144 protein-coding genes, 2 tRNA genes, 1 other RNA gene, 1 pseudogene and 1 riboswitch are annotated in these 174,633 nt (G+C 67.2%); of the genes and pseudogenes, 56 read left to right on the forward strand and 92 right to left on the reverse strand.

Annotation, left to right across the window (positions count from 1 at the left end; all coding sequences use genetic code 11):
- Positions 1–631 (forward strand): HNH endonuclease (locus AC1DRO_RS12425; protein WP_476951031.1); only part of this gene is annotated, 631 nt, incomplete at its 5' end.
- 77 nt (positions 632–708) lie between these two features.
- Here AC1DRO_RS12425 and AC1DRO_RS12430 read toward each other — a convergent pair.
- Complete coding sequence (locus AC1DRO_RS12430; RefSeq protein ID WP_476951032.1) at positions 709–1,581, reverse strand: sulfurtransferase; 873 nt, start codon at positions 1,579–1,581, stop codon at positions 709–711.
- A gap of 48 nt (positions 1,582–1,629) precedes the next feature.
- Here AC1DRO_RS12430 and AC1DRO_RS12435 point away from each other — a divergent pair, with 48 nt between their 5' ends.
- A complete protein-coding gene (locus tag AC1DRO_RS12435; RefSeq protein WP_476951033.1) occupies positions 1,630–2,730 on the forward strand; it encodes a PLP-dependent cysteine synthase family protein in 1,101 nt (366 codons plus the stop codon).
- A 61-nt stretch (positions 2,731–2,791) separates the two neighbouring features.
- On the opposite strand, the gene AC1DRO_RS12440 is transcribed toward AC1DRO_RS12435, so the two are convergent.
- The gene (locus AC1DRO_RS12440) at positions 2,792–3,448 is read right to left on the reverse strand and encodes an MBL fold metallo-hydrolase (RefSeq protein ID WP_243181235.1); all 657 of its coding nucleotides are present in this window, start codon (positions 3,446–3,448) and stop codon (positions 2,792–2,794) included.
- 132 nt (positions 3,449–3,580) lie between these two features.
- Between AC1DRO_RS12440 and AC1DRO_RS12445 the strand changes: the two genes are divergently transcribed.
- Positions 3,581–4,042, forward strand: a complete 462-nt coding sequence (locus AC1DRO_RS12445; RefSeq protein WP_476951034.1) for a Fur family transcriptional regulator — start codon at positions 3,581–3,583, stop codon at positions 4,040–4,042.
- Between the two features lie 119 nt (positions 4,043–4,161).
- Here AC1DRO_RS12445 and AC1DRO_RS12450 read toward each other — a convergent pair whose 3' ends face one another.
- The 6 genes from AC1DRO_RS12450 to AC1DRO_RS12475 form a co-directional block, all read right to left on the reverse strand.
- Positions 4,162–5,049 (reverse strand): metal ABC transporter permease, encoded by an 888-nt coding sequence (locus AC1DRO_RS12450; protein ID WP_476951035.1) that lies wholly within the window; start codon positions 5,047–5,049, stop codon positions 4,162–4,164.
- Positions 5,050–5,865, reverse strand: a complete 816-nt coding sequence (locus AC1DRO_RS12455; RefSeq protein WP_476951036.1) for a metal ABC transporter ATP-binding protein — start codon at positions 5,863–5,865, stop codon at positions 5,050–5,052.
- 49 nt (positions 5,866–5,914) lie between these two features.
- Positions 5,915–6,889 (reverse strand): metal ABC transporter solute-binding protein, Zn/Mn family, encoded by a 975-nt coding sequence (locus AC1DRO_RS12460; protein ID WP_476951037.1) that lies wholly within the window; start codon positions 6,887–6,889, stop codon positions 5,915–5,917.
- Between the two features lie 162 nt (positions 6,890–7,051).
- Positions 7,052–8,116, reverse strand: a complete 1,065-nt coding sequence (locus AC1DRO_RS12465) for a hemolysin family protein (RefSeq protein WP_476946911.1) — start codon at positions 8,114–8,116, stop codon at positions 7,052–7,054.
- A complete protein-coding gene (locus AC1DRO_RS12470; RefSeq protein WP_476951038.1) occupies positions 8,113–9,450 on the reverse strand; it encodes a hemolysin family protein in 1,338 nt (445 codons plus the stop codon). The genes AC1DRO_RS12465 and AC1DRO_RS12470 overlap by 4 nt, the downstream gene beginning before the upstream one ends.
- 318 nt (positions 9,451–9,768) lie before the next feature.
- The gene (locus AC1DRO_RS12475; protein ID WP_476951039.1) at positions 9,769–11,247 is read right to left on the reverse strand and encodes a GuaB1 family IMP dehydrogenase-related protein; all 1,479 of its coding nucleotides are present in this window, start codon (positions 11,245–11,247) and stop codon (positions 9,769–9,771) included.
- 353 nt (positions 11,248–11,600) lie between these two features.
- Between AC1DRO_RS12475 and AC1DRO_RS12480 the strand changes: the two genes are divergently transcribed.
- The 5 genes from AC1DRO_RS12480 (at position 11,601) to AC1DRO_RS12500 (ending at position 17,939) form a co-directional block, all read left to right on the forward strand.
- Complete coding sequence (locus AC1DRO_RS12480) at positions 11,601–15,422, forward strand: multifunctional oxoglutarate decarboxylase/oxoglutarate dehydrogenase thiamine pyrophosphate-binding subunit/dihydrolipoyllysine-residue succinyltransferase subunit (RefSeq protein ID WP_476951040.1); 3,822 nt, start codon at positions 11,601–11,603, stop codon at positions 15,420–15,422.
- A gap of 112 nt (positions 15,423–15,534) precedes the next feature.
- Positions 15,535–16,134 (forward strand): GDSL-type esterase/lipase family protein, encoded by a 600-nt coding sequence (locus AC1DRO_RS12485; RefSeq protein ID WP_028277496.1) that lies wholly within the window; start codon positions 15,535–15,537, stop codon positions 16,132–16,134.
- Positions 16,135–16,284: 150 nt separating this feature from the next.
- Positions 16,285–17,112 carry a DUF4097 family beta strand repeat-containing protein gene (locus AC1DRO_RS12490; protein WP_476951041.1) on the forward strand — a complete coding sequence of 276 codons (828 nt, stop codon included), beginning with the start codon at positions 16,285–16,287 and terminating at the stop codon, positions 17,110–17,112.
- Positions 17,112–17,750, forward strand: a complete 639-nt coding sequence (locus tag AC1DRO_RS12495) for a PadR family transcriptional regulator (protein WP_028277494.1) — start codon at positions 17,112–17,114, stop codon at positions 17,748–17,750. Before AC1DRO_RS12490 ends, AC1DRO_RS12495 begins: the two co-directional genes overlap by 1 nt.
- Positions 17,751–17,864: 114 nt before the next feature.
- Positions 17,865–17,939, forward strand: a complete 75-nt coding sequence (locus tag AC1DRO_RS12500) for a 50S ribosomal protein bL37 (protein ID WP_104061284.1) — start codon at positions 17,865–17,867, stop codon at positions 17,937–17,939.
- Between the two features lie 97 nt (positions 17,940–18,036).
- On the opposite strand, the gene rsrA is transcribed toward AC1DRO_RS12500, so the two are convergent.
- Both rsrA and AC1DRO_RS12510 read right to left on the reverse strand, forming a co-directional pair.
- On the reverse strand, positions 18,037–18,297 hold the full coding sequence (gene rsrA / locus AC1DRO_RS12505; RefSeq protein WP_018775287.1) for a mycothiol system anti-sigma-R factor: 261 nt from the start codon (positions 18,295–18,297) through the stop codon (positions 18,037–18,039).
- Complete coding sequence (locus AC1DRO_RS12510; RefSeq protein WP_156945176.1) at positions 18,294–19,046, reverse strand: sigma-70 family RNA polymerase sigma factor; 753 nt, start codon at positions 19,044–19,046, stop codon at positions 18,294–18,296. Before AC1DRO_RS12510 ends, rsrA begins: the two co-directional genes overlap by 4 nt.
- A 248-nt stretch (positions 19,047–19,294) precedes the next feature.
- Here AC1DRO_RS12510 and AC1DRO_RS12515 point away from each other — a divergent pair, with 248 nt between their 5' ends.
- The 14 genes from AC1DRO_RS12515 (at position 19,295) to AC1DRO_RS12580 (ending at position 30,602) form a co-directional block, all read left to right on the forward strand.
- Positions 19,295–19,843, forward strand: coding sequence for a DoxX family protein (locus tag AC1DRO_RS12515; protein WP_028277492.1), 549 nt, complete (start codon positions 19,295–19,297; stop codon positions 19,841–19,843).
- Positions 19,844–19,850: 7 nt separating this feature from the next.
- Positions 19,851–21,263, forward strand: coding sequence for a 3-phosphoshikimate 1-carboxyvinyltransferase (gene aroA, locus AC1DRO_RS12520; protein WP_476951042.1), 1,413 nt, complete (start codon positions 19,851–19,853; stop codon positions 21,261–21,263).
- Positions 21,247–22,362: a ribosome small subunit-dependent GTPase A gene (gene rsgA, locus AC1DRO_RS12525; protein WP_079553032.1), complete on the forward strand. Its 1,116-nt coding sequence runs from the start codon at positions 21,247–21,249 to the stop codon at positions 22,360–22,362. The genes aroA and rsgA overlap by 17 nt, the downstream gene beginning before the upstream one ends.
- Positions 22,363–22,438: 76 nt before the next feature.
- Positions 22,439–23,269: a histidinol-phosphatase gene (gene hisN / locus AC1DRO_RS12530; protein WP_028277489.1), complete on the forward strand. Its 831-nt coding sequence runs from the start codon at positions 22,439–22,441 to the stop codon at positions 23,267–23,269.
- Between the two features lie 77 nt (positions 23,270–23,346).
- Positions 23,347–23,460, forward strand: a riboswitch (SAM riboswitch).
- Positions 23,461–23,494: 34 nt separating this feature from the next.
- Positions 23,495–24,934: an aminotransferase class V-fold PLP-dependent enzyme gene (locus AC1DRO_RS12535; RefSeq protein ID WP_476951043.1), complete on the forward strand. Its 1,440-nt coding sequence runs from the start codon at positions 23,495–23,497 to the stop codon at positions 24,932–24,934.
- A gap of 81 nt (positions 24,935–25,015) precedes the next feature.
- Entirely contained in the window at positions 25,016–25,792 is a 777-nt protein-coding gene (locus AC1DRO_RS12540; protein WP_476951044.1) for a class I SAM-dependent methyltransferase, read from the forward strand.
- A 167-nt stretch (positions 25,793–25,959) separates the two neighbouring features.
- Positions 25,960–27,246 carry an Nramp family divalent metal transporter gene (locus AC1DRO_RS12545; protein ID WP_476951045.1) on the forward strand — a complete coding sequence of 429 codons (1,287 nt, stop codon included), beginning with the start codon at positions 25,960–25,962 and terminating at the stop codon, positions 27,244–27,246.
- A gap of 16 nt (positions 27,247–27,262) precedes the next feature.
- Positions 27,263–27,976 (forward strand): metal-dependent transcriptional regulator, encoded by a 714-nt coding sequence (locus AC1DRO_RS12550; protein ID WP_476951046.1) that lies wholly within the window; start codon positions 27,263–27,265, stop codon positions 27,974–27,976.
- A complete protein-coding gene (locus tag AC1DRO_RS12555; protein WP_476951047.1) occupies positions 27,977–28,426 on the forward strand; it encodes a fluoride efflux transporter FluC in 450 nt (149 codons plus the stop codon).
- Positions 28,426–28,794 (forward strand): fluoride efflux transporter FluC, encoded by a 369-nt coding sequence (locus AC1DRO_RS12560; RefSeq protein WP_476951130.1) that lies wholly within the window; start codon positions 28,426–28,428, stop codon positions 28,792–28,794. The genes AC1DRO_RS12555 and AC1DRO_RS12560 overlap by 1 nt, the downstream gene beginning before the upstream one ends.
- Positions 28,795–28,881: 87 nt before the next feature.
- On the forward strand, positions 28,882–29,253 hold the full coding sequence (locus AC1DRO_RS12565) for a hypothetical protein (RefSeq protein ID WP_243181223.1): 372 nt from the start codon (positions 28,882–28,884) through the stop codon (positions 29,251–29,253).
- Positions 29,254–29,300: 47 nt separating this feature from the next.
- Entirely contained in the window at positions 29,301–29,435 is a 135-nt protein-coding gene (locus AC1DRO_RS12570) for a hypothetical protein (RefSeq protein ID WP_018775274.1), read from the forward strand.
- 300 nt (positions 29,436–29,735) lie between these two features.
- Complete coding sequence (locus tag AC1DRO_RS12575; RefSeq protein ID WP_052355026.1) at positions 29,736–30,224, forward strand: DUF6325 family protein; 489 nt, start codon at positions 29,736–29,738, stop codon at positions 30,222–30,224.
- Between the two features lie 33 nt (positions 30,225–30,257).
- Positions 30,258–30,602, forward strand: coding sequence for an SHOCT domain-containing protein (locus tag AC1DRO_RS12580; protein WP_243181221.1), 345 nt, complete (start codon positions 30,258–30,260; stop codon positions 30,600–30,602).
- A gap of 143 nt (positions 30,603–30,745) precedes the next feature.
- On the opposite strand, the gene ssrA is transcribed toward AC1DRO_RS12580, so the two are convergent.
- The 13 genes from ssrA to AC1DRO_RS12645 form a co-directional block, all read right to left on the reverse strand.
- Positions 30,746–31,114: a transfer-messenger RNA gene (gene ssrA / locus AC1DRO_RS12585) on the reverse strand.
- Positions 31,115–31,225: 111 nt separating this feature from the next.
- On the reverse strand, positions 31,226–31,696 hold the full coding sequence (gene smpB, locus AC1DRO_RS12590) for an SsrA-binding protein SmpB (protein ID WP_026266743.1): 471 nt from the start codon (positions 31,694–31,696) through the stop codon (positions 31,226–31,228).
- A gap of 126 nt (positions 31,697–31,822) precedes the next feature.
- The gene (locus tag AC1DRO_RS12595; protein WP_476951131.1) at positions 31,823–33,226 is read right to left on the reverse strand and encodes a peptidoglycan DD-metalloendopeptidase family protein; all 1,404 of its coding nucleotides are present in this window, start codon (positions 33,224–33,226) and stop codon (positions 31,823–31,825) included.
- Between the two features lie 26 nt (positions 33,227–33,252).
- On the reverse strand, positions 33,253–34,167 hold the full coding sequence (ftsX, locus tag AC1DRO_RS12600) for a permease-like cell division protein FtsX (protein WP_028276034.1): 915 nt from the start codon (positions 34,165–34,167) through the stop codon (positions 33,253–33,255).
- A complete protein-coding gene (gene ftsE, locus AC1DRO_RS12605) occupies positions 34,164–34,985 on the reverse strand; it encodes a cell division ATP-binding protein FtsE (RefSeq protein WP_043435207.1) in 822 nt (273 codons plus the stop codon). The genes ftsX and ftsE overlap by 4 nt, the downstream gene beginning before the upstream one ends.
- A 193-nt stretch (positions 34,986–35,178) precedes the next feature.
- On the reverse strand, positions 35,179–36,294 hold the full coding sequence (gene prfB, locus AC1DRO_RS12610; protein ID WP_223916104.1) for a peptide chain release factor 2: 1,116 nt from the start codon (positions 36,292–36,294) through the stop codon (positions 35,179–35,181).
- 193 nt (positions 36,295–36,487) lie between these two features.
- Positions 36,488–36,901, reverse strand: coding sequence for a pilus assembly protein TadG-related protein (locus AC1DRO_RS12615; RefSeq protein ID WP_476951048.1), 414 nt, complete (start codon positions 36,899–36,901; stop codon positions 36,488–36,490).
- A 35-nt stretch (positions 36,902–36,936) separates the two neighbouring features.
- Positions 36,937–37,389 (reverse strand): hypothetical protein, encoded by a 453-nt coding sequence (locus tag AC1DRO_RS12620; RefSeq protein ID WP_476951049.1) that lies wholly within the window; start codon positions 37,387–37,389, stop codon positions 36,937–36,939.
- A complete protein-coding gene (locus AC1DRO_RS12625; RefSeq protein ID WP_476951050.1) occupies positions 37,370–37,795 on the reverse strand; it encodes a TadE family protein in 426 nt (141 codons plus the stop codon). The genes AC1DRO_RS12620 and AC1DRO_RS12625 overlap by 20 nt, the downstream gene beginning before the upstream one ends.
- Before the next feature lie 3 nt (positions 37,796–37,798).
- Positions 37,799–38,002, reverse strand: a complete 204-nt coding sequence (locus AC1DRO_RS12630; protein WP_476951132.1) for a hypothetical protein — start codon at positions 38,000–38,002, stop codon at positions 37,799–37,801.
- Between the two features lie 316 nt (positions 38,003–38,318).
- On the reverse strand, positions 38,319–39,260 hold the full coding sequence (locus AC1DRO_RS12635) for a type II secretion system F family protein (protein WP_476951051.1): 942 nt from the start codon (positions 39,258–39,260) through the stop codon (positions 38,319–38,321).
- The gene (locus AC1DRO_RS12640) at positions 39,257–40,111 is read right to left on the reverse strand and encodes a type II secretion system F family protein (RefSeq protein ID WP_476951052.1); all 855 of its coding nucleotides are present in this window, start codon (positions 40,109–40,111) and stop codon (positions 39,257–39,259) included. Before AC1DRO_RS12640 ends, AC1DRO_RS12635 begins: the two co-directional genes overlap by 4 nt.
- Positions 40,111–41,334, reverse strand: a complete 1,224-nt coding sequence (locus tag AC1DRO_RS12645; protein WP_476951053.1) for a CpaF family protein — start codon at positions 41,332–41,334, stop codon at positions 40,111–40,113. The genes AC1DRO_RS12640 and AC1DRO_RS12645 overlap by 1 nt, the downstream gene beginning before the upstream one ends.
- Positions 41,335–41,523: 189 nt before the next feature.
- Here AC1DRO_RS12645 and AC1DRO_RS12650 point away from each other — a divergent pair, with 189 nt between their 5' ends.
- Complete coding sequence (locus AC1DRO_RS12650) at positions 41,524–42,396, forward strand: glycosyltransferase family 2 protein (RefSeq protein WP_476951054.1); 873 nt, start codon at positions 41,524–41,526, stop codon at positions 42,394–42,396.
- Between the two features lie 13 nt (positions 42,397–42,409).
- On the opposite strand, the gene galE is transcribed toward AC1DRO_RS12650, so the two are convergent.
- Entirely contained in the window at positions 42,410–43,453 is a 1,044-nt protein-coding gene (gene galE, locus AC1DRO_RS12655) for a UDP-glucose 4-epimerase GalE (RefSeq protein ID WP_476951055.1), read from the reverse strand.
- A 296-nt stretch (positions 43,454–43,749) separates the two neighbouring features.
- On the opposite strand from galE, the gene AC1DRO_RS12660 reads away from it, so the two are divergent.
- Both AC1DRO_RS12660 and AC1DRO_RS12665 read left to right on the forward strand, forming a co-directional pair.
- A complete protein-coding gene (locus AC1DRO_RS12660) occupies positions 43,750–45,861 on the forward strand; it encodes a GH25 family lysozyme (RefSeq protein ID WP_476951056.1) in 2,112 nt (703 codons plus the stop codon).
- 430 nt (positions 45,862–46,291) lie between these two features.
- Entirely contained in the window at positions 46,292–49,468 is a 3,177-nt protein-coding gene (locus AC1DRO_RS12665) for a GH25 family lysozyme (RefSeq protein ID WP_476951057.1), read from the forward strand.
- 37 nt (positions 49,469–49,505) lie between these two features.
- On the opposite strand, the gene AC1DRO_RS12670 is transcribed toward AC1DRO_RS12665, so the two are convergent.
- From AC1DRO_RS12670 to AC1DRO_RS12690, 5 genes are all read right to left on the reverse strand, one after another.
- Positions 49,506–50,954: a hypothetical protein gene (locus AC1DRO_RS12670; protein WP_476951058.1), complete on the reverse strand. Its 1,449-nt coding sequence runs from the start codon at positions 50,952–50,954 to the stop codon at positions 49,506–49,508.
- A gap of 173 nt (positions 50,955–51,127) precedes the next feature.
- Positions 51,128–52,273 carry a glycosyltransferase family protein gene (locus AC1DRO_RS12675; RefSeq protein ID WP_476951059.1) on the reverse strand — a complete coding sequence of 382 codons (1,146 nt, stop codon included), beginning with the start codon at positions 52,271–52,273 and terminating at the stop codon, positions 51,128–51,130.
- An 80-nt stretch (positions 52,274–52,353) separates the two neighbouring features.
- A complete protein-coding gene (locus tag AC1DRO_RS12680; protein WP_476951060.1) occupies positions 52,354–53,445 on the reverse strand; it encodes an acyltransferase in 1,092 nt (363 codons plus the stop codon).
- Entirely contained in the window at positions 53,442–53,840 is a 399-nt protein-coding gene (locus tag AC1DRO_RS12685; RefSeq protein WP_476951061.1) for a DUF2304 family protein, read from the reverse strand. Before AC1DRO_RS12685 ends, AC1DRO_RS12680 begins: the two co-directional genes overlap by 4 nt.
- 4 nt (positions 53,841–53,844) lie before the next feature.
- Complete coding sequence (locus AC1DRO_RS12690) at positions 53,845–54,483, reverse strand: glycosyltransferase family 2 protein (RefSeq protein ID WP_476951062.1); 639 nt, start codon at positions 54,481–54,483, stop codon at positions 53,845–53,847.
- A 161-nt stretch (positions 54,484–54,644) separates the two neighbouring features.
- Between AC1DRO_RS12690 and AC1DRO_RS12695 the strand changes: the two genes are divergently transcribed.
- A complete protein-coding gene (locus AC1DRO_RS12695; RefSeq protein ID WP_476951063.1) occupies positions 54,645–56,483 on the forward strand; it encodes an ABC transporter ATP-binding protein in 1,839 nt (612 codons plus the stop codon).
- 37 nt (positions 56,484–56,520) lie between these two features.
- Here AC1DRO_RS12695 and AC1DRO_RS12700 read toward each other — a convergent pair whose 3' ends face one another.
- A complete protein-coding gene (locus tag AC1DRO_RS12700) occupies positions 56,521–57,519 on the reverse strand; it encodes a glycosyltransferase (protein ID WP_476951064.1) in 999 nt (332 codons plus the stop codon).
- A gap of 142 nt (positions 57,520–57,661) precedes the next feature.
- Between AC1DRO_RS12700 and AC1DRO_RS12705 the strand changes: the two genes are divergently transcribed.
- The 3 genes from AC1DRO_RS12705 (at position 57,662) to wecB (ending at position 62,079) form a co-directional block, all read left to right on the forward strand.
- Complete coding sequence (locus tag AC1DRO_RS12705) at positions 57,662–58,807, forward strand: glycosyltransferase (RefSeq protein WP_476951065.1); 1,146 nt, start codon at positions 57,662–57,664, stop codon at positions 58,805–58,807.
- Between the two features lie 109 nt (positions 58,808–58,916).
- Positions 58,917–60,923, forward strand: a complete 2,007-nt coding sequence (locus tag AC1DRO_RS12710) for a DUF6541 family protein (RefSeq protein WP_476951066.1) — start codon at positions 58,917–58,919, stop codon at positions 60,921–60,923.
- Between the two features lie 79 nt (positions 60,924–61,002).
- Positions 61,003–62,079 (forward strand): non-hydrolyzing UDP-N-acetylglucosamine 2-epimerase, encoded by a 1,077-nt coding sequence (gene wecB / locus AC1DRO_RS12715; RefSeq protein ID WP_476951067.1) that lies wholly within the window; start codon positions 61,003–61,005, stop codon positions 62,077–62,079.
- 64 nt (positions 62,080–62,143) lie between these two features.
- Here wecB and AC1DRO_RS12720 read toward each other — a convergent pair whose 3' ends face one another.
- The 11 genes from AC1DRO_RS12720 to glf all read right to left on the reverse strand — a co-directional run bounded on the left by AC1DRO_RS12720 (position 62,144) and on the right by glf (position 74,416).
- Complete coding sequence (locus AC1DRO_RS12720; RefSeq protein WP_476951068.1) at positions 62,144–63,244, reverse strand: glycosyltransferase family protein; 1,101 nt, start codon at positions 63,242–63,244, stop codon at positions 62,144–62,146.
- On the reverse strand, positions 63,237–64,358 hold the full coding sequence (locus AC1DRO_RS12725) for a glycosyltransferase family 4 protein (RefSeq protein ID WP_476951069.1): 1,122 nt from the start codon (positions 64,356–64,358) through the stop codon (positions 63,237–63,239). The genes AC1DRO_RS12720 and AC1DRO_RS12725 overlap by 8 nt, the downstream gene beginning before the upstream one ends.
- A complete protein-coding gene (locus tag AC1DRO_RS12730) occupies positions 64,355–65,518 on the reverse strand; it encodes a glycosyltransferase family 4 protein (RefSeq protein ID WP_476951070.1) in 1,164 nt (387 codons plus the stop codon). Before AC1DRO_RS12730 ends, AC1DRO_RS12725 begins: the two co-directional genes overlap by 4 nt.
- Complete coding sequence (locus AC1DRO_RS12735) at positions 65,515–66,510, reverse strand: Gfo/Idh/MocA family oxidoreductase (RefSeq protein WP_476951071.1); 996 nt, start codon at positions 66,508–66,510, stop codon at positions 65,515–65,517. The genes AC1DRO_RS12730 and AC1DRO_RS12735 overlap by 4 nt, the downstream gene beginning before the upstream one ends.
- Before the next feature lies 1 nt (position 66,511).
- The gene (locus AC1DRO_RS12740; protein ID WP_476951072.1) at positions 66,512–67,603 is read right to left on the reverse strand and encodes a DegT/DnrJ/EryC1/StrS family aminotransferase; all 1,092 of its coding nucleotides are present in this window, start codon (positions 67,601–67,603) and stop codon (positions 66,512–66,514) included.
- Positions 67,600–68,196, reverse strand: coding sequence for an acyltransferase (locus AC1DRO_RS12745; RefSeq protein ID WP_476951073.1), 597 nt, complete (start codon positions 68,194–68,196; stop codon positions 67,600–67,602). The genes AC1DRO_RS12740 and AC1DRO_RS12745 overlap by 4 nt, the downstream gene beginning before the upstream one ends.
- Positions 68,197–68,244: 48 nt before the next feature.
- Positions 68,245–69,534: a nucleotide sugar dehydrogenase gene (locus AC1DRO_RS12750; protein WP_476951074.1), complete on the reverse strand. Its 1,290-nt coding sequence runs from the start codon at positions 69,532–69,534 to the stop codon at positions 68,245–68,247.
- A 91-nt stretch (positions 69,535–69,625) separates the two neighbouring features.
- Entirely contained in the window at positions 69,626–70,351 is a 726-nt protein-coding gene (locus AC1DRO_RS12755; protein ID WP_476951075.1) for an ABC transporter ATP-binding protein, read from the reverse strand.
- Complete coding sequence (locus AC1DRO_RS12760; RefSeq protein ID WP_476951076.1) at positions 70,352–71,233, reverse strand: ABC transporter permease; 882 nt, start codon at positions 71,231–71,233, stop codon at positions 70,352–70,354. It lies immediately after the preceding gene.
- A 1-nt stretch (position 71,234) separates the two neighbouring features.
- Positions 71,235–73,232, reverse strand: coding sequence for a glycosyltransferase (locus tag AC1DRO_RS12765; protein ID WP_476951077.1), 1,998 nt, complete (start codon positions 73,230–73,232; stop codon positions 71,235–71,237).
- Positions 73,229–74,416 carry a UDP-galactopyranose mutase gene (gene glf / locus AC1DRO_RS12770; protein WP_476951078.1) on the reverse strand — a complete coding sequence of 396 codons (1,188 nt, stop codon included), beginning with the start codon at positions 74,414–74,416 and terminating at the stop codon, positions 73,229–73,231. Before glf ends, AC1DRO_RS12765 begins: the two co-directional genes overlap by 4 nt.
- A gap of 289 nt (positions 74,417–74,705) precedes the next feature.
- On the opposite strand from glf, the gene AC1DRO_RS12775 reads away from it, so the two are divergent.
- Complete coding sequence (locus AC1DRO_RS12775; protein WP_476951079.1) at positions 74,706–79,145, forward strand: FtsK/SpoIIIE domain-containing protein; 4,440 nt, start codon at positions 74,706–74,708, stop codon at positions 79,143–79,145.
- Here AC1DRO_RS12775 and AC1DRO_RS12780 read toward each other — a convergent pair.
- A complete protein-coding gene (locus AC1DRO_RS12780) occupies positions 79,113–79,508 on the reverse strand; it encodes a hypothetical protein (RefSeq protein WP_028276013.1) in 396 nt (131 codons plus the stop codon). The genes AC1DRO_RS12775 and AC1DRO_RS12780 overlap by 33 nt on opposite strands.
- A 404-nt stretch (positions 79,509–79,912) precedes the next feature.
- On the opposite strand from AC1DRO_RS12780, the gene AC1DRO_RS12785 reads away from it, so the two are divergent.
- Complete coding sequence (locus AC1DRO_RS12785; RefSeq protein WP_003804966.1) at positions 79,913–80,161, forward strand: WhiB family transcriptional regulator; 249 nt, start codon at positions 79,913–79,915, stop codon at positions 80,159–80,161.
- Positions 80,162–80,285: 124 nt separating this feature from the next.
- Here AC1DRO_RS12785 and AC1DRO_RS12790 read toward each other — a convergent pair whose 3' ends face one another.
- From AC1DRO_RS12790 to AC1DRO_RS12805, 4 genes are read right to left on the reverse strand one after another with little or no spacing between them, the layout of a single operon-like run.
- A complete protein-coding gene (locus AC1DRO_RS12790) occupies positions 80,286–81,755 on the reverse strand; it encodes a sensor histidine kinase (protein ID WP_079552959.1) in 1,470 nt (489 codons plus the stop codon).
- A 36-nt stretch (positions 81,756–81,791) separates the two neighbouring features.
- The gene (locus AC1DRO_RS12795) at positions 81,792–86,657 is read right to left on the reverse strand and encodes an NAD-glutamate dehydrogenase (RefSeq protein ID WP_476951080.1); all 4,866 of its coding nucleotides are present in this window, start codon (positions 86,655–86,657) and stop codon (positions 81,792–81,794) included.
- A gap of 57 nt (positions 86,658–86,714) precedes the next feature.
- Positions 86,715–88,034, reverse strand: coding sequence for a CpaE/TadZ family protein (locus AC1DRO_RS12800; RefSeq protein ID WP_476951081.1), 1,320 nt, complete (start codon positions 88,032–88,034; stop codon positions 86,715–86,717).
- Positions 88,031–88,675, reverse strand: coding sequence for a CpaB family protein (locus tag AC1DRO_RS12805; RefSeq protein ID WP_476951082.1), 645 nt, complete (start codon positions 88,673–88,675; stop codon positions 88,031–88,033). The genes AC1DRO_RS12800 and AC1DRO_RS12805 overlap by 4 nt, the downstream gene beginning before the upstream one ends.
- A 151-nt stretch (positions 88,676–88,826) precedes the next feature.
- Between AC1DRO_RS12805 and AC1DRO_RS12810 the strand changes: the two genes are divergently transcribed.
- Positions 88,827–89,048, forward strand: a complete 222-nt coding sequence (locus tag AC1DRO_RS12810) for a helix-turn-helix domain-containing protein (protein ID WP_018775212.1) — start codon at positions 88,827–88,829, stop codon at positions 89,046–89,048.
- 14 nt (positions 89,049–89,062) lie between these two features.
- On the opposite strand, the gene AC1DRO_RS12815 is transcribed toward AC1DRO_RS12810, so the two are convergent.
- Positions 89,063–89,632 carry a hypothetical protein gene (locus AC1DRO_RS12815; RefSeq protein ID WP_476951083.1) on the reverse strand — a complete coding sequence of 190 codons (570 nt, stop codon included), beginning with the start codon at positions 89,630–89,632 and terminating at the stop codon, positions 89,063–89,065.
- 178 nt (positions 89,633–89,810) lie between these two features.
- On the opposite strand from AC1DRO_RS12815, the gene AC1DRO_RS12820 reads away from it, so the two are divergent.
- Entirely contained in the window at positions 89,811–90,620 is an 810-nt protein-coding gene (locus AC1DRO_RS12820; protein WP_476951084.1) for a LysM peptidoglycan-binding domain-containing protein, read from the forward strand.
- Positions 90,621–90,788: 168 nt separating this feature from the next.
- Entirely contained in the window at positions 90,789–91,274 is a 486-nt protein-coding gene (locus AC1DRO_RS12825) for an Rv3235 family protein (RefSeq protein ID WP_476951085.1), read from the forward strand.
- A gap of 246 nt (positions 91,275–91,520) precedes the next feature.
- Here the strand turns inward: AC1DRO_RS12825 and secA are convergent, their stop codons facing one another.
- The 7 genes from secA to mtrA all read right to left on the reverse strand — a co-directional run bounded on the left by secA (position 91,521) and on the right by mtrA (position 102,001).
- A complete protein-coding gene (gene secA / locus AC1DRO_RS12830) occupies positions 91,521–94,259 on the reverse strand; it encodes a preprotein translocase subunit SecA (protein ID WP_476951086.1) in 2,739 nt (912 codons plus the stop codon).
- A 103-nt stretch (positions 94,260–94,362) separates the two neighbouring features.
- On the reverse strand, positions 94,363–95,580 hold the full coding sequence (locus tag AC1DRO_RS12835) for a winged helix-turn-helix domain-containing protein (protein WP_476951087.1): 1,218 nt from the start codon (positions 95,578–95,580) through the stop codon (positions 94,363–94,365).
- Positions 95,581–95,613: 33 nt separating this feature from the next.
- On the reverse strand, positions 95,614–96,339 hold the full coding sequence (gene hpf / locus AC1DRO_RS12840; protein WP_476951088.1) for a ribosome hibernation-promoting factor, HPF/YfiA family: 726 nt from the start codon (positions 96,337–96,339) through the stop codon (positions 95,614–95,616).
- 171 nt (positions 96,340–96,510) lie between these two features.
- Positions 96,511–97,461 (reverse strand): ComF family protein, encoded by a 951-nt coding sequence (locus AC1DRO_RS12845; RefSeq protein WP_476951089.1) that lies wholly within the window; start codon positions 97,459–97,461, stop codon positions 96,511–96,513.
- Between the two features lie 139 nt (positions 97,462–97,600).
- Positions 97,601–99,319 (reverse strand): LpqB family beta-propeller domain-containing protein, encoded by a 1,719-nt coding sequence (locus AC1DRO_RS12850; protein WP_476951090.1) that lies wholly within the window; start codon positions 99,317–99,319, stop codon positions 97,601–97,603.
- Complete coding sequence (mtrB, locus tag AC1DRO_RS12855) at positions 99,316–101,238, reverse strand: MtrAB system histidine kinase MtrB (RefSeq protein ID WP_476951091.1); 1,923 nt, start codon at positions 101,236–101,238, stop codon at positions 99,316–99,318. The genes AC1DRO_RS12850 and mtrB overlap by 4 nt, the downstream gene beginning before the upstream one ends.
- A gap of 88 nt (positions 101,239–101,326) precedes the next feature.
- Positions 101,327–102,001, reverse strand: a complete 675-nt coding sequence (gene mtrA / locus AC1DRO_RS12860; protein ID WP_026538469.1) for an MtrAB system response regulator MtrA — start codon at positions 101,999–102,001, stop codon at positions 101,327–101,329.
- Positions 102,002–102,192: 191 nt separating this feature from the next.
- Here mtrA and AC1DRO_RS12865 point away from each other — a divergent pair, with 191 nt between their 5' ends.
- Positions 102,193–102,915, forward strand: a complete 723-nt coding sequence (locus AC1DRO_RS12865) for a DUF4166 domain-containing protein (protein WP_476951092.1) — start codon at positions 102,193–102,195, stop codon at positions 102,913–102,915.
- 66 nt (positions 102,916–102,981) lie between these two features.
- Here AC1DRO_RS12865 and AC1DRO_RS12870 read toward each other — a convergent pair whose 3' ends face one another.
- The 7 genes from AC1DRO_RS12870 to mnmA all read right to left on the reverse strand — a co-directional run bounded on the left by AC1DRO_RS12870 (position 102,982) and on the right by mnmA (position 111,639).
- The gene (locus AC1DRO_RS12870) at positions 102,982–104,025 is read right to left on the reverse strand and encodes a uroporphyrinogen decarboxylase/cobalamine-independent methonine synthase family protein (protein WP_243181189.1); all 1,044 of its coding nucleotides are present in this window, start codon (positions 104,023–104,025) and stop codon (positions 102,982–102,984) included.
- Between the two features lie 2 nt (positions 104,026–104,027).
- Entirely contained in the window at positions 104,028–104,444 is a 417-nt protein-coding gene (locus AC1DRO_RS12875; RefSeq protein ID WP_476951093.1) for a chorismate mutase, read from the reverse strand.
- Positions 104,445–104,638: 194 nt separating this feature from the next.
- The gene (locus tag AC1DRO_RS12880; protein WP_476951094.1) at positions 104,639–106,342 is read right to left on the reverse strand and encodes an ABC transporter ATP-binding protein; all 1,704 of its coding nucleotides are present in this window, start codon (positions 106,340–106,342) and stop codon (positions 104,639–104,641) included.
- Positions 106,339–107,352: an ABC transporter permease gene (locus AC1DRO_RS12885; protein ID WP_476951095.1), complete on the reverse strand. Its 1,014-nt coding sequence runs from the start codon at positions 107,350–107,352 to the stop codon at positions 106,339–106,341. Before AC1DRO_RS12885 ends, AC1DRO_RS12880 begins: the two co-directional genes overlap by 4 nt.
- Before the next feature lie 2 nt (positions 107,353–107,354).
- On the reverse strand, positions 107,355–108,446 hold the full coding sequence (locus AC1DRO_RS12890) for an ABC transporter permease (RefSeq protein ID WP_028275995.1): 1,092 nt from the start codon (positions 108,444–108,446) through the stop codon (positions 107,355–107,357).
- 134 nt (positions 108,447–108,580) lie between these two features.
- Complete coding sequence (locus tag AC1DRO_RS12895; protein WP_028275994.1) at positions 108,581–110,209, reverse strand: ABC transporter substrate-binding protein; 1,629 nt, start codon at positions 110,207–110,209, stop codon at positions 108,581–108,583.
- A gap of 317 nt (positions 110,210–110,526) precedes the next feature.
- Positions 110,527–111,639, reverse strand: coding sequence for a tRNA 2-thiouridine(34) synthase MnmA (mnmA, locus tag AC1DRO_RS12900; protein ID WP_243181186.1), 1,113 nt, complete (start codon positions 111,637–111,639; stop codon positions 110,527–110,529).
- Positions 111,640–111,931: 292 nt separating this feature from the next.
- Here mnmA and AC1DRO_RS12905 point away from each other — a divergent pair, with 292 nt between their 5' ends.
- Positions 111,932–113,182, forward strand: a complete 1,251-nt coding sequence (locus AC1DRO_RS12905; protein ID WP_476951096.1) for an NAD(P)/FAD-dependent oxidoreductase — start codon at positions 111,932–111,934, stop codon at positions 113,180–113,182.
- An 8-nt stretch (positions 113,183–113,190) separates the two neighbouring features.
- Here AC1DRO_RS12905 and AC1DRO_RS12910 read toward each other — a convergent pair whose 3' ends face one another.
- Positions 113,191–114,432 carry a cysteine desulfurase family protein gene (locus AC1DRO_RS12910; RefSeq protein WP_476951097.1) on the reverse strand — a complete coding sequence of 414 codons (1,242 nt, stop codon included), beginning with the start codon at positions 114,430–114,432 and terminating at the stop codon, positions 113,191–113,193.
- A 152-nt stretch (positions 114,433–114,584) separates the two neighbouring features.
- On the opposite strand from AC1DRO_RS12910, the gene AC1DRO_RS12915 reads away from it, so the two are divergent.
- A complete protein-coding gene (locus AC1DRO_RS12915; protein WP_476951098.1) occupies positions 114,585–115,586 on the forward strand; it encodes a DMT family transporter in 1,002 nt (333 codons plus the stop codon).
- Here the strand turns inward: AC1DRO_RS12915 and AC1DRO_RS12920 are convergent.
- Entirely contained in the window at positions 115,528–116,298 is a 771-nt protein-coding gene (locus AC1DRO_RS12920; protein ID WP_476951099.1) for a helix-turn-helix transcriptional regulator, read from the reverse strand. The two genes, AC1DRO_RS12915 and AC1DRO_RS12920, sit on opposite strands and share 59 nt — an antisense overlap.
- Before the next feature lie 92 nt (positions 116,299–116,390).
- Between AC1DRO_RS12920 and AC1DRO_RS12925 the strand changes: the two genes are divergently transcribed.
- Entirely contained in the window at positions 116,391–116,819 is a 429-nt protein-coding gene (locus AC1DRO_RS12925; RefSeq protein WP_243181181.1) for a hypothetical protein, read from the forward strand.
- A gap of 48 nt (positions 116,820–116,867) precedes the next feature.
- Here AC1DRO_RS12925 and AC1DRO_RS12930 read toward each other — a convergent pair whose 3' ends face one another.
- A complete protein-coding gene (locus AC1DRO_RS12930) occupies positions 116,868–117,779 on the reverse strand; it encodes a diacylglycerol/lipid kinase family protein (RefSeq protein WP_476951100.1) in 912 nt (303 codons plus the stop codon).
- Positions 117,780–117,920: 141 nt separating this feature from the next.
- On the opposite strand from AC1DRO_RS12930, the gene AC1DRO_RS12935 reads away from it, so the two are divergent.
- The 4 genes from AC1DRO_RS12935 (at position 117,921) to AC1DRO_RS12950 (ending at position 121,280) form a co-directional block, all read left to right on the forward strand.
- Positions 117,921–118,907 carry a J domain-containing protein gene (locus tag AC1DRO_RS12935; protein ID WP_476951101.1) on the forward strand — a complete coding sequence of 329 codons (987 nt, stop codon included), beginning with the start codon at positions 117,921–117,923 and terminating at the stop codon, positions 118,905–118,907.
- Between the two features lie 82 nt (positions 118,908–118,989).
- Entirely contained in the window at positions 118,990–119,457 is a 468-nt protein-coding gene (locus AC1DRO_RS12940) for a tRNA (cytidine(34)-2'-O)-methyltransferase (protein ID WP_476951102.1), read from the forward strand.
- 307 nt (positions 119,458–119,764) lie between these two features.
- Entirely contained in the window at positions 119,765–120,370 is a 606-nt protein-coding gene (gene sigK, locus AC1DRO_RS12945; RefSeq protein ID WP_223913940.1) for an ECF RNA polymerase sigma factor SigK, read from the forward strand.
- Positions 120,371–120,380: 10 nt separating this feature from the next.
- Positions 120,381–121,280, forward strand: coding sequence for an anti-sigma factor (locus tag AC1DRO_RS12950; RefSeq protein WP_476951103.1), 900 nt, complete (start codon positions 120,381–120,383; stop codon positions 121,278–121,280).
- Positions 121,281–121,432: 152 nt separating this feature from the next.
- On the opposite strand, the gene AC1DRO_RS12955 is transcribed toward AC1DRO_RS12950, so the two are convergent.
- The 6 genes from AC1DRO_RS12955 to AC1DRO_RS12980 form a co-directional block, all read right to left on the reverse strand.
- Positions 121,433–122,827, reverse strand: coding sequence for a GntT/GntP/DsdX family permease (locus AC1DRO_RS12955; protein WP_223913985.1), 1,395 nt, complete (start codon positions 122,825–122,827; stop codon positions 121,433–121,435).
- A 54-nt stretch (positions 122,828–122,881) separates the two neighbouring features.
- Positions 122,882–123,412 carry a gluconokinase gene (locus AC1DRO_RS12960; protein WP_476951104.1) on the reverse strand — a complete coding sequence of 177 codons (531 nt, stop codon included), beginning with the start codon at positions 123,410–123,412 and terminating at the stop codon, positions 122,882–122,884.
- A gap of 75 nt (positions 123,413–123,487) precedes the next feature.
- Positions 123,488–124,267: a PIG-L deacetylase family protein gene (locus tag AC1DRO_RS12965; protein WP_476951105.1), complete on the reverse strand. Its 780-nt coding sequence runs from the start codon at positions 124,265–124,267 to the stop codon at positions 123,488–123,490.
- A 4-nt stretch (positions 124,268–124,271) separates the two neighbouring features.
- Entirely contained in the window at positions 124,272–125,222 is a 951-nt protein-coding gene (locus tag AC1DRO_RS12970) for an electron transfer flavoprotein subunit alpha/FixB family protein (RefSeq protein ID WP_476951106.1), read from the reverse strand.
- Between the two features lie 16 nt (positions 125,223–125,238).
- Entirely contained in the window at positions 125,239–126,039 is an 801-nt protein-coding gene (locus AC1DRO_RS12975) for an electron transfer flavoprotein subunit beta/FixA family protein (protein ID WP_476951133.1), read from the reverse strand.
- Positions 126,040–126,294: 255 nt separating this feature from the next.
- Complete coding sequence (locus AC1DRO_RS12980; RefSeq protein WP_476951107.1) at positions 126,295–128,025, reverse strand: S1C family serine protease; 1,731 nt, start codon at positions 128,023–128,025, stop codon at positions 126,295–126,297.
- A 296-nt stretch (positions 128,026–128,321) separates the two neighbouring features.
- On the opposite strand from AC1DRO_RS12980, the gene AC1DRO_RS12985 reads away from it, so the two are divergent.
- The 3 genes from AC1DRO_RS12985 to AC1DRO_RS12995 all read left to right on the forward strand — a co-directional run bounded on the left by AC1DRO_RS12985 (position 128,322) and on the right by AC1DRO_RS12995 (position 132,935).
- Positions 128,322–130,385: a TPM domain-containing protein gene (locus AC1DRO_RS12985; protein WP_476951108.1), complete on the forward strand. Its 2,064-nt coding sequence runs from the start codon at positions 128,322–128,324 to the stop codon at positions 130,383–130,385.
- Between the two features lie 156 nt (positions 130,386–130,541).
- On the forward strand, positions 130,542–131,333 hold the full coding sequence (locus tag AC1DRO_RS12990; protein ID WP_028277175.1) for a PspA/IM30 family protein: 792 nt from the start codon (positions 130,542–130,544) through the stop codon (positions 131,331–131,333).
- 177 nt (positions 131,334–131,510) lie between these two features.
- Positions 131,511–132,935, forward strand: coding sequence for a cryptochrome/photolyase family protein (locus tag AC1DRO_RS12995; RefSeq protein WP_476951109.1), 1,425 nt, complete (start codon positions 131,511–131,513; stop codon positions 132,933–132,935).
- A gap of 97 nt (positions 132,936–133,032) precedes the next feature.
- Here the strand turns inward: AC1DRO_RS12995 and AC1DRO_RS13000 are convergent.
- The 4 genes from AC1DRO_RS13000 to AC1DRO_RS13015 all read right to left on the reverse strand — a co-directional run bounded on the left by AC1DRO_RS13000 (position 133,033) and on the right by AC1DRO_RS13015 (position 138,034).
- Positions 133,033–133,106, reverse strand: a tRNA-Met gene (locus AC1DRO_RS13000).
- A gap of 235 nt (positions 133,107–133,341) precedes the next feature.
- Positions 133,342–133,415, reverse strand: a tRNA-Met gene (locus tag AC1DRO_RS13005).
- Positions 133,416–133,674: 259 nt separating this feature from the next.
- Positions 133,675–136,671 carry a UPF0182 family membrane protein gene (locus AC1DRO_RS13010; RefSeq protein ID WP_476951110.1) on the reverse strand — a complete coding sequence of 999 codons (2,997 nt, stop codon included), beginning with the start codon at positions 136,669–136,671 and terminating at the stop codon, positions 133,675–133,677.
- A gap of 214 nt (positions 136,672–136,885) precedes the next feature.
- Positions 136,886–138,034, reverse strand: a complete 1,149-nt coding sequence (locus AC1DRO_RS13015; RefSeq protein WP_476951111.1) for a YlbL family protein — start codon at positions 138,032–138,034, stop codon at positions 136,886–136,888.
- Positions 138,035–138,291: 257 nt separating this feature from the next.
- Here AC1DRO_RS13015 and AC1DRO_RS13020 point away from each other — a divergent pair, with 257 nt between their 5' ends.
- Positions 138,292–139,800 carry a zinc-dependent metalloprotease gene (locus tag AC1DRO_RS13020; RefSeq protein WP_476951112.1) on the forward strand — a complete coding sequence of 503 codons (1,509 nt, stop codon included), beginning with the start codon at positions 138,292–138,294 and terminating at the stop codon, positions 139,798–139,800.
- 7 nt (positions 139,801–139,807) lie between these two features.
- Here the strand turns inward: AC1DRO_RS13020 and AC1DRO_RS13025 are convergent, their stop codons facing one another.
- The 3 genes from AC1DRO_RS13025 to nudC form a co-directional block, all read right to left on the reverse strand.
- Complete coding sequence (locus AC1DRO_RS13025; protein WP_476951113.1) at positions 139,808–140,437, reverse strand: M48 metallopeptidase family protein; 630 nt, start codon at positions 140,435–140,437, stop codon at positions 139,808–139,810.
- Positions 140,438–140,469: 32 nt separating this feature from the next.
- Positions 140,470–142,572, reverse strand: a complete 2,103-nt coding sequence (locus tag AC1DRO_RS13030; RefSeq protein WP_476951134.1) for an ATP-dependent DNA helicase UvrD2 — start codon at positions 142,570–142,572, stop codon at positions 140,470–140,472.
- Positions 142,573–142,753: 181 nt separating this feature from the next.
- Complete coding sequence (gene nudC / locus AC1DRO_RS13035; RefSeq protein WP_476951114.1) at positions 142,754–143,845, reverse strand: NAD(+) diphosphatase; 1,092 nt, start codon at positions 143,843–143,845, stop codon at positions 142,754–142,756.
- A gap of 187 nt (positions 143,846–144,032) precedes the next feature.
- Here nudC and AC1DRO_RS13040 point away from each other — a divergent pair, with 187 nt between their 5' ends.
- The gene (locus AC1DRO_RS13040; protein WP_476951115.1) at positions 144,033–145,673 is read left to right on the forward strand and encodes a macrolide 2'-phosphotransferase; all 1,641 of its coding nucleotides are present in this window, start codon (positions 144,033–144,035) and stop codon (positions 145,671–145,673) included.
- A 77-nt stretch (positions 145,674–145,750) separates the two neighbouring features.
- Here AC1DRO_RS13040 and AC1DRO_RS13045 read toward each other — a convergent pair whose 3' ends face one another.
- Genes AC1DRO_RS13045 through AC1DRO_RS13055 form a run of 3 tightly spaced genes read right to left on the reverse strand, consistent with a single transcriptional unit; the run spans position 145,751 to position 153,113 of the window.
- Entirely contained in the window at positions 145,751–149,320 is a 3,570-nt protein-coding gene (locus AC1DRO_RS13045) for an ATP-dependent helicase (RefSeq protein ID WP_476951116.1), read from the reverse strand.
- Positions 149,317–152,670, reverse strand: coding sequence for an ATP-dependent helicase (locus AC1DRO_RS13050; RefSeq protein ID WP_476951135.1), 3,354 nt, complete (start codon positions 152,668–152,670; stop codon positions 149,317–149,319). The genes AC1DRO_RS13045 and AC1DRO_RS13050 overlap by 4 nt, the downstream gene beginning before the upstream one ends.
- A 26-nt stretch (positions 152,671–152,696) precedes the next feature.
- Entirely contained in the window at positions 152,697–153,113 is a 417-nt protein-coding gene (locus AC1DRO_RS13055; RefSeq protein WP_476951117.1) for an MGMT family protein, read from the reverse strand.
- Between the two features lie 96 nt (positions 153,114–153,209).
- On the opposite strand from AC1DRO_RS13055, the gene AC1DRO_RS13060 reads away from it, so the two are divergent.
- From AC1DRO_RS13060 to AC1DRO_RS13075, 4 genes are all read left to right on the forward strand, one after another.
- Entirely contained in the window at positions 153,210–153,920 is a 711-nt protein-coding gene (locus AC1DRO_RS13060) for a 3'-5' exonuclease (RefSeq protein ID WP_028277186.1), read from the forward strand.
- A 413-nt stretch (positions 153,921–154,333) separates the two neighbouring features.
- Entirely contained in the window at positions 154,334–155,269 is a 936-nt protein-coding gene (locus AC1DRO_RS13065; RefSeq protein ID WP_028277187.1) for an ABC transporter substrate-binding protein, read from the forward strand.
- 3 nt (positions 155,270–155,272) lie between these two features.
- Positions 155,273–156,037: an amino acid ABC transporter permease gene (locus AC1DRO_RS13070; protein ID WP_028277188.1), complete on the forward strand. Its 765-nt coding sequence runs from the start codon at positions 155,273–155,275 to the stop codon at positions 156,035–156,037.
- Positions 156,034–156,771 (forward strand): amino acid ABC transporter ATP-binding protein, encoded by a 738-nt coding sequence (locus tag AC1DRO_RS13075; protein WP_028277189.1) that lies wholly within the window; start codon positions 156,034–156,036, stop codon positions 156,769–156,771. Before AC1DRO_RS13070 ends, AC1DRO_RS13075 begins: the two co-directional genes overlap by 4 nt.
- Before the next feature lie 79 nt (positions 156,772–156,850).
- On the opposite strand, the gene hemL is transcribed toward AC1DRO_RS13075, so the two are convergent.
- The 10 genes from hemL to hemE all read right to left on the reverse strand — a co-directional run bounded on the left by hemL (position 156,851) and on the right by hemE (position 168,294).
- Positions 156,851–158,182, reverse strand: a complete 1,332-nt coding sequence (gene hemL / locus AC1DRO_RS13080) for a glutamate-1-semialdehyde 2,1-aminomutase (RefSeq protein WP_476951118.1) — start codon at positions 158,180–158,182, stop codon at positions 156,851–156,853.
- Positions 158,183–158,227: 45 nt separating this feature from the next.
- Positions 158,228–159,328 carry an LLM class flavin-dependent oxidoreductase gene (locus AC1DRO_RS13085; protein ID WP_476951119.1) on the reverse strand — a complete coding sequence of 367 codons (1,101 nt, stop codon included), beginning with the start codon at positions 159,326–159,328 and terminating at the stop codon, positions 158,228–158,230.
- On the reverse strand, positions 159,325–160,308 hold the full coding sequence (hemB, locus tag AC1DRO_RS13090) for a porphobilinogen synthase (protein ID WP_476951120.1): 984 nt from the start codon (positions 160,306–160,308) through the stop codon (positions 159,325–159,327). The genes AC1DRO_RS13085 and hemB overlap by 4 nt, the downstream gene beginning before the upstream one ends.
- Positions 160,305–161,273 carry a uroporphyrinogen-III synthase gene (locus AC1DRO_RS13095; protein ID WP_476951121.1) on the reverse strand — a complete coding sequence of 323 codons (969 nt, stop codon included), beginning with the start codon at positions 161,271–161,273 and terminating at the stop codon, positions 160,305–160,307. The genes hemB and AC1DRO_RS13095 overlap by 4 nt, the downstream gene beginning before the upstream one ends.
- Positions 161,274–161,292: 19 nt before the next feature.
- Positions 161,293–162,291 (reverse strand): hydroxymethylbilane synthase, encoded by a 999-nt coding sequence (hemC, locus tag AC1DRO_RS13100; protein WP_476951122.1) that lies wholly within the window; start codon positions 162,289–162,291, stop codon positions 161,293–161,295.
- Positions 162,288–163,580, reverse strand: coding sequence for a ferrochelatase (locus tag AC1DRO_RS13105; protein ID WP_476951123.1), 1,293 nt, complete (start codon positions 163,578–163,580; stop codon positions 162,288–162,290). Before AC1DRO_RS13105 ends, hemC begins: the two co-directional genes overlap by 4 nt.
- Complete coding sequence (gene hemQ / locus AC1DRO_RS13110) at positions 163,577–164,323, reverse strand: hydrogen peroxide-dependent heme synthase (protein ID WP_476951124.1); 747 nt, start codon at positions 164,321–164,323, stop codon at positions 163,577–163,579. Before hemQ ends, AC1DRO_RS13105 begins: the two co-directional genes overlap by 4 nt.
- A gap of 171 nt (positions 164,324–164,494) precedes the next feature.
- Complete coding sequence (locus tag AC1DRO_RS13115) at positions 164,495–165,334, reverse strand: hypothetical protein (protein WP_476951125.1); 840 nt, start codon at positions 165,332–165,334, stop codon at positions 164,495–164,497.
- Positions 165,335–165,590: 256 nt separating this feature from the next.
- The gene (locus AC1DRO_RS13120) at positions 165,591–167,117 is read right to left on the reverse strand and encodes a protoporphyrinogen/coproporphyrinogen oxidase (protein ID WP_476951126.1); all 1,527 of its coding nucleotides are present in this window, start codon (positions 167,115–167,117) and stop codon (positions 165,591–165,593) included.
- 4 nt (positions 167,118–167,121) lie between these two features.
- On the reverse strand, positions 167,122–168,294 hold the full coding sequence (gene hemE / locus AC1DRO_RS13125) for a uroporphyrinogen decarboxylase (protein ID WP_476943551.1): 1,173 nt from the start codon (positions 168,292–168,294) through the stop codon (positions 167,122–167,124).
- 170 nt (positions 168,295–168,464) lie between these two features.
- Here hemE and AC1DRO_RS13130 point away from each other — a divergent pair, with 170 nt between their 5' ends.
- Positions 168,465–169,859 (forward strand): glutamyl-tRNA reductase, encoded by a 1,395-nt coding sequence (locus AC1DRO_RS13130; protein ID WP_476951127.1) that lies wholly within the window; start codon positions 168,465–168,467, stop codon positions 169,857–169,859.
- 38 nt (positions 169,860–169,897) lie between these two features.
- On the opposite strand, the gene AC1DRO_RS13135 is transcribed toward AC1DRO_RS13130, so the two are convergent.
- Both AC1DRO_RS13135 and moeB read right to left on the reverse strand, forming a co-directional pair.
- A complete protein-coding gene (locus AC1DRO_RS13135) occupies positions 169,898–171,046 on the reverse strand; it encodes an SDR family NAD(P)-dependent oxidoreductase (protein ID WP_476951128.1) in 1,149 nt (382 codons plus the stop codon).
- An 85-nt stretch (positions 171,047–171,131) separates the two neighbouring features.
- Positions 171,132–172,355 carry a molybdopterin-synthase adenylyltransferase MoeB gene (gene moeB / locus AC1DRO_RS13140; RefSeq protein WP_476951129.1) on the reverse strand — a complete coding sequence of 408 codons (1,224 nt, stop codon included), beginning with the start codon at positions 172,353–172,355 and terminating at the stop codon, positions 171,132–171,134.
- A 157-nt stretch (positions 172,356–172,512) separates the two neighbouring features.
- On the opposite strand from moeB, the gene AC1DRO_RS13145 reads away from it, so the two are divergent.
- The 4 genes and pseudogenes from AC1DRO_RS13145 to AC1DRO_RS13160 all read left to right on the forward strand — a co-directional run.
- Complete coding sequence (locus AC1DRO_RS13145; RefSeq protein ID WP_279294506.1) at positions 172,513–173,160, forward strand: TetR/AcrR family transcriptional regulator; 648 nt, start codon at positions 172,513–172,515, stop codon at positions 173,158–173,160.
- 61 nt (positions 173,161–173,221) lie between these two features.
- Positions 173,222–173,446, forward strand: coding sequence for a DUF3107 domain-containing protein (locus AC1DRO_RS13150; RefSeq protein ID WP_028278253.1), 225 nt, complete (start codon positions 173,222–173,224; stop codon positions 173,444–173,446).
- A gap of 58 nt (positions 173,447–173,504) precedes the next feature.
- Positions 173,505–173,807 carry a hypothetical protein gene (locus tag AC1DRO_RS13155; protein ID WP_079552845.1) on the forward strand — a complete coding sequence of 101 codons (303 nt, stop codon included), beginning with the start codon at positions 173,505–173,507 and terminating at the stop codon, positions 173,805–173,807.
- 167 nt (positions 173,808–173,974) lie between these two features.
- A pseudogene (locus AC1DRO_RS13160) lies at positions 173,975–174,633 on the forward strand (hypothetical protein); the annotation flags it as partial.

Here is a 174,633-nt window from a genome sequence, read left to right on the forward strand (position 1 = left end):
CTTCCAGGCCGGCTCCGAACCCGCCCGGCTGCCCGGCTACGGCACCGTCCCCGCCGCCTGGGCCCGCACCCTTATCAACCCGTCGCCGGGCGGTAGCACCGGCAGTCCCCGTGGACCGGGTGGCGCCGCCGGGAGCGGCGACAACCCCGCGTTCAACCTCTGGCTCCGGCGGCTCTACACCCACCCCGGCACCGGCGAGCTCGTGGGGATGGACTCCCGCGCCCGGCTCTTCCCACCCGGCCTGCGCCGCTTCATCCAAACCAGAGACAACACGTGCCGCACCCCCTACTGCGACGCCCCCATCCGTCATCTGGACCACATCGTCCCCCACCACACCGGCGGCCCGACCACTACGGACAACGCCGCCGGCCTCTGCGAAGCCTGCAACCACACCAAAGAAACCCCCGGATGGAGAGCACGCCCCGCACCCGGGCTCCGCCACACCCTCGAACTCACCACCCCCACCGGCCACACCTACTACTCCACCGCGCCACCGTTGCCCGGGACTCCGCTCCGGCCATCAGCCACGGACCAGACGGGGTCCCAGCCGGGCTCCCGACACCGGCGCCAGCTCCGGCACCAAGCCAAAACGCTCAGGCGTGGAAAGCCCAAAGTGGCTGCCGCAGCCTAGGAATCATTGACTGCCCCAGGAGGAGCTGGAGGAGCTCTGGGCAGCCCGCGCGGGCCGTCCGGTGCTCGTGCTGGCCCTCAGTGGGAAGCCGCGTCCTCGCCGTACGGTTCCGGTCCGGTGGCAACATCGTTCGCGGGACCGTGGCACCACTCCGAAAAGGACCCCGGATAGAGGGCAGCGGAAAAGCCGGCAACCTCTAGGGCGGCGATTTCATGGGCCGCCGTCACTCCGGATCCGCAGTACACGGCAGTGGGGACGCCGTCCCGGTAACCGAGCCGTTCGAAGCGCTCCCGCAGCTCCGCCGGGGCCAGGAAGCGCCCGTCAGCGCGCAGGTTCCCGGTGGTGGGGGCACTGACGGCCCCGGGAATATGGCCGGCGCGGGGATCCACGGGTTCGATTTCTCCGCGGTACCGCTCCCCCGCCCGGGCGTCCAACAGCAGTCCCCGGCGGCCCCAAGTGGCGGCTTGTCCGGCGTCGATCGCGGGCATGGCGCCGTCGGACAGGGTGACGGTTCCGGGTGCCGGCTGTTCGGGTCCGGCCGCCAGCTCGAACCCCGCAGCCCGCCACGCGGCCAGGCCGCCGTCGAGCAGGTACACAGAACTGAAGCCGGCGTTGCGCAGCATCCACCACACCCGGGCCGCAGCCATGTTGCCGCTGTCGTCGTACGCTACGACCGCATCGCCGTCGTTGATGCCCCAGCGGCGCGCAGACGCCTGGAACTGCTCCGACGGCGGCAACGGATGCCTGCCGCGTTCCGGTTCCGCCGGTCCGGCAAGTTCAGTGGCGAGATCCACGAAGACGGCCCCGGGGATGTGTCCGCGCAGGTAGTGGTCGTGACCGTGGGGATCCCCCAGCGCCCAGCGAACGTCGAGGAGTACTGTGCGCTGGCCGGCTGCGCCGGCGCCGTCCATCCGGTCCTTGAGGGCGGCAGCATCGAGAAGGGTGTCCATTTCCCCACTCTATCTTTGGCGTCCCGCCGCCCCCGGTAGGCTGTAGCGGTGAACACCGCGCACCTGCAGGACCGGGCCTGGGCCGACGAGGCCGTCCGCCGGATCAACGCCGAAAACAACCGCTCAGCCGACACCCATCTGTATTTGGTGCCGCTCCCGGAGCACTGGGGCGTGCAGCTGTACCTGAAGGACGAATCCACCCACCGCACCGGCAGCCTCAAGCACCGGCTGGCGCGGTCCCTGTTCCTCTTCGGCCTCGTCAACGGCTGGATCCGCGAAGGCACCACTATCGTGGAGGCATCCAGCGGCAGCACCGCCGTCTCCGAAGCCTATTTTGCGCAGCTGCTGGGACTGCCCTTTATCGCCGTCATGACCCGGACCACCAGCCGCGAGAAAATCGCCCTGATCGAACAGTTCGGCGGCTCCTGCCATCTGGTGGACCACGCTTCCGAGGTCTACGAGGCCGCCGCGGATCTGGCCGGCAGCACAGGCGGACACTACATGGACCAATTCACGTACGCCGAACGGGCCACGGACTGGCGCGGGAACAACAACATCGCCGAATCGATCTTCGGCCAGCTGGCGCTGGAGGAGCACCCGGTCCCCCGCTGGGTGGTGGTCGGGGCCGGCACTGGCGGGACCAGCGCCACGATTGGCCGGTACCTGCGGTACCACCGCTACGAGACGGGCCTCGCCGTCGTCGACCCGGAAAATTCCGCGTTCTATCCGGGCTGGCGGAACAGCCGGCCCGACGGCCGGACAACTGACGGACCCGCGGTGGGATTGCCCTCCCGCATCGAGGGCATCGGCCGGCCGCGGATGGAGCCGAGTTTTGTGCCCGCCGTGATCGACCACATGATCCAGGTTCCCGACGCCGCGTCGGTGGCGGCCATGCGGCATCTGAGGGACCACGCCGGTCTGCACGCGGGCCCGTCCACCGGGACCAACCTCTGGGGCGCGTGGCAGCTCATCGCCGGGATGATCGCGGAGGGCCGCCGGGGCAGTGTTGTGACCCTGATGTGCGACGCCGGGGACCGCTACGCCGGAAATTACTACAGCCCGGAGTGGCTGGAGGCCCACGGCCTGGAGCCCGAACCCCATGAGGCCGTGCTGCGCGAGTTCTTCCGGACCGGCGCCTGGCCGGCCTAAACCAGCCCGCCAGCCCGCCCGCCAGTACGCCGGCCTCTGCCCGCCAAGGCGCCCGCGGAGGCTAAACCTCCGCTGTATCGCCGCTGGAGAGGTGCCGGTACTCGGTGCCGTACTTGGCGCCGATCCGGGTCACGTGCCCCTCCACCAGGCCGCGGCCCAGCTCGTTCAGGAGCGCGTCGTGGATCGGGAAGGCCTGCGGTGCGCGCACACCGATGACAAAATCCACCACTTCGCCCACCTTGTTCCACGGGGCGTGGATGGGTACGAGCAGCGTCTTGACGTCGACGCCGTCGGGGATCGCGAAGGAGTCCCCAGGATGGTAGACATTGCCGTCGACGAGGTAGCCGACGTTGGCCACCACGGGGATCTGCGGATGGATGAGGGCGTGCTGGCCGCCAAATGTCCTGATGGCGAAGCCCGACGTTTCAAATTCCTCGCCCGCGCCCGCCGCATGGATGCGGCTCGCGGCGTCGGGCGCCTTGCCGCGGAGCGTCGCGGCCACGGTCTCCGGGGCGAAAAGCTCAAGCGTGGTGTTCGACTGCAACGCCGCGGCGACGGCGTCGACGTCCACATGGTCCGCGTGCTCGTGGGTAATGAGCACAGCATGTGCTCCGGCCAGGGCCTGGTCCGTCTCCGAAAAGGTGCCCGGGTCAAACACCAGCACCCGGCCGTCCTGTTCGAGGCGGACACAGGCGTGAGTAAATTTGGTCAGCTTCATCCGGCCAGCCTAGGCACCAGCCGTCACAGTGTCCACGGAGCGGTGCTGGCAATCCTGGGCGCTGGTAATCTTGGACATTGCCACCCTCAGCGAGTCCCACCCGCGAATTCTTTTGACGAAGCGAGTTCCACGATGTCCCAAGGCGCTACCACCGGCAGCAGCCGGACTCCGGCCTCGGCACCCGTGCAGGGTAAAGAACAGCGCGTCACCAAGCAGCGCCTCGCCGTCAGTGCCGCCTTGGACGATCTTGCGGACTTCGTCAGCACCCAGGAACTGCACCGCATCCTCCAGGAGCGCGGCACCGCGGTGTCCCTCGCGACCTCTTACCGGATCCTGCAGTCCCTCGCCGACGACGGGCTGGTGGATGTCCTGCGCAACGCCGACGGCGAAGCGGTGTACCGGCGCTGCGCCGTCACCGGGCACCACCATCACCTGCTGTGCCGGAACTGCGGCAAGGCCGTGGAAGTGGAAGCACCGGCGGTCGAGGCCTGGGCCGCGCGGATCGCGAATGAGCACGGCTTCACCGCGGTGGAGCACACCGTGGAAATCTTCGGCCTGTGCCCCGAATGCACAGCCACTCAGCCCGGCCAGTAGCCGGAGCTGCTGAAATTCCCCACCTTTGACCTCGTGACCCAGGAAATCACCGGCGGGGCGCAGGGACCCGCCGGCGGCCGGCGGCAAACCTGGGGAAATTCCGCCGCAGTGGCGAGCGTTTAAGCCACAGCTCCCGCGCTCCGCACCACCCGGCCGTTGAGTCCCCGCCTGGCCCGTGCGCCACCGATCATCCGGCAGGCCACGTAGATCAGGAAGGACAACGTGGTCACATAGGGGCTGATCGGCAGCCGGCCGCCGAGGGCCAGCAGGATGCCTCCGACGGTCGCCGTCATCGCAAAGACGATGCTCAGCGTGACCACCAGCCGGGGCGAGGACGTGACGCGCATGGCGGCGGCCGCGGGTGTGATCAGCAGGGCCAGCACCAGCAGCGCGCCCACAATCTGGATGGACAGCGCCACGCTGATCCCCAGCAGCACCATGAAACCAAGGGCGAGGGCCCGCACCGGCACGCCGCGGGCGGTGGCGACGTCGGGGTCGACACTGGCAAAGGTCAACGGCCGCCAGATGGCGGCCAGCGCCAGCATCACCACGACGGCGGCGACCGCCAGGACCTGCAGCTGGACGGTCCCGACCGACACGATCTGCCCGGTGAGCAGGCCGAACTTGTTGGCCGCCCGGCCCTCGTACAGCGACAGGAAGAGGATGCCCAGGCCAAGCCCGAAGGGCATGATGACGCCGATGATCGAGTTCTTGTCCCGTGCGCGGACCCCCATGACGCCGAGCACCAGGGCTGCCAGCACGGATCCCGCCAGCGAGCCGAGGATGATGTCGGCGCCGATCATCAGTGCGAACGCCGCGCCGGCAAAGGAGAGCTCCGAGATTCCGTGGACGGCGAAGGCGAGGTCGCGTTTCATCACGAAGGTGCCCATGATTCCGCCGAGCAGCCCGAGGACGGCGCCGGCCCAGATGGAGTTCTGCACCAGGACCAGCAGCTCGCCGTAGTTTTCGAAGTTGAAGATTGAGTGCAGCAGGTCGCCCAGATCCATTTAGCCCACCTCGCCCGCGACTGAGTGCGCGTCCAGATGGTGGTGCGTCGCGGCATCCGGCAGCCCGACGACGATCAGCCGGCCGTTGGCCTGGATGACTTCAACACGGCTGTCATACAAATCGGAGAGCACCTCGGTGGTCATGACCTCCGCGGGTGTGCCCACCCGGAACTTTCCGCCGGCCAGGTACAGGACCCGGTCCACGTAGTCCATGATCGGGTTGATCTCGTGGGTCACGAACACCACGGCGCTGTCCGCGTCGCGGCATTGCCTGTTGATCAGCGCGCTGACGCCCTGCTGGTGCTGAAGGTCAAGGGAGAGCAGCGGCTCGTCGCACAGCAGCACCCTGGGATCGGTCGCGAGGGCCTGCGCCACGCGCAGGCGCTGCTGCTCACCGCCGGAAAGCTGCCCCACCGGCACCTTGGCGTAATCGGTGGCGCCCACAAGCTCCAGGAGTTCATCGACTTTGCGGTTCACCTTGGCGCCGCCGAGGCGGATGCCCCAGCGGTGGCCGTCGACGCCGAGGGCCACGAGGTCGCGGGCGCGCAGGGGCGTATCGGGGTCGAATGATTTCTGCTGGGGCACGTAGCCGATCCGGCGGCTTCCCCGCTCAACGGGGTGGCCGTCGAGCACGGCCGTTCCCGTGCTCAGTTCCTGCAGTCCCAGCAGGACCTTCAGGAAGGTGGTCTTGCCGCTGCCGTTGGGCCCGAGCACGGCAAAGAATTCCCCCGGGTTGATGTCCAGGTCCAGGCCCTCCCAGAGAGTCCGTTGGCCGAACGCCAGGGAGGCGCCGCGCAGGCTCACTACCGGTGTCAAAAGGGGTTTCCTCGATTTTCCGCGGAGATGGCTGCTCCCGCTGTTGCGATCATCCTAGGGCCTTGCCGATGCTCTCCACGTTTCCGGTCATCCACTGCAGGTAGGACTGGCCGTCCGGGAGGGTCTCGCTGAAGTTCACGACCGGGACGCCGGCGTTCTCGGCGGCTTTTTTCACCGCCGCCGTCTGCGGTCCCTCGGTCTGAGTATTGTAGGCCAGCAGCCGGACGCCCCGGGATGCCACGAGATCGACGGTGGTCTTGAGCACGGCGGGCGGGACGTCGGCGTCTTCCTCGATCGCCGCGGTGTACTCGGCCGGGGTTTCGTTCTCCAGTCCGGCGTCCTCGAGCAGGTACAGCGGTACAGGCTCGGTGACGGCCACGGGCGCGTGGCCCGCCGAGGACTTGATGGCGGCGAGCTTCGTTTCCAGGCCGCGGAGCGAGTCCTTGAAGGCCGCCGCGTTGCTCCGGAACGTCTGCGCCGAGGCCGGTTCCAGCGAGCCCAGCTTCCCGGCGACGGCGTCCGCGAGGCGGGACATGGCAGGCAGGCTGTACCAGACGTGTTCGTTCAGCCCCGCGGACCCGTGGGTGTGGCCGGCGGAGTCGGGGCTCGCCGCTGCCGGGCTTTCGCTGGCAGCGCTTTCGGAGACAAGGCCTGAAACGTCCACGGCGCTGATGACGCTGCCGCGGTCCAGTCCGGTGTCGGTCGCCAGCGTGTCGATGAAGGCGTCGTATCCCCCGCCGTTCTCCACCACCAGCTCGGCCTTGGAGACGGCCAGCTTGTCCTGCGTGGTCGCCTCGTAGGAGTGCGGGTCCTGGCTGGTGCGGTTGATGATCGAGCTGACCCGGACCTTGTCGCCGCCGATACTGGAGACGATGTCGCCGTACACGCTGGTGGATGCGACGACGTTGACCATGCCGTCCCCCGCGGTCCCCCGCGGGCTGCCGGACGTCGGACTGCACGCGGTGAGCAGGAGGCCCATGCCGGCAAGACCAGCCAGCAGGACTCGGGCAGCGGGACGACGCACGGAAAACCTCGGATCTGTTATTGAGAATCAGGAGCAATAGCAACAGCCCGAGTGTATCCCTAAATAGGAATCATTCCTATTTAGGGATACACGGCGTGCCCCGCCGGCGCCCGGCCGCAGCTGGGCTGCCGCTTACTGGGCCGCCCGTTATTGGGCTGTCCCTTACTGGTCCTGGCCCAGCCTGCGGTAGCCGGTGGCCTGCGTCGCGTCCCGGATTTCGCCGACGAGCTGCTCGATGACGTCTTCGAGGAACAACACGCCCTGGGTCAGCCCGTCGGGTCCGATCACGCGGGCCAGGTGCGAACCCGTGCGCTGCATGACGGACATGGCCTGCTCGATTTCGTCGTCCATGGCGAGGTTCGCCAGCGACCGGATGCGGCTTTCCGCAATCGGCTGGTGGTACCCGGCGTCCGGGATGGACAGCACGTCCTTGATATGGAGGTAGCCGGCCAGCATGCCGTCGTCGTCGAGCATCGGGAAGCGCGAGAACCCGGTCCGGCTCACTGCCTTTTCGAATTCGACCGGTGTGGTGGCCGCCTTGAGCATGACGAGTTTGCCCAGCGGAACCATCACACGGGACGCGGTGTGTTCGGAGAACTCGAGCGCTCCGGTGATGAGTCCGGCGTCGTCGTCCACGAGTCCGTGGCGGGTGGATTCCTGCACGATCGACTGCACTTCTTCAAGGGTGAAGGTGGAGGTCACCTCGTCCTTCGGCTCAATCCGCATCAGCTTCAGGATGTGGTTCGCGGACCAGTTAAGCGCCGCAATGACGGGCTTGACGAGCCGCCCGATGAACATCAGCGGCGGCGCCAGCAGCAGCGCCGCCTTGTCCGCGACGGACACGGAGATGTTCTTGGGCACCATTTCGCCGAACGTGACGTGCAGGAACGTCACCAACAGCAGGGCGACGGCGAAGGCCACAATGTTCGCGACCTCCACGGGGACGCCCGCCGCTTCCAGCGGCACGGCCAGGAGGTGGTGGATCGCGGGCTCGGCCACCTGCAGGATCAGCAGCGAGCAGACGGTGATGCCGAGCTGGGCGCAGGCGAGCATGAGGGAAACGTTTTCCATCGCCCGCAGTGTGGTCTGCGCGCGCTTGGAACCTGCTTCGGCCAGCGGCTCGATCTGGCTGCGGCGGGCCGACATGACGGCGAATTCGGCGGCCACGAAGAAGGCGTTGCCCACCAGGAGGAACGCAAGCCAGAGGATTCCTGCCCAGTCGCTCATGCTGCACCTGCCTGGCTGGCGGGCTGGCCGTCGCCGGACACCCGGACGGGCCGGAAACAGATCCGGTCGATCCGGCGGCCATCCATGCGGGTCACGCTGAGTGTCCCGCCGACGACGTCGACCGTGTCGCCGACTGCCGCGATGCGGCCGAGCTGGCTCATGACGTAGCCTCCCACCGTTTCGTAGGCAGCCTCGTCGGGCACGGTCAGGCCCGGGATCTGTTCGGAGAGTTCATCGGGCCGGAGCAGGCCCGGGAAGTACCAGTCGCCCGAGGCGCTTTGGAGCAGGCCGGGCCGGACCTTGTCATGCTCATCGGCCACTTCCCCGACGATTTCCTCCACGAGGTCCTCCAGCGTGGTGATGCCGGCGGTTCCACCGTATTCATCCAGGACCACGGCCAGTTGCAGGTTGCCCTCGCGCAGTTCGGCGAGGAGGGCGTCAAGGTGGATGGTTTCGGGGACCCGGAGCACGCCGGTCATGATGGCTCCCGCCTGCAGCTTGGCGCGGCGGTCTGCGGGCACGGCAATGGCCTTCTTGATGTGGACCACTCCGCGGATGTCATCGGAGGACTCGCCGATCACGGGGAACCGGGAATATCCGGTGCGCTTGGCGGCCTCGACGATATCCGAGACCGGCTGGTCGGCGTCGATGGTCTCCACGCGGATGCGGGGGGTCATGACGTCCGCGGCGGTCCGCCCGGAGAACTTCAGGGTTCGGGCGATGAAGTTGGCCGTTCCGGCGTCGAGGGTGCCCATGGCCGCGGAGCGGCGCACCAGCGAGGCCAGCTCGGCCGGGGTGCGGGCGCCGGAGATTTCCTCCTTGGCCTCCAGGCCGAAGACGTTGAGGACCTTGTTGGAGAAGCCGTTGAGCACCACGATGGCGGGCTTGAAGATAGCGGTGAACACCAGCTGGGGCCGGGCCACGGCCTTGCCGATCGGAAACGACAGCGCGATGGCCATGTTCTTGGGCACCAGCTCGCCGATCACCATGGAGAGCAGGGTGGCCACCGCCATTGCCAGGACCAGGGACAGCGAGGCAGCCGCCGCCGGCGGGACACCGAGCGCGGTGAGGGGGCCTTCGAGCAGCTTGCCCACGGACGGTTCCATGACATAGCCGGTCAGCAGCGTGGTCATGGTGATGCCCAGCTGGCAGCTGGAAAGCTGGGTGGAGAGTGACTTGAGACATCTGAGCAACGGCTCGGCGGCGGTGTCGCCGGTGTCAACGGCGCGCTGCACGGTGGCCTGGTCCAGGGCGACCAGGGAAAATTCCACGGCGACAAAGAAGCCGGTGCCGAGGATGAGCAGGAGGCCTGCTGCGAGGAGTAGCCATTCCATGTCAGCGGCCTGCTTCCGCAGCAGCGCATGGCACGTGCCGCGTCAGGGGACGCAAATGCGGGAAGGCCCGGCCTGGCGGAGGATGGTCGGCGGCGGCCGACCCTGTTTCCTGGATAGCTCCGGAATGGCGTGCGGCCGGAGAGTGATGGGCGCGTGAACGGGGTTTGCCGGCTCTGCGGGTGGACTGGGCGGGAACGGTTTCCGTACTCCGCTGACAGCCCCCAGGCCGGCACCTAGATTTACTGTCCATAAGAAGTTCAGTCTACAGGAGCAACCGCCACCAGCCCCCGACCGCCCGCGTCACCGGCCGCGCCGGACTCACCAGCTCTGCGGGACGGGCCGGCCCTCCTCGTACCCGGCTGCGGACTGGATGCCTGCCACGGCGCGTTCCCGGAAAGCGGCGAGATCGGCAGCGCCGGCGTAGCTCATGGAACTGCGCAGGCCCGCGGTGATCATGTCCAGCAGGTCCTCGACGCCGGGCCGGGCCGCGTCCACATACATGCGGGACGTGGAGATGCCCTCCTCGAACAAAGCCTTGCGGTCCTTTTCGAAGGCGCCCTCGCGCTGGTTGCGGTTCTGCACCGCCCGGGCGGACGCCATGCCGAAGCTCTCCTTGTACTGCCGGCCCGAGGCGTCGAGCTGCAGGTCCCCGGGGCTCTCGTGCGTACCGGCAAACCAGGAGCCGATCATGACCTGGCTGGCCCCGGCGGCCAGGGCCAGGGCGACGTCGCGCGGGTAGCGGACCCCGCCGTCGGCCCATACCCGGCCGCCGGCTTCCCGGGCCGCGGCGGAGCATTCCAGGACGGCACTGAACTGGGGGCGGCCCACGGCCGTCATCATGCGCGTGGTGCACATGGCGCCGGGGCCCACCCCGACCTTGACGATGTCCGCCCCGGCCTCGATGAGCTCACGCGTGGCATCGCCGGTGACGACGTTGCCGGCGACCACCGGCACGCCGGGGTTGAGACCCTTCACGGCGGCGAGGGCGTCGAACATCTTCTGCTGGTGCCCGTGCGCGGTGTCGAGGACCAGCACGTTCACGCCGGCCGCCAGCAATTCGGCGGCCCGCCCGGCCACGTCCCCGTTGATGCCGACGGCGGCAGCGACCTTCAGCCTGCCCTCGTCGTCCAGGGACGGCCGGTAGAGCGTGGAGCGCAGGGCGCCCTTACGGGTGAGCACGCCGGCCAGGACCCCGTCCTGCTGCACCGGTGCGTAGTCGGTTCCGGCGGCGTCCATCGCTTCAAAGGCGCGGCGGAGGGCCTGCGCAGCATCGGCCGCCGACGCGCCCCCAAACAATCTGCCGGCGAGCGGTCCGGCGTCGAGCACCAGCGGCTGGTGGCGGATGACGGAGGCCAGCGACGCGAAACGGTCCTGACCCTCGCAGTCGGTGGCCCTGACAACACCGGTGACCGCGCCGGAGTCGTCCACCACCACAACGGCCCCGTGCGGCCGCTTGCCCATCAGGTGGAGGGCATCAATGACGGTGTCCGTGGGCGCGAGCGTGACGGGGGTTTCCAGGACCGGGTGGCGCCCCTTGATCCAGGCCGTGACGTCACGGATGACGTCGAGCGGGACGTCCTGCGGCAGGACGCCAAGGCCGCCGCGGCGGGCCATGGTCTCGGCCATCCGCTTCCCCGTGACCGCCGTCATGTTCGCCGCCACGAGCGGGATCGCGGAGCCGGTCCCGTCGTCGGCCGCGAGGTCGACGTCCAGGCGGGAGGTGACATCGGACCGGGACGGGACCAGGAAGAGGTCCGAGTAGGTCAGATCGGTGGTGGGCTCATTCAGGAAACGCACTGCTGCTCCTTTGCTGGCACCCGCAGCTGGCACCGTCGGCGACAAACGGGTTCTCACTGCATTCTAGGGCGGTTTCCGGCGGGGCCGGCACCGCCTCCGGCACCGCGTCCGGCCTCGCGCAGGGCACCGCATGAGGGCCGCATCCGGGGCCGATTCGGCAACTCTTCTTCACCGCAATTCGGCGGCTGCCGGGGCGGATCATGATTTGGGTCACGCTTATTGGCGGTTTGGCAAGAATCCTCACTAGACTGGCATGGGTCTGGGTTCACTGGACGCAGAGACTGGCTCAATCGTTGTGCCGAGGCACCGTGGAAGCCAGAGGGAATCAAACTCACGGAAGAGGCGTATTTCAAGTGCCAGAGCAGCCTAGCCACCGTCTACCAGAGGAATTTGGCGGAAACGAGTGGCTCGTTGACGAACTGTATGAGCGTTACCAGCAGGACAAGAACACGGTCGACTCCAAGTGGTGGCCCCTGTTCGAATCCTTTGAAGCTAGTGACGCCTCTCCCGCCAACGGAACGTCCGGCACCGCGACAGCTGTGCATCCTGCCACCCGTGAACTTCCCGTTGTAGCGCCCGCCGCCGCTCCGGCTGCACCTGCCCCCGCCGCCCCCGCAGCTCCCGCCGCCACGGCTGCGCCCGCCGCCACGGCTGCGCCCGCACCGGCTGCGCCCGCCGCCAAGAAAGCCCCGGCCACCGTCGCCCGGGACGGCTCCAAGACTTCCGATGCCGGCCCCGGCACCGCACCGATCCCGGCGCAGCTGCCCAAGAACCTCAAGGCCCCGACGGCTCCCGAAGAAGATGTCGTCTCGGTCCTGCGCGGCCCGGCCAAGGCGATCGCCTCGAACATGGTCACCAGCCTGGAAGTGCCGACCGCGACGAGCGTGCGCGCCATCCCGGCGAAGCTCCTGATCGACAACCGCGTGGTCATCAACTCCAACCTGGCCCGCGCCCGCGGCGGCAAGGTCTCCTTCACGCACCTGATCGGCTACGCCGTCATCCGCGCCCTGTCCCAGTTCCCGTCGATGAACGTCTACTACGACGAGATCGACGGCAAGCCGGTGGCTGTCCAGCCGGCGCACGTGAACTTCGGCATCGCGATCGACATGCCCAAGCCCGACGGCACCCGCCTGCTCATGGTCCCGAACATCAAGAAGGCGGAGACCCTCAACTTCTCCGAGTTCTGGCACACCTACGAGGACCTGATCAAGCGTGCCCGCAACGGCAAGCTGACCGCGGACGACCACTCCGGCACCACCGTGTCCCTGACCAACCCCGGCGGCATCGGCACCGTCCACTCGGTCCCGCGCCTGTCCAAGGGCCAGGCCGCCATCATCGGCGTCGGCGCACTGGACTACCCTGCCGAGTTCCAGGGTGCCAGCGAGAAGATCATCGCGCAGAACGCGATCAGCAAGGTCCTCACACTGACCTCCACCTATGACCACCGCGTCATCCAGGGTGCCGGCAGCGGCGAGTTCCTCAAGCTCGTGCACCAGCTGCTGCTGGGCGCGCAGAACTTCTACGACGAGATCTTCGAGTCCCTGCGTATCCCCTACGAGCCCGTGCGCTGGAGCCCCGACCTTCAGGTGGACCCGGCCGACGAGATCAACAAGGTCGCCCGGATCCAGCAGCTGATCCACGCTTACCGCGTGCGCGGCCACCTCATGGCGGACACCGATCCGCTCGAGTACGTCCAGCGCAAGCACCCGGACCTCGATGTCCTGACCTACGGCCTGACCCTGTGGGACCTGGACCGCGAGTGGCCCACCGGCGGCTTCGGCGGCAGGCCGATGCTCAAGTTCCGCGACATCCTCGGCGTCCTCCGTGATGCCTACTGCCGCACCGCCGGCATCGAATACATGCACATTCAGGACCCGGCCGAGCGCAAGTGGTTCCAGGACCAGCTGGAGCACCCGTACTCGAAGCCGAGCCGCGACGAGCAGCTGCGCATCGTCTCCAAGCTCAACGCCGCCGAGGCCTTCGAGACCTTCCTGCAGACGAAGTTCGTCGGCCAGAAGCGCTTCTCGCTCGAGGGCGGCGAGTCCCTGATCCCGCTGCTGGACGCGATCATCTCCGACGCCGCCGACGACGAACTCGACGAAGTGGCGATCGGCATGGCCCACCGCGGCCGCCTCAACGTGCTGACCAACATCGCGGGCAAGACCTACGCGCAGGTCTTCCGCGAATTCGAAGGCACCCAGGACCCGCGCTCCGTGCAGGGCTCCGGCGACGTCAAGTACCACCTGGGCACCGAGGGCACCTTCACCTCGGACAACGGCAAGGAGACCAAGGTCTACCTCGCCGCGAACCCGTCCCACCTCGAGGCCGTCGATTCCGTCCTCGAAGGAATCGTCCGTGCCAAGCAGGACCGCCTGGACCAGGGCGAGGCGTTCCCCGTGCTGCCGATCATGGTGCACGGCGACGCCGCCTTCGCGGGCCAGGGCGTGGTCGCGGAAACGCTCAACCTCTCCCAGCTGCGCGGGTACCGCACCGGCGGCACCATCCACATCGTGGTCAACAACCAGGTCGGCTTCACCACCGCACCGTCGTCCTCGCGGTCCTCCACGTACTCCACGGACGTCGCCAAGATGATCCAGGCACCGGTGTTCCACGTGAACGGCGACGACCCGGAGGCCGTGGTCCGCATCGGGCAGCTTGCCTACGAGTTCCGCCAGCGTTTCCACAAGGACGTTGTCATCGACATGGTCTGCTACCGCCGCCGCGGCCACAACGAGGGCGATGACCCCTCGATGACCCAGCCGCTGATGTACAACCTGATCGAGGCCAAGCGCTCGGTCCGCAAGCTGTACACCGAATCGCTGATCGGCCGCGGTGACATCACCGAGGAAGAAGCCGAGCAGCTGCTGCGGGACTACCAGGAACGCCTGGAACGCGTCTTCGCGGAAACCCACGCGGCCCAGACGTCCCCGATCCCGATCATCACGGCCGATTCGGCCGCGGTGTCGGACCTGGAACGCCCCATGGCCCAGCAGTCCGATTCCGGCGTCAGCGCGCCGGTATCCACCGCGATCTCCGCGGAGACCCTGGCCCGCATCGGCAAGGCCCACACCGATATCCCGGACGGCTTCACCGTCCACGCCAAGCTCAAGCAGCTGCTGGAGAAGCGTGAGGCGATGTCCCGCGAAGGCGGCATCGACTGGGGCTTCGGTGAACTGGCCGCGTTCGGTTCGCTCATCATGGAAGGCGTCCCCGTCCGGCTCGCAGGCCAAGACTCGCGCCGCGGCACCTTCGTGCAGCGCCACGCCGTCTTCCACGACCGCGCCAACGGCGACGAGTGGCTTCCGCTGTCCCACCTCTCGGATGACCAGGCGAAGCTGTGGATCTACGATTCGCTGCTCTCCGAATACGCCGCCATGGGCTTCGAATACGGATACTCGGTGGAACGCCCGGATGCGTTGGTGCTCTGGGAAGCGCAGTTCGGTGACTTCGTCAACGGCGCGCAGACCATCATCGATGAGTTCATCTCCTCGGCCGAGCAGAAATGGGGCCAGCGGTCCTCGCTGGTTCTCATGCTGCCGCACGGCTACGAGGGCCAGGGCCCGGACCACTCCTCCGCCCGCATCGAGCGCTTCCTGCAGATGTGCGCCGAAGAGAACATGATCGTGGCCAACCCCACGACGTCGGCCTCGCACTTCCACCTGCTGCGCCGCCAGGCGTACAGCAGGCCGCGCAAGCCGCTCATCATCTTCACGCCCAAGCAGCTGCTCCGCCTCAAGGCCGCCGCGTCCTCCGTGGAGGACTTCACCACCGGCTCGTTCCGCCCGGTCATTCCGGAACACGCGCAGCTGCAGGCCGACGCCGTCGAACGCGTGCTGCTGGTCTCCGGACGCCTGTACTACGATCTGCTGTCCACCCGGCAGAAGACCGAGAACAAGACCACGGCGATCGTCCGCGTCGAGCAGCTGTACCCGCTGCCGGCCGACGAGATCGCCGCGGAGCTGGCCAAGTACCCGAACGCCGAAGTGGTCTGGGCGCAGGATGAACCGGCCAACCAGGGTCCGTGGCCGTTCATCGGCCTGAACCTGCCGGACGCCCTGGACCGCCGGGTCCGCCTCATCTCCCGCCCCGCCTCGGCCTCCACCGCGGCAGGGTCGATGAAGCGCCACGCGGCAGAACAGGACTCCCTGCTCAAGCAGGCATTCGCTCGTAAATAGCGGCATTACTGCCCGGCCGGAGACTGAAACAACAACACTCCGGCCGGGCGGTTCTGTTTAATGGACTATTAGTGGTCAGCTTGATGGACAGCGTTGAAGTGAAGAGGTAGTCGTGGAAGATCGGAAGCTGCGGATCGCAGCCGTTGGGGACGAGCTGTTGGCCGGGCTTGGTGATCCGCGCGCCTTGGGCTGGCTGGGCCGGGTCCTGGCCCGCACGCCGCAGGACAGCGTGGCCCTGGAGTGCTACTCCCTGCCATGCCCCGAAGAGGGCACCGAGGGCCTTGCAGCCCGCTGGCTCGAGGAGTCGGGCCGACGATTCGGCAACCACCACGAAAACCGCCTGGTGATCGGCCTGTCAGGACGCGACATTGAGTTCGGCCTGTCCACTGCCCGAAGCCGCCTGAACCTGGCCAACATCCTGGACTCCGCCTCCCAGAACAAGATCGAGGTCTTCGTCGTGGGCCCGCCGCCCACGCTCGACCCCGCACAGAACCGCAGGCTCGGCGAGCTCAACACCGCCTTTGCCGACGTCACGACGCGCCGGAAGCACCTCTATGTCGACACGTTCTCGCCGCTGCTGAACCACGAGCAGTGGCGCCAGGACCTCGCGGCCAACGGCGGCACGCCCGGCCAGGCCGGCTATGGCCTCATGGCCTGGCTCGTGCTGCACCGCGGCTGGTTCCAGTGGCTGGGCCTGGACACTCCGGAATAGGCGGGTAAGCAGGCAACCGGTCGCGCCGGGTCCCACCCTCCAGGGGATTTCGCGATATATCTTGACCTGCCGGCAAGCGCGATATATCGTGACTTCATAGTCGCGATATATCGTTAGTTGCCCAGCCCCTTTCGCCTTTCCGGAGGAACCATGTCAGAGAACACGTGGACCGTGACCGGCCCGCAGACCATCGACGTCGACGGCGTCCACTCCCTCAAACTCGGGATTGTCCGCGGCCGCTTCGACATCGTCACCCATGACGAGGACGTTGCCAGGATCGAGGTCTCCGAAATCGAAGGCGATCCCCTGTCGGTTTCGATCGTCAACGGCCGCCTGGAAGTCCGCCACCAGCTGCACGGCCCGCAGGGCTGGTTCAAGAACCTGATGAGCACCGTCAACAACGGCAGCAGCAACTCGGTGGTCATCAGCATCGCCCTGCCGGCCGGCGTCGAGGTCGAGGCCGGGACGGTGAGCGGCGACGGCATGGTTTCCGGGCTCAGCGGCCACACCCGGCTCAACACCGTCTCGGGATCCGTGCTGGCCGACGGCACCGCCGGCAACCTGTCCGTCAACACTGTCAGCGGCGAGGTGATTGCCCGCAACCACCGCGGCGTCCTGACCGCCAAGAGCGTCTCCGGTGAAGTGACGGCCTCGGGCGAATTCAGCAACATCCGGGCGAACACCGTCAGCGGCGACCTGAACTTCGACCTGCACGGCTTCACCCATGACTTTGGCGCCAATTCGGTCTCCGGCGACGTTACCATCCGGCTGCCGCACGACGTCGGGGTGGACATCGTGGCCAAGTCCGCCAGCGGCGCGGTGGTCATCGATGACACGAGGTACGTCCAGCCCGGCGGCACGGTGCAGACCATTGCGGGACCGGACGCCAAGCTGATGCTGGTCCGGACCAACTCGGTCTCCGGAAAAACGTCGCTCTTCCACGGCCAGCCCAGCCCGGACACCGAAACGGCCCTCTGATGCCTCCCGTCTTCGCCCACGGGGCGCTGCGGCTGTACCTGCTCGCCCTGCTCGAATCGGGCCCCAAGCACGGCTACGAGCTGATCAAGGCGCTCAGCGAGCGTTTCGGCGGCACGTACTCCCCCAGTGCCGGAACCATCTACCCGCGCCTGGGCAAGCTCGAAGAGGAAGGGCTCGTCGCCACCCGCACGGAAGGCCGCCGCACCAACTACAGCATCACTCCGGCCGGCCTCACGGAACTGAACCGCCGGCGGGACGAACTCGCCGGCGTCGAGAACGACATCTCGGCGTCGGTCCGCCGGCTTGCCGACAACCTGCGCCAGGACATCCGCGTCAACATGCGCGGCCTCCGGGCCGACCTTGCGGCCACGGCGGAGGCGGCCCGGACCTCGGCCCGCGCCGCCGGTTCTGCCGGCGGGACGGGCACTGCCGGCGGCGCGGGAAGCCCGCGGTACTCCCCGGAGGGCGAACGGCGGCTGAAGGAGGCGGAAATGCTGGTGCAGGCGTTCCGGGACGACATGCGGGTGGAACTGCGCCGTCATGCCGGGAGCCGTCCGGTTACCGCCGTCACGCTCGAAACGGTCAGGACCGTGCTGGACCAGGCCCGGATCTCGATCCGAAATTCGTTGGAGGGCTGAGGCCGGGCCGGACCGGCCGCGGCCCGTAGCACGGGCCTCCGGTTCGCGGCGGGTGCCGCGATGTGGGAGACTTGAGGGCAGCTCTTTTGAGTACCAAGATTAAGGAGGCCAGCTATGAGCAAACGTGCACGTAAACGTCGTGACCGTAAGCGTGGCGGCGCGAACCACGGTAAGCGCCCCAACGCCTAAGCAAAGCTTGGAATGACAGCTTTAGACGAATGACCCCGGAATCCTCACGGAATCCGGGGTCATTCGTTTATGTCGGCTCAGGCTTCCCTGGTCCGGCTCACGCTTCCACTGTCCGGATCGAGTGAATCCGGTCCAGGATGGAGTTCTTGAGGTTTTCCGGAGCTGCTTCCGTGCACGAACGCTTGACCATCACGCGGATGACACATTCGAGGTCGTACTGCTCCAGGCACTCCGGGCAACTGTCCAGGTGGTCCTTGATCTCTGCGATGTCTGCACGCGTGAGCGCACCATCCAGATATTCATAGATACGTTGCATCCGGGCGTCATCGCAATCGCCCAGTCCCTGGCAGTCGCTCATTTCCTGTTCTCCTGTTTGTTGCTGTCGGCCGCGGCGCTTGACTCGGTGGCGGCCCTGAATCCTCGTTCGGCGGCATAGTCCGCCAGCATGTCCCGCAGCATCTTCCGGCCGCGGTGCAGCCGCGACATGACGGTCCCGATGGGGGTGTTCATGATGTCCGAAATTTCCTTGTACGCGAAACCCTCGACGTCGGCGAAGTACACGGCCAGCCGGAATTCCTCCGGAATCGACTGGAGGGCGCGCTTCACATCCGAGTCGGGCAGGTGGTCCAGGGCCTCAGCCTCCGCCGAACGCAGTCCCGAGGACGTATGCGACTCGGCGCGGGCCAGCTGCCAGTCCTCGATGGTGTCCGAATTCGACTGCAGCGGCTCGCGCTGACGCTTCCGGTACAGGTTGATGTACGTGTTGGTGAGGATGCGGTACAGCCAGGCCTTCAGATTGGTTCCGGGCTTGTACTGGTGGAACGCGGAAAACGCCTTCGTATACGCCTCCTGGACCAGGTCCTCGGCGTCGGAGGGGTTCCGGGCCATCCTCATGGCCGCCGAATACAGCTGGTCCACGTACTGCATGGCGTCACGCTCAAAGCGCACCCGGCGCTCTTCCGCGGACTCGGTGGAGACATCAAGGGGCTTCCCGTCCACCTCGGTCTCCAAAGCGGCGGGCGTGCCGGCATCAGGTGTCTTGGTGGGCGTGGCGTCGTTTCCGGCAACCTCGTGCATGGCCGCAACGGCCGGGTCCATGGTGCTCATTGCGTTCAAGTCTACTGTCACCTTCCGCCGGGCACCCGGAACCGACGGAAGCGCGAGGGTCCATGATTGCCCGGAACCGGCTTCCGGTTCCGCCCTGTCTTTGACCAGAGTCAAATCTCCGCCTTCGTTAGCCTGCTGGGATCTGCCTTTCACAACCACGTCCTGCGGGCAAATATTCCGCAAAAGTGCAAGACTAGAACCGGTTCTCCCGCAGTGAAGCCGCTGTTCGTCCATCCAGGAGGAAATTCATGTCGTTTGTCCGCTTTCTCGCCCGGCCCATGCTCGCCTCCAGTTTCGTCCTCGCCGGCATGGACAAGCTCAAGAACGCGGATGACACTGCGGCCCAGCTGTCCCCCCTGTTGCGGCGTGCGGCCGACGCCTTGCCGTTCCAGCCAAATGAGAAAGTCGTGGCACGCGTGATCGGCGGCACCCAGATCGGTGCCGGCGTCTGCTTCGCCCTCGGCAAGTCCGCCCGGCTGGCGGCCACCCTGCTCGCCGTCATTTCGCTCCTGAACGGCTACGTCGAATGGCGCAGCGCGGACATCTCCTCGAAGGAAGCCCGCGACGCCCGCCGCAAACAGCTCCTGAAAAACGTCTCCCTCACCGGCGGCGTGCTCCTCGCCGCGGTCGATACCGCCGGCAAGCCCAGCCTGGCCTGGCGCGCCGGGCACCTGGCGGCCGATGCCAAGAAGAGCGCCGGCCACCTCGCCGCCGATGCCCGCAAGACCACCAATAAGCAGCTGAAGAAGGCCGACAAAGTCGTCCGCAAGGCCGTAGACCACTCTGCCGGGGCCTAAGACGGTAATGACTGGCACCACCCCCTCTGCAGCTGCCCCGTCCCACCCTGCCGGCGCCCATGCAGCCGGTACGCACTGGCCCGCACCCTTCGCCGCACGGCCGGTCGATGCCACTGTCACCGTTCCCGGATCCAAGTCCCTGACCAACCGGTACCTCGTGCTCGCCGCCCTCGCGGACGGACCTTCGCGGCTGCGGGCTCCCCTGCACTCCCGGGATTCCGCGCTGATGATTGAGGCCCTGCGGCAGTTGGGGGCCACCGTCACGGAAGTGCCCGGCGACGGCGCCTTCGGCCCCGACCTGGAAATCGTCCCGATCAGCATGGATGCCGCGTCGGCGGACACGGCGATCGACTGTGGCCTGGCCGGCACGGTCATGCGCTTTGTGCCGCCGGTGGCCGCGCTGCGCCGCGGTGAGTCCCGTTTCGACGGCGACCCGCATGCCCGCAAACGCCCCATGGGCACCATTATCGAGGCCCTCGCCGGCCTGGGTGTGGCAGTCACCGCACCCGACGGCGGTCCGGCGTCGTCGTTGCCGTTCACGGTGCACGGCTCTGGTGAGGTGCGCGGCGGCCACCTGGTCATTGATGCCAGCGCTTCGTCCCAGTTCGTCTCCGCCCTGCTGCTGGCCGGGGCGCGCTTCACCGAGGGACTCCACCTCGAACATCAAAGCAGCGAACACGTCGGCAAGCCCGTGCCGAGCCTGGACCACATCAACATGACCGTGGCCGTGCTGCGCGGTGTGGGCGTGGCGGTCGACGACTCGGTGCCGAACCACTGGGTTGTCTCCCCCGGCCCGATCCGCTCCTTCGACGTCCGGATCGAGCAGGACCTCTCGAACGCCGGACCCTTCCTCGCGGCGGCCCTGGCCACCGGCGGCACCGTGCGGATCCCGAACTGGCCCGCGGAAACCACCCAGGTGGGTGATCTCTGGCGCGGAATCCTGACCGCTATGGGCGCCACGGTGACGGTTGACGGCGGCACCCTGACCGTCAGCGGAGGGCCGGAGATCAAGGGCGGCGACTTCGACGAGACCAGCGAACTCGCCCCCACCGTAGCCGCGCTGTGCGCCCTCGCCACCGGCCCCTCACGTCTGGGCGGCATCGCCCACCTCCGCGGCCATGAAACGGACCGGCTCGCCGCCCTCGTCGCCGAAATCAACCGCCTCGGCGGCGACGCCGAAGAAACCCCCGACGGCCTCATCATCCGCCCGGCCGCGCTGCACAGCGGCGTGGTGCACAGCTACGCGGACCACCGCATGGCAACCGCCGGCGCCATCCTCGGCCTTGCCGTAGCCGGCGTGGAAGTCGAGGACATCGCCACCACGGCCAAGACCATGCCCGATTTCCCGCAACTCTGGGAAGCGATGCTGGCCCAGGGATCCGCCGCAGATGAGGACACCGCCGGTGGCACGCAGCACTGATTCCTGGGACGAGTCCGACGTCCGGATCCGGCCGAACAAGAAGGGCACACGGCCCCGCACCAAGGACCGGCCCAGCTACGACGACGCCGTCACCGGACGCATCATCACCGTTGACCGCGGCCGCTACACCGCCGTCGTCGGCGAAGGGACCGCGGACGAACGCAAGATCATCGCGGCCCGGGCCCGGGAACTGCGCCGCAACCCGGTGGTTGCCGGCGACTTCGTCTCCCTCGTGGGGGACGTCACCGGCGAGCCCGACACCCTGGCGCGGCTGGTCAAGATCCAGGACCGCAAGACGCTGCTGCGCCGCAGCGCCGACGACACGGACCCGATCGAACGTGCCGTCGTGGCCAACGCCGACCAGCTGGTGGTGGTGGTCGCCGCCGCCAACCCCGAGCCGCGGACCGGTTTCATCGACCGCGCGCTGGTGGCCGCGTACGACGCCGGCATTGAGCCGCTGCTGCTCGTCACCAAGGCCGACGTCAAGGATCCCGCCGAGCTGCTGTCCAACTACCAGCACCTCGACTTCCCCGTCATCATCTCCAAGACCGCGGACTCCGCCGCTTCCGGCATCGACGCCCGCTCCGACGACGGGCTCTCCGCCCGGCTCGACAAGGACGCGGTATCCCAGCTGCGCGACTACCTCGACGGCAAGGTCACCGTGATGCTGGGCCATTCCGGCGTCGGCAAGTCCACCATGGTCAACGCCCTGACCGGGGCCGAGCGGGCCACGGGAGGCGTGAACGCGGTAACCGGCCGCGGCCGCCACACGTCCTCCTCGGCACTGGCGCTCAAAGTCAACGATGCCCCGGCCGGCAGCTGGATCATCGACACCCCCGGCATCCGGTCCTTCGGCCTGGCCCACGTGGACCCGGACCGGATCCTGCGCTCCTTCCCGGACCTGGAGCCGGGCACCGATGATTGCGAACGCGGCTGCAAGCATGACTCCACCGCCGTCAACTGCGGCGTCGACAAGTGGGTTGCGGCCGGGCACGCGGGGCCTTCGGGACCGGCCAGGCTCGCGTCCCTGCGCCGGCTGCTGGGCACTGACCCGCGGATGGAAGCGCAGGAAACCAAGGAACTGGGCACCGTCTCCTAGCCGGACCAGCAACGGGGCGGCGGCGCCGTGCCGCGGCCTACCGCCCGGCGGCCCGGTTTGACGGTAGTTTGGAACCATGAGTCAACCCGCTTCGAGCTACAACGATGACCTGCGCCTTGCCCATGTACTGGCAGATTCGGTCGATTCCCAGACCATGAGCCGCTTCAAGGCGCTCGACCTTCGGATCGAGACGAAGCCCGACCTCACACCCGTCACCGATGCCGACAAGTCCGCGGAAGAGGCCATTCGCGGCCAGCTCTCCCGGTCACGTCCGCGTGACGCGGTCCTGGGCGAAGAATTTGGCAGCTCGGGCCACGGTTCCCGCCGGTGGATCATCGACCCGATCGACGGCACGAAGAACTTTGTCCGCGGCGTCCCGGTCTGGGCCACCCTGATCGCCCTCGTCGATGAGGGCGAGCCGGTGGTCGGCGTCGTCAGCGCGCCGGCACTGGGCAAGCGCTGGTGGGCCGCCAAGGGTGCAGGCGCCTACACGGGCCGCTCGCTCGCCGCCGCCACACGGTTGAAGGTATCCAACGTCTCCAATCTCGAGGACGCCTCGCTGTCCTACTCCAGCCTTGGCGGCTGGAAGGAACGCGGGAACCTGGACGAGTTCCTGGGCCTGACCGAGGAAGTGTGGCGCACCCGCGCCTACGGTGACTTCTGGTCGTACTGCCTCGTGGCCGAGGGCGCCGTGGACATCGCCTGCGAACCCGAGCTGAATCTCTACGACATGGCCGCCCTGGTGCCGATCGTGACCGAGGCCGGCGGCCGCTTCACCTCGCTCGAAGGCGAGGACGGCCCCTTCGGCGGCAACGCCCTGGCCACCAATTCGATCCTGCACTCGGAAGTGCTCAAGCGGCTCAACCCCGGACTCGACGACCTCTTCCAAGCCCACCCGAACAACTGAGCCGCGCCCGTAATAATCCGCTTCACAATCGGCGGCCGCCTTTTCCCCGGCTGCCCCGATGTCCTACGCTCGATGCAGGTCACGAGTGCCAGCGCTAAACCCCGGTTTGCTGGCCGGCAACCCTCCAGTCGCGGTGGGGTGCCCCGGGTGACGACCTGGCCGGTCCGGAACGGACCCGGCAAGCGCGGATTCCCACGGTGTGGGGTCCTGTTCGAGTGAGGTCCCATGACAACTGCCATTTTCCCCGTTGCCCCTGAATTCCATGCACGGCTTGCCCTCGCGGCCCGCCCGCTGGCAGCCGTCACCGGGGCCGAAATCCAGGCCCCGCTGATCACCGGCGGCCACGCGCGCTACGCCAACCTCGACTACGGCGCCTCCGCCCCGGCCCTGTCCGTGGTCTCGGCCTACCTGAACGAAATCCTGCCGTACTACGCGAGCGTGCACCGCGGCGCCGGCTACGCATCGCAGATCAGCACCTCCGTCTACGAGAACGCCCGGGACATCGTGCGGGACTTCGTGGGCGGCCGGCCCGACGATTCCGTGATCTTCACGCGCAACACCACCGATTCCCTGAACCTGCTGGCCGGCTGCCTGCCGCTGCGCGACGGGCGGCCCGCGGGCGAGGTCCTCTACCTCGACATCGAACACCACGCCAACCTCCTGCCCTGGCAGAATGTCCCGCACCGCAGCGTCGTGGCCGCCGCCACCCTCGCGGCCACCGTGGACCGCCTGCGCGACGAACTCGCCCGCGGCGGCGTCAGCCTGCTGGCCGTCACCGGCGCCTCCAACGTCACCGGGGAGATCCTCCCGATCCGGACCCTGGCCGCACTGGCGCACGAATACGGCGCCAGGATCGTTGTCGACGCCGCGCAGCTCGCCCCGCACCGGCGGATCAATATCGCCGCGGACGACGTCGATTACCTCGCCTTCTCGGGACACAAGCTGTACGCCCCGTTCGGCGCCGGCGTGCTGGTGGGGCGGACAGACTGGCTCGACGCCGGCACCCCGCACCTGGCCGGCGGCGGCGCGGTCCGCGATGCCCGGCTCGACTCCGTCAGCTGGACCACGGGACCTGCCCGGCACGAGGGCGGCTCGCCGAACGTCCTCGGCGCGGCGGCCCTCGCCCGCGCCACCCAGGTCATTGCGGCCCTGGACCCGGAGCAGTGGCAGGCCCACGAGGACGCCATCCGGTCCTTCCTCGTCGAGGGCCTCCAGGGCATCGAAGGAGTAACCGTGCACCGGATCTTTGCCGATTCGGTTTCTGATTCTTCCTCCGCTTCTTCCACTGGAGGCGATCAGCCGGACACCGGCACGATCGGCGTCGTGAACTTTTCCGTGGAAGGCTACGACGCCGGACTGGTGGCCGCCTACCTGTCGGCCGAACACGGCATTGGCCTGCGCGACGGCCGCTTCTGCGCCCACCCGCTGCTCAAGCGGCTCGGCCTGCCCGCCGGCTCCCTGCGGGCCAGCTTCGGCCTCGGCTCACGGCTGGAGGACGCCGAACGCCTGCTGGCCGGCCTGCAGCAGCTGCGGCAGAACGGACTCGGCTGGGATTACGTGGTGGACGCCGGCCGCTGGGTGCCGGCCAACGATACCCGCAGCTACCCCCACTGGGCTCCGAACACCCCGGGCACGGCCGGCGCTGCGCCCTGCACCCTCGACTAGCGCAGGATCAGGGCCCGGCGCGGGTGCGGTAAATTCGAAAGGTATCTGAAACCAGCAGGACCTTCCAGAAGGAGATCGCACGTGGCAAGCGCCGGACCCAGGCTCCACAGCGGACCGAAGCTGCACAGCGAGCGGCGCCAGGAACTCGGACAAAGCTTCCAGGACGGCGGCGAACACTACGAACGCGTCCGCCCCGGCTATCCGCAGGAGTCGGCCGACTGGCTGGTTCCGGCGGGAGCCAGGGACGCCGCGGACATTGGCGCGGGCACCGGGAAGTTCACTTCCCTTTTGGCAGAACGCGGACTGGGCACGGTGGCCGTGGACCCCTCTGCCGACATGCTTGAGCAGTTGCGCCGGACCCTGCCGGACGTCACCGCCATCGAGGGCAGCGCCGAGGACACCGGTCTCGAGCCGGAGTCCTTTGACCTGGTCACGGTTGCCCAGGCGTGGCACTGGTGCGACCCGGGCCCGGCCAGCGCCGAGATTGCCCGGATCCTGCGGCCGCGCGGCGTGCTGGGCCTGATCTGGAACCAGCTGGACACCAGCGTGCCCTGGGTGCACCGGCTCTCCCGGATCATGCACGCCGGGGACGTCCACAAGCCACACTTCCGTCCGGCCGTGGGCCCCGAGTTCACCGGGCTGGAGAGCCACCTGACGCGCTGGGAGGATTCCGTCACGACGGAGGACATCCAGGAGCTCGCCAAGTCCCGCAGCTACTATCTCGCGGCATCGGCCTCCACCCGGACCAAGGTCACAGCCAACCTTGCCTGGTACCTGAACGAGCATCTGGGGCACACCCCGGGCGAGGTGCTCCGGCTGCCCTACCTGACCCAGACGTGGCGGGCCTTCCGGGCCTGATGCACGCTCACCCCGGATGCCCCCGGATTGCACGCAGCGCCCGCCGGGCTTATTGTTTCGGTATGCCTAATAATTTCTTATAGGCACACGAAACTTTGACACCGGCTGTTTTCCGGCCGGCGCCGATCATCGCGTCAACGCCGACGCGCCAATCACAGGAGCTGGCAGTGCTGGAGCTAACGGGACACGGGCAACCGGCGCAGGACGCCCCCACTTACAAACACCCGGGTGCCCGGAGGGCGCTGATCGGCCTGTTGGGACCGGCCTTCGTGGCGTCGATCGCCTACGTGGACCCCGGAAACGTAGCCGCCAACCTGACCGCCGGAGCGCAGTACGGCTACCTGCTGGTGTGGGTCCTCGTGGCCGCCAACGTCATGGCCGTCCTCGTCCAGTACCAGTCCGCCAAGCTCGGGATCGTCACGGGCAAGAGCCTTCCGGAGATCCTTGGTGAACGGCTCAAGCCGTTCTGGCGCCGCGCCTTCTGGGTGCAGGCCGAAGTCGTCGCCGCCGCCACCGATCTCGCGGAGGTGGTGGGCGGCGCAATCGCCCTGTTCCTGCTTTTCGGCCTGCCCCTCCCCCTGGGCGCCATGATTGTTGGCGCCGTGTCCATGCTCCTGCTCGCGGTCCAGGCCCGGCAGAAACAGCGGCCGTTCGAATTCATCATCATGTTCCTGCTCGGCATCATCACAGTCGGCTTCCTGGCCGGGCTGTTCATCAGCCCGCCCGATCCGGGGGCCGCCCTGGCCGGGCTCATGCCCGGTTTCCAGGGCCCGGACACCGTCCTGTTGGCCGCCAGCATGCTCGGGGCCACCGTCATGCCGCACGCCATCTACGTCCACTCTGCCCTGTCCCGGGACCGGCACCGGCCGGACGAACACCTGCATGTTCCCCCGGCGGCCATCGCGCGCCTGGTCCGGGCCACCCGGTTCGACGTCGTGGCCGCCCTCGCGATCGCCGGGCTGGTCAACATTGGGATGCTGCTCCTGGCCGCCTCCACCCTCGGCGGCGAAGAAGGCACGGACACGATCGAGGGCGCGCACGCCGCCATCACCGCCAATCTCGGCCCGATCGTCGGCGTGATCTTCGCGGTCGGGCTGCTCGCCTCCGGCCTGGCATCGACCTCCGTGGGCTGCTATGCCGGCGGCACCATCATGCAGGGCCTGCTCAAGATCCGGATCCCCGTCATGGCCCGGCGGGTCGTGACCCTTATCCCCGCCGTCGTGCTGCTGGCGGTGGGCTTCGACCCCACGTGGGCACTCGTCCTGAGCCAGGTGGTCCTCAGCTTCGGGATTCCCTTTGTCCTGGTCCCGCTGGTGGTGCTGACCAGCAACAAAGCCCTGATGGGCCGCTTCGCCGACGGCCCGGCCCTCCGAGTCGCCGCCATCATCAGCGTGGTGCTCGTCGTGGCTCTTAACCTGGTGCTGCTGTGGCTCACTTTCTCCGGAGGCAGCTGACGGTAGGCTTAGGTCTGTGAAGACCAGTACGCCCTCCTCCTCGATCGAGGACTACGTCAAGGTCATCTATTCGTTCACCGAGTGGCAGCGCAAGCCGATCACCTCCACGCAGCTGGCACAGCGCCTGGGCGTCGCCAACTCCTCGGTGTCGGAAATGGTCCGCAAGCTCAAGGACCAGGGCCTCGTGGACCACAAGCCCTACAGCGCCGTCACGCTCACCAGCGATGGAGTCCGGCTCGCCCTGTCCATGGTTCGGCGGCACCGGCTGATCGAGACTTTCCTCGTCCGCGAGCTGGGCTACCGCTGGGACGAGGTCCACGACGAAGCCGAACTCCTGGAGCACGCCGTCTCGGACACCTTTATTGAACGCATGGCGGCCAAGCTGGGGAACCCCACCCGGGACCCGCACGGCGATCCCATCCCGGCCGCCGACGGCTCGGTGCTGATGCCCGCCGCCCACCGCCTGAGCGAACTCGACGACGGCCACACCGGCCGGATCACCCGGATCAGCGACGAGAACCCGGAGCTCCTGCGCTATCTCGCCGCAGAGGACATCGACCTCGACGCCGAAGTGGAGGTGGTAGGCCGGCGTCCCTTCGGTGGCCCCATGGTAGTGCGGATCGGTTCCGCCGCGGCACTGCGCGAATTCGATTTCGCCGACGAGGTCGCCTCGGCCCTCTGGGTCCACAGCGATGCCGGGCACGCCGGCTGCAGCGTCACGGAGAGCTGAGTGAAGGGTGCGCTGGACGAGCGCCGGGCCGTGCCGCGCCCCGGGGTGCCGGGCTGGAAGGCCTGGTCCGCCGTCGCCGTCGGCGGGCTGATCGGAACCGAGCTGCGTTTCGGCGCCGGCCAGATTTTTCCCGAAGGCGCCGGCGCGGTGCCGTGGACCACGTTGGCGATCAATGTCTCCGGGAGTTTCGTCCTGGCCACCCTGACCACCCTCTGGATCGCGCGGCCACAAACGGCTTTCTGGTTGCGGGCCGGCATCGGCCCCGGCCTCCTGGGTTCCTTCACCACCTTTTCGGCGCTGGTGATCGCCATTGACCAGCAGATCCGCGGCGGCTTCCATGCCACGTGGCTGGCCTACCTCGGGCTCTCGCTCGTCCTGGGCCTCGGGGCCGCCGCGGCCGGCTGGAAAACCGGCAAGGCGATTGCCGACCTCCGCGGCGGTGCCCAATGATGACCGCGCTGATGGTCGGGGCGTGCGGGGTGGCGGGAGCACTCCTGCGGTTCGCCGTCGACTCCTGGTTTGCGCACCATCAGGGCTCCCGACCGCACTGGCCCTGGGCGACGCTCACGGTCAACGTCGCCGGATCCTTCATCATCGGTTGGTCCGTCGGCCTGACCGGCCACCTGGAGCTGGGCGCCGACTGGCACGCCGCGATCGCAACCGGTCTCGCCGGCGGCCTGACCACCTTCAGCTCATGGACCACCGCGACGGTCCGCCTGGTCAGCGAAGAGCGGTACCGGGCGGCGGCGCTCAACATCGGCGCGAACCTTCTCGTGGGGCTCACGGCCGCGGCGCTTGGGCTTGCCCTCGCCGGCTGAAAACCTCAGCCCGCCGCCGGTGTGGCGAGGGTAACACCGGGGCGCCGTGGTGGCTTCGGGCCGCCGTCGTTCCCGTATCGTTGAAGGATGGTTACCCGACGTGAAGCAGCCCAGATCCTCGACATTCCCCTGGAAATGGCGCACCGTCACGGCATCCCGCCCCGGCTGTCCGAGGCCGAGCTGGGCGAGCTGCTGGACAACCCGCCGGCGTGGCTGGTCCAGTCCAAGGCAAACCGCACCGGCAAGCGGCCCGTCTGGGTCCAGCTCACCTGTGCCGTCTGCGGATTCTCCGAAGCGGCCCGGCCCAAAAAATGGTGGCCGGAATTCACGTACGTCTGCTGCGTGCACCACGAGGCGCGCGAGATCCCGGTGCTTGGGCCCGGGCTCGTGCGCAGTGTGTACGACGGCGTCGGCAGCCGTTTCGCAGGGATCGTGGACGCCGCCGTTCCCGAGGCGTAGCTTAAAAGACGGGGCTACCCCTGGCCCCTGCCGTGAGGGAGAGCACCATGCCTGACAAGACGCCGCACCAGAGCGTGTCGAAGAAGTCGGTTAAAACCATCAAGGAAAAACGGGCAGAGAAGAAGGCGAAACACATCGTCGATGCCCACACCGATCCAGTGGCACACATCAAGAAGCGCTGAAATATCGAGAGGCCGGAAGCCGTTGCTTCCGGCCTCTTGTCGTATTGGCCTGACACGTCGAAGCGGGCTGGGGCTCACCCGAAATGGATGATGTGACAATCTCCCGTTGGCGGTTTAGTGGTCTTGGAATCCGACCGAGAGGTCCCATTCCGGGGCCATGTCCGCGGGGCAGTTCCAACCGTTGAGCGGCGCGGCCCCTATCGGAATCATTCGACGCGGGTGGTGACGGCCCGGCGGGGACCGCCCACACTAAGACCAGTGCGCCAGACAGCGTGCTCGACACAGACCGGAGGAATACCAGTGACAATCACACCGGAGACTGAGGCCCACGGGCCGGTCGACTTCGTACTCCTGGAGTTCCCCGTATCGGGACTGACGGGACAGGCGAGTGAGGAACTCGTTAAGCTCGTCGAGCAGGGCGTGATCCGCCTCTTCGATCTCCTCGTCGTCATGAAGAATGACGACGGATCTGTCGAGGTGCTCGAACTCACCGACCCAGGCGGTCCGGCGGCGGGGTTCTCCTACTTCGAGGGAGCCCGGACCGGGCTCTTGGGCGATGACGACATCGCCGAGGCCTCGGCCGCGCTGCTCCCCGGGACTGTGGCCGCGCTGATCGTCTACGAGAACATCTGGGCGGCACCGTTCGTGGCGGCCGTTCGGGACAGCGGGGGCGAACTCATCGCGAGCACGCGGATCCCTGCTCCGGACGTGATGGAAGCACTCGATGCCCTCGAGGCCCTCGACGCCGAGACGACGGCACCCGCCGTGTCGCCGGCACCCGACGCGTAAGACACACAGGAAGCAATCCGACAGGAGAAAATTATGGGACTTCTCAGAGGTATAGGGCGGACGGCGGTGGTTGCCGGGACAGCCAGTGCAGTCAGCGGCCGGGTCCAGCGCCGCCAGGCCAACAAGTTTGCCGAGAAGGACGCCGCGACGGCGGCCAAGCAGCAGGAGGCCTACGATTCGCAGATGGCCCAGCAGGAGCCACCGCCGCAGGCCTACCAGCAGCCGGTCTACCAGCAGCCACCACCCCCTCCCCCGGCTGCCGGCGGCATCTCAAACGAAGCCCTCGAACAGCTCAAGCAGCTCGGGGCGCTGAAGGATCAAGGGATTCTCACGGAACAAGAGTTTGGCGTCCAGAAGGCGAAGATCCTCGGCATGTAGTGCCAAGCAACTGGAAGGAGGAGGGGGAGTGTCGGAAGACGCTTCCCTCCTCTTTGGCTTTAAGCACAAAAGTCCCCGCCGACAGAAGCCGGCGGGGACTTTTGTGAACCCAATACGGGGTGGAGCGCCGTTGCCGGGCCCCTATGTGGAGATGGGGGGAATTGAACCCCCGTCCGATGTCGTGTTGTCAGGGCTTCTCCGGGCGCAGTTTGCGTTGGAATTTCTCGGCCCCAGCCATGCTGCAAACAGCTGGCTGATCCGGGCCCAGTCATCTAAGAGTCCCGTTTACCCCGATGACGGAGGTAAACAGCAGTGGCTATCTAAATGACGCCAGGATCCGGGGCAATAGCAACCTCGGGCTGACGGACTGTCTTACTGCTTAGGCAGCGAGAGCGAAGTCAGTGCGTTTTGATTCGGCACTTATTGGTTTGCAGACAGCGTTTACGAGATAATTCTGCATCCTCGGCCCGCTTCACCTGTCGCGACTAACATCGTCGAAACCGATCATCCCCGTATTTTTTTATCAAACCCGGACCGGATACTTTCGAATCCTTCCCGGACTACCAATCATAACGCACCGCCTCCGGGAAACATTCCCGGGCACCGTGACAGCCTGCGGCGCGCTAGCGGCGGTTGCGTTCGCGCATGACGCGCTGGGCCTCGCGCTTGTCCTGCTGTTCGCGCAGTGTCTGGCGCTTGTCATATTCCTTCTTGCCGCGGGCGACGCCGATTTCGACCTTCGCACGGCCGTCCACGAAGTACAGCTGCAGCGGCACGATCGTGAAGCCCGACTCGCGGATCTTGTGCGAGATCTTCGTGAGCTCTTCGCGGTGCAGCAGCAGCTTGCGGCGGCGGCGTGCGGCGTGGTTCGTCCAGCTCCCCTGGTGATACTCGGGGATGTGGATGCCCTCCATCCACAGCTCGTCGTTGTAGAACGTGCAGAAGCCGTCCACCATCGAAGCATGGCCCTCGCGCAGGGACTTCACTTCCGTGCCCATCAGCGCGATGCCGGCCTCATAGGTGTCAAGGACGTGGTAGTCGTGCCGGGCCTTGCGGTTGGTGGCCACTACCTTACGGCCACTTTCTTTGGGCACGGTAGGACTCCTCGGTTTGTTGGTGGTTCACTCCGGCCAGGTGGTGCGGAGTCTTTCCAGTTTACGGCAGGGCGCCCGCCTCAGCGGATGGCCCGCCGGATGGCCTGCCGGATGGCCCGGGCCGGACTACAGCAGGTTCATGGGGTCCACGGCCCGGCCGTTGAGCCAGGTCTCGAAGTGCGAGTGGCAGCCGGTGGAGTTGCCGGTGGTGCCTGAATAGGCGATCAGCTGCCCCTGGTTGACGTGCTGGCCGACCGAGACCGCCACGGAAGTGTTGTGGTAGTAAATCGTGGTCAGCGAGTTGCCCTGGACCACCCCGTGGGAAATCTTCACGTTGTTGCCGCCGCCGTCGTTGGCCCAGCCGGCCGAGAAGACGGTGCCGGCAGCCGCGGCGTAGACGGGCGTGCCGCAGGCGGCACCGAAATCGATGCCGGTGTGCATGTAGCCGCCCTGGCCGTAGAAGTCGATGGTGCCCGGCGGCGTCGCCCGCCAGCCAAACCCGGAGGTGATCGGAATATTGCCGGGGAACGGGTGCTGCAGCCCGAAGGCCGACGGCGAGCCCTGGGCCGGCGGGACATACGGCTGGACGGCCTGTCCCTGCGCCCGGGCGGCGGCCGCCGCGGCCTCGGCAATGCGGCGCTGCTCGGCCAGCCAGGCCTCACGCAGCTTCCGGTCGCGTTCGGCGATCTCGGCGGCGACGGCGTCCTGCTGGGCCTTGACCTGCGCGAGCTGGTTCTGGATGCCGGGCTTGGCGGCCTGGAGTTGGGCGTCGAGCCGGGTGGTGTCGGCAATCAGCTTGTCCACGGCGGCCTTCTTGGCTGCGGCCTCGTCCCGGGCGGCCTTTTCCCGGGCCAGGGCGGCGTCGGCTTTGGCCTTGAGGTCGGTGATTTCAGCCTCGACGGCGGCCAGCCGGGCCTGCGCGTTGACGTTGGTGGCGCTCTGCTGGGTGAGCTTGTCCATCGCGGAGTTCTGGCTGCGCAGGGCCTGGTCCGCGAGGTCGATGGTGTCCGTCAGGCTGCTGCCCTGGTTCGAGCCAAAGAACAGGGACAGGTTGGACGGGACGCCGCCGGACTTGTAGGCCTGCGTGGCGATTTGCCCGATCAGTTTCCGGGTGTCCGCGATCTTCTGCTTGTCCGCTTCCAGCTGCTGCGTGATTTTTGCCTTGTTCTGCTGCGCCAGGTCCACGCGGGCCGCGAGGGCCTGCACTTCCTGGACCGCTCCGGCCACCCGGCCCTGGGCGTCCGTGAGCGCCTGCTGGGCGCCGGGGAGCTGGCCCTGGTACAGGACCAGGTCTGCCGCAGCCTGGGCGATCTTGCCGTCCACGAATTCGAGGGAGTGCTGGACCCGGGCCGCCTCGTCGCGCAGCGCGGCCTGCTGGTCCTCAAGGTCATCGGCGAATGCCGCCGGACTCGAGGCCCCCATGGTCCCGGCCAGGACCAGCGCCAGGGTGGCGCTGATCATCCGGCTGCGGCGCCCCACCAGGCGGAGCCGGAGGGATTGCCGGAGGGGGCGGCGGGCCATCGGTGTCATAAGCATTCCCTTTTCGTTTCGCAAGGCTAGACCCGCAAGTACCGGCGGAGGGTCAGCAGGGAGGAAATTCCGGCCAGGACAACGCCCAGGCCAATCAGGGCAGGTACCAGGATCAGGGTCTGCCCGGGTGAGATAAACGCGGTGTCCGGATACTGCTTGGACAGGACGCCTTCGAGGAAGAAGCGCGCCACGGCCCACAGGGTGCCGGAGGCCAGGGCGGCACCGATCACCGCGGCGATCACGCCTTCGAGGATGAACGGGAGCTGGATGACCATTTTGGACGCGCCCACCAGGCGCATGATGCCTGTTTCCCGGCGGCGGCTGAACGCGGAGAGCCGGATGGTGGTTGCGATCAGCAGGATGGCGCAGATGATCATGACGCCGGCAATGCTCACGGCCACCAGGGACGCGGCGTTCATGGCCGAGAACAGCCGCTCCAGCAGCTGCCGCTGGTCGATCACGGTCTCTACCCCGGCCTGGGAGGAGAAGGTCTCGCTGATGATCTCGTACTTCTCCGGGTCCTTCATGTTGATCCGGAAGGACGCCGGCAGCTGGTCCGGGGTCACGGAGTCAACGATCGGGGAATTGGAGAACTGTTCCTTGAAGTGCTTGTAGGCGTCGTCCTTGGACTCGTACTGGAAGTCGTTGACGTACTGCGCCACCGCGGGCGACTTCAGCAGCGTGCGCAGGTTGTCCTCCTGCTCCGGCGTCGCCGGACCGGTGGCGCAGCCGGGCGCCGTCGAACCGTCACTGCAGAGGAAGATGGCCACCTGGACCTTGTCGTACCAGTAGCCTTTCATCTGGTTGATCTGCAGCTGCAGCATGCCGGCGGCGCCGACGAAGGTCAGCGACACGAAGGTCACCAGGATCACGGAGATCACCATGGACAGGTTGCGGCGCAGGCCGCTGCCGATCTCGCCCAGGACGAATGCAAGCCTCACGCCTGGCCCTCCCCTGCGGTGCGGAACTCGGCGCGGGCTTCGGCGCGCGAGCCGGCCCGGGGCGGGATAACCTGCGGCTGTTCGTCCCGTCCGCTGGCGTCGCGCAGGCGGCGCGACTGGCCCACGACGGGAATCATGGAGGTGTAGAGGGCCTTGGCTTCGTCGCGGATGACGACCCCGTTCTTCAGTTCCACCACCCGTTTGCGCATTTCGTTGACGATGTCGTCGTCGTGCGTGGCCATCACCACGGTGGTGCCGTTCTGGTTGATCTTGTCCAGCACGCCCATGATGCCCATCGAGGTGGTGGGGTCCAGGTTTCCGGTCGGCTCGTCGGCCAGCAGGATGCCGGGGCGGTTCACGACGGCGCGGGCGATCGCCACGCGCTGCTGCTCGCCGCCGGAGAGTTCGTGTGGGAGACGGTTTTCTTTGCCTTCCAGGCCGACGGTCTTCAGGACCTCGGGGACGGTGTCGCGGATGACGCTGCGGCTCTTGCCGATGACCTGCATGGCGAAGGCGACGTTGGCGAAGACGGTCTTCTGCGGCAGCAGGCGGAAGTCCTGGAAGACGACGCCGATTCCGCGGCGCAGGCGCGGCACGCGCCAGCTGGAGATGTTCGCGACGTTCTGGCCGGCCACGTAGACGGCACCGGAGGAGGCGCGGTCCTCTTTGAGGACCAGGCGCAGGAAGGTCGATTTGCCGGAACCGGAGGCGCCGACGAGGAAGGCGAATTCGCCACGGTCGATCTCAAGGTTGATCGAATCCAGCGCCGGCCGCGCCTTCTGGTCATAGACCTTGGTGACATTTTCGAAACGGATCATGGCCCTTAGTACCCTGCAGGACATGACCGCGAGGGCCCGGTTCTGCTGCCGGCGCAAGGGCTTTCGTTTGGGGGAAGTAGAGCTCCGGCCCCTCGACTATACGCACGGGTAACGGCGGAACCGCCGGAACGGCGGGGCGTGTCGCGCGATTGTCAGGGACCTCCCAGTGGAGGCGCCCGGCCGGGCGCCGGGCCTACTTCTCGGCGTTGCGGTTGTCCGTCCGCCAGCGGATGCCGGCGTCGATGAAGTCGTCGATTTCGCCGTCGAACACGGCCGAGGTGTTGCCGACCTCGTGCTCGGTGCGGAGGTCCTTGACCATCTGGTACGGGTTCAGGACGTAGGAGCGCATCTGGTCGCCCCACGAGGCCTTGACGTCGCCGGCGAACGCCTTCTTCTCGGCGTCCTCCTGTTCCTTCTTCAGCAGCAGCAGCCGGGACTGCAGCACCCGCAGGGCGGCGGCGCGGTTCTGCAGCTGCGATTTTTCGTTCTGCATCGACACCACGGTGCCAGTGGGGATGTGGGTCAGGCGCACCGCGGAATCGGTGGTGTTGACCGACTGGCCGCCGGGGCCGGAGGAGCGGAAGACGTCCACGCGGATCTCGTTGTCCGGGATGTCGATGGAGTCCGTCTGCTCGATCAGCGGGATCACTTCCACGGCCGCGAACGAGGTCTGGCGGCGGCCCTGGTTGTCGAACGGGCTGATCCGGACCAGGCGGTGGGTGCCGGCCTCGACGCTGAGCGTGCCGAAGGCGTACGGCGCCTTGACCTCGAAGGTGGCGGACTTCAGTCCGGCTTCTTCGGCGTAGGAGGTGTCCATGATGGTCGTCGGGTAGCCGTGGCGTTCGGCCCAGCGCAGGTACATGCGCAGCAGCATTTCGGCGAAGTCCGCCGCGTCCACACCACCGGCGCCCGCGCGGATGGTCACCACGGCTTCGCGCTCGTCGAACTCGCCGGAGAGCAGGGTGACGACTTCAAGGTCGGCCAGCGCCTTGCGGACCGATTCGAGTTCCGCGGCGGCGTCGGCCATGGAGTCGGCGTCGTCCTCGTCCTGGCCGAGTTCCACGAGGACCTCAAGGTCGTCGATCCTGGCCACGAGCTTGTTGAGCCGCTCAAGCTCGGTCTGCTTGTGCGAGAGCTTCGAGGTGATGACCTGCGCCGCGGCGGGGTCGTCCCACAGATTGGGTTCACCGGCCCGCTCGCTGAGCTCGGCGATGTCTTCCTTGAGCGCCTCGACGTTCGAGACGTTCTCGATGGACGTGTAGGTGGCCCGCAGTGCGCGGATTTCAGCGGGAAAATCAATGTTTGCCATGGTTTTTTAAGCCTACGCTATGTGTCCTAGCCGCCCGACCCTGCCGGTTGCCCTGTCACTTTGGGTTGCCCGATAGATGGTTGCCCTGTCACTTTGGGTTGCCCGATATCCGCTTGCCCTGCCACTTTGGGTTGCCTGACGGCCTGGTTGGCAGCATCTACTGATAGGGCAACTGGACTGGCGGGCCAGCGGCTCACCGGCTGAGGCGGGAGCGCGCCGTGGACGTCGCCTCGATCCGGATGCCGTCCGGCACCAGGAAGTTCACCACCGGCGGGTGGACGGCTGCACTCAGGACGACGACGGCGGTGGCGCCGTCCGGGCTGCCCGTGGAGGGCGCCACGCTTAGGGCGCTGAAGCGCTCGAACGCGCCGTTGCGGCCCAGATAGTCGACAGCGGTGCTGCGAACCCTCGCCCCGCTGAGGACGGCGGACGGCGTGCCGCCGGAGTTGCCCAGCTGGCCGAGGGTGAAGCTATCCGCTGCCGCCACCGAGGCACCGTCCGCGAGGGAGAGCAGTTTCTTGTGTTCGAGGTAGACGCTGGAGGCCGCCATTACGACGGTGGCGACCAGCAGGGCAATCAGCATGAAGCCGATGCTCAGCACCAGCACCTGTCCCTCCTGCCGGCAGGGCCCGGGCCGGCCCCTCACCGGAACCTGCCCACCAGCTGGGTTGCCGACGCGCTGAGCTGGCTCGCGTTCAGATGCAGTGCGTCGCTGAACGGCAAAAACGGCAGGGGCACGGTGAGGCGGACGGTGACTGTCACCGCCGAACCGGGAGCCAGACAATCGGCAGGCTCGCAGCGGGTGTCGACGGTGCCGTTTCCCGCCGGCTGGCCGTAATCGGCGAGCGCCAGCAGCACGGCTTGCTCTGCCGCTGCCCGGCCGCTTGCCGCGTCCGGCTGGGCAACATAGACCTTGGCGGCCTGGTCGGCGGCGCCCACGACTGCGTACGAGCCGCCCTGGATCTGGCCCACGGTGATGATGAAGTACACCAGCGGCACCATCAGCAGTGCGGACAGGAAGACGAACTCGACCACGGCACTCCCCTGTTCCGGTGAGGCGTCGTGCTCCGGCCATTCACCGCTGGATAACCGCATGGCCCTTCACCTCCAAGAGCGCCCGGGGACCGATGAAGCCGATGATCGGCAGGGGTGCCCGGACGGTCACCTCGAGTGTACGGATGCCCTGGAACGTCGATTCGCTTGTCCCCACGTCCCGCGCGAAATCCGAATTGAGCGCCGCCGTGATCAGCTGGACAGTCCGTTCCTTGGCGTCCCCGTCGTTGCGGTCGGCCAACGTGCCGTATCTGGCGCCCGAGGCGGCGGCGTCGATCAGCGTATTCCGGACGTGGAGTACCAGGGTGAGCTGGACGATCGCGAGGAAGAGCGAGGTGAGCAACGCACCGATCAGCACGAAGTCCACCACTGCAGCGCCCCGCTCCGCGCCCTTGCGGTTTTTCCCGCTATCGGTCTGGCGCCCGGTCCCCCCGCCCTGGGCTGCCATTGCCTACTGTCCGACCTTGTCCATTGCCTGGTTGAAGAGTCCCTCAAGCGCAGGACCGGCCAGGGCGAGCAGGGCGGCCACGAGGACTGCCGACATGAGCGTGATCATGACCCAGCCGGGGACATCCCCGCGCTGGGGATGGGCGGTTCCCACGTCAGAGTGGTCCGCCGCCCGCGCTTGCGGCGGAGCAGACCACCAGGTCAACATGCTGAGCGCGCAGGCCGCCACTGCAGCCCGGGTTCCGAAGTTCTTCACCGTGTCCTCTTTCCTGGTTCTCTGGTTTTGTGTTTCTGGTTTTGTGTTTTCTGGTTTTCTGGTTTTCTGGTTTTCCGGGGTCCTGTTTTTGGATCTGATGGTTCGTGACATGTCGCAGGCAGATCGTGCACCGGGTGCCCCAGGCTGGCCGGCCAGATGCAGGGCGTCCTTCGTATCCTGTTCCCTCCTCGTATGACTTTTCTTGAGTCCTGCCCGTGCCGGCCGGCGGGCAGCCGCCGGCTGTCCGTCGTCGTCGTTCGCCAGGCTCCTAGAGTCCGAGACTGATGGCGGCCAGACCGGGGAAGACGGCGAAGATGACCGTGAGCGGAAGGACGCCAAAGACAAGCGGCACCATCATGCCGATTTCCTTCTTGCCGGCGGACTCCATCAGTTCCCTCTTGGCTGTGTCCCGGACATCCTGTGCCTGCGCCCGGAGGACGTCGGCGAGGGGTGTTCCACGTTCGACGGCCACGATCATGCCGTCCACGAAACGGAGCAGCGGCCCTTGATCGGTCCTGGACGAGAACTCGTGGAGGGCTTCCACGAGGGGCTTGCCGGACCTGGTCTCTGCGAGGACACGGCCGAATTCCTGCGAGAGCTCACCCCGCGCGCTGCGGCAGACCCTGTCCAGGGCACCGGTGGCACTTTCGCCGGCGCTGACGGCCAGGGCCATGAGTTCGGCGATGCTCGGAAACTCCGCCATCATCCGCGTCTCCCGTTTCTTGATGTGCGCGCCCAACAGGTAGTCCCGGAGCAGGAACCCGCCGACCGCGCTGCCCACGACGGCCACGACGGCGACGAACGGGCTGAAGCGGCCGATCGAGCCGGCGAGCGCCACAACGCCGACGGCGAGGACGAAACCGCCGGCCGCCCAGAGGAGTTGCTCAGCCCGGAAGTCCACGGCTGTTTTGGCGCTGCCGGCGCGGGCGAGCCTGCGGTTTAACGCCGTCGCGCCAAGGTTGATCCTGCCCAGGGACCTGGCACCGTCCCGGAACGCCGGGCGGAGGATCCGCTCGAGCGGCCCAAATGGTGTGACATTCCGCGGGGCGGCCCGCAAAAGCCGGGATTCGAGGCTGTGGGTTCTCAGCTGCGGTTCGATACGTTCGACGAACGTCGTTGGGCGCATGAAGGGAAGCCGGACGAGGACCAGCCACAGGCCCGCCCCGAGCACGGCCCCGCACACCGCGGCGCCGGCCATCAGGCCCGTCATCGGAGGACCCGCTGTTCTTCCGGCAGCGCCCCGATACGCAGCATGATGGCGTAGGACAGCAGGGAGACGGCAAGGCCGCCCAAAAGGACGGCAGCGCCGAGCGGGGTGTTGTACGCCATCACGGCCTCAGGACGGCTGGCCAGCAACACCAGGACAATCCAGGGCGCAGCGACGGCCAGGCGTGCCGCGTTGACGGTCCAGGATTGCCTTGCCTCCAGCTCACTCCGAGTCCTGGCACTTTCCCGCAGGAACTCCGCGAGGGTGCCCAGCAGCCTCCCGAGGTCGGAACCGCCCACCTCCCGGGTGAGCCGGAGGGCCTCGACGATCCGGTCCGCCACGGGATCGGCCAGACGGTCCTTGAGCCGGGTGAGTGAGGGATCGAACTGGCCTCCCGACCGGTAGTCGGAGCCAAAGTCCACAAACACGTGGCGCAGCTCCACGGGGCCCTTGTCGCCCAGCTGGATAAGAGCCTCCGGCAGTGACAGGCCGGCCCTGATGGCTGAACGCAAATGATCAACGACGTCGGGCCAGAGCTGGCGGAGGACAGCCGTGCGCTTTCTGGCACGCCACCGGACCATCGCCATCGGCAGCCATCCGCCAAAGAGGCCAAAGCATCCCGAGATCGGCCATGACCCGGTAACTGCGAAGAACGCGAGCGTTGTGAAGGCCCCGAGTCCAAGGCACGAGGCGAGCAGCCCTGCCGCGCTGACCTTTTCGATGCCCGCCGACCGCAGGAGGTCCTCAAGCCGGCTGGTCCGGGTCCTGCGCCGCACGCTCTCAGGCGTCTCCCACGCGGACCACCAGATCAGCAGGAGGCCGGTGCCGCCCAGCATCCCGACCAGCGGCGCCATCACCGCTGCTCCAGCAGCGCCGCGACGTCGTACCCGGAGCGGGCAAACTTTTCCGCGGCGGGCATGGAGTTGGCCTTGGGCAGAAGGTGCCCGTCCGACATCGTGAACACCATGGATGACTCGATGATCCCGTTTTCCACCCGGCGGCCCAGGGACAGGATCTCGGTGACCTGTCGGCGCCCGCTGATGTGCCTGCTGCAATGGACCACCAGATCGATGCAGGACGCGACGGTGGGCACTACGAACGCGCTGGAGATGTTGTCGCCGGCGAGCAGCGGAAGCGTGCAGATTTTCGTCACGGCATCATGGGCGGAGTTCGCATGCACGGTGCACATCCCGGGCAGGCCGGAATTCAAAGCGATGAGCATGTCCAGGCTCTCGGCCTCCCGGACTTCCCCGACCACCAGCCGGTCCGGCCGCATGCGCAGGGCCTCCTTGACCAGGCGGCGCAGCGGAATCTCCCCCTGCCCCTCCAGGTTCGGCTGACGGCACTGAAGACCGACGACGTCGCGGAGCGGCAGCTGCAGTTCAAAGATTTCCTCCACCGTGATGACCCGTTCGCGGGTGCCGATGCTGGCGGCGAGGCAGTTGAGCATGGTGGTTTTGCCCGCCTGGGTGGCGCCCGAGACCAGGATGTTGAGGCCGCTGGCGACGGCCGCGCCGAGGAACCTGGCCGCCTGCGGGGTGAGCGTTCCCAGCTCCACCAGGTGCTCGAGCCGGCTGGCTTTGACGACGAACTTGCGGATGTTGATGGCCCAGTGACGCCGGGTGACGTCCGGGATCACGACGTGCAGCCTGGAGCCGTCCGGGAGCGCCGCGTCCACAAACGGCGAAGACATGTCCAGGCGCCGGCCTGAGCTCTTCAGCATCCGTTCCACAAGGTCCCGGACCTGCTGGTCCGTCAGCGAAACAGAGGTCAGTTCCGATTCGCCGTTGCGCGCTACATAGATTTCATTCGGCGCGTTGAGCCAGATTTCCTCGATGCCCGGGTCGTCAAGGAGCGGCTGGAGCGCACCAAAGCCCGCCACAGCGTCGAAGACGAATCTCCGGGCCGACTCCAACGGGCCCAGCGGGGGCAACGGCGCCAGGAGGGCCCGTTCGTCGTAGTCGCTGACAGCCGCCTCGACCAGGCGCCGGACTTCGCCGCTCTGCTGCAGTGGATCCAGCCCGCGGCGACGGATCAACTCACGGACTTCGTCTTCGACGATGCGCACAGCCTCCACGGTGCCCCCCAATATGACCGCTACCCCTCCCCCTGGGGCAGTGCAACTGGGGTTAAAACTAGAGGAGCCCGGGGTTCCCGACAAGGGCGTTTAACGACGCTTGTGGATAAGTTACCGGCAACGGGCCCGGGTCACCCCTCCTCCGCCTGCTCGACTAAACTCGGACTTTAGCCAACAGAAAGGTCGAACGTGCCACAGCTGAGCGTGCTGCTCCCCGTCAAGGACGGGATGCCCTACCTGAAATCAACCGTTGCCAGCACCCTGCGCGCAATGCCGCGGGACTCGGAACTCCTTGTTCTGGACGATGGCAGCACCGACGGCACCGAGGCCTTCCTCTCAGGCATGAGTGACAAGCGGCTCAAGGTCTACCGAAATGAGCAGTCAGCCGGCGTCGCTGCTGCTTCGACCGCCATGCTTTCGCGGGCCAGCGGCGAACACATTGCCCGCATCGACGGCGACGACATCTGCCTGCCGTGGAGGTTCGCCGTCCAGCGGCGGGCCCTCGAGGGCGTGGACATGGTCTTCTCGCAGGCTCTCATGATCAACGCCAAGAGTGTTCCGTTCAGGCCACGCTTCGAGCCGGGCATCTCCGCTGAGGCCATGCCCCTGCATCTGCTGCTGACGAACGTGCTGATGAACCCGACGATGTACGCCTCCCGCGCCGCCCTGGAGTCGCTCGGCGGGTACCAGGCGACCCCGGCAGAGGACTATGACCTGTGGCTTCGTGCCGCCACAGCGGGGCTGCGCATGCGTCGCATTCCGCGGCTGCCAACCATTGCCTACCGCCGCCACCAGACCCAGTTGAGCCAGACCCGAGCCTGGTCGGACGAGAACGGGGACAAAGTCCTCGCGGAATCCTTCAGCAAGCTGGCGGCGGACCGGATCGGCTTCCACGGATCGGCTTCCACGATCCTGTACAACCGGCCGACTGCGGGAAAGCCGTACCCGGAGGATCCCGACATCGCTGAATTCGCCCGTTGCATGATGGAGGCGGCCAGCCGGCTTGGCGAGCGCGACCGCCGCGGCGTCGAGGCGCGGCTGAGGTCCAGCTACCACCTCTGACTCAATGGATCCGCTAGTCGGCCTGAACTCCGGCGGCCTCGGCAACCGCGGTGTAGCCCTGCGGGTTCCTGCTTTGCCAGCGCCAGTGGTCCTCACACATTTGTGCGAGGTTGCGGTGCGCTGACCAGCCCAAATCCGCCAGGGCCGCCGACGGGTCGGCGTAACTGACGGCGGCGTCGCCGGGCCGGCGCGGCGCGAATTCGTAGGGCACCGGGTGGCCGGCCGCCGCGCCGAACGCCTCGATGACTTCGAGCACGGAGGAACCCCGGCCGGTGCCAAGGTTCCAGCGGAACACCCCTGCTTGGTCGCTGAGGTAGCCCAGGGCGGCCAAGTGGCCGGCGGCGAGGTCCATCACGTGGATGTAGTCCCGCACTCCGGTGCCATCCGGCGTCGGGTAGTCGTTGCCGAAAACCATCACTTTTTCGCGGCGACCCACGGCCACCTGGGCCACAAACGGCAGAAGATTGTTGGGGATGCCACTGGGGTCTTCACCGATGAAACCAGACTCGTGGGCGCCCACGGGGTTAAAGTAGCGCAAGAGGGCGATGCTCCAGCGGGGATCGGCGGCTGCCAGGTCTGAGAGGATGTCCTCGATCTGTTCCTTGGTGCGGCCGTAGGGGTTGGTGGCATCCAACGGCGCCTTCTCGATGAGGGGAACTTCATCCGAGGCACCGTAGACAGTCGCGGACGAGCTGAAGACCAGGCGGCGTACCCCCGCGGCGTCCATGCCGTGCAACAGGTTGAGGGTGCCCACGACATTGTTCTGGTAGTACATCAGGGGTTTCTCGACGGATTCCCCCACTGCTTTGAGCCCGGCGAAGTGGATCACAGCCTCGAATCCGCCCTCGGCAAAAACGGCGTCGAGGCTGGGAGCGTCAAGAAGGTCGACCTCCCGGAAGTCCACGGTCCTGCCCGTGAGCTGCTCCACACGGCGCAGGGACTCCGCGCTGGAATTCATTAGGTTGTCCAGGACCACAACCTCGTGCCCCGCTTCGAGGAGGGAAAGAGTCGTGTGGGATCCGATGTAGCCGGCGCCGCCGGTAACCAATACCTTCATGAATGACAGCTTAGGAGGATCGGCCGGCCACCGCGAACTCGACCAAGGCCCGCCGAGTCAGCATCCCAAAGCCGAACGGCTCCTGGACAGCCTACGAATTCAAGCCTCCTGAAGGTAGCAGCGATCCCACCCGCCACATGAGCAACATCAGGATCAATGGTCCCAATCGAGTGACGGTGCTAGGGTGAGCGCCATGAGTCAGACATTCTCTTCGTTCGGTGGTTCCTGACGCATCCGAACAAACCTGAGGCATATATGCGGCGCTCGCGAAGCGCACCATCGTTCCGGAGCAGAAAATGAAGCGGACCCAACTTCCCCACGGCAACTATTTCGCCAGACGCGCAGGGAACATATTGTTACTCGTTTCGCTATTGGTTGGTCCTGGACTGGCAGCGCCCTCCACAGCCGCCGAGCCACCGATCCCAAAAGTTGCGACGCCGACGTCGAGCACTGCTTCCTCGCCTCCAACGCCAGCGCCCGTTGCTACAGCCGATGCGACGCCGATGCCCTCCGGCCAGACGACGACGCTGCCGGCTCCCGCGCCCTCACCAACCACGACTGCCTCGACGCCGAATTCGTTCCCACGCACCGGTCCACCCGATGCGGCCGCGATGGCTGCGGCAATCGGCGCTGGAGGCGCCGAGATGGGGCAACGATCGGCCCGCGTTGCGGGGACGGCTGTCGCAGGTCCGGGTGCTACCGGCAGGACCCTTGCCACCGAGGCTGTGGCAGCGGAAGGCACATGGCAGCCGACGTTCGGAATCCAGGGCCTTGATGTGAGCGGCCATCAGGCCTCGGTCGACTGGCAACACCAGTGGGATTTGGGCGCACGCTTCGCCTATGTCAAGGCAACAGAAGGCGACTACTACTCAAGCGAGACCTTCGCCTCCCAGTATCAAGGTTCCCGGGGTGTTGGGATGGTCCGAGGCGCCTACCACTTCGCGATCCCCAATTGGTCTTCAGGGGCGGACCAAGCACGCTACTTCGTTAACAATGGCGGTGGATGGAGCGCTGACGGTTACACACTGCCACCGGTGCTCGATATTGAATTCAACCCCTATGCCGGCCGCACCATCAGTGGCTTCTTCTTTGGCAACAACTGTTATGACATGTCTGCTGCCCAGCTAACATCCTGGGTACGGGATTTTGGAAACACCATGCTTTCGCTAACGGGACGCTTGCCCGTGATTTACACCAATACCTCATGGTGGAAGCAGTGCACGGCAGATGCGCGGGCGTTCGGGGACTACCCGCTATGGGTGGCCGCATACCCGTTGGCCCCAACGAACAACGTCGGACTCATACCCTCAAGTTGGGGCAACTACAGCATCTGGCAGTACAGCAGCACCGGGCCCTTTACAGGTGATTCGAATGTTTGGAATGGAGACTACGCCGGCCTGAGACGCTTCGCGGCTGGATATAGCATCACCGGAGCAATCGCGTCCGCATGGGCTGCAGCTGGGGGCGGGGACGGCAAACTCGGCTACCCCGTCACGAACGAGATCTGCGGCCTGGCCGGCGGCGGCTGCTACCAGCGCTTCCAGGGCGGAACCATCCATTGGTCGCCCGCCACCGGCGCCCACGCCACCTGGGGCGCCATCCGCACAGCCTGGGGCGCCTTGGGCTACGAAAACGGCAAACTCGGCTACCCAACCAGCAACGAGATCTGCGGCCTGGCCGGCGGCGGCTGCTACCAGCGCTTCAAGGGCGGAACCATCCATTGGTCGCCCGGCACCGGCGCCCACGCCATCTGGGGCGCCATCCGCACAACCTGGGGCACCTTGGGCTACGAAAACGGCAAACTCGGCTACCCCGTCACGAACGAAATCTGCGGCCTGGCCGGCGGCGGTTGCTACCAGAGCTTCCAGGGCGGAACCATCCACTGGTCGCCCGGCACCGGCGCCCACGCCACCTGGGGCGCCATCCGCACAACCTGGGGCACCCTGGGCTACGAAAAAGGCAAACTCGGCTACCCCGTCACGAACGAAATCTGCGGCCTGGCCGGCGGCGGTTGCTACCAGAGCTTCCAGGGCGGCACCATCCACTACACCTCCGGCACCGGCGCCCACGCCACCTGGGGCGCCATCCGCACAGCCTGGGGCGCCTTGGGCTACGAAAACGGCAAACTCGGCTACCCAACCAGCAACGAGATCTGCGGCCTGGCCGGCGGCGGCTGCTACCAGCGCTTCCAGGGCGGAACCATCCACTGGTCGCCCGGCACCGGCGCCCACGCCACCTGGGGCGCCATCCGCACAACCTGGGGCACCCTGGGCTACGAAAAAGGCAAACTCGGCTACCCCGTCACGAACGAGATCTGCGGCGTGGCCGCCGGCGGCTGCTACCAGCGCTTCCAGGGCGGGACCATTAGCTGGACAGCTGCGCTGGGCACAAAAGTTTCCTTCAAGTGAATCTGCTCCAGTAGCCAGGCGATCCGCACCGGGCAATGCCGAGCCGCCCACAGAGATCTACATCCCACATGTCACTCTCACAGCAGAGACACCATCGGTCACTCTGGTATCACAGCCGATCCGGTGCTATCGTTTCGGCGTCAAGACCAACGAATTGACGTATCGGCTTCCGATTCGCGGATGACCGGTCATGATGAACTAGGTAGCGTGTTTTGCGGAGCACGTTAGGGCTCCGGAGAGACACATGAAGCCGAACACGACCTTGTCAATACGACCCACTTCGCGGCTCAAGACGGTGGCAGTCGTGGTCGTCACCGCGATATCGGCGCTCGGCCTTCCAGCGCAGGCTTGGCCTCTCGCACCGGAGCCGTCAGCTTCACCAACTGCCCCGGCCCCCGCAACTGCAAGCCCAAAACCCGCAGCCCGCAGTGTGTCGACGACTGAATCCACGCCGCCACCCAGCCCCGTCCCGACGGCAACGACGACGCAGGCAGTAACGGATACCGCTCCGGGAGCCATCGATATGAAGGCGCTCAACGCTGCCATCGGAGCAAACGGCGCGTACATGGGCCAAGGCCTGAAAACGCGGCTGGCCGGCTCCCCCCGGTCCGGCGGTTCTTCAGCCGTTGCGGAGTCCCTGCAGATCGAAAGCACCTGGCAGGCCCCCGGCGTTCAAGGCCTGGACGTGAGCGGCTACCAGCCTACGGTGAATTGGCCGGCGCAGTACTCCATGGGCGCCCGCTTCGCATACGTGAAAGCCTCCGAGGGCCTCAGCTACCGCAGCCCCACTTTTGCAGCCCAGTACTCCGGTTCCCTAAACGCGGGCCTCATGCGCGGCGCCTATCACTTCGCGCTTCCGTCCGTCTCCACCGGCGCCGCGCAGGCGGACTACTTCATCACCAGCGGCGGCGGCTGGAGTCCCGACGGAAAAACCATGCCGCCGCTGCTGGACATCGAATACAACCCGTACAGCACTCTCGGCAACACCTGCTACAACATGAGTGCCGCCGCCATGGTCAGCTGGATTAGGGACTTCTCCAACCGCATACTGGCCCGAACCGGCCGCTTGCCCATGATCTACACCACTGCGGGCTGGTGGTCCCAGTGCACCGGCAACTCGGGGGCCTTCGGGAGCCAACCGCTTCACCTGGCGTCCTACTCGACCTACGTCGGCAACGTGCCGAACGGCTGGGGAACCTACAGCGTCTGGCAGTACAGCAGCACGGGCCCCTTCGCCGGTGACTCGAACGCTTGGAACGGCACTTACGCCAACTTGCAGAAATTCGCCTCCACTGCTGACGGGGTCGTCCTGAAGCCTTCGATCATGTCTACCGGCGACGTCGTGGCCGCTGATGCTGGCGGCGCCCTGTGGGACTACCCGGCCACCGGCACCGGCAGTCTTGGTGCGCGGAAGCAGATCGGCCAAGGGTGGACGGGACTCCGGTCGATCAACGTGATCGACTGGAACGCCGACGGGGTCCTAGACGTGGTAGCTCAATGGACCTCCGGCCGGGTCAATGTCTACCTCGGCGTCGCTAGCGGCGGCTTCTCGGCGGGGCCCGTGCTGGCGGCCTCCGGTTGGAGCGGCTACCAGCTCACCATCGGGTACTGGCTGAGCAGCAGTTACTTCCCTCAGGTCCTGACCCGGGACGACGCCGGCAACCTCGCCATCTGGCGCAACAGTTCCGGAGGAGTCGTGAGCGCCGGCAGCAAGATCGGCGGCGGCTGGAGCAACCTGAATCTGACCATGGTCGACTTTGACGGCGACGGCAACCAGGACATCCTCGCCCAAGACTCTGCCGGGACCATGCGCGAGTATCGTTCCAACGGCTCGGGCTCCTTTGTCGCTGAAACGCGCCCGACTGTCGGAACCTCATGGAACCAGATGACCAGTGTGACAGTGACTTTCTCGTTCAAGGGCTACGCGGCTACCGGCATCATGGCCCGCACCCGTGACGGTTATCTTCGGTACTACCCCGTTCCGGGGAACTCCAGCTGGGGCGCCTCCACGGTCATTGGATCGTCGTGGGGCGGTTTCCTGATCGCCGGCGGCGAAAACATCAACGCTCAGGCCCCCACTCCTCCAAGCTCGCCGCCAGCGGGGACCCCTTCCATTAAGGCCGCGTCCGACGTCGTAAGTGCTTACGCCGACGGCAGTCTCTACCGACGCCCGACCGGCGCCGGAGTCCTTGGCAGTCCCATCAAGATTGGAGCAGGCTTCACGGGAATAGCCTCCGTGCATGTTGTCGACTGGAATGCGGACGGCATCCAGGACCTGGCGGTCCAAACCAGCGCGGGTGCGCTCACCCTCCGCACCGGCCTGTCCAGCGGCGGCTTCTCCGGCCCCGCTGTTCTGCTCTCGGGACTGGTCGGTTCTGACGTCACCTTTGGACCATGGCTGAAGAGCTCCAGGTATCCCGGATTGATTGTCCGCCGACCGGACGGCGCCGTGGCGTTTTACAGCCATGCCAGCGGCAGCGCCCTGGGAGCCCCGGTAACCCTCGGTACGACTTTTGCCCGCACGGACGTCACCATGCTGGACGCCGACGGGGACGGCAGCCAGGACCTCCTCGCCGTGGACAACGTCGGTGCGATGACGCTATTGCGCTCCAACGGCTCCGGAACATTCATTAACGAGTCCCGACCTCAGCTCGGCGTCGGGTGGTCCGCTATGAACAGCATCAGTCCGGCCCGTGGCTTCACGGGCACTGGGTCCACGGGCCTGCTGGTCCGTGACGTAACTGGTGCCCTCAGCTATTACCCGCTGGCCAAGGGCGTCCTGGGACCCAAGAAGGGCCTGGCGACGGGATGGAACACGATCTTCATAGCAGGCAGCCCCACCATCATCCGCCAGCAGCCCCTTTCCTCACCGTCCGACATCGTGCGGGTCGACTCCGCGGGCAAGTTGTGGGCACACCCGGCCAGCGGAACCGGCGGCTTCAACACGCCGTACCCAATCGGCACCGGCTGGTCCACCGCTAAGACCCTCAACGTTCTCGACTGGAACAAGGACGGTGTTCCCGATGTGCTGGCCCAGTGGTCCTCGGGTGCCCTGAGCGTATACTTCGGTGCCAAGACCGGCGGATTCACCGGCCCGGTCGTCCTCGCCAGCAGTGGCTTCGCCCAGACGGCTTTCGTCACCGGACGGTGGGTGCAGTCGAGCAGCTATCCGGGGCTCGTCGGCTACGGAACGGACGGCGCCCTGTATTACTGGGCCAATATTTCCGGTCGGGCCCTCAGCGCCCCGGTGAAAATCGGCGTGAGCTGGGGTGGCCTGAAGATCGCCATGACCGACTTCGACGGCGACGGCAACCAGGATCTGCTGGCCGTCAATTCTCTCGGCGCCATGCGGCTCTACCGCTCCAATGGCCAGAGCGGCTTTATCTCCGAGACGCGAACAACCATTGGCTCATCGTGGCAGTACTTCAGGCAGTTCTCCAGCACCTCAGGCTTTGCCGGTGCCGGTTCCAGGGGGATCATGGCACTCCTTGAGAACGGACAGCTCAGCTACTACCCCATAGTCGCGGGGAGCAAGTGGGGCACGCGCACCACAGCAGGAACCGTGCCGTCGTCGACCGTGGTCTCCACTGCGACCTCGGCCTACTGACAGTCGTCCCTGTCGGTCCGGGGCCGCCGGACCACGATCAGCGGCGTACCCATACCTCCATGTTGCTGCTCCGTGTGGTTAGCCTGAATTTTGAACGCAGGACATCATCCATGCGCTTAGTTATCAGGTATCGGGAGTGAGGGGCGCCAATGACGGCAGCGTCCGCCGCCGCCAGCTTCGTCACTTCCCCATTATCAGTCGCGCGAAGAACATCGAGCGCATTGCCCTCCTTTAGCCCGCCCATGATCATTTTTACTCCCGAATAGTCAACTAAAGGAGCGCATCCCCTGGCGACTGAGCGGCTCAGGGAATCAGAAACAATGGACATGTACGCGAAGGGAGCCCAGACGCACTGGTGTTTGGCCACCGCCGCAGCAATCGCAGTCTCGCTGACATCCTGCAGCGGAGCAGGATTTAGCGAGAATCCCGCGATCCCTGCCGGCACCAGAGCGGCCATTCCGAGAACTGCGACTATCCCCGGCCCGGACTGCCCCACCCAGCGGCCGGCACGACGAGCCAGCAAGCCAACGAAGGCTCCCAACGTCAGCGCGACCGCTGGTGCCACAAAATTCGAATAATGGTCAAAGAAGCTGCCGGACGTCAGGAGGGCGGTTGATTGCGCCACGACGAGAAGGGACCAGCACCAGGCATCGTCGCTGGCGAAATACGGCCTGCGATCAACGGCACCCGCCACCCAGGGCGCCAGGACGGCGATGAGTAGCAGCGCTGCCAAAATCCACAGCACAAACGGCGGCACAGGCGAACCCACAAGATATTCAAGCCGTAGCTCAATCCCCTTGCGCACATCCGTGCGTCCTATCTGTGCCAAGACGACGTCCTGGAACATCGCCTGCGGCGCCGCAAGGAGGAACGGGCCGACCACCACCACGGCTACGGAAGCCGTCCCGCCCAAGAACGTCAGCAATTCACGACGGCCGAAGCGCACCGCAACGAAGACTGCCACGACAAGTATCGAAATGACGGCCCAGAGCTTGAAGGTCAGCGCCAGCCCCAGCATGGCCCCGGCCAGAAGGGGCCAGCGCGCCCTGCGGTCACCGTTGTATTTGCGCAGGAACAGTAGGCCAAGGAGGAGACACACGTTCAACAGCGCCGAAAGCATTATCGATCGCTCGGCAATGTTGGCCGCCACCCACACCGCGTAAAGGCCGCCACCGATAAGGCTTGCGGAGGCTCCGCGGGATCTCAGCAGTGATGCGACAATCATCGCGCTGGACGTCCCGATGACTACAAAAAGAATCCGCGCGAGCCCAATCCCCCAGCGATCAGAGGTCATGTCGCCAATCCAGGCAAAAGGCGCCATGAGCACGCTTATGCCCGGGGGATGTACCAGCACAAAATCGCGATACGGGAGCGCCCCGGAAATCAGATACGCGCCGGACGCGTAGTGGACTCCGTCGTCATACCCGCGAAATCCCCCCAAAGTGTTGGAGTTCGTCAGCGGCAGGAGCCGAAACAGAAAAGCCACGAGGCCTACGACGGCCACCGTCCACCAACGTGCGACGACGGACCGCACTGCGTTGCCAGAGTCCAATGAAGGGCACTTCCTCTTGTTCCTGCTGCCGATCAGCAAAGCGCCTCAAGCCTACCGGAGCGCCGCGATCGAGAGCCCCGCCGCGGTCAGTTCTCCTGGAGCAACACTCAGGACACCGCAGAATCGGAGGCAGGCAGCAGGGCGCGGATCGCTGCTTCCCAGATCCCTAGCTGGGTTTCCGCTGCCAGCGGCTTGGCGGCGCGGTCCGCCGCCCGCTTCCACTCCATGATCTGCTCGGGGGTCAACGACCGGATCGTGGTTGCCAGTGCCGTCGGAGAGAAGTCCGGGGTGACGGTGCCAAAACCGTACTGGTTGACGATTTCCACCATCGACGGTGAGGGTCCCACCACCACTCCCAGGCGCGCCTGGACCGCCTCGAAGAACTTGTTGGGCAACGCGTTCTCCATATTGAAATTCGTCGGGGGAAGGAACACCAGCGAGACGTCATATTCGCTCAAGGTCTGAACCAGCTCCGCATAAGGCACTGGAGCGCGGAACTTCACCGCGGGCACGTCAGCCGCTACCTGCTTCAGTTCGGCGACGTAATCCGGTTCGTTGGGCATCACGATCATGTCCAACTCAACCCCGGACGGCGCGCTGCGCATTGCCTCAATGAGGTTCTCCAGCTTCCGGTAGCGCTGCCCCGCCGCACTGTGGATCAGCCTAATTGTCCCGCCGACAGGCCGCGGCGTTCCTTCCGCAAAGGGCGCCGCGTTGGTGACCACATCCGCCGCGACCCCGAAGTCCCGGGTGTACTGCGCCGCGATGCCAGGGGCGACCGTAGTGAGGGAGCGGGCCCGGGACAGGTACGTGCGGCAGAGCCACCGCATGTACGGTGCGACGAACAGACGCCACTTGAGGTCGTCGTCCTTTTCCTTGGGCGCAAACTCATGGAGATCGGAATGGACACCGTATTTCGGTTCCAGTTCCAAGGCCAACGGCAGCGTGTTCAGGTCATTGGCAAGGATGACATCAACGCGAACGCCGGCCAGCAGCTTCCGCGCCTGCTGGACCGCCGACATTTGGTCGTAGGCGCGCCGGTAGCGACGGCCCAGCAGCCCGATCCTGTCCGAAGGCCAGCCAATAGCGTCGGCCGACAAGGCGAGGTGTTCATCCACGCCATCCGGCGCGGCCCCGTAGCCGCACGTGATGAGGTGATACTTGCCGCTGAAGAGACCCACCTGTTTGAGCACGCGCGGGTCAGACCGGATCGGCGAGAAGGAAATGATGAGAAGTCGGGGCAAGGCAGTCATGCCTCCATCATTCCAGACCGCGAGGCCAACCTTCACGCCAGGATGGGTCCCGCCGGCGCCGCGGGCGTGAATGTCTGCCGCTAAAAAATGTTCCGTAGGAACGGAGTCCGCCCTGCAAGGACAGAGACGGAAAAGCTTACGGTGAGGGTAGCCGCGAAGCTTGCGATGGCCGCCGCGATGGACTTGCCGTCGAAGACCGCCGGGACGTTGAGCCTGATGACCTCGAAGACCAGCAGGTGGATGAGGAATACGCCGAAGGAAGCTCCGGAGAGGGTGACCAGCATCCGGCCGGTCGCGGGTGCAGGGGTGACGCGGCTGAAAATGGACTTGGCCGAGAGGAATACCGCAATGGCCAACATCATGACGGTCAGCGAGAGGTAGCTGACCGGCGAGACCACGCTCAGCAACCCTGCCTGCCCCGGGTGTCCGTACTGCCACAGAACCAGTCCCGCCAAACCAAGTGCGGCCGCGACGGCGGCGACAAGGGACAGTCCGCTGAGCTTGACGTCCCTCAGCGCGCGGCCAGCCACGAAGTAGCCGACGTATGGCAGCCAGTGAGTGAAGATGTTCAGGCTGATCGGCCTGGCGAAGCCCAGCGCCGCTGCGATTCCAGGAGCCATATAAGCCAGCGCGGTGGCGGCCAACAGCACGACCGCAAGGGTCTGGGCCCGCCGAGGGCCGCCGTCCTGCAGGAACACCGTGATGAGCGGAGCAACCATGTAAAGGCCCAGAATCAGCCAAAGGAAATACAGCTGGGTGAAGACGGAGCCGTCAAAGAGCAGCTGGACCACCCTGGCCGGCGCCAGCTCTTCCCCGCGCATCAGCCAGCGGACTCCAACCAGATAGATCAAGTGCCACACGATAAGTGCCGGCAGCAGCCGCACCGCCCGCTTGCGGTAAAAGGATCGTGGCGCCAGGACCCTGTTTTGGGGCGCCAGCAGGAGTGCGCCCGAGATCATCACGAAAACCGGAACCACCCAGATGAAGGGGATATCCAGGGTTGCCCCCAGCCACCAGTTGCGTGACCCGCGCTCGGAGTGCCCAACAACGTACCCGAAGAGGTGGATCGCGACGACGCCGCAAATACTGAGAATTCGCAGGATGTCCAGTGAATAGTCGCGAAGCGAAGCGACGTCGGTGCTACCTTCCGGGCGTGACCTGAGAACCGTCACTCGGTCTCCCGCATCCGTTCCGAGAACAAGGTCGAAGTGGTCTGCGGCGCATCCTTAAGCCAGGGGCGGGGGGTTTCGTCAATGGCGATCCGCCGGGAAAGTTGGGTGAGCGTTGTCTCCATGTGCCGGAAGCGCTGGTAGGTTGTGGCCATGAAAACCATGAAGCTGACGATCAGCCCGTAGAGGACAAGATCTGTGCCGCGGCCAATGCCCAGGGAACGGGCGAGCATGGTCAGCAGTTCCGGGAAGAAAATCGACAACGCCGCCACCACTGCGAAAATCACCAGCATGATCCGGCGGATGGCGAGGTGCCGGGCATTTGAACCGCCCCGCATGAGCGCGAGGGAGACGACGATGACGGCCAGGACGAGGACTATTTGGACTATGATCTGCAATTTCTCACCTAAACAGAAGGTCAGCGATGATGTTGACGGAGTTCAGCAAGGACTGGCCTTTTGCCTTTGAGTAATCCGTGTAGATGATCTCCACGGGGTGTTCCACCCAGCGCGGCTTGATCTCGGACACCTGGTGGATCAACTCCGAGGCGTGCGCCATCCTGTTCTGTGTGAGGTGGATCTTGCGGGCGACGTTCGGCCCAATGGCGCGCAACCCATTGTGGGCGTCGGTCAGCGCCATTCCGGTCGCCAGCCGGGACTGGACCGCAGCGGTCCGCAGCACCAGACGCTTTGCCGGGGAAAGTTTCGTCCGGCCGTCCAAGAACCGTGAGCCCAGAACCAGGTCGGCTTCGCCTGTCCGCACACGGTCAGCCATTGCTTTGGCGTCCTCAACCCGGTGTTGACCATCGGCGTCGAACGTTACGATGCAGTCAAGTTCAGGATCCTGGAGCGCATACTCGAAGCCTGTCTGAAGTGCCGCCCCCTGGCCCAAGTTGACCGGGTGTTGGACGACCACAGCGCCAGCTTTCCTGGCCACATCCTGCGAGCCGTCGCTGCTTCCGTCGTCGACGCACACGACATTCGGAAATTCTTGGCGGATTCCGTCGATCACCCCGCCAACGACGGAGGCCTCGTTGTACATAGGTATGACTATCCAAGTGCGACTCACCCATCAAGTATTCCACAGTCATCACCGTCGATTTGGGCCGCTGGGCGTTCATCCGTCCGGCGCCGGCAAAAGGGGCCCAGACAGCACCCCGCGTAGTATGGAAAGGATTCTTCCCCGCCGCTTTGGAGTACTCCTTGAAACAACTGCGCCGCACGATGCGCGAGCTGCTGCCTCTTCTCCCCGACAATGCGAGGCGCTTCCTCACCCTCTTTGGCGTGCTCTCGGCCGTTCTTTCGCTCCTCGACTCGGCGGCGCTGGGCGTCTTTGCTTTGGTATTGAACCAGATTCTCAAGGGCGGGACGATGACACTGCCTGTTATTGGAACGGTCACTCAGGAGACGAGTCTCTTGATCCTCGTCTCCTCGGCCATGGTCATGATCCTGAAGTCCGTGCTCAGCATCTGGCTTCAATGGGTGTCCACCCGCCGGTTTGCCGACTACGAACTTGAGATTGGCTCCATTCTGTTCCAGAGCTACATCCGTGCTCCGTGGACGGAACGGATGAAGCGGTCCACCACTGAGCTCGTCCGGATGATCGACGTCGGAATCGCCAACACCGTATCGGGTGTGCTGTTCCCGGCTGTCACGCTGCCGGCCCAGGCGCTGACTTTCGCATCGGTGCTCGTGGTGCTGGTCGCTGCATCCTGGCAGACCGCTTTGTCCACTGTCCTTTATCTCGGGATCATCGCGGCGTTCCTTTACTTGTGGCTCTCAAAGAAGTCTTATGAGGCAGGAAAGGTCAACCGCGACGCCGCGCAGCGCATGTCCACTCTGGTGTCTGAAATGCTCGGGGCACTCAAGGAAATCACCCTGCGCGACAAGGCGGAAGAAGTAGGCGGCATCGTCCTGCACAGCCGGGAACGTGCGGCCCGTTCACGGTCGAACATCAGGTTCATCAGTTCGGTCCCCAAGTTCGTGATCGACATGGCCCTGATCGGCGGCTTCCTGCTGATTGGTGCGGTGGGCTACATGATTGGCGGCATAGAAACTGCGATGTCATCTGTCGCGATCTTCGGTCTGGCGGGCTTCAAGCTGGTGCCGGCACTGACCACGGTCCAAGGTCAGATAACCCTGATCCAGTCGACTCTTCCCTACACCGAGATCGTGATGCGAGATATCAAGGAAGCGGCCGTCTTCCGGGAGAACGCCGAGAAGTTGGGCAAGACCCCCATCACCAACGAGCCGAAAATGCTCGAACTGAAGGACGTTGAATTCACCTATCCGGGGGCAGAGGGGCCGGCGGTCACCAATATCAGCCTCAGGCTGCCCATCGGCTCGTCAGTGGGAATCGTGGGGCAATCGGGTGCTGGCAAGTCCACCCTCATCGACATCTTCCTGGGCTTGTTGACCCCATCGAAAGGCACCATGACCCTCGACGGCGTGCCGCTCGAGGACGTGCTTTCCGATTGGCGCAAGCGTGTGGGCTATGTGCCCCAGGATGTAGCGATCTTCGACGGCACCGTCGCCCAGAATGTGGCCCTGAGCTGGGGCGGCGACATTGACGAGGCCAAAGTCCGAAGCGCGCTGGAACGCGCCCAGCTCCTCGACACCGTCAATACCCGCGCGGGTGGAATCAATGGCCGGGTCGGCGAGCGGGGGCTGGCCCTGTCAGGCGGACAACGCCAGCGCCTGGGCATTGCCCGTGCCCTGTACATGGATCCCCTGGTCCTGGTGCTCGACGAGGCTACCAGTGCGCTGGACACGTCCACTGAGGCTGCAGTCGCTAATGCAATTAGCGAACTGCACGGGGAGATCACCGTAATCTCCGTGGCTCACCGTCTCTCCACGATCCGGCACAACGACCAGATCTGCTTCATGAAGGACGGCACTATCGTTTCGCAGGGGATTTTCGACGAGGTCATCCGCATCAATCCGGACTTCGCCCAGCAGGCTGCTCTCGCAGGCCTTCACACTCTTGACGGCGGCGCCCCCGCCGCAGGTGAGGCGGCGCGCCCGGAGGCACGCGCGCTGTAGGCAGCCCGGTCGCCTCCGGGAATCGCCGGCCAGTCCCCTACCGGCCGGCGATTCTCCGGTAGAGATCCTCCAGGCGGTCCACGTACGCCGCCGCGTCATATCTAGGCAGGGCCCAGGTGGACCCGCCCAGCGTACGCGCGGCAGCCGGTGGGTCCTTGAGCGCCTCGAGGACCTGTGCCACCACATCGTCCTCCGTTCCCTCCAGAACCGGGGGCGTCGAGCCGTCGTCCGGCCGCGCCAGGCGCGCCCCGACGGCGGCGAGCGGCACGCCCATGCACAGGGCCTCGAACTCGCTGGTGGCGAAATTGTTGGTCGCCTGACCGACGCAGACATGGGCCCCGGACATAACGCGGTGGTATTCCTCTTGCGACATGCGCTCCAGCAACGTCACGCCCGCCTCAGCCGCCCGCCCCGCCCCCGGCCCCCAGTTCAGTCCGAGAATTCGCACTTCCGGAGCGACCGCGCGCCGAAGCCGGCGAGCCAGGCTCAACTGCCGCTCCACCCCCTTGTCCTCGTCCCAGCGCGAGACAAAGAGAATGGTCGGCCGGGCGTCCGGCCGCCAGGCCGGGAGACTGGCTGCGTCAACCAATGCAGGCAGAAATTCGGCATCGGGGCGTGCCGCCAACGCGTTTTCGGCGGTGTCATTGTTCGCGTAAAAGACGTACACGGCGCCGTCGATAGCCCGCTGGATCTCATCGTGGAAGGCAGGATCGGTCCACTGTTTACGAATGTCGGTTCCATGCAACGTCAGGGCGTATGGACGCCTCGGCATACCCCGTTCCCGGAGCAACCGCGCACTGGTGGCGTAGTGGACATGGACGACGTCCGCCTGCCAGAGCTTTGCGGCCCTACGGGCGAGAAACGGGACAAAGCGCGCCCGGGCCATGACCGGGTTTGCCGGCGCAGGCGTCAGGGGACGCACAAGTTCGGGCGGCAAATAGTCCCACTTCTTACCTGCCCGGCCGGCCGCCCGGACCATGGTCCGGGCCACGAAAGCGCAATCGTTGAATTGAAGTACATGAGGATCGGCCCTCATCCCTGCCGCCTTGTCCCGACGGCTCCCGGGGGACGGCGCATGCAAGATCTGAGCCGGCGCCGATGAATCCCGAGTTTCGTTTTGCACCCAGTAAGGTTATCGCGGGACTCCCCAAATAACCTCGTTCAGGAGTGCTTAGTCCATGCGCCAAAGCATCGAAGTCGTCATCCCGGTCCATGATCCAGCGCGGCCGATAACGCGTGCAATAGCGTCCGTCACTGGGCAGCGCTCCGCGCTGGCCAGCCGCGGCGTCGACTTGAACGTGACGGTCGTGCTCCACAACCTTCCGGCGGACGGCCTGACTCAGCCCGGATTTCCTTCCGGTGTCGCCGGTGTCACCTATCTCGCCCACACCGACGGCGTGGCGTCACCGGCCGGCCCCCGCAACTACGCCCTGGCCCGCAGCAGTGCGACCTACATGAGCTTCCTCGACTCGGACGACTATCTGGAACCCGGGTCGCTGCTGTCGTGGTGGCAAGTGGCCGAGAAGCGTGCCGCCGCTGCAGTGATCGCACCGTTACGGACCCCGTCGGGCAACATTCTTCAGTCCCCACGAATTCGACCGTCAAAGCCCAGGATCCTTCACCCCCTCCGGGACGGGCTGGCGTACCGCAGCGTGCCCTACGGCCTGCTACGCCGAGAGAGCCTGCTCGCACTGGGGTTCGGCTACACCGAGGGTATCCTTACCGGCGAAGACATTGAGCCGACGCTGCGGCTGTGGTTCCGTTCCGGTGCCATTTGCTATCCGTACGGCGCGCCCGCGTACCGCCAGACGGATGATTCGGGTCCGGCCCGCGTGACCAGCTCAATCCGGCCGCTAAGACAGGAGTTCGCGTGGCTGGAACACCTGCTTGATACGGACTGGCTGCAGGGGGCATCGACGCCGGAAAGGCGCGCCATCGCGCACAAGATCCTGAGGGTGCACGGCATCGGGGCCCTGCTCAGGCGCGCTGACGCCCCAGACTCCCCCGGCCGGCCCCCGCTGTGGGATCCCGACGAAAGACTCTACTGGCGCGCCGTGGCCGACAGGGTCCTGGCGTTTGCCGGCGGTTCCATTCCAAGTATCGGCCGTCGTGACCTCGCCCTCATCAAGGCCGCGGGCGCGGCCGGTGAGCTTCGGCAGTTGCGCGCGCTGGCGGCAGATTACCGGAGCTCCGGACGCAGGGGGGCATTGCTTACACCACGACTGCAGGACTCCCTGTCCCGCGATTCAACGCTCCGCCACTACTTCAGCGAGAGACTGCGTGCCGCGACCGGCGTTTTCACAGCACCGGTCTCCGCACTCTGATAACGGAACCCGCGCCACCATCGGGGCCGTTGCTGGAGGATCACCGGCGCAAGGTCACCAGTCTCGCTTGCTAGACTCGAGTCGATAATTCGGACGAGCAGGAGCATTAATGAACTGGTGGCAGGCGTTTCCCGCTATCGCCGTGGCCGCACTCTTGATGTTTCTCCCCGGGTTGATGCTCGCGAGGGCGCTGGGCGCCAAGGGCTTTGCCTCCGCGGCAATGTCCCCCTTGGCCTCCTGCGGACTCATAGGGCTCGCGGGTGTGGTGGGAGGACTGCTCCGGCTGGACTGGGGGCTCCTAAGCTATCTGCTCGTGACAGCAATCTGCACGGGCCTGGCATTCCTGTTACGGAGATCCTTAAAAGGACGGGTTGCCGCAGTCGCTCCAGCCTCGGTGGCGCCCTCCGTCCAATGGGCGGCAATCCTGGGCGGCATGGTGGCGGGCTCCACCCTTATTCTCAACCGTCTGCTCCCTGCCATCGGCAAGCCCGGAAACTTCGCGCAGGTGTACGACAATATCTTTCACCTCAATGCGATCCGGTACATCCTCGAAACCGGCCATGCCTCGTCCCTGACGTTGGGACGGATGCTCAGCCCGGATTCCGGGATTGCCATCTACCCGTCCGTATGGCACTCGCTGGCTGCCCTCGTGGCCCAGTTGACCAACAACGACGTCTTCGTCAGCGAGAACGCCGTGGTCGTAGCGGTGAGCGCGCTCCTGTGGCCCTTCGCCTGCATCATGCTGGTCCGCGGCATCGTCGGTCCCCGCGTCCTGCCGCTTGTGGTTGCCGGTGCCCTCAGTGGCGGCTTCTGGATGTTCCCTTTCCAATTGCTCCAGTGGGGCCCGCTCTATCCCAATACCCTTGCCTACAGCTTGCTGCCTCTGGCGCTGCTCATCCTTGTGGGGCTGTTCCGAGCCGGGCGCGAAAGATTCCTGGACGACGTCAGCCTCTGGTCCTTCCTGGCAATCGCGGTTGCGGCGTTGTTCCTTTCGCAGCCCAACGGTGTCACGGCACTCCTGGCGTTCTCCGTCCCGCTCATTGCCGCCGCGTGGTTCTCCCAGATGCGTGCCCGCATCCGCTCCACAGCCGGCAATAGGTCAATCGGGCTGACAGTCCTTTGGGGTCTGGCGGCGGCTACCGCTTTCCTTATCGTCTGGCAGGCATTGCTCCTGAACTTCGACAGCTGGCAACCCAGCCGGACCCTGGAGCAGGCCGTGGGCGACGTCGCTACGGGCACACTCCTCGGCGGCGGCGACACAATGGTCGCATCGGTGGCGGCCCTGGTCGGCATCATCACCATCATCTGGCGGCGGAGAGGCGGCTGGATTATTGCCTGCGCACTCATTGCCGCTGCCCTCTACGTCGTCGCCGTCGTCATGTATCAGGGCCGCTTCCGGCATTTCACGATCGGCAGCTGGTACCAGGATCCGTACCGGCTCGCGGCCTTGGTGCCGTTGTTCATGATTGTCCTTGCCAGCGTGGGTGCTGACGGCCTGGTGTCCGCGGTCAGGGGATGGCTCCGGCGCATCGGCGCGAAACGTGGCGCCGGCCGACGGCTTGGCCTCCCTGAGTTCAGGGGATCCGGGAGCCTGTACGCCGTCGCAGCAGCTGCGATTCTTGCGCTCGTACTCTCCACCCTGGTGGATCGCGTCCATAGCCCCGGGCTGACCGCAGTGTCGACCAAGATCAGCAACTCATATTCCTTTGCCCCGGGCTGGGCTGTATCCAGTGATGAATTCGCCCTGATGTCCCGACTCGATTCGACTGTCCCGAAGGATGCAGTTATCGGCGTCAACCCGTTCAACGGCGGGCCGCTGGCCTTCGCCATATCTGGTCGCCGCGTCACCCAGTACCACCTTTCGCCGGGGCCCGACGCCGATCTTCGCAAGATTGCGATGGACCTAACGACGTCGCAAAGGGGAGCTGAAACCTGCCAGCTCGCGGAGAAAGAGCACGTGCGCTACATCCTCGACTTCGGCCGCTTCTACATCCTCAACTTCGTGGAGGCTCAGGCATATCCCGCGTTCGACAACGTGCTGGCGACCCCGGGGGCAAAGGTTGAACTCGTGGACCATCAGGGCGCGGCCAAATTGTTCAAGGTCAACGCCTGCTAACCATGCTGCGCCCGGTACCGACGGGTGCGCGGGGTCACAGCCGCCGTGGCGGGGGGCGGCTATCGCATAAGCTGGGAGTATGCGTATTCTCAGCGTCGTCGGCGCAAGACCACAGTTTGTAAAGCTCGCGCCGATCGCGTCAGCTATCACCGGCCGGGCGGAGCACCTGATTGCCCACACCGGCCAGCACTATGACGAACTCATGAGCGATGTTTTCTTCCGTGACCTGGGTATTCCAGCGCCCGATTTCAACCTCGGCGTGGGGTCCGGCAAGCACGGCGCACAGACGGGGGCCATGCTCGGAGGCCTCGAGGAGATCCTGGAAGAGGCCAAACCAGACTGCGTCCTGGTATACGGCGACACGAATTCCACCTTGGCCGCTGCCATAGCCGCGGTCAAGATGCATATTCCCCTGGCTCACCTCGAGGCGGGGCTGCGTTCATTTAACCGTCGCATGCCCGAAGAACACAACCGCGTCCTGACCGACCACGCCGCGGACCTGCTGTTGGCCCCCACGCACGTGGCCGTTGACCACTTGGCCAACGAGGGCCTCGCCGCCAAGACCGTCCTCGTCGGCGACGTCATGACCGACGTCCTTTACCAGGTCCGTGCCCTGCTGGAGAGCCGGAAGGAGCCACTCCCCCTGGACGTGGCCCCGCAGGGATACTACGTCAGCACGATCCACCGGCCTGACAACACGGACTCACCGTCCCGTCTCCGGTCAATCCTGGCGTCCCTGGCCTCCCTGGACCGTCCTGTCCTCCTGCTCGCCCATCCTCGCCTGGTCAGTCTGGCAGAACGTCACGGACTGACGCTGGAGCAGGGAAGCATCCGGGTATGCCCGCCGCTGGCCTACCCGCAACTGGTCAACGCCGTCCTCAACAGTGCAGGCGTTGTCACCGACTCGGGAGGCCTCCAGAAGGAAGCCTTCCTGCTGCGGGTGCCGTGCACGACGATCCGTCCCGAGACAGAGTGGGTTGAGACCCTCGAATCACAGTGGAACGTTCTCGTGAGCGAGGACCTCTCCATCCTGGCCGACACGGTGAAGCGGCCCGCCCCCGAGCCCACGGACGCGGCCCCGTACGGCGACGGGCACGCCGCCGAGAAGATCGTGGACGCGCTGCTGAACTTCAACGCGGTGTCCGGCAGAAAGTAGCAAGCGCCGGCACCTTGCCGGGGCGGGAACGGGCGAAACAAAGTCCGTTGCCGCCCCTGCTGCTTTAAAGCAACGCGGACGCCGCCATGAACCGCAGCGGCGCTTCTGGATGCAGCTGCGCCGCCGGGGTCGACGCGATCAGGGTATGCGGCCGCCCGAACCTGCGGCGCGATGCTGCCGCTGCCAACATCTCGGCCAACGGGCCAGGGCTAAGAATGTTGCGGAGCAGCCGGGCGTCCGCCAGGGACAAAGGCCGATCCGCCCCCGGCGCCGCGGCCAGCAGCGTACCGGCCACGCGCGCGAGTTCCTCGCGCTCCGCATCCGTCCAGCCGCCTTGGTCCGCGCGGGGGAGAATTACGCCAAATACGTGCACCCGGAGCACCTTGGTGACCAGGGCCTGGCGCTGGGCCAGGGGAAGCGCCACGAACCAGGGGTCGGCAACCAATTCCAGGGCAAAGGCGAACAACTCGCCTATCTCCCGTCGCTGACCGGTGACCCGGTCCTCCGCGTCGGCGCCAACTACGTATTTGCCGGCCCCCCGGGCGTAGTCGATCCGGCCGCCGCCGAACCATAGTTTGGCAGAGAATATCTGGTCCTCCCCCGTCCGCAGATCCGCGCTGAATTCAAGGCCGAGCCGTTGAATTTCACTGCGTCGCAGGAGGCCCAGTGGGGCGGTGCGGTAGCTCAGGCGGTCCTTGACCGGATCCAGATCGAACCGCCTGCCGACCCGGACCGGTGGAGTCCGCACCAGCGCCCCGCCGGCATGTCGCTGCGGGGCGATGACCATCGCGGAGGAGTGGCTGCGAGCGAGCTCCAGCCACTGGCGAAGAGCGCCAGGCTCAAGATAGTCATCGCTGCCAAGAATGCAAACGAATTCGGCCGTGGCCTGCTGCAGCGCATAGTTGAACGGCCCGGCCGGGCTGGGAATCCCGTCCCGGAGTTCCAGGAACCTGGTGGCAGCAGCCAGCTCGGGTGGAACGTTCCTGGAAATCTCGTCCCTGGCGATGTTGTGGCACACGACCGTGGCCCGGACTCCTTCCGGGGCGTTCAACTCCAGGCCGGCCGCCGCAATCGAGGCGAGCGCCCTTGCCACGGGCCGGGTGCTGCTGTGCACTGCGATGACCACGTCCACCGCCGGGGCTGCACCGGTTGCACCGTTATTCACCTCGGCTCCGTCCTGTGTGTCCTGCGGTGGCGAACGCCCGGCCGTAGACGTCCTCGAAGAGCCGGCCGACAGTGGTTCGGCTGAATCTGGCCCGGATGGGCTCAGCGATGGTGGAGGGCTCCACCTCCGCAAAGGTCCGGCGGGCCTCCACGATCGCGGCCGCCAGGGACTCCGGCGAAGCGTTGTTCACCAGGACGCCGTTCGCTGGTGTCACGTAGTCGGTGAATCCCCCTACTCGTGGAACGACGACGGGCCGGCCGGCGGAGAGGGCCTCGGCCGCCGACGTGAAGAAGTTCTCATGCGCAGTCGGGAGGAAGAATAGATGGGCCTGTTCGAAGAAGGCGAAGACTTCGGCCGGTGCTACCGCGCCGACCAGTGTGACGTTCCCGCAGAGCTTCAATTGATCTATCAGTTCTTCGGCCTCCCTCCGGAGGGGTCCTTCCCCCACCCAGCTGAGGTGCACGTCGTGGCCCGATTCCTTCAGCGCTGCCACGGTCCGGATGGCCAGCAGCGGGCGCTTTCCCGGAACCAACCCGCCAACAGCGGCCAGGCGCAGCCCTTCCCCGGCGGGCAGCGGCTGCAGCGGGCGCTCGTTGGCAACGACGCAGGGAACCAGCACGGCAGCCTGTGGCCGTGCGAACGCCTGCAGTTTCTCCACGAGTTCCGCAGTCACTCCGGTCACGGCGTGGGGAAGACGCAGGACCCATCGCAACCAGGCAAAACGTGGCCACATCCCGGCGACATTCCGCGGGTTCGTGACACCGCTCCAGTGCTCCGAGTGAACCCAGGGGATCCGTCGCAGGACCGCTGGCAGGGCCGCTACGAGTGCCGAGGAAAAGGCCATCGTGTGCAGCACATCCGCCGTCGAGCTTTCCCGCAGCAGCATGCGGAGCACAGACAGTGCCGTCCACGGCCGGCGGGGGTCGAGGGAGACCCGCCGCACAGGCAGGCCGGCATATGATTCTGCGCCCGCGGGCAGCCTGCTGCCCAGCCGCACATGCAGCACCCGGACGTCGTGCCGGAGTTGGATCGCCTTCGCGTGCTCCAGGTTGAAGGGGGCCTGGGCCGGCGAGCCCGCGCTGGGGAACCAGGTGGTAACCACAAGAATCTTCATCGGCGGGTCCTCGCCACCGTGGCAATGACGGCCGCCGCGGCCTGCCCTGCCGCCGCGAGGGAAGCGTGGTCCGCCACCCACTGCGAGCGGTGTCCACGGCCGGAGTCGTCGGTTTCGAGCGCGGCGATCATTGCCGCCGCCACTGCATGGGGGTCGTGGTCGACGGCTTCGCCGAGTCCGTTTCCAGCCACCACTGCTGCCCCCTCGCCGGCCCCGGCAAAAATCACCGGAGTCCCGCAGCCTGCGGCCGCATAGATTTTGGTCGGCTTGGCGAAGTCATAGCCCTGGCCTGGTTTGATGCTGACGAGTGCTGCTGCGGCTCCCCGAAGCCAGTCCGCTGCCTGCCGGGGCGGAACGACTCCGCCGAACACCACGCTTCCAGGAGCGACCTCGGCCGCCAGCGCCCGGAGGGCCTGCTCATCCGTGCCCTGCCCGAAAAAGCGGATCTCGGCGTCGGGATATTTCCCCTGCACGATCGGCAGGGCGCGGACAAAAACGTCGGCTCCCTGCCATTCTGAAATGGTTCCGGTGTAGGCGAAATAAGGCCGGTCACTGGCCGCGGCCTCGCCCTTGGGGTTGAAGACCGAGGTGTCGACCCCGTTGGCCACCACACGGAGCCGCTCCGCCGGCACGCCGAACTTCTCGACTTGCTCGGCGACGGCGTCAGAAATGGCGATGACGCAGGCGGCACGTCGCAGCACGAAACCTTCGACACGCCGCATTATGCCGATGACGACGCCGGGCACGTCGGTTGCGGACAGCGCTTCACTCCACACGTCCGCAGCGTAGTACACGAACGGACGGCGGCGGAGCCAGCTGCTGAGGGCCACCACCAGTCCGGTGGTGGGTGGCGGTTCGGAGACAACTACATCCGCACCCTGAACCAGCAGGCGGAAGAAGGCCGGTATGTCGAAGCTCAGGTACTGGAGATAGCCGCGGACATTGCCGCCCCGGTCCCGTAATACGGGCCAACGGCTGATTCCGAACGGGACACTGCCGGCCGAGGCCCCGCCGGGGGCGCGGGTGGTCACGACGTGGACTTCCGCCCCCGCCGCCACCAGCCCGTCTACCAGGGCCTGGAGACGAAAGGCAGCGGCCCCCACTTCGGGCGTGAAAAGCCGGGTGGCGACCGCGACCCTCAAACGGGGACGGCCCGTCATGAGGCGTCGACTTTGACCATCTGCCCGCTGCGCGCGGACTCCAGCACGGCCTCGGCAACGCACAGCGTGTCCAGGCCTTCGCGCATGGTCACGACGTCATTGCGCAGCCCCAGGACGGCGTCGCGGAAGGCCTCGTGTTCCGTGCGCAGCGGTTCGGGTTTGGCGATTGCAAGCCGGGTCATGTTGCCCTCGGAAACACCCCGGAAGGCGGCCATTGAGTCCCACTCCGTGGCTACGGTGCCGTTTTCGAAGAACGTCAGGTCCGCCGTGACCGTGTCGGCCACGAAAGCGCCCTTTTCGCCGGTGACGATTACCAGGCGCTCTTTCATGGGGGAGAGCCAGTTCACCAGGTGATTGGTGATGACGCCGCATTCCAACTGCCCTGTCGCCGCCACCATGTCTTCATGCGGGCGGCCGCTGCGTGTGGTGACATGGGCGAAGATCGACTCGAAGCGGCTCTGGGCGAGCCAGGCGGTCAGGTCGATATCGTGCGTGCCCAGGTCCTTCACAACCCCGACGTCGGCGATGCGCGACGGGAAGGGACCCTGCCGGCGTGTGGCAATCTGGTAAACCTCACCGAGCTCGCCAGCTTCAATCCTCTTCCGCAGCGACTGCAGCGCAGGATTAAACCGCTCGATGTGGCCCACAGCCCCAACGAGATTTTTGGCATCGAAAGCATCCACGAGGCGTTGGCCCGCCGCGGCACTTTCGGCAATCGGCTTCTCCACGAGAGTGTGGACGCCGGCCTCGGCCAGAGCCAGACCAACTTCCTCATGCATCCCCGTGGGGACGGCGGCGACCGCCATGTCCAGGCCCTGGGCAATAAGCTCCTCCACCGAGGACAGCACCGTCAGGCCCCCGGCCACGCCGTGCGGATCGCCATAGGCGTCCGCCACAGCCACCAGATCGACGCCGGGCAACTCGCGAAGAACCCGGGCATGGTGCCGGCCCATCATTCCCAGCCCGATCAGGCCGACGCGCAGATTCGCCATCTCAGGCACCGGCCTTTGCCACGGCGTTGACAGCAGCGACGATCCGCTCGAGGTCGTCCTGGCTCAGGGACGGGTGAACCGGCAGGGAGAGCACTTCCTTGGCGGCCGTCTCCGTGTTGGGCAGGTCTTCCGTCCGGTTGAAGGACGGAAGCCGGTGGTTCGGGACCGGGTAGTACACGCCGGTTCCGATGTTGTACTCATCCCGCAGCGCCTTGGCCAGCCCGTCGCGGTCCTCGGGAACCCGGATGGTGTACTGGTGGTAGACGTGGCCCGCCCCGGCCTTGACTGCCGGGGTTCCGACGTTTTCCAGGTTGGCGTCGAGGAATGCCGCGTTCTGCTGCCGCTGCGCGGTCCAGCCGAGCACCTTGGTGAGCTGGACGCGGCCGATGGCGGCGTGGAGGTCAGTCATGCGGGCGTTGAAGCCGACGAGCTCGTTCTCGTATTGCTTCTCCATACCCTGGTTGCGCAACAGCCGAAGTTTGTGCTCGACGGCGGCGTCCGACGTCGTGACCATGCCGCCCTCACCGGAGGTCATGTTCTTGGTCGGGTACAGGCTGAACATGGCGAAGGTGCCGAAGCTGCCCACCTTCTTGCCGTTAAAACTGGCTCCATGGGCCTGGGCTGCGTCCTCATAGAGATCGATGCCCCGCCCCGCGGCAAGCCGGCCGAGGCCCTCGACGTCGAAGGGGTGGCCGTACAGGTGGACCGGCATGATGCCCTTGGTCTTCTCCGTAATCAGCGAAGCGACGTGGTCTGTATCCAGGGTGTAGTGGTCCAGCTCGATGTCAGCGAAGACCGGAGTCGCGCCGGTCAGTGCCACCGCGTTGCCGGTGGCGGCAAAGGTGAAGGACGGCACAATCACTTCGTCGCCAGGCCCAACGCCGGCGGCGAGGAGACCGAGGTGGAGGCCGGAGGTGCCGGAGTTCACGGCAACGGCCGCGCGCCCGTCCACGAGCACCGAAGAGAATTCGGTTTCAAACTCCGCTACCTGCTTGCCTTGGGCCAACATTCCGGAGGCGAGTACGGCATCTACGGCCGCCCGCTCTTCATCGCCGATGATCGGCTTTGCTGCGGGGATAAAGTCCAGGCTCATGCGTTGTCCTCTGCCTCTTTCAGGAAATTTTCTTCTTCAACATATTTGGCGCCCGTCTCGGGGCACACCCAGAACCCGTCCACCTCACGCAGCGGGAAGCCGGCCTTCCCGACCCAACCGAGCCGTTTGGCCGGTACTCCGGCCATCAAGGCGAAGGCGGGCACATCCTTCGTGACGACAGCGCCTGCGGCGATGGTCGCCCAGCGTCCGATCGTCACCGGCGCCACGCAGACGGCTCGAGCGCCGATGGACGCACCATCTTCGATGGTGACGCCCACCGGGGTCCAGTCGTGCGCGCTCTTCAACGATCCATCTGGGCTGACGGAGCGGGGGTAGGTGTCGTTCGTGAGGACCACTGCGGGTCCGATGAAGACGCCCTTCCCCAGCTTGGCGGGCTCGTAGACCAGCGCGTAGTTCTGGATCTTGGTGTTGTCGCCGATGTGGACACCGGTGCCCACGTAGGCGCCGCGGCCGACAATGCAGTTTTCACCCAAGGTGGCGTCCTCGCGCACCTGGGCCAGGTGCCATATCTTGGTGCCGGCGCCCAGCACGGCGCGGTCCGAAACATCAGCGCTCGGGGCAATGTTATTCATCGTGGATCTCCTGTGAAAGGGAAGAAGTGATCGGCGAATCTACCGGGGTCATGCCTTGCCGATGACGCGGTACTGGACGCCGTCCCACGCCTCGGGGCTGCTCACCCGGCGGCCGTCGATGAACACCCGGACACCCGGGAGGTCCTGCGGCCCCAGCGTGCGGTACCCGGCGTGGTCCGCCTGGACTACGGCCGCGTCTGCGGACTCCCCCAGGTGGTAGGGCTGGAAGCCCAGCTTCTGAAGTTCCTCGTCGGTGTACAGCGGGTCATGGACGAGGGCAGCGGCGCCGCGCAGTTCGAGTGCCTTGACGGCGTCGAAGACACCGGAAAATGCCGTCTCCTTGACGCCGCCGCGGTACGCAGCGCCGAGTACCACCACGCGGGCACCTGCCAGGTCGCCATAAGCTCCCTCGAGCAGCCCGATGGTGTAGGACGGCATGTCGGCGTTGGCCGCGCGGGCTGCGCGCACCACCGTGGCTTCCGGATCGTTCCAGAGGTACAACCGCGGATACACCGGGATGCAATGTCCTCCGACAGCGATTCCCGGCGTGTGGATGTGGCTGTAGGGCTGGGAGTTGGCGGCCTCGATGACCTGGTAGATGTCGATGCCTGCCGTGGCGGCATAGCGGGCAAACTGATTCGCGAGTCCAATGTTCACATCGCGGTAGGTGGTTTCCGCCAGTTTCGCCATCTCCGACGCCTCGGCGGAGCCCAGGTCCCAGACGCCATTCGGACGGGCCAGATCAGTCCGCTCGTCGAAGTCGAGCACGGCCTGATAAAACTCGACCGCTTTGGCTGCCCCTTCTTCGGAAAGTCCGCCTACCAGCTTGGGGTACTTGCGCAGGTCCTCGAACACCCGGCCGGTGAGCACGCGCTCCGGCGAGAACACGAGGTGGAAGTCCTGCCCCTCGACCAGGCCCGAGGCCGATTCCAGTGCCGGTTTCCACCGGGTCCGGGTGGTGCCGACCGGGAGGGTGGTTTCGTAGGAGACCAGGGTGCCAGGGGTCAGGTGCTTTGCCAGTTCGGCGGTGGCCGCGTCCATCCACCCGAAATCAGGATTCGCGTCCGCGTCGACAAACAGCGGCACAACGAGAACTACAGCGTCCGCTTCGGGGACCGCATCCGCGTAATCGGTCGTCGCCCGGAGCTTTCCTGCCGGCACCAGCTCGGAAAGTTGTTCCTGCAACCGGGCTTCGCCAGGAAATGGTTCCATTCCGGCGTTGACGAGGTCGACAACCTGCCGGTTCACGTCGACGCCGACGACCTCATGACCCTTGGATGCAAACTGGACGGCCAAGGGCAGGCCGATCTTACCCAACGCAATTACAGCAATCTTCACGATTCTCGTGCCTTTTCTCTCATGCCTGATGGCAGGGCCGAAGGACCTGCCTCCACACTAGCGGCTGCCGCGCGGCAGCGGAGTCTGCCGACTAGCTGCGGAGCCTGCTTACCGCTTCGCTGATCGGCCCATCGAACAATACATTTCCGTGCTCAAGCAGGACACCGCGGGCACAGATCCGGGAAACCAGGTCCAAGTCGTGGCTGACGACGACGAGCGTCTTGCCCTTTTCTGCCAGTTCCTGAATCTTGGCAATGCACTTGCGCTGGAAAGGTTCATCTCCGACGGCGAGAATCTCATCGATCAGGAAGACCTCGGGGTCGGTGTGAACTGCCACGGAGAAAGCCAGGCGCAGGTACATGCCAGATGAATAGAACTTGACCTCCGTGTCGATGAATTCCCCAATTTCGGAGAATTCCACGATCGCGTCGAACCGCTCGTTAATCTGCTTTTCAGTCATCCCCAAGATCGCACCATTGAGGTAGACGTTGTCGCGCCCTGACAGGTCAGGATGGAATCCCGCTCCGACCTCAATCAGGCCAGCCACGCGGCCGCGTGTGTATACACTGCCGGAATCCGGAAGCATGACACCGGAGATGTGCTTCAACAGGGTCGATTTTCCGGATCCATTGAGGCCGAGCAGCGCCACGGTCTCCCCCGTTTCCACCATCAGGGAGACGTCCTTCAGGGCGTGGAACTTCTTGGAAAGGTCACCTTTGCGGCCTTTCACCAGCCAGACGACCGCTTCCTTGATGGAACGGGTGTGGCGGAGCACGAACTCCTTGCTGATACTGGAAACTTCGATCGCGTTTGCCATTTACAGCTCCTGAGCGAAGCGGCCCTCGAGCCGCCGGAAAGTTAACTGTCCCAGTGCCAGGACCACGAGTGAAATGACGAGGCCGACCGGCAGCCACAGGCTGAAGAGATCCGGCGGCATCGCGGCAGAACCGTCAGTGGTGGGGTACCAGAACGCATAGTGGAACAACTCGACGCCCACCGTGATTGGGTTTGCCTGGTAGATGGCAAAGAGACCCGGCCCCAGCTTTGACTGCACCATCGTCCAGGAGTACATGACGGGCGATGCCCAGGTGGCCACCATCAGGAGCATGTCAACGAGGTTCTCCGAATCGCGGAAATACACGTTGGCGGCCCCAAATAATAGCCCGAGCCCGGTGGCCAGGAAGCCCACTATGGCGAATCCGCCCAACGCCGCCAAGAGCTGGAAAGCGTCCGGATGCCACCCGGCAAAGACGCACCCGATCACGAGGACAACGAGTTGGGGGAAGAAATGCACGGCCGACACCCAGACCGACGCCACCGGAAACAGCTCCCGGGGAAGATAGATCTTCTTGATCAGGTTGCCGTTGTTCACGATCGATCGTGCGGCGTTCCCGAGAGCTTCGGAGAAGAAGTTGATCAGCACGATTCCGGAAAAGAGATACACGGCATAGTTCGCGAGGCCGTCCGGATTGCGTGCGCTGCGTTCCAGGCCAAGAAAGACGCCCAAGGCCACGTAGAACACGAGAAACTGCACACCGGGCTTCACATAGGACCAGAGGATACCCAGAACGGAGCCGCGGTAGCGGACCTTCAGTTCCTTGCGGACCAGCAGTTTCAGCAGAAAACTGGACTGGCGAAGATCCCGAAATCCACCACCGAGACCCGGGCGGGTCAATTCCCCGGAAATCGTGGTTGTCACTCTATTTCACTTCGCTCTGGGTGTGTTCGGTGAAGATTTTCTTCCAGGAATCCAGGGACGTAAGCTCCGGCATCGCCGCCTTGTACTGCTTGCTCAGCGACCGCCAGTCCTTCAGTAGTGCGGCATGCAGACGACTGCTGTCGGTGAGCATTTCCCGCACGCGCTTGGGGTCCCGCTTGTACCAAGAGGCGCCTGTTCCTTCCGCGTTGGAGACAACGGCGCTGTCGAACTGCGCGATCCGCCACCAACGGTTATCCTGATGTGCAATGCTGGTTTGCGGACGTTCCGCGCTCGTCTTACCCACTGGACGGAAGAGCTGCCGTGCGACTGTCTTGGCTGCCCAAGGCAGAAGAGTGATCTTGGACGGCTGGGACACACCGTGCCCGTGGCGCGGCGGCTTGTCCATCTTGGGTGTCGGAAACTCGTCGGGATTCGCGCGGAAGATCGAGTCGGAGTAGCTGGCCATCATCGTCCTGATTTCGGGCAACTTCGAAGGTAGCCGTTCCGGCAGCCCGGACGGCCCCTTGAGCACATCTTCGATCGCCCAGCCACGGCCGTGCGCGGTCGCGTACTGCATTGACACGAGGTGCTTGATGTCCGCGTACTGCGATTCGCGCACAACGCGGCCGCCATGTTCGTAGGGGCTGTGGAGCAGGGCCGTCACGATCCGGTTACGTGCGTGGAAGTAAGCCTGCCAGCCTACGAGGTCATCCTTATCGATCCAGGACACATGCCACACGGCCGAACCCGGAAGGGAAACTGTCGGGAAGCCGTGTGCCTTGGCGCGCAGTCCGTATTCCGAGTCGTCCCACTTGATGAACAGGGGCAGTGAAAGGCCGATTTCGCGGATGACCGAGGTCGGGATCAGGCACATCCACCAGCCGTTGTAGTCCACGTCGCAGCGGCGGTGCAGCCAAGAGGTCTGGCGCAGGTTCGAGGACAGGAAGTCGTGCCCGAGGACCATGTCCTCGCTCGGCAATGTCGGCTGGAAGCGGTAGGGGTTGACCACTTCGCCGAACGTGTGGAGAACCGTCCGGTTGTACAGGTCGAACATGTGGCCGCCGACGATCGTGGGCGTCTTGCAGCGGTCCGCGAAGGTGAGCAGGCGGATGATGCTTTCAGGCTCGACCACGATGTCGTCGTCCATGAGCAGGACGTAGTCACTGCCGTTTTCGACGGCCTCGAACATGCCACGGGCAAAGCCGCCGGAGCCGCCGAGGTTCGACTGGTTGATGATCCGCAGCTTGCCGTCGAGCGAATCCCGGACCTCGGCGTAACCGTCTGCGTCCTGGACCTTCTGGGTGCCCTGGTCTACCAGCAGGATCTCCTGGACATATTTGAGCGCATCGGGGTTCTCGGCCAGCAGCCGGAGATTGTTGAGGCAGAAGTCGGTCTTGTTCAGCGTCGTGATCTGGAGGGTCACCGAGCCGGGCGTGCTGTCAACGGCGGGGCCCTGCCATTCGGCGTCGACCATGACGAGCGGTTCGGAGCCCGCTACGAGGTCGAACCAGTACCAGCCGCCGTCGCCGAAGGGCGCCAGGGACAGCTCGAAGGTGTTCTCCGCCGCACCTGCGACGCGCCTCGTGTCGACGCGCTGCAGGGATCCGCGGGCGTTGGACTTGTAGACGATGACCGATCCAACGCCCTGAGTGCGAACCTGAAGCCGGACATTGTCCACGGTCGTCCAGCGGCGCCAGTAGCTCGCCGGAAAGGCGTTGAAGTAGGTGCCGAACGACACCCGTTCCCCCGACCTGACCTTGGTGGAGCTTCGGGACAGGAAGTCTTCGACGTGGGCTTCCTTGGTGGAGCTGCTGTAGGTCTGGGGCTTAGCCTTTTTTCCGCCGCGGTCACCGACCGTGGGCAGCTGGATGCCGGTCGCGGTGCCCATGTCCATGTACAGGGGAACCGTGTCCATCTGGCTGGCATTGGGCAGGATGACCCGCTGCAGGGTGTCCCACTGCTGGGCGGACTCTACCTGGGTGTCGGTTGCGGCGCTCATGCGTCCACTCCCCCGCTTTCAATCTTGGCGCCGCCTTCGAAGTGCGGGCGGATCTTGTTGTCGAACATGGTCAGGGCCGAGCCGATCGCCATGTGCATGTCCAGGTATTTGTAGGTACCGAGGCGGCCGCCGAAGAGGACATCCTGCTCGGCCGCGGCCAGGTCGCGGTACTTGAGGAGCCGATCGCGGTCTGTCGGCGTGTTGATCGGGTAGTAGGGCTCGTCGCCCTTCTCAGCGGCACGGGAGAACTCGCGCATAATGACGGTCTTCTCCGTCTGGTAGTCGCGCTCCGGGTGGAAGTGGCGCGGCTCGATAATGCGGGTGTACGCGACGTCTTCGTCGTTGTAGTTCACTACCGACGTGCCCTGGAAGTCCCCGACGTCGAGCACCTCTTCTTCGAAGTCGATGGTGCGCCAGGACAGATCGCCTTCGGCGTAGTCGAAGTAGCGGTCAACGGGTCCGGTGTAGACGACCGGGATGTTGCCGACCACCTTGCCCTTGCTGTACTCGTGGGACTCATCGAAGAAGTCCGTGTTGAGCCTGACCTCGATGTTGGGGTGTTCGGCCATCTTCTCGATCCACGCCGTGTAGCCGTTGGTCGGAAGGCCCTCGTACTTGTCGTTGAAGTACCGGTTGTCGTAGTTGTAGCGCACCGGAAGGCGGGAGATGATGCCCGCGGGCAGGTCCTTCGGATCCGTCTGCCACTGCTTGCCGGTGTAGTGCTTGATGAACGCCTCGTAGAGCGGGCGGCCGATCAGCTGGATGCCTTTGTCGTTCAGGTTCTGCGGATCGGTGCCGGCCAGTTCGCCGGACTGCTCCTTGATCAGTTCCTGGGCCTGCCCGGGGGTCAGGTTGGACCGGAAGAACTGGTTGATCGTAGCCAGGTTGATGGGCAGGGAGTAGACCTCGCCCTTGTGCACGCCGTAGACCTTGTGGACGTAGTTCGTGAACGTCGTGAAGCGGTTCACGTACTCCCACACGCGGTCGTTGGACGTGTGGAAGAGGTGGGCACCGTAGCGGTGCACCTCGATGCCGGTCTGCTCTTCCTTTTCGCTGTAGGCGTTGCCGCCAATGTGGTGCCGGCGGTCGATGACGACTACCTTCAAGCCCAGCTCAGTGGCGGCCTGTTCTGCGATTGTCAGGCCGAAAAAGCCCGACCCTACGATGACGAGGTCAGCGGTCACAAACTCTCCTGGTTCGAATGCGGGCAGCGCAATGTTGTGCATTGTCTGCTGGTCCAGCCTACCTGAGACCCTGTGGGTACCGGCGAATCGCGGCTGGCCCCGCGATCAGATGCCACCCCCATCCCGGGTCCGGGATCCCCGCATGGCGGGGGCAGCGGCGCCGCTCCGAAGCGTTTTCCACATGGATCATTTTCCCTGGCGCTGCCGGGCCGGAGCCTCCCTATTGTGGAATCGGACCCGTGGAACAGGACCCGTGGAACCGGACGCCCGCTCGGAAAGGATGCCGCGGATGATTTACCACTGCACTCTCGCGCCCAGCAGCCTGATGCAGTGCGCCCCCGCAGCCGGCACGACGCCGGACGGGCAGCTCATTGAGCTGTCCGTCGAGGTCCCCGACACGTGCCCGGGCGCGGACCTGGAGGCTGCCGTCGCCCGGCGCTACGGGACCGGTGAGCTGTCGGTCCGGGGAGCGCCGGTCGCCGCCATGACCGTTGGCGTGCCTCCCCTGGTCCAGGGTGCTGTGCTGGTTGAAGGTGCCGGGCTGGTTGAAGGTGCTGCGCTGGTTGAAGGTGCCGGGCTGGTTGAGGGTGCTGGGCTCGTGACGGGATCGGGCGCGGCATTCCGCTCCGGGCCGGGCCAACGGCACACTGCCACGTTGCTGCTCGCCGTGGACAGCGGTCCCGGCGCGGGCACGCTGGTCGCCCTGCGGCGGGGAAGGTTCCGGATCGGACGCGCCGGCACCGAGGTCGTGATCCCTGACGCCGAGCTCTCCCGGGAGCACGCGCGCCTGGACGTGGCGGACTCGGACGTCACGATCATGGACCTCGGCAGTGCAAACGGCACCAGCGTCGATGGCCGGAGCGTGCGAACGGCCCCGGTGACCACGGCGTCCTCGATCCGCTGCGGCGACTCCACTATCTCGCTTCGGCTCGGGCCATCGGGCGTGCCTCGTGCTGCCCCCGACGCCGTGACGTTGCTGGCAGGCTCCAGCGTTGCCGCGCCGCTGGTTGTCCGCGGCACCGCCGCCCCAGGCCACCGGGCCGCCATGGCGCTGGCCGCGGTGCTGCCGCTTCTGGTCGGCGTCGGCCTGGCATTTCTCACCGGCATGTGGATGTTCCTGGCCTTCACCGCAGTCTCTGGGGTGTCCGTCCTGGTCACGTTCCTTTCGGGCCGCCGCCAGCGCCGCGAGTTCCAGGCCGCTGTGGCGGAGGCCGCCCTGCAGGACAGGGAACGACGCCGGCACGCCGCACCTTCCGCGGCTGACCTGACCATTGGTTGCGCGGCTGCGGTGCCCCCGGCAGCCAGTGCGCCTGGCGGGGAGCCGCCGGACATCTGCCTGCGGCTCGGGCTGGCGGAACAGAGCGCGAATATCCGGCCCGAACCACCCGACGCCGGCTTTCGGCTACCGCCGCTGGGCCAGGTGCCCCTGACCTTGGACCCGGTCCCGGCGGTGGTGACCGTCCACGGCCCCGCGCCCGCGACGGCCGGACTGATGCGCTCGTTCATCCTGCAACTGGCCGCCTATCCCCTGGCGGCCAGCACCCGACTGCTGCTGCATGGCCCGGCGGACACGGTGCCGTTGCCGGCGCGCTTCCTGCCCGGCGTCACACTGTCCGCCAATGACGCCACCACTGCGGCCGTGCTGGCCGCCGGTCACACCGCTCCCGGCAGTCCCGGCGATCCAGGCGGTCCCGGCCGTCCTCCGGGTCCCGGCGGTCCCGGCCGTCCTCCGGGTCCCGGCGGTCCCGGCGGTCCCGGCGGTCCTCCGGGTCCGGGCGGGGGATTCGACCGCGGTGTCCTCATTCTTTGGAACACTCCGGCGCAGTCAGGTGCCGCGCCCGGTCCGGGCGCTGCTGGAGCCGGCCCGCCATTCAGGGCAATGGCGGCGGCGCACGGATGGAGGGTGATCGAGTGCTCGCCGGAGCCCGGTTCCGGCGTACACCCTGGCATTGTCCTCGGCCGGCGCGGCGCCCTGATCAGGCCTGGGTCCCCGCCCGTGGACTTCGTGCCGGATCTGGTCCCGGCCGAGGTCTTTGACCGCTTTTGCCGTGGGTTCAGTGCCGCACGGCGTACGCCGGCGACTCCCCCGCCAGCCATCCCGCATCATTGCAGCCTGTCCGACGTCCTTCCCCTCGCTGCACAGGACATCTCCCGGCGCTGGTCCCGGAGCGGCGCGGAGGCCGGGCTGGATACGCCCGTCGGCGCAGCGGTCCGGGGTGCCGTGCGGATCGACCTGAAGGCTGACGGTCCACACTTCCTGGTCGCGGGGACCACGGGTTCCGGAAAGTCGGAGTTCTTGCGGACTCTTGCCGCCGGCCTCGCGGCCAGCCATCCGCCGGACCGGGTCAACCTGCTCTTCATAGATTTCAAGGGCGGCTCCGGCTTGGGCCCGCTCACCGGCCTCCCGCACTGCGTCGGCATGCTGACCGATCTGGGCGCTGCGCAGGTGGAGCGCACATTGGTTTCCCTGCGGGCCGAGGTCCGCAGGAGGGAGGAACTGCTCGCCCGGGCCAATGCCCCGGATCTCGCGGCCTACGAGGCGTCACCGGCCGCCGGACCGCCAGTCCCCTCTCTGGTCATCATCGTTGACGAGTTCAGGATCCTGGTGGACGAAGCGCCCGGCGCCCTCGCCGAGCTTATGAGAATTGCCGCCATCGGCCGGTCACTGGGGATACACCTCATCATGGCCACCCAGCGCCCGCAAGGAGCCCTGAACGCCGACATCAGGGCCAACGTCACCACATGCATCGCGCTCCGGGTCCAGTCCGGCCCCGAATCCTATGACGTGATGGGCTCCGGGCTCGCGGCCGCGATTCCCATCGCACGCCCCGGGCGGGCATTCCTGATCCGCGGTGCGCAAGCTCCGGAGGAATTCCAGACGGCCACCCTGACGCCCCGGGCCGACCCGCGGTCACCCGGGACGGTCACGGTTCGCACGGCCACGGACGAGCTGACCCGGCCACCGGCAGCCGCCGGTTTCCGGTCCGACGGCTCCGCCGGACGCGAAGCAGACGACGGCGCGGCCCTGGCACCGCTTCCGGCTCCGGCCCTGACTCCGGCCTTGGCTCCGGCACATGGGGCGGCGGCGCTGATCGACGCCGCTGCGGCCGTGTGGCAGGGTCTCGGCGCACGAACGCCCCGCCGGCCGGTGGCAGATCCGCTGCCCGCCCTGCTGCCGCACCCAGGTTCCGGGCACGCCGGGCGGGACATGGTCAGGCTGGGCCGGGTGGACCTGCCGGAACTCCAACGCGTCACGGAGCTGGGCTGGAGTCCCGCCGGGCATGGGCATCTGGGCCTTATCGGCGCTGAAACCGGCGCCGGGGACCCAGTTTTGGCCCTCGCAGTTGATCAGCTTCTGGCCGGCGCTGTGGAGTCGCACCTGTACATACTTGACGCCGCCAGCGCTTTCAGCGGCGCCGCAGCGGAATCCCGGGTCGGCGCCGTAGCCGGCCTGCACGAAGTGCGCCGGGCTGCCAAGGTGCTGCGGCGGGTCGCCGAAGAAGCCACGTCACGGCTGGGTGCGCCTGCGGGCCGGGCGCGGCCCGGGCTGGTTCTGGTGGTCAGCGGCTGGGGCGCCTGGGTTTCGGCATTCCGGTCCGGGCCGCTGGCCTGGGCAGAAGACCTCGTTAATGACATCGTGCGGGACGGTTCCCGGGCAGGGATCACTGTCCTCCTCTCGGGCGGGCGTGAGCTGGTGACCGCGAGGTTCTTCGCTGGCCTGCCCAACCGGATTTTCTTCCCTTTAGGGTCTACCGACGAAGGCCGCCTTGCATGGCCGCGGCTTCCGGCGCTGGAGCCGGTCCCCGGCCGCGTGGCCGTGTTCGGCGCCTTTGTTCCCACGCCTCTGGCGACCGGGCATGCGGCCCAGCTGTTCGAACCAGCGGCCGCGGGCGGGCCGCGTCCCACGAGTGGGGCCGTGTCGACGAGGCCCTTCCGGGTGGACGCGCTGCCCGGGTCGGTGACCGTGGACGAGGTGCTGGCCCGGTGCGGCTCCGGTCCAGGGCGGAGGATTCCGGCACCTGCTGCCGCGCCCGGCGCCATGCCCGGCCCGGCGGATGTCCCGGTCCCGGCGGTTGCTTTGGTCCTCGGGGTCGGAGGCGACGAACTGCGGCCGCAGGGGATTCAGTTGCCCTCCGGCGGCGTTCTCGCGGTCCTCGGCGGCCCAGGCTCGGGAAAAAGCACGCTGCTGGCTGCGCTGCCGGGGATGAACCCTGCTTGCGCCTGGCTCGCGCCGCCGCGGGGAACCGCTTCCGGCCAGTACTGGTCCGGGCTCCACGCCAGCGCGCTCGCGGGCACCTTGGACCGGACAGCGATTGCGCTCGCGGACGACGCCGATCTGCTCTCACCCGAGGCCAACAGGGCCTTGGCGTCCCTGAACAGCCTGGGTTGGAGGGTGATTCTCACCGCGGGATTTGGTCCGGGCTTTGGGCAACGGGTGGATCTCGCTGCCATCGCGCGCGGCCAGGGGCGGGCGGTCCTGATACGTCCGCGAGGGCTCATGGACAGTGAGCCATTCGGGGTCCGGTTCGAACCGGAGCCCAGTCCTCCGCCGGGACGCGCCGTCGTCATTTCCGACGGTTGCGCGACGCCGGTCCAGCTGGCTGCGCTCCGCCCGGCCGTCCGGCCGGAACTCCTCCGCGCAGACGGCGGCCCGGACCACATCTCCCCCGGGCGGCACGCCGCACGGGACAGACCTCTACAGGGCGGGAGGGGCTCCGGCTGCCCGTGAGGCGAACGCTATGACCCGCTTGTCGAAAAGAAGCACGATCGCCGTCACAGCGGGGACCAGCATGGCCAGTCCGGCCAACGGATAGCCGCCGGTCAGGGTGGGGAAGCCAATGGTCAGCACGAAGATTTGGGCCACCAAGGCACCGGCCCGCGGCCAGCGGAACCCCCGCAACAGGAAGCGGGCGACGGCAAAGAGCCACACCGAGAAGGCCAGCAGCAGGCAGAGCGTAAAGACGGCACCCCAAAAAGAGAGTACCGGCGCCCCGGTCAGAAGCTGGGTCCCGTACCAGACGGCCGCCACGAGCAACGCCGTGGCTTCCAGTGCCACGACCACGGCGATGACAACAATTCCCCGAGGCCGCACAGGGCCACCGGCAGGGGCTTCGCCCGGATTCGGCAGCGAATTTGCTTCAAGAGGCCCGCCGGCATTTTCAGGGAGACTCTCACCGGGGTTTTCGCGGGGATTCTCACCGGGGTTTCCGCCGGCATTTTCACGGGGATCTTCAGGGTTCACAGGGGGCCTTGACACACTGGCACACTACCGGACATAGTCGACTAGATGTGAGGACGCCGCCACTGAATGTGATGCATCGCTCACGGTCTCGAGGCATCTTGGCCTCTATTACCCCTTGTTTACACAGCGTTAACATGACACGCTTAATCCAGATGACCGAGGGGGCCCCAATGGGCCCTTTTCTTATGAAGCCTCTAGTGAATAATTTCACAAAGGCATTTAACGAGTTCCCAGGAATGGAGTGACTGATCAGCATGGATTGGCGTAACCGCGCAGCCTGCCTTGACAAGGACCCGGAGCTGTTCTTCCCCGTAGGAAACACCGGCCCTGCCCTCCTGCAGATCGAGGAAGCGAAAAGTGTTTGCCGGCGCTGCCCGGTCGTGGACACCTGCCTGCAATGGGCATTGGAGTCCGGCCAGGATGCCGGAGTGTGGGGCGGCATGAGCGAGGACGAGCGCCGCGCCCTCAAGCGCCGCGCAGCACGGGCAAGGCGCGCCTCCTGATTCTGCTGCCCAAGCACCGATAGCTACGGTGCCGGCAACGATCGCACGACCCTGCAGCAATGGCCGCGGACCCACAGGTCCGCGGCCATTGCCCGTTTAAGCCGGTGCGCCCGGAGTCAGGCTGTCAGCGCGGCGTCAGGCTCAGGACAATCTGGACCGCGGTTCCCCCGCCGTCCCTTCCCTGCCAATGGATGGTGCCACCGAGTTCACTCATGACCAGCGTGCGGACAATCTGCAGGCCCAGACCCTCGACATACGGCGTGTCCGGCAGTCCGACGCCGTCGTCCTCCACCGTCACGGTGAGAAGTTCATCCCCGTCCTCGCTCTCCGACCGGTCGGCGACGAGCCAGACCGTACCGGTGCGCCCCTCCAGCCCGTGCTCGACGGCGTTCGTGACCAGCTCGTTGATGACCAGGGCCAAGGGCGTGGCGAAGTCGCTCGGCAGTTCGCCGAAGAGGCCGGAACGCTGGGTCTTAACCTGCTGCGAGGGCGAGGCGACCTCGGCAGAGAGCCGGAACTGGCGGCCGATGAGCTCGTCAAAATCAACGCTCTGGGTCAGGCCCTGCGAGAGCGTCTCATGCACGAGGGCAATGGTCGCCACCCGCCGCATGGCCTGCTCGAGCCCCTGTTTGGCCTCGTCGCTGACCATGCGCCGCGACTGCATCCGCAAGAGGGCGGCGACAGTCTGCAGGTTGTTCTTCACCCGGTGGTGGATTTCGCGGATCGTGGCGTCCTTGGTGACCAGCTCCATCTCCCGGCGGCGCAGCTCCGAGACGTCGCGGCACAGGACCAGGGCGCCGAACCGCTGCTGCTCGTCGCGCAGCGGGATCGCGCGCAACGAAAGACTCACGCCGCGTGACTCGATTTCACTGCGCCACGGCATCCGGCCCGTGACAACGAGCGGCAGGGTTTCATCGACCATGCGCCGGTCCCGCAGAAGCCCGGCAGTGACCTCGGCGAGGGACCGGCCCTCGAGGGACTCGCCGTCGCCGAGGCGGCGGAACGCGGAGACCCCGTTGGGGCTGGCATACTGCACGATCCCCTCGGCGTCGAGCCTGATCAAACCGTCACCCACACGGGGCGCTCCGCGGCGCGAGCCTGTGGGCGACGCGAAGTCCGGCCACAGGCCCAGGGTTCCCATGCGCAGCAAATCGTAGGCGCATTGCCGGTAGGTGAGCTCGAGCCGGGAGGGCATCCGCGAACTCGACAGGTCCATATGGGAGGTCACGATCGCCAGGGTACGGCCGTTGCGGACCATCGGGACCGCCTCGACCCGCAGGGCCATGTCGCTGCTCCAGTTGGTCTCGTTGGAGCGTTCAATCGCTCGGCTCTCCCACGCCTTGTCGACCAGCGGCTGCAGGTCCGACCGGATCCCCTCCCCCACGAAGTCGGCGTGGAACACCGTGTGCGTGGTGGAGGGGCGGACGTGGGCCAGTGCCACGTAGCCGAACTCCGGGTGTGGAAACCACAGGGCCAGGTCGGCGAACGCGAGGTCGGCGACCATCTGCCAGTCGCCGACCAGGAGATGCAGCCATTCGGCATCCCCCGGGCCAAAATCAGCATGTTCCCTGATTGGGTCCGTAAAGATTGCCACAGCACCTCCATTTGCGACGCCAGGGACGGCAGCCCCTTAGCGTCGGACGATTGACCTCAAGAGCCTCAATGCTACCGACAGTGAGGCCATGTCATCGGCTTCGAGCGCATTGACCTCGTCAAACATTGACTTCGCCCGGCCCAGCTGCTCCGCGTTCTGGCCCTCCCAGACCGCAAGACGCTCCTCGGCGGGAGTCCCGGCCGGGGTGCACTCCAGCACGGCCGTCGTCATGTCCGAGACGGTGGAGTAGAGATCATCGCGCAGGGCTGCGCGGGCCAGAGCCTGCCAGCGGTCCTCCCTCGGCAGCTTGGTGATGCGTTCGAGCAGGGAATCTGCATGGAAGCGGTTGAAGACCGTGTAGTACACGTGGGCAATATCGGCCACGGATTCCTTGCTGCCGTGGACGATCTTGGCGATGTCCAGGAGCACGAAGCTCTCGAACAGTTCCGCCCAGCGGTGTGCCAGGTCTTCCGGAAGGTCCCAGCTGCGCGCCTTCTCCAGCCATTCGGCCACGCGGGCGCGGTCGTCGCCCCGGAGGTAGTCGAGCAGCCGGGACCGCATGGGGTCCATCAGCGGCTTGAATTCGGCCACGATCTCGGCGATCGGACGGGACGCCGAGCCTTGGCCGAGGAGCCACCGGACGGCGCGGTCCAGCAGCCGCCGGATGTCCAGGTGGACGGTGCTCCAGTGTTCGGTCGGGAACGACGCCGGCAGTTCGTTGAGTTCCTTGACCATGATGTCGAGCTCGTAGACCTCGCGGAGGGCCACGAACGCCTTGGCGACGGCGGCCTCCGTGGCCGAGGTCTCCTCGATGGCACGGAACGCGAAGGTGATGCCGCCGAGGTTGATCATGTCGTTGGCAACCACGGTCGCGATGATCTCCCGGCGCAGCGGGTGGGTGTCCAGTTCGGCGTCGAACCTCTCCCGCAGCTGCTCCGGGAAGTAGGCCCGCAGCGTCGTGCGGAACCACGGGTCATCGGCGAGGTCGCTGTCGCGCAAAGCGGTGGCAAGTTCGATCTTGGCGTAGGCGGCCAGGACCGACAGTTCCGGGGAGGTCAGCCCCTGGCCCTGTTGCAGGCGCTCGCGCAGCGTGTCCGTGGTGGGCAGGGCCTCGAGGTCCCGCTTGAGGTCCGCCGACTTTTCCAGCCAGTCCATGAGCCGTTCGTAGCTCGGGCTCCATTCGGAGACCCGCATCCGGTCGTTGAGGAGCAGGATGTTCTGGTCGATGTTGTCCTCGAGCACCAGCCGGCCGACCTCGTCGGTCATAGAGGCCAGGAAGTCCGCACGCTCGGCGGGCTCAAGCTTGCCTGCCGCCACCATCCGGTCCACGAAGATCTTGATGTTGACCTCGTGGTCCGAGCAGTCGACGCCGGCCGAGTTGTCGATCGCATCCGTGTTGAGGATGACGCCCTGCAGTGCGGCCTCGATGCGTCCGCGCTGGGTCATCCCCAGGTTTCCGCCTTCCCCAACCACCTTGACCCGCAGTTCGCGGCCGTCAACGCGGATGGCGTCATTGGCCTTGTCGCCGACCTCGGCATTCGTTTCGGTGCTGGCCTTGACGTAGGTGCCGATGCCGCCGTTGTAGAGCAGGTCGGCCGGGGCGAGGAGGATGGCGCGCAGGAGCTCCGGCGGGCTCAGTTCCGTGGTGCCCTCCGGGAGGCCGAGGGCGGTCCGGACCTGCGCGGACACGGGGATCGACTTGGCCTGCCGGGCAAAGACGCCGCCGCCTTCGCTGATGAGCGACTTGTCGTAGTCATCCCAGGAGGACCGGGGCAGTTCGAAGAGCCGCTGGCGTTCCGCGTAGGACGTTGCCTCGTTAGGGGTGGGGTCGAGGAAGATGTGCCGGTGGTCGAAGGCAGCCAGCAGGCGGATGTGCTTGGAAAGCAGCATGCCGTTGCCGAACACGTCGCCGGACATGTCGCCGACGCCCACCACGGTGAAGGGCTCGGCCTGGGTGTCGAGGTCCAGTTCGCTGAAGTGGCGCTTGACCGACTCCCACGCGCCGCGGGCGGTGATGCCCATGGCCTTGTGGTCGTAGCCGACGGAGCCGCCGGAGGCGAAGGCGTCGCCGAGCCAGAAGCCGTATTCGCCGGCCAGTCCGTTGGCGATGTCGGAGAAGGACGCCGTACCCTTGTCGGCCGCGACCACAAGGTAGGAATCGTCGTCATCATGGCGCACGACGTCGGCCGGGGGCCGGACGGTTTCGCCCTCGGGCGTCACGATCAGGTTGTCCGTGATGTCCAGGAGTCCGCGAATGAACGTTTTGTAGCTCTCAACACCTTCGGCCATCCAGGCGCTGCGGTCTGCCGCGGGGTCCGGGAGCTGCTTGGCGTAGAAGCCGCCCTTGGCGCCCGTCGGAACAATGACGGCGTTCTTGACGGTCTGCGCCTTCACCAGGCCCAGGATTTCAGTGCGGAAGTCCTCGCGCCGGTCCGACCAGCGCAGGCCGCCGCGGGCCACCTTGCCAAAGCGCAGGTGCACCCCCTCGACCCGGGGCGAGTAGACCCAGATCTCGAACATCGGCCGCGGGAAGGGCAGGCCCTCGATCAGGGACGGATCCAGTTTGAAGCTCAGGTGGGGCTTGTTCTGGAAGTAGTTCGTGCGGAGCGTGGCCTGGATCAGGTTCTTGAACGTGCGCAGCAGGCGGTCGGCGTCGAGGGTCGCGACCTGCTCGATCGCTGCATCCAGTCCGGCGAGGACCTCGACCTCCCTGAGCACGCGGTCGGAGTCGCTGAGCGCCGGGTCGAACCGCGCTGTGAACAGGGCGCTGAGTCCCCGGGTGACGTCCGGGTTCGCCAGCAGGGTGTCAGCCAGGAATCCGAAGGAGTTGGTGTTGCCCATTTGCCGCATGTACTTGGCGTAAGCGCGCAGTACGACAACCTGGCGCCAGTGCATGCCCTCCCGCAGTACCAGCCGGTCGAAGCTGTCGGATTCCACGGCACCGGTCACGGCGGCGCCGAAGAACTCGCCCAGCAGCTGGCCGGTGGCCTGGGGATCCACACCGGCGGGGTACTTGAGGCCGAGGTCGTAGAGGAAGAAGTCCCGGTGATCCGCGGTCTCGATCTCGAACGGGCGTTCGTCCAGAACCTCGAGGCCGAGGTTGTGGAAGTACGGCAGGATCTGGCTCAGGCTCTTCGGCTCCAGCATGTACAGCTTGACCCGGGCGTCCTCTTCCAGTGTGGCTCCGGCGCCGTCGGGGAGGTACACGTGGACGCCGGGGTGCTCCTTGACGGCTTCGCCGGCCCGTTCGGCCGCGGCACCGTACTTTTCGAAGCGGTCGATGTCCTGCAGCGCGTCTTCGATCTCGTAGTCCACCCGGTATCCGGCCGGGAACGCCTCGGCCCAGACCGCTGCCAGTTCCTTGGCGCCGTCCTCCTTGGTGCCGCCGTCGCCGCGGGCGCGCAGAACTTCGGAAATGCCTTCGCCCCAGGAACGGGCGGCCCGGACCAGGCGCTTCTCCAGTTCGTCGCTGTTGACGTTGCTGACGTCGGCGTCCTTGGGCAGCCGGATCCGGAAGAAGAGGCGGGCCAGAGCGGACTCTGTCATGCGCGCCTCGTAGTCGATGGAGACGGCGTTGAAGGTCTCCCGCAGTTCCTGCTCAATGCGGAGACGGACGTTGGTGGTGTAGCGGTCGCGGGGCAGGTAGACGACGGCGGACATGAAGCGGCCGTAGATGTCGGGGCGGAGGAAGAGCCTCGTCCGGCGGCGTTCCTGCAGCCGCTGGATGCCGGTGGCGATGGCGGCGAGGTCCGGGATTTCGATCTGGAAGAGCTCATCGCGCGGATAGGTTTCAAGGATGCCCAGCAGGTCCTTGCCCGAGTGCGAGTCCGGCGGGAAGCCGGCGTCGCTGAGAACAGCGGCGACTTTCTCCCGGACTACAGGGATATCGCGGACGGAACCGGCGTAGGCGGTCGTGGCGAACAGGCCGATGAAGCGGCGTTCGCCGTTGACGTTGCCGGCGGCGTCGAAGCTTTTAACGCCGATGTAGTCCAGGTACGCCGGGCGGTGCACGGTGGAGCGGGAGTTCGCCTTCGTGATCACGAGTGCGCGCTTCTCGCGGGCCTTCTTCCGGCCGGCCTCGGTGAGGTGCTGGACCTGGCGGGTGTCCGCACCGGCGCGGAGCAGGCCGAGGCCGCTTTCCTCGCGCAGTTCAAGGACATCCTCGCCGGATTCGTTTACGAGGTCGTATTCGCGGTAGCCGAGGAAGGTGAAGTTCCCGTCATCGAGCCAGCGGAGCAGGTCCTGGGCCTGGCGCAGCTCGGCAATCTGCGCCCGGTTGGCCACCCGGTCCAGATCCGCGGAAATTTCAAGTGCTTTCGTGCGCATCTTCGGCCAGTCTTCGACGGCGGCGCGGACGTCGCCAAGCACGCGGGAGATTCCCTTGACCAGCTCCGCGCGCTTCTCCTCGTCGACGAGGTCGATCTCGACGGCGATCCAGGATTCCATGTGCGAGGCGTTGTCGCCCTCGGCGATCAGGTGGGAGAGGTTCGGCATGGCCGCCGTGTCACCGCTGGAGATGCCCAGGTGGGAGGGGACGCGGGCCACCTTGACGAGGTTGCCGGTCTCCCGGTTGCGGGTCACTACGAAAAGCGGGTGCAGCACGAGGTGGATGGGCGCGTTCTGGCGGACCAGTTCGGCGTTGACGGAGTCCACGAGGAAGGGCATATCGTCGGTGACGATGTACAGGACGCTGCAGTCTGCCTCGTCACGAAGGGCTATGTTTGCGATGCCGGGCTTCCGCGTCGCCGCGATCTGGCGGTGGGTTTCGGTCCTTGCCGTCAGGACTTCCTGGGGATAGGCCCGGAAATCCTCCTCCGCGAGGTGCTCGTAGTAATCCCCGAGGTAGCTTTCGCTGCTACCGATCGAGACGGGCTGATCCTCCACGCTGGACCCAGACGACATCGAAACGCCTCCATAAAAGAAGTTCACAGCCGCCTCTTTGCGGCCCTTACGTTGACCCTAACCCTTTGCCCGGCGTCGTGCTGTGGAATAAAAGACAAAGGATTTCTTATTTCGCTGGGCAGGTGCACAAACCAAATTGGCGATCGCGTGCCTCAACTCTGATTCAGGGGCGGATTCGAGCAAAAGTGCCCCGGACAGGAGGGCGGCGTCGCTCGCCGCTGGGTCGGAGGGCAGGAACGCCGACAACGGCGCCGAGGGGCCGTACCGCTCCCAGGCGGCCCGCAGCTGGCGTTCGGGCGAGCGCCCAGCGGCGGAGGTCCTGACCTTGTTCAGGACCACTTGCGGCGCCGCCTGCGGGACGGCCGCCCGAAGCTCGGCGAGGCCGCGGACGAGCCTCGGCACCCCGATGGAGTCCGCCGCCCCGACGGCAAAGACGGTGTCGGCCAGCTCCAGGCTTCGCAGGGTCGCGGCGTTTCGGCGCGGCGCGCCACTGTCAAAGCCGAGCTCGTCATCGGCTTCGAGGCAGAAGCCAGTGTCCACCACAGTGACATCCGCAATCTCCCGGGCCCGCTCCAGCACCAGCGTGAGGGCCGCGGCGCGCAGTTCCGTCCAGCGGTCCGCCCGCGTAATCCCGGTGAGCACCCGCAGCGCGCCGGCCTTGGTCGGCACGGTCGTGGCGATCCTGAGCAGGGCATCGGCGTCAAGCAGGCCCTGGTCAGCCAGCCGGCAGGCCTGGGCCAGCCCGGCGGCCTCGTCAAGCAGACCCAGGAGGGCGGCCACGCTGGCACCGTAGCTGTCGGCGTCGACCAGCAGCACGGATTGGCCTTCCGCGGCCAGCTCACCCGAGATGTTGGCGGCCACCAGGGTCCGGCCCGGAGCCCCGGCCGGACCCCAGACCGCAATGATCCGGCCCTTCGCGCCTGGGCTTGCGGTGACGGTGTGCGCCCCGGAAGACCGCGGCACCTGCCCTGCGGCGGCGACGGACGCGGTGCCGTCCCCCGCGGCCGGCCCCGGCCCCGCTCCGGTGCCACTGAGCTGCGCCACCGCTGCGGAAATCCGCGCCGCCAGGGCCGCGGCGTCAACGGCCCGGGCTTCCGCTGCCACGCCAATGGTCCGCAGGCGGACAGTTTCCTCCGGATTGTCGGTCAAGGCGATGACGACGACGCCGACGGCGGACAGCCGGTCCACCAGCGAGGCCGTCAGCTCTTCGCTGCCGGCCGCTACGACGGCGGCGCGGGCCAACCCGCTCTGGCAGGCGGCCAGCAGTTCCGCCAGCTCGCTGCACCGCCGGACAACGGACACGGGCCCGTGCAGCCGCTCCAGTCCGCCGACCAGGTCATCGCGGGAGTCCCCCACAGTCACCACAGGAATGCTCATCGCGAGGTACCGCCCGGGTTCCACACGACCGCGATCTTTGCTTTGTTGGCCTGGGCCCCCAGCAACTTGGGCATCTGGGCGTCGGGAACGAGCACCATGACCACCGTGGAACGTGAGGAGCCCAGGGCTGTGCTGCCCGGGGTGATCTGGGCAATTTCGGCGCCGGAGAGGAGCCGGGAGGGCTCGCTGAAGCCGTTGCGGGTATCCGGCAACGCCACCCAGACATCCACGCGCGAGCCCGCCACGGCCTGGGCGGGAAGGGTCTCCTCGACGGTGACGGCAACGGGCTTGCGGTCCAGCCCGTCGAGCTGCCCGACACTCTCACGCGGCAGCAGCTGGTCCTTGCCGATCCGCTGCACGGCCACAAGTCCGGCATCCAGCCCGGTCTCCGGGGTCAGGTAGTGCTGTTCCACCTCGCCGAGCCGCACCTTGACCCGGTGCAGCTTGTCGGTTGTCAGCGTCTCGCCGACGGCGATCGGCTCCCGCGCTGCGTACGCTTCCGTGGTCTGGTCCGCGGCCCCGACCAGCGAGATCACGCCAACGACGGATGCCAGGACCAGCAGGATTCCGACGAGGAGCCGGGGGTCTTTCCAGGACGGCCTTTTCAAACGGGTCCCTTCGGCTGCCGCGCTTCCACTCATGCGTCCGCTCCCCCTGTCGTCGCCGTCCATTCCCGGATGCCGGGCACCCCTATTGTTGCGCCCGGGCCGCCCGGGTGGAAGATCCGGGGCCAAACAGGCGCAAACTGTGGATAACGGCACCAGTAGGCCTCAAGGGTGGCAAAATGGATTCATGCCCCGATTCCTGACTCTCGCTGACGTTGCCGAGCAGCTCCAGATCAACTCTCCGGCCGCCTACGCGCTCGTTCGCAGCGGCGAGCTGAAGGCAATCCAGGTGGGCGGACGCGGCCAGTGGCGCGTCGAGGAGAAGATGCTCGAGCAGTACATCCAGGAGCGCTATGCCGAGGCCAGTCGCATGATCGAAGAGGCCAAGGCGAAGTCCGCCGGAAGCTGAACCGGGCGGGCTGACTAGCCGCCCGCGACACCTACGGACCTGATGCCCGCGAGGGCGCTGAAGGGGATGGCAAGCACCTGCCGGGCGTTCGCCGGAGGCCGTTCCCCGCCGTCCCGTATCACGGCCAAGTCCAGGAAGTCCCTGCCGACCATGTCGATGATGCCGTGGAGCCCCGCATCTGCCCTCCCGTGACCAGCAAAGATCGTCACCCGTGCACGGTTCCTGGCGAGTCCGCGGAGGGCGCTGCCCAAACCGAGCCGCCGGCGGACGATTGACGGTTCGGAGACCGCCACCCGCGAAAGACCCCCATAGTGCGCGGCCGCGGCGTAGGGAATGAGTACCTGGTGTTGGGGCTCATCAAGGACCAGGGCCTCGCTGCCCGCGTGGGTCAGCACTCCCTCGAACGCCCGCCCCGAGGACAAATGCACGCGGATACTGAGCCCGAGGGACCCGCGGAGCCGGTCCGCGAGCTGCACTCCCGCAGAGTCCACGAGTGCACGCTCGGCTATTTCAGCCTCTAATTCCAGCCGCTGGCGCGCGGCCAGCTGTGCCTCCATGTCCGCAAACAAGGCGTCCCACCGCATGGCGCCAGCGTAGGCGGCCCTCCCGCACTGGTCAATCCGAGGCCTCCTATCCACAGGCTCGGGCTGCGTCTAGACAAACGGAGCACAACAGGATCAGACTTCATTAAAAGGCCTTAGAAATTATCAACTGACATTAAACACCATCAAATGGTATCAATTTCGACTGGAGGAACAGCCCATGGACCGGACAGCGATGCCGCAACCCGGGGACCGGCCACTGCCCGTCCCCCTGCCCGGACAAACAGTCCGGGCCGACGCCGCCATGGCCGCCGCCATCCTGCTGCTCGGGATCTTCCTCGCAGCTACGGGAAGTTTCCTGATTCAGCGCTGGCAGTCCGGCTCGGCACGCCGGCAGTCGCTGTCCTTCGAGGACCAGCTCGGGATCGTGGCAAATACGGCCGGGCTGATTGTCGTGACGTGGTGGGTGATGTCGCTCGCTTTCGCCGTCGCGGCGGCACTGCTGGACCGCCTCGGCCGGACCCGCGCGGCGGCCGCCACGGGCCGGTTCAGCCCGGCGTTCATGCGGCGGCTGGTGCTCGCCGCCATCGGACTGCAGCTGCTGACGGCACCGCTGGCCAGCGCGGCCACTGCGCCTGGCGGGCCCGGACCGGAAAGACCCGGTCCGGCAGCGGTATCGGCATCCTGGACTCCGTCACCCGGGGAGGCCCTGGCACCGGAGCCACAAGGGCCGGGAGCCGGTTCCGCGCTGGATCCGCGGTGGAAGCCGCTGAGCCCGATCGTGGATGCCGGGCCGCTGGCTGCACGCCACGTACGCACACAGGACTTCCCCGGCGCCCGCAGGGAGGTCACGGTCCGGTCCGGCGATTCGCTGTGGAGCATCGCCACGGCGGCGCTGGGGCCGTTGGCTTCCGACGCCGACATCGCCAGAGAGTGGCCCCGGCTCTATGCGGGCAACCGCGACGCTATCGGAGCCGACCCGCACTTCCTGCGGCCCGGACAGGTCCTGGTCCTCCCGCCGCCGCGCTAGGGGGCCGCACCACAGGCCGGGCCGCACCTCCGGCCCCGGCCCCGGCCCACCGAAGGCCACAGGACAAGCCGGTCGGAAGATTCGCCCGGTTCCAGCCACCCGCATCAGCCACCAGCCACCCGCATCAGCCGCCAGCCACCCGCACCAGCCATCAGCAAAGGAACCGTCATGAACGCAGTCACCGGGATCCGCTCAGCCGCGGCGACCCCCGTCCCGCACGCCCCCGCCCTCCGGGTTGTGTCCGGCACGGCAACACCACCGGCCAACCACGCCACTGCGGCCCCGCCGCCGTTGCGCGTAGTTGACGAGGCCCGCGAGATTTGTGCGATTTCCCGGAGCACCGTGCAGGCGGCGATCGAAGTGCTGGCCGGGACGCGGCCCGCACAGCAGCTCTCCCGGCGCCTGGACCCGCGCTGCCTGGCGGCCCTGCAGCACCGAGCTGCATTGACCCGCCGGGTTGCCTCCGGCAGCTCGCCAACGGCGGGCAGGCTGCACCGCAACCCGTCCGTCAGGTCCGTCCGGGCCTGCCGCGTGTCGGATGACGTCTACGAGGCCAGCGCGGTGGTGGTCGAGGAATCACGGGTTCGCGCGGTCGCGCTGCGGCTGGAGCGCGGCACGGCGTCCTGGCGCGTCACCGTGCTGGAGATCGGCTGAACGGCATCGCCGCAGGCACAAGAGTCCGCGGAAAACAGGCAAAGAGTCCGCAGAAAACGAACAGAGGACCAGCGACAGACAGGCAGAGAACCGGCAGAAGCCAGTAGCCGGCCGAAGGCAGCAACGGGCAGGAACCTGCGGAACCAGCCCCGGTCTGCAAGGGAATGCCCGGCATGTAAGGGAAGGGAGGCGCAAACACGGGGGGACCGGAGCAAATGCTCCGGTCCCCCCGTGTTGGCCTCGTGCCTAGCGCCGCTTCTTCTTCGCAGCGCGGCGGCCGATGTCCTGTGCCGCGGCCTTGGCCGGGTTTCCCGAACGTCCGGAGACCTTCGCCTCGATCCGGGTCTGGGCGGCACCGTCCTCGCCAGGGGCGGTGTACTGCAGCTGCGCGGGTTTCTCCGGGGCTTCGAGCCCGGCAGCATGGATCTGCGGCTCGTGGTGTTCGGTGTGCTGGCCCTCGGCGTCCGCCACCACAACGTCTTCGGCCGGCGTCACTTCGACGTCGAGGTTGAACAGGAAGCCGACGCTCTCCTCGCGGATGGCCTCCATCATGGCCTGGAACATGATGAAGCCCTCGCGCTGGTACTCCACCAGGGGGTCGCGCTGGGCCATGGCGCGCAGTCCGATGCCCTCCTTGAGGTAGTCCATCTCGTAGAGGTGTTCCTGCCACTTGCGCCCGATGACGGAAAGGACCACCCGGCGCTCGAGTTCGCGCATGCTCTCGGAGCCAATCGCCTGCTCCCTGGCCTGGTAGACCAGACGGGCATCGGAAAGGATCTCTTCCCGGAGGAACTCGGTCGTGATCCGGGACTTGCCGCCGGCCTCGTCAATGACGTCGCGCGGGGTGAAGCTCACGGGGTACAGGGTCTTGAGGTTGGACCACAGGAGGTTGAAGTCCCAGTCATCGCCGGTGCCCTCGGCGGTGGCTTCGTCGATGAAGGCGTTGATGGTGTCTTCCAGGAAGTACTGGACCTTCTCGTGGAGGTCATCGCCTTCGAGGATGCGGCGCCGGTCGCCGTAGATCGCTTCGCGCTGGCGGTTCAGGACGTCGTCGTACTTCAGCACGTTCTTGCGCTGTTCGGCGTTGCGGCCTTCCACCTGGCCCTGGGCCGAGGCGATGGCGCGCGAGACGAGCTTGGATTCGAGTGCGACGTCGTCGGGCACCGAGCTGTTCATGAGCCGCTCGGCCGCGCCGGAGTTGAACAGGCGCATCAGGTCATCGGTCAGGGAGAGGTAGAACCGGGACTCGCCGGGGTCGCCCTGGCGTCCGGAACGGCCGCGGAGCTGGTTGTCGATGCGGCGGGACTCGTGCCGTTCGGTGCCGAGCACGTAGAGCCCGCCCAGGTTGAGGACTTCCTCGTGTTCGTCCTTGACGGACTGCTTGGCGGATTCGAATACCTCGGGCCACGCGGCCTCGTATTCCTCGGAGTTCTCCTCCGGGTCCAGGCCGCGCTTGGTCATTTCGGCGACGGCGGTGAATTCCGCGTTGCCGCCGAGCATGATGTCGGTACCGCGGCCGGCCATGTTGGTGGCGACCGTGACGGCGGCCTTGCGGCCGGCCTGGGCCACGATGGACGCTTCACGGGCGTGGTTCTTGGCGTTCAGGACCTCGTGCCGGACGCCTTCCTTGGCCAGCAGCCGGGAGAGGTATTCGCTCTTCTCGACGCTGGTGGTGCCGACGAGGACAGGCTGGCCGTTTTCGTGGCGTTCGGCGATGTCCTTGACGACTGCGTCGAATTTGACGGTCTCGTTCTTGTAGACGAGGTCGGCCTGGTCGATCCGTGTCATGTCGCGGTTGGTCGGGATGGCAACGACGCCGAGCTTGTAGGTGCTCATGAACTCGGCGGCCTCGGTCTCGGCCGTGCCGGTCATGCCCGCGAGCTTGTCGTACATGCGGAAGTAGTTCTGCAGCGTCACGGTGGCGAGCGTCTGGTTCTCGGCCTTGATCTCGACGCCTTCCTTGGCTTCGATGGCCTGGTGCATGCCTTCGTTGTAGCGGCGGCCGGCGAGAATGCGGCCGGTGTGCTCATCGACGATCAGCACCTCGCCGTCGAGGATGACGTAGTCCTTGTCGCGCTTGAACAGCTCCTTGGCCTTAATGGCGTTGTTCAGGAAGCCGATCAGGGGCGTGTTGGCGGACTCGTAGAGGTTGTGGATGCCGAGGTAGTCCTCGACCTTTTCAATGCCGGCCTCGAGGACACCGACGGTGCGCTTCTTCTCATCGACCTCGTAGTCGGTCTCGGCCTGCAGGCGTGTGACGACCTTGGCGAATTCGCTGTACCAGCGGTTGGTGTCCCCCTGGGCCGGACCGGAGATGATGAGCGGGGTGCGGGCCTCGTCGATGAGGATCGAGTCCACTTCGTCGACGATGGCGAAATGGTGGCCGCGCTGGACGAGTTCCGAGCTGTCCCACGCCATGTTGTCGCGCAGGTAGTCGAAGCCGAATTCGTTGTTCGTTCCGTAAGTGATGTCCGCGGCGTACTGTTCGCGGCGCAGCGCAGGGTCCTGGTTGGAGAGGATGCAGCCGCTGGTGAGGCCGAGGAAGCGGTAGACGCGGCCCATGAGGTCTGACTGGTATTCGGCGAGGTAGTCGTTCACGGTGACGACGTGGACGCCCTTGCCGGTGAGGGCGTTGAGGTAGGCCGGAGCGGTGGCCACCAGGGTTTTGCCTTCACCGGTCTTCATTTCCGCGATGTTGCCCAGGTGCAGGGCGGCGCCGCCCATGAGCTGGACATCGAAGTGGCGCATGCCGAGGGTACGGGACGAGGCCTCGCGCACGGCCGCGAACGCTTCGGGCAGCAGATCGTCGAGCTTCTCGCCGGCCTGGTGGCGTTCGCGCAGCCGGTCAGTTTCTTCACGGAGCTCGGCGTCCGTGAAGGTCTGGAAGGAGCTCTCCAGGGCATTGATGGAATCGGCATAGTTCCGCAGTTGCCGCAGGGTTTTTTTGTCACCCGTGCGGAGAAGTTTTTCGATAAGTGATGCCACGTGAAGTTGCTCCCAGTCTCAAGCTGCCGAATTCTGGCGTGTTTAGTCTACGGGAGAGACGCAAGGCCGGTGGCGCCTGTTCCCTCACAGCGGATAGTGCGGTTTACCGGGCAGCCACGGCTTCGGCGAGCGCCGGCGCAAGGTTCCCCATTGGCGAGACAACTACGTCGTCCAGTCCCAGCCACTCTGCCATGAGCTGCAGTTCCGCGGCGAGTTCGACGGCGGTGTCCTCCGGCGCGCCGGGTTCGGCGTGAGCGGCCCTGGCCAGGAGCCGCCCGCCGGCCCGGTCCGCTTTGAGGTCGACCCGTGCGACGATCGCGTCGCGGAGCAGGAACGGCAGGACGTAGTAGCCGTACTTCCGCTTCGGCTCGGGCGTGTAGATCTCGATCCGGTAGTGGAACCCGAAGAGCTCCTCGAGCCGCCGGCGTTCGAACACGAGGGAGTCGAAGGGGCTCAGGAGCGCCCGGCCGGTGGCCGAGCGCGGCAGTTTCGCCTCCGCGTGGCGGTACACGGGCCGGTCCCAGCCGGATACTGTGACTGGCTGCAGCCGGCCGCTGTCCACGAGGTTCCGGACGGCGACGGCGGCGTCCTTCTGCGGTGTCCGGAAGTAGTCGGCGAAGCATCGCACCGACCCGATACCGTGGGCCTGGGCCGCGGCGTCGATCAGCCGGTCCATGGCCGCGGCCGCATCCGGTTCGGGTGCCGCCGCTTCCTTGCCCGGTCCGGGGAGCACCCGGGCGGTGAGGGTGTAGCGCCGTTCGAAGGAGTCGGTCCGCGAGGATGCGGAGACAAGGCCCTCTTCGAAGAGATGTTCCAGCACCCTTTTGACGGCGTTCCAGTTCCAGCCCCAGTTGTCCCGCTGCTGGTCTTCCACGTGGCCGAGCCGGGCTGTCAGTTCGGCGGCGGTCAGCGGCTTCCCGACGGCCAGGGTTTCCAGGATCTTGGCCGCCACCCCGTTGCGCAGTTCGGGGTCCATCGCGTGCGCGCCCACCCATTTGCGGCTCTGCCACTGCACGAGATCGTGAAAGTGGTCCGGGCGGATGAAGCAGGCTTCGTGGGCCCAGTACTCCATCATCCGGCGGGGGTGGGTCCCCGCCATGCGCGCCAGGATGGTGCGGTCGTAGTTGCCGAGCCGCGAGAAGAAGGGCAGGAAGTGGCTGCGGGACACCACATTGACGGAGTCGATCTGAACCAGGTGCAGCCGGGCAAAGGTACGGCCCACCGCCCGTGCACTCACGGGTCCGGTGGGCCGTTCCTTCTCCAGTCCCTGGGCTGCCAACGCGATCCGCCGTGCCTGTGCCAGGCTCAGCGATGCTTGCACGTTAGTCCCTTCGTCGGAAAAGTCTGCACCAGCTTATGCGCTGGCGGGCTCATCCTCTGAACGGTAGGCCAGGATTTTGTCTTCCAGACTCGAATGTCCGGGCTCGCACGTCTGGTCGAGGGAGATGACCCCGTAGGTCCAGCCGTCACGGCGGTAGACGACCGACGGCGCCTTGGTCTCCTTGTCCACGAAAAGATAGAAGTCGTGACCCACAAGTTCCATGTTGTCGACGGCGTCATCGAGGGTGAGCTGGGACGCGGCGAACACCTTCCGGCGGATCAGTACAGGCGAGTCGCCGGCCGGAATATCGTTCTCGACCTCATACGGCGACTTCTCTGCCGCCGTCGCCTGGGTCCCCTGCTGCTGCGCCGCCTCCACATAGAGGGGTTCGCTGGGGCTGGCCGGCTCCAGGGCTGCCGTCGCCTCGGTGACGGACTTCGGGGTATGCCGGCCGTGGTGGACCTTTCTGCGGTCCCTGGCCCTGCGCAGGCGTTCAAGAAGCTTGTTGTAAGCGAGATCGAACGCGGCGAACTTGTCGGCGGCACTCGCTTCAGCGCGGATTACTGGGCCGCGTCCCAGGACTGTCAACTCAACCGTGAGCGATTCGGCGGTCTGGCGGGCTTTGGTCTCTTTGGTGACCTTCGCGTCTACCCTCTGGACCTTGTCTCCCAACGACGCGATCTTTGAGATCTTGTCGTCGGCATATTCGCGGAACCGGTCTGAGACCGTCAAGTTGCGTCCGCTGATCATGAACTCCATGGTGCCCTCCAAATGACTTCGGTGACACGACGGCGGTACTTCCCGGGGGCCGATCTGACTGACAGTCGAGCCCCTTTCCGAGCCGCTATCGACAGGTACATCTGTTCTTGGTACCCATCTTCGACGTTAGTTCATAGACACCTGTTATTCATCCTTTTACGGTTTATTTTTTTAGCCCCCACCGATCGTCCGCGCCGCCGCGGGGATGGCGGCGCGGACATCGGTGGCGGCCGGCGGGCGTGTCGCGGCCAGCACAACGGCGCCGCTGACAATGGCCCCCGTGGCCCGGAGCGCACGGGCCGCCTCCGCCAGGGTGGCGCCGGTGGTCAGCACGTCATCGACGATGATGCAGGCACGTCCTTCGACCCGCGCAGGCCACGGACCGGACCTGGCCCGGATGGATCCGCGAACGCGCCGGGCGCGCTCACCCCGGCCCAGTCCCTTCTGTCCGCCGGACAGGGAGCCGGCCCCTGTGGGGCCGTCCCGCAACCGGCCCCACAGGGGCAAAGCCGGGGGTTTCGTGTTCCGCGCGCGCGGCACGGATTTCCGCAGCGCGTCCGCGACGGTGAACCCTGGGATTTCATCGCCGCGGCCGAGCCGACGGAGCAGGACATGGACGGGGCTGAAGCCCCGCCTGCGGTATGCGGCGGCGCTCGTGGGCACGGGGACGAGGACGAGTCCTTGGCCGGGCCCGGACGCGGCCTGGAGGGCGCGCGCCAGGCCCCGGGCCAGCTCGGCGCCCAGCCGGGCCTGCCCGTGGCTTTTGAAGGACAGCAGGCACTGCGCCAGCTCGGCCCGGTATGCCCCGGCCGCCACCACGGGCAGCAGCACGGAGCCGTCCATGTCCATCAGGGCCGGAGCCTGGGCCTCTGCCCGGAACGGCCTGAGCGTCAGCAGGCGCAGCTTACGGGAGCACGCGCCGCAGAGTGCCGAGTCCTCCGCCCCGCAGCAGACGCAGTCCACTGGAATGGCCAGGGCGAGTACCTCAGCCGCCGCTTCGGCTGTCCGGTCGCCCAGCCTCGCCAGCGGCCGCGCGTAGCTCCCGCGGTGGCGCGCCGCCCTGGCCGTGGCCGGGGCAAGGTCAGGGTCCGCTGCCGGGACCCGGGTGGTGTGGCTGCCCATCCTCCGATCCTGGACCGGGTGCGCCCCAGGTAGCAGCCCGGCGGCCCGCTATGTGGACAACACCCTGGCCGGAACCTTTCGCGGAACCTTCACCGGATCCGGGTGACGGCGGCACCGCCGTCGTCCGAGGGGGCGTCAGTCAGCCGGGGAACGAGGGGTCGATGGGGCCCTTGAGCTGCGGTGACCAGCCGTTGCCCAGCCGCTGGAAGATCCCTTCCGCGGACTGGCCGTAAATCTCGGCCGGTCCGTTGCCTGCGCTGAGGGCCGTCAGCCCGGGCCACGGCGCCAGCTGCTGCGGCTGCGCAGTGGTCAGCGACAACAGCTCGGGGGTGACGGCATCGCTGGCGGAGGCCTTCATGACCGCGACGGTGGTGTCATCCACCCAGACCCCTTGGTCCGGATCCCGGGGGGTCAGGAGGGTCAGGGGCACGGTCAGGTCCCTCGGGGTGCCGTCCGCGTTCCGGATGATCCCGGTGATCTGGACCTTGCTCTTGCCGTTCTGCTGCGAAATGACGAGGGCCCGTGTGCCGTCCCGGGAAATCCGGAACTCCTTCACCGTCCGGCCCGAGAGCCATCCCGGCGACAGGGTCACGGTGGGTACGCTGGCGTTCGCCGCCACACCGACCGGCCGGTAAGCCACCACCTCGGTGGCGCCGCCGGCACCCGGCCCGGCGGTCCAGACCCAGTCATAGCGGCCGAACGAAGGCCGGGACAGCGCTGCCCGCGTTGTCAGTGCCCTGGCGGGCTGGCCCGGAACGATCGAGTACAGCGTGGTGCGGGCGGCGTTGAGGAACGCGGCCGCCTGCGACTCGGTGGACTCCGCGGGCGCCCGGGGCGAGAGGGCTGCGACGGACCGGACGTCCGGGAGCGGTGAAATCCTGTTGTTTTCGTACCGGACCAGGTCATTGTTGCTGACGGCGATCTGGTAAGCGGGGACGCTTTCGTCCTGGACCGGAGGCAGCACCGTGCCGTTGTCCTCGACGCGCACGAGGTCCTGATTGGCCCGGAGCTCAACGTTGATCACATCCGGCTGGCTGCGGAACGTCAGGGCAAGCTGCGTCTGCATCCGCAGCCGGTCCTCATTGGAGGCCTCGACCAGGTCCTTGGCGGTGAGATCCACCTGAGCGGCGCCGGATACCACGGGCACTGATTCGCGGGCCAGCTTGATGCCTGAAGGGAACGCGCTGACGACGGCGCCCTTGAGATAGGGGGCGGGTCCGCCCAGGAGTGCGCTCGTCATGGCTTTGACGGTCTTCTTGCGGATGAACCACCGGACGTCGGGCACCGCGTAGGTGAACGTGGGGTCGTAGAAGTAGATCGGGTACGCGCCGTAAATGACCTTGAAGGTCTCTTCCGGAATGGCCGTGCCGTCCGGAAGATCGGAGATTCGCCACTCGCCGTCCACCTGGGTCACGGTGACGGGTATGTTTTCGGTGGTGCCGTCGGGAAGCTGCGTGGCCACGCCGTCGGCGTCCACCGAATAGGCGAGGTCGAGCTGGTAGTTGAAGACATTTTCGACGCCGGTGGCCACCACCGTGGCCTTGCGGAACACGAGCGCCCGCTGGTCCGGCTTCCACGTCACCGACGAACCCTGGGTGAGGTACTGCCGGGCCACGGCGTAGTCGTCCTCGTAGCCGCTGCCGGCGAGGTAGAAGTCTTCGATCACCGCTTCGGGTCCGGCGCCGGGACGCGGCGCGGCCGGAAAGAAGACCGGGGCGTTCGGGTTTCCCGCACTCTCGTCCGTGCTCTTGCCCACCGGCCCCGAGCGCGGAATCTGGGCGCACGAGGTCAACAGAAGCAGGATGAGCGCCAGCAGCGCAGCCCCCACGCGGGTAAACCTGCCCGAAACCCCACTCATGCCCTGCCCTCCGTCCCGGTCCCCCGGGGGCCGGCCGAGCCGCCGTCCGGGATAGCCCCGCCGGCGGCACCGCTGCCGCCGTCGTCAGAAAAGTCGTCATCGAGGCCTTCTGCGAATCCGTCCGCGGAACCCTCAACACCGGTCCCGCGGCCCGCGGTCCGGAGCGGGTCCAGCAACACCACGGTGCGCTGGCGGCCTGCCTCGGGGAGCCCGACATTGACCGGTTCGAGCTGGAGCGGGGACCTGGTGATCGGCTCGTCCCGGCGCAGGGGAAGGGTCAGGCGGAAGTTCGACCCTTGTCCCTTGCTCCCCCAGGCCTGCAGCCAGCCGTCGTGGAGCTTGGTGTCCTCGGCGGCAATGGACAGTCCCAGCCCGCTGCCGCCCGTGGTGCGGGCCCGGGCAGGATCGGCGCGCCAGAAGCGGTCGAAGACGCGCGCCGCCTCAGCCGGGGTCATGCCGATTCCGTGATCCCGTACGGCCACGGCCACGGCGGTGCCGCTGGCGGCCACGGAAACGTTGACCGGCCGGCCCTCGCCGTGTTCGAGGGCGTTCAGGATCAGGTTGCGCAGGATCCGGTCGATCCTGCGGTCGTCCATGTCGACAATGACGCTGCCGGCCGGGGCGTTGAGGGTGACGGCGGACCCGTATTCGGCCGCGACGGGCGCCACCCCCTCGATGACATGCGCGACAAGCTGGACGATGTCGGTAGGCTCGGCGTCCAGGGTGGCGGCGCCGGCGTCAAAGCGGGAGATTTCCAGCAGGTCTGCCAGGAGCGACTGGAAGCGTTCCACCTGGTTGTAGAGCAGCTCCGCGGAGCGCTTGTTGATGGGGTCGAAGTCCTCGCGGGCGTCATAAAGGACTTCGGCGGCCATGCGCACCGTGGTGAGCGGGGTGCGGAGTTCGTGGGAGACATCGGAGACGAACCGCTGCTGCATCTGGGACAGCGTGGCCAGCTGGGTGATTTGCTCCTGGAGGCTTGCGGCCATGTGGTTGAACGAGGCGCCCAGGCGGGCAACCTCGTCCTCGCCTTTGACCACCATGCGCTCCTGCAGCTGGCCGGCCGCGAGCTTCTCGGAGACGACGGCGGCATGGCTGACCGGGCTGACCACGTTGCGGGTCACATACCAGGCGACGCCGCCGATCATGAGCACCAGCAGCGCGCCGCCGGCCAGCAGGACATTCTGGATCTCGTCGAGGGTCTTCTGCGCCGTGTTGAGGTCGTAGATGAGGTAGAGCTCGTAGACGGTGCCGTTGAAGGTCACCTTGTTGCCGACGGCGATGCCGGGCCGGTCTTCGGTCCCTACCGGGAACTGGGTGGACGCCCAGTACTGGTCCTTGCCCGAGTCCTGCACAGCCTTGCGCAGGTCCGGGGGGATGACGCCGATGGTGAGTTGGTCCGAGGCCCGGGATTCAACCCAACGGTTGCGGGGTTTGGTCTGCTCCGGCATGGCCTCGAAGACGTAGCGCCGCTGGATCACGGATCCGCGGCCTTCGACCGCGTTCAGGGTGTCATAGACCAGGGTGATGACGCTGGACTGGTCGGTGACCTGGGCGCCGTCGAACGTGTCCTGGACCTGCTTGACGTTGTAGCGCGTCTCCGATTCAGCCTGGGCGAGCCGTTCCTGGAACAGGTTGTTTGCGATCTGGTTGGACAGGTAGGCGCCCACCACCGCGAACGAGCCCATGGCCAGCATCAGCGTGGTCAGGACCGTCCGGAACTGCAGCGAACGCCGCCACTTCCGCTGTACCGCCCGGAGCAGATACAGGATGCCGGGCCACAGGCGCTGCATCCCGGTGCGGACCAGCCGGGCGACCCGGACGCCAACGATCCTCGCGCGTTTGGCCCACAAGCGGGTCCGGAAGGCCAGACGCCGCCAATGGCCCGGCCCGCCGCGGGGCGTTTCGGGCGCACGGGGCATGGACGTCTCTGGCGATGACGCCGCGGATGACTCGGCCGGCGGCGCCGTGTCCGTTGCTATGGACTGCCGGACACTGCGGTCCGCAGGCTCAGGAACCTGCTTTATAGCCGACACCACGGACCGTCAATACAACTTCGGGGGCTTCCGGGTCACGTTCGATCTTGGACCTCAACCGCTGGACATGGACATTGACCAGGCGGGTGTCGGCGGCGTGCCGGTAGCCCCAGACCTGCTCCAGGAGCAGTTCGCGCGTGAACACCTGCCACGGCTTGCGGGCCAGGGCGACGAGGAGGTCGAATTCCAGCGGCGTCAGGGAGATCCGGTCGTTGCCGCGGCTGACCAGGTGGCCGGCCACGTCGATCGTGACATCGGCGATCCGCAAGGTTTCCGGTGCCTTCTGGTCACCCGGGCGGAGCCTGGCCCGGACCCGGGCGACGAGCTCGGCGGGTTTGAACGGCTTGGGCACATAGTCATCGGCACCGGACTCGAGGCCGCGGACCACATCCGAGGTATCCGCCTTGGCCGTGAGCATCACGATCGGGACGTCGGACTCGGCACGGACCTGGCGGCAGACCTCAATGCCGTCCATCCCCGGAAGCATGAGGTCGAGCAGGACGAGGTCCGGCTTGGAGGAGCGGAACACGTCCAGCGCCTGTGCGCCGTCCGCGCAGAAGACGGGTTCGAAGCCGTCATTGCGCAGCACAATACCGATCATCTCGGCCAGAGCCTCGTCATCATCCACTACCAGAATGCGTGCCTTCATAATTATATATTCCCCCATTGAATTGGCTTTGTCGTATCGGGCGGCCCACCGGCATAGTGCAACCGGGCCCGCCACCGCCGCCGGAACCCCGCCGGAACCGCGCCGATGCATGGGACGCTGTGACAATTGCCGCGTTGTCCTGCATGCTGTGGACAGGCCCAGTGAACCGGCCCGGACCGCAGGAGGAACCCGTGAACACCCCGATCTACCAGCGAGCCCTGGGCAGCGACTTTGCCCGACTGCAGCCGGAGCTTCAAGAATACTTTGCTTTGGCACCGGGTTCCGGCCACTACGGCGTCGGCGAGGGGGTGTTCGACGTCGTCGGCTGCCGGCAGGCCTGGCTGCGTCCCCTGCTGCGGCTCACCACCGGCGAGCAGGCCTTCTTCCCCGAGTACGGCGAGGGCGTCCGCTTCCGGATCGAGAACCACGCCCACCTGGACCCGTTCGGCAGGTCCAGCCTGACGGCCCGCCGGGAAATCTTCTTCCCGGGCACCACCCGGCTGTTCCAGGACACGACCAGCTTTGATGACGGCGGGAGTGATAACGGCGGGCGTGGGCCCGGGCTCGTGGATTACGTGGGCCGGTACCGGCGGCTCGTCACCGACCTCAATCTCAGCGTCACACCGGAGGGCCGGCTGCGCGGCGTGTCGGAGGTGTCGCGGCTGTTCGTGGGACCGCTCCGGATTCCGCTGCCGGCGGCCCTCGACGCCAAGGCCTACGCCGAGCAGTGGTGGGAGCCGCAGGACGGCGGCAGGCACCGGATCCAGGTCAAGGTGATCCAGCCCCAGCTCGGGCTGGTGCTGGTCTACGCCGGCCATTTCGACTACCGGCTCGAGCCCTACCCCGGCGGTATTGCGGCGCCGGGCTACCTGCCAGGTCACGCCCGACCGGACGCCTGGGAAAGCAGGGTCTGACCGGGGCCAGCAGGGGCACAGCGGACCCGGTTGCGCCCCGGGCCGCCGGCGGCCGAAGGTGCCGCGCTAGCCGAGGGCGAGCTGGTTGAGCCCGTCCGCCACCTGGGTCAGCCGCGTCAGGACCGCCGCTGCAGTGGCGGGTGAGTGCCGCGCCAGGCCCTCCGACGGCGTGACCCGGAGCGCCCCCAGCGTGGACGCGGGCAGACCCAGCTGCCGCCATGGGCGCCAGACGTTTTCCACGACGTCGCGGACCCTTGGCAGTGACGCGGCAGGATCAGCCACGTCCAGCGCGCCGGCCCAGAGCCGCTTGCCGGCCTCCACCGCGCCCGCGAGTTGTTCCCACTGGCGCGAGGTCAGGGCCCGAAGCGGCACGGCGATTCCATCCGCGCCTGCCGCCAGGATCCGCTCGAACGGCGCCTCGACCTCGGAGACGGCCACAACGGTCTCGACGGCGCCCGCGGCCCGGAGCGCGTCGATCACCAATTGCCAGGACTCGGTCACTTCCCGGCCCGGCACTGAACGCAGGGTCCGGTAACCGCTGGCGGTGGGAATGGTGCCGGCCAGCACCGACGCAATTTCAGGTTCATCGATCTGGACGACGATCCGGGCACCGGGGGCAGCCGCCGCCACCCGCTTGAGGTAGCCTTCCACGCCCGCTGCGAGCGAATCCGCGATGTCCCTGCGGGCACCGTAGTCGATCAGGGCCCGCTCGCCGTTGTGCAGGTGCAGCCCGGCGGCAAGGCTGAGCGGCCCGCGCAGCTGGATCTTGATATCGTCCGACGGTACTTCCTCGACGCCGATCACGTCCGCCAGGATGTTGATGTCGGTGGACAGGGCCGACTTGGCCCGCTGCAGGTCCTTGCCGGGCCGGTCCACGAACCGCCATCCATGCGGCTGGACGTCGACGGCGAGTTCGACGAGCAAAGAGGCAGTCCGGCCCAGGGAATCGGAGCCGACGCCGCGATCGGGAAGCTCGGCGAGGAACGGCAGGTGCGGGCTGCCCAGTTCACCGCGGATGATGCGGGCGGCTTCGGCCGGGTCCTCGCCCGGCCAGGGGCCAAGGGCGGTCGCGGTCACCTGGCCCGGTGCGGGCGCGTCTGGTGCTGCCATGGCTAGGCGTCTGCGGCGCGGGCGGCGTCCGCGGAGCCGGAGGCCTGGGCGGCCTGGTGGTCCTCGGCGATGGCCTCGTGGTGGCGGATGACCTCGCCGATGATGAAGTTCAGGAATTTCTCCGCGAAGGCCGGGTCCAGGTGGGCTTCGGCGGCGAGGTGCCGCAGCCGGGCGATCTGCGCCGTTTCACGGCCCGGGTCTCCGGCGGGAAGGTGGTGCGCGGCCTTGAGGAAGCCGACCTTCTGGGTGGCTTTGAAGCGTTCGGCGAGGAGGAAGACCAGGGTGGCATCGATGTTGTCGATGCTGGAGCGGATTGACAGCAGCTCCGCCATGACCGCGGGATCCACGGAACCGGCCAGGGAGCTTGCCGCCGGGTCGTAGGAATCGGCTTCGGGAAGGGTGGGGTTCTGCTCGGTCATTGACCCAGTCTAGGGGTTCGGCGGCGAATGCCTCCCGCTGTTAAGCACCGTTGCAGGCGCCCGCGGAGACACTAATGGGCATGCACACCGTTCATGGTGAACGGTGGGCATGCCCATTGGCTGTGGCCCTGCCGGAGCCCGGGCCGGCGCAGGATCGGGCCGCGCCGGATCGGGCAGGTGCCCGGTTCCGGCGGTTAGCTGTGGAGCACGGCCTTGAACGCCTCGCGGCGCCTGGCCTGTTCGTCGGGATCCGGAACGGGCAGGGATGCGATGAGTTTCTTCGTGTAGTCGTGCTGCGGGTTGCCCATCACCTGGTTGCCGAGGCCCTGCTCCACCATCTTGCCCTTGTAGAGCACGCCGACCCAGTGGGAGAGCATGTCCACCACGGCGAGGTCGTGGCTGATGAACAGGCACGCGAAGCCGAACTCCTGCTGGATCTCCTTGAACAGCTCCAGCACAACGGCCTGCACGGACACGTCCAGGGCCGAGGTCGGCTCATCGGCGATGAGCAGCTTCGGGTTCAGGATGAGCGCCCGCGCCAGCGAGGCGCGCTGGCGCTGCCCGCCGGAGAGTTCGTGCGGGAACCGGTCAGCGTACGACGCCGGCAGCTGCACGGACTCGAGCAGTTCACCGACCTTCTTGCGTGCCTCGGCCGCGGTCGGGTTGGAGTGGATGATCAGCGGTTCCGCCACGCAGTCGCCGATGGTCAGCTGCGGGTTGAAAGAGGCCGCCGGGTCCTGGAACACGAAGCCGATCTCCTTGCGGAGCGGCTTGAAGGTGCGCTCCTTGAAGTTCAGCATCTCGTAGCCCAGCACATTCAGGCTGCCGCCCGTGGTGCGGTTCAGGCCGGCGATTGCCCGGCCGATGGTGGTTTTGCCGGAGCCGGACTCCCCCACGAGGCCGAAGACTTCGCCTTCGGACACGGTGAAGCTGACGCCGTCGACGGCCTTGAACGCCGGGCTGCCGAGCCGCCCCGGATACTCGATGGTCAGGTTCTTTGCCTCGACCAGCACCTTGCCGCCCTGGTGGGCGCGTTCGACCATGCCCTCCGAGGCGGAGTTGCGGCCCAGGTGCGGGACGGCGGCGAGGAGCTTCTTGGTGTAGTCCTCCCTGGGCTCGGCGAACAGCACCCTTGAGGACGCCTCCTCCACGACGTCGCCCTGGTACATGACCACGACGCGGTCGGCGAGGTCGGCGACGACGCCCATGTTGTGCGTAATCAGCACGATGGAGGTCCCGTAGTTGTCGCGCAGGTCCCGCAGCAGTTCAAGGATCTCGGCCTGCACGGTGACATCCAGGGCGGTCGTGGGCTCGTCGGCCACGATGAGGCCAGGGTTCAGGGCCAGCGCGGCGGCAATCACGACGCGCTGTTTCTGGCCCCCCGAGAACTGGTGCGGATAGTAGTTGACCCGAGTTTCCGGGTCCGGGATGCCAACTTTGCGGAGGGCGTCAATTGCCCGCGCCTTGGCCTCCTTGGCCGAGACCTTGCTGCGGCCGCCGCTGCCGGCGTGTGCGCGGATGCCCTCGGCAATCTGCCACCCCACGGTGAAGACCGGGTTGAGGGCGGTGGATGGCTCCTGGAACACCATGGCCACGTCGCGGCCCCTGATCTCCCGCAGCTTGGCTTCGCTGACGCTGATGACGTTGTTGCCGTTGATCAGGACAGCGCCTTGGCTGATGGCCGTCTCCGGCAGCAGTCCCAGGATGGTCTTGGCGGTCACGGTCTTGCCGGATCCCGACTCGCCAACGATGGCGACGACCTCGCCGGGGTTGACCTGGAGGCTCACGTCCTTGACGGCATACACATCCCCGGCGTCGGTGGCGAAGGTGACTTTGAGCCGGTCGATGTCAAGGACCGGGCCTGCGCCTGCGCCGGGCTTGTCGATGTTGGTGGTCATAGAACTCTCGATTCTGCTTCGAGTGCAGCCTGGGTGCCGGCGGTGGAGTCTGGTCCGCCCTTGCCTGCCACGGCCTTCTTGCGGCCCCGCAGGCGGGGATCGTTGAGGTCGTTGATGCTCTCACCGACGAGGGTCAGCCCAAGCACGGTCAGGACGATCGCCGTACCGGGGTAGACACCGGTCCACCAGATGCCCGAGGAGGCATCTGCAATGGCCTTGTTCAGGTCATAGCCCCACTCGGCGGCGGAGGTGGGTTCGATGCCGAACCCCAGGAAGCCGAGGCCCGCCAGGGTCAGGATTGCCTCGGACGCGTTCAGCGTAAAAATCAGCGGCAGCGTGCGGGTTGCGTTCTTGAAGATGTGCCGGCCCATGATGCGGATGCTGGAGGCACCCACCACTTTGGCTGATTCGACGTACGGCTCCGCCTTCAGCCGGATGGTTTCGGCACGGATAACCCGGAAGTACTGCGGGACGAACACCACCGAGATGGAGATGGAGCAGGCGACAATGCCTCCCCAGAAACTGGACTGCCCGTGGCTGATGACGATTGACATCACGATGGCCAGGAGCAGTGACGGGAAAGCATAGATCGCATCGGCGATCACCACGAACACCCGGTCCAGCCAGCCGCCGAAGTAGCCGCTGACGAGGCCGAGGGCTACACCGAGGAAGATCGACATCGCGACGGCCACGATGATCACCACGGCGGCCGTCTGGGCACCCCAGAGCACCCGGGAGTAGACGTCATAGCCACCAACCGTGGTGCCCCAGATGTGGGCCGGGCTGGGGGGCTGCTGTGTCGGGAAGGGACCGGCGGCGTCGCTGAGCTGGGCAAACCCGTAGGGCGCGATCCACGGCGCAAACACGGCGACGAGCAGGAAGAGGGCGGCCAGCACCATGCCCGTGACGAGCATGCCGCGTTGCAGCCCGACGCTCGAGCGGAAATGCGAGATCACCGGCAGCCGGTAGATGAGGGGCTGCTTGCGCCCGCTTACTTTGGTTGCATTCATGGCTAGTACCTCACTCGCGGGTCGATCAGGGCTGCGACGACGTCCACGATGAAGTTCGTGACGGCAACGATGACCGCCAGCATCACGACGATTCCCTGGACGGCGACGAAGTCGCGGGCGTTCAGGTATTGCACCAGCTGGTAGCCGAGGCCCTTCCACTCGAAGGTGGACTCCGTGAGGACGGCGCCGCCGAGCAGGAGGGCAATCTGGAGCCCCATGACAGTGATGATCGGGATGAGGGCAGGCTTGTAGGCATGCTTGGTCACGAGCCGGTAATTACTGACGCCACGGGACCTGCCGGCCTCGACGTAATCCTTGCCGAGAGTGCCGATGACGTTGGTGCGGACCAGCCGCAGGAAGACCCCTGCCGTCAGAAGCCCGAGGGTGAGTGCGGGGAGGACGGAATGGGCCGCGACATCGCCGAACGCGGCCATGTTGCCGCTGCGCAAGGCATCGAGCCAGTAGATCCCGGTCGGTGCGGCCAGGCTTCCCATGGCCAGTTCGGTCCTGGTGGAGGCCCGTCCTGCGACGGGCAGCCAGCCCAGCCAGACGGAGAAGGCCAGCTTCATCAGCAGGCCGGCGAAGAACACCGGGGTCGCGTAGCAGAGGATGGCGAAGAACCGCAGGAATGCGTCCGGCGCCTTGTCGCGCCGGTAGGCGGCGATCAGCCCGAGCGGGATGCCGACCAACAGCGCCACGATGAGGGCATTGATGGCCAGTTCCAGGGTTGCCGTGCCAAACGTGATGATCATTTCGACCACAGGGCGGCGGTCGGTGATGGTGGTGCCGAAGTTGCCGGTCGCCACCTGGCCGACGTATTCGAGGTACTGCACGAGGATCGGGCGGTCGTAGCCGGCGTCGTGGATGCGCTGCGCGAGCGCCTCCGGCGGAAGCCTGCCGCCCTGGGCTGCAGTGATGGGGTCGCCGATGACCCGCATCAGGAAGAAGACCAAAGTCACCAGAATGAAAATGGTCGGAATGATCAGGAAGAACCGGATCAGGATGTAGGTCCCCAAGCCCCCACCCGAGGATTTTTTCTTGGACGGAAGAAGTCCGTCGGCGTCGTTTAGCGGCGCCTCAGTCAATGTTGTCATTGGTACCTAAGATTGTGCTGTCGCGGCCTTGGGCGGGCCGGCGTGAACTGCAGGATGCGGCAATGACCAGCAAAGGCGGGGCGCCTCGAGGGCGCCCCGCCTCGCAGGCTGGTCAGGACAGCAGGGCTGCAGCCTTACTTGGAAATAGTTCCCAAACGGAACTTGAAGGAGGCATCGAGGGTGGAATCGACACCCTTGACACCGCTGCCGGAAATGGCAACCTGCGCGCCCTGGAGCAACGGAAGCGTGGAGATGTCCTTGGCGAGGGCATTCTGCGCATCCTTGATCGTGGACTCGCGTTCAGTCTTATCGACGGTGGTGAGCTGCTTGCTGATCAGGTCGTTGACGGTGGGGTTGTTGTAGTGGTTCTTCAGGAAGCCGCCCTCCGGGAAGAACGGGGTCAGGTAGTTGTCGGCGTCACTGAAGTCGGGGAACCAGCCAAACTGGAACAGCGGGTATTCGTCGGCGCGGCTGGCCTTGCTGTAGGTGACCCATTCCGTGGACTGCAGGTTGACCTTGAACAAACCGGACTTCTCCAGCTGGTCCTTGATCATGGCGTACTCGTCGCCGGAGGACTTGCCGTAGTGGTCCGGGTTGTACTGAAGGTTCATCGAGACAGGGGTCGTCACACCGGCGTCGGCCAGGACCTTCTTGGCCTTGTCCAGGCTCGGCTTGCCGGCGTCGCCGTAAGCGTCCTTGAACGATTCGTTGGCGCCCAGGAAGCCGTTGGGAACGTTGGAGTACAGCGGCAGGTAGGTGCCCTTGTAGACCTGGTCCGCGATGGACTGCCGGTCAACGAGGTTCGCGATGGCCTGGCGGACGGCGAGCGCCTTGGCCGGATCGGCGTCGGCAGCCTTGGCACCGAACGGCATCGTGTCGAAGTTGAACGTGATGTAGCGGATTTCGCCGCCGGGGCCAACGTTGACCTTGACCTTGGAGTCCTTCTTCAGGTCATCGACGTCGGTGGCGCTCAGGCTGCGGTTCGCGACGTCGATGTTGCCCTGCTGGATGTCCAGCTTCATGTTGGTGGGGTCGGCGTAGTACTTGATCGTGGCGGCGTCGTTGGCCGGCTTGCCGAGAACCCCCTGGTAGTCAGGGAATGCCTTGAAGCTGACCAGCTCGTTCTTCTTGTACGTGTCGATCACGTACTGGCCGTAGAACGCCTTGGCCTTGACGATCGAGTCATCGTCAAGCAGTTTGTCGGCCGGGAAGACTTCATCGTCTACGATCGGCGCGGCGGGGCTGCTGAGGATCTGAGCGAAGGTCTGGTCGTTCGCCTGCTTCAGCTTGAAGACCACGGTGTTGGCATCGGGGGCGGTGATGCTTTCGATGTTGGTCAGCAGGCTTGCGGGACCGGCGGGATCGTTGATCTTGGTCTGCCGGTCGAAGGAGAACTTGACGTCCTTGGAGTCGAGCGTGTGGCCGTTGGCCCACTTGAGGCCCGGCTTGAGCTTGACCGTGTACTCGTTCGGCGAGGTGAAGGACGCGGACTCGGCCAGGTCCGGCACGGGATCTGCGCTGCCGGGCTTCGAGTTGAGGAGGAAGGAGTAGATCTGGTTCATCACCATGAACGAACCGTTGTCATACGCGCCCGCCGGATCCAAGGCAGTGACCTTGTCCGTGGTGCCGTAGGCGATCGGACCGCTTGCTGCGGCTGATGACCCGCCAGCGCCCCCGGTCGGCCCTGTGCAGGCCGTCAGTGCAAAGGCGGAAACCCCGGCCAGCGCGATGACGCTGTGCCAGGCCTTTTTGTTCATTGCCATCTGTGAACTTTCTGTTCGATGCGTTCTAGCGCAGCCCGAAGTGAAACGACTGACTCGTCGGGCGGCACGCTTTGCTGATTCCTAGATTCAACCAGACGATCATTCGGTGAAACGTTGCATTTTGTGAGTTGAGACACAAAATTTACACGATTCGAAGGTTTCTCTCATTTTCTGCAGGATTCCGCCCGGATCTTCGGCAGGGTCCTGCGCGTCCGGGCGCCGTGGACGGCCGGTAGTCGGACGACGACGGAGGGTACAGACGACGAAGGGCCCCGCCAACTGGCGGGACCCTTCGCTGGAGTCGGTGGGGCGGGCGGCTAGAGCGCGGCCCTCTGCAGCGAGCGCGCGGCATCGATCGTGGCCTGGCCGAGCACGCGGCTGCCCTGGTAGAGCACCACCGTCTGGCCGGGGGCCACGCCGCGCAGGGGCTCGGTGAGGGTGACCACAAGCTCGTTGTCCGCCATGTGTGCGCGGGCAGGGACGGGGTCGCCGTGGGCGCGGACCTGGGCGTAGCAGTCAAACTCTTCGCCGGTCGCCACCTCGGCGATGGGCAGCCCCGCCCAGGAGACCTTGATGCCTCGGATTTCGTCGATGGCGAGCAGGGCCTCCGGTCCCACCACCACCTTGTTCTCCTTGGGCCGGATCTCCAGCACGAACCTCGGCTTGCCGTCCGCGGCCGGGGTGCCGAGCTTCAGCCCGCGGCGCTGGCCCACGGTGAACGCGTTGGCGCCCGGGTGCTCGCCGACCTTCGCGCCGGATTCGTCCACGATGTCCCCCGTGGTCATTTCAATCTTCTCGGCGAGCCAGCCGGCGGTGTCGCCGTCGGGAATGAAACAGATGTCGTGGCTGTCCGGCTTGTTCGCCACGGAGAGGCCGCGGCGCTCCGCCTCCGCGCGGACCTCGGCCTTGGACGGCGTCTCGGCCAGCGGGAACATCGAGTGCTTGAGCTGTTCGTGGGTCAGCACCCCCAGCACATAGCTCTGGTCCTTGGCCCAGTCCGCAGCGCGGTGCAGTTCGGGATTGCCGTCCGCGTCCGTGATGACCTTCGCGTAGTGGCCGGTGCACACGGCATCGAAGCCCAGGGCGATGGCCTTCTCCAGCAGGGCGGCGAACTTGATCCGCTCGTTGCAGCGCATGCAGGGATTGGGGGTGCGGCCTGCGGCGTACTCATCGATGAAGTCCTGGACGACATCTTCCTTGAACCGTTCGGAAAAGTCCCAGACGTAGTACGGGATCCCGAGGATGTCGCACGCACGCCAGGCGTCGCGGGAGTCCTCGATCGTGCAGCAGCCGCGGCTGCCGGTTCGCAGGGTGCCCGGCATCCGGGACAGCGCGAGGTGGACGCCGACGACGTCGTGCCCCGCCTCGACGGCGCGGGCGGCGGCAACGGCGGAATCGACGCCGCCACTCATGGCTGCAAGAACTCGCATACTGGCTTTCTCTAGGGTTCGGGGTGTCACAGGCTCCGGGGCTGCTGTTCGCAGCTGCGGTGCTGCTGGGCTTTTACTGCTGGGCTACTGCCGGGCTTTCACTGCTGGGTTGAACCTGGGTTGAACCGCAGTGCTACTGCTGGCCCCTGGAAATAGCACAATGCCTGCCCCGCCATTCTATCGCCACGCCGAATCCTCCCCAAAAGGCCTTGACGGGACTGCCTCCCCCTTCTAGCGTCAGGACAAGCGGTTTTAGAGAACGGAAGCACGCCGACGCGGGAATCGAGCGGACATGACTGTCGGGAACATCGTGATCGTGGGCGGCGGGCTGGCCGGCGCCACCGCCGCCAAAACATTGAGGGCGGAGGGCTTCAGCGGTCCGATGGTGCTGGTGGCCGCCGAGTCCCACCAGCCGTACCTGCGCCCGCCGCTGTCCAAGGAGTACCTGCTGGGCAAGGCCGGCGACGACGCCCTGCCGGTGGTGCCCGAGGAGTGGTACGACGCGAACGACGTCGACCTCCGGCTCGGCGTCCAGGTCACGGCGCTGGACCCGGCTGCCCGGGCTGTGGTTCTGGATGACGGGCGACGGCTGGAGTACGGCTCACTCCTGCTTGCCACGGGAGCGCGGCCCAGGATCATCCCGCTGCCCGGCAGCGGGCTCGAGGGCGTCAGCACGTTCCGGACGGTCGAGGACAGCCGGCGTCTGCACGCCCGCCTTGCCGGCGGCGGTTTGCACGTGGTCATGGTCGGGTCCGGGTGGATCGGGATGGAACTGGCCGCTGCCGCCAGCACCTTTGGAAACACCGTCACCCTGATGGGGCTGGAGGACGTGCCGCTGGGCGCGGCGATTGGTCCGGACCTGGGCGGCTTCTTCCGCGAGCTGCACGAGGCCCACGGGGTTCAGTTCAGGCTTCCGGCGTCCGCTGCCGAGATTCAGGGGTTGTTTCGACGGGCGACGGCAGTGGTCACCGACTCGGGCGAGGTCCTGCCCGCCGACCTCGTGGTCATCGCCGTCGGCGTTGTGCCGGAGGTCGGGCTGGCCGACGCGGCCGGGCTCGGGATCCGCAACGGCATCCTCACCGACGCGTCGCTGCGGACCTCGGCGCCCGGGATCTTCGCCGCCGGCGACGTCGCCAACGCCCTGCACCCGTTCACCGGGGAACACCACCGCAGCGAGCACTGGTCCAATGCCCTGAATGGCGGCAAGGTGGCAGCCAAGGCGATGCTCGGCCTCGACGCCACGCTGGACACCATCCCGTACTTCTACACGGACCAGTACGACGTCAGCATGGAGTACTCGGGCTTCCCGACGCTCGTTGCCGGCCCGCCGGTCATCCGCGGCTCGCTTGCGGACAAGGAGTTCATTGCCTTCTGGCAGCGCGAAGGCCAGGTGATCGCCGGAATGAATGTCAACTGGCCCCGCGCCGCCAAGCCGCAGAAGGCGATCAAGGCGCTCATCAACGCCCGCACCGCCGTGAGCCCGGGCCTGCTTGCCGACTCCTCGGTGCCCCTGGATCAGCTGCTGGATCAGCTGCTGGATTAGCTCCTGGATTAGCTCCCTGCGGGGGCTTGACGGGCGGCCTCGCGCGCGACCGTTCCGGCGGTCTGGATGCTGGACTCGTGCCCGGCCATGCCGGCCTGGCGGGCCCGGGCGTAGGCGCCCGGCAACGCCGCGAGAAGGGCATCGACGTCGGCGTCGGTTGAGGAATGCCCGAGAGTAAAGCGCTGCGCCCCCCTCGCCGTGTCCTCGTCCAGGCCCATCGCCAGCAGCACATGGGAGGGCCTCGGAACACCTGCGGTGCAGGCGGAGCCCGTGGAGGATTCGACGCCGGCGAGGTCCAGCAGGAACAGCAGCGAGTCCCCTTCGCAGCCGGGGAACGTGAAATGCGCATTGCCGGGCAACCGCCCGGCGCCCGGGGCGCCCCGCAGGACGGCTTCGGGGACGGCCGCACGGACCCCCTCGATCAGCCGGTCGCGAAGGGCCGAGATTCTGGCAGCTTCCTCGGGGAGTTTCGCGGCAACGGCCTCGGCGGCCGCGGCAAACGCGGCGATCGAGGCCGTGTCCAGCGTCCCGGAGCGTACGTCGCGTTCCTGCCCGCCGCCATGCTGGACCGGGGTCAGCTTCACCGCCCGGCCCAGGATCAGCGCGCCCACGCCGACCGGTCCGCCGATCTTGTGCCCGGAGACGGACATGGCGTCCAGGCCCGTCCCGCGGAAGTCAACGGGCAGGGAGCCGAAGGCCTGGACGGCGTCGGAGTGGACGGGTACGTCGGCGGCGTGTGCCAGTTCCACAACCCGGGCGACGGGCTGGATGGTGCCGACCTCGTTGTTGGCCCACATGACGCTCACCAGTGCGATCGATCCCGGATCCCGGGACAGCTCGGCTTCGAGCACGGCCAGGTCCACGACGCCCGCGTCATCCACGGGGAGCCAGGACACGTCGGCGCCTTCATGCCGTTCGAGCCATTCGACGGTGTCCAGCACCGCGTGGTGTTCGACGGCGGAACAGAGGATGCGGGTCCGCGCCGGGTCCTCGGCACGGCGGGCCCAGTACAGGCCCTTGACCGCCAGGTTGTCCGCCTCGGTCCCGCCGGAGGTGAAGATGATCTCCGAGGGATGGGCGCCGGCGGCCGCCGCGAGTACTTCCCGCGCGTCCTCCACGGAGCGCCGGGCACGGCGGCCCGATCCATGCAGCGAGGACGGGTTGCCGGTCCGGGCCAGTTCGCGCGTCAGTGCGGCCAGCGCTTCCGGGGCGAGGGTGGTGGTGGCGGCGTGATCGAGGTAGACAGGCACAGCCCAATTCTACCTGCGCGCGCCCGGGCCGCCGCGGCGCCAGGGCGAAGGCACAGTGTCAGGGCAGAAGCAAAGTTGTCAGGGCGAAGGCACCGGCCTGAGGCACGGTGAAGGGCACGGTGAAGGGCACGGGGCTGGTGTACATTCAAGCGGTGAAAGCGCCACTCTGCCTTGTGCTGGCCACCTTGTTCTGGTCTGGCAATTTCGTCGTCGGACAGGCCGCCAGAGCCTCCATGACCCCGCTGGACCTGACCTTTTGGCGCTGGAGCCTGGCCGCCGTGCCGCTGCTGATCCTGGCCCACCTCATCGAACGGCCCGACTGGGGCGCGGTGCTGCGCCGCTGGCCCGTGCTTCTGCTGCTGAGTGTCCTGGGCATGAGCGGCTACACGCTGCTGCTCTACGGCGCGCTCGGATTCACGTCCGCGATGAACGCCTCGCTGGTGACGGCCGCAAACCCGGCCCTCATTGTGGTCATGGCGATCGTCCTGCTCGGTGAGAAGACCACACGGCTGGGCTGGCTCGGCATCTGCCTGGGCCTGCTGGGTGTGCTGCTGGTCCTGACCCAGGGCGAGCTGGCCCGCGTGGTCAGCCTCGCCATCAACACCGGTGAGCTCACGATGATCGGCGCGATCATCGTCTGGGGCTTCTACACCATCGTTGCCCGCCGGCTGGCCGTGCCGCCCATCGCGGCCACAGCGGTGCAGGTGGTGATCGCAGCCGTGACGCTGGCGCCGTTTGCCCTCGCCATGAACGTGCGGTTTCCCGACACCGCGGCCGAAGGCTGGTCGATGGCGTATATCGCCCTGTTCCCGTCCCTTGGTTCCTATCTCCTCTGGAATCTGGCGCTGAAAACCACCCCGTCCGGGACCGCCGGAAACTACCTCAACCTGATGGTGGTCTTCACCGCGATCATCACCGTGCTGCTCGGGACCCCGCTCACCCTCGTGCAGATCCTGGGCGGCCTCCTGGTGATCGCCGGCGTGCTGCTGACCGGAATCAAGGGCCAGGCCCGCAACGCCGGCCACCCCAGCGGCAGGGCCCAAGCCGGGCAGCCCGCCGCCGCGTCAGGCAGGCAGGCTCACGCAGGCAGCCCGGTCACGATGGAAGAATACGGGCACAGCACTGCCCGGGCCGCGCGCCGCCGTGCTCCCTGAGATCTTCAATGGCGAGCGCTTCGATCCGGCCCGGTTCGATCCCCAGGGCCGTTGAGGCCCCGCCGAGAAAAGCTCCGTTCATGGCACACACCACGTCTGCGTGCCCGGCGGCGAGGCGATGGAACGGGCAGTTCAGCAGCACCAGTCCCCCGCCGCCGTCGTCCGCCGGGCAGTAGCCCTGCCCCGCCAGGAAGTCCGCGAACGGGCCGGCGCCATCGGGGCTGCCGGCGGAGTCCGCAGGCCCCGCCCCGGTGGCCCCCGCCGGCTCGCGGCCGGCTGCGCGGGCTGCCGACTCACCCGCTGACTGCCCCCTGGCGCGGGCAGCCCGAAGCAGGGCCTCCCGCGGCGAACCGCCGCCGCTGGTTGCGTCCTCGATCGCGGACACCAGCAGCTCGGCGGCGAGATCATAGTGGCGGTCGGGCACCGAGGCCGCGACCTCACCCAAGGCGGCCCGGTACAGCTTGGCGGGCCGGCCGGACCCCGGGCCCTCCCGCCCTCCGAGCTTGCGGAACTCCACGGCCAGCAGCCCGTCTTTCACGAGCCGGTCCAGATGGAACGAGGCAGTGCTCCGCGCCAGGCCCACAGCCTGCGCGGCATCGTCCCGGCCAACGGCATCTGCCGCTGAGGCGACGAAATCAAACAGCCTCCTGCGGCTCTCGTCTCCCAGCGACGCGACCGCCGCCAGCCTGTGGTTCCACGGAAGCTTGGTCATGACACAAGAATATCTCTAAAAACAAGAATCATTGCTTAATCCCCGTGGGGCCCTCTAAAATCGAGATATCCACTTTTAGAAGGAGCGATGCCATGAAAGTTTCCCCAGCCCCCGCCACTCCCGCACAGCAGCTCACGGCGGACCGTCAGGCCTTCCTGCTGCTGCGGACCGTCTTTACCGTTGCGCCGATCCTGTTCGGCCTGGACAAGTTCACAAACCTCTTGACCGACTGGACGATGTATCTGGCGCCCGTGGTGACCCAGGTGGTCCCGCTGCCGGCCCAGACGATCATGTACATCGTTGGCGTGGTGGAAATCGTCGCCGGAGTGGCGGTGGCGCTGCGCCCGCGCTTCGGATCGGCGCTCGTGGCCGCCTGGCTGCTGGGCATCATCATCAACCTGATCATCCTCGGCGGCTTCTACGATGTCGCTCTGCGTGACTTCGGGCTGCTCGTGGGTGCCCTGGCACTGAACAGGCTGTCCCCGCGCAGGGCCGTGCCGGCCGCTACGCCAGGCAGCTAGGCCAAACGGCGGGTCCCGGCAGCGGAGCGAAGACGCCAGGCCACGCCACTACGCCAGGACGCAGACGGCCCGCGGAACGACCTCAATGGTCATCGGGAGCGCCCCGATCCGCTCGCCGTCGGCGTAGGCCACGATATTGCCGGCGGACAGTTCCACGGTGCGGACCCGGCGAAGCCGCACGGCGGGGTGGCCTACGTGCTTGCCGGCAAAGACCTTCGGGAACACGGCCAGCAGCCGGGTCCGGGACAGCCGGTTGACAATGAAGAGGTCCAGGTAGCCGTCATCAAGGGCGGCTCCCGGGACGATCCTCATCCCGCCGCCGATCGACTGGCCGTTGGCGACGGAAATCAGCATGGCGCCCTGCTGCCACTGCTCGCCGTCGGCCGTCACCGTGTAATCGATGGCCCGGAACGACGCCAGTTCCCGAAGCATGGCGAGCTGGTAGCGGATCTTGCCGCGCGGCCAGCGCCAGCCATTGGCCCGCTCATTGACGGCGGCATCGAACCCGGCCGAGACCACGCCCGCAAACAAACGGGAGGATCCTCCGGCGGTGATCCTGCCGGCGTCGATCATCCGGCCGCCGCCGGCCAAAGACTCCAGCGCCCGCTCGCAGGCCGCCGGGAGGTTGTGCAGCGGCAGGCCCAGCGCCCGGGCCGTGTCGTTGCCCGTCCCGGCGGGAATGATGCCCAGCGGAACCCGGCGGCGGGCACCGGCACCGGCACCTTCACCTGCTATCGCGTTAAGCCCGAGGTGGACCATGCCGTCGCCGCCCACGACCACGAGGGCATCCACGCCCGGCTCCAGCGCATCCTCAACTGCCTGCGCGAGCCCGGCATAACTGTCCGCGCACAGCAGCAGGACCTCCGCCCCGGCTGCACGGAAGTGCGCCGCCGCGTCCTTGCCGGCGTGCCGCGCCCGGCCAAAGGATGCGCGCGGGTTGACGGCGACGGCGATCAGCATGCGCTGAATTATGCCAGCCGGCGGGAACCATCCCTGTGCACGCAGTCGTTATTCCTCCAGCCGGTTAAACTGGGCACGCCGGACGCCCACGAACGGTCCGGCATTCCTCCCGCCGGCACCATCAACGAAAAGGATCTCTGTTTGACGCAGGGCAGCAGCTCGCATTACCAGGTCCTCGGGATCCCCGTGACGGCGACGGAGAAGGACATCAAAGTCGCGTACCGCAAGGCCGCCCGGACCGCCCACCCGGACCACGGCGGCGACCCTGCAGCGTTTCGGCGCGTCACGCTCGCCTACGAGACCCTCATCGACACCAAACGCCGCGCCGACTACGACCGCTCTTACGGCAACGCATCCGGCGGCGCGTATTGGTCGCCCGCCGGCGATGAGGGCGCCCACTTCGACGCGCCCGCCGCGGGCAGCCGGGCGTCAGCCAACGTGCGCCGGCCAAACACGCCGCGGAATACGGCCGCGGATCCACCCGTCTACGTTCCCCCGTTCGAGCAGTTTGACGGCGGGTCGGCGGTGCCGCTGATTCCCGCCAGCGTCGCCCGGCAGCAGGTCCACGGCATGCCCCGCAAGCGCGGCATCTTCGGCGCCGAAGCCCGGATCCAACGCGAGATGCGCACCGTGCAGCTCATCAGCAGGCAGATCCTTACCACCATCCCGGCGGCGCGCCTTGTCAACGGGCTGCAGTCCCCGGCGGACAACAGCCACATCGACCACGCGGTCCTTGCCGGGTACCGTCTCGCGATCGTCGGATCCATGCTCCTGCCGCCGGGTGCCTACGCATGGAACGGCAGCACGTTGACCCACGGCGGACGCTCCGTCGCCCCGCCCCAGCTGGGCCACATCGTGCGCCGGATGCAGGACATATTTCCCGAGCTCAATGTCACCGGCTGGATTGTCGTCCACAGCACGGACGGCAATCTGCATCAACCGGTCATCGACCGGCACCGCCGCGCCCCCGGCGGCCAGGGAAGCGGGTACGGGGAAGGCTCGGGCCTTGTCGAGGTGGTCAACGCCGCGGGCCTGGCCCGCGGCCTGAAGTTGTTCCTCGGCTCGGGCCCGGCGCCCAACACCGTCAACGTTCCCGTACTGGCCCGCCTGCTGCGCGGAATGCACTAGATTCCGCCCGGGCGCTCCCCTGCGCCCCGGGGACGGAAGGCCCGAGGCGCGTTCGACGCCGGCGGCTCGCTAGGATGGGACGGTGTTCCGCATCCTCTTCCACACCCCAGAAATCCCCGGCAATACGGGAAACGCCATCAGGCTGGCTGCCATCACGGGCGCCGAACTGCATCTGGTGGAGCCCCTGGGCTTTGACTTTTCCGACGCCAAACTCCGGCGGGCGGGCCTTGATTACCACGACCTCGCCGTCGTGACCGTCCACCCGGACATCGACGCGGCGTGGGCCGCTCTCGAGCCGGAACGGGTATTTGCCTTCACCTCCGACGGCGAGACCACGTACACAGACATCCGCTACCGTGCCGGCGACGTCCTCCTGTTTGGTCCTGAATCCGTAGGCCTGCCAGAGGAAGTCAAACGCAGTCCCCGGGTGACGTCCCGGGTGCGCCTGCCGATGCTCCCATCCCTCCGGTCACTGAACCTGGCCAACGCCGCATCCATCGCCGTCTACGAGGCGTGGCGCCAGAACGGGTTCGCCGGGGCCAAGTTGTAGCGGTCCGCCGCGCAGGCCCGCCAGGACGTGCGGCGGCCACATGGTCGGCCCGCGGGAAAGAATTCCCGCGCAGCGCGCCCATCCAGGTGCCGGGCCGCACCGAATCACTTCTGAAGGCGGACACCAATCCGCCCACTCACATTGTGTCTACCGGGCATTGTGCGGAGAAACGGAAGGGAGCGAGGAGCGGCAGGTGAAAACAGTACATCTGGACAGATCCTCTGCCCGCGTGGCAGGGGCCGGCCTCTCGCCGCATGCCGCACCGATTGGCCCGCGTTGGGCTGCAAGCGCCCTATGCTTGGGAGTGATGGAAACTCCGAATGCCCCGAACCCCGAGGCCGCCGCACCGGCGGACACCTCAGCCGACATCAACGGCCGGCTCAGCAGCCTGCTGGCACTGATTGCCCAGGGCGACCAGACGGCGTTCGCGGAATTTTACAGTCTCACCTCCAGGCGCGTCTTCGGCATGGCACGCCGGGTCCTGATCGATACCGAACTCAGTGAGGACACCACCCAGGAAGTCTTCCTCCAGGTGTGGCAGAACGCCGCCAAATTCAATCCCGCCGCCGGCAGTCCGCTCGCCTGGCTCATGACGATCTCGCACCGGCGCGCCGTTGACAAGGTACGGTCCTCGCAGTCCGCCACCGACCGCGAAGCCAGATACGGTGCCAGCAGCCAGGAGATCGACCACGATTCCGTCTCGGACGAAGTCGGCAGCCGGCTCGAAGCCGAGGCCGTGGTCCGGTGCATGGAGACGCTGACCGATACGCAGCAGGAGTCCGTCCGGCTGGCGTACTACGGCGGCCTCACCTACCGGGAAGTGGCCGAGCGGCTGAATGCCGCGGTACCTACCATCAAGTCCCGCATCCGCGATGGACTCATCCGACTGAAGACCTGCTTGGGGGTGAGCTGAATTGACCGATATGAACGCACATGAGAACAACAACCGCCTCCCCGGCGGCTTCACCGCCGAGATCGCCACCGACCTGTCGTCCGGCCGCGTGGTGGACCTTGCCGAGGTCTATGCCCTCAACGCCGTGGACGACGCCGAACGCGCCGCAATCGAGCAGTTCCTCGCCTCCGCACCGGCAGCAGACAGGGCTGCCTTCAACGAGCGGGTCCGGCAGGCCCGGGAGACCCTGGCCACCAGCTTCACCGCAGAGGAAGAGCCTCCGCCCGGGCTGCTGGACCGGATCATGTCATCCTTGCCTGCGCAGACGTCAGAGCAGGCCGCAGCGCAGTCCCCCGCCGCAGTGCCGCTGCCCGGCACGGGTCCGCAAGCGACGCCGGTGCTGCCGCATCCGGTACGCGACGGCTCCGCGCTGCCCGCCACCGACGAACTCGGTGCGGCCCGCCAGCGCAGGGAAGAGCGCCGCCGCCCGCAGGGCATGCGGAACTGGCTTATCGGCGTCGCCGCAGCAGCCGTGATCGCCCTGGGCGGTGTGGGCGTCGGAGCCTACGTGGCCAACCAGAACGATCCCCTAAATCAAGTGATGCAGGCCAGCGACGTCCGCCAGGCCACCGTCAACGTCAACGGCGGCGGCACCGCCACTGTGTCGATTTCCCCGTCCAAGGATGCCGCCGTCGTCAAAATGAACGGCGTCCCGGCCCCGCCCGTGGGCAAGGTCTACCAGATGTGGCTGATCCCCAAGGACGGCTCCGCACCGGTCTCGCAGGGCCTCATGGACGCTGAAGCCCTGTCCAAGCCCGCGGTGGTCAAGGGCATCGGTTCCGCGGCCGCACTGGGCATTACCGTGGAGCCCGAAGGCGGATCCGCGTCGCCTACCCTGCCGACCGTCGCCGCCGCACCGCTGGACGCCTAGCCACCCGCAGGACACAGCAGGCCACCCGCACGCACAAAGCCGCCCGGGCCTTGGCTCCTTCCGTAGAAGGACTCAAGGCCCGGGCGGCTTTGTGTTGTGACCGGCGGACGGACCGACCGGCGGACGTCCCGCCGGGCCGGCTTTCCGCCCGGCTAAATGACCAGCGAGAGCAGCATGACCAGGCCGAAGCTCACCACGGAGATCAGGGTTTCCATGACGGACCAGGTCTTGAAGGTCTGGCCCACCGTGAGTCCGAACAGCTCCTTGACGAGCCAGAACCCGGCGTCGTTCACGTGCGAGAAGAACAGCGAGCCCGCACCGATCGCGAGGGCCAGGAGGGCGGCGTGTGTCGGCGACAGCGAGCTGGCCAGCGGTGCCACGATGCCGGCGGCCGTCACGGTGGCGACGGTGGCCGAGCCTGTCGCCAGGCGCAGGGCAACGGCCACGATGAAGCCGAGCACCAGAACGGACATGTTGGTCCCCTCGGCCCAGGCCTTCACGGAGTCTCCCACGCCGGCACCAATCAGCGTCTGCTTGAAGCCGCCGCCTGCGCCGACAATCAGGATGATCCCCGCGATCGGGCCCAGGCTGGCAGCGATCTTGCTCGTAATCTTGGCGCCGTTGAGGCCCACGGCATAGCCGAAGGTCACCATGGCCAGCAGGACGGCCAGGGTCATCGCCACGAGCGGCTGCCCGACGAAGTCGAAGAACATCCGGATCGCGGGGGCCGTCTTGGGGTCCGGCCAGATGATGTCCACAACGGCCCTGAGCAGCATGAGGACCACCGGGAAGATGATGGTCAACAACGTGACGGTGAAGTTCGGCGGGCGCTTGACGCCCTCCATGTCCGCGCCGTGCACGGTGTCGACGCCGCCGGCGACTGCGGGGGCACCCACCGGGACCCACCGGGCCGCCAGGCGGGAGAAGAGCGGCCCGCAGATAATCACCGTGGGGACGGCGATGAGGATGCCGAGGGCCAGGGTGGTGCCCAGTTCGGCCTTGACGGCGCTGATCGCGATCAGCGGTCCCGGGTGCGGCGGCACCAGCCCGTGCAGCACGGACAGGCCGGCCAGCGCCGGGATGGCGATGCGCATCAGGGGCATCTTGGAGCGCTGCGTGACCAGGACGATCACCGGCAGCAGCAGGACGAGCCCGATCTCGAAGAACATCGGCAGGCCGATGATCACGGCTACGAGCGTGATGGACCAGACCAGCTTGTTTCCGGTGGCCTTTGCCAGGAGGGTGTCGACCACCCGGTTCGCGCCGCCGGAGTCCGCGAGCAGCTTGCCCAGCATCGCGCCGAGGGCGACCAACAGACCGACTTCCTTCAGGACGCCGCCCACGCCGTCCTCGAAGTTGATGATCACCTTGGCCGGTTCCACACCGGCGGCGAGGCCGACGAATCCTGACCCCAGAATCAGGGCCAGGAAGGGGTGGAACTTGAATTTGGCGATTAGGACCACAAGCAGGGCGATGCCCAGACCCGCGATGATCAGTAGTTGGGTATTGACGCCGGTCCCGGCCTCAACGGCAGCGGGAAGCTGCATAGCTATCAGTGATTTCACAAAAAATTCCTTGGTCGCGGCGAAACGCGGGAAGGCTCAGGGCCTGGCGTCGGCGGCGTCGAGATTAAGTCGGGTGATGATTTCCTGTGCTTCTTCCGCCGGCGTTGCGGAGACCGACAGGGAGATGAAGTTTTCGTCTGCCGTGGGGGCTTCGAGCGCGTCGAACTGGGACTCCAGCAGGGCCGGGGGCATGAAGTGTCCGTGGCGGGAGGCCAGCCGGTCGGAGATCTTGTCCCGTGATCCCTCGAGGAACACGAAAATCACCCCTTCGCCGCGCAGAACGTCCCGGTAGCGCTTCTTCAGCGCCGAACAGGTCACGACGCCGGGATTCCCGGCGCCGGTGTGGGCCCGGATCCAGTCGGCAATGCTTTCGAGCCAGGGCCACCGGTCCTCGTCGGTCAGCGGCTGTCCTGCGTGCATCTTTGCCACGTTTGATTCGGGGTGCAGGTCGTCGCCCTCGGCGAGGTCCCAGCCCAGCCTGCCGGCCAGAAGTCCCGCGACAGTTGATTTGCCGGATCCGGAGACGCCCATGATCACAAGAACGGGGTGTTGCGCAGTCTTCGCCATCAAAGTCTGCCTTCCATCAAATAAATATGATTTAAACAGAGGCCAGCATATGGCAGAGGTTGGGCTGCGGCAACACTAGAAACCGGCGATGGTCCCCTGGCCGTTGACTGTTACGACATGGAAGGCCTCGGCGCTGCGGCCGACGGGAAATCCGGCGCGGGCCCCGGTGCCGAGCATGAGGCCGCGGACCGTGCGTTCCATGGCGTCGACGTCGGGGTGCTGGCTGACGTGGATGTGGATGGCGGCCAGCTTGCTCTCCACATGCCCGGTGACGTCCACGAAGTGGTTTTCGCGCTCTTCCGGCCCGGCGAAGAGCCACAGCCAGGGCAATTTGTAGGCCTCCAGCCCGGACTCGGCCAGTTCCGGGTACGCGAACGGGTTTTCCAGCGCGGGGTACACGGCACGGGTCACCGCCTCCCCCACAGCCAGATGATCCGGATGGCTCTTCTGGATCCGGTTCCAGTTGCGTTCCGGATGCATGGAGAGCACGACGTCGGGCCGGAGCTGCCGGATCAGGCGCACCACCTCGCGCATCACCTCATGCGAGGGTTCGAGGTAGCCGTCACGCTGGTGCAGGTAATGGATGTCCGTGACGCCGACCAGGGCGGCGGCGCGCTGCTGCTCGGCAACTCGCAGCCGCACAATTTCCTCGCGCTGCTCCGGATCAAAGCCGCCGGCGTCGCCGTCGGTCATAATGCAGTAGCTGACCTGGACTCCGGCGGCGGTCCAGGCTGCAACCGTGCCGGCTGCGCCGAAATCGATGTCGTCCGGGTGGGCCGTGAAACAAAGCACCCGCTCAACCCGGGTGGTCTCCGGGTCGAACGGGCTTTGTGCCGGGACGGCGGTGGTGCTCATGCGGTCAGCCTCTGCGCTTCTTGATTTCGGCGGTGGCCTGCGGCAGTACCTGGAAGAGGTCGCCCACAATGCCGAAGTCCGCGATCTCGAAAACCGGCGATTCGGCGTCCTTGTTCACGGCCACGATCACCTTCGCGGTCTGCATGCCTGCCTTCTGCTGGATGGCTCCGGAAATGCCCGCGGAGATGTAGAGCTGCGGCGCGACGGTCTTGCCGGTCTGGCCGATCTGCGCGTCGTGGCCGATCCAGCCGGCGTCCGTGGCAGCCCGCGAGGCACCGATGGCCGCGCCGAGGGCATCGGCGAGTTCCTCCAGCGGACCAAAGTTGCCGTCCACGCCACGGCCGCCGGCCACGACGATCCGTGCATCGGACAGATCCGGGCGTCCGCTGGCAGGCTTGTCGGTGCGCGCCGTAATCCGGGCGGCGGCCCCGGTCACGTCAGGGACCTGGACTGTGATGCTCTCCGGCGCCGTGCCGGTGACCGCGGGCTCGGGCGTGATGCTGTTGGGCTTCACGGTCAGCACGGAAACGGGTGTCGTCGCCTTCGCGGCGCTGGTGTAGGAACCGGCCAGGACCGACTTGTGCGCCGTTCCGTCGGGGTCCACCGCCACGACGTCGGTGATGACGCCGGCGCCGAGCCTGATGCCGAGCCGGGCGGCAACTTCCTTGCCCTCGGCCGAGTTCTCGGCCAGGACCACGCCCGCACCGGCGGCGGCCGCGGCCGCGGCCAGGAATGCCGCCTTTGGTCCGACGAGGTATTCGTCGAGGTCCGTGGCGGACGGGCGGTACAGTGCCTGGGCGCCGTACGCGGCCAGGGTCGAGGCGGCGTCGTCGTGCAGTTCGCCGTTGACGGCGGCGACGGTCTCGCCCAGGGACCGGGCGATGGTGAGCAGTTCCAGGCTCGACTTCTTCAGCGCCGCACCGGGGTTGTCGATGAAAACGAGTACTTTTGCCATGTTCGGATAATCCCCTTTAGAGCAGCTTCTGGGCGGCCAGGAACTCGACCAGCTGGATGCCGGCGTCGCCTTCGTCGGTGATGATGGTGCCGGCCGGCCGCGGCGGGCGGGCCTCTGCGGTCTCGACGGCGGTCCAGGAACCGGACTGGCCCACCTGGGCCGCGTCCACGCCGATGTCGGCAAGGCTCAAGGTGGTGATGGTTTTCTTCTTCGCCGCCATGATGCCCTTGAAGTTCGGGTACCGCGGATCATTGATCTGGTCGGTGACGGAAACGACGGCCGGCAGTGTGGCCTCGATGGTGTCCGCGTGGGTGTCGCCGTCGCGGCGGGCGGTGAGCTTGCCGGCGTCGAGCTCCAGGGACGCGGCGAAGGTTATCTGTGGGAGGCCCAGCCGCTCAGCGAGCTGTGCCGGGACCAGCGAGGTCTCGCCGTCCGTGGAGGCCATTCCGGTGAGGATGAGGTCCGCGGGGACGTCCGCGCCCAGGTGGCGGATCGCGGCGGCCAGCGCCAGCGACGTGGCTGCGGCATCCGAACCGGCCAGGGCGTCATCGCTGAGGTGCACGCCTTCCGTAGCGCCGATCTGGAGGGACTTCTTCACCGCATTGACTGCCCCGGCCGGGCCCATGCTCAGCGCAATGACCTTGTTGCCGGCCGCTTCTCCGCCGCGGGCCTCGGTCAGCTGCAGCGCAGCTTCCAGGGCGTATTCATCCAGTTCGGACAGGATGCTTTCGGAGCGATCCACCGTGTTGGCCTCACCTGTGAGGTGGCGGTCGAACTGCGCATCGGGGACGTGCTTGACCAGCACAATGATTTTCAGAGTTTCTTCCACTGTGTCTACAGCAGCCTTCCATGCGGGTGGACAGCCGCCCCTGACGGGGTCATGGCCACGGAATGCCCGGCAGCCGGGCTGTTCCTAGCTAACCATATAGCCGCCGGGCAGCGCGGCCAGGGTTAAGGTCTGTGTCAGTGAACTGGCCCGGGACGGCAAAGGCCGGGCCGCACCTTTGCGGTGCCGCCCGGCCTGTTTGCTGCTGCCTTGATTTACAGCTGCGCTGTTTGCTGTCGCCCAGCTCTACTGCTCGGCTGCGGCGCCGAGCGTCACGTCGACGTCCTTGAGCTGGCCGCCGCGCAGGACCGTCACCTTGACCGTGGCCCCGGCGGCCTGTTCCCGCACCGCCGCGGTGAGCTGGTTGGGATCGCTGATGGTCAGGTTCTGGAACTTCGTCACGACGTCGCCGACCTTGATGCCGGCCTTGTCTGCGGCCGAGCCGGACTCGACGGTCGCGACCTCCGCGCCCACCGAGAACCCGGAGGAGGACGAGCCTGCGGCCTTGGGCTTCACGCTGACGCCGAACTGCCCGTGGGTGGCTTTGCCGGCGCTGATGATCTCCTGGGCCACGCGCTTGGCGTTGTTGATGGGGATGCTGAAGCCCACGCCGATGTTGCCGCTGCTGCTTCCGCTGGCCGCGTCGCCGCCGGCGGAGGCGATCGCGACGTTGACGCCGATGATTTCGCCCTTGGTGTTCACCAGCGCGCCGCCGGAGTTACCCGGGTTGATGGCCGCGTCCGTCTGGATGACGTTGATCGAGATGGATCCCTGATCCGCGGTGCTCGGAGTCTCGCCGCCGCCGGGGGGCGCGAACTGGAAGCCCTGGTCACCGCCCTGGGAGTTGTCTGCGCCGCCCTTCGGCGCAGCCGAGGATGCCACGCTGATGGTCCGGTTCAGGGTTGAGACAATGCCGTCGGTGACTGTGCCGGTGAGTCCCAGCGGCGAGCCAATGGCGACGGCGGTGTCACCGACGTTCAGCTTGCCCGAGTCGCCGAGAGTTGCCGGGACCAGTCCCGAGGGGTTGTCGATCTTGATCACGGCGAGGTCGGAAAGCGGGTCGGTACCGACGATCTTCGCGGAGTAGACCTTGCCGTCGCTCGTCCGGACCTCCATGGTGGCGTTCGCGGCCTTGCCGTCGAGCGTCACCACGTGGGTGTTGGTCAGCACATGGCCCTGGGTGTCGAGGATGATCCCGCTGCCGGTGCCGCCGTCGCTGCCGCTGGTCGCTTTGATGGTCACCACACTGGGGGAAGCCTTGAGGGCGGCGGCGCTGATGGCGTTGACGTCTTCCCTGTTGTTGACGATCACCGGACCCGCCTGGCTCGTGTTGCTCGCGGCGGACGGGGAAAGGCGGTCGCCCAGCAGGGCGTTGCTGCCGGCCACGACGCCGCCGCCGATCAGGCCCGCGGCCACGATGCTGGCCACGAGGGTGGGGACGCCGAATGCCGCCTTGCGCTTGGGGGCGTGCGCCGGGTCGTTCGCAAAGCCGGGACCGGAAGGGTAGGACGGGCCCGGCTGCGGCTGGCCGCCGTAAGGGTTGGCGCCGTAGTGGGACTGGCCGTACTGGGTTTGCTGCGACTGGCCGTACGGGGGTTGCTGGGACTGGCCGTAGGGCGGGTGGCCGGGCTGGGCGGGCTGGCCCTGGCCGGCCTGGGAGAACCCGCCGTACGGGCCGGTTTGCTGGGCCGGGGCGCCGATCTGCTGGGTATCCGCGGCGGAGGGCTGGTGCTGCTGGTACACCGGACGCGGCGCGCCGTCCTCGGCGCGGTCCAGCCGGAGGGTCGGGTTCTCGGGCGCCGGGCTTGCGACTACTGAGGTTTCGGACGTCGTGCTTTCGGATGCCGGATTTCCCGGTGCCGCCTCAGGCGCGCGGCCGGCATGCGGCTGCTCCGGCGAGCCATCCCGCACTCCCGCCGGTTCCTGATTCTGTTGTGTCGGCTCCGGTGACACACCCGGCACTGGGTTCTCAGTCATGAGACTTCCTTTCATCCTCGTCTGCCTATAACTATGGACGCTCAGGCTGACACTAGAGCGGACATTTGCTGGGAGGTTCCTGAACGGACAGTTTGCGGCCTGCGGGCCCGTGTTTCCCAGTTTAAGCCCGTTTCGCTGGTGGCATATTCCCCTAGGTGGACTGCCTTTTGGGTGCACCATAGAATCAAATGGAAATGCCACAGCGACCTGCGGCTTTACATCTGCGTGGGGGCGCTGCTGCTTTCTGTGACGGCTGGTTCGACCGAACCGGTCCCAGAAGTGCTGAAGGGTTGCACATGCGGTCTAAGTTGAATCGTTTCCTCGCCGTCCTTGGCGTCGCTGGATTGCTGGCGCTCCCCGCCGCTCCAGCCCTGGCCGAAGATCCGGTGGCCATTCCGTCCGGGCAGAACATCGTGGACAGTGCGAACGTGCTCGGCGGCCGCAAGGCCGAGGTCCAGGACGCCATCCAGAAGCTCCTCAAGGACCACAAGTACAACCTCTACGTCATCACGGCAAAGACGTTCGAGAATCCGGCCGAACCCAAGGCGTGGGCCCAGGCCGTCGCGACCAACAAGGGCATGGGCAAGGCCGACGTCATCCTGACCATGTCCGACGACGGCAAGTACTACTTCTCCCCCAGCTCGGCCAGCGCCATCTATCCCAAGACGTCCACGATCGTCCAGAACGCCATCGTGCCGAACCTGGCCGGCGGAAAGCGCGACTTCGCCCAGGCAGCCATTGATACGGCCGCCGCGGTGGGCGACGCGGCCGGTGGCGGCAGCGGAACGGTGCCGTCCGGCGCCGGGGCGGGCAGCGCCGTCCTCGTCGGAGTCGGCGTCGTGGCTGTGGGCGGTGCGGGAACGTACCTGTACCTGCGCAGCCGCCGGAAGAAGGCCCTGCAAAGTTCGGGGGCGTCAGCCGGGGCCCAGGGCGGGCAGCCGGACCCGCTGGCGGGGCTCAGCGTGGCCGAGCTGCGCCGGAAGAGCGATTCGCTGCTGATCGAGGCCGATGACGCCATCAAGTCCAGCGAGCAGGAGCTCGGATTCGCCCAGGCCCAATACGGGGACGCCGCCGTGGGCAATTTCACCAAGGCCCTGCAGGAGGCCAAGGGCCACATGACGGAATCGTTCAAGCTGCAGCAGCAGCTTGACGACCACATCCCCGACACCGAGGAGCAGCAACGGAGCTGGCTCGTTGAAATCATCGGCCGCTCCGAAGCCGCGCTGGCATCGCTGCAGGAACAGAAAGCCGATTTCGATTCCCTCCGGGAGCTGGAAAAGAACGCCCCGCAGGCCCTCGCCGCCGTCGGCGCCGGCGCCGCGGACGCCCAGGCAAAGCTTGCCGCCGCCGAACAGTCGCTGACCGATCTGCGGGCCAAGTACGCCGAGAGCGCCCTGATCCAGGTCGCGGACAACATCAAACAGGCCAAAGAACGTCTCGACTTCGTGCAGAACGCCTCCACGGCGGCACAGGAAAAGCTCGCCGCGGGTGAAAGCAGCCTCGCCGCGGTCGCCGTCCGCGCCGCCGAGGAAAGCCTGCACCAGACGAACGTGCTGATCGGCGCCATCACCAAGGTGGCCGGCAGCCTCGACGAGGCACGCAACAGCCTGGAAGCCGCCGTCGTCGATACCGCGCAGGACCTGGCCCAGGCGAAGGCGATGATCCAGTCCGGCGCCCATCCGGAACTTGCCGGCCCCGTGGCTGCGGCGGAAGCCGCGCTCGCCCAGGTCAAAACGGAAATCCAGGGCGGCAAGATTGATCCGATCGCGACGCTGGAACGGGTCGTCACGGCCCACCAGGCACTCGACCAGTCCCTGGCCGGAATCCGCGACCAGCAGGACCAGGCGCGCCGGGCCCAGGCCTCACTGCAGCAGAGCATCATGTCGGCCCAGGCCCAGATCAGCGCGACGTCGGACTACATCACCGCCCGCCGCGGCGGCGTAGGCACCGATGCGCGCACACGCCTGGCGGAAGCCCAGCGGAACCTGGACTATGCGCTCTCCATTTCCCGCACCGACCCCGTCACGGCCTTGCAGTACGCACAGCAGGCCTACGCGCTGGCGGCACAAGCCGCGCAGCTGGCCCAGTCCGACGTCGACCAATTCGGCGGCTACGCCAACCAGGGCCAAGGCTACGGCCGGGGCGGCATGTTCGGCGGCAGCGGCGGGGGCGGCCTCGGCGGCGCGATCCTCGGCGGAATCCTCATCAATTCGATCCTCCACGGCGGAGGCGGCGGAGGCTGGGGCGGCGGCGGAGGCGGCTGGGGCGGCGGAGGCGGCGATGACTCCGGCGGCGGCTGGGGCGGCGGCGACTTTGGCGGCGGCGGAGACTTCGGCGGCGGGGACTCCGGCAGTTTCTAGCCTGTTCGCCACCCCCGCAGGGGACAAAGTGGGAAGCAGCAGCAGGAAACTTTACAGACCACGCGCCGGCCGCAAGGGCCCGGACAGCGGATAGATGCGATACATCATCGATCACTGGAATCAGTGAGACAACGGAGCAGGACGAAAGGTAACACCATGGTTAAGCAGTCCATTTTCGGCCGCATGGCGCAGCTGGCGAAGGCAAACATCAATTCGCTGCTGGACCAGGCCGAGGATCCGCAGAAAATGCTGGACCAGATGGTCCGTGACTACACGAACAACATCGCGGAGGCGGAGTCCGCCGTGGCCCAGACCATCGGCAACCTGCGCATGCTCCAGGACGACTACAACGAGGACGTCCGCAACGCCCAGGACTGGGGCAGAAAGGCCCTCGCAGCCTCGCGCAAGGCCGACGAATACCGGGCGAAGGGCGACGTCGGCGATGCCGAGAAGTTCGACAACCTGGCCAAGGTGGCCCTGCAGCGCCAGATGGGTTCTGAGAACGAGGCCAAGGCCGCCGAGCCGAGCATCGCGTCCCAGACCGAGGTGGTGGACAAGCTCAAGCACGGCCTCGACCAGATGAAGGGCAAGCTCAACGAACTGACCAGCAAGCGCAATGAGCTGGTGGCCCGGTCCAAGACCGTACAGGCCCAGAGCCAGGTCCACGACGCCCTCAAGAGCATCAACATCATGGACCCCACCTCCGAGGTGGGCCGCTTCGAACAGAAGATCCGCCGCGAGGAAGCCAAGGTCCGCGGCCAGCAGGAGCTCGCCGAGTCGAGCCTGGACGCCCAGTTCAATTCGCTGGAAGATCTTGGCGAGCAGACCGAGATCGAAGCCCGGCTGGCAGCGCTGAAGTCCGGCGGCTCCCCCGCTGCCATCGGCACCGGCGAAAAGAGCGCCGAGTCCGGTTCCACGGTCGAGGAGGCCGACTTCGACAAGCTCTGACGCGCCGGTCCGGCGCTTCCGCAGCACTGCCGCACGCTTCACGCCCGGGGCCGGGCCCCGGCGGCCGAACCTGACACCTCAGGATCGCCCGCCGGGGCCCGGCCTTCGTTGTGCCCTGTGTGGCCCCATGTCTCACCGCACCGACGCCTCCGGCGGGCGCGCGTGTACCGTGGATCCATGTCTGCGACCCTTGTGTGGCTCCGTGATGACCTCCGGCTGGATGACAATCCTGCCCTGGCGGAGGCCGCTGCCCTGCACCAACCCCTGACCGTCGTCTATGTCCTGGATGAGGAGTCACCCGGCATCCGGCCGCTGGGCGGGGCGGTGAAGTGGTGGCTCCACCATTCCCTGGCCGGCCTGGCCGCAGCGCTGGAGGCGACTGGCTCGCGGCTGGTGCTCCGCCGAGGCCCCGCCGCCCGGGTCATCCAGGACCTCGCGGTGGAAACGTCGGCAGACGCCCTGCTGTGGAACCGCCGCTACGGCGGCCCTGAACGCGCCGTCGACGCCGGCCTAAAGAGCTGGGCCGGCGGGGAGGGCCTCAACGCCACGAGCTTCCAGGCGAACCTCATGTTCGAGCCGTGGACCGTGCGCACCGGCAGCGGGGGCCCCTACAAGGTCTTCACGCCGTTCTGGAAGGCCTGCCTGGCCGGTGCCGAGCCCCGGCAGCCGCTGGCTGCTCCGGACCAGCTGCCGGGCCCTGCACGCACCCGCAGCGGCGGCCTGGCGGCGAGCGAAACGCTCGAAAGCTGGGGCCTGCTCCCCCGGAGCCCGGACTGGAGCCCGGGGCTGGCCGACACCTGGACGCCAGGAGAAGCCGGCGCCCTCAGCCGCCTCGAGGACTTCGTGGACGGCCCGGCGGCAGAATACGGCACCGGCCGCGACGTCCCGGGCGTCGAGGGCACCAGCCGGCTCTCCCCCCATCTGCGCTTTGGCGAAATCAGCCCCTTCCGGATCTGGCACACGCTGCGCCACAGCTTCGCGGCGGGGACGCCGGCCGACGTCGGGATCTTCCGTTCCGAACTTGGCTGGCGGGAATTCTGCTGGCAGTTGCTGTACGAGAATCCGGATCTGGCGACACGGAACTACCGGCCGGAGTTCGACCGCTTTCAGTGGCAGCCGGCGTCGGGCGACGAGCTCCAGGCCTGGCAGCAGGGCCGTACGGGCTATCCGATGGTGGACGCGGGCATGCGCCAGCTCTGGCAGACGGGCTGGATGCACAACCGCGTGCGGATGGCGGCCGCGTCCTTCCTGGTAAAGAACCTGCTGGCCGACTGGCGGCTGGGCGAGGCCTGGTTCTGGGACACGCTGGTGGACGCCGATGCGGCGAGCAATCCGGCCAACTGGCAGTGGGTGGCGGGCTCGGGTGCCGACGCGTCGCCGTACTTCCGGATCTTCAACCCGGTCACGCAGAGCAAGAAGTTCGACGCCGCCGGTCGTTACCTGCGCGGATACATTCCCGAGCTCGCCGCGCTGGACGACAAAACCGTCCACGAGCCCTGGAAGGCCGACGGCGCCGCCCCCGGCTACCCCGCACCGATCGTGGACCTTGCAGAGTCCCGGGCGCGGGCGCTGGCAACCTATCAGCGGCTCAAGGACGGCTGAGAGCCGGCACAGGGCCGCCGCCGGCGTTGCCCGCCACCGCGGACTTAAAGCGAAAGGTCCGGAACACTGTTTCCAGTGTTCCGGACCTTTTCTCCAGTTGCGGGGACAGGATTTGAACCTGTGACCTCTGGGTTATGAGCCCAGCGAGCTACCGAACTGCTCCACCCCGCGTCGCTTGATCAACTCTACCCTAGTTTCCGGACCGCCCTGACCACGTGCCCAGTCCGGCACAGCCGGCGTCCAGTCCGGCACAGCCAGGTCGATGAACTGCGGGCCGGGCCGCTCGAGCGGTCGCCCCTTTTGTCCTGTGACCGGTTTCCCGGTTCCCGGCTTCCGGACCGTCCCCCAGCGGCTTAAAACAAAAGGTCCGAAACACTGTTTCCAGTGCTCCGGACCTTTTCTCCAGTTGCGGGGACAGGATTTGAACCTGTGACCTCTGGGTTATGAGCCCAGCGAGCTACCGAACTGCTCCACCCCGCGTCGCAAGATCAACTCTACCTGCCGGTGAACTTGAGGCCAAATCGAGGCGACGTGATGTGCATCTCGCCGCCCGCGGGAGCGTCCGCCCGGGCCTACCGGGCCCGGCCGGCCAAGGCCGCACAGGGATCGAATCCGGTCCGTCTACGCCACAGGCCGGGTTTGCCCCTCCGGAGGGGCAAACCCGGCCTGTCGCACCGTTCACAGCCTGCGCCTGGCCTCGCGCAGCGCGTGAGGACCTGTCAGGGTCAGCTGCGCAGCGTTAGCCGCCCGCCGTCGCCGACGGAGAGGGCGACGGTGTGGCGGTGCCCGCCGGCGCCGCAGGGGTTTCCAGCTTTGCTTCGGCCTCGAGCGCCTTCTGCAAGGCAGCGTTCAGCTTCTTTTGCTGCTCGCCATAGGTCGCGAAGTCGCCCTTCGCGAGGGCGTCCTGACCGGCCTTGATCGCGGCATTGGCCTCGTCCAGCGCGGCCTTCAGGTCTGCCTTCGCATCGGTAGTCCCAGGCGGCGGAGTGGCCCCACCTGGGGTGGTGGGCGTGGCCGGTGTTTGTCCCTTGTTTGCCGAGTCACCTGCTGCGGCACCCGAATTTCCGCCGAAGAGCTGGTTCAAGGCCTCGTCCAGCGTGGGCGCGAACCCGATCTTGTCGCCGAACGCCACCAGGACCCGCTGCAGCGTCGGGTAGGAGGTCTCCCCCGTGGAGCGAAGATAGACGGGCTGGACGTACGCCATGCCGCCACCGACCGGCAGGGTCAGGAGGTTGCCGTTGAGCACCGCCGACGCACCCTGGCGCAACAGGTTAAGGGCCTGCGAAACGGTGGGGTCGGAGTTGAACTTGTTCTGCGCCTGGCCAGGTCCGGGGACCTGGGTCTCGGGCGGGATCTGCAAGAGCCTCAGCTGGCCGTAGCTGTCCGCTTTGACGCCCTTCTTGTTGCCGGCATCGGAGTCCGCGGCCAGGAAGCCGTAGAGCACGTTGCGGGCGTTGCCGTTGACCACCTGCGGGATGAACGACGAGGTCAGCTGGAACGCCGGCTTGTCCTGGTCAGGCATCTTCAGCGACATGTAGTACGGCGGCTGTTTGACTTCGTCCTTGACGGTGGGGTCGTTGGGAACGGACCAGGCGTCAATGTTGGTGTAGAAGCTGTCCGGGTTGGTCACGTGGTAGCGGCCCAGAAGCTCGCGCTGGACCTTGAACAGGTCCTCCGGGTAGCGCACGTGGCTCATGAGCGCGCCGGACATCTCCGAGTACGGCTTCACTGAGGTCGGGAAGATCTTCTGCCAGGCTTTCAGGACCGGATCCTGGTCGTCCCAGGCGTACAGCGTCACGGAACCGTCATAGGCGTCCACGGTGGCCTTGACCGAGTTGCGGATGTAGTTCACCGAGCTGTTCGGCAGGGCTACTGTCCGGTTCGCGGCGGTCTGTGAGTCGGCCGTGGCGGCCGAGAGCTGCTCCTGCTGGGAGTACGGGAAGTACGGGCTGGTGGTGTACCCGTCCACGATCCACTTCACCCTGCCGTCGACGACGGCGGGGTACGGATTGCCGTCAACAGTCAGGTAGGGCGCCACCTTTTCGACGCGGTCCCGCGGGTTGCGGTCGTAGAGGATCTGGGACTCGGCGTTCACGCCGTCGGAAAGCAGCAGGTCCGAGGACTGGAACTTGATCGCGTAAAGGATCTTGTTGAAGAAGCTGCCCACGTTCGGGCCGCCGTTGCCGGTGAAGGTGTACTGCGTCTCGCCGTCGCCTTCCTTGGCCGCGGGCCGGTCCTGCTCACGGTGCAGTGCACCGTCCGGGGCGCCCACGATCGAGTAGTCGGGCGAGTCCTGGCCGAAGTAGACGCGGGGCTGATAGGTCGAATCGTTGCCGAGCGCGCCGGTGGACGGGATGCCCGCCTGCAGGAAGTCCGGCTTGCCGTCCACGGTGAACTTGTTGCCCTTGGCGGCGACGACGCCGTAGCCGTGGGTGTAGACCACGTGCCGGTTCAGCCAGGACTGCTGGTTCGTGGCGAGCCCGTCCGGGTTGAGTTCGCGGACGGCGATGACCGTGTCCTGGATCTTGCCGTCGATCTCGTAGCGGTCCACGTTCAGGGCGCTGGGGAACTGGTAGTAGGGCCGGTACTGTTCGAGCTGCGAGAACGCATCCGAGATCAGGTTCGGATCCAGCAGCCGGATGTTGGCGGTGGTCTGCGCATCGGGGGCCAGCGCGCCGGTGGTGGCGTTGGTGGTGGCGTTGTACCGCTTTTCCTGGACCTTATCCAGGCCGTAGGCGGCACGGGTCATCGCGATGTTCCGCTTGATGTATTCGTTTTCCAGCGTCTGCTCCGAGGGCCGGACCTGGAACTGCTGGATGACCCACGGGTAGACCCCGCCGGCCAGGATGGCCGTGATGATGAGCATGGCGGTGCCGATCACCGGCAGCCGCCACTTGCCGATCACCGCGGCGACGATGAACAGCACGGCGACGATGGCCGCGGCCACGGCCAGGATTGCCTTGGTCGGAATGACGGCGTTCACGTCCGTGTACAGCGCACCGGCCCAGCGCCCGCCGTTATTCTGCACCGTGGAGTAGCGGTCCAGCCAAAAGTTGAGGCCCATCAGCACCAGGAAGGCGGCGCCCGTGACAGCCAGGTGGATCTGCGCGGCTCGGCTGGTGAAGATCCCGCGTTCCATGATCCGGATGCTGCCGTAGAGGTAGTGGGTGAGGATGCCGGCAAGGCCAGCGATCACCGTGACGCTGATGAGGAACCCGGTGACGAACCCGAGGAAGGGAAGAGTCATGAGGTAGAAGCTGATGTCGAGCCCGAACTGCGGATCGTTCTGGCCGAATGCCTCCTGGTTCAGGAACAGGAGGACTTTCTGCCACTGGCTGGCCGCGGCGCTGCCGGCGAACAGGCCAAAGAGGATGGGAAGCCCCACCATCACGACACGGCGGATCGGTTCGAGCTGCGCCTGGTAGCGGTTGAGGTTGTCCCGGATTTCCGAATCGGGGGCGTACACCGGCCGCGCATGGTAGGCAATCCTGATGGCGAAGAAGACGGCCAGGAACATGACAGCGAAACCTGTCAGGAAGATCACGATCCTGGCCAGGTTCTCGGTCAGGAACACTTCGAAGTAGCCGAGCTGCTGGTACCAGAGGACATCCGTCCAGACATTGGCGAAGAAGATGAATCCGACCACGATCAGGGCCACGATGATCAGCGTCGGCGTCAGGGCGCCGCGTCGTGTCTGGGGTCTTCCGGGCGGGACAGTGCTGGCGGGACGGGACAAACTCGGTACCTCATAGCTGGTCGTCTACTGCTGGTTTTTAGTTATCAGTCGCTGCTGTGGCTCAGTCTGGCGACCAAGTGCCGGTGTTGCAGGTTGATGCATTCTAACGGCCGTCACCGCCGTTCCGTCAGGGCCCTGCAGCAGGGTCCCGGCGGGACGGCGCGGCCGTCCATTAGTGCCACGAGTGGGGCCGGCGCTTAGTTCCGCGGCCAGTCTAGTTGTTGGTGCAGACCGGCAGGCCCGATGTGTCGCCGCCTGACGCCGCCAGTTCAACCGCCTTGCGGGCCTCGGTGAGGTTCTCGACCCGGACCACCTGCAGGCCGTCGGGGATGTGGCCCAAGACGTCTTCGCAGTTGGCCGCCGGCGCCAGGAACAGCGTGGCCCCGCCGGACCGCGCCCCCTGCATCTTCTGGGCGATCCCGCCGATGGGTCCTACGGCACCGTCCGGGGTGATGGTTCCGGTACCGGCGATGTGCTTGCCGCCGGTCAGGTCCCCGGGAGTGACCGTGTCAATGATGCCAAGCGCGAACATCATGCCCGCACTGGGGCCACCGACCTTGTCGAGCGAGATGGTGACATCAAACGGGAAGGTGAACTTGTACTGCAGCAAGACACCGAGGATGTAGCGGCCCGCACTGTTTTTGGCCGGCGTGATGGTGACTGGCACCCGGGCGCCGGCGCGTTCCACGATGACCTTGGCGGGCTTGCCGTTGCCGGCGGCCAGTTCCGCCTGGACCACGCCGAGCGCAGTGATGGGCTTGTCATTGATGGAGACAAGTTCGTCCCCTGCCTGCAGCAGTCCTTTCGAGGCGGAGTCGTCCGGGAGCCCGGCCACTTGCATTTTCTGCCCGAACGGAATCTTCAGTTCCTTCAGTGCCGAGGCGATGGCGTTCTCCTGGGAGGTGGTCATCGCGGTGGCGCTCTCCTGCTGGGACTGTTCCTTGGTGACGCCGGTGGGGAACAGCAGTTCCTGGGGGTAGACAGCTTTGGTCCCGTTCAGCCATGCCGAGAACGCTTCGAAGACGCTGACCGGACCGTTGGGACCGCCGTCGACATAGACAGTGGTCAGGTCCAGGCTGCCCTTGGCGGGAAACGACTCATGGCCGCTGACGCTGATCACCGGTTTGCCGTTGTCCTGGCCGATGGTGTTGAAGGTGGGGCCGGGTGACTCGATCACGTAAGGCACGGGCAGGCTCACCGCGGTGATGCCCAGTGCGGCGGCAAGCAGCCCCGAGACAAGCATGGCTGAAGACCGGTTGTTGCGCGGGCGCCGCACGCCGGCGCCAGCCAGTCGTGCCCTCCTGCCCCGGGCAGGGCCGGCCGCTGGGTCGCTGGCGGGCTGCTCACCGTGGGTGATTGTCATCGAACGACCTCTCCGTGCCGGCACGAGGGGCTGCGGCCCTGCCAGGACAAGCCCGAAAGGACACCGCGACCACGCACCAGGGCCGCAGCCTAACCCGAGGCTGCCGCGTGCAAATATTCCAACTTCCAAGCCTACGCGCTTGGGACCCCGGACCGCTCTTTGCCTACAGCGAACGTGGCGCGGTTTCGGCAGACAGCCACTCTTGCACAGGGGTACCGTGAAGTTGAGAAGCAGCCACACCGACGATCGGCGGGATCATGACCTCCAACCCACTCAATCCGTCCAATGGCGACGAGGAACCCAAGGATCCCTTGGCCGAAATGCTCAAAAACCTGATGGGCGGGCAGGGCATGGGCAATATCGACCCCGCCGAGCTCGCCAAGGCAGCAGGCCTCCCGGACGATCCAAACCTCCTGGCCCAGATGTTCTCCCAGGTGCAGGCGATGATGAGTGCCCCCTCGGAGGGGCCCGTCAATTGGCAGCTGGCACATGACAACGCCCGGCGCGTCGCCGCCAGCGGATCCGACCCCTCGGTCACGGCGCCTCAGTCGCGGGAGGTCGATGAGGCCCTTCGGCTGGCCGAACTCTGGCTCGACCAGGTCACCGGGCTTCCGGCCACGGGACTGATTGGCCGGGCGTGGTCCCGCGCCGAATGGGTCGAGGAAACCCTTGGGACGTGGAAGCGGCTGACCGAGCCCGTGGCCAACAGCATTGCCAACGCGCTCTCGGCCGCCATGACCGAGCAGATGCCCGAGGAAATGAAGTCCATGATGGGCGGCGCCTCCTCGATGATCCAGAACATGGGCGGGGCGATCTTCGGCATGCAGCTCGGCCAGGCGATCGGCGCGCTCTCTGCCGAAGTGGTCAGCTCGACGGACATTGGCGTGCCCCTCGCAGACCTTGAAATGGCGCTCCTGCCGGCCAACGTGGCGAAATTCGGTGAGGGCCTCAGCCTGCCGGAGAACGACATCCGCCTGTTCCTGGCCGTGCGCGAGGCGGCACACGCCCGCCTCTTCGTCCAGGTCCCCTGGCTGCGCGGGCACCTGCTCGGCGCGATCGAGGCCTACGCCCGCGGCATCCACATCGACACCTCCAAGATCGAAGAACTGGCACGCGAGATCGATCCGAGCAACCCCGAGGGCATCCAGGAGGCGCTCTCGCAGGGAGTCTTCATGCCGCAGCGCACTCCCGCCCAGGAGCAGGCCCTCGAAAAGCTGGAGACCGCGCTGGCCCTGGTGGAGGGCTGGGTGGACGAACTCACCTGGGGTGCAACCGAGAAGATGTTGCCGTCCGCCGCCGCGTTGCGCGAAACCGTCCGGCGGCGCCGGGCCACCGGAGGCCCCGCGGAGCACGCGTTCTCCTCCCTCGTGGGACTCGAGCTGCGGCCGCGCCGGCTCCGCGAGGCCGCCACCCTGTGGGCCTTGCTCAAGGAAGAGCGCGGGGTGGACGGCCGCGACGCCGTTTGGCAGCATCCCGACCTGCTTCCGACAGCAGAGGACCTGGAAGACCCGCAAGGCTTCAGCGAACGCCGCAAACTCGCCGAAGCCAGCGACAGCGAAGTGGATGACGCCCTGCAGAAGCTGCTTAGCGGAGGGTTCGACGCGCCGGCCGGCGCCGACGCCCCGGACACCGAGGGCACTCCGGGTTCAGAGGGCACTCCGGATTCAGAGGGAACGACGGATTCAGAGGGCACGGACGAGCCGGTGGCCAAGGACGACGACCGTCAGGACGGCGAACCGGACGACGGCGGCACGCCCAAGGCCTAGCCCAACGCTAGTAGGCCCCGGCCGGGATTTCGGTTCCGTCCGGGGCTTCGCCGTGTCCGCCGTCGGGTGCCATGCCGCGTGAGGTGGCGAACGAGACCCCTTCCAGGAAGGCCTTGGCGCGCTCAGTCTCCGGGTACGCCGTCAGCAACCTCCAGAAGGCGGCATCGTGGCCGGCCACCAGGAGGTGGGCCAGTTCGTGGAGCAACACGTAGTCGATCACCCACTGCGGCATGGGCTGCAGCTTCGCCGAGAGCCGGATGGTGCCTTCGGACGGCGTCGCGGAACCCCATCGCGAATTCTGGTTGGTGACCCAGCGGACTGAGGAGGGCACCGCCCTGCCGCCCAAGTACTTCGCCGACAGATCCGCGGCGTGGGCGGCAAGGTCGGCATCGCTGCGGGGGCGGCGCCGGCCGGAACCCCGCGCCGCCCGGTCCCCTTGGCGGCGGAGTTTTTCCAGCATGCGATGGACCCACTCCCGTTCCTGCGCCCTGCTGAAGGACGCGGGGATGGCGACGACGGCGGTGCCGTCCTCCCAGAACGCGGCGACCGTGCGGCGTCGGCGTGCAGAGCGGCGGACCACGACCGGGGCGCCGTCGGCGGTGGTCAGCGGAATGGCAGCCGGAACTGAACCGGACATCACTGAACCCCCAGGCTTCACGGAACCGGGCATCACTGAACCGTGCTTTCGGCCAGGACTGTCAGAACGGCCTCGCCGTACTTCTCCAGTTTGGATGGACCCACGCCGGCGAGTTTGGCCAACTGCTCCAGCGACTCGGGGCGTGCCTCGGCGATGGCGGTCAGGGTGGCATCGGTGAACACCACGAACGCCGGGACGTCCGCCTCAAGGGCCACGTCCTTCCGCCACTGCCTGAGCGCGTCGAACGTCTGTTCCTCGTAACTGGGCGGGCACTGGTTGCAGCGGCCCACCTTGCGCTCCGCGCCGCTGGAGAGCATGCTGCCGCAGACCCGGCACGACGCCGGAACGGCCGCCTTCCGGCGCGGCGCCGGGCCCTTGCCCCGCAGGTGGGAGCTGGCCACCGAGTCGGGGCGCAGGCCGTCCAGGAAGCGCGAGGGCTTGCGGTTGGCGCGTCCGCCGGGCGTCCGGGCAGTGGACCAGGACAGGGACAGGTGTTCGCGGGCGCGGGTGATCCCGACGTACAGGAGCCGGCGTTCCTCGTCCACCGCTTCCGGAGTGTCCGCGAACGAGATCGGCACGAGGCCCTCACTCAGCCCGACCAGGAACACGGCGTCCCATTCCAGGCCCTTGGCGGCGTGCAGCGATGCCAGGGTAACGCCCTGCACGGTCGGTGCGTGCTGGGCCAGGGACCGTTCCTGGAGCTCGTTGACAAAGTCCGGGAGCGAGAACTGCGGGCCCCTGCTGATCACGAGTTCGTCGGCCAGGGCCACGAGGGCGGCCAGCGATTCCCAGCGCTCCCGGAGAGCGCCGCCGCTGTGCGGCGCCGCGTCCGTGTAGCCCAGGGAGGCGACGATGTCCCGGACCAGCTGCCCAAGCGGCTCGGGCGTGGCGGTTTCAGCCACCGCCCGGGTCGCGGCCCGGAGCTGCAGGATGGCGTCCCGGACCTCCTTCCGCGCGAAGAACCGCTCACCGCCGCGCAGCTGGTAGCCGATCCCCGCCGAGGCCAGCGCCTGTTCGTAGGCTTCGGACTGCCCGTTGGTGCGGAAGAGCACGGCGACCTGGCTCGCCGGAGTTCCGGTGTCGAGGAGCTCGCGGATCCGTGCGGCGACAGTGGCGGCCTCCGCCTCGTCATCCGAGCATTCGGTGAACCGCGGCACCGGGCCCGCCGGCCGCTGCGCCACGAGCTGCAAAGGCGTGGCCCAGGCGGCGTCCGCCACCGGGCCGCCGCTGCGCCGGCCGGCGAGGAGGTCGTTGGCGAGCCTGACAACCTGCGGCGTGGACCGGTAGTCCCGGATCAGCTTAACGACGTGCGCCTCGGGATACATCGCTTTGAACCCGAGCAGATGCTTCGGAGACGCGCCGGTGAAGGAGTAGATGGTCTGGCTGGCATCGCCCACGACGCAGAGCTCGTCGCGTCCGCCGAGCCACAGCTCCAGGAGCCGCTGCTGCAGCGGCGAAACATCCTGGTACTCGTCGACGACGAAGTGCCGGTACTGCTCCCGGACGGTCGCTGCCACCTTTGGGTCCTCCTGCAGGATCCCCACGGTGATCAGCAGCACGTCCTCGAAGTCGATGACGTTGCGGTCGGTCTTGACGTCCTCATAGGACTGGAAGACCCGTGCAACGGCGGTCAGGTCGAAGCCGCCCGGATTGCCCCGGCCCTGGGCGTTCTCCAGATAGTTCGCCGGGGTCAGCATGGATACCTTGGCCCACTCGATTTCGGAGGCGAGGTCCCGGATGGAGGCGCGGTCCGTGCTGAGCCGGAGCCGCCGCGCGGCCTCGGCAATCATCTGTGCCTTGTGGTCCAGCAGGTTGGGCAAGGTGCCGCCGACCGCCTGCGGCCAGAAGAACTGCAACTGGCGCAGCGCCGCGGCGTGGAAGGTGCGGGCCTGAACGTTGCCGACGCCGAGGTCACGGAGCCGGCTGCGCATCTCGGCGGCAGCCCGCGCCGTGAAGGTGACAGCGAGGAGCCGTTGCGGGCTGTACACCCCTGAGTGCACGCCGTAGGCGATCCGGTGCGTGATGGCGCGGGTCTTGCCGGTCCCGGCACCGGCCAGGACACACATGGGCCCCTGGAGGGTGCTGGCGACCTCGCGCTGCTCAGCGTCGAGGCCGCCGAGGATCCGTTCCTCCAGCGAACGGCCGTCAGGTTCGGGGGCATCGCCAGGCGGGGCATCGCCCGACGTCGTGCCGCCCGACGGTTCCCCGCCGGGGATGGTGCTGAAGTTCAATTTCTCTGTGGTCACTTTTGCTGCTCAGTCGGTAGTCGGTGTCCTGCGGATTGGGGCAGGCGGTGTCAGCCTGTAGAGGGCAGTGTCAGGCGCTGTCGGCGGCGTCCTGAATGACGCCGCCGAACCAGTGTTCAATGAGGGACCGGGCGATGGAGAGCCTGCTGGAAATGACGATTTCGCCGCTGAGGACGGCGTCCTGCAGTTCGCTCCGGCTGAACCACCGTGCCCTGGTGACCTCGACGCCGTCGGGCCGGGCTTCGGTGTCCGGCGTGGTGGCCGTGAAGCCGAGCATCAGGGAGGCGGGAAACGGCCAGGACTGCGATCCAAGGTACTGGGACGCGGTGACGCGGACCCCGACTTCCTCGCCGATTTCGCGCTGCACGGCCTGTTCGAGCGATTCCCCCGGTTCGACGAAGCCGGCGAGGGTCGAATAGTTCCGGGCGTCGAGCGGTCCGCCTCCGCCCAACAGCAGTCTCCCGTCGGGGCCCACCACGGTGACGATGATGGCCGGATCCGTCCGGGGGAAGTGCTCGGAATTATCGGCCGGGCAGCGCCGGACCCAGCCGCCGGCTTCCGGCTGCGTGGGGGTGCCGCAGCGCGGGCAGTGCGTGTGGGTGGAGTGCCAGTTGGCGATGGCGCTGGCTTCGATGAACAGCGCAGTGTCCGTGGCGTTCAGGCGTGCCGCGACTTCGCGGAAACCCACCCACTGCGCATCGCTGGGAACGCCGGCCACGTGGGCCTCGAATTCCTCGGCCTGGACTTCGAACTGAAGCGGGAGGACAAAGAGGACAAGCTCGGTGCCGGCGTCGAGGTCCGAACCGGCCAGGGCGGAACCGAGGTAAATCACGTGTTCGGGAGCGTACGGGGTGTTGGCCAGGTGCCCGGAGAGCTCGGCGGCGTTGAGGAGCACGAGGCTGTTGCCGCTGACGAGGGCCTGCCTGCCGGAGAGCACAACGGCCTGCGCCGCGCCTGAATCGACCAGCTCCGCGAGCATTCCGGGTTTCACCCGTGCCGCGGATCCGCGGTCGATCAGGGCCGGGCGCACGGGAAGGACGGTCTCCATGAGGTGGTTTGCCGGCAGGAGATGTACCGGCGGTGCCGCACCGTCGGATGCCGGGGATTCGGAGGGTGTTTGCTGTGATGCCGATGAAGATGCCGCTGACTCCGCAAGACTCATACACCCACCGTACTGACTCGGGCAGACAATTGACATTTGCCGACCGGGCCGCCGGGGGCTCCACAACGTGTGCGGGACAGGCCGCTTGCCCGGGATTCAGCGCTGATTTCCCTCCGATTTGTCCCCGATCTCAAGACTCGCCGGAGTGCATCGCCGACTTGGGCGCCGCTCAATCTACCGTGGAAGGGTGAGAAGGAAACCAATCGAACTGGCAGCTGTAGCAACGGCGGCGGTACCCGGCCTGACCCCGACCGCCGTCAGCTCTGCGCCCGACGATCCGGCGGACTTCGACGCGGCCCTCCTCCTGGACTCTGAGGGCAAGCGTTGGCGCGTCCGCTCCCCCCGGCATGCCGAAGCGAGCGCCCGGCTGGAAACCGAATTCCTGGTGCTGCGGGCCTTCGCTCCCGGCATCCGGGCCGAGCTCCCGTTCCTCATGCCCACAGTGGCGGGAACGGTCCGGCAAGGCCAGCTCAGCACGTTTGTCTATTCGCACCTGGCCGGCGCCACCCGCTCCCTGGACGAGCTCAGCAACGGCTCTCCCGCGCTGGCCCGCGAAATCGGGGCGGCCCTGGCCGCGATCCATGACCTCCCGCGGTCAATCGTGAGCAACGCCGATCTGCCCAGCTACACGCCCAACGAATTCCGCCAGCGGCGCCTCAATGAACTGGACCAGGCGGCCACGACCGGAAAAATCCCGCCGCTGCTGCTGCGGCGCTGGGAACACGCCATGGAAGACGTTTCGCTCTGGCGCTTCAATCCGTGCGTCGTTCACGGCGACCTCCACGAGGACAACCTGCTGGTCGAGGGTGAGCGTGTGACCGCGGTGACGGGCTGGACCGACCTGCGCATCGGTGACCCGGCGGACGACATGGCCTGGCTGGTCGCCTCCAACGAACAGGACTTTGTGAACGCGGTCCTGGATCACTACACCTCCAGCCGTCGCGACGTGCCCGATGCGCACCTGTTGCGGCGGGCCGCGCTCTCTGCCGAATTCGCCCTGGCGCAGTATCTGGTCAAGGGCATGGCCGCCGGCAACCAGGAAATGATCGACGAGGCGGAATCCATGCTCGCCACACTGGCCGAGGACGTGGCCGAACACGGCGGCCAGCCGATCAGCGTGGAACCGCTGCCGCAGCCGGTCGCGGCACCCGAACCCGGCACAGAACAAGACATTGCCGACGCCGGTGCTCATGTCGATGCGCCGACGGTCCCGGCCGCGCCGGCCCCTGCGGCCAACGGGACGACGCCCGCCGTCAGCAAGGTCACGCTTCTGCCCATGGAGCCGGTCCCGGGCAGCGCTCCGGCTGATGAGGCCACGGCCGGCATCAGTGCCAGCCCCGCGGTGCACGTCACGCCTATCCCCCGCGAAACGGGGGCTGGCGAGCCGGCGGCTGTCCCCCAGCCCGTCGCAGACACAGCCGCAGACACAGGCGACCAGGCGAGCGCCGAGCCAGGCGCCAGTAAGGCCGCAGGTGCGTCCGCCGACATCACTACAATCCCCGGCGCCGCCAAGTCCTCCGAGTCCTCCAGCGCTGATGCCGCGCTGGACGGCGCCCCGCAGGCGGCTGCCCCCGACCCGGACGCCGGGAAGGTCAGTGAGGCCGGTGACAGCGACACCGGGGCCGCGGTTGCGGCCGGCACCGACACGTCGACGCAATCGATCACCGTCGTCCAGCCCGGCTCTGTCTTACAGCCCGAGACCGCTGTGCAGCGCGACTCCCCTGTACAGCCCGAGACCGCGGCGGAGCCCGGGTCCGGTGCGGAGCCCGGGTCCGGTGACAACACGTCAACCGCCGCGATCACGGTGGTCGACTCCGCGTCCCGCTAGCGCCGGCTGCCGGGCGGTTCAGGTATACTGCCCCGCCCGGCTCGTTCGGCGGATTTTCTCCGGCCGGATGACATCCGCTAGGCGCCGCTGTGCGTCGCTGTCCTCCCCAGCGCCGCCGCCACGATTTCCTCAAGCTTTTCCGCTGATCCGAGGTCATGGGGGCGGACCACCTGGTTGTCGGCCACGTAGTAGAAAGCGGCCCGGACGTCCTCCAACGGGACCCCCTTGAGCCGGGCCCAGGCCAGCCGGTAGACGGCGAGCTGGACTGCCTTGACCTTCAATTGGGCCGCCGAGGGGCGGCGGCCGGTCTTCCAGTCCACGAGATCCCAGCGGCCATCGGCGTCGCGGAACACGGCGTCGATCCTGCCCCGGACCACGACGTCGCCGATCCGTGTCTCGACCGGGACCTCGACGTGGGCGGGGGCGCGCTGGGCCCACTCGGACTGACGGAAAGTTTCGACCATGGAATCCAGGCCGTAGGCCTCGTCGATGTGGTCGTCAGCGCCGGCGGCCTCACCCAGGTCCAGCATCCCGGCGGCGCCGAAGTATTCCTCCACCCAGGCGTGGAAGGCCGTGCCCTTGCGGGCCGACATCCCCGGTTCGCGCGGGATCGGCCTGCGCAGGCGGGCCACAACGGAGCCTGGGTCATCTTCCAGGTCCACGAGAGTCGACGCCGAGATGTGCCCGGGCAGATGCACATCCTGGACCACCGAACGCCGGGAGCGGCGTTCCAGCAAAGTGGCCGCCTCCTGCGCCCAACCGGCGGCAGGACTGCGCAGGACGGGACGTTTTCCGGCCTCCGCGCCATCCGGGCCGGCGGCCATGGCCTGCAGGACGCGGACCGCTGCGGATTCCATGGCCGCCCGCCGGCCCGGGACAAGCCGCAGCCGTTTTCCCGTCCGGGGGTCATGCGGGCCCTCCAGCGGATCATAGGGCCAGGCGGCGACTTCGAGTTCAGAGGTCAGGGGGCTTTCGGCCGGCAGCGCGTCCTCGGTGACGGATAGCGGATGGATTTCGGCCGCGCCGTCGGCGGTGAGGCCCTCGAGCCCGGCAAGGAAGGGAGACATCTCCGCCAAACCGGCCCGGGACCCCACCCACGCAGCACTCGATAGCCAGAGCACGTGTTTGGCACGGGTGTACGCCACGTAGGCCAGGCGCCGTTCCTCGGCCTCGCCGTGCGCCTGGACGGCAGACTTGAACTCCTTCTCGGCGTCAAGCCAGCCTTTTTGGTCCGGCTGGTCCAGGTCCCATTGGGGCAAATCGGTACGATCGCCGCGCAACGGCCACGGCAGTGCCGCACTGCCGCTGCTCCACCGCGAGTCACGGCTGCTGGGGAACGCCCCGGAATTGAGCCCGGGAACGAACACGACATCCCATTCCAGCCCCTTGGAGGCATGCACGGTCAGCAGCTGGACGGCTTCGTGGTTGACCTCCGGCGCTGCGGCATCCAGACCGTTTTCCTCGGCCGCCGCGGCTTCCAGCCATGCAAGGAACGCCAGGACGTCGACCCGCTGGGAGGTGTGCAGGAACCCGGCCGCCGCGTCCTGGAAGGCGTCCAGGTTACGGCGGGCCTGATGGATGCTGGTCCCGGGTCGCGCCGCAACTTCGATGTCCAGGAGCATCGCCCGTTCGACCTCCCCGAGCAAAGTGGTGAGGTCGTCGCCCATGTAGCTGCGCAACTGCCGGAGCTCGTCCGAGAGCCGCTGCAGACGGTCCCGGGCCTCCGGGCTCAGTCTACGTCCGTGCGCCGAGGTCCAGCCGTCGCGGGGCAGCCAGTCCAGGGCCTCGACCAGGCTGGCGGCGTCCGTGATGTCGCCTTCGATCACGGCGTCGTCAGAATCCTCTACAGCACCCCCGGCGTCGCCGGCGTCCAGGCCGCCGGGGCGGCCGCGACGGCGGGCCAGGAAACTGGACCAGTCCCGGAGGGCCATCAGGTCCGCCGGGCCGATCCGCCACCGCGCGCCGGCCAGCAGGCGCATGAGGGAGTCCGAGCGGCCCGGGTCGGCCAGGACCCGGAGCGTAGCGACAAGGTCGATGATTTCCGGCGTGTCCAACAGCCCGCCGAGCCCAACGATTTCGTAGGGAATGCCCCGGACTTCGAACTCGCGGCGAATGCATTCCATCTGCGCCCGGCGCCGGCACAGGACAGCCATGGCCGGCGGAACCGGGTCGGCGGAGTGCGCGGCGTCGAAGTCTGTCACGCGAAATTTCAGCACGTCGCCGGCGATCGCCGCGGCCTCGGCTTCGTCCGTGGCGAACCGTCCCATCACCACCCTGCCGTCCACCGCGGCCGGGCTGGGCTGCAGTGGCGGGACCTCGACGGCGTCGGCGCTTTCCCGGGCCCCGGCGGCCCCGAGGTTCGCCGCCGCCTTGCTCAGCGGCGCCGAAATGAGGTTGGCCGTGGCCAGGATGTGGCGTCCGTTGCGCCACGCTGTAGTCAAGTAAGAGGTGGGCGCCACGGCAAAGCGCCGGGCCTGCCCGCTGCCCCGGTCCCGCGAGCTGCCCCGGTCCCCCTCGCCGCCGTGGGCGGTGTCCTTGCCTTCGCCGCTGACGAGGATCGGGAATTCACGGACGAAATGGAAGAGTTGCCCGGCGGACGCTCCCCGGAATCCATAGATGGACTGGTTCGGGTCCCCCACCGCCGTAACCGCATGGCCGTCGCCGAAGAGCCGGGAGAACAACACCAACTGGGCGTGCGAGGTGTCCTGGAACTCATCGAGCAGCACCACCTTGTAACGCTGGCGCTCCGTTTGGGCGGCGACCGGAATCTCACTGGCCACCCGCGCCGCCAGGGCCACCAGGTCACCGAAGTCCAGGGCGCCGCGGGCGCGCTTCGCCTCGGAATAGCGGCCCACCATGTCCGCGACGCTGGCCCGCGTGCGAAGCATCGCGCTGAGCTCGCCCGCGGCCTGGGTGGGGTTCTTCTTAGCTTCTGCGACATACGGGAGCGACTCGAACGCGGCGACCCGTTCCAACAGCCAGCCACGGACCTGGGCCGGGTCCTGCAAATGCTCGGAGCACTCTCCCGCCAGCTGGATCACGGCCTTGACGAGCGTCGATTTGGCGGACCGGAAGTGTTCGTAGTCCCCGTCAAAGGCTTCCACCACCTCGCTGGCGAGCTGGAACGACTGGGCGCCGCCGAGCAGCACGACGTCGCGTTCGACGCCGAGGCGGAGACCGTAGTCGGACACAATGCCGCTCGCATACGAGTGGTAGGTGGAGACCTTGGGTTCGAGCGCATCCGCGCTCAGCAGCCCGGCAGGGAAGAGCGTGTTCCCGGTGTCGGCCGCCGCGATGCGCGCCACCGCGGCCAGCTTGGCCCGGATCCGCGAGGCGAGTTCACCGGCGGCCTTGCGGGTGAAGGTGACGCCGAGGACTTCCTCCGGCCGGACCCAGCCGTTGGCGACGAGCCACACCACCCGGTCCGCCATGGTGGCGGTCTTCCCCGAGCCCGCCCCGGCGATCACGAGCCGCGGCGTGAGGGGCGAGGAAATGATCAGGGACTGTTCAGCCGTGGGGCTGTTCCCCTCCCCCAGCAGTGCCGACAGCTCTTCCGGGCTGAACCGCGGCTCGGGAGGGGGCGCGGGAAGGGGAGCCGGTGACGGATGCGGGTCGGACGGGCCGCTTGCCGGCGCCTCGGGGCTCATTCAGTAACCTGCTTTCCCCGCACGCACAGCGGGCACACTTCAGGGAGCCGGCAGCCGTGGCCGCCGTGGCCTCCCTTGGACGGATCGTGGCGGGCCTGGAAAACGCTGCCGGACATTACGCGGGCGGCGTCGCCGACCATCTCCAGTGCCCAGTTGTCCTGCGGATCCAGCGGTGCCTGGGCCTGGATGCCGGGGCTCTTGGTGGTGGTGCCCAGCTGGGCCAGGACGGCGCCGCCCGGCAGCGGCGGCGGACCGTCGTCGGGACCCGCGAAGCCGCCGGCCAGCACGGCGGCCTGGTAGGCGCCGAGCTGCGGGTGCCGGTCCAGATCCGCTTTGCCGGGCTGGCGTTTGCCGGTCTTGAGGTCGATGATCACCAGCCGGCCCTCGGCGTCGATCTCCAGCCGGTCGACCTGGCCCCTGAGCACGGCGGGCCGCGCCGGACCGGCGCTTCCGCCCTCGCCCGGATCGGATCCGGCCTGTGTGGAAGCGGCTTCCGCTGGAACGTCCGGCAGCTTCACCTCAAAGTCCTGTTCGACGCCGATCAGGCTCCGGCCCTCGCTGCGCATCACGAGGACATACTGGGCGAGCTTGCGGACCATGGACTCGGCTCGCTGGAAGTCCAGTTTGCCTTCCCAGTTGTCCTTCATCCCCAGCGTGGGCCAGCGCCGGACGAGTTCGGCGACATATTCGCTTCCCGAGGCGTCCGGGAGGTCCTGCGCAATGGCGTGGACCAGCGTTCCGAGGCTGCGGGCAAAATCGGTGGCGGCTTCACCGCCGGCGGCTTGGACAAACCAGTCCAGCGGAGATTTCTGCACGGTTTCGACCTTCGAAGGCGACACGAACACGGTACCGCCCGGCGGAACCACCGCCTCCTCCGAGGACAACTCCGCCAGCCCCCACCAGCTCGCGGGGTGCGCGCCCGGAACCGGCGGCTGGGCCGTGGCCAGGCCCCCCAGCACGGCCGCGGCTTCCGCCGATTCGGCCGCCCTCGGGTCGAGCTGGGCGTACTGCCGCAGTTCCGCGACCAGCGCCCGGAGGGTCAGCGGACGCTCGACCGGGGTAAAGCCCCGGCGGTCCTGCCCGGGCCGCAACGGCGCCACATAGTCCAGGAACGAGGACGGCTGCTCGTCCTCCGAGGACACCGCCGTGCAGATCAGCACCTCCCGGGCGCGGGACACTGCCGTGGAAAAGCTCCGGAGCTCGTCATAGCGTATTTCGCGCAGCCGGCTCTGCGGATCCAGTCGCAGGGCATACTCCACGCCGTGCTCGACGGCGTCGGCGAACAACGTGCTGCCGAGCAGCTCGCCTCGCAACCGGGTGTTGGGCCACACGCCTTCCTGAAGTCCGGGCACAATGACCACCGGCCATTCGCGGCCGGCCGCGCTGGCAGGGGTCATGAGCTCCACCGCGTCTTCCAGCTGCGCCCGGGCGGCCAGGGTATCCATGGGAAGTTCCTGGCTGAGCAGGTATTCAAGGAACTGCTCCGGGCCGGAACCCGGCAGCTGGTCCACAAAGCGTTCCGCGGTATGGAACAGCGCCATCATGGCATCAAGGTCACGGTCGGCCCGGGCACCGGCTGAGCCTCCGGCGAGGGCGGCGTCGGTCCAGCGGGAGGCCAGGCCGGTGGAATGCCAAAGCGCCCAGAGCACCGTCTCGGCGTTGCCTCCGGGGGCACCGGCGGCGTCCCGGCCCGCTGCGATCATCCGGGCAATCCGGCGGGCCGAGTGACCCTCGATGCCCAGCGTTGCGAGCGCTCCCGGCTCCAGCAGGGCTTCGACCAGCAGCGCCTCGCTGGTGCGCCCGCCGCCGCCCAGGAGTTCCTCCCGGCGCAGCGACTGCCGCAGCCTCCGCAGTTCAATCGCGGTGGCGCCGCCTATCCGGGACGTCAGCAAGGACACCGCTGACTCGGGTGTGAGCACGGCAGGGTCCAGGGCCACCGCATAGGCATCGAGCAGCGGACGGACCGCGACCTCGTCCCGGACGGCGGATTCGGCGACCGGGATCCGGACGGGGATCCCCTGGCCGGCCAGGTATCGCTGCAACTGGCTGAGCTGGCCGCCGTTGCGCACGATCACGGCGATGTCCCCGAGTTCCCGGGCGTCGTTCAGCTGCGCTTCGAGGATCCGCTGGGCCACATACCGCAGCTCGTGGACCGGGGACGGCAACAGGTGGGCCTCGACCGTCCCCTCGCGGGCGCCGGCGGCTCTGTCCGGTGTCGGGACTGGTTGGCCGTCCGGCGCCGGCACTGGTCCGGGCTGTTCCAGCCGGCGGGCGGACTGCCCGCCGGACCTGCGGGAGATGCGCCCGGCCACTGACAGCCATGCCTCCGCCACGGCCGGGTCCTGCCGATGCGCCGTCCACAGAGGTCGTTCCAGGATCGTCCCATCAGGGGCCAGGAGGCCGGGAAGCTCCGCCACGAGATCGGGGCGCGCCCCGCGGAAGCCCTGAACCACGGTGTCCGGCGAAGCAGTGATGATGGCATCCTTGCCGGCGGCGATGTCGGCGAGCAATTCGAAGACCGCCGGGTTCGCCTCCTGGATGTCATCCACAAGAATCAGCTGCAGGCGGTCGCGTTCGGCGGCGAGGAAATCGGGTGAGTCCTGGAAGATCTGGCGCGCGGCAGTGATGATGCCGGCGGGGTCGAAGGCCTCGGGCATGCGCAGGTCCAGGACATCGCGGTATTCGGAGTAGAGGGCGGCCGCCGGAATCCAGTCCGGCCGGTTGCACTGCCGGGCCAAGGCTGCAAGGTCCTCGGCGGTCCGCCCGGATTCGATGATCCGGTCAAAGAGCTGGCGCACTTCCTGCCGGAAACCGCGGGTCTGCAGGGCGGCGCCCAGGTCCTCGGGCCAGGGCAGCTCGAGGCCGGGCAGCGCATGGCCCTCCAGCAGTTCCTTGATGATCAGGTCCTGTTCCGGGCCGGAGAGCAGCTTCGGCTGGCGCGGAAGCGGCAGGAGGCCTTCGGCCTTGGCACGGCGGATCAGATCGAAGGCATATGACGCCCAGGTCCGTGCCGGCGTCGTGCTCAGGCTCCGGTCCAGGCGGGCCGTGAACCGGTCGCGGAGCGTATCCGCGGCGAGCCGCCCGGGAGCCAGGATGAGCATCCGCTCCGGATCCAGGCCATCGCGCAGGGTGCGGCGGACGGCAGCCTCGACAAGGACCGTCGACTTGCCGGTGCCGGGCGCGCCGGGCACCAGGACGGGGCCGGAGCCGGGCGGGACCTCGACGGCGGCGAGCTGGTCCGGTGACAGCACCGGCACCGCGCTGTGCTGGGTCCGGGGCGGCAACAGGCGCAGCCCCGCTCCCGTTGCGCGCCCCGCCCCGGGAAGGGGACGGGACCCGGACCGCTGCAGGCTTGGTTCGAGGTGGCTGGGGGTACTCACACAGTCATTTCATCATCGGGTACCGACAATTTATGCGACTCCCGCTCGAGCCGCTCCGCGATGGCATCGATCCGGTCGAAATCGGCGTCGGTGGGCGCCCACCGGCCGGAGGCCAGGTCAACACGCCAGCGCCCCTCGCCGGTCCGGCGGAAGTCCTCGTAGCGGCCCAGCAGCGGCGTCCCCTCCTGCAGATAAAGGCTCAATGCCTCGTGCTCCAGGCCGGGCGGGGCGTCCCCGCTGGATTTCAGGACGCGCCACCAGGGCACGCTGCTGCCATAGTGGCTCATGACCGATCCGACCTGGCGCGGGCCGCCGGCGCCGAGGAGTTCCGCAACGTCGCCATAGGCCACCGCTGTGCCGGCCGGGATCAACGCCACGAGCTCCAGCACCGCCTCCACATACTCCGTCCGCATCGGTCCAGCCTAGCCGTTCCGGACTCCGGAACCGTGCCCGGGCGGCACGCGGCACGGCGGTCAGGAACTGTCAGTGGCAGCAGTTACGGTTGAAGCATGAGCACTTGGAACACCCTCCCCCGCGCAGCCTTCGACCTCGAAACCACGGGGCGGAACTCCCGCGCGGCGCGGATTGTCACAGCATCCATCACCGTGGTGGACTCCGACGGCGGGATTGTCCAGGAACACGAGTGGCTCGCCGACCCCGGGGTTGAGATTCCCACCGAGGCCAGCGACATCCACGGCGTCACCACCGAGAAAGCCCGCAGCGAGGGCCGCCCCGCCGCGGAAGTGACGCGGGAGGTCGCCGCCGTGCTCCAGGAGCTTTTCGACACGGGTGTGCCGGTCATCGCCTTCAACGCCAGCTACGACTTCACGGTGCTCGCCGCCGAGTCTGCCCGCTACGGCGTCCCTCAGTTGAGCCGCTTCCCCGTGCTCGATCCGTACGTCATGAACAAACAGGTGGACCGCTACCGCAAGGGCAAGCGCACGCTCACCGCCTTGTGCGAGGAGTACGGCGTCAATCTGGACAACGCGCATACTTCCGCGGCCGATGCCCTGGCAACCCTTCGGATGCTCGATGCCATGGCCGGAAAATTCCCCAAGCTCAGGATGCCGGCGGGCAACCTGCACCAACTCCAGGTCGAATGGGCCTCTGCCCAGGCCGCGGACTTCCAAAGCTACCTGCGCAAGACGAAGCCGGCCGCCGTGATCGAAGGCGACTGGCCCGTCCTGCCTCCCGAGGATGCCAGCCGGGGCGACTTCTAGGATTTCCGAACGCGGGGATTCCGGACGCCTGGGCGCCGGCGGCGCGGGAACACTTCTTAAAACGAAACGTTCGCCGGCGGAACGGGCTTAACTAGTCCGCCGCTGCGCGCAAATCCAGTGATTGCGACGGAGGTCACACCGCCCGGGGCTTCCACTTGCCGCCCGCTCCGGCGCCGATGATTCCGCGTCACCCGGCCAGCACTATCAGGATCACCGCCGATCACACATGAACCTGAAGATAGTTCGCAGAACGCACACACCAGCTCTGATCTGTTCGGATTGAATGGGCGTCCACGTCGAATGACACAATTATCTTTCGCGGCGTGTCTGCTCCACCCGGCGCCCAAGCCAGCGGCCGGGGGCCCGATGAGCCTCCCGCGACCCACTGAATTTCAGACGAAAGTGATTGCGTGATGAAAAGCAAAGCCTTGAAGTGGCTGACCACCGTTCCCGTGGCCATCGCCGTGGCGGTTTCCCTTGCAGCCTGCGGCGGCGGTTCGGCCCAGTCAACGGCGTCACCGACGGATGCCCTCCAGGGCAGCGACCAGAAGTCCTTGGACAAGTACACCACCAAGGACGTCACTCCCCTGGACAAGATTGACAAGTCCAAGCTCGGCCTTATCAGCGAGGGAACCCTGACTGTGGGCACCCTTTCGGACGCCCCGCCGAACATCTACATCGATAAGTCGGGCAAGTTCACCGGCTACGACAACGAGCTCCTGCGCGCCATTGCGGACAAGCTGGGCCTCAAGGTGGAGTTCAAGGCGACCGGCTTCGCCTCGCTGCTCGCCCAGGTCCAGAACAAGCAGTTCGACCTCGGGTCCTCCTCGATCTCCACCACCGACGCGCGCCGTAAGACCGTCGGCTTCACCAACGGTTACGACTTCGGCTACATGGCCGTCGTCGCCAAGAAGGACTCCAACATCAAGGGGTTCAAGGACCTGACCAAGGACACCCGCATCGCCGTGGTCCAGGGCACGGTGCAGGATGACTACGTCACCAACACCCTCCAGATCGAACCCGTCCGCTTCGAGGACTACAACACCGCCTACGCCAACTTGAAGAACGGTCAGGTTGACGCCTGGGTCGCTCCGTCCCAGCAGGCCACCGGCCAGGTCAAGGAAGGCGACGGCACGGTCATCGCCGAGTCGGTTGTGAACACCCAGAACTTCACCGCGTACGCCGTGAACAAGGAAAACCAGCCGCTCATTGACGCGCTGAACTCCGGCCTCGACGCCGTGATTGCTGACGGCACCTGGTCCAAGTTGACCAAGGAATGGTACCCGGACCGCGAGACCCCGGCCACGTGGTCCCCGGGCTCCAAGGCCGTCACCGTTCCGAAGTCCTAGTCCATGGATGCACTCGATCAACTCGTAAAGACCTTCTTTGACTGGGAGGCGATGGCAGCCGTCCTGCCGAACATGATTATGTTCGGCCTGCCCAACACCCTGATCCTGGCGGTTTCCTCGGGCGTGCTCGGGTGCATCCTGGGCATGGTCCTGGCCGTCATGGGCACGTCCCGCCTGACGCCGCTGCGGTGGCTCTCCCGGATCTACACGGACATCTTCCGCGGCGTTCCGGCTATTGTCATCATCCTCCTCATCGGCCTCGGGCTCGGACCCATAGTCCGGGTAGCGACCGGATCCACGAACCCGTTCCCGCTGGCCATCTTCGCCCTGACGCTCATGGCGGCGGCCTACATCGGCGAGATCTTCCGCTCGGGCATCCAGAGCGTGGAAAAGGGCCAGCTGGAGGCGTCCCGGGCCCTGGGCTTCAGCTATGGCTCGTCTATGCGCCTCGTGGTGATTCCACAGGGCGTCCGGCGCGTGCTCCCGGCCCTGGTCAACCAGTTCATCGCGCTGATCAAGGACTCGTCCCTGATCTATCTGCTGGGCCTGATCGCCAGCCAGCGCGAGATCTTCCGGATCGGTAACGACGCCGCCGCCAATACGGGAAACCTCTCGCCACTGGTTGCCGCCGCGTTCATGTACCTCATCCTGACCGTTCCGCTCACCCACTTGGTCAACTACATCGACAAGCGCCTGCGCACCGGCCGTCCGGAGAAACGGCAGCCGGACGACGCCGCGGCCCTGATCGGGAAGGGAGCACAGCCATGAGCGAATTCGCCTCCGGCTCGCTGACCGGCAAGAACCTGCACTTGTCCTTCGGCACCAACCATGTCCTCCGCGGCATCGACCTTCATGTCGAGAAGGGCACCACCGCCTCGGTGATTGGCCCCTCCGGCTCAGGGAAGTCCACGCTGCTGCGTGTCATGAACCGCCTGATCGAACCGGATCAGGGCGACATCCTGCTCGATGGCCGCTCGGTCCTGAAGGACAACCCGGACGAGCTGCGCCAGCGGATCGGGATGGTGTTCCAGCAGTTCAACCTGTTCCCGCACAAGACCGTGGTGGACAACGTCTCGCTGGCGCTGCGGAAGCTGCGCAAGCTGCCGGCCGAGCAGGCCCGGGCCGAGGCACTCGAGCAGCTCGACCTGGTGGGGCTCAAACACAAGGCCGACGCCCGTCCCGCCAACCTCTCCGGCGGCCAGCAGCAGCGTGTCGCCATTGCCCGCGCCCTGGCCATGAAGCCGGAGGTGATGTTCTTCGATGAGGCCACCTCCGCCCTCGACCCCGAGCTCGTCAAGGGTGTGCTGGCGCTGATGGCCGACCTCGCCAAGGGCGGCATGACCATGGTGGTAGTGACCCACGAGATGGGCTTCTCCCGCAATGTCTCGGACACTGTGACGTTCATGGACGCGGGCGTCGTCGTCGAGTCCGGTCCCCCGGAACAGATCTTTACCAGCCCTCGGACCGAGCGGCTGCAGGGGTTCCTCGCGGACGTTCTGTAGTTCGCGCCAGCGTCCCGGCAGCTTAAATGACTGATGGCACCCGCAGCGGCGGGTGCCATCAGTCATTTAAGGGCTGAGGCTATGGCTTGGCGCCGGCGGCCGCCTTCGCCGCGGCCGGGAGGGCGTCGAAGATCCGGTTCATCGCGGTGTCGTCGTGGGCGGCGGAGAGGAACCAGGCCTCGAAGACCGACGGCGGCAGGTAGACGCCGGAGTCCAGCATGGAGTGGAAGAACGGGGCGTAGCGGAACACTTCCTGGCCCTGGGCGTCCTCGTAGTTGTGGACACCCCGGGCGCCCGTGCCGAAGGCCACGGAGAACAGGTTGCCTGCGCGCTGGATGGAGTGGTCCACGCCGGCCGCATCGAGTGCGGAGGACAGCGCCGCGGAGAGTTCCAGCGAGCGGGCATCCACGAACGAATAGACCTCGGGGGTGGCGTGCGTGAGGGTCGCGACCCCGGCGGCCATGGCCACCGGGTTACCGCTCAGCGTCCCGGCCTGGTAGACGGGGCCCAAGGGCGCCAGGTAGTCCATGACCTCCGCGCGTCCGGCGAGGGCCGCCGTCGGCATTCCGCCGCCAATCACCTTCCCAAACGTCAGCAGGTCCGGGGTCCACGGCTGGGCGGCACCGGCGGCGCCGCCGGTGAGGCCCCAGTAGCCGGAGTAGCCGGTGCGGAAGCCGGTCAGGACCTCGTCGAGGATCAGCAGGGCGCCGTGTTCGCGGGTGATCCGGGCAAGGCCGGCGTTGAAGCCGTCGCCGGGGGTGACCACGCCCATGTTGGCGGGAGCGGCTTCGGTGATGACGGCGGCAATGCTGCCACCGTGCTTGGCGAAGGCGGCTTCGACGGCGCCGAGGTCGTTGTAGGGCAGCACGAGCGTCTCGGCGGCGGTCGCGGCGGTGACCCCGGCTGAGCCGGGCAGCGCGAGGGTCGCCAGGCCGGAGCCTGCGGCGGCGAGGAGGCCGTCGAGGTGGCCGTGGTAGCAGCCGGCGAACTTGATGATGAGGTTGCGGCCGGTGAAGCCGCGGGCGAGCCGGACGGCCGTCATGGTCGCCTCGGTGCCGGTGGAGACCATCCGGACGCGCTCGGCGGCCGGGACGCGCTCCTTGACGATTGCGGCAAGGTTGGCCTCGTCCGGCGTGGAGGCGCCGAAGGAGAGACCGCGGTCGACGGCGGCGTGCACGGCTGCCAGGACCTCCGGGTGGGCGTGTCCCAGCAGCGCCGGGCCCCAAGAGCAGACGAGGTCGACGTAGTCGGCACCGTCGGCGTCGGTCAGGTAGGCACCCTTGGCGGACACCATGAACCTCGGCGTCCCGCCCACAGAGCCGAAGGCGCGCACGGGCGAGTTCACGCCGCCCGGCATCAGCTGGCGGGCACGGTCGAAGAGTTCCTCGTTGCGAGGCATGCTGGAAGTCATGGTTCCTATTCTTTCAGTTCGCGGCGAAGTCAGTTCGCGGCCAGTTCAGTTGGCGCTCAGCAACGCGGCCACGCGGGGCGCCACTTCGGTGCCGAACAGTTCAATGGAGCGCATCATGGCCGCGTGCGGCAGGGTGCCGTTGCTGTACTTGAGATCAAAGCGGTCCACCCCCAGGTTCTTTTTGAGCAGGGCAATCTTCGCGGCCACGGTTTCCGGTGACCCGACATAGAGGGCCCCCTCAGGCGTACACATCGCGTCGAACTCGCCCCGGCTGGCCGGGCCCCAGCCGCGTTCGGCCCCGATCCGGTTCCGCTGCTGTAGCCAGTGCGGGAAGAACTCCTCGCGGGCTTCCTCATCCGTGGCGGCAACGTGGCCGGGCGAATGCGTGGCCATCTGCTGCATCGGGTGCCCGTACTTGGCCATGGCCTCACGGTAGAGGTTGGCCAGGGGCGCGAAGGACCGCGGCTGGCCGCCAATGATCGCGAAAATGATCGGGTAGCCATACTCGGCGCAGCGCAGCACCGACTCGGGCGTGCCGCCGACGCCGATCCAGGTCGGCAGCAGGTGGTGTTCCAGCGGCGGGTAGACGCTCAGGCCGCTGATGGCCGGCCGGGTACGTCCCTCCCAGTGGACCGGTTTCTGCGCCCGGACCTTGTCGAAGAGCTCGAGCTTTTCCTCGAACAGGACCTCGTAGTCCGCCAGGTCCAGACCGAACAGAGGGAAAGACTCGATGAAGGAGCCGCGGCCCAGCATGACCTCTGCCCGGCCGCCGGAGATGGCGTCCACGGTGGCGAAGCGCTGGAACACCCGTATCGGGTCATCGGAGCTGAGCACTGTCACGGCCGAGCCGAGACGGATGTTCTTGGTGCGGGCGGCCGCCGCGGCCAGGAATACCTCCGGGGCGGAGACCGCGAAGTCGCGGCGGTGGTGCTCCCCCACCGCGAAGGCGTGCAGGCCGATCTGGTCCGCGAGTTCGGCCTGTTCCAGGAGCTGGCGCAGCACCTGGGCGTGCGGGACGGGATGGCCGTCCGGGAAGACCCCGACGTCGCCGAAGGTGTTCAGGCCCAGGAGGATGCGGTTGGGCCCCACCGGCGCGGTGGGTATGGAATTGAGCGGGGCATCCGCGGATTCGGGGGCCGTGTTCATCGGGTTTCCTTCAGCCAGCCGGCGAGCTCGCTCGCCCAGTAGGTCAGCACCATGTTGGCGCCGGCGCGCTTGATGCCCAGGACGGACTCGGTGATGGCGGCCCGGCGGTCGATCCAGCCGTTTGCGGCGGCGGCCTCGATCATCGAGTACTCGCCGGAAATCTGGTAGGCGGCCACGGGGACCGGGCTCATGGCGGCGACGTCGGCGAGGATGTCCAGGTAGCTCATGGCAGGCTTCACCATGACCATGTCGGCGCCTTCGGCCAGGTCCAGGTCCACCTCGAGGATGGCCTCCCGGCGGTTGGCGGCGTCCATCTGGTAGGTGCGGCGGTCGCCGGTCAGCTGCGAGTCGACGGCCTCGCGGAACGGGCCGTAGAACGCGGAGGCGTATTTCGCTGCGTAGGCCACGATGGCGGTGTTGGCGTGCCCGGCGTCCTCGAGGGCCTGCCGGATCACGGCGACCTGGCCGTCCATCATGCCCGACGGGCCCAGGACGTGGGCGCCGGCGTCGGCCTGGGCAACCGCCATCTGGCCGTAGATTTCCAGGGTGGCATCGTTGTCGACATAGCCGTTGGCGTCCAGGACACCGCAGTGGCCGTGGTCGGTGAATTCGTCCAGGCACACGTCGCTCATGACCACGAGGTCGTCGCCGACCTCGGCGCGGACGTCGCGGATGGCTTTGTTCAGCACGCCGCCGGGGTCCAGCGACGCCGTCCCGCGCGCGTCCCGTACGGCGGGGACGCCGAACAGCATGATGCCGCCGACACCCAGCTGGACAGCCTCGGCCGCGGCACGCCTGAGCGAATCGGTGGTGTGCTGCTGCACGCCGGGCATCGAGGCGATCGGGTTGGGCTCACTCAGGCCTTCGCGGATGAAGGCCGGCAGGATGAGCTCCGAGGCTGAGAGCCGGTGTTCGGCCGTCAGCCGGCGCATGGCCGGGGTGGTGCGGAGCCGGCGGGGGCGGTGGGTCGGGAAGCTCATATGGTGTCCTTTGCTGAGGGCTCTGCGGCTGACGGATGCGGTGGGGGCTGCTGGTGGTCAAGAGACCGGACGACTGCGGCAACCAGGCCGGACGCCGTCGGCTCTTCGGCGACGGCGTCGACGCTGAGTCCGAGGGAGGCCGCCTCGGCCGCCGTCGAGCGTCCGATGGCGACGAAACGGCAGGTGCCCAGCGGGCCGATGTCCGCGTGGATGCGGCGGGCGGCGCTCGGGGAGGCGGCGACGACGGCGTGCAGCCGCCCGGCCCCGATTTCGGCTTTCGCCTCGGCCGTGGTGAGCACGGTGGGCGGCGGCGCGTCCTGCCCGGCCGGACTGATCCCCTGCGACATGGTCGCCTGTGGCGGGGCCGGCGGGAATGCGGGCAGCGCCCGCCGCGGATCGGCAGGATAGTCGACGGTGTTGTACGCGGTGACGGCCTGGACGGCCGCACCGCGGGCCTCGAGGCCCTTGCGCAGCCGCGGGTCCGCTATGTCCGCCTGGGGCAGGAGCACGCTGCCTTGGTTCGCGGGCCAGATGTCGAGCAGGCCCGTGCCGGATTGCTGGCCCGTGGGTGCAAGGTCGACGCTGATGCCCCGGGACTCCAGCTCACGGCGGGTCGCCGGGCCGATCGTGGCCACGAGGATGCTGCCGGGCAGCCAGCTACTGAGGGAGGCGCCGCGTTCCGCGGCTTTCGCCTCAAGGGCCTGGACCGTGGTCACGCTGCTGATCACGAGCCACGTGTAGGCCCCGGCGCCGAGGGCGTCGAAGGCGACGTCGAGGGAGTGCTGGTCGCTGGCCTGCTCAAAGTCAATCAGCGGGAGCAGCAGCGGCTCGGCGCCGACACGGCGCAGGGCCGTGACGAGTTCCCCCGCGCGGTCCGGGCTGCGGGCAACCAGCACGCGGGCGCCCTCCGGCACCCTCATGCCGGTTGGGCCGCCCGTGTGGTTGCGGTCGCTGTGCGGTGCCATGAAGTGGTGGATCCGTGGTTCAGGAGGCTGTCAGGTCCGCGATGTCCGCGGCGCCGCGGGCCAGCAGGACTTCCGCCAGCTCGATCCCGAGCAGCGTTGCCCCGACCTCGGTGAGGGCGTCGGTGGCCTTCTTGTCGCGGACGGTTGCCGTGCCGTCGACGGCGCAGACCACCGCTTCGAGGTACAGCATGCTGCCCTTGCGGTAGGCGTAGGCGCCCACCGGGGCGGCGCATCCGGCCTCCAGCCGGGCCAGCAAAGCCCGTTCCGCCGTGACGGCGAGCCGGGTGTCCGGATCATCGAGGGCCGCGAGGGCCTGCGCCAGCACGCCCTGGGAGCCTTCCGTGGACCCTGCCCGGCGGGGGGCGTCGGCGGTGCGGCATTCGATGGCCAGGGCACCCTGCCCGGCGGCCGGCAGCATGATGTCCGTCTCGAGGTATTCGCTGACCGCGTCGAGCCGGCCGATCCGGTGCAGTCCAGCGGCTGCGAGCACGACGGCGTCGAGGTCGTTTGACTTGCCGTCAACGACGGCATCGTTCGTGTTGCCCGACAGCCCGGGGACGCGTCCCAGCCGGGTGTCCACGTTGCCGCGGATGTCGCGGATGTCCAGGTCCGGGCGCACGGCACGGAGCTGGGCCGCGCGGCGCGGGGAGCCGGTGCCGACGCTCGCGCCCCTCGGCAGGTCGGCGAGCTTCAGCCCGTCGCGGGCGCACAGCACGTCCCGGACGTCGACGCGTTGGGGTGTGGCCGCGAGGCTCAGGCCGAGGGCCGGACCGGTCGGGAGGTCCTTGAGCGAATGCACGGCGATGTCGCAGGTGTCCTGCAACAGGGCGTCGCGGAGCGCGGCGACGAAGACGCCGGTACCGCCCATCTGGGACAGCGAGCCTTTGAGGACGTCGCCGTCGGTCCGGATATGGACCAGCTCCACGGGGAACCCGCCGACGGCGGCCAGCTGGTCCGCGGTCTGCTGGGTCTGGGTCAGGGCGAGTTTGCTGGCGCGCGTGCCGATCCGGACGCTCATGCGGTCCCCTGGCCCGCCGCAGCAGCAGCCGCGGCTGCCCTTCCCGCCGCCGCGGGGGCGGCCGGGTAGGGATCGTGTCCGGTCCCGACGGTGGTGTCGGCTCCGGCGATGGTGGGTTTTTCGCCGCGGAAGTTAGCGCAGCAGCCGGGACGGCAGACGTCGTACCAGGGGCCGAGGTTGGTCAGGTGCGGCCGCTCGGCAATATTGTTCGCGACGGTCCGCTCGCAGATGAGGTCCACAAGCCCGGCGACAAACTTGCGGTGCGTTCCGGGCGTGGGGACACGGGTTGCGGCCAGTTCCAGCCGGGCGCAGGTCTCAAGCGCCTCGGTGTCCAGGTCCCAGACCACTTCCATGTGGTCGCTGACAAAGCCCAGCGGCACAATCACGATGCCCTTGACGCCCTGGCCCGCGAGCTCCTCGATGGCGTCGTTGATGTCCGGTTCGAGCCACGGCACGTGCGGGGCGCCGGAGCGGGACTGGTAGACGAGGGACCAGGGTGCGGTCAGGCCGGTCGCGTCTTCCACCCGGCGGATGATCTCGGTACCGGAGGCCAGGTGCTGTGCGGCGTAGGCGGAGTCTTCCTCAAAAGTGCGCGGCTCGCCCTCGGACCGGCCGGCGGCCTCGGCGTCGCGGGTCGGGATGGAGTGCGTCGCGAACAGGATGTGCACGGGGGCGTCCGGGGTGCCGGCCGCGGCCAGCTGGGCACGGACGTCGGCGAGGCCGGCCCCGGTTCCCTCGATGAAGGGTTCCACGAACCCGGGGTGGTCGAAGTACTGGCGCACCTTGTCGACCTCGAGCTTGCCGTCGAGCCCGGTTTCGGTCAGCGCCATGCCGATGTCCTCGCGGTACTGGCGGCAGCTGGAGTAACAGGAGTAGGCACTCGTGGTGAGCATGAGCACCTTGCGGTGGCCGGCGTCGTAGATCTCCTGCAGGGTCTGCGGGATGTACGGGTCCCAGTTGCGGTTGCCCCAGAACACCGGCAGCGCGATGCCGCGGGCTGCAAGTTCGGCCTCGAGGCCGGCCTTGAGCTGACGGTTCTGTCCGTTGATGGGGCTGATGCCGCCGTTGGCGCGGTAGTGGTGCGAGACCTCTTCGAGCCGTTCGTCGGGGATGCCGCGGCCGCGGGTGACGTTGCGGAGGAACGGGATGACGTCCTCCTGGCCTTCGGGTCCGCCGAACGAGGCGAGGAGCACGGCGTCGTACTCCTTGGGGGCCATCCGGCCGGCCTCGGTGACGGTGTTCACGGCGGTTACCGGGGCGGCGGATTCCTGCGGATCGAGCGGGCTCATGCCAGGACCTCGGCAATCTCGGCGGCGGTGACGCGGCGGCCGGTGTAGAAGGGGATTTCCTCGCGGACGTGGTGCCGGGCTTCGGTGGCGCGCAGGTGGCGCATCAGGTCCACGAGGTCCACGAGCTCGGGGGCTTCCAGTCCGAGGATCCATTCCCAGTCGCCGAGGGCGAAGGAGGAGACGGTGTTGGAGATGACCTGGGGGAAGTCGCGGCCCAGCATGCCGTGGTCGCGGAGCATGGCGCCGCGCTCGGCGTCCGGGAGCAGGTACCACTCGTAGGAGCGGACGAAGGGGTAGACGCAGAGCCATTCCGCCGGTTCCACGCCGCGGGAGAACGCCGGGGTATGGTTCTTGGCGAACTCGGCCTCCCGGTGCACGCCCATGGCGGACCAGACGATCTCGGTGCCGGCGAACAGCTTGCTGCGCCGGATGTCCCGCACTGCCCGCTGCAGGGCTTCCGGCCGGGGACCGTGCAACCAGACCATGATGTCCGCGTCGGCCCGCATCGCCGAGACGTCGTAGCTGCCGCGGTGGACAACTCCGCCGTCGGCGAGGCTCTTCATCAGGGCCTCGAAGTCCTCAGCGGCATCGGCGCCGCGCAGGATGTCCGCTGACCGCTTGAATACGGTCCAAAGGGTGAAGAACTGCTCAGTTGAATCTTCGGGCGCCGATGCCCCGGCGACTGATTCTCCGGGGGCTGACATTCCGGTTTTAGTGACAGATTCGGCAGAAGTGTGGCTCATGCATACCAGTCTGCCTCCTCTCCCCAGCTAAGTCGAAAAAAAGCACTTCTACAATGCGTAGAAGTGCTTTATTTCACATGCGGGGCGCGGGAGGTGGGAGGCGGGTCCGCGGGAGGCGAGTCCGTGGGAGGCGGGTCTGCGTGAGGGGCGCGTCCGCGGGGGCGGGTCCTGTCAGCTCCGGCGCATCCGGAGGACCGCGGCGCCGGCGCCGAGCGAGAGCGCCACCAGGCCGATGCCCCAGCCGACCAGCGGGGACAGGCCGGCCGGTTCCAACGTCGAGGTTGCCTCGAGGAAGGAGTTGCCGGAGTGGCCCTTGGCCGGAGCCGGCGCCTGGGTCCAGCCGGCTGTGTTTGAACCCGTTGGGGACGGGTGCGGTGTGGCCGACCTCGAGGCCGTCGCCTGCGCGCCGGCACCGTTGCCCGCGGCCGGCACTGAGGTGCCGGACTGTGGATCGGCGGCCGGGTCGGCGGCCGCGCTGCCCGGTGCCGGCCGGCCGGGGGCCTGTCCGGTGGGGGCAGACCCGGCGGATCCGCCTGCGGCGGGAGCTCCCGGAGCCGGGGCGGCGGGGTCCTGCGGCCCGGCGGGCGGCGCAACCTTCGCGGGCGGGGTGCTCGACGCCGGTGGGGTACTGGTGCGCGGGGCCGTGGGTTCGGGATCGCTGGGCTCGGGGTCGCTGGGCTCAGGGTCGCTGGGCTCGGGGTCGCTGGGTTCCGGGCTGCTGCCGCGCGACGGCGACGGGGAGGACTCGCCCGAGCCGGCGGACGGCGAGGGGCTCGGCGTCGTCGAGGAGCCCAGCAGGCTGTCCAGCACGTCGCCGAGGCCGAGGGTCAGCGAACCCTGCGCGGACGGCGCGGTGGACGCCGCCGCGGACAACCCTGCGGCCGCCTGCGAGGCAGGAGCCCCGACGGTGCCAGCCAGGACGGCCCCGAGCACGACCGCCGCCGCGCCGCTTCGAAGGCCCCGATGGCGGCCGGTCTTCGTTGTTGACACCTTGGACCTGAAAATAAACATGGTCATCGAGCCTAGCCGGAATCGACCAGCAGGAAAAACTTGCAAAAACCGCGAATTTCCGGCACGAAACCGCAGGGACCGGAGGGGTTCAGGGTGCCTTTGGAACCCCTGTGATTCGTGTGACTGAAGGTGGGTTTGGGACTCAGGAACCTCGTTCGGGACAGCCTAATTCAGGCTCACCAAATTCAGCGCACGCACATTGAGGCAACCACATTCAGCGCAGCCACATTCAGCGCAGCCGCGTTCAGGACAACGTTCAGGACAACAGGGCGCGGACCTGCTGCGGGGTGTCGGCCACGATCGCTGCCAGGCCATTGCCGGACAGCCAGCCACCCACCACGGCAAGCGTGCCGTCCGCGGCACAGACGCTCCGGACGGCCGCGATGCGCTGCCTGTGGCCCAGGGACGCAAACGGCAGCGCGCCGGCCCAGCGGACCACGTCCCAATCGGCCACGTCCCCGGCGCCGACTGGCACTGCCAGCAGGACCGACGCATCAGCAAGGGCTGCGCGGAAAAGTTCATCGTCGGAGCGCGGCGCCGCGGCCAGTCCGCCGCCGCGGGACTCGGGCAATGCCCGGGGAGTAACAGCCCCTGGAGCTGCGCTCCGCCCGTAGGAGAGCCGGAGCACATGCCGTCCCGGGCCTGCCTGCTCCGCCAGCCACGCCCATTTGGCGGTGGCGTGCGTCAACGCCTTGGCCTGCACACCCGGGCTCTGCGGCGCAACAAGCACGCCGGTGCCGCGTGGCGCCGCGTCAAGGGCCGGGAGGTCCACTACGAGCGTGACAAGGCTGACGTCGGGTCCGGCATCGGGGCGGTGGCCGGCAAGTTCCGGCAGGGACTCCTCAAGCAGCCCGACGGCGGCGGGACCGTCGACCGCAATCGCGAGGAGCCCGGCGTCGAAAGTGGCCTGGTCCGTGGCCACGCGCCAGCCGTCGGCGGTGCGCCGCACTGACCGGGCCGCGGTGCCGGGCAGCAGGATGACTCCGCGCTGACGCAGATCGGCCAGCAGGGCGGCGACGAGGGTGTGCATGCCGCCGCGAAGGCCGGCGACGGCGGAACCGGCCTTCTGGAGCCCGCCGGCCTGGCCTGCTCCGGACGGTCCGGCTGGTCCGGGGGGGCCGCCCGTGGCGGCCGCCGCTCCCCTGCGCTGGGCCGCGACGGCGGCGGCGAGGGAACCATGCTGGCGGATGCCGGCCCGCAGACCGGGGGCCACCATGTCGACGTCGAGCACCGACGGGTCGGCCGAGTGCACGCCGCCGACCACCGGTGCGACGAGCCGGTCCAGGACCCGCCTGCCCATCCGCCGGCGGACCAGGGCTGACACGCTCGTTGCCCCGTCAGCGGTGCCCAGCGAGGCCGGCAGCACAGCGTCGACGGAGGCGCGGAGGGATCCCAGCAGGCCCAGCGACCGGCGGACTTCCGGGTCCCACGGGCTCGCCGGGATGCCCAGCACACCGGTCTTAGGCAGTTCCCGGGGGCCGTCAGGCAACTGGACCCAGGCCCCGCCGGGGTTCGGCACGACGATCCCGCCGGCCAGCCCCAGCTCCGCGGCGAGATCGGCTACGGCGGCGGTGCGGGTGGCGAAAGACTCCGCACCGCTGTCCAGGGTCAGTCCGGCCACGACATGGCTGCCGACACAGCCGCCCCAGGCCTCGCCGGCCTCCAGGACGGTGGTGCGGACCCCGGCCCGGGCGAATTCCCGTGCCGCAAGCAGTCCGGAAATCCCGCCCCCGATCACAACGGCGGTACCTTCCACGGGAGTCCCGGCGGCGCCTGCGTCCACGCCCCTACTCCGGAGCGATGGAGTGGATGAGTTCGACGACGCGCGTGAGCACCTCAGGGTCCGTCTCCGGCGGCACACCGTGGCCGAGGTTCAGGACGTGCCCGGGCGCCGCGGAGCCGGCCGCGATCACCTCTCGGACGTGGGCTTCGAGGACTTCCCACGGCGCCGAAAGCAGTGCCGGGTCGATGTTGCCCTGCAGCGGGACGGTGCCGCCGAGGCGGCGGTTGGCTTCGTCCAGCGGCAGCCGGTAGTCGACCCCCACGACGTCGACGCCGACGTCGCGCATCGCGACGAGCAGTTCCGAGGTGCCGGTGCCGAAGTGGATCAGGGGTGCGCCCAGGTGCCGGACATGGTCCAGGGCACGGGACGACGCCGGCGCAACGAAGCGCTGGTAGTCGGCAAGTCCCAGCGAACCGGCCCAGGAGTCGAAGAGCTGGCCGGCGGAGGCGCCGGCTTCCAGCTGTGCGCGGAGGAACATCCCCGAGGCATCGGCGGCCCAGTTGGCCAGGGCAGTCCAGGTTTCGGGGTCGGCGTGCATCATGGTGCGCGGGCCGAGATGGTCGCGGGAAGGCTTGCCTTCCACCATGTACGCGGCGAGGGTAAAGGGCGCACCGGCGAAGCCGATCAGCGGGGTGCTGCCGAGCTCGGCCACCGTGAGCCGGACGGCTTCGCGGATGGGCTCCAAGGCCTCCCAGGTCAGCTGCGGCAGGGCGGCAACGTCAGCGGCCGTGCGGACCGGTTTGTCCAGGACGGGTCCGACGCCGGGCACGATGTCCACTCCGACGCCCGCCAGCTTGAGCGGGATGACAATGTCCGAGAAGAAGATGGCGGCATCGACATCGTGGCGGCGGACCGGCTGCAGGGTGATTTCTGAGGCCAGCTCGGGGCGCAGGCACGAGTCCAGCATCGCGACGCCCTCACGGACCTTGAGGTATTCGGGCAGTGAGCGGCCGGCCTGGCGCATGAACCAGACGGGACGACGGGAGGGCTTGCCGCCGCGGTAGGCGGTGATCAGCGGCGAATCCGCGGTGCGGCCGTCCATCAGCGGGTGGCCGGCGTCGAGGCCGCGGGCGGCGCCGTCTGTGGCGGCGCCGTCAATGGCTGCATTGCCGGCTGCGCCGTTGTCGGACGTACTGAATGTGGTCGTGCCGGCACGTGCCGCAGCGCTTGGAGTCATGACTTCGATTGTGCCCAAATTTGTGGCCAAAAGATAACGACAGCCTGTCACGCCGGCTCTGACACCGGCCCCGAGTGCCGCGTCGTGGCGGGAATCACAGGCCAGGGTGCCTGAGCCCACGCCCGGACAGTTGTTCTACACGGGCGCGAAAAAGCTATGATGGTGATGCTGTGGTTCTTTTTTCATTGGTGGCTACACACGCCGACATCGACCTCGAAACCGTTGCTCAGTTGAGCACCGGTGCTTCAGGGATCGCCACATCCGCCCTCGCCGGATCGCCGGCCGTGGCGGGTGCCGTTGTCCTTGCCACCTGCAACCGCCTTGAAATCTACGGCGAAGCCCCCCATCCGGACGCCGTCGCCGCGGCCCGGGCGGCCCTCATCACCCACATCAGCGGCGCCAGCGGACTCAACGATCAGCTCGTCTCCCGCGCCTTCAGCACCCGCACCGGCGCCGAGGTCAGCCAGCACCTCTTCTCGGTCAGCTCCGGGCTGGACTCCGCCGTGGTGGGCGAACGGGAAATTGCCGGGCAGGTGCGCCGCGCCTTGATCACGGCCCAACACGAGGGCACTGCCAGCTCCGGCCTGGTCCGGCTGTTCCAGGCCGCGTCCAAGACCGCGAAGGACGTCGGTGCCCAGACGGCGTTGGGTTCGCGCGGGCTCTCCATCGTCTCCGTGGCCCTTGACCTCGCCACGGACCTGTCGGAAAACCCGGACTGGTCCGCCAAGAAAGCCGTCGTCTTCGGGACCGGCGCCTACGCCGGTGCCACCATGTCCCTGCTGCGGGAACGTGGCTGCACCGATGTCTTTGTCTATTCCTCCTCCGGCCGCGCCGCCGGCTTCGTCGCCACCCGGGGCGGCACGGCACTGAACGAGGACACGCTTCCGGGCGCAGTTGCCGCCGCCAACGTCATGATCGGCTGCAGCGGCTCCGACAGCCGGGTCGAAGCGGACGAACTTGCCCGGATCCGGGCGAACTCGCCCCAGCCGCTGATCGCGATCGATCTCGCTTTGACCCATGACTTCGACCCGGCGGTCGGCGACCTCGACGGCGTTGAACTGCTTACGCTGGAATCGGTCCGGCTGGCCGCACCGCAGGAACAGGCCGAGTCGCTCGAACAGGCCAGCAGCATCGTGGCCGGGGCGGCCAGCGCCTTTGAGCAGGAGCGCGAGGCCAGGAGCGTCGACTCGGCGATCGTCGCCTTGCGCCGCCACACGATGAACGTCCTGGATGCGGAAATGGAAAAGGTCCGGGCCCGGCACGGCTGCACGGCCGCCGCCGAAGAAGTCGAATTTGCCCTGCGCCGCATGGTGAAACAGCTTCTCCACGTCCCCACCGTCAGGGCCCGCGAACTGGCCTCCAACGGACAGCAGGACGCCTACATTGCCGGTCTTGAGGCGCTGTACGGCATCACGGTGGAGCCCACCGCCGGCGCAACGGTTGCAGGTGCCGCCGGTTCCGGGGCCGCGTGCCCCGTGGACCACAACGCCGCTGTCCACAACCCCGGTGTCCATAACCCCGGCGACCCGAGCCCCGCAGCGGGCGACATCCGCGAAACCGCGTAGCTGCCCCGCGCCTCCCCGCACCGCGGCTTATCCCTGGATTATCCGGGGAAAGCGTTGATCCCGGTCATTTCGGCCGACACCTGCCAGAGCCGTGTGGCCGCCTCCCGGTCCACCGCGTGGGCATCCACTCCCCTGATCCTGGCTTCGGGCGATCCCGGCACCGTGGCTTCGGCGATGTCGCAGTCCTCGCAGTAGACGCCGCCCATTCCTTCGAGCGCCGGCGCCGTCGCGGCCCAGACCGAGGTGGCGGCGCCCTGCGCGGGTGTCTTGAACCGCGGGTCGAGTTTGCCGTGCTCGTCCATCCAGCCCGCGGCGATCATTTCCTCCCGCGGCAGGTGCCGTTGCAGCTCCGTCATGATCCCGCCGGGATGTACTGCGAAGGCGCGCACGCCAAAGTTCCGACCCAGGGCATCGAGCTGGACGGCGAAGAGCGCGTTCGCCGTCTTGGCCTGGCCGTAGGCACGCCACTTGTCGTAGCCGGCGTCGAAATTGATGTCATCGAAGCGAATGGCCGAGAGCTTGTGGCCGGTCGAGGACAGCGAGACCACGCGGGCTCCCTGCGCCGCGGCAAGCGCCGGCCACAGCAGGTTGGTCAAGGCAAAATGGCCCAGGTGGTTCGTGGCGAACTGTGATTCCCAGCCGGGTCCCACCCTTTGCTCCGGACTTGCCATGATGGCGGCGTTGTTGATGAGGATGTCCAGGCTGCGGCTTGAGCCCGGCGCCGCGCCAGGTGCCGTTCCGGCCGCCGCGCCAGGTGCCGTTCCGGCCGCCGGGCCAGGTGCCGTTTCGGTCGCCGGGCCGGCCAGGAAGCCGGCGGCGAACGCCTTCACACTGGCCAGGTCCGCAAGGTCCAGCTCGGCGACGCTGACGCCGCCGCCAGCCGTTGCCGGCGTCAGCCCCGCCGCGGCCAGGACGTCGCGGGCATGCTCGGGCCGCCGGGCCGGCACCACGACAGTGGCGCCGGCGGAGGCCAGCGCCCGCACGGTCTCCAGGCCCAGCCCCGAGTAGCCGCCCGTGACAATAGCGGTCTTCCCGGTCAGGTCGATGCCGGCAATGACGTCGGCCGCCGTCGAATCCCGGCCGAACCCGGAGCCAATCTTGCGCTGGGACGTCACTGTATTTTCCTGACTCACGGCATTTTCCTGGCTCACGGCGTCTTCCTCTTTCACGACATTTTCCTCGCTCATGACCAAGCCTTTCGTTTTAGGGCGCCGCTCGGCGGAGCGTGTTGTGCGGTATCGCGGCCTTGCTGGCCATATGGCCCGCCAAGGCTCAGTACACCGGTTTCCCGGGCTCCACGTCCCTTACCCAGGCGAGAATGCCGCCTTCGAGGTGGCTGACGCGCCCGTACCCGGCGGCGCGGGCCGCGGACAGGACGGCGGCGGATCGTGTTCCGGCCTTGCAGTGGAAGACAATTTCGGCATCCTGGGGCAGTTCCTGCCACGCCTCGCCGGCAAGGATGCGGCTTTGCGGGATCAGCTCCGAGCCCTCAATGCGGACGATTTCGTATTCTCCCTGCTCCCGCACGTCCACGAGGTGGAAGTCCTTGAGGCCGGCCTTGCGGGAGGCCAGCATGGTGGCGAGCTGGGTCGCCGTCACGGTGTGCTCGGTACCGGCATCCGCCGTTGGAGTGATCCCGCAGAAGGCCTCGTAGTCGGTGAGTTCGGTGATTCGTGCTGCCGCCGGGTCCTTGGTCACCTTGATCTCGCGCCAGGTGCCGCCCAGCGCGTCATAGAGCGCCAGCCGGCCCAGCAGGGACCGGCCGACGCCGGTGATCAGTTTGACCGCCTCGGTCACCATCAGCGCTCCGACGGCGGCGCACAGCATGCCGAACACGCCGCCTTCGCCGCAGGACGGCACGGATCCGGGCGGCGGCGCCTCCGGGTAGAGGTCCCGGTAGGTGGGCCCGAACTGTTCCCAAAAGACGCTGACCTGGCCGTCGAAACGGAAAATCGATCCCCAAATGTAGGGCTTGCCGAGGATGGCGGCGGCGTCGTTGACGAGGTAGCGCGTGGCAAAGTTGTCGGCGCCGTCGAGGATCAGGTCGTAGCCGGCAAAGAGTTCCAGTGCGTTGGACGCGTCGAGCCGGACGTTGTGGAGCCGGACATCCACGAGCGGGTTCAGGGCCGTAATGGCGTCGCGAGCCGACTCGATTTTCGGCCGGCCCACATCCGCGACACCGTGGATGATCTGGCGTTGGAGGTTGCTGAGGTCGACGTCGTCGTCATCGACGATGCCAAGGGTGCCGACCCCCGCGGCGGCGAGGTAGAGCAGGGCCGGGGAGCCGAGGCCACCGGCACCGATCACCAGGACTTTCGCGTTCTTGAGGCGTCGCTGGCCGATCGCGCCGATCTCCGGAATGATCAGGTGCCGCGAGTAGCGTTCCACCTCGTCCGGACTGAGGTCCGCAGCCGGGTCGACCAGCGGTCCGGGCTGCGGACCCAGCTTCGTCTGGGGGGTTGCGGGGGCACCGGCGGCGGTGAACTTGGAAGCCATACTTCAATCTATGCCCGAAGATACCACCAGGTCATATTACCCGCGCGTAAGGTGTAATTGAGTGCAAGGTAGTTCAGTACAAAATGCAGACGATTGCCATTGCGCGCAATGGGGTGAATTAAGGGAAAGAAGGCCGACAGTGGTTCATCAGGCACCGTTGGAGCGGGACGAGTCCGGCAAGCCGACGGCAGTGCAGCCGCGGAGCGGGCAACGTTCGGCCCGCCTCCCCCGCGACGAACGCCGGGCGCAGCTGCTGGCGGCCGCGCAGGAAGTTTTCGTGGCGAACGGCTACCACGGTGCCGCCATGGACGAGATCGCCGAGACCGCCCACGTCAGCAAGCCGGTGTTGTACCAGCACTTCCCCTCCAAGCGGGACCTCTACCTGGCTCTGCTGGACAGCCACCTCAGCAAGCTGACCGACCTCCTGCTTGGCGCCCTGAACTCCACCACAGACAATGACGAGCGCGTCCAGGCCGTCATGCGCGCCTACTTCCGCTTCATCGCGCACGACGACCAGGCCCACAGGCTCGTCTTCGAGTCGGACCTGATTAACGATCCCGACGTCAGCGCGCGGCTGGAAACGTTCAACAAGACCTTCGCCGACGCCGTCGCGCACGTCATCGCCGAGGACACCAAACTGCCTGAGCTGGAGGCCCAGCTGCTGGGCCGCGGACTCGCTGGCATGGCCCACGTGAGCGCACGGTATTGGCTGGAAACGGACGGGAACCTGGATCTCGATGTAGCCAGTGACCTCATCTACCGTTTAGCTTGGCGCGGAATCTCCCGCTTCCCCAAAGAGACCTAGACTACAACTAGAGATTGACCTTAGACATTTTTTGGACGTTGATTGGCTGGGAGGCCTTGCTGTGGAAGTAAAGATTGGTATTCAAAACATTGGCCGCGAAATTGTCCTCGAATCGGCGCAGGATGCCGAAGCCGTCGCCAAGGTAGTTGGCGACGCGATCGCCAAGGGCAGCGAACTGCGGCTGACGGACGACAAAGGCCGCCTGGTGATCGTCCCCGCCAATGTTCTGGGCTACGTGGAAATCGGCGCAGAAGAGGCCCGCCGCGTCGGCTTCGGTGCCCTCTAGCCCCGTTCTTCCCACCACCGTTCCTTCATCGCAGTTTCTCCATCGTGAGGTGTCCTGAATGCTTTCCCTGATTGTGGTCGCCATGGTGACCGTGGCTGCGGGTTTCGTGGTGTGGGCCAACGACAAGCGCCACCAGAAGTACGGCGTCGCCGTCCCCGCGGGAGTTGCTGCATCCGTCGGTATGCTCAGCTGGATCATCTTCATTGCGGCCGGATTCGGCTACCAGCCGGGCCTGACCTGGATCCCGTGGATTCTGCCGATGGTCCTGGGCACTGCGGCCTCGATCGCGGCCGTGGTGTACCTCGGCAAGGCCCGGACGCGGCAGGACACCGAGCGGCTCACCAGCATCCTGAAGCTCTAGCTCTTTATCCCCGCGCAGCTGTTTTCCGCGCGCAACCGTGACCACGCACCCAACGGGGTGCGTGGTCACAGTTCGTTTGGGGTTCGGCCGGGTGCACCGCACCGGAGTCACTCCGAGGCGGAACCGTGCCCATCACTTTTGTCGGAGCCCTCAAATAGACTCGAGCCATGGAAGCCGTCAGGGATTTCATCAGGGATCTCACCGCCTGCGAGGACGAGGCGCAGGGCACGGACCGGGGTGCAGCCCCGGTCGGGCAATCCGGTCTGGACGCCGCCCTGACCGCGCTGCGGGCTGTGGGTTCGACGGCGGTGGAGGATGCGGGGTCGTGGGGATTCCGGGCCGCGTCGGACTTCGCCGGCAGCGTGGAGGAAGTCTCCCGCGCGGTGGAGTATCTGCAGCTCGTCGCGGCGGCCGCCGTGGACCGGACCAGGAAGCAGTCCGCCGCCGCGGGCACGGGGGCTGTAGCGGGGGCGGTCACCGCGTGGACCACCGGCTGGCGTGAGAGCCCCGCCGGGTGGCAGACCGGCGCACCCGGAACCGTGGAACCCGCCGGCACTTCCTTGGCCTCGGATCCTTCCGGCACGTCCTTGTCCTTGGTTCCCTCCGGCACGTCTGTTGCGGCTGCTCCCGCCGGAACCCCCGGAACGGGTGAGTCGGCGGTGCCGGAATCGGTGCTGGATGACGGGTACCGGAACACGGTGGAGTTCCTGCGGGCGCGGCTGCGGATCGGCGCCGCGGAGGCCAGGCGCCGGCTCGGCCTGGCCGACACGCTGCTGCCCCGGCAGGGACTCGGCGGCCGGCCCATGGCGCCCGTGCACCCGGAGCT

This window comes from Arthrobacter sp. P4_F11 (assembly GCF_056401395.1).

Excerpts from the sequence above, each read along its gene's own strand:
- AC1DRO_RS12430 (WP_476951032.1), bottom strand. The coding sequence starts at position 1,581 with ATGGACACCCTTCTCGATGCTGCCGCCCTCAAGGACCGGATGGACGGC.
- AC1DRO_RS12440 (WP_243181235.1), bottom strand. The coding sequence starts at position 3,448 with ATGAAGCTGACCAAATTTACTCACGCCTGTGTCCGCCTCGAACAGGAC.
- AC1DRO_RS12445 (WP_476951034.1), top strand. The coding sequence starts at position 3,581 with ATGTCCCAAGGCGCTACCACCGGCAGCAGCCGGACTCCGGCCTCGGCA.
- AC1DRO_RS12450 (WP_476951035.1), bottom strand. The coding sequence starts at position 5,049 with ATGGATCTGGGCGACCTGCTGCACTCAATCTTCAACTTCGAAAACTAC.
- AC1DRO_RS12465 (WP_476946911.1), bottom strand. The coding sequence starts at position 8,116 with ATGAGCGACTGGGCAGGAATCCTCTGGCTTGCGTTCCTCCTGGTGGGC.
- AC1DRO_RS12470 (WP_476951038.1), bottom strand. The coding sequence starts at position 9,450 with ATGGAATGGCTACTCCTCGCAGCAGGCCTCCTGCTCATCCTCGGCACC.
- AC1DRO_RS12490 (WP_476951041.1), top strand. The coding sequence starts at position 16,285 with ATGTCAGAGAACACGTGGACCGTGACCGGCCCGCAGACCATCGACGTC.
- AC1DRO_RS12495 (WP_028277494.1), top strand. The coding sequence starts at position 17,112 with ATGCCTCCCGTCTTCGCCCACGGGGCGCTGCGGCTGTACCTGCTCGCC.
- rsrA (WP_018775287.1), bottom strand. The coding sequence starts at position 18,297 with ATGAGCGACTGCCAGGGACTGGGCGATTGCGATGACGCCCGGATGCAA.
- AC1DRO_RS12510 (WP_156945176.1), bottom strand. The coding sequence starts at position 19,046 with ATGAGCACCATGGACCCGGCCGTTGCGGCCATGCACGAGGTTGCCGGA.
- AC1DRO_RS12515 (WP_028277492.1), top strand. The coding sequence starts at position 19,295 with ATGTCGTTTGTCCGCTTTCTCGCCCGGCCCATGCTCGCCTCCAGTTTC.
- aroA (WP_476951042.1), top strand. The coding sequence starts at position 19,851 with ATGACTGGCACCACCCCCTCTGCAGCTGCCCCGTCCCACCCTGCCGGC.
- hisN (WP_028277489.1), top strand. The coding sequence starts at position 22,439 with ATGAGTCAACCCGCTTCGAGCTACAACGATGACCTGCGCCTTGCCCAT.
- AC1DRO_RS12535 (WP_476951043.1), top strand. The coding sequence starts at position 23,495 with ATGACAACTGCCATTTTCCCCGTTGCCCCTGAATTCCATGCACGGCTT.
- AC1DRO_RS12560 (WP_476951130.1), top strand. The coding sequence starts at position 28,426 with ATGACCGCGCTGATGGTCGGGGCGTGCGGGGTGGCGGGAGCACTCCTG.
- AC1DRO_RS12565 (WP_243181223.1), top strand. The coding sequence starts at position 28,882 with ATGGTTACCCGACGTGAAGCAGCCCAGATCCTCGACATTCCCCTGGAA.
- AC1DRO_RS12570 (WP_018775274.1), top strand. The coding sequence starts at position 29,301 with ATGCCTGACAAGACGCCGCACCAGAGCGTGTCGAAGAAGTCGGTTAAA.
- AC1DRO_RS12580 (WP_243181221.1), top strand. The coding sequence starts at position 30,258 with ATGGGACTTCTCAGAGGTATAGGGCGGACGGCGGTGGTTGCCGGGACA.
- AC1DRO_RS12595 (WP_476951131.1), bottom strand. The coding sequence starts at position 33,226 with ATGACACCGATGGCCCGCCGCCCCCTCCGGCAATCCCTCCGGCTCCGC.
- ftsE (WP_043435207.1), bottom strand. The coding sequence starts at position 34,985 with ATGATCCGTTTCGAAAATGTCACCAAGGTCTATGACCAGAAGGCGCGG.
- prfB (WP_223916104.1), bottom strand. The coding sequence starts at position 36,294 with ATGGCAAACATTGATTTTCCCGCTGAAATCCGCGCACTGCGGGCCACC.
- AC1DRO_RS12620 (WP_476951049.1), bottom strand. The coding sequence starts at position 37,389 with ATGCGGTTATCCAGCGGTGAATGGCCGGAGCACGACGCCTCACCGGAA.
- AC1DRO_RS12625 (WP_476951050.1), bottom strand. The coding sequence starts at position 37,795 with ATGGCAGCCCAGGGCGGGGGGACCGGGCGCCAGACCGATAGCGGGAAA.
- AC1DRO_RS12630 (WP_476951132.1), bottom strand. The coding sequence starts at position 38,002 with ATGTTGACCTGGTGGTCTGCTCCGCCGCAAGCGCGGGCGGCGGACCAC.
- AC1DRO_RS12635 (WP_476951051.1), bottom strand. The coding sequence starts at position 39,260 with ATGACGGGCCTGATGGCCGGCGCCGCGGTGTGCGGGGCCGTGCTCGGG.
- AC1DRO_RS12640 (WP_476951052.1), bottom strand. The coding sequence starts at position 40,111 with ATGGCGCCGCTGGTCGGGATGCTGGGCGGCACCGGCCTCCTGCTGATC.
- galE (WP_476951055.1), bottom strand. The coding sequence starts at position 43,453 with ATGAAGGTATTGGTTACCGGCGGCGCCGGCTACATCGGATCCCACACG.
- AC1DRO_RS12660 (WP_476951056.1), top strand. The coding sequence starts at position 43,750 with ATGAAGCGGACCCAACTTCCCCACGGCAACTATTTCGCCAGACGCGCA.
- AC1DRO_RS12675 (WP_476951059.1), bottom strand. The coding sequence starts at position 52,273 with ATGACTGCCTTGCCCCGACTTCTCATCATTTCCTTCTCGCCGATCCGG.
- AC1DRO_RS12690 (WP_476951062.1), bottom strand. The coding sequence starts at position 54,483 with ATGTACAACGAGGCCTCCGTCGTTGGCGGGGTGATCGACGGAATCCGC.
- AC1DRO_RS12700 (WP_476951064.1), bottom strand. The coding sequence starts at position 57,519 with ATGAGGGCCGATCCTCATGTACTTCAATTCAACGATTGCGCTTTCGTG.
- AC1DRO_RS12705 (WP_476951065.1), top strand. The coding sequence starts at position 57,662 with ATGCGCCAAAGCATCGAAGTCGTCATCCCGGTCCATGATCCAGCGCGG.
- AC1DRO_RS12710 (WP_476951066.1), top strand. The coding sequence starts at position 58,917 with ATGAACTGGTGGCAGGCGTTTCCCGCTATCGCCGTGGCCGCACTCTTG.
- wecB (WP_476951067.1), top strand. The coding sequence starts at position 61,003 with ATGCGTATTCTCAGCGTCGTCGGCGCAAGACCACAGTTTGTAAAGCTC.
- AC1DRO_RS12725 (WP_476951069.1), bottom strand. The coding sequence starts at position 64,358 with ATGAAGATTCTTGTGGTTACCACCTGGTTCCCCAGCGCGGGCTCGCCG.
- AC1DRO_RS12730 (WP_476951070.1), bottom strand. The coding sequence starts at position 65,518 with ATGACGGGCCGTCCCCGTTTGAGGGTCGCGGTCGCCACCCGGCTTTTC.
- AC1DRO_RS12735 (WP_476951071.1), bottom strand. The coding sequence starts at position 66,510 with ATGGCGAATCTGCGCGTCGGCCTGATCGGGCTGGGAATGATGGGCCGG.
- AC1DRO_RS12740 (WP_476951072.1), bottom strand. The coding sequence starts at position 67,603 with ATGAGCCTGGACTTTATCCCCGCAGCAAAGCCGATCATCGGCGATGAA.
- AC1DRO_RS12745 (WP_476951073.1), bottom strand. The coding sequence starts at position 68,196 with ATGAATAACATTGCCCCGAGCGCTGATGTTTCGGACCGCGCCGTGCTG.
- AC1DRO_RS12755 (WP_476951075.1), bottom strand. The coding sequence starts at position 70,351 with ATGGCAAACGCGATCGAAGTTTCCAGTATCAGCAAGGAGTTCGTGCTC.
- AC1DRO_RS12765 (WP_476951077.1), bottom strand. The coding sequence starts at position 73,232 with ATGAGCGCCGCAACCGACACCCAGGTAGAGTCCGCCCAGCAGTGGGAC.
- AC1DRO_RS12775 (WP_476951079.1), top strand. The coding sequence starts at position 74,706 with ATGATTTACCACTGCACTCTCGCGCCCAGCAGCCTGATGCAGTGCGCC.
- AC1DRO_RS12785 (WP_003804966.1), top strand. The coding sequence starts at position 79,913 with ATGGATTGGCGTAACCGCGCAGCCTGCCTTGACAAGGACCCGGAGCTG.
- AC1DRO_RS12795 (WP_476951080.1), bottom strand. The coding sequence starts at position 86,657 with ATGTCGTCTGGGTCCAGCGTGGAGGATCAGCCCGTCTCGATCGGTAGC.
- AC1DRO_RS12800 (WP_476951081.1), bottom strand. The coding sequence starts at position 88,034 with ATGAGCATTCCTGTGGTGACTGTGGGGGACTCCCGCGATGACCTGGTC.
- AC1DRO_RS12805 (WP_476951082.1), bottom strand. The coding sequence starts at position 88,675 with ATGAGTGGAAGCGCGGCAGCCGAAGGGACCCGTTTGAAAAGGCCGTCC.
- AC1DRO_RS12810 (WP_018775212.1), top strand. The coding sequence starts at position 88,827 with ATGCCCCGATTCCTGACTCTCGCTGACGTTGCCGAGCAGCTCCAGATC.
- AC1DRO_RS12815 (WP_476951083.1), bottom strand. The coding sequence starts at position 89,632 with ATGCGGTGGGACGCCTTGTTTGCGGACATGGAGGCACAGCTGGCCGCG.
- AC1DRO_RS12820 (WP_476951084.1), top strand. The coding sequence starts at position 89,811 with ATGGACCGGACAGCGATGCCGCAACCCGGGGACCGGCCACTGCCCGTC.
- AC1DRO_RS12825 (WP_476951085.1), top strand. The coding sequence starts at position 90,789 with ATGAACGCAGTCACCGGGATCCGCTCAGCCGCGGCGACCCCCGTCCCG.
- hpf (WP_476951088.1), bottom strand. The coding sequence starts at position 96,339 with ATGGAGTTCATGATCAGCGGACGCAACTTGACGGTCTCAGACCGGTTC.
- AC1DRO_RS12845 (WP_476951089.1), bottom strand. The coding sequence starts at position 97,461 with ATGGGCAGCCACACCACCCGGGTCCCGGCAGCGGACCCTGACCTTGCC.
- AC1DRO_RS12850 (WP_476951090.1), bottom strand. The coding sequence starts at position 99,319 with ATGAGTGGGGTTTCGGGCAGGTTTACCCGCGTGGGGGCTGCGCTGCTG.
- mtrB (WP_476951091.1), bottom strand. The coding sequence starts at position 101,238 with ATGCCCCGTGCGCCCGAAACGCCCCGCGGCGGGCCGGGCCATTGGCGG.
- mtrA (WP_026538469.1), bottom strand. The coding sequence starts at position 102,001 with ATGAAGGCACGCATTCTGGTAGTGGATGATGACGAGGCTCTGGCCGAG.
- AC1DRO_RS12870 (WP_243181189.1), bottom strand. The coding sequence starts at position 104,025 with ATGGCAGCACCAGACGCGCCCGCACCGGGCCAGGTGACCGCGACCGCC.
- AC1DRO_RS12875 (WP_476951093.1), bottom strand. The coding sequence starts at position 104,444 with ATGACCGAGCAGAACCCCACCCTTCCCGAAGCCGATTCCTACGACCCG.
- AC1DRO_RS12880 (WP_476951094.1), bottom strand. The coding sequence starts at position 106,342 with ATGACCACCAACATCGACAAGCCCGGCGCAGGCGCAGGCCCGGTCCTT.
- AC1DRO_RS12885 (WP_476951095.1), bottom strand. The coding sequence starts at position 107,352 with ATGAATGCAACCAAAGTAAGCGGGCGCAAGCAGCCCCTCATCTACCGG.
- AC1DRO_RS12890 (WP_028275995.1), bottom strand. The coding sequence starts at position 108,446 with ATGACAACATTGACTGAGGCGCCGCTAAACGACGCCGACGGACTTCTT.
- AC1DRO_RS12895 (WP_028275994.1), bottom strand. The coding sequence starts at position 110,209 with ATGGCAATGAACAAAAAGGCCTGGCACAGCGTCATCGCGCTGGCCGGG.
- mnmA (WP_243181186.1), bottom strand. The coding sequence starts at position 111,639 with ATGCGAGTTCTTGCAGCCATGAGTGGCGGCGTCGATTCCGCCGTTGCC.
- AC1DRO_RS12905 (WP_476951096.1), top strand. The coding sequence starts at position 111,932 with ATGACTGTCGGGAACATCGTGATCGTGGGCGGCGGGCTGGCCGGCGCC.
- AC1DRO_RS12920 (WP_476951099.1), bottom strand. The coding sequence starts at position 116,298 with ATGACCAAGCTTCCGTGGAACCACAGGCTGGCGGCGGTCGCGTCGCTG.
- AC1DRO_RS12925 (WP_243181181.1), top strand. The coding sequence starts at position 116,391 with ATGAAAGTTTCCCCAGCCCCCGCCACTCCCGCACAGCAGCTCACGGCG.
- AC1DRO_RS12930 (WP_476951100.1), bottom strand. The coding sequence starts at position 117,779 with ATGCTGATCGCCGTCGCCGTCAACCCGCGCGCATCCTTTGGCCGGGCG.
- sigK (WP_223913940.1), top strand. The coding sequence starts at position 119,765 with ATGGAAACTCCGAATGCCCCGAACCCCGAGGCCGCCGCACCGGCGGAC.
- AC1DRO_RS12950 (WP_476951103.1), top strand. The coding sequence starts at position 120,381 with ATGAACGCACATGAGAACAACAACCGCCTCCCCGGCGGCTTCACCGCC.
- AC1DRO_RS12955 (WP_223913985.1), bottom strand. The coding sequence starts at position 122,827 with ATGCAGCTTCCCGCTGCCGTTGAGGCCGGGACCGGCGTCAATACCCAA.
- AC1DRO_RS12960 (WP_476951104.1), bottom strand. The coding sequence starts at position 123,412 with ATGGCGAAGACTGCGCAACACCCCGTTCTTGTGATCATGGGCGTCTCC.
- AC1DRO_RS12965 (WP_476951105.1), bottom strand. The coding sequence starts at position 124,267 with ATGAGCACCACCGCCGTCCCGGCACAAAGCCCGTTCGACCCGGAGACC.
- AC1DRO_RS12970 (WP_476951106.1), bottom strand. The coding sequence starts at position 125,222 with ATGGCAAAAGTACTCGTTTTCATCGACAACCCCGGTGCGGCGCTGAAG.
- AC1DRO_RS12980 (WP_476951107.1), bottom strand. The coding sequence starts at position 128,025 with ATGACTGAGAACCCAGTGCCGGGTGTGTCACCGGAGCCGACACAACAG.
- AC1DRO_RS12985 (WP_476951108.1), top strand. The coding sequence starts at position 128,322 with ATGCGGTCTAAGTTGAATCGTTTCCTCGCCGTCCTTGGCGTCGCTGGA.
- AC1DRO_RS12990 (WP_028277175.1), top strand. The coding sequence starts at position 130,542 with ATGGTTAAGCAGTCCATTTTCGGCCGCATGGCGCAGCTGGCGAAGGCA.
- AC1DRO_RS12995 (WP_476951109.1), top strand. The coding sequence starts at position 131,511 with ATGTCTGCGACCCTTGTGTGGCTCCGTGATGACCTCCGGCTGGATGAC.
- AC1DRO_RS13015 (WP_476951111.1), bottom strand. The coding sequence starts at position 138,034 with ATGACAATCACCCACGGTGAGCAGCCCGCCAGCGACCCAGCGGCCGGC.
- AC1DRO_RS13020 (WP_476951112.1), top strand. The coding sequence starts at position 138,292 with ATGACCTCCAACCCACTCAATCCGTCCAATGGCGACGAGGAACCCAAG.
- AC1DRO_RS13025 (WP_476951113.1), bottom strand. The coding sequence starts at position 140,437 with ATGTCCGGTTCAGTTCCGGCTGCCATTCCGCTGACCACCGCCGACGGC.
- nudC (WP_476951114.1), bottom strand. The coding sequence starts at position 143,845 with ATGAGTCTTGCGGAGTCAGCGGCATCTTCATCGGCATCACAGCAAACA.
- AC1DRO_RS13045 (WP_476951116.1), bottom strand. The coding sequence starts at position 149,320 with ATGAGCCCCGAGGCGCCGGCAAGCGGCCCGTCCGACCCGCATCCGTCA.
- AC1DRO_RS13055 (WP_476951117.1), bottom strand. The coding sequence starts at position 153,113 with ATGCGGACGGAGTATGTGGAGGCGGTGCTGGAGCTCGTGGCGTTGATC.
- AC1DRO_RS13060 (WP_028277186.1), top strand. The coding sequence starts at position 153,210 with ATGAGCACTTGGAACACCCTCCCCCGCGCAGCCTTCGACCTCGAAACC.
- AC1DRO_RS13065 (WP_028277187.1), top strand. The coding sequence starts at position 154,334 with ATGAAAAGCAAAGCCTTGAAGTGGCTGACCACCGTTCCCGTGGCCATC.
- AC1DRO_RS13070 (WP_028277188.1), top strand. The coding sequence starts at position 155,273 with ATGGATGCACTCGATCAACTCGTAAAGACCTTCTTTGACTGGGAGGCG.
- AC1DRO_RS13075 (WP_028277189.1), top strand. The coding sequence starts at position 156,034 with ATGAGCGAATTCGCCTCCGGCTCGCTGACCGGCAAGAACCTGCACTTG.
- hemL (WP_476951118.1), bottom strand. The coding sequence starts at position 158,182 with ATGACTTCCAGCATGCCTCGCAACGAGGAACTCTTCGACCGTGCCCGC.
- AC1DRO_RS13085 (WP_476951119.1), bottom strand. The coding sequence starts at position 159,328 with ATGAACACGGCCCCCGAATCCGCGGATGCCCCGCTCAATTCCATACCC.
- hemB (WP_476951120.1), bottom strand. The coding sequence starts at position 160,308 with ATGAGCTTCCCGACCCACCGCCCCCGCCGGCTCCGCACCACCCCGGCC.
- AC1DRO_RS13095 (WP_476951121.1), bottom strand. The coding sequence starts at position 161,273 with ATGGCACCGCACAGCGACCGCAACCACACGGGCGGCCCAACCGGCATG.
- hemC (WP_476951122.1), bottom strand. The coding sequence starts at position 162,291 with ATGAGCGTCCGGATCGGCACGCGCGCCAGCAAACTCGCCCTGACCCAG.
- AC1DRO_RS13105 (WP_476951123.1), bottom strand. The coding sequence starts at position 163,580 with ATGAGCCCGCTCGATCCGCAGGAATCCGCCGCCCCGGTAACCGCCGTG.
- hemQ (WP_476951124.1), bottom strand. The coding sequence starts at position 164,323 with ATGAGCCACACTTCTGCCGAATCTGTCACTAAAACCGGAATGTCAGCC.
- AC1DRO_RS13115 (WP_476951125.1), bottom strand. The coding sequence starts at position 165,334 with ATGTTTATTTTCAGGTCCAAGGTGTCAACAACGAAGACCGGCCGCCAT.
- hemE (WP_476943551.1), bottom strand. The coding sequence starts at position 168,294 with ATGACTCCAAGCGCTGCGGCACGTGCCGGCACGACCACATTCAGTACG.
- AC1DRO_RS13135 (WP_476951128.1), bottom strand. The coding sequence starts at position 171,046 with ATGAGCGAGGAAAATGTCGTGAAAGAGGAAGACGCCGTGAGCCAGGAA.
- moeB (WP_476951129.1), bottom strand. The coding sequence starts at position 172,355 with ATGGCTTCCAAGTTCACCGCCGCCGGTGCCCCCGCAACCCCCCAGACG.
- AC1DRO_RS13155 (WP_079552845.1), top strand. The coding sequence starts at position 173,505 with ATGCTTTCCCTGATTGTGGTCGCCATGGTGACCGTGGCTGCGGGTTTC.